The sequence below is a fragment of the Hydrocarboniphaga sp. FW305-C-57 genome (assembly GCF_058783045.1).
The window spans coordinates 1-197,916 of record NZ_JBYSYG010000011.1 but is presented as its reverse complement, the minus strand read 5'-3'; the positions used below and the strand labels follow the sequence as shown (position 1 = coordinate 197,916).

General features: G+C 64.7%; 174 protein-coding genes, 4 tRNA genes, 2 pseudogenes and 1 riboswitch. Of the genes and pseudogenes, 125 read left to right on the top strand and 55 right to left on the bottom strand.

Translation table 11 applies throughout. The annotated features are described in order from the left end of the window. Positions 1-239 precede the first annotated feature (239 nt). Positions 240-506, top strand: coding sequence for a ComEA family DNA-binding protein (locus AC3WUM_RS20165; RefSeq protein ID WP_492412526.1), 267 nt, complete (start codon positions 240-242; stop codon positions 504-506). Positions 507-570: 64 nt separating this feature from the next. On the opposite strand, the gene AC3WUM_RS20160 is transcribed toward AC3WUM_RS20165, so the two are convergent. Next, positions 571-1,416, bottom strand: a complete 846-nt coding sequence (locus AC3WUM_RS20160) for a glutaminyl-peptide cyclotransferase (RefSeq protein WP_492412524.1) — start codon at positions 1,414-1,416, stop codon at positions 571-573. 89 nt (positions 1,417-1,505) lie between these two features. Between AC3WUM_RS20160 and AC3WUM_RS20155 the strand changes: the two genes are divergently transcribed. The 7 genes from AC3WUM_RS20155 to AC3WUM_RS20125 all read left to right on the top strand — a co-directional run bounded on the left by AC3WUM_RS20155 (position 1,506) and on the right by AC3WUM_RS20125 (position 8,369). Next, positions 1,506-1,913, top strand: coding sequence for a histidine biosynthesis protein HisIE (locus tag AC3WUM_RS20155; RefSeq protein ID WP_492412522.1), 408 nt, complete (start codon positions 1,506-1,508; stop codon positions 1,911-1,913). Positions 1,914-2,043: 130 nt separating this feature from the next. Next, on the top strand, positions 2,044-2,910 hold the full coding sequence (locus AC3WUM_RS20150; RefSeq protein ID WP_492412520.1) for a YicC/YloC family endoribonuclease: 867 nt from the start codon (positions 2,044-2,046) through the stop codon (positions 2,908-2,910). 10 nt (positions 2,911-2,920) lie between these two features. Continuing rightward, positions 2,921-3,580 carry a guanylate kinase gene (gene gmk / locus AC3WUM_RS20145; protein WP_492412518.1) on the top strand — a complete coding sequence of 220 codons (660 nt, stop codon included), beginning with the start codon at positions 2,921-2,923 and terminating at the stop codon, positions 3,578-3,580. 36 nt (positions 3,581-3,616) lie between these two features. Then, a complete protein-coding gene (gene rpoZ / locus AC3WUM_RS20140) occupies positions 3,617-3,880 on the top strand; it encodes a DNA-directed RNA polymerase subunit omega (protein ID WP_007184935.1) in 264 nt (87 codons plus the stop codon). A 142-nt stretch (positions 3,881-4,022) separates the two neighbouring features. After that, positions 4,023-6,017 (top strand): transketolase, encoded by a 1,995-nt coding sequence (tkt, locus tag AC3WUM_RS20135; protein ID WP_492412516.1) that lies wholly within the window; start codon positions 4,023-4,025, stop codon positions 6,015-6,017. Between the two features lie 52 nt (positions 6,018-6,069). Further along, positions 6,070-7,071, top strand: coding sequence for a type I glyceraldehyde-3-phosphate dehydrogenase (gene gap, locus AC3WUM_RS20130; RefSeq protein WP_492412514.1), 1,002 nt, complete (start codon positions 6,070-6,072; stop codon positions 7,069-7,071). A gap of 113 nt (positions 7,072-7,184) precedes the next feature. Further along, entirely contained in the window at positions 7,185-8,369 is a 1,185-nt protein-coding gene (locus AC3WUM_RS20125) for a phosphoglycerate kinase (protein WP_492412512.1), read from the top strand. A gap of 81 nt (positions 8,370-8,450) precedes the next feature. Here AC3WUM_RS20125 and AC3WUM_RS20120 read toward each other — a convergent pair whose 3' ends face one another. Both AC3WUM_RS20120 and AC3WUM_RS20115 read right to left on the bottom strand, forming a co-directional pair. Then, the gene (locus AC3WUM_RS20120; protein WP_492412510.1) at positions 8,451-8,795 is read right to left on the bottom strand and encodes a RidA family protein; all 345 of its coding nucleotides are present in this window, start codon (positions 8,793-8,795) and stop codon (positions 8,451-8,453) included. 20 nt (positions 8,796-8,815) lie between these two features. Then, entirely contained in the window at positions 8,816-10,063 is a 1,248-nt protein-coding gene (locus AC3WUM_RS20115; RefSeq protein ID WP_492412508.1) for an MFS transporter, read from the bottom strand. Between the two features lie 176 nt (positions 10,064-10,239). Here AC3WUM_RS20115 and AC3WUM_RS20110 point away from each other — a divergent pair, with 176 nt between their 5' ends. The 5 genes from AC3WUM_RS20110 to AC3WUM_RS20090 all read left to right on the top strand — a co-directional run bounded on the left by AC3WUM_RS20110 (position 10,240) and on the right by AC3WUM_RS20090 (position 14,278). Beyond that, the gene (locus AC3WUM_RS20110; RefSeq protein ID WP_411887747.1) at positions 10,240-10,842 is read left to right on the top strand and encodes a LemA family protein; all 603 of its coding nucleotides are present in this window, start codon (positions 10,240-10,242) and stop codon (positions 10,840-10,842) included. A 25-nt stretch (positions 10,843-10,867) separates the two neighbouring features. After that, entirely contained in the window at positions 10,868-11,749 is an 882-nt protein-coding gene (locus AC3WUM_RS20105; RefSeq protein WP_492412506.1) for a TPM domain-containing protein, read from the top strand. Next, positions 11,749-12,264 carry a TPM domain-containing protein gene (locus tag AC3WUM_RS20100; protein WP_492412504.1) on the top strand — a complete coding sequence of 172 codons (516 nt, stop codon included), beginning with the start codon at positions 11,749-11,751 and terminating at the stop codon, positions 12,262-12,264. Before AC3WUM_RS20105 ends, AC3WUM_RS20100 begins: the two co-directional genes overlap by 1 nt. 70 nt (positions 12,265-12,334) lie before the next feature. Further along, the gene (locus AC3WUM_RS20095; RefSeq protein ID WP_411887744.1) at positions 12,335-13,177 is read left to right on the top strand and encodes an AAA family ATPase; all 843 of its coding nucleotides are present in this window, start codon (positions 12,335-12,337) and stop codon (positions 13,175-13,177) included. A gap of 21 nt (positions 13,178-13,198) precedes the next feature. Further along, on the top strand, positions 13,199-14,278 hold the full coding sequence (locus tag AC3WUM_RS20090) for an NADH:flavin oxidoreductase/NADH oxidase (RefSeq protein ID WP_492412502.1): 1,080 nt from the start codon (positions 13,199-13,201) through the stop codon (positions 14,276-14,278). A gap of 9 nt (positions 14,279-14,287) precedes the next feature. On the opposite strand, the gene AC3WUM_RS20085 is transcribed toward AC3WUM_RS20090, so the two are convergent. Beyond that, positions 14,288-14,968, bottom strand: a complete 681-nt coding sequence (locus AC3WUM_RS20085) for a DNA-3-methyladenine glycosylase family protein (RefSeq protein ID WP_492412500.1) — start codon at positions 14,966-14,968, stop codon at positions 14,288-14,290. 63 nt (positions 14,969-15,031) lie between these two features. On the opposite strand from AC3WUM_RS20085, the gene AC3WUM_RS20080 reads away from it, so the two are divergent. The 3 genes from AC3WUM_RS20080 (at position 15,032) to coq7 (ending at position 17,655) form a co-directional block, all read left to right on the top strand. Beyond that, positions 15,032-16,213 carry a vWA domain-containing protein gene (locus AC3WUM_RS20080; RefSeq protein ID WP_492412499.1) on the top strand — a complete coding sequence of 394 codons (1,182 nt, stop codon included), beginning with the start codon at positions 15,032-15,034 and terminating at the stop codon, positions 16,211-16,213. A 123-nt stretch (positions 16,214-16,336) separates the two neighbouring features. Then, complete coding sequence (locus AC3WUM_RS20075) at positions 16,337-17,011, top strand: SanA/YdcF family protein (RefSeq protein WP_492412497.1); 675 nt, start codon at positions 16,337-16,339, stop codon at positions 17,009-17,011. Further along, positions 17,008-17,655, top strand: coding sequence for a 2-polyprenyl-3-methyl-6-methoxy-1,4-benzoquinone monooxygenase (coq7, locus tag AC3WUM_RS20070; protein WP_492412496.1), 648 nt, complete (start codon positions 17,008-17,010; stop codon positions 17,653-17,655). Before AC3WUM_RS20075 ends, coq7 begins: the two co-directional genes overlap by 4 nt. A gap of 66 nt (positions 17,656-17,721) precedes the next feature. Here the strand turns inward: coq7 and AC3WUM_RS20065 are convergent, their stop codons facing one another. The 3 genes from AC3WUM_RS20065 to AC3WUM_RS20055 form a co-directional block, all read right to left on the bottom strand. Beyond that, complete coding sequence (locus AC3WUM_RS20065) at positions 17,722-18,378, bottom strand: RBBP9/YdeN family alpha/beta hydrolase (RefSeq protein ID WP_492412494.1); 657 nt, start codon at positions 18,376-18,378, stop codon at positions 17,722-17,724. Between the two features lie 194 nt (positions 18,379-18,572). Continuing rightward, the gene (gene speD / locus AC3WUM_RS20060) at positions 18,573-19,403 is read right to left on the bottom strand and encodes an adenosylmethionine decarboxylase (RefSeq protein ID WP_492412492.1); all 831 of its coding nucleotides are present in this window, start codon (positions 19,401-19,403) and stop codon (positions 18,573-18,575) included. A 146-nt stretch (positions 19,404-19,549) separates the two neighbouring features. Next, a complete protein-coding gene (locus AC3WUM_RS20055; RefSeq protein WP_492412490.1) occupies positions 19,550-19,972 on the bottom strand; it encodes an OsmC family protein in 423 nt (140 codons plus the stop codon). Positions 19,973-20,078: 106 nt separating this feature from the next. Between AC3WUM_RS20055 and AC3WUM_RS20050 the strand changes: the two genes are divergently transcribed. Further along, positions 20,079-20,750 (top strand): cyclic nucleotide-binding domain-containing protein, encoded by a 672-nt coding sequence (locus AC3WUM_RS20050; RefSeq protein ID WP_492412488.1) that lies wholly within the window; start codon positions 20,079-20,081, stop codon positions 20,748-20,750. An 8-nt stretch (positions 20,751-20,758) separates the two neighbouring features. Here the strand turns inward: AC3WUM_RS20050 and trpC are convergent, their stop codons facing one another. The 9 genes from trpC to AC3WUM_RS20005 form a co-directional block, all read right to left on the bottom strand. Continuing rightward, positions 20,759-21,553: an indole-3-glycerol phosphate synthase TrpC gene (gene trpC, locus AC3WUM_RS20045; RefSeq protein ID WP_492412486.1), complete on the bottom strand. Its 795-nt coding sequence runs from the start codon at positions 21,551-21,553 to the stop codon at positions 20,759-20,761. Further along, complete coding sequence (trpD, locus tag AC3WUM_RS20040; protein WP_492412484.1) at positions 21,550-22,605, bottom strand: anthranilate phosphoribosyltransferase; 1,056 nt, start codon at positions 22,603-22,605, stop codon at positions 21,550-21,552. Before trpD ends, trpC begins: the two co-directional genes overlap by 4 nt. Positions 22,606-22,608: 3 nt before the next feature. Then, complete coding sequence (locus tag AC3WUM_RS20035; RefSeq protein ID WP_492412482.1) at positions 22,609-23,196, bottom strand: anthranilate synthase component II; 588 nt, start codon at positions 23,194-23,196, stop codon at positions 22,609-22,611. 239 nt (positions 23,197-23,435) lie between these two features. Beyond that, a complete protein-coding gene (locus AC3WUM_RS20030) occupies positions 23,436-24,023 on the bottom strand; it encodes a TMEM165/GDT1 family protein (RefSeq protein WP_492412480.1) in 588 nt (195 codons plus the stop codon). 13 nt (positions 24,024-24,036) lie between these two features. Then, a riboswitch (yybP-ykoY riboswitch) is annotated at positions 24,037-24,207 on the bottom strand. Positions 24,208-24,240: 33 nt separating this feature from the next. Beyond that, entirely contained in the window at positions 24,241-25,140 is a 900-nt protein-coding gene (gene mmsB, locus AC3WUM_RS20025) for a 3-hydroxyisobutyrate dehydrogenase (RefSeq protein ID WP_492412478.1), read from the bottom strand. Positions 25,141-25,165: 25 nt separating this feature from the next. Then, entirely contained in the window at positions 25,166-26,308 is a 1,143-nt protein-coding gene (locus AC3WUM_RS20020) for an enoyl-CoA hydratase/isomerase family protein (RefSeq protein WP_492412476.1), read from the bottom strand. Further along, positions 26,301-27,086, bottom strand: coding sequence for an enoyl-CoA hydratase (locus AC3WUM_RS20015; RefSeq protein ID WP_492412474.1), 786 nt, complete (start codon positions 27,084-27,086; stop codon positions 26,301-26,303). The genes AC3WUM_RS20020 and AC3WUM_RS20015 overlap by 8 nt, the downstream gene beginning before the upstream one ends. A gap of 54 nt (positions 27,087-27,140) precedes the next feature. Continuing rightward, positions 27,141-28,301: an acyl-CoA dehydrogenase family protein gene (locus AC3WUM_RS20010; RefSeq protein WP_492412473.1), complete on the bottom strand. Its 1,161-nt coding sequence runs from the start codon at positions 28,299-28,301 to the stop codon at positions 27,141-27,143. Positions 28,302-28,323: 22 nt separating this feature from the next. Continuing rightward, positions 28,324-29,835: a CoA-acylating methylmalonate-semialdehyde dehydrogenase gene (locus tag AC3WUM_RS20005; RefSeq protein ID WP_492412471.1), complete on the bottom strand. Its 1,512-nt coding sequence runs from the start codon at positions 29,833-29,835 to the stop codon at positions 28,324-28,326. A 144-nt stretch (positions 29,836-29,979) separates the two neighbouring features. Between AC3WUM_RS20005 and AC3WUM_RS20000 the strand changes: the two genes are divergently transcribed. After that, a complete protein-coding gene (locus tag AC3WUM_RS20000) occupies positions 29,980-31,341 on the top strand; it encodes a short-chain fatty acyl-CoA regulator family protein (RefSeq protein WP_492412469.1) in 1,362 nt (453 codons plus the stop codon). 41 nt (positions 31,342-31,382) lie between these two features. Continuing rightward, positions 31,383-33,008 carry an MFS transporter gene (locus tag AC3WUM_RS19995; RefSeq protein ID WP_492412467.1) on the top strand — a complete coding sequence of 542 codons (1,626 nt, stop codon included), beginning with the start codon at positions 31,383-31,385 and terminating at the stop codon, positions 33,006-33,008. Between the two features lie 61 nt (positions 33,009-33,069). On the opposite strand, the gene glyA is transcribed toward AC3WUM_RS19995, so the two are convergent. Together glyA and metE are read right to left on the bottom strand one after the other, a co-directional pair. Next, a complete protein-coding gene (gene glyA, locus AC3WUM_RS19990; protein WP_492412465.1) occupies positions 33,070-34,347 on the bottom strand; it encodes a serine hydroxymethyltransferase in 1,278 nt (425 codons plus the stop codon). Between the two features lie 193 nt (positions 34,348-34,540). Continuing rightward, complete coding sequence (metE, locus tag AC3WUM_RS19985; RefSeq protein ID WP_492412463.1) at positions 34,541-36,814, bottom strand: 5-methyltetrahydropteroyltriglutamate--homocysteine S-methyltransferase; 2,274 nt, start codon at positions 36,812-36,814, stop codon at positions 34,541-34,543. 93 nt (positions 36,815-36,907) lie between these two features. Here metE and AC3WUM_RS19980 point away from each other — a divergent pair, with 93 nt between their 5' ends. Then, a complete protein-coding gene (locus AC3WUM_RS19980; RefSeq protein WP_492412461.1) occupies positions 36,908-37,831 on the top strand; it encodes a LysR family transcriptional regulator in 924 nt (307 codons plus the stop codon). On the opposite strand, the gene AC3WUM_RS19975 is transcribed toward AC3WUM_RS19980, so the two are convergent. The 7 genes from AC3WUM_RS19975 to AC3WUM_RS19945 all read right to left on the bottom strand — a co-directional run bounded on the left by AC3WUM_RS19975 (position 37,828) and on the right by AC3WUM_RS19945 (position 46,407). Continuing rightward, positions 37,828-38,526 carry a 4'-phosphopantetheinyl transferase family protein gene (locus AC3WUM_RS19975; RefSeq protein ID WP_492412459.1) on the bottom strand — a complete coding sequence of 233 codons (699 nt, stop codon included), beginning with the start codon at positions 38,524-38,526 and terminating at the stop codon, positions 37,828-37,830. The two genes, AC3WUM_RS19980 and AC3WUM_RS19975, sit on opposite strands and share 4 nt — an antisense overlap. Beyond that, positions 38,501-39,277: a 2,3-dihydro-2,3-dihydroxybenzoate dehydrogenase gene (locus tag AC3WUM_RS19970; protein ID WP_492412457.1), complete on the bottom strand. Its 777-nt coding sequence runs from the start codon at positions 39,275-39,277 to the stop codon at positions 38,501-38,503. The genes AC3WUM_RS19975 and AC3WUM_RS19970 overlap by 26 nt, the downstream gene beginning before the upstream one ends. Then, complete coding sequence (locus tag AC3WUM_RS19965) at positions 39,274-40,605, bottom strand: condensation domain-containing protein (RefSeq protein ID WP_492412455.1); 1,332 nt, start codon at positions 40,603-40,605, stop codon at positions 39,274-39,276. The genes AC3WUM_RS19970 and AC3WUM_RS19965 overlap by 4 nt, the downstream gene beginning before the upstream one ends. Beyond that, positions 40,598-41,482 (bottom strand): isochorismatase family protein, encoded by an 885-nt coding sequence (locus AC3WUM_RS19960; RefSeq protein ID WP_492412453.1) that lies wholly within the window; start codon positions 41,480-41,482, stop codon positions 40,598-40,600. Before AC3WUM_RS19960 ends, AC3WUM_RS19965 begins: the two co-directional genes overlap by 8 nt. Next, a complete protein-coding gene (locus AC3WUM_RS19955) occupies positions 41,479-43,152 on the bottom strand; it encodes a (2,3-dihydroxybenzoyl)adenylate synthase (RefSeq protein ID WP_492412451.1) in 1,674 nt (557 codons plus the stop codon). The genes AC3WUM_RS19960 and AC3WUM_RS19955 overlap by 4 nt, the downstream gene beginning before the upstream one ends. Continuing rightward, positions 43,149-44,381: an isochorismate synthase gene (locus AC3WUM_RS19950; protein ID WP_492412449.1), complete on the bottom strand. Its 1,233-nt coding sequence runs from the start codon at positions 44,379-44,381 to the stop codon at positions 43,149-43,151. Before AC3WUM_RS19950 ends, AC3WUM_RS19955 begins: the two co-directional genes overlap by 4 nt. Positions 44,382-44,463: 82 nt before the next feature. After that, the gene (locus tag AC3WUM_RS19945; protein ID WP_492412447.1) at positions 44,464-46,407 is read right to left on the bottom strand and encodes a TonB-dependent receptor domain-containing protein; all 1,944 of its coding nucleotides are present in this window, start codon (positions 46,405-46,407) and stop codon (positions 44,464-44,466) included. Between the two features lie 188 nt (positions 46,408-46,595). Between AC3WUM_RS19945 and AC3WUM_RS19940 the strand changes: the two genes are divergently transcribed. The 7 genes from AC3WUM_RS19940 (at position 46,596) to AC3WUM_RS19910 (ending at position 53,609) form a co-directional block, all read left to right on the top strand. Continuing rightward, the gene (locus AC3WUM_RS19940; RefSeq protein ID WP_492412445.1) at positions 46,596-47,618 is read left to right on the top strand and encodes a helix-turn-helix transcriptional regulator; all 1,023 of its coding nucleotides are present in this window, start codon (positions 46,596-46,598) and stop codon (positions 47,616-47,618) included. 176 nt (positions 47,619-47,794) lie between these two features. Next, complete coding sequence (locus tag AC3WUM_RS19935) at positions 47,795-48,610, top strand: siderophore-interacting protein (RefSeq protein WP_492412443.1); 816 nt, start codon at positions 47,795-47,797, stop codon at positions 48,608-48,610. Further along, positions 48,607-49,605: an ABC transporter substrate-binding protein gene (locus AC3WUM_RS19930; protein WP_492412441.1), complete on the top strand. Its 999-nt coding sequence runs from the start codon at positions 48,607-48,609 to the stop codon at positions 49,603-49,605. Before AC3WUM_RS19935 ends, AC3WUM_RS19930 begins: the two co-directional genes overlap by 4 nt. Positions 49,606-49,607: 2 nt before the next feature. Next, the gene (locus tag AC3WUM_RS19925) at positions 49,608-50,621 is read left to right on the top strand and encodes a FecCD family ABC transporter permease (RefSeq protein WP_492412440.1); all 1,014 of its coding nucleotides are present in this window, start codon (positions 49,608-49,610) and stop codon (positions 50,619-50,621) included. Continuing rightward, positions 50,618-51,601 carry a FecCD family ABC transporter permease gene (locus AC3WUM_RS19920; RefSeq protein WP_492412439.1) on the top strand — a complete coding sequence of 328 codons (984 nt, stop codon included), beginning with the start codon at positions 50,618-50,620 and terminating at the stop codon, positions 51,599-51,601. The genes AC3WUM_RS19925 and AC3WUM_RS19920 overlap by 4 nt, the downstream gene beginning before the upstream one ends. Continuing rightward, positions 51,601-52,407: an ABC transporter ATP-binding protein gene (locus AC3WUM_RS19915; protein WP_492412437.1), complete on the top strand. Its 807-nt coding sequence runs from the start codon at positions 51,601-51,603 to the stop codon at positions 52,405-52,407. Before AC3WUM_RS19920 ends, AC3WUM_RS19915 begins: the two co-directional genes overlap by 1 nt. Then, on the top strand, positions 52,404-53,609 hold the full coding sequence (locus AC3WUM_RS19910; RefSeq protein WP_492412436.1) for an MFS transporter: 1,206 nt from the start codon (positions 52,404-52,406) through the stop codon (positions 53,607-53,609). The genes AC3WUM_RS19915 and AC3WUM_RS19910 overlap by 4 nt, the downstream gene beginning before the upstream one ends. Positions 53,610-53,652: 43 nt before the next feature. Here AC3WUM_RS19910 and trpE read toward each other — a convergent pair whose 3' ends face one another. The 4 genes from trpE to AC3WUM_RS19890 all read right to left on the bottom strand — a co-directional run bounded on the left by trpE (position 53,653) and on the right by AC3WUM_RS19890 (position 58,088). Then, positions 53,653-55,095 (bottom strand): anthranilate synthase component I, encoded by a 1,443-nt coding sequence (trpE, locus tag AC3WUM_RS19905; RefSeq protein ID WP_492412435.1) that lies wholly within the window; start codon positions 55,093-55,095, stop codon positions 53,653-53,655. A gap of 180 nt (positions 55,096-55,275) precedes the next feature. Further along, a complete protein-coding gene (locus AC3WUM_RS19900) occupies positions 55,276-56,487 on the bottom strand; it encodes an MFS transporter (protein WP_492412433.1) in 1,212 nt (403 codons plus the stop codon). Between the two features lie 47 nt (positions 56,488-56,534). Then, entirely contained in the window at positions 56,535-57,218 is a 684-nt protein-coding gene (rpe, locus tag AC3WUM_RS19895) for a ribulose-phosphate 3-epimerase (protein WP_492412431.1), read from the bottom strand. Positions 57,219-57,332: 114 nt separating this feature from the next. Further along, positions 57,333-58,088, bottom strand: a complete 756-nt coding sequence (locus AC3WUM_RS19890; protein ID WP_492412430.1) for a proteasome-type protease — start codon at positions 58,086-58,088, stop codon at positions 57,333-57,335. A 147-nt stretch (positions 58,089-58,235) separates the two neighbouring features. Between AC3WUM_RS19890 and AC3WUM_RS19885 the strand changes: the two genes are divergently transcribed. The 15 genes and pseudogenes from AC3WUM_RS19885 to rpoC all read left to right on the top strand — a co-directional run. Next, the gene (locus AC3WUM_RS19885) at positions 58,236-59,129 is read left to right on the top strand and encodes an alpha/beta fold hydrolase (RefSeq protein WP_492412429.1); all 894 of its coding nucleotides are present in this window, start codon (positions 58,236-58,238) and stop codon (positions 59,127-59,129) included. 13 nt (positions 59,130-59,142) lie between these two features. Next, a complete protein-coding gene (gene hrpB / locus AC3WUM_RS19880; RefSeq protein ID WP_492412530.1) occupies positions 59,143-61,599 on the top strand; it encodes an ATP-dependent helicase HrpB in 2,457 nt (818 codons plus the stop codon). Between the two features lie 118 nt (positions 61,600-61,717). Further along, positions 61,718-61,803: transfer RNA gene (locus tag AC3WUM_RS19875), tRNA-Tyr, on the top strand. Positions 61,804-61,810: 7 nt separating this feature from the next. Beyond that, positions 61,811-61,884 (top strand) — tRNA-Gly (locus AC3WUM_RS19870). Between the two features lie 36 nt (positions 61,885-61,920). Then, positions 61,921-61,996: transfer RNA gene (locus AC3WUM_RS19865), tRNA-Thr, on the top strand. A gap of 189 nt (positions 61,997-62,185) precedes the next feature. Then, positions 62,186-63,388, top strand: a complete 1,203-nt coding sequence (gene tuf / locus AC3WUM_RS19860; RefSeq protein ID WP_492412409.1) for an elongation factor Tu — start codon at positions 62,186-62,188, stop codon at positions 63,386-63,388. 127 nt (positions 63,389-63,515) lie between these two features. Further along, positions 63,516-63,591 (top strand) — tRNA-Trp (locus AC3WUM_RS19855). 59 nt (positions 63,592-63,650) lie between these two features. Then, complete coding sequence (gene secE, locus AC3WUM_RS19850; RefSeq protein WP_492412427.1) at positions 63,651-64,031, top strand: preprotein translocase subunit SecE; 381 nt, start codon at positions 63,651-63,653, stop codon at positions 64,029-64,031. A gap of 3 nt (positions 64,032-64,034) precedes the next feature. After that, positions 64,035-64,568 (top strand): transcription termination/antitermination protein NusG, encoded by a 534-nt coding sequence (nusG, locus tag AC3WUM_RS19845; RefSeq protein WP_007185027.1) that lies wholly within the window; start codon positions 64,035-64,037, stop codon positions 64,566-64,568. 204 nt (positions 64,569-64,772) lie between these two features. Continuing rightward, a complete protein-coding gene (gene rplK, locus AC3WUM_RS19840) occupies positions 64,773-65,204 on the top strand; it encodes a 50S ribosomal protein L11 (RefSeq protein WP_492412528.1) in 432 nt (143 codons plus the stop codon). Positions 65,205-65,207: 3 nt separating this feature from the next. Further along, entirely contained in the window at positions 65,208-65,906 is a 699-nt protein-coding gene (gene rplA / locus AC3WUM_RS19835; RefSeq protein WP_492412425.1) for a 50S ribosomal protein L1, read from the top strand. A 269-nt stretch (positions 65,907-66,175) separates the two neighbouring features. After that, entirely contained in the window at positions 66,176-66,706 is a 531-nt protein-coding gene (gene rplJ, locus AC3WUM_RS19830) for a 50S ribosomal protein L10 (RefSeq protein ID WP_492412424.1), read from the top strand. Positions 66,707-66,767: 61 nt separating this feature from the next. Then, positions 66,768-67,145 carry a 50S ribosomal protein L7/L12 gene (gene rplL, locus AC3WUM_RS19825; RefSeq protein ID WP_007185031.1) on the top strand — a complete coding sequence of 126 codons (378 nt, stop codon included), beginning with the start codon at positions 66,768-66,770 and terminating at the stop codon, positions 67,143-67,145. A gap of 307 nt (positions 67,146-67,452) precedes the next feature. Beyond that, positions 67,453-71,601 (top strand): DNA-directed RNA polymerase subunit beta, encoded by a 4,149-nt coding sequence (rpoB, locus tag AC3WUM_RS19820; protein WP_492412422.1) that lies wholly within the window; start codon positions 67,453-67,455, stop codon positions 71,599-71,601. 68 nt (positions 71,602-71,669) lie between these two features. Continuing rightward, positions 71,670-75,770 (top strand): annotated as a pseudogene (gene rpoC / locus AC3WUM_RS19815) (DNA-directed RNA polymerase subunit beta'); the annotation flags it as partial. A 250-nt stretch (positions 75,771-76,020) separates the two neighbouring features. Here the strand turns inward: rpoC and AC3WUM_RS19810 are convergent. Genes AC3WUM_RS19810 through AC3WUM_RS19785 form a run of 6 tightly spaced genes read right to left on the bottom strand, consistent with a single transcriptional unit; the run spans position 76,021 to position 83,059 of the window. Further along, positions 76,021-76,935: a Wzz/FepE/Etk N-terminal domain-containing protein gene (locus AC3WUM_RS19810; protein WP_492412420.1), complete on the bottom strand. Its 915-nt coding sequence runs from the start codon at positions 76,933-76,935 to the stop codon at positions 76,021-76,023. Next, positions 76,925-78,211: a glycosyltransferase gene (locus tag AC3WUM_RS19805; protein ID WP_492412418.1), complete on the bottom strand. Its 1,287-nt coding sequence runs from the start codon at positions 78,209-78,211 to the stop codon at positions 76,925-76,927. The genes AC3WUM_RS19810 and AC3WUM_RS19805 overlap by 11 nt, the downstream gene beginning before the upstream one ends. Continuing rightward, positions 78,211-79,302 (bottom strand): glycosyltransferase family 4 protein, encoded by a 1,092-nt coding sequence (locus AC3WUM_RS19800; RefSeq protein ID WP_492412416.1) that lies wholly within the window; start codon positions 79,300-79,302, stop codon positions 78,211-78,213. The genes AC3WUM_RS19805 and AC3WUM_RS19800 overlap by 1 nt, the downstream gene beginning before the upstream one ends. Next, positions 79,295-80,704: an O-antigen polysaccharide polymerase Wzy gene (gene wzy, locus AC3WUM_RS19795; RefSeq protein WP_492412415.1), complete on the bottom strand. Its 1,410-nt coding sequence runs from the start codon at positions 80,702-80,704 to the stop codon at positions 79,295-79,297. Before wzy ends, AC3WUM_RS19800 begins: the two co-directional genes overlap by 8 nt. Further along, positions 80,682-81,803, bottom strand: coding sequence for a glycosyltransferase family 4 protein (locus tag AC3WUM_RS19790; RefSeq protein WP_492412413.1), 1,122 nt, complete (start codon positions 81,801-81,803; stop codon positions 80,682-80,684). The genes wzy and AC3WUM_RS19790 overlap by 23 nt, the downstream gene beginning before the upstream one ends. Further along, entirely contained in the window at positions 81,800-83,059 is a 1,260-nt protein-coding gene (locus AC3WUM_RS19785; protein ID WP_492412412.1) for an oligosaccharide flippase family protein, read from the bottom strand. Before AC3WUM_RS19785 ends, AC3WUM_RS19790 begins: the two co-directional genes overlap by 4 nt. Before the next feature lie 270 nt (positions 83,060-83,329). Here AC3WUM_RS19785 and rpsL point away from each other — a divergent pair, with 270 nt between their 5' ends. The 35 genes from rpsL to AC3WUM_RS19610 all read left to right on the top strand — a co-directional run bounded on the left by rpsL (position 83,330) and on the right by AC3WUM_RS19610 (position 108,328). After that, entirely contained in the window at positions 83,330-83,734 is a 405-nt protein-coding gene (gene rpsL, locus AC3WUM_RS19780; RefSeq protein WP_007185046.1) for a 30S ribosomal protein S12, read from the top strand. Between the two features lie 30 nt (positions 83,735-83,764). Beyond that, positions 83,765-84,238: a 30S ribosomal protein S7 gene (gene rpsG / locus AC3WUM_RS19775; RefSeq protein WP_374679963.1), complete on the top strand. Its 474-nt coding sequence runs from the start codon at positions 83,765-83,767 to the stop codon at positions 84,236-84,238. Between the two features lie 103 nt (positions 84,239-84,341). Then, positions 84,342-86,438 (top strand): elongation factor G, encoded by a 2,097-nt coding sequence (gene fusA / locus AC3WUM_RS19770; RefSeq protein WP_411887891.1) that lies wholly within the window; start codon positions 84,342-84,344, stop codon positions 86,436-86,438. Between the two features lie 60 nt (positions 86,439-86,498). Continuing rightward, a complete protein-coding gene (gene tuf / locus AC3WUM_RS19765) occupies positions 86,499-87,701 on the top strand; it encodes an elongation factor Tu (protein ID WP_492412409.1) in 1,203 nt (400 codons plus the stop codon). A 110-nt stretch (positions 87,702-87,811) separates the two neighbouring features. Beyond that, positions 87,812-88,129, top strand: a complete 318-nt coding sequence (gene rpsJ, locus AC3WUM_RS19760) for a 30S ribosomal protein S10 (protein WP_007185049.1) — start codon at positions 87,812-87,814, stop codon at positions 88,127-88,129. Between the two features lie 15 nt (positions 88,130-88,144). After that, a complete protein-coding gene (rplC, locus tag AC3WUM_RS19755) occupies positions 88,145-88,780 on the top strand; it encodes a 50S ribosomal protein L3 (protein ID WP_492412407.1) in 636 nt (211 codons plus the stop codon). Positions 88,781-88,792: 12 nt separating this feature from the next. Further along, positions 88,793-89,398 carry a 50S ribosomal protein L4 gene (rplD, locus tag AC3WUM_RS19750; RefSeq protein WP_492412405.1) on the top strand — a complete coding sequence of 202 codons (606 nt, stop codon included), beginning with the start codon at positions 88,793-88,795 and terminating at the stop codon, positions 89,396-89,398. After that, positions 89,395-89,724 (top strand): 50S ribosomal protein L23, encoded by a 330-nt coding sequence (gene rplW / locus AC3WUM_RS19745; RefSeq protein WP_007185052.1) that lies wholly within the window; start codon positions 89,395-89,397, stop codon positions 89,722-89,724. Before rplD ends, rplW begins: the two co-directional genes overlap by 4 nt. 21 nt (positions 89,725-89,745) lie before the next feature. Next, entirely contained in the window at positions 89,746-90,582 is an 837-nt protein-coding gene (rplB, locus tag AC3WUM_RS19740) for a 50S ribosomal protein L2 (protein ID WP_492412403.1), read from the top strand. Between the two features lie 22 nt (positions 90,583-90,604). Then, complete coding sequence (gene rpsS, locus AC3WUM_RS19735; RefSeq protein ID WP_492412402.1) at positions 90,605-90,874, top strand: 30S ribosomal protein S19; 270 nt, start codon at positions 90,605-90,607, stop codon at positions 90,872-90,874. A gap of 12 nt (positions 90,875-90,886) precedes the next feature. Then, positions 90,887-91,225, top strand: a complete 339-nt coding sequence (gene rplV, locus AC3WUM_RS19730) for a 50S ribosomal protein L22 (protein WP_492412401.1) — start codon at positions 90,887-90,889, stop codon at positions 91,223-91,225. A gap of 9 nt (positions 91,226-91,234) precedes the next feature. Next, positions 91,235-91,921, top strand: a complete 687-nt coding sequence (gene rpsC, locus AC3WUM_RS19725) for a 30S ribosomal protein S3 (RefSeq protein ID WP_492412399.1) — start codon at positions 91,235-91,237, stop codon at positions 91,919-91,921. A 34-nt stretch (positions 91,922-91,955) separates the two neighbouring features. Further along, complete coding sequence (gene rplP, locus AC3WUM_RS19720; RefSeq protein ID WP_492412397.1) at positions 91,956-92,369, top strand: 50S ribosomal protein L16; 414 nt, start codon at positions 91,956-91,958, stop codon at positions 92,367-92,369. Further along, positions 92,369-92,569: a 50S ribosomal protein L29 gene (rpmC, locus tag AC3WUM_RS19715; RefSeq protein WP_007185058.1), complete on the top strand. Its 201-nt coding sequence runs from the start codon at positions 92,369-92,371 to the stop codon at positions 92,567-92,569. The genes rplP and rpmC overlap by 1 nt, the downstream gene beginning before the upstream one ends. A gap of 4 nt (positions 92,570-92,573) precedes the next feature. Next, entirely contained in the window at positions 92,574-92,855 is a 282-nt protein-coding gene (gene rpsQ, locus AC3WUM_RS19710; protein WP_492412395.1) for a 30S ribosomal protein S17, read from the top strand. Positions 92,856-92,879: 24 nt separating this feature from the next. Further along, complete coding sequence (gene rplN, locus AC3WUM_RS19705) at positions 92,880-93,245, top strand: 50S ribosomal protein L14 (RefSeq protein ID WP_007185060.1); 366 nt, start codon at positions 92,880-92,882, stop codon at positions 93,243-93,245. A 19-nt stretch (positions 93,246-93,264) separates the two neighbouring features. Beyond that, complete coding sequence (rplX, locus tag AC3WUM_RS19700) at positions 93,265-93,576, top strand: 50S ribosomal protein L24 (RefSeq protein WP_492412393.1); 312 nt, start codon at positions 93,265-93,267, stop codon at positions 93,574-93,576. Positions 93,577-93,669: 93 nt separating this feature from the next. Then, the gene (gene rplE, locus AC3WUM_RS19695) at positions 93,670-94,206 is read left to right on the top strand and encodes a 50S ribosomal protein L5 (protein WP_492412391.1); all 537 of its coding nucleotides are present in this window, start codon (positions 93,670-93,672) and stop codon (positions 94,204-94,206) included. A 12-nt stretch (positions 94,207-94,218) separates the two neighbouring features. Next, positions 94,219-94,524 (top strand): 30S ribosomal protein S14, encoded by a 306-nt coding sequence (rpsN, locus tag AC3WUM_RS19690; protein WP_492412389.1) that lies wholly within the window; start codon positions 94,219-94,221, stop codon positions 94,522-94,524. An 11-nt stretch (positions 94,525-94,535) separates the two neighbouring features. Next, positions 94,536-94,934 (top strand): 30S ribosomal protein S8, encoded by a 399-nt coding sequence (rpsH, locus tag AC3WUM_RS19685; protein WP_007185064.1) that lies wholly within the window; start codon positions 94,536-94,538, stop codon positions 94,932-94,934. 33 nt (positions 94,935-94,967) lie between these two features. Then, the gene (gene rplF / locus AC3WUM_RS19680; RefSeq protein ID WP_492412387.1) at positions 94,968-95,498 is read left to right on the top strand and encodes a 50S ribosomal protein L6; all 531 of its coding nucleotides are present in this window, start codon (positions 94,968-94,970) and stop codon (positions 95,496-95,498) included. An 85-nt stretch (positions 95,499-95,583) separates the two neighbouring features. After that, complete coding sequence (rplR, locus tag AC3WUM_RS19675) at positions 95,584-95,940, top strand: 50S ribosomal protein L18 (RefSeq protein ID WP_492412386.1); 357 nt, start codon at positions 95,584-95,586, stop codon at positions 95,938-95,940. A gap of 3 nt (positions 95,941-95,943) precedes the next feature. Then, positions 95,944-96,459 carry a 30S ribosomal protein S5 gene (gene rpsE, locus AC3WUM_RS19670; protein WP_374679965.1) on the top strand — a complete coding sequence of 172 codons (516 nt, stop codon included), beginning with the start codon at positions 95,944-95,946 and terminating at the stop codon, positions 96,457-96,459. A 32-nt stretch (positions 96,460-96,491) separates the two neighbouring features. After that, positions 96,492-96,683 carry a 50S ribosomal protein L30 gene (gene rpmD / locus AC3WUM_RS19665; RefSeq protein ID WP_341918855.1) on the top strand — a complete coding sequence of 64 codons (192 nt, stop codon included), beginning with the start codon at positions 96,492-96,494 and terminating at the stop codon, positions 96,681-96,683. Continuing rightward, on the top strand, positions 96,683-97,120 hold the full coding sequence (gene rplO / locus AC3WUM_RS19660) for a 50S ribosomal protein L15 (RefSeq protein WP_411887893.1): 438 nt from the start codon (positions 96,683-96,685) through the stop codon (positions 97,118-97,120). The genes rpmD and rplO overlap by 1 nt, the downstream gene beginning before the upstream one ends. Positions 97,121-97,144: 24 nt before the next feature. Continuing rightward, positions 97,145-98,548, top strand: coding sequence for a preprotein translocase subunit SecY (gene secY, locus AC3WUM_RS19655; RefSeq protein ID WP_492412385.1), 1,404 nt, complete (start codon positions 97,145-97,147; stop codon positions 98,546-98,548). Between the two features lie 34 nt (positions 98,549-98,582). Then, the gene (gene rpmJ, locus AC3WUM_RS19650; protein WP_007185071.1) at positions 98,583-98,696 is read left to right on the top strand and encodes a 50S ribosomal protein L36; all 114 of its coding nucleotides are present in this window, start codon (positions 98,583-98,585) and stop codon (positions 98,694-98,696) included. Between the two features lie 134 nt (positions 98,697-98,830). Further along, positions 98,831-99,187, top strand: a complete 357-nt coding sequence (rpsM, locus tag AC3WUM_RS19645; RefSeq protein ID WP_007185072.1) for a 30S ribosomal protein S13 — start codon at positions 98,831-98,833, stop codon at positions 99,185-99,187. Positions 99,188-99,221: 34 nt separating this feature from the next. After that, positions 99,222-99,623 (top strand): 30S ribosomal protein S11, encoded by a 402-nt coding sequence (gene rpsK / locus AC3WUM_RS19640; RefSeq protein WP_007185073.1) that lies wholly within the window; start codon positions 99,222-99,224, stop codon positions 99,621-99,623. 11 nt (positions 99,624-99,634) lie between these two features. Then, on the top strand, positions 99,635-100,255 hold the full coding sequence (gene rpsD, locus AC3WUM_RS19635; protein WP_492412384.1) for a 30S ribosomal protein S4: 621 nt from the start codon (positions 99,635-99,637) through the stop codon (positions 100,253-100,255). A gap of 63 nt (positions 100,256-100,318) precedes the next feature. After that, positions 100,319-101,302 carry a DNA-directed RNA polymerase subunit alpha gene (locus tag AC3WUM_RS19630; RefSeq protein WP_492412383.1) on the top strand — a complete coding sequence of 328 codons (984 nt, stop codon included), beginning with the start codon at positions 100,319-100,321 and terminating at the stop codon, positions 101,300-101,302. A gap of 31 nt (positions 101,303-101,333) precedes the next feature. Then, positions 101,334-101,729: a 50S ribosomal protein L17 gene (gene rplQ / locus AC3WUM_RS19625; protein ID WP_492412381.1), complete on the top strand. Its 396-nt coding sequence runs from the start codon at positions 101,334-101,336 to the stop codon at positions 101,727-101,729. 376 nt (positions 101,730-102,105) lie between these two features. Further along, on the top strand, positions 102,106-105,018 hold the full coding sequence (locus AC3WUM_RS19620) for a TonB-dependent receptor domain-containing protein (RefSeq protein ID WP_492412380.1): 2,913 nt from the start codon (positions 102,106-102,108) through the stop codon (positions 105,016-105,018). A 121-nt stretch (positions 105,019-105,139) separates the two neighbouring features. Continuing rightward, the gene (locus AC3WUM_RS19615; protein ID WP_492412378.1) at positions 105,140-106,717 is read left to right on the top strand and encodes a sulfotransferase; all 1,578 of its coding nucleotides are present in this window, start codon (positions 105,140-105,142) and stop codon (positions 106,715-106,717) included. Positions 106,718-106,798: 81 nt separating this feature from the next. Next, entirely contained in the window at positions 106,799-108,328 is a 1,530-nt protein-coding gene (locus tag AC3WUM_RS19610) for a sulfotransferase family protein (RefSeq protein ID WP_492412377.1), read from the top strand. Here AC3WUM_RS19610 and AC3WUM_RS19605 read toward each other — a convergent pair. Beyond that, positions 108,322-109,602, bottom strand: coding sequence for an aspartyl/asparaginyl beta-hydroxylase domain-containing protein (locus tag AC3WUM_RS19605; RefSeq protein WP_492412375.1), 1,281 nt, complete (start codon positions 109,600-109,602; stop codon positions 108,322-108,324). The genes AC3WUM_RS19610 and AC3WUM_RS19605 overlap by 7 nt on opposite strands. A 293-nt stretch (positions 109,603-109,895) precedes the next feature. On the opposite strand from AC3WUM_RS19605, the gene AC3WUM_RS19600 reads away from it, so the two are divergent. The 8 genes from AC3WUM_RS19600 to AC3WUM_RS19565 all read left to right on the top strand — a co-directional run bounded on the left by AC3WUM_RS19600 (position 109,896) and on the right by AC3WUM_RS19565 (position 119,331). Then, positions 109,896-110,783, top strand: coding sequence for an EamA family transporter (locus AC3WUM_RS19600; protein WP_492412374.1), 888 nt, complete (start codon positions 109,896-109,898; stop codon positions 110,781-110,783). After that, the gene (locus tag AC3WUM_RS19595; protein WP_492412373.1) at positions 110,784-112,394 is read left to right on the top strand and encodes a peptide ABC transporter substrate-binding protein; all 1,611 of its coding nucleotides are present in this window, start codon (positions 110,784-110,786) and stop codon (positions 112,392-112,394) included. It begins immediately after the preceding gene. A 3-nt stretch (positions 112,395-112,397) separates the two neighbouring features. After that, positions 112,398-113,315 carry an ABC transporter permease subunit gene (locus AC3WUM_RS19590; protein ID WP_492412371.1) on the top strand — a complete coding sequence of 306 codons (918 nt, stop codon included), beginning with the start codon at positions 112,398-112,400 and terminating at the stop codon, positions 113,313-113,315. Next, a complete protein-coding gene (locus AC3WUM_RS19585; RefSeq protein WP_492412370.1) occupies positions 113,312-114,139 on the top strand; it encodes an ABC transporter permease in 828 nt (275 codons plus the stop codon). Before AC3WUM_RS19590 ends, AC3WUM_RS19585 begins: the two co-directional genes overlap by 4 nt. Then, positions 114,136-115,173, top strand: a complete 1,038-nt coding sequence (locus AC3WUM_RS19580; RefSeq protein WP_492412369.1) for an ABC transporter ATP-binding protein — start codon at positions 114,136-114,138, stop codon at positions 115,171-115,173. The genes AC3WUM_RS19585 and AC3WUM_RS19580 overlap by 4 nt, the downstream gene beginning before the upstream one ends. Before the next feature lie 39 nt (positions 115,174-115,212). After that, positions 115,213-116,127 carry a CE1 family esterase gene (locus tag AC3WUM_RS19575; RefSeq protein ID WP_492412368.1) on the top strand — a complete coding sequence of 305 codons (915 nt, stop codon included), beginning with the start codon at positions 115,213-115,215 and terminating at the stop codon, positions 116,125-116,127. A gap of 165 nt (positions 116,128-116,292) precedes the next feature. Further along, positions 116,293-117,957: a DUF1800 domain-containing protein gene (locus tag AC3WUM_RS19570; protein ID WP_492412367.1), complete on the top strand. Its 1,665-nt coding sequence runs from the start codon at positions 116,293-116,295 to the stop codon at positions 117,955-117,957. Between the two features lie 9 nt (positions 117,958-117,966). Continuing rightward, a complete protein-coding gene (locus tag AC3WUM_RS19565) occupies positions 117,967-119,331 on the top strand; it encodes a DUF1501 domain-containing protein (RefSeq protein ID WP_492412366.1) in 1,365 nt (454 codons plus the stop codon). 49 nt (positions 119,332-119,380) lie between these two features. Here the strand turns inward: AC3WUM_RS19565 and uvrA are convergent, their stop codons facing one another. Together uvrA and AC3WUM_RS19555 are read right to left on the bottom strand one after the other, a co-directional pair. Beyond that, a complete protein-coding gene (uvrA, locus tag AC3WUM_RS19560; protein WP_492412365.1) occupies positions 119,381-122,206 on the bottom strand; it encodes an excinuclease ABC subunit UvrA in 2,826 nt (941 codons plus the stop codon). Positions 122,207-122,334: 128 nt separating this feature from the next. Continuing rightward, positions 122,335-123,630, bottom strand: a complete 1,296-nt coding sequence (locus AC3WUM_RS19555) for an alginate export family protein (RefSeq protein ID WP_492412364.1) — start codon at positions 123,628-123,630, stop codon at positions 122,335-122,337. Between the two features lie 467 nt (positions 123,631-124,097). Between AC3WUM_RS19555 and ssb the strand changes: the two genes are divergently transcribed. The 9 genes from ssb to AC3WUM_RS19510 all read left to right on the top strand — a co-directional run bounded on the left by ssb (position 124,098) and on the right by AC3WUM_RS19510 (position 137,842). Beyond that, on the top strand, positions 124,098-124,601 hold the full coding sequence (gene ssb, locus AC3WUM_RS19550; protein ID WP_492412362.1) for a single-stranded DNA-binding protein: 504 nt from the start codon (positions 124,098-124,100) through the stop codon (positions 124,599-124,601). 266 nt (positions 124,602-124,867) lie between these two features. Further along, on the top strand, positions 124,868-128,332 hold the full coding sequence (locus AC3WUM_RS19545; RefSeq protein WP_492412360.1) for a response regulator: 3,465 nt from the start codon (positions 124,868-124,870) through the stop codon (positions 128,330-128,332). A gap of 16 nt (positions 128,333-128,348) precedes the next feature. Then, positions 128,349-129,176 (top strand): CheR family methyltransferase, encoded by an 828-nt coding sequence (locus AC3WUM_RS19540; protein ID WP_492412358.1) that lies wholly within the window; start codon positions 128,349-128,351, stop codon positions 129,174-129,176. A 35-nt stretch (positions 129,177-129,211) separates the two neighbouring features. After that, complete coding sequence (locus AC3WUM_RS19535; protein ID WP_492412356.1) at positions 129,212-129,796, top strand: chemotaxis protein CheB; 585 nt, start codon at positions 129,212-129,214, stop codon at positions 129,794-129,796. Positions 129,797-129,890: 94 nt separating this feature from the next. Then, positions 129,891-131,012, top strand: a complete 1,122-nt coding sequence (locus AC3WUM_RS19530; RefSeq protein ID WP_492412354.1) for a hypothetical protein — start codon at positions 129,891-129,893, stop codon at positions 131,010-131,012. 25 nt (positions 131,013-131,037) lie between these two features. Then, entirely contained in the window at positions 131,038-132,486 is a 1,449-nt protein-coding gene (locus tag AC3WUM_RS19525) for a flavin monoamine oxidase family protein (RefSeq protein ID WP_492412352.1), read from the top strand. Further along, positions 132,470-133,870: a hypothetical protein gene (locus tag AC3WUM_RS19520; protein WP_492412350.1), complete on the top strand. Its 1,401-nt coding sequence runs from the start codon at positions 132,470-132,472 to the stop codon at positions 133,868-133,870. Before AC3WUM_RS19525 ends, AC3WUM_RS19520 begins: the two co-directional genes overlap by 17 nt. An 88-nt stretch (positions 133,871-133,958) precedes the next feature. Further along, entirely contained in the window at positions 133,959-136,157 is a 2,199-nt protein-coding gene (locus AC3WUM_RS19515) for an ATP-binding protein (protein ID WP_492412348.1), read from the top strand. Further along, positions 136,157-137,842 carry an EAL domain-containing response regulator gene (locus AC3WUM_RS19510; RefSeq protein WP_492412346.1) on the top strand — a complete coding sequence of 562 codons (1,686 nt, stop codon included), beginning with the start codon at positions 136,157-136,159 and terminating at the stop codon, positions 137,840-137,842. Before AC3WUM_RS19515 ends, AC3WUM_RS19510 begins: the two co-directional genes overlap by 1 nt. A 63-nt stretch (positions 137,843-137,905) precedes the next feature. On the opposite strand, the gene AC3WUM_RS19505 is transcribed toward AC3WUM_RS19510, so the two are convergent. Further along, positions 137,906-139,723, bottom strand: coding sequence for a sensor histidine kinase (locus tag AC3WUM_RS19505; protein ID WP_492412344.1), 1,818 nt, complete (start codon positions 139,721-139,723; stop codon positions 137,906-137,908). 86 nt (positions 139,724-139,809) lie between these two features. On the opposite strand from AC3WUM_RS19505, the gene AC3WUM_RS19500 reads away from it, so the two are divergent. Beyond that, the gene (locus tag AC3WUM_RS19500) at positions 139,810-141,099 is read left to right on the top strand and encodes a patatin-like phospholipase family protein (protein WP_341919738.1); all 1,290 of its coding nucleotides are present in this window, start codon (positions 139,810-139,812) and stop codon (positions 141,097-141,099) included. A gap of 3 nt (positions 141,100-141,102) precedes the next feature. Here the strand turns inward: AC3WUM_RS19500 and glgB are convergent, their stop codons facing one another. From glgB to AC3WUM_RS19485, 3 genes are read right to left on the bottom strand one after another with little or no spacing between them, the layout of a single operon-like run. After that, on the bottom strand, positions 141,103-143,322 hold the full coding sequence (gene glgB, locus AC3WUM_RS19495) for a 1,4-alpha-glucan branching protein GlgB (protein WP_492412342.1): 2,220 nt from the start codon (positions 143,320-143,322) through the stop codon (positions 141,103-141,105). After that, positions 143,319-146,741: a maltose alpha-D-glucosyltransferase gene (gene treS, locus AC3WUM_RS19490; RefSeq protein ID WP_492412340.1), complete on the bottom strand. Its 3,423-nt coding sequence runs from the start codon at positions 146,739-146,741 to the stop codon at positions 143,319-143,321. Before treS ends, glgB begins: the two co-directional genes overlap by 4 nt. A gap of 39 nt (positions 146,742-146,780) precedes the next feature. After that, positions 146,781-150,071 (bottom strand): alpha-1,4-glucan--maltose-1-phosphate maltosyltransferase, encoded by a 3,291-nt coding sequence (locus AC3WUM_RS19485; RefSeq protein WP_492412338.1) that lies wholly within the window; start codon positions 150,069-150,071, stop codon positions 146,781-146,783. 362 nt (positions 150,072-150,433) lie between these two features. On the opposite strand from AC3WUM_RS19485, the gene AC3WUM_RS19480 reads away from it, so the two are divergent. From AC3WUM_RS19480 to AC3WUM_RS19470, 3 genes are read left to right on the top strand one after another with little or no spacing between them, the layout of a single operon-like run. After that, positions 150,434-150,841: a ketosteroid isomerase-related protein gene (locus AC3WUM_RS19480; protein WP_492412336.1), complete on the top strand. Its 408-nt coding sequence runs from the start codon at positions 150,434-150,436 to the stop codon at positions 150,839-150,841. Positions 150,842-150,843: 2 nt separating this feature from the next. Next, positions 150,844-151,434: a GNAT family N-acetyltransferase gene (locus tag AC3WUM_RS19475; RefSeq protein WP_492412334.1), complete on the top strand. Its 591-nt coding sequence runs from the start codon at positions 150,844-150,846 to the stop codon at positions 151,432-151,434. After that, entirely contained in the window at positions 151,434-152,333 is a 900-nt protein-coding gene (locus AC3WUM_RS19470) for a carbon-nitrogen hydrolase family protein (protein WP_492412332.1), read from the top strand. The genes AC3WUM_RS19475 and AC3WUM_RS19470 overlap by 1 nt, the downstream gene beginning before the upstream one ends. 358 nt (positions 152,334-152,691) lie before the next feature. On the opposite strand, the gene AC3WUM_RS19465 is transcribed toward AC3WUM_RS19470, so the two are convergent. After that, entirely contained in the window at positions 152,692-154,677 is a 1,986-nt protein-coding gene (locus AC3WUM_RS19465) for an ATP-binding protein (RefSeq protein WP_492412330.1), read from the bottom strand. Between the two features lie 180 nt (positions 154,678-154,857). Here AC3WUM_RS19465 and AC3WUM_RS19460 point away from each other — a divergent pair, with 180 nt between their 5' ends. The 20 genes from AC3WUM_RS19460 to AC3WUM_RS19365 all read left to right on the top strand — a co-directional run bounded on the left by AC3WUM_RS19460 (position 154,858) and on the right by AC3WUM_RS19365 (position 174,083). Continuing rightward, the gene (locus AC3WUM_RS19460; RefSeq protein WP_492412328.1) at positions 154,858-156,369 is read left to right on the top strand and encodes a helicase HerA-like domain-containing protein; all 1,512 of its coding nucleotides are present in this window, start codon (positions 154,858-154,860) and stop codon (positions 156,367-156,369) included. Between the two features lie 194 nt (positions 156,370-156,563). Then, positions 156,564-157,841: an efflux RND transporter periplasmic adaptor subunit gene (locus tag AC3WUM_RS19455; protein WP_492412326.1), complete on the top strand. Its 1,278-nt coding sequence runs from the start codon at positions 156,564-156,566 to the stop codon at positions 157,839-157,841. 56 nt (positions 157,842-157,897) lie between these two features. Next, positions 157,898-158,617, top strand: coding sequence for an ABC transporter ATP-binding protein (locus tag AC3WUM_RS19450; protein ID WP_007185122.1), 720 nt, complete (start codon positions 157,898-157,900; stop codon positions 158,615-158,617). 4 nt (positions 158,618-158,621) lie between these two features. Beyond that, entirely contained in the window at positions 158,622-159,941 is a 1,320-nt protein-coding gene (locus AC3WUM_RS19445; protein WP_492412324.1) for an ABC transporter permease, read from the top strand. A 38-nt stretch (positions 159,942-159,979) separates the two neighbouring features. Beyond that, positions 159,980-161,206 carry an ABC transporter permease gene (locus AC3WUM_RS19440; protein ID WP_492412322.1) on the top strand — a complete coding sequence of 409 codons (1,227 nt, stop codon included), beginning with the start codon at positions 159,980-159,982 and terminating at the stop codon, positions 161,204-161,206. A 57-nt stretch (positions 161,207-161,263) separates the two neighbouring features. Continuing rightward, positions 161,264-162,634: a sigma-54-dependent transcriptional regulator gene (locus AC3WUM_RS19435; RefSeq protein WP_492412321.1), complete on the top strand. Its 1,371-nt coding sequence runs from the start codon at positions 161,264-161,266 to the stop codon at positions 162,632-162,634. A 16-nt stretch (positions 162,635-162,650) separates the two neighbouring features. After that, a complete protein-coding gene (locus AC3WUM_RS19430) occupies positions 162,651-163,979 on the top strand; it encodes a sensor histidine kinase (protein ID WP_492412320.1) in 1,329 nt (442 codons plus the stop codon). 62 nt (positions 163,980-164,041) lie between these two features. After that, positions 164,042-164,254 carry a DUF3185 domain-containing protein gene (locus AC3WUM_RS19425; RefSeq protein ID WP_492412319.1) on the top strand — a complete coding sequence of 71 codons (213 nt, stop codon included), beginning with the start codon at positions 164,042-164,044 and terminating at the stop codon, positions 164,252-164,254. Between the two features lie 140 nt (positions 164,255-164,394). Then, positions 164,395-165,039: a 16S rRNA (guanine(527)-N(7))-methyltransferase RsmG gene (gene rsmG / locus AC3WUM_RS19420; RefSeq protein WP_492412318.1), complete on the top strand. Its 645-nt coding sequence runs from the start codon at positions 164,395-164,397 to the stop codon at positions 165,037-165,039. 5 nt (positions 165,040-165,044) lie between these two features. Next, positions 165,045-165,833 carry a ParA family protein gene (locus tag AC3WUM_RS19415; protein WP_492412317.1) on the top strand — a complete coding sequence of 263 codons (789 nt, stop codon included), beginning with the start codon at positions 165,045-165,047 and terminating at the stop codon, positions 165,831-165,833. 10 nt (positions 165,834-165,843) lie between these two features. Beyond that, positions 165,844-166,704, top strand: coding sequence for a ParB/RepB/Spo0J family partition protein (locus AC3WUM_RS19410; RefSeq protein WP_492412316.1), 861 nt, complete (start codon positions 165,844-165,846; stop codon positions 166,702-166,704). A gap of 187 nt (positions 166,705-166,891) precedes the next feature. After that, positions 166,892-167,239, top strand: coding sequence for an ATP synthase subunit I (locus AC3WUM_RS19405; RefSeq protein WP_492412314.1), 348 nt, complete (start codon positions 166,892-166,894; stop codon positions 167,237-167,239). Beyond that, positions 167,239-168,084, top strand: a complete 846-nt coding sequence (gene atpB, locus AC3WUM_RS19400; protein WP_492412312.1) for a F0F1 ATP synthase subunit A — start codon at positions 167,239-167,241, stop codon at positions 168,082-168,084. Before AC3WUM_RS19405 ends, atpB begins: the two co-directional genes overlap by 1 nt. A gap of 103 nt (positions 168,085-168,187) precedes the next feature. After that, on the top strand, positions 168,188-168,454 hold the full coding sequence (atpE, locus tag AC3WUM_RS19395; protein WP_007185133.1) for a F0F1 ATP synthase subunit C: 267 nt from the start codon (positions 168,188-168,190) through the stop codon (positions 168,452-168,454). A gap of 55 nt (positions 168,455-168,509) precedes the next feature. Continuing rightward, positions 168,510-168,983, top strand: a complete 474-nt coding sequence (locus AC3WUM_RS19390) for a F0F1 ATP synthase subunit B (protein WP_492412310.1) — start codon at positions 168,510-168,512, stop codon at positions 168,981-168,983. A 21-nt stretch (positions 168,984-169,004) separates the two neighbouring features. Continuing rightward, positions 169,005-169,541 (top strand): F0F1 ATP synthase subunit delta, encoded by a 537-nt coding sequence (locus tag AC3WUM_RS19385; protein ID WP_492412308.1) that lies wholly within the window; start codon positions 169,005-169,007, stop codon positions 169,539-169,541. Between the two features lie 137 nt (positions 169,542-169,678). Beyond that, a complete protein-coding gene (gene atpA, locus AC3WUM_RS19380) occupies positions 169,679-171,220 on the top strand; it encodes a F0F1 ATP synthase subunit alpha (protein WP_492412307.1) in 1,542 nt (513 codons plus the stop codon). 125 nt (positions 171,221-171,345) lie between these two features. Further along, positions 171,346-172,209, top strand: coding sequence for a F0F1 ATP synthase subunit gamma (gene atpG / locus AC3WUM_RS19375; protein ID WP_492412306.1), 864 nt, complete (start codon positions 171,346-171,348; stop codon positions 172,207-172,209). Between the two features lie 32 nt (positions 172,210-172,241). Beyond that, a complete protein-coding gene (gene atpD / locus AC3WUM_RS19370; protein WP_492412305.1) occupies positions 172,242-173,645 on the top strand; it encodes a F0F1 ATP synthase subunit beta in 1,404 nt (467 codons plus the stop codon). 18 nt (positions 173,646-173,663) lie between these two features. Next, a complete protein-coding gene (locus AC3WUM_RS19365) occupies positions 173,664-174,083 on the top strand; it encodes a F0F1 ATP synthase subunit epsilon (RefSeq protein WP_492412304.1) in 420 nt (139 codons plus the stop codon). A gap of 74 nt (positions 174,084-174,157) precedes the next feature. On the opposite strand, the gene AC3WUM_RS19360 is transcribed toward AC3WUM_RS19365, so the two are convergent. Continuing rightward, a complete protein-coding gene (locus AC3WUM_RS19360) occupies positions 174,158-174,589 on the bottom strand; it encodes a MarR family winged helix-turn-helix transcriptional regulator (protein ID WP_492412302.1) in 432 nt (143 codons plus the stop codon). A 123-nt stretch (positions 174,590-174,712) separates the two neighbouring features. Next, on the bottom strand, positions 174,713-175,630 hold the full coding sequence (locus AC3WUM_RS19355) for an alpha/beta hydrolase family protein (protein WP_492412301.1): 918 nt from the start codon (positions 175,628-175,630) through the stop codon (positions 174,713-174,715). 148 nt (positions 175,631-175,778) lie between these two features. Here AC3WUM_RS19355 and glmU point away from each other — a divergent pair, with 148 nt between their 5' ends. The 3 genes from glmU to glmS all read left to right on the top strand — a co-directional run bounded on the left by glmU (position 175,779) and on the right by glmS (position 179,716). Continuing rightward, a complete protein-coding gene (gene glmU, locus AC3WUM_RS19350) occupies positions 175,779-177,146 on the top strand; it encodes a bifunctional UDP-N-acetylglucosamine diphosphorylase/glucosamine-1-phosphate N-acetyltransferase GlmU (protein WP_492412300.1) in 1,368 nt (455 codons plus the stop codon). A 35-nt stretch (positions 177,147-177,181) separates the two neighbouring features. After that, complete coding sequence (locus AC3WUM_RS19345) at positions 177,182-177,802, top strand: glutathione S-transferase family protein (RefSeq protein WP_492412298.1); 621 nt, start codon at positions 177,182-177,184, stop codon at positions 177,800-177,802. Between the two features lie 78 nt (positions 177,803-177,880). Next, on the top strand, positions 177,881-179,716 hold the full coding sequence (gene glmS, locus AC3WUM_RS19340; protein WP_492412297.1) for a glutamine--fructose-6-phosphate transaminase (isomerizing): 1,836 nt from the start codon (positions 177,881-177,883) through the stop codon (positions 179,714-179,716). A gap of 392 nt (positions 179,717-180,108) precedes the next feature. Here glmS and AC3WUM_RS19335 read toward each other — a convergent pair whose 3' ends face one another. The 8 genes from AC3WUM_RS19335 to hsdR are packed head-to-tail and all read right to left on the bottom strand — an operon-like array spanning position 180,109 to position 190,388. After that, positions 180,109-180,918, bottom strand: coding sequence for a hypothetical protein (locus AC3WUM_RS19335; protein ID WP_492412296.1), 810 nt, complete (start codon positions 180,916-180,918; stop codon positions 180,109-180,111). After that, positions 180,893-181,828, bottom strand: coding sequence for an HNH endonuclease (locus AC3WUM_RS19330; RefSeq protein WP_492412295.1), 936 nt, complete (start codon positions 181,826-181,828; stop codon positions 180,893-180,895). The genes AC3WUM_RS19335 and AC3WUM_RS19330 overlap by 26 nt, the downstream gene beginning before the upstream one ends. 5 nt (positions 181,829-181,833) lie before the next feature. Beyond that, positions 181,834-182,757, bottom strand: a complete 924-nt coding sequence (locus tag AC3WUM_RS19325; protein WP_492412294.1) for an HNH endonuclease — start codon at positions 182,755-182,757, stop codon at positions 181,834-181,836. 3 nt (positions 182,758-182,760) lie between these two features. Then, positions 182,761-183,591: a restriction endonuclease gene (locus AC3WUM_RS19320; protein WP_492412293.1), complete on the bottom strand. Its 831-nt coding sequence runs from the start codon at positions 183,589-183,591 to the stop codon at positions 182,761-182,763. Between the two features lie 43 nt (positions 183,592-183,634). After that, positions 183,635-184,714 (bottom strand): endonuclease NucS domain-containing protein, encoded by a 1,080-nt coding sequence (locus AC3WUM_RS19315; protein ID WP_492412292.1) that lies wholly within the window; start codon positions 184,712-184,714, stop codon positions 183,635-183,637. After that, entirely contained in the window at positions 184,714-186,471 is a 1,758-nt protein-coding gene (locus AC3WUM_RS19310; RefSeq protein ID WP_492412291.1) for a restriction endonuclease subunit S, read from the bottom strand. The genes AC3WUM_RS19315 and AC3WUM_RS19310 overlap by 1 nt, the downstream gene beginning before the upstream one ends. Beyond that, positions 186,468-187,925, bottom strand: coding sequence for a type I restriction-modification system subunit M (locus tag AC3WUM_RS19305; protein WP_492412289.1), 1,458 nt, complete (start codon positions 187,923-187,925; stop codon positions 186,468-186,470). The genes AC3WUM_RS19310 and AC3WUM_RS19305 overlap by 4 nt, the downstream gene beginning before the upstream one ends. 3 nt (positions 187,926-187,928) lie before the next feature. Beyond that, positions 187,929-190,388 carry an EcoAI/FtnUII family type I restriction enzme subunit R gene (gene hsdR / locus AC3WUM_RS19300; RefSeq protein WP_492412287.1) on the bottom strand — a complete coding sequence of 820 codons (2,460 nt, stop codon included), beginning with the start codon at positions 190,386-190,388 and terminating at the stop codon, positions 187,929-187,931. A 586-nt stretch (positions 190,389-190,974) separates the two neighbouring features. On the opposite strand from hsdR, the gene AC3WUM_RS19295 reads away from it, so the two are divergent. Continuing rightward, entirely contained in the window at positions 190,975-191,931 is a 957-nt protein-coding gene (locus AC3WUM_RS19295; RefSeq protein ID WP_492412286.1) for a TniQ family protein, read from the top strand. On the opposite strand, the gene AC3WUM_RS19290 is transcribed toward AC3WUM_RS19295, so the two are convergent. Beyond that, on the bottom strand, positions 191,920-193,623 hold the full coding sequence (locus AC3WUM_RS19290) for a TnsD family Tn7-like transposition protein (protein WP_492412284.1): 1,704 nt from the start codon (positions 193,621-193,623) through the stop codon (positions 191,920-191,922). The two genes, AC3WUM_RS19295 and AC3WUM_RS19290, sit on opposite strands and share 12 nt — an antisense overlap. A 352-nt stretch (positions 193,624-193,975) precedes the next feature. Between AC3WUM_RS19290 and AC3WUM_RS19285 the strand changes: the two genes are divergently transcribed. The 3 genes from AC3WUM_RS19285 (at position 193,976) to AC3WUM_RS19275 (ending at position 197,414) form a co-directional block, all read left to right on the top strand. After that, a complete protein-coding gene (locus tag AC3WUM_RS19285) occupies positions 193,976-194,221 on the top strand; it encodes a helix-turn-helix transcriptional regulator (RefSeq protein ID WP_492412282.1) in 246 nt (81 codons plus the stop codon). A gap of 377 nt (positions 194,222-194,598) precedes the next feature. Further along, entirely contained in the window at positions 194,599-195,372 is a 774-nt protein-coding gene (locus AC3WUM_RS19280) for a TnsA endonuclease C-terminal domain-containing protein (RefSeq protein WP_492412280.1), read from the top strand. Next, positions 195,372-197,414, top strand: coding sequence for a hypothetical protein (locus tag AC3WUM_RS19275; RefSeq protein WP_492412279.1), 2,043 nt, complete (start codon positions 195,372-195,374; stop codon positions 197,412-197,414). The genes AC3WUM_RS19280 and AC3WUM_RS19275 overlap by 1 nt, the downstream gene beginning before the upstream one ends. 376 nt (positions 197,415-197,790) lie before the next feature. Here the strand turns inward: AC3WUM_RS19275 and AC3WUM_RS19270 are convergent. Next, positions 197,791-197,916: pseudogene (locus AC3WUM_RS19270) on the bottom strand (IS3 family transposase); the annotation flags it as partial.

Sequence of the window (197,916 nt, the reverse complement as noted above, 5' to 3'; positions counted from 1 at the left end):
CTCAGCGCCGATGATAGTGTGGCTAGACCATGCGAGAGTAGGTCACTGCCAGGCTCTTAATCCAAACCCCCTCCGGGCTCCCCGGTGGGGGTTTCTTCTTGGGCGTCACTCTTTCGTGATGTGCAGCAGAAAGACGGCGGGAATTTCCGCGTTTTTGTGATCCACATCAAGAGAAACAAAGCGCTACGGAAGCAGCATGGCCGAGCCGCACTTTCGCGGTACTCCGTCGGAGCTTTCCCATGCGCTTCTTCATCAACGCATTGCTGTCCGCCTCCTTTCTGTTTTTCGCGAGTGTCTCGTGGGCGGTCAATATCAATACCGCCGATGCCAAAACTCTGGCCAAGGAACTCGATGGCGTCGGTGACAAAACCGCCGCGGCGATCGTCGAGGAACGGAAGAAGTCGCCATTCACGAGCATCGAGGACGTGGATAAGCGCGTGAAAGGCTGGGGCAAGAAAACCAGCGAGAAAAACAAGGGAAAGCTGACGTTCTCGGACAAGCAATAGCGATCCGATTCGACTCGTTCAAGGGCGGCTACGGCCGCCCTTGATGTTTCTGCGTTCGAATCAGTTAATGCCCCAAGCCTTCGACTTTCAGCTCGAACATCTTGGGCCAGCATTTACCGGTAACCAGCAAATGCCGAGTCTGAGCGTCATAAGCGATGCCGTTGAGCACGTGCTCATCGGCGTCCCAGCCTGCAGGCTTGGTGAAACGCTTCTCCAATTCACCGAGATCCAGCCAGTTCAAGACATGGCCGGTTTGAGGGTCTAGCACGGCGATTCGACTGCTATGCCAGATATTGGCGTAAACCCGGCCCTGCACGAACTCGAGCTCGTTGAGCTGATCGACCGGTTTGCCCGCCGCGGTGACTTCTATGGTGCGAAGCGCCGCCCAATCGGAAGGGGCGCGCTCGGTCAGTTTTGAAGACCCGTCGCTGACCAGCAGGTGGTCGCCGGCGGACGTCGGAAGATGCGTGATTCCCCAGCCTTCGGTCGGATTCTGCAGGCGACGACGCTCGCGAATACTCGAATCGACGACAAAAACCACGCGCTCACGCCACGTGAGGATGAATAGCTCGTCGCCGGCCCAGCTCAGCCCCTCGAGAAAAACTGCGGCTGGGCCGTTGTGCTTGCCCCGGAGTTTTCGAGCGCGCAGGTCGGTGATGGAAAGGGAGGAGCGGCCATAACCTCCAGCCGACTCATAAAGCAGGCCGTTCCTTAATTCGAGCCCCTGGGTGAAGCTGGAAACGTCGTGCTCGAACTCATCGACGACGCGATAAGCCAGAACGGGGATGCTCGCCTCGTCCTCCGTCGCATGCGCTGTATAAGAAGCAAGTACGGAAAGCGCACATAAGGAACATGCTCTAAGCATGTGACGATAAAGCGCTTGTGATAGAGAATTGACTTTTCTGCGCAAATGCGTAAAGTTCCAAAATAGCGAAGAATGGTTTCTTCGTGGTTAATCTCAAACTTGCTTGAACGTCTCTATCGACGGAGGATAGACACATGGCGGTGAAATCCAAAGTGGCTAAGAAGTCGGCTAAGAAGGCGTCTAAGAAGACCGCCAAGAAGGCCGTGAAGAAGGTCGTCAAGAAGGCCGCGGCGAAAAAAGCCACGAAGAAGGCCGTGAAGAAGGTCAGCGCCAAGAAGGCCACCAAAAAGGTCGCCAAGAAGGCCGCTGCCAAAAAGGCCGTGAAGAAGGCTGGCGCCAAGAAGGCGACCAAGAAAGTTGCCAAGAAGGCCGGCGCCAAGAAGGTCAGCGTCAAGAAGACCGCCAAAAAGGCTGTCAAGAAGCTGATCGGCAAGGCCAAGTCGGTTGCCAAGAAGACCCGCAAGGCTGTCAAGAAGGCGGTCGAACCGACCCCGGCTGCCGCCGAACCGGCGCTTGCTCCTGCTCCCACCCCGATCGTGTGATCCGTTCGGCGGCAAGGCCGCCGAATCGAGTGGATAGCAAAACGGCGCGGAAGTCATTTCCGCGCCGTTTTTGTGTCCGGCGACTAAACTGTCGCCCCTTTGCACCGACGGCAGCTGGCCGGGACACATCATGATTCGCAGCATGACGGGTTACGCCCGGGCCGAGGCCCAGGGTCCGTGGGGCCGGCTCAGCTGGGAGCTGCGCGGGGTCAACCACCGCTACCTCGATCTGCAGTTCAAGCTTCCCGACGAGTTCCGCGGACTCGAGAACGAGTTCCGCACGCTTGCACTGGCGCATCTTGCGCGCGGAAAAGTCGAATGTGGTCTGCGGTTTACGCGCGACAACACGACCAACGCGGCGCTCGAGATCGACGACGAGCGGCTCGCTCAGGTCAGTGCGGCACTCGACCGGATCACCCAGGCCCTGACGGCCACCGCGCTGCCCGATCCGCTGCGTGTGCTCTCGTATCCGGGGGTCACGCGCGAAACTCCGCAGGACCCGGCGCCGCTCATGCAGGCCGCGCGCAAGCTGTTCAAGCAGGCGCTCGACGAGTTCGCCGACACCAAATCCCGAGAAGGCGAGCGCCTGGCGCAGTTCATCGCCGAGCGCTGCGACGCCGTCGAGACGCTGGCGAGCCAGGTGCGCGAGCGCTACGCCATCGTGCGGACCCAATGGCTCGAGAAGCTGCGCCAGAAGGCGCGTGACCTGCAGGTCGAGCTCGACCCGGCGCGCGTGGAGCAGGAGTTGGTGCTCGCGCTGCAGCGGCTGGACGTGGAAGAGGAGCTTTCGCGCCTGGCTTCGCATCTCATCGAAGTCCGCGCCGCCTTGTCGCGCCAGGAGCCGATCGGCCGGCGCCTCGACTTCCTCATGCAGGAGCTCAATCGCGAGGCCAATACGCTGTCGTCGAAATCGCAGGATGCGGAGATGACCCGTTGCGCCGTCGACATGAAAGTCGCCATCGAACAGATGCGCGAGCAAGTCCAGAACATCGAATAAGCCCGTCCCGATGAGCCAGCGTCAGGCCCTGCGGGGCAACCTCTACATTCTGTCGGCCCCGTCCGGCGGCGGAAAAACCAGCTTGAGCCGAGCCTTGCTGCCCTGGCTCGCGGCGCATGGAATCCACGCCGAGATCTCGGTTTCGTATACGACGCGCGCGCCGCGCACGGGCGAAACCGAGGGTGTTCACTACCACTTCGTCGATGCGGCCGAGTTCCAGCGCCGCGTCGAGGCGCAGGATTTCCTCGAATACGCCGACGTGTTCGGTCGCCGCTACGGCACCGGGCGGCAACGCACCGAAGCGTTGCTGCAGGCGGGACATGACGTGATTCTCGACATCGACTGGCAGGGCGCGCGCCAGGTGCGTGAGCAGATCGCCGATGTCGTCAGCATTTTCATCCTGCCGCCGTCCGCGCAGGAGCTCGAACGCCGCCTGCGCTCGCGCGCGACCGACAGCGACGAGATCATCGAAGGCCGCATGGCCGCGGCGCGCGCCGAGATGTCGCACTACGGTGAGTACGATCATCTGATCGTCAACGAAAATTTCGATCGGGCGGTCGAGCAGCTCGGTTCGATCTTGCTCGAGCGGCGCCTCAGGAGAGACGGGCAGATCGCCCTGCACGAAAAGCTCATCGCCAGCCTGGTGGCGTCGCCGGATCAGAAAGGCTAAAATCTCGCCCCTTTTCCCGTGCCGGGGTTGCTGCAAATGGCTCGTGTTACCGCCGAAGATTGCCTGCTGAGAATTCCCAACCAGTTCGAACTGACCCTGGTCGCTGCCAAGCGCGCGCGCCAGCTGGCTCGTGGCGCCGAAGCGCGCCTGCCGTGGGGCAACCACAAGTCCACGGTGCTGTCCCTGCGTGAAATCGCCGACGGTTACGTCGGGCGCGACGTGCTCGCCGAGCAGGATCTGCCGGCCATTCAGCAGCCGAAGGTCGATCTCGAGCCGCTGGACGCCAGCTTCGACCTTTAAGTCGTCGAGATCATGTAATTCCACTTCAAGGCCGGCCATGTTGCCGGCCTTGTCGTTTGCAAAGTGAGGCCCAGGAGCCTCGCGGCCGGCCCTGCCGGAATAAACCCGTCACCCCTGTTCTTTTGTGAGGTTGTTCGTCTCGATGCCCACTCGTCTTGAACTCGCCAACGCGATCCGCGCCCTTTCGATGGATGCGGTGCAAAAGGCCAATTCCGGCCACCCTGGCATGCCGATGGGCATGGCCGACATCGCCGAGGTGCTCTGGAACGATTTCCTGGCCCACAACCCGGCCGACCCCAAGTGGTTCAACCGTGACCGCTTCATCGTCAGCAACGGCCACGGTTCGATGCTGCTGTACTCGCTGCTGCACCTGGCCGGCTACCCGCTGTCGATCGACGATCTCAAGAATTTCCGCCAGCTCAAGAGCAAGACGCCGGGCCATCCCGAGCAGTTCGTGACCGCCGGCGTCGAGACCACCACCGGCCCGCTGGGCCAGGGCCTGGCCAATGCGGTCGGCATGGCGATCGCCGAATCGGTGCTGGCCTGGCAGTTCAACCGCGACGGCTTTCCGGTCGTCGATCACCACACCTACGTGTTCGCGGGCGACGGCTGCCTCATGGAAGGCATCAGCCATGAAGCCTGCTCGCTGGCCGGTACGCTGGGCCTCGGCAAGCTCGTCGTGCTGTACGACGACAACAACATCTCGATCGATGGCGAAGTCCACGACTGGTTCGCCGACGACACCCCGGCCCGCTTCGAAGCCTACGGCTGGCAGGTGGTGCGCAACGTCGACGGTCACAACCCGCACGAAATCAAGCTCGCGCTCGAAACCGCCCGCGCTTCGAAGGACAAGCCGACGCTGATCTGCTGCAAGACCATCATCGGCTGGGGCTCGCCGAACAAGGCCGGCAAGGAATCGAGCCACGGCGCGCCGCTGGGCGCCGACGAAATCACCAAGACACGCGAACAGCTGAACTGGCCGTACGCTCCGTTCGAAATCCCGCAGGACATCCGCGACGGCTGGAACGCGCTCGAAAAGGGCGCCGCCGCGCAGCGCGGCTGGCAGGTCCTGTTCGATCGCTACGCAGCCGAGTATCCGAAGGAAGCCGCCGAGCTGTCGCGCCGCATCGACGGCAAGCTGCCCGAGAACTGGAACGAGATCGTCGCCAAGCTGCACGCGAGCTTCGCCGCGGTCGACAAGCCCGTCGCCACGCGCAAGGCCTCGCAGAACGCGCTGAACCTGCTCGCGCCGGAACTGCCCGAATTCCTCGGCGGCTCGGCCGACCTGACCGAGTCCAACCTGACCAAGTGGGAAGGCGCGCTGACCAGCAAGCCCGACCGCGTGCACGGCAACTACCTGTCCTACGGCGTGCGCGAATTCGGCATGGCCGCGGCCATGAACGGCATCGCGCTGCATGGTGGACTGATTCCGTTCGGCGGCACCTTCCTGGTGTTCTCGGACTACTCGCGCAACGCCGTGCGCATGGCTGCGCTCATGAAGATCGGCGTGATCCACGTGTTCACGCACGACTCGATCGGCCTCGGCGAAGACGGCCCGACGCACCAGCCGGTCGAGCACGTGTCCTCGCTGCGCCTGATTCCGCATCTCGAAACCTGGCGCCCGGCCGACGCCTTCGAAACCGCGATCGCCTGGCAGGCCGCCGTCGAGCGCCGCGATGGCCCGACCGCGCTCGCGCTGTCGCGCCAGAACCTGCCGATCCAGCCGCATCCGGCGGGCCAGGCGGCGCAGATTTTGCGCGGCGGCTACGTCGTTCATGAAGCGGCCGGTGAAGCGAGTGCGATCATCATCGCCACGGGTTCCGAAGTCGGTATCAGCGTCGACGCGGCCAAGAAGCTCGCCGACCAGGGTGTCGCGGTGCGCGTCGTCTCGATGCCCTGCGCCGAGCGCTTCCTCAAGCAGGACGCGGCGTATCGCGCGAGCGTGCTGCCCAGGAGCAAGAAGCGCCTGGCCGTCGAAGCCGGCGTCACGCACTACTGGCGCGCCTTCGTCGGCGACGACGGCGACGTGCTCGGTGTCGACACCTTCGGCGAATCGGCTCCGGCCGCGGCGCTGTTCGAGCACTTCGGTCTGACCACCGACAACATCGTCAAGCGCGTGCTGGCCCTGGTCGGCTGAGCGCGCCGGACCCTTCAATCTCCGTCACACACAAGCTAAAGAGGATCGAGACATGGCAGTGAAAGTGGGCATCAACGGCTTCGGCCGCATCGGCCGCAACGTGCTCCGCGCCGCGGTGCAGAACTTCCCGGACATCGAAATCGTCGGCATCAACGATCTGCTCGACCCCGACTATCTCGCCTACATGCTCAAGTACGACTCCGTGCACGGCCACTTCAAGGGCGAGATCGCCGTCGAAGGCGGCGCGCTGTTCGTCAACGGCAAGAAGATCCGCCTGACCCAGGAGCGCGATCCGGCCGCTCTGAAGTGGGGCGATCTCGGCGTGGACGTGGTCATCGAATCGACCGGCCTGTTCCTCGACAAGGCCACGGCGACCAAGCACCTCGACGCCGGCGCGCCGAAGGTCATCCTGTCGGCGCCGTCCAAGGACGACACCCCCATGTTCGTGTTCGGCGTGAATCACAAGACCTACGCCGGCCAGACCATCGTGTCGAACGCCTCGTGCACGACCAACTGCCTCGCGCCGCTCGCCAAGGTGCTGCACGACAAGTGGGGCATCAAGCGTGGCCTGATGACCACGGTGCACGCGACGACCGCGACGCAGAAGACCGTCGACGGTCCGAGCAGCAAGGACTGGCGCGGTGGCCGCGGCATTCTCGAGAACATCATTCCGTCGTCGACCGGCGCCGCCAAGGCCGTCGGCGTGGTGATTCCGTCGCTCAACAAGAAGCTCACGGGCATGAGCTTCCGCGTGCCGACCTCCGACGTTTCCGTGGTCGACCTGACCGCCGAACTCGAAAAGCCGGCCACGTACGAAGAGATCAAGGCCGAAATGAAGGCGCAGTCCGAAGGCGCCCTGAAGGGCATCCTCGGCTACACCGAAGACAAGGTCGTCGCCACCGATTTCCGCGGTGACGCGCGCACCTCGATCTTCGACGCCGAAGCCGGCATCGCGCTCGACTCGACCTTCGTCAAGCTCGTCTCCTGGTACGACAACGAGTGGGGCTATTCCAACAAGTGCCTCGAACTGGCGCGCGTGGTGGCTGGCAAGTAAGCCGCAACAGCCGGGAATCGGGAACGGGGAATCGGGATTCGTAAAAGCGATCCCGATTCCCTTTTCTTTTGGTGATTCCCGTCTCCCGATTTCCCATTCCCGGATTTCCTTTCATGCAATTCAAGAAACTCGCTGACCTCGATCTCAAGAACAAGCGCGTCTTCATTCGCGCCGACCTCAACGTGCCGCAGAACGACGACGGCAGCGTCGCCGAAGACACGCGCATCCGCGCCTCGATTCCGGGCATCAAGCTCGCGCTGGAGAAGGGCGCGGCGGTGATGGTGACGAGCCATCTGGGCCGTCCGACCGAAGGCGAGTTCAAGCCGGCCGATTCGCTCGCGCCGATCGCCAAGCGCCTGTCCGAGCTGCTCGGCCAGGACGTGAAGCTGATCCAGAACTGGGTCGACGGCGGCTTCACGGTCAAGCCGGGCGAAGTTGTGCTGCTCGAGAACTGCCGCTGCAACAAGGGCGAGAAGAAGAACAGCGAAGAACTCGCCAAGAAGATGGCCGCGCTCTGCGACGTCTACGCCAACGACGCCTTCGGCACCGCGCATCGCGCCGAAGCCACCACGCACGCGCTCGCGCTCGCCGCGCCGGTGGCCTGCGCCGGCCCGCTCGTCGCGGCCGAACTCGAAGCGCTCGGCGCCGCGCTGCTGAACCCCAAGCGCCCGCTCGTCGCCATCGTCGGTGGATCGAAGGTCTCGACCAAGCTCACGATCCTCGACGCGCTCGCCGACAAGGTCGATCAGCTCGTCGTCGGTGGCGGCATCGCCAATACCTTCCTGCTCGCGCAGGGCCTGCCGATCGGCAAGTCGCTGGCCGAGAAGGACCTGGTTCCCGAAGCCAAGCGCATCATCGACAAGCTCGCCGCGCGCGGTGCCTCGGTACCGATTCCGGTCGACGTGGTCACCGCCACCAAGTTCGCGGCCGACGCAACGCCGACCGTGAAGGCGGCCACCGAAGTCGGCGAAGACGAAATGATCTTCGACATCGGCCCGAAGACGTCGGCCGAACTCGCCGACATCATGGCCAAGGCCGGCACGATCGTCTGGAACGGACCGGTCGGCGTGTTCGAGTTCGACAACTTCGCGGCCGGCACCAAGGCGCTTGCCGAAGCCATCGCCAAGTCGAGCGCGATGTCGATCGCCGGCGGCGGCGACACCGTCGCCGCGGTCGCCAAGTTCGGCATCGAAAAGGACGTGGGCTACATCTCCACGGCCGGTGGCGCCTTCCTCGAGTTCCTCGAAGGCAAGAAGCTGCCGGCGGTCGAAGCGCTGGAGCAGCGCTACAACGGCTGAGCGGCTGCGTTGATCCGAAAGTCGATCAGGAAAAGGCCTCGCGATCGCGAGGCCTTTTTCGTTGCGCCGGCAAAACGCGGCTCAAACCGCCGCGGTCACCACGATCTCGATCTTCCAGTCGGCCTGTGCGAGCCTGGCCTGCACGGTCGCGCGCGGCGGTGTGTGGCCGGCCGCGACCCAGGCGTCCCAGACTTCGTTCATCGCGCCGATGTCGCGGATGTCGGCGAGGAAGATCTCCGCGCGCAGGATGCGGCGCTTGTCGGTGCCGGCCTGCGCGAGCAGGGCGTCGATCGCGGCGAGCGTTTGCGCGGTCTGGCCGCGAATGTCGGCTGTCGCATCATCCGGAATCTGCCCGGCCAGATAGGCGACGCCGTTGTGAACGGCCATCTCGGACAGGCGCGGGCCGACCTCGTAGCGTTGAATCATCGAAAGCTCCTCTAAAAAAGTCAGGCGGCGCGGCGCACGCGATTCATGAGCAGGCCGACGACAATGAACAGCAGCGCCGCGCTGAGCGCGAGCGACCAGTGAATACCGATCTGCTGGCCAACCAGGCCCACGGTGATGCCGCTGAAGGTGCGCATGCCCATCGCAAAGCTGTTGTAGACGCCGACCGCGCGGCCGCGCATCTGCACCGGCGCCTCGAGCTGTACGAGCGTCTGCGCCATCGCATTGAAGGCCAGCTCGACGAAGCCCGCGCAGAACAGCAGTACGAGCGACAGCGGGTACAGCGGATTGAGCGCGAAGGCCGCGAGCAGCACGCACCAGAGCATCGCGAGCACGCAGGCGCTGCGCGCGGCCGGACGCAGCAGATTGCGGCTTTCGAGCAGGATGCCGGCCGTCAGCGCGCCGGCCGCGTCGGCCGCGAGCAGTGCGCTGTACGAGAAATCGACATGGCCGTGGCCGAGGCTCTGCGCGAAGCCTGGCATCTGCGCCTGGTAGGCGTTGCCGATGAACAGCGAGGCCGAGCCGGCGAGTACGGTCATCGAGGCGATCACGCGGTTGCGGCCGATCTCCTGCGTCGCCCGCCAGACGTCGCCGAGGCTGCGGATCGCGCGCTGGCTCACGGCGACGCCGGCGGCACGGAACTTCGGCCCGTACGGCGCGGCGATGAGCCAGACGATGAACGGCAGGTACAGCGCCGCGTTGACGAGGATGCCGACGTTGGGCCCGAACGCGAGCAGGAACGCGCCGCCGACGGCCGGCCCGGCGAGCAGGCCGAGCTGGCGCGCGGTGGCGTTGATCCGTACCGCGCTCTGCAGATGCGCGGGCCCGACGATGTCGTAGATCAGCACCTGAGCGGGTGGGCCCCAGAGCACTCCGGCGCAGCCGTGGACGATCAGCAGCAGCACCGCGTGCCAGAGCTGCAGCGTGCCGGTGATGAACAGCGCGCCCCAGGCCAGCGAAACGCCCGCGAACAGGCCCATGCCGAGCTGGATCATGCGCCGCGGGTCGTAGCGGTCGGACAGCACGCCCGAGTACACCGAGAACAGCAGGAACGGCAGCCAGTGCGAGATCACCGCGAAGCCGCCGAGCGCGGCCGAGTGGAATTGCTGGAAGATCACCCAGTAGCTGATCACGTGCTCGATGCTGTCGGCCATCATCGCCATCGCCGACCAGGCGAAGAAGTGGCGAAAGCCCGGATGGCGAAGCGCGGCGAAGGCGACGTGCGGAGTGGGGGCGGTGTCTGCGGTCACGGCGAAGTCCGGCAAAGCGAATCGCCGCTCGCGCCGCGATTCCAAAGGGCGCCATCATGCCAGCATCGGCTTGCGATCCAGGCTTGAAATCGCCATCGTCGCCGGCATCAACATGTCACGATCGATATTCGAAGATGGCGCCCGCGCGCCGTTGTCGCTCAACCGGGGAGTCGCACATGAAGCATGGAAATCTTGTGATGCGCTGGATCGCGCCGCTGTTCGCCGCCGTGCTGTTGTCCGGCTGCGGCTACAACACCATCCAGCAGCAGGACGAGGCCGTGAACGCCGCCTGGTCCGAAGTGCTGAACCAGTACCAGCGCCGCGCCGACCTCGTGCCGAATCTCGTCAACACGGTGAAGGGCTACGCCGCGCAGGAAGAGAAGGTGCTGACCGAAGTCACCGAGGCGCGTGCGCGCGTCGGCGGCATCCAGGCCACGCCCGAGCTCGTCAACGATCCGGCCGCTTTCGAGAAGTTCACGCAGGCGCAGGGCCAGCTGACCTCGGCGCTGTCGCGCCTGCTCGTGGTCACCGAGAACTATCCGGACCTCAAGTCGAACCAGAACTTCCGTGACCTGCAGGCCCAGCTCGAAGGCACCGAGAACCGCATCACCGTGGCGCGCAAGCGTTACATCGACTCGGTGCAGGCCTACAACACCACCGTACGCTCGTTCCCGAGCAACCTGACGGCCAAGTTCACGGGCGCGAGCGTCAAGCCGAACTTCAAGGTCGAGAACGAGGCGCAGATCTCGGCGCCGCCGAAGGTCGATTTCGGCTCCTGAAGCCGCGCTCGCGACGAGGCCCGCCGTGATCCTGCTGCGCGCGCTCGCGCTCGTGCTGCTCTGCGCCCTCGGAGTGGCGCAGGCGCAGACCGTCGAGGTGCCGAAGTTGCAGGCCCGCGTGACCGACCAGACCGGCACGCTGACCGCGACCGAGCAGCAGGCGCTCGAATCCAAGCTCGCCGCGTTCGAGCAGGCCAAGGGCAGCCAGATCGCGGTGCTGATCGTGCCGACCACGGGCGACGAGACCATCGAGCAGTTCGGCATTCGCGTCGCCGAGCAGTGGAAGCTCGGGCGCAAGGGCGTCGACGACGGCGCCCTGCTGCTCGTCGCCAAGGACGATCGCAAGCTGCGCATCGAGGTCGGCTACGGGCTCGAAGGCGCCCTGCCCGATGCGATCGCCAAGCGCATCGTCGCCGACGTCATCAGCCCGTACTTCCGGCGCGGCGACTACTACATGGGCGTGTCGGCCGGCGTCGATGCGCTGATCGCGGTCGTGCAGGGCGAGGCGCTGCCCGAGCCTTCGCGCGATCGCTCGCATCGCGGTGGCGAGGATGCGTTCAAGACCGCGCTGGCCTGCCTGATCATCGGCGTGGTGGTCGGCTTGTTCGTGCGCAACATCAGCAACCGCTTCTTCGGCGGCGTCACGGCGCTGTCGATCGCCGGCATCGGCACCGCCTTGTTCACGGCGCTGTCGCTCGGCGTCGTCTTCGGCCTGTTCGCGGCCGTCATCGTCATGCTCGGCGGACTCGGCGGCGGCTGGAGCAACGGCCTCGGTGGCGGCCGTCGCGGCGGCTGGGGCGGCGGTTTCGGTGGTGGAGGTTTCGGCGGTGGCGGCTTTGGTGGAGGCGGCGGTTTTGGCGGTGGTGGTGGCGGGTTCGGAGGCGGCGGCGCCTCGGGAGACTGGTGATGGCGGCGAATCCGAATCGGCTCCATCGTCTGTTGCGCCATCTGCTCACCGGCCGCTGGACCACGCGCAAACGCTTTCCGGCGCCCGTACTCGCGGATATCGAAGCCGCGGTGAAACGGCATGAGCGCCTGCATCCGGGCGAAGTGCGCTTCGCGGTCGAGGCCGGGCTGTCGTTGCCGCATCTATGGGCCGGCGTCTCGCCGCGCGAGCGTGCGATCGAGGTCTTCACGCAGCTGCGCGTCTGGGACACCGAGGACAACAATGGCGTGCTGATCTATGTGCTGCTGGCCGATCGCGACGTCGAAATCGTCGCCGATCGGGGCGTCGCGCGCGGGCGTGTTCCGCAATCCGAATGGGATGCCTGCTGCCGGGTGATCGAAAAGCACTTCGCCGCGGGCCGCTTCGGCGAGGGCGCGATCGCGGGCATCGAGGCGGTGTCCAGCGTGCTCGCGCGCTATCCCTGCGGTCGCCCGGATGCGGGCGACGAGCTGCCGAACGCGCCGGTCCTGCTCTAGGCACCAAGGGACAGCGGGGCCTCAAATCCTTAGACTGCGAACATCCCCCTGTTCGCGAGAGGAAGTCCCCGTGCGCTTCGAAGGCACCGAAAACTACGTCGCCACCAATGACCTGACCATGGCCGTGAATGCCGCGGTCGTGCTCGGGCGCCCGCTGCTGGTCAAGGGCGAGCCGGGCACCGGCAAGACCCAGCTCGCGCGCGAAGTGGCGAACGCGCTCGGCAGGCCCTTCCTCGATTGGGCGATCAAGTCGACGACCAAGGCCCAGCATGGCCTCTACGAGTACGACGCGGTGTCGCGCCTGCGCGATTCCCAGCTCGGCGATTCCAAGGTCAAGGACATCGGCAACTACATCGTGCGCGGCAAGCTCTGGGAGGCGTTCGAAGCCGATACCGCGCCGGTGCTGCTGATCGACGAGATCGATAAGGCCGACATCGAGTTTCCGAACGATCTGCTGCGCGAACTCGACCAGATGGAGTTCTACGTCCACGAGACGCGCCAGACCATTCGCGCCAGGCAGCGGCCAATCATCATCATCACGAGCAATAACGAGAAGGAGCTGCCCGACGCGTTTTTGCGCCGCTGCTTCTTCCACTACATCCGTTTCCCCGACAAGGAAACGATGCAGCAGATCGTCGACGTGCACTTCCCCGATCTGAAGAAGAACCTCATCAAGGAAGCGATGGAAGTGTTCTTCGGCCTGCGCGAGCTGCCGGGGCTCAAGAAAAAGCCGTCGACGTCCGAGCTACTCGACTGGCTCAAGCTGCTGATGGCCGAAGACATCGACCCGACCGTGCTGCGCGAATCCTCCGGCAAGAAGACGCTGCCGCCGCTCTACGGCGCGCTGCTCAAGAACGAGCAGGACGTGCATCTGTTCGAACGGATCGCCTTCATGTCGCGTCGCGGTCAGTAAGCACAGCAGGAGTTCGACGAGATGAGCCGGCTGTTCGAACCGTTGCAGCAACGCAGCCTCACGCTGCGCAATCGCATCGTGGTGTCGCCGATGTGCCAGTACTCGGCCGTCGACGGCGTGGTCAACGACTGGCATCGCGTGCACCTCGGTTCGCGCGCAATCGGCGGCGCCGGCCTGGTGATCGCCGAAGCTTCGGCGATCGAGGCGCGCGGGCGCATTTCGCCGGGCGACGCCGGGATCTACAACGACGAACAGGTCGCGGCCTGGGCACCGGTCACGCGGTTCATCCGCCAGGCCGGCGCGGTTCCGGCGGTGCAGCTCGCGCATGCGGGCCGCAAGGCCAGCACCTCGCTGCCCTGGCTCGGCAATCAGCGCGTCGCACCCGAGGACGGCGGCTGGAGCGATGTCATCGCCCCGAGCGCGATCGCCTTCAGCGACCGCTATCCGCAGCCGCGGGCGATGACACTGGAAGAAATCCATGCGCTGCCGAAGCTGTTCGCGGATGCAGCCAGGCGCGCGCTGGACGCGGGCTTCGAGCTCATCGAACTGCACGCGGCGCACGGCTATCTGCTGCATCAGTTCCTGTCGCCGCTCAGCAATCAGCGCGACGACGAGTACGGCGGAAGCTACGACAACCGCGTGCGCCTGCTGATCGAAACGGTGACTGCGACGCGTGCGGTCTGGCCCGAACATCTGCCGCTGTGGGTGCGCATTTCGGCGACCGATTGGGCCGATACCGCCGGCCTCGACGGCGGCTGGGACGTCGAGCAGAGCATCGAGCTCGCGCGCCGGCTCAAGGCCCTCGGAGTCGATCTGATCGACGTTTCCACGGGCGGCTTGCTGGCGCGCGCCAAGGTTCCCGTCGGGCCGGGCTATCAGGTTCCGTTCTCGGCGCGCATCCGGCGCGAAGCCGGCATCGCCACGGGCGCGGTCGGCCTGATCACCGAGCCGCGGCAGGCCGAAGCGATCCTGCAGGCCGAGGAAGCCGACTGCGTGCTGCTCGCGCGCGAACTGCTGCGCGATCCGTACTGGCCGTATCACGCCGCCGAGGCGCTCGGCGTGGAACTGCAGGCTCCGAATCAGTATCTGCGGGCCTGGTAGAGGCGCGCTTCAGCCTACCTTCGGCGTCGCCTCCATCGCGCGCCACAGATACCAGCTCGCGATCGAGCGATAAGGGCGCCAGCGCTCGGCGATCGCGAGCGTCGCCGCGTCGTCGAGCTTCGCTCCGTCGTTGAACAGCCGGTTCACGCCGTTGCGCAGGCCGACGTCGTCGAGCGCGAACAGGTCGCGACGCGCGAGCGCGAACATCAGGTACATCTCGGCGGTCCAGCGGCCGATGCCGGGCAGCGCGTCGAGCGCTTCGATGGCGGCCTCGTCGTCGAGCTTGCGCAGTTTTTCGAAGCTGAATTCGCCGCTGTGCACTTTCTGCGCGATCGCGATGAGCCACTTGGCCTTGGCGTTCGACAGCCCGGCGCTGCGCAGCAGATCGAATTCCACCTCGATGAAATGCGCGGGCATGAACCACCCTTTTTCTGCGGCGCCCGCGAGCACCGCGGTCGCCACGCGCGCCTGGATGGCATCGGCGGCCTTCACCGACAGCTGCTGGCTGATGATCGAGGTGCACAGCACGTGGAACGGGTCGCGCCGCGAGCGCCCGATCGTGCACGAGCCATGGGTCTTGATGAGCCGCTTCATGACCGCGCAGCGCCTGGACAGATGACGCTCGATCTCGGCCATTTCGGTGGCGCTGATCGTCGACTTGCGGGCGGGTTTCGAAAGGGTTGCGCTCAAGCCGGCCTCCGGCGGATGCGTACAATGCGGATCGTGGGTTTTCTTAAGGAACAGGTCTGAGCCATGCTGTTCTCGTTCTTCTTCACGCTGCGCGCGGCCGGTCTCAAGACGGCGCTTTCGGAGTTTCTCACTCTGCTCGAAGCGCTGTCCAAGCACGTCGCCATCTTCTCGCTCGACGATTTCTACCACCTGGCGCGCACCACGCTGGTCAAGGACGAGAGCCAGTACGACCGCTTCGATCGCGCGTTCGCGGCCTACTTCAAGGGCGTCGAGGCGGTGACCGGCGAAATCTTCGGCGAGAGCATTCCGGAGGACTGGCTGCGCAAGCAGATCGACAAGCATCTGTCCGACGAGGAGAAAGCGAAGATTGCGGCGCTCGGCGGGCTCGACAAGCTCATGGAAACGCTCAAGCAGCGGCTGGAGGAGCAGAAGGAGCGCCACGAGGGCGGCAACAAGTGGATCGGCACCGGCGGCACGAGTCCGTTCGGCAACGGCGGCTACAACCCCGAAGGCGTGCGCATCGGCGGACAGGGCGGGCAGAAGAAGGCCGTCAAGGTCTGGGAAAAGCGTGACTTCAGGAACCTCGACGACACCGTCGAACTCGGCACGCGCAACATCAAGGTGGCGCTGCGCCGGCTGCGCCGCTTCGCGCGCGAGGGCGCGCCCGATCAGCTCGATCTCGACGACACCATCACCTCGACCGCGCGCAACGCGGGCTATCTCGATATCAAGATGGTGCCCGAGCGCCGCAACGCGGTGAAGGTGCTGCTGTTCCTCGACGTCGGCGGCTCGATGGACCCGTACATCCGGCTCTGCGAGGAGCTGTTCTCGGCGGCCAAGACCGAGTTCAAGCACCTCGAATATTTCTACTTCCACAACTTCATCTATGAGAGCGTCTGGAAGGACAACCTGCGCCGGCACCAGGAACGCATTCCGACCTTCGACGTGCTGCACAAGTACACGCCGGACTACAAGGTGGTGTTCATCGGCGACGCGGCGATGAGCCCCTACGAGATCGCCCAGCCCGGCGGCAGCGTCGAGCACTGGAACGAAGAGGCCGGATCGGTGTGGATGCAGCGCGTCGCCGACACCTACCGCAACCTGATCTGGCTCAATCCCGAGGCCGAGCAGCGCTGGATATACACGCCGTCGGTGGCGATGGTGCAGAAGCTCATCGGCCAGGACCGCATGTTTCCGCTGACACTGGCCGGGCTCGAGCAGGGCATGCGCCGGCTGACGCATTAAAGGTCCGATTCGAAAGAAGGCCCGGAAACGAGCCCGAAACCGGGGCCCGGGAAAGCCCGGCCGTGCATCGGTTGTTAGACTAGGCGCGTATTTCTCCTGACCGCCTCACATCGCCGGAGGGCCGTGGCCAATCTTCGCTTCAAACGTCTGAGACGCCGGCTCTGGCGCGGGCTCTGGGTCGCCGTGCTGGGGCTCGGCGTGATCGTGCTGCTGGCCAATCGCTGGGTCATCAACAGCACGGACGCCTACGTCTACACGAACTGGGCGCTGCTGCCCGAGAACGACGTCGGCCTGGTGCTCGGCACGAGCCCGTACACGCGCGGCGGCAAGCCCAACCCGCATTTCTACGGGCGCATCGAAGCGGCCGTGCAGCTGTACCAGATCGGCAAGATCAAGCACATCATCGTCAGCGGGGCCAACCCGGACGAGACCTACAACGAGCCCCGGCAGATGCGCAAAGAGCTCATCAAGGCCGGCATCCCGGAGTCCGTCATCACGATGGATTTCGCGGGCCTGCGCACGCTCGACTCGGTGGCCCGCGCCAAGGAAGTGTTCGGGCTCGAGCGGCTCACCGTGGTGACCCAGGAATATCACTGCTATCGCGCCGTCTTCATCGGCAAGAAGCTCGAGATGCGCGTGGCCGCCTACGCGGCGCCCGGTCCAGGGCCGAGCTTTCAGCCGTATACGCGCGAGGTCTTCGCGCGCGTGAAGGCGGTGCTCGACCTGTTCGTGCTGTCGACGCGGCCCAAGTTCCTCGGCGAGCCGCAGTCGATCAAGGTGCAGCGGCCCGCCCCATGAGTTCGAAGCGCCAGTATTCGCCGGCCGACCGGCTGCTGATCGGCTTCCAGCAGCGGCTCGCAGGGTTTTCGCGGCCCTCGTCGGCCGGACCGCGTCCGAGCCCGGCCGACGAGGCGCCCGATGCCGAACTCGACGCGAGCGAGCGCCGTCACGCGGCGGGTCTCATGCGCATCAATCACGCCGGCGAGATCGCCGCGCAGGCGCTGTATCACGGCCAGGCGCTGGTTTCGCGCGACCCGACGATTCGCGAGCATCTGCTCGAGGCCGCCGACGAGGAGCGCGCCCACCTGCAATGGTGCGAGCAGCGCCTCGCCGAGCTCGGCGACCGGCCGAGCCTGCTGCAGCCGCTGTGGTACGCGGGTTCGTTCGCGATCGGGGCTGCGGCCGGCATGGCCGGCGATCGCTGGAGCCTCGGCTTCGTCGAAGAAACCGAGAAGCAGGTTTCCGAGCATCTCGACGAGCACCTGCGCAAGCTGCCGGCCCAGGACGAGCGCAGCCGCGCGGTGCTGCAGACCATGCGCGAGGACGAACAGCGCCACGGCCAGGAAGCGGCCCAGCTCGGCGCCCAGCCGCTGCCGGCGCCGGTGCGCGGGGTCATGCGCCGGGTCGCGGCGCTCATGAAGGCCGCCGCCTACCGCGTCTGAATGCGCAGGGCGCCGCGACCGCCATACCGGAACGCGGCGCTCGGCCGCGCGGGCGCGGACCTTCCCTCAGTGGAGAAGCTGGAGAAGCGTCTGCTTCTGCGGCTGGATGGCCCGACAAAGATCGTCTAGCAGTTCCAGGCCGAGCGGCCATTCGGTGTAGCCCGCCTTCACGTTGATGTGGCCGGCGCCGTCGAGGCGCACGAAGCTGCTGCCCCAGCGGTCGGCCCAGCGGCGCGCGTTGTCGAGCGTCATCCACGGATCGTTGGTGCTCGCGACCACGGTGGTCGGGAAGTCGATCGTCGTCTGCGGCAGCTTGGCCTCGACGCCGAAGCGCGCCGGGTCGGCCGGAGCCACCAACAGCGCGCCGGCGATCAGGTTCGACTGGAACACCGAGGCGCGCACGGTCGCCAGGCAGCCGAAGCTGTGGGCGACGAGCACCACGGGTTCTTCGGCCTGGATCGCGGTCTCGACCACGCGGCGCGACCAGCGGTCGAGGTTCGGCCAGGACCAGTCGTCCTGTTCGACGCGCTCGAAGCGCGGGTAGCGGCGCTGCCATTCGGATTGCCAGTGATCCGGCCCGCTGCCGAAAAGCCCCGGCACCATCAGCACGCGACAGCCGGCGAAGCGCCGGTCGACGGCGATCTGCGAGGCCGCATCGAGGCGGCGATCGGGCTGTAGCGTGTCGACCCGCGTCTCGGCGCGGGCCAGGGCCTGGATCGGCATTGGGCAATCTCCTGAAAGACTTGAAACGCTGCAGCCTCATGCCACAGCGATCGCCACGATAGGCGCAGACCGCTGAATGCAAAAGGAATATCGGAGTCTTTGCTGAGGCCTCGCAGGCATTAAAAAGCCTCTGCGCGGCGACCGCGCAGAGGCTGGCGTGAAGCGATCCAGGCCGGAGGATCAGCGCCGAAGCATCAGCGCTGGATGTTGCGACCGTAGAAGATTTCCATGATCTCGTGATCGACGCGCTCGCTGATGCGCTTGGCATCGCGCGGCGGCAGCTCGGCGGCGCCTTCGCCGAACAGGTAGGTGTCGAGATCGAGCTCCTTGAGCTTCATCTTGGTGTGGAAGATGTTCTCCTGGTAGACGTTGACGTCGACCATGTCGTAGCGCTCGCGAATGCTCTTGCTGATGAAGTTCTGGATCGAGTCGACGTTGTGGTCGATGAAGTGCTTCATGCCGCGCACGTTGCGCGTGAAGCCGCGCACGCGGTAATCCATCACCACGATGTCGCTCTCGAAGCTCTTGATCAGGTAGTTCAGTGCCTTGAGCGGGCTGATCTTGCCGCAGGTCGACACGTCGATGTCCGCGCGGAAGGTGCTGATGCCCGCGTCCGGATGGTTTTCCGGGTAGGTGTGGACGGTGATGTGGCTCTTGTCCAGATGCGTGACGACCGAATCCTTCTGGATGATCGTGCCCGGCTCGGGCGAACCCGGGGTCGGCAGGCCGTCGAGATGGCCTTCGGAGATCAGCATCGTCACCGAGGCGCCCTGCGGGTCGTAATCCTGGCGCGCCACGTTGAGGATGTTGGCGCCGATGATGTCGGCCACCTCGGTGAGGATTTCGGTCAGGCGCTCGGCGTTGTACTGCTCGTCGATGTACTCGATGTACTCCTGCTGATGCTGCAGGGAGCGCGCGTAGCAGATGTCGTAAATGTTGAAGCTCAGCGTCTTGGTCAGGTTGTTGAACCCGAGGAGCTTGAGCTTGGGATTATTGGTCGGCTTCGCCACGCGAAGATCCTCCATGAATGCTGAAAAGGGAGAGGACCGCGTGCGGGGCCGCACGCGAAGGGCCGGCATTATGCGGCAAAAGGGATGACGGTTGTGCGTTGTTCAGCCAGGACGCCGGCCGCCCGAAGCCATCCGCCCCGGGCCTCCGAATGCGGACCGATTCAGGCCGGCTCGCGCAGCTCGTAGCTGTGCGTCACGTTGACGCCGCCACGCTTGAGCATGATCGAGGCCGAGCAGTACTTGTCGGCCGACAGCTCCACCGCCCGCTTGACCTGGTTCTCGTTGAGGCCCTTGCCGGTGATCACGAACTTCAGGTGGATGTCGGTGAACACCTTCGGCTCGGTATCGGCCCGTTTGCCTTCCACCTCGACGAAGCAGTCGCTGATCGGCTGACGCGCCTTCTTGAGGATCATCACCACGTCGACGGCCGAGCAGGAGCCCACCGAAATCAGCATGAGCTCCATCGGGCGCGCGCCGAGGTTGCGGCCGCCGATCTCGGGCGGCCCGTCGATGACGATCGCGTGGTTGCTGCCGCTCTCGCCGACGAAGGCCGAATTTTCGACCCACTTCACTCTTGCTTGCATAGGTGCCCTCCGGGACTGTGACGATGTTTGCTAATTTCGGGAAAACAAGGGCGGCGGGCCTGGGGTAGGCCGCCGGGCGTGTCGATTCGGACAGGGGAAAACGGGGATGTCCTTTCTGCAGAAGCCGGCCATTCAGGCCTTCGTGGCGCAGGCGCACAAGCGCACGCTGCCAGCCAAGCACACCATCATCCATCCGGGCGATCCGCCCACGTCGATCTACCTGATCCTGGAAGGCTCGATCAGCATTCTGCTGGAGGACGACGACGGCCGCGAAATCGTACTGGCCTATCTCAACGCGGGCGAGTTCTTCGGCGAAATGTGCCTGTTCCCCGATCAGGACTCGCGCTCCGCCATCGTGCGGACGCGCCTGCCGACGCTGGTCGCCGAGATCGCGTATGAGAAGTTCGACGCCTTCGTCATGAAAAACCCGCGCATCATGTACGAGGTGGCCGGCCAGCTCGCCGCGCGCGTGCGCGACACCAGCCGCCGGCTCGGCAATCTGGCGTTTCTCGACGTCGCCGGCCGACTCGCGGGTGCGCTCATGGAGCTCGGCCGTCAGCCGGACGCACGGCCGCACGAGAACGGCGCCCTGATCAAATGCAGCCGCCAGGAGCTTGCGCGGCTGATCGGCTGTTCGCGCGAAATGGCAGGCCGGGTGCTGCGCCGGCTCGAAGAGGACGGCATGGTGAAGGTCAGCGGGCGCAGCATTGTCATCATCGGTGCCGAGGCGCCGCCACCGCCGCAGAAACTGCGGCTGATGCGCAAGACCGGCAGCTAGCGGATCGATCAGCCGATCAGCGTCCGCAGCGCCTCGCTTGGGCGCGGCTGGCGCATCAAGGATTCGCCGACCAGAAAGCGCCGCACACCGGCGTCGAGCATGCGCTGCACGTCGGCCGCTGCGGCGATGCCGCTTTCGGTGACCACTTCGGTTCCGGCCGGCAGGCGAGCCAGCAAGTCGAGCGTGGTGTCGAGGCTGGTTTCGAAGCTGCGCAGGTTGCGGTTGTTGATGCCGAGCAGATAGTCGCTGCCGAGCTCGGCCGACAGCACGAGATCGAGTTCGGCGCCGTCGTGAATCTCCACGAGCACATCGAGTTCATGCTCGAGCGCGCAGTGGTGCAGCTCGCGCAGGCGCGAGGCGCTCAATGCGGCGGCGATCAGCAGGATGCAATCGGCGCCGATCGCGCGTGCTTCCACGACTTGCCATTCGTCGATGATGAAATCCTTGCGGATCACCGGCAGCGAGCAGGCCGCGCGAGCGGCGATCAGGTATTCGTCGCCACCCTGGAAGAAGTCCCGATCGGTCAGCACCGACAGGCAGGCCGCGCCGCCGGCTTCGTATTCGCGCGCGAGCCAGGCCGCGTCGAAATCGGCGCGGATCAGGCCTTTGCTCGGCGAGGCGCGCTTGATCTCGGCGATCACCGCGGCGCCGGTCCTGGCTTTGGCCTGCAGGGCGCCGGCGAAGCCGCGCGGAGCGTCCTGCGCGGCGGCGCGACGCTGCAGTTCGGCGAGCGTGGTGCGCTCGCGCAGCGCGGCGATCTCTTCGCGCTTGCGCGCCAGGATGGTGTCGAGGATGTCGCTCATTCCGTAATCGCTTCTTGGTTGAGCAAGGCGACCGTGCGCGAAATGCGCACGTAGTCGTCGAGCTTGGCGCGCGCGGCGCCCGAGGCGAGCACGGCGCGCGCGCGCTCGAGGCCGTCGGCGATGCTGCTCGCGACGCCCGAGGCGTAGAGCGCCGCAGCCGCGTTGAGACTGACGATGTCGCGCGCCGGGCCGGGCTCGTTGGCGAGCGCCGAGAACAGCATGGCCTTGGATTGCTCGGGGTTGTCGACCTTGAGGTTGCGCGTGGCCGACATCGCGATGCCGAAGTCTTCGGGATGGATGTCGTATTCGCGCACGACGCCGTCGCGCAGCTCGCCGACCAGCGTCGCCGCGCCGAGCGAAATCTCGTCGAGTCCGTCGCGGCCCCAGACCACCAGCGCGCGCTGGGCGCCGAGCTTTTCGAGCACGCGAACCTGGATGCCGACGAGATCGGGATGGAACACGCCCATCAGGATGTTCGGCGCGTCGGCCGGGTTCGTCAGCGGGCCGAGGATGTTGAACACCGTGCGCACGCCGAGCTCGCGGCGTACCGGGCCGACCGCCTTCATCGCCGGATGATGCTTGGGCGCGAACATGAAGCCGAAGCCGGCCTGTTCGATGCAGGCGGCGACCTGTTCGGGTTCGAGTTCGATCGCCGCGCCGAGCGCTTCGAGCACGTCGGCCGCGCCGCTCTTGGATGAGACGCTGCGATTGCCGTGCTTGGCGATGCGCGCGCCCGCGGCCGCGGCCGTGAAGCTCGCCGCGGTGGAAATGTTGAAGGTGTGCGCGCCGTCGCCGCCGGTGCCGACCACGTCGACCAGATGCGGCTGGTCTGGCAGCGTGACCTTGCGAGAGAGCTCGCGCATGACGCTCGCGGCGGCGGCGATCTCGCCGACGGTTTCCTTCTTCACGCGCAGCCCGATCAGCAGCGCCGCGATCATCGGGTCGGAGACTTCGCCGCGCATGATCTGGCGCATCAGCGCGACCATTTCGTCGTGGAAGATCTCGCGGTGTTCGATCGTGCGCGTGAGCGCCTCTTGCGGAGTGATGCTCATGGCTCAGTAGCGCTCGATGAAATTCTTCAGCAGCGCGTGCCCGTGCTCGGTCAGGATGGACTCGGGGTGGAACTGCACGCCTTCGATCGCGAGCGTCTTGTGCTTGAGGCCCATGACTTCGTCCTGCGAGCCGTCTTCGCGCTGGGTCCAGGCGGTGATTTCGAGATCGCTCGGGAAGCTTTCGCGATCGACGATCAGCGAGTGATAGCGCGTGGCCGTGTACGGCGTCGGCAGCCCGGCGAACACCCCGGTATCACGGTGGTGCACGAAGCTGGTCTTGCCGTGCATGACCTGGCGGGCGCGACGCACGTCGCCACCGAAAGCCTGGCCGATGGACTGGTGGCCGAGGCAGACGCCGAGGATCGGAAAGCGCCCGGGTTTGCCGAGCTTTTCGATCAGCTCGAGGCAGATACCCGCCTCATTGGGCGTGCACGGACCCGGCGAGAGCACGATGTGTTGGGGTTTGAGCGCCGCGACCTCGTCGACCGTGATCTGGTCGTTGCGGTGAACCTGCACCTCCACGCCGAGCTCGCCGAAATACTGGACGAGGTTGTAGGTGAAGGAGTCGTAGTTGTCGATCATGAGCAGCATGGGGGCACCTAAGAGTTCTGCTGGTTGGGAGCCGCGCGCGGCTGCCTCGAAGGTCTCCGCGGCGCGAGCGCAGGCGGAGAAAAAGCGGGGTTCTTAGATGCGACGCCAGCGAATCATGTCGAGTCTTGCAGGCTTGAGGTGGGGCGAGGGACGGCGAAAAGTAGAGCGTATCTTACCTGCCGGCCCGGCATCCCGCAGCCGCGAGCCCGGCACCGGGCCGGATTCGCGGCTGCGAGCGCTCACAGCCCGGCCAGCCCGAGCCCGAAATTGAACTTGAGCAGGATCAGCACGCCGAAGATCGCGAACAGGGCCGCCGCAACGAAGCGCATCTTGCTCAGGGGGAAGCGCTGGGCGAGTTTTTCGCCGACCAGCACGGCCGGGACATTGGCCGCCATCATGCCGAGCGTGGTGCCGGTGGCGACCATGAACAGGTTGCTGTACTGCGCACCGAGGGCAATCGTCGCGAGCTGGGTCTTGTCGCCCATTTCGGCCAGGAAGAACATCGTCAGCGTGGTCAGAAACGCGCCGGCGCCGGGCTTCTGCTTCGGGTCTTCGTCGAGCGTGTCCGGAATCAGCGCCCAGGCCGCGAACGCCAGGAAGGCGCCGCCGAGTACCCAGCGCATGACGTCCGGCGAGACGTGCGAGGCGACCCAGTCGCCGACGTAGGCGGCGACGAGGTGATTGCAGATCGTCGCGATGAAGATGCCGGCGATGATCGGCCAATGCTGCCCGCGAAAGCGCGTGGCGAGCACGAAAGACAGCAGCTGGGTTTTGTCCCCGATCTCGGCGATCGCGACCATGCCGAACGAGGTGAGCAGAGCTTCCACTGATTCATTTCCTGGGGCCGGCGAGCGTGGACACCATTGACCCTGCCTTCCATCGCCGGCCCGGCTGCTGGATGACAGAGTCAAAGGTCTCGCCTGGACATCCCGCACACGCCACGGTCTTCGACCGAGTTTGTTGACGTGGGCTCCTCCTGTGCGGAGGCGGCTACTCCCCAATGACGGCGGCGACTATAAAGGCGCCGTCGGCACCGCCGCAAGCTCAGCGCCCGCGCCGGTACAGCTCGACGATGCTCGAAAAATCGAGCGCGCCCGAGTTCGCCGAATGCAGGGCGTAGAGGTTGCGCGCGAGTTCTCCGAGCGGGATCGCGCTGCCGCTCGCGATCGAGGCTTCAGCCGCCAGGCCCAGATCCTTGAGCATCAGCGCGCTGCCGAAACCGCCGCTGTAGCCGCGCGAGGCCGGTACGCCGTCCTGCACGCCGGGCCAGGGGTTATAGACCTCGAGCGACCAGTTGCGGCCCGAGCTCTTGAGCATGATCTCGGACAGCACTTTCGGATCGAGGCCGTTGGCGACGCCGAGCGCGAGCGCCTCCGCAGTGCCGGCCATGTGGATCGCGAGCAGCATGTTGTTGGCGATCTTGGCGACCTGCCCGGCACCGACGGCACCGGCGTGGAAGAGGTTTCTGCCCATCTTCTCGAGCACCGGCTTCGCTCGCTCGAACGCGGCTGCATCGCCGCCGACGATGAAGCTCAGCGTGCCGGCCGCCGCGCCTGCGGTCCCGCCAGAGACCGGTGCATCGATGAAGACGATGTCGAGTGCCTGCGCGGCGCTGGCGACCTTGCGTGAAGACGCCGGCGCGATCGTCGAGCAATCGATCACCAGTGTTCCGGGCCTGATGTGCTGGAGCAGGCCTTGTTCATTGGCGCTTGCGCCGAGATACAGCGATTCGACGTGCCGGCTCGCGGGCAGCATCGAGATGACGATTCCGGCGTTCGCGACGGCCTGCGCCGGGCTGGCGGCGACGTTCGCGCCGGCCGCCCGGGCGGCTTCGAGCGCGGCGGCGGACAGATCGTAGACCTGCAGCTGATGTCCGGCCTTGAGCAGGTTCAAGGCCATCGGCCCGCCCATGTTGCCGAGACCGATGAAGGCGATGAGGCTCATGCGTATGCTCCTGTTTTGTTTTTTCTCAGCGCAGATCGGCGAGCGGATGCGCGCCCTGCGGCCAGCGTGGCTCGACGAAGTGTTCGGCGATCCAGTCGTCGCTGAGCCCGGCGAAGGTCGCGGGCGTCCAGCGCGGCTGGTTGTCCTTGTCGATCAGCAGGGCGCGCACGCCTTCGGCGAAATCCGGATGCGCGCAGCACTGCAGGGCGACGATCAGTTCGAGCCGGAATACGTCCGCGAGGCTCAGGTCTTGTGCACGCCGCAACAGTTCCCAGACCAGGCCCGCGGTGGTCGGCGAGCCTGCCGCGAGCGACTGTGCGGCCTTGCGCAACCAGGCGTCGTCGCCCGAGTACGAAGTGAGATTTCGGTACACCGCAGCGAGTGAATCCGGTGCCGTGAGCGTTTCGATCAGCTCGCCATGCTGGCGCAGCTTCGATGCGGGCAATGCATCGATCGCAGCTTGCGAGAACGCTTGCAGCATCGTGGAGAGCGTTTCGCGATCGTCTTTCGCATGTCCCGTGAAACCGATCGTGGCGAGCCGCTCGAAAATCGCATCGCGATCGGCCGCGCGCACGAAGTGATCGGCGAGGCCGGCGACCTTGAGATCATGCGCATTGATCGATGCGCCGGTCAGTGCGAGAAAGCGGCCGATGCCGCGCGGCATGCGGCTCAGGAACCAGCTGCCGCCGACATCGGGGAACAAGCCGATCGTGATCTCGGGCATCGCGACGCGCGAAGTCTCGGTAACGACGCGATGACTCGCGCCGGCCATGAGCCCGAGTCCGCCGCCCATGACGATGCCGCTGCCCCAGACGAGGATGGGTTTCGCATACGTGTGGATGCGATGGTCGAGCCGGTATTCCTCGGCGAAGAATTCGAGATTCGCCAGGTTCGGTAGCGCGCCTGGAGTTTCGCGGATCGCGTGGTGCAGGCTGCGGACATCGCCGCCCGCGCAGAAGGCTTTCTCACCGGCGCCATGCAGCACCACGCAAACGATCGCGTCGTCGTCGGCCCAGCGGCGCAGTGCCGCATCGAGCATGCGGATCATCGGCAGGCTCAGCGCGTTGAGCGATCTTGCCGCATTGAGCTGGGCGTAGCCGATGCGCTTGCCGTTGGCCGCTTCGGCTTCACGAATCAGCACGAGATCCTGCGTGCTCGCCTCAGCCATTGCGCCACTCCGGCTTGCGCTTTTCGAGGAAGGCGGTGACGCCTTCCTTCTGGTCGAGCGTGTCGAACAGGTTCACGAAAGCCTCGCGCTCCTGCGGCAGCAGCTGCTTGAGCGGGTTGCTGCGCGCGCCCTGGATGAGCTGCTTGCAGGCCGCGACCGAGGTCGGGCTCTGGCCTTCGGTGCGTTGCGCCCAGGCGAGCGCGGTTTCGAGCGCCGCGCCGCGCGGCACCACTTCTTCGACGAGGCCGATGCGCAGCGCCGTCGCCGCATCGATGCGTTCGCCGATCAGGATCAATCGCTTGGCCCAGCCTTCGCCGACCAGCCAGGGCAGGTTCTGCGTGCCGCCCGCGCAAGGCAGCAAACCCACGGTGGCTTCGGGCAGCGCGAGTTGCGCGTGTTCTTCGGCGATGCGGAGATCGCAGGCGAGCGCGCATTCGAGGCCGCCGCCCATCGCGTAGCCGTTGATCGCGGCGATCGACAGGCCGCGGAAGGCGGCGAGCGCTTCGAAGGCCTCGCCGAAGCGTCGGCCCATTTCGCGCGCCATCGCCTTGTCGCCATCGGCGAACACTTTCAGGTCCGCGCCTGCCGAAAAGAACTTGGGCCCGTCGCCGGTGACGATCAGCGTGTAGATGCTGCGATCGGCATCGAGGTCGCGCACGAGTTGCGTGAGCGCCTTGAGGCTGTCGACGGTCCAGGTGTGCGCGGGCGGATTGTTCAAAGTCACGATCGCGGCGTGTCCGCGCTTTTCGAGTTTCAGATTGCGGTATTCGGTGCTCATGTCGGTTCCTGGTTGATCGGCTGTAGGGCGGGCCACGACCCGCCGACGGAAAATTCAGCGCAGCGTTTCGGTCGCGCCCTGGCGCAGCGCCGCGCGCGCGACGATCACGCGCATGATTTCGTTGCTGCCTTCGAGAATCTGGTGCACGCGGCTGTCGCGCACGTGTCGTTCGAGCGGGAACTCGCGCGTGTAGCCGTAGCCGCCGTGCAGCTGCAGCGCCTGGTTGCAGACTTCGAAACCGATGTCGGTCGCATAGCGCTTGGCCATCGCGCAGTACGTTGTCGCATCGGCGCTGCCGGTATCGAGCTTCCACGCGGCCAGCCGCACCATCTGTCTGGCGGCGACGAGTTCGGTGAGCATGTCGGCGAGGCGGAATTGCAGGGCCTGGAACTGCGCGAGTTCCTGACCGAACTGGCGGCGTGAAGTCAGGTGTTCCTGTGCGCGGGACAGCGCGCTCTGCGCGGTGCCGATCGAGCAGCTCGCGATGTTGATGCGCCCGCCGTCGAGCGCCCGCATCGCGATCTTGAAGCCTTCACCTTCGGCCGCGAGCAACTGCGAGGCCGGCACTTCGACCTGATCGAAGGCGATCGCGCGCGTCGGCGACGCATTCCAGCCCATCTTGTGTTCGAGCTTGCCGTAGCGGATGCCGGGCGTGTCGGCCGGCACCGCGAACACCGAGATTCCTCTGGCTCCGACGCCGCCCGTGCGCGCGAACACTACGAGCAGGTCGGTCGCACCGGCGCCCGAGATGAAGACCTTGCTGCCGTTGAGCACGTAGCGGTCGCCGTGCTTTTCCGCGCTCGTGCGCAGCGAGGCCGCGTCCGAGCCGGCGTTCGGTTCGGTCAGGCAGTAGCTGCCGAGTTTGTCGCCGCTCGCGAGCATGGGTGACCACTCGCGTGCGAACGCAGCCTGCGCGTACGTCGCGACGATCCACGACACCATGTTGTGGATGCTGATGTAGGCCGCCGTGCTCGTGCAGCCCGCCGCGAGCTCTTCGAGCACGATCGAAGCATCGAGCCGCGAAAGTCCGAGCCCGCCGAGCGATTCGGGCGTGTAGAGGCCGCAGAAGCCGAGCTCGCCGGCGCGACGGATCGCAGCGAGCGGAAACTCGGCGGCTTCATCCCAGCGCGCGGCATGCGGTGCGAGTTCGCCGCGCGCAAAATTGCGCGCAGCGTCCTGATAGGCGATCTGGTCTTCGGTGAGAGCGAAATCCATCGCGCTGCTCCGAGGCCTGCGATCAGCGCAGCGAAATCGTCGTGTTCACGCCGACGCTCAGCGTCGAATCGTCGAACCAGCGCTGCGTGACCGTCTTGGTCTGCGTGTAGAACAGGATCACCTGCTTGCCGTAAGGGCCGAGGTCGCCGAGCTTCGAGGCGCGCGAGCCCGTGAACGAGAACAGCGGAACCGGCACCGGAATCGGCACGTTGATGCCGACCTGGCCGATGTCGATTTCTTCCTGGAACTTGCGCGCGGCCGCGCCGGATTGCGTGAACAGCGCCACGCCGTTGCCGTTCGGATTCGCGTTGATCAGTTCGATCGCTTCGTCGAGCGAGGCGGCTTCGAGTACCACGAGCACGGGGCCGAAGATTTCCTGCTCGTAGACCGACATGCCGGGCTTCACGCCCGAGAAGATCGTCGGGCCGACGAAGTTGCCTTTCTCGTAGCCGGCGACCTTTGGGGCGCGACCGTCGAGTTCGAGCTTCGCGCCTTCGAGGATGCCGCGCTCTATCAGGCCATTGATGCGTTCGAGCGCGCCGCATGAAACCACCGGTCCGACGTCGGTGCCGGGCTCGGTGCCCGCGCTGAGCTTGAGCTTTTTCGATTTCTCGACGAGCTCCGGCAGCCAGGCGCGCGATTCGCCGACGAGCACGAGCGTCGACGCGGCCATGCAGCGCTGGCCGGCCGCGCCGAAGGCCGCGCCGATCAGGTTGTTGATCGTCTGCTCACGGTTCGCGTCGGGCAGCACGACGGCATGATTCTTCGCGCCCATCATGCATTGCGCGCGCTTGCCCGCGAGCGTCGCGCGGCGATAGACGTGCGTGCCGACGCGGGTACTGCCGACGAACGACACCGCCTTGATGTCCGGGTGATCGCAAATGCCGTTGACGATGTTCTCGCCGCCATGCACGACGTTGAGCACGCCGGCCGGAACGCCCGCTTCGAGCGCGAGTTCGACCAGGCGCATCGTCACCATCGGGTCCTGTTCCGACGGCTTCAGCACGAAGGTGTTGCCGGTCGCGATCGCCATCGGGAACATCCACAGCGGAATCATCGCCGGGAAGTTGAACGGCGTGATGCCCGCGCAGACGCCGAGCGGTTGCAGCAGCGTGTAGGTGTCGACGCCGGTGGCGACGTTGTTCGCGAGCTCGCCCATCTGCAGCGTGCCGATGTTGGCCGCGTGCTCGACCACTTCGAGGCCGCGGAAGATGTCGCCCTCGGCGTCGGGCAGCGTCTTGCCCTGCTCGGCCGTCAGGATCGCGGCGAGCTCCTTCATGTGCTCGCGTATGAGCTGCTGATACTTCAGGAAGATGCGCGCGCGCACGCCGATCGAGGTCTTGCGCCAGGTTTTGAACGCCCGCTTGGCGGATTCGACGGCGGCGTCGAGTTCCTGCGTGGTCGCGAACGGAACGCGGGCGAGCACCTGCTGCGTGGCCGGGTTGATCACCTCGCGCCACTGGGTGCTGGTGGAATCGACGAACTGGCCGCCGATCAGCAGCTTGACGGTCGGCACGGGGGCTGGTGTGGACATCGCGGTTCCTTTCTCTTGCGTGGTGCGCTGGTCAGTGCCAGTGCGTTTTTGCATTATTCGCATCCATGACTTCGGCGGAAGAACTGAAATTGCGAAGATTTGCCAAGTATCGGAACCGCGTTTGCAAAGTTTGCGAAGGTCGCCATGTCTAAAACCTTCGCCGGCGTGCGCCTGCAGCGGCTGCGCGAGGAGCGCGGCATCAGCCAGGTGGCGCTCGCCAAGACGCTCGGCATTTCGCCGAGCTATCTGAACCAGATCGAGCACAACCAGCGGCCGCTCACGGTGCCGATCCTGCTGCGCATCAACGCGCAGTTCGGCGTCGACGTGCAGATGTTTTCGGACAACGACGAGGCCCGCCTGATCGCCGACGTGCGCGACGTGCTCGCCGAAGTCGGCGGAGACACGGTCTCGCTCGCCGAGACGCGCGCGCTCGCGGCGAACATGCCGGGCGTCGCGCGCGTGCTGCTCGAACTGCATCGGCGCGCGCGTGTCGCTTCGGAGCGCGCGGACACGCTCGTCGCCACGGTCGGCGACAGCAACCACCTGCCGTCCTTCAGCCTGCTCGGCAAGCACGAAGAAGTGCGCGATTACTTCAACCGCCGGCACAACCACATCGTCGAGCTCGACGAAGCGGCCGAGGCGATCTTCGTCGATGGAGACTTCATCGTCGGCGATGCGGCGCAGGCGCTCACGACGCGACTCGCCGAGCGCCACGGCGTGCGCGTGCTGATCGGCGGTTCCGAAAATTCCGAGAAGCAGCGCTACGACGAGCGCAGCAAGACCCTGCATCTGGCCGACTTCCTGCGGCCCGGACAGCAGGCGTTTCAAATGGCGTTCCAGCTTGCGGCGCTCGAAATGCGGCCTGTCATCGACGCGCTGATCCGCGACGGCGGTTTCGCCGAGGGCGAATCGCGCCGGCTCGCGCGCATCGGCTTCGCGAACTACTTCGCCGGTGCGCTCGTGATGCCGTACACGCGCTTCCTGCAATCGGCCGAAGAACTCAGCTACGACATCGAGCGCCTGTCGAGCCGCTTCGGCGTCGGTTTCGAAGCCGTGTGTCATCGCCTGTCGACCTTGCAGCGTCCGGGCTTGCCGGGCCTGCCGTTCTTCTTCGTGCGCGTGGATCGCGCGGGCAACGTGTCGAAGCGGCATTCGGCGGCGGATTTCCATTTCTCGCGCGTCGGCGGCACCTGTCCGCTCTGGATCGTCTACGAGGCATTTTCGCAACCCGACAAAGTGCTGTCGCAGATCGCGCGCATGCCGGACGGACGCAGCTATCTGTGGATCGCCAGGCGCGTCGTCAGCGGGCCGATCGGCTACGGACGTCCGCAGAAGACCTTCGCGGTCGGGCTCGGCTGCGACCTGCGGCACGCGCATCGGCTGATCTATTCGCGCGGGCTCGATCTGTCCGAGCCTGATGCGAGCACGAGCATCGGCCTGGGCTGCAAGGTCTGCGATCGGCAGGATTGCGTGCAGCGCGCGGCGCCTTCGCTGCTCGAACGCTGAGCTTCATCACAGCCAGAAAAACAGAGGGGAGCATCCGAAACATGAGTCCATCCGAACGCAAGGTGGTGCTGGCCTCGTCGCTCGGCACGCTGTTCGAGTGGTACGACTTCTTCCTGTATGGCGCGCTCGCGGCGATCACGAGCAAGCATTTCTTCTCGGGCGTCAACGACACCGCAGCTTTCATCTTCGCGCTGCTGACGTTTTCGGTCGGTTTCGCTGCGCGACCGTTCGGCGCGCTCGTGTTTGGCCGGCTCGGCGATCGCTCGGGACGCAAGCACACCTTCCTGATCACGATCGTCGTCATGGGCCTGTCGACCGTGCTCGTCGGCTGCCTGCCTTCGTACGCGAGCATCGGCATCGCTGCGCCGATGCTGCTCGTCGCGCTGCGCATGTTGCAGGGCCTGGCGCTCGGCGGTGAATACGGTGGCGCCGCGATCTACGTGGCCGAACATGCGCCGGACGACAAGCGCGGTTATCTGACGAGCTGGATCCAGACGATGGCCGCTGGCGGTTTGCTGCTGTCGCTCGCGGTGATCGCGCTGGTTCGCGCATCGATGGGCGAAGCCGCGTTCAGCGCCTGGGGCTGGCGCGTCCCGTTTCTGCTGTCGGCGCTGCTGCTGATCGTGTCGGTCTGGGTGCGCATGTCCTTGCAGGAATCGCCGGTGTTCCAGCGCATGAAGGCCGAAGGCCGCGTTTCGAAAGCGCCGCTGCGCGAGGCCTACGGCTCCTGGCCGAACATCCGTCGTGGCCTGGTCGTCGCCTTCGGTGTGAGCGCCGGGCAAGCGACGGTCTGGTACGCGAGCCATTTCTACGCGCTGTTTTTTCTCACGCAGACACTCAGGCTCGATGCGCTGACCTCGAACCTGCTGCTCGGCGTCGCGGTCGCGATCACCGCGCCGTCTTACGTGCTGTTCGGCGCATTGTCCGATCGCATCGGCCGCAAGCCGCTGATCGTCGGCGGCTGCGTGCTCGCGGCGCTGCTGTACTTCCCGATCTTCAAGGGACTCACGCATTTCGCCAATCCGGAACTCGCGGCTGCGCGTGAATCCGCGCCCGTGCAGGTGATCGCCGATCCACAGGATTGCTCGTTCCAGTTCAATCCGGTCGGTGCGGCGGCGTTCCGGAGTTCCTGCGACATCGCCAAGGCCTGGCTCGCGAAGAACAGCATCGACTATGCGAACGTGAAAGCCTCACCGGGCGGCGTCGCGAGTGTTCGCATCGGCGAGGTGCAGATCGAGAGTTTCGACGGCGCAGGACTGGCCGATGCGGAATTCACTGCACGCAGCGCCGAGTTTCACCGCCGCCTGGAAACCGCGATTCGCGAGGCCGGCTATCCGGCGTCGCCACAGGCTTCGAACCTCAATGCCATCGGCATCGTCGCGCTACTGAGCGTGCTCTGCCTGTTCTCTGCGATGACCTATGCGCCCGTCGCCGCGATCATGGTCGAGCTGTTTCCGGCGCGCATCCGCTACACCGGCATGTCGATTCCGTATCACGCGGTCAACGGCTGGATCGGCGGCCTGCTGCCACCGACCGCGTTCGCACTCGTCGCGGCGAGCGGCAGCATTTACGCCGGACTTTGGTATCCGCTGTTCTTCGCGCTCGTCACCGTGATCGTCGGCGCACTGATGCTGCCCGAGACGCGCGGTCGCGATGTGGGGACGTGAGGGGTGAGGCGAAGAAGTGCGTAACGGCCGGAGCGTCGCTCTTGTTGTTGCGTCTCGTTCCTCACGAGGCTTTGCCGTAAACCGGAAACCGCGCACAGAGCGCGGAGACTTCCTCGCGCACCTTGGCCGCCGCGGCTTCGGTGTCTCCACCGGCCGACAGCGTGTCGACCAGATCGGCGATCCAGTTCGCGACCTGCTGCATCTCGGCTTCCCTGAAACCGCGCGTCGTGCTCGCCGGCGAGCCCAGGCGCAGGCCGCTCGTCACGAACGGCGACTTCGGATCGTTCGGCACCGAATTCTTGTTGACCGTGATGTGCGCCTTGCCGAGCAGGGCTTCGGCGTCCTTGCCCGTCACGTTCTTGGCGATCAGGTCGAGCAGGAACAGGTGGTTGTCGGTTCCGCCCGACACCACCTTGTAGCCGCGTTCGAGCAGCACGCCCGCCATCGCGCGCGCGTTGGCGATGACCTGCTTCTGGTAGGTCTTGAAGCTCGGGTCGAGCGCTTCCTTGAACGCCACGGCCTTGGCCGCGATCACGTGCATGAGCGGGCCACCCTGGATGCCCGGGAACACCGCACTCTGGAACTTCTTGTTGAAGTCCTCCGGCTGGCCCTTGGTCAGGATGATGCCGCCGCGCGGACCGCGCAGGGTCTTGTGCGTGGTGCTCGTGACGACGTGCGCGTACGGCAGCGGGCTCGGGTATTCACCGGCGGCGACCAGCCCCGCGATGTGCGCCATGTCGACCCAGAACCAGGCGCCGACCTTGTCGGCGATCTCGCGCATGCGCTTCCAGTCCTTCACTCGCGAATACGCCGAGAACCCGCCGATCAGCATCTTCGGTTTGGTTTCGAGCGCGATGCGCTCCATTTCGTCGTAGTTGATCAGGCCGGTCTCGGTGTCGAGGCCGTACGGCACGATCTTGTACTGCTTGCCCGAGAAGTTCGCCGGGTTGCCGTGCGTCAGGTGACCGCCCTGGGCGAGGTTCATGCCCATGACGGTGTCGCCCGGGTTCACGAGGGCGAGGAAGATCGCGGCATTGGCCTGCGCGCCCGAGTGCGGCTGCACGTTGGCGTAGTCGCAATCGAAGAGCTGCTTGAGCCGGTCGATGGCGAGCTGTTCGGCGACGTCGACGTGCTCGCAGCCACCGTAGTAGCGCTTGCCTGGATAGCCTTCGGCGTACTTGTTGGTGAGCTGCGAGCCCTGCGCTTCCATCACCGCCGGCGAGGCGTAATTTTCCGAGGCGATCAGCTCGATGTGTGCTTCCTGCCGAACGTTTTCCGCGTGGATGACGGCATCGAGTTCAGGATCGAAGACAGCGAGATTCGGTGCGTGCTTGTACATGGGAATCGGCAACCTCGAAGTTATACGCCACGGAACTGGCAGCTACAGGCGGCGCTGTGAACATGGGTGTCTTCGTCAATTTCAGTATCGGAGTCGACGAAGACGAATCGGGACAGCCAATCGAATGCAGGCGCAGCCAAAGCTGGGCTTTCGCGCGCCGTCGTGCGGACCTCAATCGACTCTGGGCTTTGCATCAGGCCAGGCTTTCACGCGCCTGACGCGCGGTTGCGACCATCGTCTTCAAGGCCGCCTCGGTCTCCGGCCAGCCGCGCGTCTTGAGGCCACAATCGGGGTTCACCCACAGGCGCTCGGCCGGCACCACTTTGAGCGCGCGTTGCAGCAGCTCGCTCATTTCTTCGGCGGCCGGAACGCGCGGCGAGTGGATGTCGTAGAGGCCCGGGCCGATGTCGTTCGGATAGCGGAACTCGGCGAAGCCTTCGAGCAGCTTCATGCGCGAGCGTGAGGTTTCGATGGTGATGACATCGGCGTCGAGCGCGGCGATCGCAGGCAAAATGTCGTTGAACTCCGAGTAGCACATGTGTGTGTGGATCTGCGTTTCGTCGCGTACGCTTGCGGCCGTGATACGAAACGCGCGCACGGCCCAGTCCAGATACTCGGGCCAGTCGGCCTTTTTGAGCGGCAGGCCTTCGCGAATCGTCGGCTCGTCGATCTGGATCAGCTTGATGCCGGCGGCTTCGAGGTCGAGCACTTCGTCGCGCAGTGCGAGTGCGAGCTGCAGCGCGACTTCGCGCTTGGGCAGATCGTCACGCACGAAGCTCCAGAACAGCATCGTCAGCGGCCCGCTGAGCATGCCCTTCATCGGCCTGGCCGTGAGGCTTTGCGCATAGCGCGACCATTCCACCGTCATCGGCTTCGGGCGCGAGACGTCACCGTAGATCACCGGCGGCTTCACGCAGCGCGAGCCGTAGCTCTGCACCCAGCCGAACTGCGTGAACGCGTAGCCATCGAGCTGCTCGCCGAAGTATTCGACCATGTCGTTGCGCTCGGGCTCGCCATGCACGAGCACGTCGAGGCCGAGCTGCTCCTGCTGGTCGACGACGAAGCGGATTTCGTTCTGCATCGCGGTGACGTAGTCGGCCTCCGTGATGCTGGCGGCCTTGAACGCGGCGCGCGCGGCGCGGATCTCGGCGGTTTGCGGGAACGAGCCGATCGTCGTCGTCGGCAGCTTCGGCAGTTGCAGCACCGCCTGCTGGGCCACGATGCGGTCGGCGAAAGCCGACCGGCGCTGCATATCGCGGTCGTTCAATGCGGCGACGCGTGCGCGCACGTCGTCGCGCTTCGTACTCGGTGCATTGCGACGGTCCTCGATCGCAGCCGCTGCGGCTTGAAGCTGCTCGGCGACGACCGCTACGCCTTCGTTCAGCGCGCGCTTGAGCAGGGCGAGTTCGCCGAGCTTCTGTTCGGCGAACGCCATCCAGCTTTTGATGCGCGGATCGAGCCGGGTTTCCTGCGCGAGATCGTGCGGCACGTGCAGCAGCGAGCAGGAGGTGGATACCCACAGGCGCTCGCCGAGCCGGCCCTTGGCCGCGTCGAGCGTGGCGAGTGCCGTACCCAGATCGCTGCGCCAGAGGTTGCGGCCGTCGATCACGCCGAGCGAGAGCACTTTGTCTTCGGGCCAGTCGTCGAGAAACGCGGCGAGCTGGTCCGGTGCACGCACGAGGTCCAGATGCAGGCCGGCGATCGGCAGTTGCTTGAGCCAGGCGGCGTGCTCGGCGACGCCGCCGAAGTAAGTCGCGAGCAGCAGCGGCAGGCCGGCGCCGGCCAGTTCGCGATAGACCACGCCGTAGGCCGTGATCCACTCCGCCGGCAGGTCGAGCGACAGCACCGGCTCGTCGAGCTGTACCCAGCGCACGCCGAGCTGCCTGAGCTCGCTCAGCAGCGCGAAGTAGCCGTTGAGCAGCAGCGACAGCAGCCGCAGCTTGTCGAAGCCCGGCTCGGCTGCCGACAGCCACAGCCAGGTCAGCGGGCCGGGCAGCGCGACCTTCACCGCATGGCCGAGCGCGAGCGCCTCGCGCACCTCGGGCAGCAGCCAGTCGCGGTTGAGCCTGAACGTGGTCTGCGGGCCGATCTCGGGGACCAGATAGTGGTAGTTGGTGTCGAACCACTTTTTCATCGCCAGTGCGGGCTGCTGCGCGGTGCCGCGCGCCATCGCGAAGTAGCCGGCCAGGTCGACCGTATCGCCGAGGCCGAAGCGTTGCGGAGCGGCCGAGAACAGCGCGGTGGCGTTGTGCAGATGATCGTAGAAGGCGAAGTCGCCGACGGTGACGACATCGAGTCCGGCCGCTTTCTGCTGCGCCCAGTGCCGGGCCCGCAGGCCGGCGGCGACGCAGTGCAGTTCGTCGGCCGAAAGCGTTCCTTTCCAGTGCGACTCGACGGCGGTCTTGAGTTCGCGGCGGGCGCCGATGCGCGGGTAGCCGAGGACATGCGTGGCGATGGAAGCGGTCATGCAAAAGCTCGTGAGCGGAGAAGGCGCGCATGGTCCGGCTCAGGGCCATATGATTCAATCTCAAAGAATTGTCATTTCACTTGAGTTTCATTCATGGCCTCGTCCCCGCTCGACATCCGCCATCTCCAGACGCTGATCGCACTGTCCGACACCGGCTCGCTCGCCAAGGCGGCCGACCGCGTGTTCGTGACGCAGTCGGCGCTCTCGCACCAGCTCAAGGCGCTCGAAACGCATTACGGAACGCCCTTGTTCGAGCGCAACACCAAGCCGCTGCGCTTCACCCAGGCCGGCTCGCGCCTGCTGAAGGCGGCGCGCGAGGTCGTGCAGATCACCGCGCAGGCCGAGCGTGAAGTGGCGCAGTGGGTCTCGGGTCGCAGCGGCGAGCTGCGCGTGGCGGTGGAATGCCACACTTGCTTCGACTGGCTGATGCCCGCGATGGACGCGCTGCGCGAGCACTGGCCCGAAGTCGAGCTCGACATCGTCAGCGGCTTTCACACCGAGCCGACCACGCTCGTCGAGAACGGCATCGCGGACTTCGCGGTGATCCACGACGAGCCGCCGAAGCGCGCGGGCGTCGTCACCGAGCATCTGTTCACGTATGAGACGCTCGCGATCGTTTCGCCGCGGCACGCGTATGCGCAGAAGGCCTGGCTGCAGCCACAGGATTTCATCGGCGAAACGCTGATCAGCTATCCGGTCGACGACGCCATGCTCGACGTCGTGCGGCATTTTTTGGCTCCGCAGGACATCAAGCCGCACCGCCGCAACGCCGAGCTCACGATCGCGATCCTGCAGCTCGTCGCGAGCGGCCGCGGCATCGCCGCGCTGCCCGAATGGAGCGTGCGTCCGTACCTCGATCGCGGCTACGTCGTCGGCATTCCGCTGGGCCCCAAGGGCGTGCACTGCGAGCTGCACGCGGCGATGCCCGAGAGTCTCGCGAGCCGCGCCTACATTCGCGATTTCATCGCCAAGGTGCGCGAGCAGGCGCCGCGCGCGACGCCGGCATCGTCGATCTAGTTTTCGGGTCGCGCGTGCGTGACGCACAGCGCCATCACATGCCGGCGCCGGGCCCGCATGCGAGCCGCATGCGTGGAGCCTGCGCGCAGGCCACCGCCGAGATCGCGCCGCAGTCGCAGCCGGGCCTCGCCGGTGTCGACGCTGACATCGAGCAGCTCGACGTCATCGAAGCCGCAGGGTGTTTCGATGCGCCGCGAGAGCGCCTTGTAGACGCTCTCCTTGAGCGCCCAGAGCATGCTGATCGCGAGCTGCGGATCGGGCCACGCACCGAGCCGGCGACGCTCGTCCGCCGTCGCGATCCGCTCTGCGAGCGCCTCGGCCTGCGCGGTGTTCAAGCGGCCTTGCACGTCGAGCCCGACGGCGATGTCGGGCGAGGCACTGACCGCCGCGATCGCGAGTCCGTCGCTATGGCTGATCGAGCCCGTGTACCCGGCGGGCCACAGCGGCCTGCGATCGCCGGCGATCGCGAGCGGCGATGCGTCCGCGCAGCCGGCCGCGCGCAGCGCGCGTTCGGCGCAGCGGCGGCCGGCGATGAATTCGATCTGTCGCTTGAGCGCGGCTCGCTGCAGGCTCGGCGGCAGCGCATGTGTGCTGGCGGCGAAGGCCGGCAGCTGCGTGGCATCGAGCCGATAGCGGCAGCTCGCGAAGCGCAGCATGCGCGTGTCCACCTCAGCGCCCGAGCGTGGCGCCGCCATCGACGATCAGGTCCTGCAGCGTGATGTGGCGCGCCGACTCCGACAGCAGGAACAGCACGCTGTCGGCGATGTCCTCGGGCGTGGCGATGCGGCGCAGCGGAATGCCGAGCCGATGCTGCGCGAGCGAGCCCGCGATCACCGTTTCAGCGTCGACGCCGTTCCGCCAGTAGCGGCGCTGCATCTCGGTGTCGGTGGAGCCCGGCGAAACCAGGTTGCAGCGCACGCCGTATTCGGCGAGTTCCAGGCCCAGGCAGCGCATGAACTGCGCGTTCGCGGCCTTGCTCGCCGCATAGGCGCCCATGGCCAGGCGTGGCGTGCTCGCGGCGTTCGAGCCGACGCCGACGATGGCCCCGCGACGCCGCTCGCGCATGCGCCGCGCGACCGCGCGGCAGACGTGGAAACTGCCATGTGTGTTGACCGCGAAACTCTGCAACCAGGTTTCGTCGTCGCCATCGAGCAGGCTGCCGGTGTGCAGCACGCCGGCGACGCTCGCGAGGTAGGCGATCGGCCCGAGCACCTGCTCGATGCGTGAGATCACCGCTTCGACCTCGGCGGCCTCGCGCAGGTCGACCGCGAACGGATGCAGCGCCTCGCGCTGCGCGCAGGCTCCGTGCAGCAAGCCGGCCTGCCGGTCGAGCGCGGCGACGGTAACGCCCGCATCGGCGAGAGCGCGCGCGACGGCCAGGCCGATGCCCTGCGCTGCGCCGGTGACGACCGCGATGCCCGGTTCGAGCTGGGCGTTCGCCTTCATCGCGGCGCTCCGATACTGCGTGCCGCGCTCCAGGGCGCGCCGAGCCAGTCTTCGAGAAAGTCGCCGAAGCCGCTCCAGTGCAAAGCGAGCTCTGCGAGCGTGTAGTTCTGCGGGCGACCGTCGAGATCGAAGCCGATGTCGTCCGCGCGTGCGATGAAGATCGCGGCCAGGTCTTCGACCGGACCGGCCGCGAGGATGCGCGTCTGCGCCGTGCAGTCGCTGAAGCGTGTGGGATGTTCGAACGGCATCACGTTGATTTCGGTCGCGAGCAGGCCGCGCGCATAGCCAGCGGCTTCGAGATCGCCCTCGAGATGCTCGAAGCGATAGCGCGCGTGCGGGCGCAGGCGCTGCAGGTTTTCGCGCACCGCTTTGGCGAGCTTGGGCAGCGCCTGCTCGCCGGCCCGCGGCACCGGCAAGGGCATCACGTTCATCGCCGTGCACGGCGTGCGCGAAGCCGGGCCGCCGAGTCGCTGCATGATCGGCAGGCCGATGACCACGTCGCGGCCTGGTCCGTTCGAAGCACCCTGAACGCCGAGGTAGCCGGCGAAGCCCGCGATCAGCAACTCCGGCCAGCTCAGGCCGATTTCGGCCGCGAGCGACTTGAGCCGCGCGCTCGTGCCGCTCGCGAGCGTGCCACCGTGGCGTCGCCCACGGCCGATGCCCGGCGAGGGCGAGCGCGACAGGCTCACGGGCTGCAGGCCGGCGAGCGTCTCGAGCCAGAAACGCCGATCGGCTTCGCGATCGGCCGATTGCTGATACGCGACATCGGCTGCGACCACGGCGCGCAGATCGCCGAAGCTCGTCGCCGCGCAATCGCCGCCCGCGCGCAGCGCCGCATATCGCGCAGCGACCCGGCGTGTGACGAGCTGGAAGCCGTAGCCGTCGAGCAGCAGATGATGCGCGCGATGCAGCCAGACATGGCGCTGAGCATCGAGCTTGTAGAGCCGGTGCTCGAACAGCTGGCCGCCGTCCGCGTCGAACGGCGCCGCGAGCGCCTCGCGCAACTCGGCCTGCAGGCGACTCTCGCAGTCCGGCCCGCTCAGGTCGCGGCAGTACAAGGCCGGCGCGCGGGGCTCGACGAGTTGCTGCTGGAATTGGCCGTCGCGCTCGAACACGCGCAGATGCAGTGGCTGCGCTTCGAGCACGGTGTCGCGAAGCGCCTGCTCGAAAGCCCTTGCATCGAGTTCGCCGCTTAGCTCCACGCATTCGGCCGCATGGAACACGGCGTCGTCGCCGGCCATCCGCTGGCCCTGCAGAACGCCGAGCTGCGCCTGCGTGAGCGCGAGTGTTTCACCGGCCAGCGCGGAGGACCGCAGATCGTCAGGCACGGTCGGTCTCCGCTGTGTTGAGGCGCAGGCGATCGGCCCAGGACGAGAGCGTCGGTGCTTCGGCCAGTTCGGCGAAATCGGCGGCCAGGCCGATGCGTCTCCAACGCTCGACGAGCGCCATCAGCCGCACCGAGTCCAGGCCCATGAGCAGCAGGTCGTCGTCGTCGTGCAGGGCATCGGGGTCGATCTCCATTTGCGCCGCGACTTCCCTGCGCAGGCGCCTGCGATCGAAGCCGGCCGACAGGGCGCGCCGGAATTCGTTGACGGCCTGCGTGGTGCCGTTGACCTGCGCGCAGCGCCTCGCCGCGTACTGCAGCGCGTACTCGTGTTCCTGCAGCGAGAAATCGCCGAGCGCATCGGCGATCAGGAAGGCCTCCAGATCGAGCATGAAGGCTTCGGCTGCCGTCATCAGGCAGCCGATGTGCGCGTAGACGCCGCAGATGACGAGCTGGTCGCGGCCGCGTTCGCGCATGAAGGCCTCGAGCGGCGAGCGCTTGAACGCGCTGTAGCGCCACTTGGTCATCACGGTGTCGCCGGCCTGCGGTTGCAGGGCCGGCAGGATGCGCGTCACCTCGGGCTCGTCGGCCAGGCCCCGGCCCCAGAAATCGGTCAGCAGGGCGCGATCGCGCGGATCCTGGTTGCCGGGCTGCGCGGTGTAGACCACCGGCACGCCGGCCTCGCGCGCCGCATCGCAAAGTCGCTGGATGTTGGCGACGAGCTGTGGAACCGGCGCCGCGTCCATGTCGAAGAAATCGACGAAGTACTGCTGCATGTCGTGCACGAGCAGCACCGAACGCGCGGCCTCGATTTTCCAGGCCGGCCTGGCCTGCGGCCACTGCGTCGGCATCGCGTAGGACTGAATGCGGGGAATGCTCATGGATGGCTCCGGTGCAGGGGCATCGCATTCGCCGCCTGCTCATGCAGGCGCTCGCGCAGCTGTTGCTTGGCGACCTTGCCGGGCGCGGTCAGTGGCAGCGCGTCGACGAACTCGATGCGGTCTGGAATCTTGTAAGTGGCGATGCCGCGCCCGCGCAGGTGCATCTTGAGTTCGAGCGCGAGCCGCGAGCGCGGTTGCGCGTCGGGCTGCGCGAGCTCGACGAAGGCGCAGCTGCGCTCGCCGAGAAACGCATCGGGAACCGCGACGAGCGCCACGTTGCGGACCTGCGGATGCGTGAGCAGCTGGTGCTCCACTTCTTCGGCCGCGATCTTCTCGCCGCCGCGATTGATCTGGTCTTTGGCGCGACCGACCACCTGGATGTAGCCCTGCGCGTCGCGCCGAACGCGATCGCCGGTGCGGTAGAAGCCGTCGGCCGTGAACGCGCGCGCGTTGTGCTCGGCTGCGCGGTAGTAGCCGCGGATCGTGTACGGCCCACGCGTGAGCAGGTGGCCGACTTCATCGATTGCGACATCCCGATCCTCGTCGTCGACGATGCGAATTTCGTCGTCGTCCGAAATCGGCCGTCCCTGCGTATGCAGGATGCGCGTGTCGTCATCGCCGCTGCGCGTGTAGTTGACGAGCCCTTCGGCCATGCCGAACACCTGCTGCAGTGCGCAGCCGAGCGTCGGCCGTACGCGCGCCGCGACTTCGGGCGACAGGCTCGCGCCGCCGACCTGCACGAGTTTCAGGCTCGCGAGCGCTTCGCGGCCACGCGACGTCGCTGCATCGAGCCAACCCAGCAGCAAGGCCGGAACGAGTGCGGCCTGGGTGACCGCATGCTCGGCGATCAGCGCGAAGGCGGTCGCCGGATCGGGACGTGGGGCGACGACGACGCAGCCGCCCGCGCAGAGCGTGCCGAGCGTGCCCGGCGAACTGAGCGGAAAGTTGTGCGCGAGCGGCAGCACGGCGAGAAACACGGTGTCGGTGCCGAACTCGCAGATCGCGGCGCTCGCGCGCACGCTGTAGAGATAATCGTCGTGCGTGCGCGGAATCAGCTTGGGCGTGCCGGTGCTGCCGCCCGACAGCTGCAGCAGCGCGATTTCGCCGGCGTCGCGCTCGGGCAAGGGCCGCACTTCATGGCGCAAGGTGTCGAGCGCGATGAATTCGGCTGCATCGCCCTGGGCGACGATGACGTGCCGCAGGCTCGTCGGATGTGCAAGCAGCTCGCGCGCGAGCTGGCGGTAGTCGTAGCCGTCGGCTCCTCGCTCGGCGATCAGGTAGGCCACTGCGCCGCTGATCGCGCAGAACGAGGCGATCTCCGCGCGCCGATGTCCGGGCAGGGCCATCACCGGAATCACGCCGAGACGAAAGCAGGCGAAGCAGACGACGAAGAATTCGGCGACGTTCGGCAGCTGCACGACCACGCGATCGCCCGCACGCAGGCCCAGTGCCTGCAGTCCCGCTGCGACTTCATCCGCGTGCGTGTCGAGTTCGCGATAGGTCCAGCGCCGGGCGCCGCAGATCAGTGCGATGCGTTCGCCATATTGGTGTGCGCGCTCGCGCAGGAAGGCGCCGAGGCTCTGGCCGCGCCAGTAGCCGCGTTCGCGATAGCGTCGCGCGAAATCCTCGGGCCAGGGCGTCAGGTCAACTTCCTGGACGGGGCCGCTCATGCGCGATGCTCCACGCCGAGCGCATCGAGCATCGCGCGGAACTTGGCGCCGGTCTCGGCGACTTCGAGCTGCGGATCGGAGGCCGGCACGATGCCGGCGCCGGCGAACAGGCGCGCGCGCCCGGCTTCGACTTCGGCGCAGCGGATCGTCACCGCCCATTCGCCGTCGCCATTGGCATCGCACCAGCCGACCATGCCGGTGAACAGGCCGCGCGGGAACGGCTCTTTTTCGCGGATGAAGTCGCGCGCCATCGCACGCGGCTCGCCGCAGACGGCCGGTGTCGGATGCAGCGCCTGCGCCACTTCGAGCGAGGTCGTCGCGCTGTCGCGCAGCACGCCGATCACCTGCGTCGACAGATGCCAGAGCGAGGGCGTGGAGATCACCGACGGCGTGCCCGCGCATTCGATCGCGCGGCAATACGGGCGCAGCGCTTCGAGCACCGCGTCGACGACGAGCTCGTGTTCGTGACGATCCTTGTCCGACGAGACCAGGCCTTTGCCGCGACGCCGATCTTCGTCCGCGTCGGCACAGCGCGGAACGCTGCCCGCGATCGGATTGGCGATGACGAGATTGCCGCGCCGTTCGAGCAACAGTTCGGGACTCGCGCCCATGAGCCGTCGCGGTGAGCAGCCGCGCGTGACGACGGGCAATTCGACCGCGAAGCTGTAGCCCGAAGGATTGCGCCGGGCCAGGTTGCGCAGCAGCTGCGACTGGTCGATCGCCGCGTCGCTGACGATGTCGAGCGATCGCGACAGCACGACTTTGCGTAGCTCGGAGTCGTGCATGCGCGCGATCGCGGCTTCGACGCCGCGCGCGTATTCGGCAGCCGATGGACGCTCGTGGATCGTGCAGTGCCGGGCCGCGGGCCGCGTCGGTGGCAGCCGATCGTGCAGCAGGGCACCGGCGCGCGCGATCTGCTTCGGCACGTAGAGCACTGGCGCCTGCTCGCTGTCGAACGGCCAGGCGCCGACGATGAGCGGCGACGGCGAGCCTTCGGCGCGCAGCGCCTCGAACAAGCCTTGCAGCTGGGCGCGCGTATCGCTGCGCGACCACTGCAGGCGCACGCGCAGTCCTTCGCCGAGCAGGGTCCGGCGCGGTGAGGCGAAGAAGAAGCTCGACGCGGCGTCGTAGCGCAGCAGCAAGGCGTTGGCGCTGTCGTCGAGAGCGGGGGAGAGTGCGGAACTGCGCGGCTCTTCGCCGAGGAAATGAGGTTGCCGGTCGTCGTCCATGAGGCCTCCAGATGATCCCGGCGGCAACGGCTGACCGGGAGAGGAAAGCCGGGCGGACATCCGACCGCCCGGCATCGGGTTTTCAGAAGCTGAAGCGCGTCGTGAAGACGAAGCTGCGGCCCTGCGCCATCAGCGGCCGGATGTTGAGGTTCTCGGCGTTGGAGGTGCTGAAGCGGTCGACGTAGTCCTGGTCGAACACGTTGTCGGCCGCGATGCGCAGCGTCAGCGCCTGCAGCCGCGTAGGCTTGTATTCCGCGTACAGGTTCACGACTTCGTAGCCGGCCAGATCGGGCGTTTCGCTCGCATCGTCGTGGTCGTAGTCGAGCGTGAATTCGGCGGTCAGGCCGGCGACGAGGCCTTGCGCGGGCCAGGCGTAGGCGCCGCTGAGCTTGAGCACGTCGCCGACCGGCGTGCCGAAGGTCGGTGCAAACGTGCGAATGCCCGCATCGCCGTATTCGAGCTCGGCATGCGTGTAGTAGGCGCCGATGCGGGCACGGCTCCAGTCGTAGGCGGCCTCGACGTTGACGCCCCGGGTTTCGAGGTCCGGGCCGTTGTGGCGCACGCCGGGTTCGATGTCGACGTCCGGGCTGTTGGTGATCCGCGTGTCGAAGCCTTCGACGCCGAGCTTCAGGCCGCCTTCGCGGTATTCGAGGCCGAGCTTGGCGTTGCGCGCTTTTTGCGCATCGACGTCGTCGGCGTAGGTGTATTCGGCCGCATGGAACAGCGCCGATTCGAGCAGCTGCAGTCCACCGAACACGTACGAGTAGCCGGCCGTGAGCGCGAAGGACGGCGTGAATGTGTAGCGCAGCGACAGGTTCGGGCTCAGGCCGCTGTTGTCGATGTCGCGGTCGTCGACCGATTCGTACCGCTGCGTATCGACGCGCAGGCCGGCCGAGGCGCTCAGCGGCCGGCTCGCGTCGGTGCGCAGCTGCGCGAAGATGCCGATGTTGGTCGCGCGCTCCTTGTCGATGCGCGCGTAGTTGTTGGTCTCGGAGCGATCCTCGTAGAAATCCAGGCCCGTCGTGAGCTGGCCCCAGGGCGTCACGAAGCGGTTCTGCGCGAGGCCGCTGACGCTTTTCACGGCCGAATCGAAATAGATGCGCATGGCGGTGCCGGTCGGCGAGGGACGCTCGATCGACGATTCGTTGAACGAGATGCGCAGCGTCGGATCGAACCAGGCCGTCGGCTGCGTGTTGGTGTATTCGAGCACGCCCGAGCGGCGCTCGAACTTGTTCCGCGCGAACTGGTTGCGCCCGCCGACGTCGGCGAAGTTCGCGCGAATCGGCCGCACGTCGTCGTCGACCAGGTACTGGCCCGAGAATTCGATGCGGTGCCCGCCTTGCGCGCTGTAGGCGAGCTTGGCGAGCGTGCTGAGCAGGTTGACGCCGGTGCCGATCACCTCGTCGCCGTTGCCGTCCTCGTAGTTCTTGCCCTCGCCGTGGCTGACGTAGCCGAGCGCTTCGAGTCCGCCGCCGCGCCCATAGGCCGCGCCACTCTGGCTGAAGGTTTCGCCATTGGTTTCGTAGTCGAAACCGAGAAACGCGCCGAAGTCGTCGCCGGGCTGCAGCATGTCGCCGGCATCGCGCGTCTCATAGCGGATCGAGCCACCGAGCGCGCCGGGGCCCGCGTCGGCCGGCGCGACGCCGGCGTCCACCGACACCGCCTTGAGAATCTGCGGATCGATCAGCGTGCTGCCGTTGTGGTGCCAGACGTTGTTCGACTGGCGCGCGCCGTCGATCTGCACGTTGAGATTCATCTCCTCGATGCCGTTGACGAACACCTTCTGCGACGAGGCGGTGCTGCCGCCGACATTGATCTCGGGCTGCTCGATGAGGCTCTCCTTGAGCGTGATCGGCGGGGCGACCGGATCGACGACGGATTCTTCGCGCACCACCACCGGCGCGAGTTCGATCGCGCTGCTGCCGACGGCCGCCGTCCGCGGCGGCTCCTTCGCCGGCTCGTCCGCCGCCTGCGCCGAGGCGCCGCCCGCCCAGAGCAGCAGCAAGGCGGTCGGTGCCGCCGCCATTCGTTTGACGTCCGTTTTGATGCCCATAGCCCCAGAACCGCCCCTTTATATGAGAATGATTTACATTAACCAACTCGGGACGTTATTTTCTGAAGCGTCGCCGCCGGCCGGTTTTGCGGCTGCGGCGGATTGCTTTGCCGGCAGCGCAGGCTGCGAGCCGGCGCTTCGAGCCAAGGAAGAGGGTTCACATGCATCACGGGAAAAGTCTTGCCCGCCCGAGCTTCGGGACCGAGGCGCTGGTCGCCCACGGACTCGATACGGCCGCCGGCTCCAGCGGCGTCAGCGCGCCTTCGGGCGAGCCGCTCGTGAAGGGCCGCCTGCGCGAAGTCAGCCTGCGGCCCGGGCTGTCGCTCTACGCCTCGGACGTCTGCGATCAGCGCGATCTCGATGTCTCGTCCTCGCTGCCGCCCGGCCTGCTGCTGGTGATGGCGCTGTCGGGCGAGGCCGACGTGTCCTACGGCGAGCGCCGCTTCCAGCTCGGCCCGCGGCTCGGCGACGACCGTCGCCCGCAGCACGAGGGCCTGGCGATCGCGCTGAACCAGACCGATTCGTTCACGCGCCGGCTGCGTGCCGGCGCACGCCGGCGCGTCGTCACGCTCGCGCTCGCCCCGCAGTGGCTCGACGAAAGCCGCGACGGCCTCGGCGACTATCCACGCATTCGCGCGCTGCGGCACGAGCACCTGGCGGTGCAGCGCTGGCGGCTGTCTTCGCGCCTGCTCGCGCTGGCCAGCGACGTGGTCGAAATGCACGCGCCGTCGTCGCCGCTGCAAGGCCTGTTTCTCGAGAGCCGCTGTCTCGAAATGGCCGCCGAGGCCTTGTCCGCCATCGCCGGCGAGCCGCCCGAATCGCAGGCCGGCGCGCAGCCCGGATCGCAGACCGGCCTGCGTCCGCGCGAGCGCAAGCGGCTCTCCGCCTTGCGCGAATATCTCGATAGCGGCGAAGGCGACAACGACTCGCTGCATGCGCTCGCAAACCGCATCGGCATGAGCACGAGCACGCTGCAGCGCGGCTTTCGCGCGCTGACCGGCAACAGCGTGTGCGAATACCAGCGCCAGCGTCGGCTGCGCCTCGCACGCGCCTCGCTCGAGCGCGAAGGCATCAGCGTGAGCGAGGCCGCGCACATCGCCGGCTACACGAGCGCGGCGAATTTCGCGACCGCGTTCCGGCGCCAGTTCGGCGTCACGCCGGGACAGTTGCGCGCGCGCAGCTGAGCGTTCGCACGGTCATGCAGTCAATCGAGAAGTCATCCGAATTGCCGCGTCTTTGCGCAAGGCGCGGACTGTTGTTGCGAAGGATCAAAAGCGTCGCCGCGCGGCCACGGCGCCGGCGGCGCGGGTTAGCGTGCGGCCTCGCCATGTCCGCGTCGCTTTCGACCTCGCAGCCCACCATGAATGCCTCCCACCAGCCGTCGCGCCCCACGCGGCCGCGGCGGCTGACCGTCATCGACACCCACGTGCTGAGCCCGCATCTGCGCCGCGTGCTGCTGGGCGGCCCCGATCTGCACGATTTCCCCGAAAGCCAGGCCGGCGCGCACATCAAGCTGTTCATTCCGTCGCCCGGACAGGCGCTGCAACTGCCGCGACTCGGCGCGAACGGCGTCGAGTGGCCGCCCGGCCCGCGTCCGATCGCGCGCACCTACAGCCTGCGCGGGCGCGATGCGCGAGGCGGCACGCTGAGCGTGGATTTCGTGCTGCACGGCAACGGTGGCCCGGCGTCGAAATGGGCCGCGCAGGCGCGTGTCGGTGATGCGATCGGACTCGCCGGCCCGGGCGGCCCGGCGCTGTATCGGGCCGATGCCGAGCGCCATCTGTTCTGCGGCGATCTGTCCGCATTGCCGGCGATCGCGGCGGCGCTCGAACGCCTGCCCGCGCAGGCGCAAGGGCTCGCGCTGATCGAAATCGCCGACCTCGCCGACGAGCTGCCGCTGCGGCATCCGCCGGGTATCGAGCTGCGCTGGTTGCGGTGCGCGCCCGACGCGGAGTCGCCGCTGCCCGCGCTCGTCGCGAAGGCGCGCTGGAGCGCACTCGACAAGGCCTCGGCGACCGTCGCCGGCGAGCGCGCGGCGGTTGCCGCGATACGCGCGCTGCTGCTCGAAAAAGGCCTGCGCCGCGACCGGCTCTATGCGGTGCCGTACTGGCGGCGCGGGCAGCGCGAAGAGGACTACCACGCGGAGCGCCATCGATTCATGGACGAGGAAGCATGAAGCCGTCGCATCGACGCAGGATCATCTTCGCGGCATCGGGCCTGTGCCTGTCGTTGGTGCTCGCGGCCTGCGGCGAGCGCGCCGATTCGCCGGGCGCGCAGGCGGGCTCCGCATTCCAAGGCTCGGCCGCGACCACGCACGACGTCACCGACGCGGCCGATCGCAAGCTGCGCGTTCCGCAATCGCCGCAGCGCGTCGTCGCGCTCAGCGAAATCGATCTCGACAGCCTGCTCGCGCTCGATCTGGCGCCGGCCGGCGCGACCGACGGACGCGGCAGCGATCATCCGCCCGCGTATCTCGGTGAGCGCACGCACGGCATCGCCAGCGTCGGCAATTTCGCCCAGCCGTCGGTCGATCGCATCCTGATGCTGCAGCCCGACCTGATCCTCGCGGGCGGGCATCCCGATCCGCAGCTGCTGGCCCAGCTCAACGCCATCGCGCCGACCGCCGTGAGCTTCAGGGTCGGCGAGCCCTGGCAGGCGAGTTTCGAGCGCATCGCCACGCTGGTCGGTCGTCGCGATCGGGCCGATGCGTTTCTCGCGCGCCATCGCGAACGCGTGCTCGGCTTGCGCGCGAGGCTGCGTGAACACGAAGGCGAAAGCGTGAGCATCGTGCGGTTGTCGCCGAACGGGCCGATGGCGATGCTCGGCGATGCCTTCGCGGGCCGCGTGCTCGCCGAGCTGGGCTTCATCCGTCCGCCCGCGCAGCGCGCCGCGGGTGCCGGCCATGCGCCACCGCTGAGCCGCGAACTGCTCGCCGACATCGACGGCGACTGGCTGTTCATCGGCAATTTCACGCCCGACCCGCAATCGGTCGCCGCGCTGCGTTCCGAGCCGGCGTTCGCGTCGCTGGCGGCGGCGCGCGCGGGCCACGTGCGCGAAGTCGACGCCATGCTCTGGACCGTCATCGGCGGTCCGATCGCGGCCGAGGCGGTGCTCGACGATGTCGAGCGCACGCTGCTGCCGGCCGCCTCCGCAGTGAAGGCTTCGGACTGAGCATGCCGCGGCGCGAGATCCTTGCCGCCTTGTCCGTGCTCGTGATCGCGCTCGTCGCAGCCTCGCTCGCGCTGGGCGCGGGCCGCATCGGCTGGCACGAATCGCTGGCCTGGCTGCTGCAAGGCCTGCACAGCGGCGACGCCTACACCGACATGGTGCTCGGCGACTTGCGCGCCCCGCGTCTGCTCAAGGCGCTCGGCATCGGTGCCGCGCTCGCGGTCTCCGGCGTGCTGCTGCAGACGCTCACGCGCAATCCGCTCGCCGAAGCCGGCTTGCTCGGCGTCAACGCGGGCGCGGCGCTCGCGATCGCGATGGGCCTGGCCATGAGCGGCGCGCTCGCTCCGCACCAACAGATCGCCTGGGCGCTCGCCGGCTCGCTCGTGGGCAGCGCGCTGGCCTGGCTCGTCGGCGGACGTGGCGAAGCCTCGCCGTTGCGCCTCGTGCTCGCAGGGCTTGCGCTCGCGGCGACCTGCCAGGGTCTCACGGCCTGGGCGACGCTCGGACGCGCGGCGAATCTCGATCAATTCCGCTTCTGGGTGCTCGGCTCGCTCGCGCATTCGGCCGGCGGATTGCTCGCGCCGAGCCTGTGGCTGATCGCGCTCGGACTCGTCGGCGCCGCGCTGCTGCATCGGCCGCTCGGTGCCTTGCACCTGGGCGACGAGGTGGCGCGCTCGCTCGGCGCGCGGCCCGCGTGGATTCGCGCCGCGGTGATCGCGATCGTCGCGATGCTGGCCGGAACCGCCGTCGCGCTCGCGGGGCCGATCGCGTTTCTCGGCCTGCTCGCGCCGTATTTCGCGCGCCGGATCGCCGGCGTCGCGATCGGCGCGCAGCTGCTGGCGTCCGCGCTGATCGGCGCCGCGCTGCTGCTCGCGGCCGATCTCGTCGCGCGCCTCGTCGTCGCGCCGTACGAGGCGCCCGTGAGCGCGCTGCTCGCCCTGATCGGCGCTCCGCTGCTGATCTTCATGGTGCGTGCGGACGGCCAGCTCGCGCTCGGGCGTGCGGGAATGCGCGCATGAGTCGCTCGCGCCTCGCGCTGCTGCTCAGCGCAGTCGCCGCGCCGCTCGCGCTCGCCGGGCTGTGCATCGGCCAGCCCCTGCTGAGTCCGCTGCAACTCGCGCGCATCGGCGATGCGCAAGCACCGCACTGGCTGCCGATGCTCGTGCTGCAGATTCGCCTGCCGCGCCTGCTCGCGGCCTGCGTGGTCGGCGCCGCGCTCGGCCTGTCCGGCTACCTGCTGCAAACGCTCGCGCGCAATCGGCTCGCGGGCCCGGACCTGATGGGGCTCAACGACGGCGCCTTGTTCGCGCTCGCGCTGAGCCTGCTGCTGAACCCGGCCGGACTCGTCGGCCCGTGGTGGTGCGCGCTGATCGGCGCCTTGCTGACGGTCGCGTTCGTGCTCGTGGCCGCCGGTGGCGTCGGCACGCAGGGCTATCGCGTGATCGTCGTCGGGCTCGGCGTCGCGAGCCTGCTGCGCGCGGGTTTCGACATCGCGATGTCGACCTTGCCGATCATGCATGCGGGCGGGCTTTACGCGTTCAGCGTCGGCAGTCTGGCCGGGCGCGGACTGCCGCTTGTGGCGAGCGCCGCGCTCGCGCTGCTGCTGTGTCTGATCGCACTGCTTCCCTTGCAGCGCGGCCTCGCGCTGATGGGCTTGCAGGACGACAGCGTGCGCAGCCTAGGCGTGCGTCTGCCGCAGCTGCGGCTCGCGGTGCTGCTGCTCGCGGCGGCGCTCGCGGGCCTCGCGGTCAGCGTCGCCGGGCCGCTCGGTTTCGTCGCGATCGTCGCGCCGATCCTCGCGCGTCACGCCGATGCCGCGGCTCCGCCGTGGCTCGCGGCGAGCGTCGGCGTGATGCTCGTGCTCGCCGCCGATCTGCTCGGCCGTATCGCTGTCCCGCCGGCCGAATTGCCGGCCGGCGTCGTCACGGGGCTGCTCGGCGGACCGTTCCTGCTCTGGCTGCTGCTGCGCTCGCAGCCGCTCGCGGCGGGTTTGCGCTGATGGACATCGTGGTCGAGGCGCTGAGCGCCGGCTATGGCGGAACGCCGGTGTTCGCGGGCGTCGACCTGCGCATACGCGCCGGCGAAGTCGTCGCCATCGTCGGCGCCAACGGCTGCGGCAAATCGACCCTGCTGCGCTGTCTCGCGCGCTTGCACAAACCCTTGTCCGGACGCATCGCGCTCGGCGAGCAAAGTCTCGACTCGCTGTCCGCGCGCAGCCTCGCGTTGAAACTCGGTTTCCTGCCGCAGTTTCCGCAAGCGCCCGCCGGCCTGAAGCTCTCGGCGCTCGTCGCCTTCGGCCGGCATCCGCATCGCGGCTGGCTCGCGCCGTGGTCGAGCGCGGACGAAGATGCCGTGCGCGAAGCCCTGGCCCGCACGAACCTGAGCGACTTCGCCGACAAGCCCGTCGACACGCTTTCGGGCGGCCAGCGCCAGCGCGCCTGGCTTGCGCTCGTGCTCGCGCAGCAGACGCCGATCCTGATGCTCGACGAACCGACGAGCATGCTCGATCCGGGTCATCAGCAGGAATTGCTGAGCCTGATCCGCGAACTCGGCGACGCCGGCCGCAGCATCGTCATGGTGCTGCACGATCTGTCGAGCGCCGGCCGCTACGCCGATCGCCTCGTCGCGCTCGCCGATGGCCGCGTGGTCGCCGATGGCTCGCCGCGCGAGGTGCTCACGACCACGCTCGTGCGCCGGCTCTACGGCATCGATTCGCACATTCTGCGCGCGCCCGACGACGGCGCTCCGGTGGTCGTGCCGGCGCGCGTCGATTCCACGCTGCACTCATCAAGGAAGATCGCATGACACCGCCGCCGATGCCCGCCGACCAGCGCCGCCTGTTGCTGCTGCTCGCCGCGATGCAGTTCACGCACCTGCTCGACTACATGGTGCTGATGCCGCTCGGCGCCGAAGTCATGCGCGTGTTCTCGGTCGATGCGGCGAGCTTCGGCTGGCTCGTCGGCGTCTACACGCTCGCATCGGCGAGTGCGGCGCTGTTCGGCGCCGCGGCGCTCGATCGCTACGACCGGCGCCACGTGCTGCTCGCGCTCTACGCGGGCTTCATCGTCGCCACGCTGGCCTGCGCAGCGGCGTCGAGCTTCGGCGCGCTGCTGCTCGCGCGCGCGATCGCCGGCGCTTGCGCGGGACTCATGACCGCGACGGTGATGGCGCTGATCGGCGATCGCATCGAGCCCGCGCGACGCGGGCAGGCGGTCGGCACGGTGATGTCGGCTTTCGGCGCGAGCGCGGTCGCCGGCGTTCCGCTCGGGCTCTGGCTCGCGTCGATCGCGGGCTGGCGTGCTCCGTTCGTGTTCGTCGCGGCGCTCGCGCTGGTCTGCTGGCTGCTGCTCGCGCGCTGGTTGCCGTCGACGCGCACCGCGTCCGGCGTACGCGTCGGCATCGGCGCGATCTTCGCGCAGCCCGGTCTGGCGCTCGGCTGGCTGCTGACTTTCGGCATCGTCTTTTCGGGCTTTCTGATCGTGCCGTACATCGGCGCGTTTCTCGGCGGCACGCTCGCCATCGCGGTGGCCGATCTGTCGTGGTTCTACCTGTGCGCGGGTGCGGCGACTTTCGTCAGCGCTCGCTTCATCGGCCAGGCCGCGGATCGCTTCGGCTCCGTGCGCGTGCTCGCCTTGCTGATGATCGCGAGCATCGCGCCGCATCTGGCCTTCACGCATCTGCGGCCATCGCCGCTGCCGCTGGTGGCCGCGATCTTCGTCGCCTTCATGGTGCTGACCTCGTCGCGCGCGATTCCGGCACTCGCGTTTCTGATCAACCGCGTGCCGCCACCGCTGCGCGGGCGCTACATGTCGATCAACATGGCCTGCAGCGACGCGGCGTCCGGCCTCGCGGCGGCGACTTCGGGTTTGATCGTCGGCTCGCAGCCGGAGGCGTTCGGGAACTTCGGCGTGATCGGCTGGCTGGCGACGGCCGTCACGTTGTCGACGCTGGCGCTGCTGTGGAAGTTGCAGCAGCCGCGTCGGATGGAAGCGGCGGCGGTTTCCTGATTCGCTGTCATTCCCGCTTTCGCGGCAATGACAGAAGAAAGCTTCAGGCTTTGCCGGCCGTCGCCAGACTCGCGGCCCGCACCATCGCGCGCGCCTTGTTCATCGTCTCTTCCCATTCCGACTGCGGATCGGAATCGGCGACGATGCCGGCGCCGGCCTGCACGTGGATCTGGCCGTCCTTGAGCACGGCGGTGCGGATCGCGATCGCGGTGTCGAGGTTGCCGGACCAGGCCAGATAACCGACCGCGCCGCCGTAGATGCCGCGCTTGACCGGCTCGAGCTCGTCGATGATCTCCATCGCGCGCACCTTCGGCGCGCCCGACAGCGTGCCGGCCGGGAACGCGGCGGTCAGCGCGTCGAGCGCGTGCATGCCGTCCTTGAGCCTGCCGCTGACGTTGCTGACGATGTGCATGACGTGGCTGTAGCGCTCGATCACCATCTTGTCGGTCAGCCTGACGCTGCCGGTTTCGGCGACGCGGCCGACATCGTTGCGGCCGAGATCGATCAGCATGAGGTGCTCGGCGAGTTCCTTCGGATCGGCGAGCAGGTCGGCTTCGAGCGCCTGGTCTTCTTCGGCCGTCGCACCGCGCTTGCGCGTGCCGGCGATCGGCCGCACGGTCATTTCGCCGTCTTCGACGCGCACGAGGATTTCGGGCGAGGAACCGACCACCTGGTGATCGTCGAGATCGAGGCAGAACAGGTACGGCGACGGGTTGAGCCGGCGCAGCGTGCGATACAGCGTCATCGCATCGGTCGTGAACGGCGCGCTGAGCCGCTGCGATGGCACCACCTGCATGACGTCGCCGGCCGCGATGTATTCCTTCACGCGGTCGATCGCCGCGCCGAAGGTCTGCGGGTTGAACATCGACACGAAGTCGTCCGGCGTCAGCGCCTTGGCCGCGGGCTTCAGCGCGCGTGCGGCCGGAGGATTCAGCAGCGAGGCTTCGATCTCGTCGAGCCGGCGCGCGGCGCGCGCCTGGTCGTCGGCGTCGTCGGCCTTCGCATGCACGACGAGCGTGAGCGTGCAGCGCAGGTTGTCGAAGATCGCGAGTTCGTCGGCGCGCATGAGCAGCACGTCGGGCGCGCCGATCGGATCGGCGTGCTCGCGGTTGATGCGCGGCTCGATGTAGCGCACGCAGTCGTAGCCGAAGTAGCCGACCAGGCCGCCCGTGAAGCGCGGCAGGCCGGGCGCTTCCTTCACGCGCACGCCTTCGCTGTAGGCCTTGATGTACGGGAACGGCGAATCGGCCTGCAGGCTTTCGACGATCTGGCCGTCGACCAGGCGCTCGATGAGCCTGCCGCGCACGCGGATGAGCTCACGGCTCGGCAGGCCGATGAACGAGTAGCGGCCCCAGCGTTCGCCGCCCTGCATCGACTCGAACAGGAACGAGTAAGGGCCTTGGGCGAGCTTGAGATAGGCGGAAACCGGCGTGTCGAGGTCGCCGGGGAGCTCACGCGTGAGCGTGACGTGGGTATAGGCAGTCATGTTCGGTCAGACGAGATGAGAAGCGGAGGGTGCAGCGGGCAGGCGAGCGCGGTGCGCTAGCGCCATCGCCAGGAACGGCGCAGGGCAGGGGCCTGCGCGATCGACTCCGTTTGCTTCATCGTGTTTGTTGAAAGCTTGAGACCAGAACGGCCGCCACTATAAGCGCGCCGCCCGCAGCGGTCACGCCGCGCGTTTCTCGGTCGCGAACGCGGCGAGCACGAGCAGTGCGGCGCCGGCGCCGACCGCGCAGGCGAGCAGCCAGCCGCCGTGCGCGAACACCACGCCCGTGATCGCCGAGCCGATCGCGCCGCCGCAGAAGAAAGTCGCCATGTAGAGCGCGTTCATGCGGCTGCGCGCGGCCGGGTTCAGCGCGAACAGCAGGCGCTGTCCGGTGACGAGGTTCGCCGACACGCCGAGGTCGACGACGATGCCCGAGGTCACCATCAGCGGAAGCGAGCCGCTGATCAGCCCGAGCGCGGCGCAGCCGAAGCCGAGCGCGACGAGCAGCATCGCCACCGCCGTGCTGCGGCCGGCCCAGCCGCGATCGGCCGCGCGCCCGGCGATCGGCGAGGCGATGGCGCCGGCGATGCCGGCGAGCGCGAACAGGGCGAATTGCGCGTGGCTCAGGTTGAACGGCGCGGCCGTCATCACCAAGGTCACGCCGGTCCAGTACAGCGAGAAGCCGCCGAACAGTCCCGCGTGATACAGCGCACGGCGGCGCAGCAGCGGCGTGTCGCGCCAGAGCTGCCAGAGCGAGCGCAGCAGGTCGAGGTAATGCAGCACCGCGCTCGGCTTGCGCTCGGGCAGCAGCAGGCGCAGCGCAGCGGCGATGACGAGCATGCCGACCGCCGAAGCCGCGAACACCACGCGCCAGCCGACGACGTCGGACAGCGCGCTCGACAGCGGCCGCGCGAGCAGGATGCCGATGAACAGCCCGCTCATGATGTTGCCGACGACGCGGCCACGCGTCGCATCGGGCGCGAGCTGCGAGGCGAACGGCACCAGAACCTGTGCGACGACCGAGGTCAGCCCGACCGCGAGCAGGGCGCCCAGCAGCATCAGGGCGTTCTGCGCCGAGGCGGTCGCGGTCAGTGCGGCCGCGCAGACCAGCAGCAGGCTGCAGCACAGCCGGCGGTTCTCGAGCAGATCGCCGAGCGGCACGAGCAGCAGCAGGCCGAGCGCGTAGCCGATCTGCGCGAGCGTGACCATGAGCCCGAGTGCGGACGGCGACAGTTGCAGCGCGCTGCCGATCGGCTCGATCAGCGGCTGCACGTAGTAGAGGTTGGCGACGATCGCCCCGACCGCGATCGCGAAGACCAGCGTCAGCCGGGAGGTGATCTGAACCGCTGGCGCGGCCGGGTTTGCGGCCGGGCCGCCGTCTGCACTCGACATCGACATTCCTTGTGAAGCGGGCTGCGGCGCCGGCAGCGCCCGCCGTTTTATCCCTGGGTCGCGGACGCGATGGCTTCGCGCATCTTGGCGATGGTCGCCGCGTAGTCCTTGGAATTGAAGATGGCGCTGCCGGCGACGAAGCTGTCGGCGCCCGCGGCGGCGATTTCGCCGATGTTGTCGACCTTCACGCCGCCGTCGATCTCGAGGCGGATCTCGCGGCCGCTCGCATCGATGATCGCGCGCGCCTCGCGCAGCTTGGGCAGCGCCGAGGCAATGAAGCTCTGGCCACCGAAGCCCGGGTTGACCGACATCAGCAGCACGAGGTCGACCTTGTCGATCACGTACTTGAGCACGTCGAGCGGAGTGGCCGGGTTGAACACCAGGCCGGGCTTGCAGCCGGCGTCGCGGATCGCCTGCAGCGAGCGATCGACGTGGCGCGTGGCCTCGGGATGGAAGGTGATGTACGTGGCCCCGGCCTTGGCGAAGCTCGCGGCGAGCGCGTCGACCGGCTCGACCATTAGGTGCACGTCGATCGGGGCGGTGACGCCGTACTTGCGCAGGGCCTCGCAGACCATCGGGCCGATGGTCAGGTTGGGCACGTAATGGTTGTCCATCACGTCGAAATGAACCCAGTCGGCGCCGGCGGCGAGCACCTTGGCGGTGTCCTCGCCGAGGCGGGCGAAGTCGGCGGACAGGATCGAGGGGGCGATGACGGGCGTCTGGCGGGGCATGGCGGGCTTCCGGCGGTAAAAAGCGCGCGGATTATTCCAGATCGGCCGAGCGCCGGGCGCCGGTGGGGCCGCTTTGCCCCAATGGCCCTTCGGCTGCAGCCTGGCTTGCCCCGGCTACAGCATCGTCTGCTGCGTGGTCTCCCACTCGAACTTCGGCAGGTCGTCGCGGAACACGCGTTCTAGGCTGTCGGCCCAGGCGCGCTTGAGCGCCGCGTAGTACGGCGTATCGAGGTCCAGGCGCAGGCGATGGGTGATCTTCAGCGCGTTGCGCGGCAGGATCGCCACGTCGAGCGGCGGGCCGACCGTGAGGTTGGACTTCATCGTCGAATCGAGCGAGACCAGCGCGCAGCGCGTGGCGTCCTCGAGCGAGATGTGCGGGCGGATGATGCGGTCGAGGATCGGCTTGCCGTACTTGCTCTCGCCGATCTGCAGGTAGGGCGTCTCGGGCGACACCGAGATGCAGTTGCCCTCGGGGTAAACGAGGTAGAGCGAGGGGTCTTCGCCGAGGATCTGCCCGCCGAGGATCAGGGTGGTGCGGAAGTCGACGTTGCTGTACTGGCCGTACGCGGTCGATTCCTTCTGCGCGCGTACCGACAGGCCGCCGACGTACTCGGCGGCGTCGTACATGTGGCGCACCGTGCGCAGGTTGACCGGCGCATCCGGGTCGGCCAGGTCGCGCTTGATGTTGTTCAGGATCCACTGCGTGGTGGCGAGGTTGCCGGCCGAGAGGATCACGAAGACGCGGTCACCGGCTTCTTCGGTGATGTGCATCTTGTTGTAGGTCCGCACGTCGTCGACGCCCGCGCTCGTGCGGGTGTCTCCGGCGAATACGAGGCCATCGTCCACTTTGATGGCGAGGCAATAGGTCATGAGGTCAGCTTGATGGCGGCGAAGGCGCTCGCGAGCGCACAGTTTATGGGCTAGTCGATTTGCGCGTCATTGCGTTGTCGTGGCTACGCCCTGCAACTGTGCAAATCCTGCGCCACGCATGCACAATCGAAAAAAGTCTTCTTGCACATGAGCTTTCCTGGCCGCACCACCCTGAGCCGTTCCGAATTCCTGACGCTGCGCGGCCTGCGCTATCACGTCCGGCGTTGGTCTACGGCCGACGACCGGCCATCACCCAGGCCGACCCTGTTCCTGCTGCACGGCTGGCTCGACACCTCGGCGACCTTCGAAGACCTGGTCGCCCCGCTGCTGCCCGACTGGCAGGTGCTGTGCCCGGACTGGCGCGGCTTCGGCCTCAGCGAATGGCCGCAGGACGGCTACTGGTTTCCCGATTACGTGGCCGACCTCGACGCCCTGCTCGCGCATTACGCGCCCGAAGGCGCGGTGACGCTGATCGGACACAGCCTCGGCGCGCAGGTGGCGAGCATTTACTCGGGTGTGCGTCCGGCGCGCGTCGAGCGCCTGGTGGTGCTCGACGGCCTGTTCATGCGCGACGACGAGCCCGAGCGCTCGCCCGACCGCATCGGCACCTGGCTCGACCAGCTGCGCAAGCCGCTGGCCGACCCGAGCTACGACAGCTACGAGCAGCTCGCGAGCCGCATCCGCCGGCTGCATTCGCGCATCACGCCCGAGCGCGCGCTGATGGTCGCGCACGGCTGGGGTCGCATTCGCGAGGACGGGCGCATCGGCCTGTGCGCGGACCCCAAGCACCGGCTGCTGTTCCCGACCAGCTACCGGCTCGCCGAATCGAAGGCGGCCTGGAGCCGGATCGCCGCGCGCACCCTGTTCGTCGACGGTGGCCGCTCCGAGCTGCGCGCCCGGCTGACCGCCGAGGACATCGCGAGCCGTCGCGCCTGCTTCCGCGACCGCCACGAAACGGTCATCGAAGATTGTGCGCACATGCTGCATTTTGAGGCGCCCGAGCAGACCGCCCGCCTGATCCGGCAATTCCTGGAAGCCTGAGTTGAAGCGCTCGCTGCCCCAGCTGCCGGCGCTCGAGGCGCTGCCCGGCCTGCGCGCCGCGCTCGCCGCCAAGGGCCTGGCGGTGCTCGCCGCTCCGCCCGGTTCGGGCAAGACCACGGTGCTGCCGCTGGCCCTGCTCGACGAGCCCTGGCTCGCGAACCAGCGCATGCTGATCCTCGAACCGCGTCGGCTCGCGGCGCGGACCGCCGCCGCGCGCATGGCGAGCCTGCTCGGGGAAAAGGTCGGCGAAACCGTGGGCTACCAGGTGCGCTTCGAGCGCCGCGTCGGGCCGAATACGCGCATCGAAGTCATCACCGAAGGCCTGCTCGCGCGCCGGCTGCAGGCCGATCCGGAGCTGCCGGGCGTCGGCCTGATCATCTTCGACGAGTTCCATGAGCGCAGCCTCGACGCCGACCTCGCGCTCGCGCTGAGCTGGGAATCGCGCGAAAGCCTGCGGCCCGAGCTGCGCCTGCTCGTGATGTCGGCCACGCTCGACACGCAGCGCGTCTCGGCGCTGCTCGACGAGGCGCCGGTGGTCGAGGCTGGCGGGCGGCTGTTTCCGGTCGAGATGCGCTATCGGCCGGCCAAGCCCGGCGAGCCGGTCGAGGCGAGCGTCGCCGCCGGCGTGCAGCAGGCGCTGCGCGAGACCGAGGGCGACGTGCTGGCCTTCCTGCCGGGCGGGCGCGAAATCCGGTTCTGCCAGCGCACGCTCGAGGAGCGCCTGGGCGGCGACATCGACCTCCGTCCGCTGTATGGCGAGCTCGACAGCCGTGAGCAGGACCTCGCGCTGGAGCCGTCGCCGGCCGGCCGTCGCAAGGTGATCCTGGCGACCAACATCGCCCAGACCAGCCTGACGGTCGAGGGCGTGACCACCGTCGTCGACGGCGGCCTGGCCCGCGTCGCGCGCTACGACCTCGGCTCGGGCGCCAACGCGCTGCTGACCGAGCGCATCTCGCGCGCTTCAGCCGAGCAGCGCGCCGGCCGCGCCGGACGCCTCGGACCGGGCGTCTGCTACCGGCTCTGGAGCGCCGAGCAGCACGGCCGGCTGCCGGCGCACGACGATCCCGAAATCCTGACCGCGGACATCAGCCGCTTCGCGCTCGAGCTCGCGGCCTGGGGCGTGAGCGATCCGCGTGCCCTGCGCCTGCTCGATTTCCCGCCGCCGGTGGCCTGGCGCGCGGCGCGCGAGCTGCTGACCTCGCTGGCCGCGCTCGACGAGGAGGGTCGGGTGACCGCGCATGGCCGCGAGCTCGTGCGCCTGCCGGCGAGTCCGCGGCGCGGCCACATGCTGGCCCAGGCCCGCGCGCTCGGGCTCGAGACGGTCGCCGCCTGGACTTCGGCCGTGCTCGACGAGCGCGGCGGCGGCCAGCTCGATCTGGCCCGCACGGTCTGCGATTTCGCGCTCGGCCGCGTGCCCGATGCGGCCGCCCTGCGCCGGGTTCGCGACGCAGTGCGCCAACTGCTGCGCGGTGATCCGCCGCGCGCGTCCTTCGACGAGGATGAGGTCGGCCGCGTGCTTGCGATGGGCTATCCGGAGCGCATCGCGCGCCGGCGCGAGGGCGGGCGCGGCGTTTATTTGTGTGCCGACGGCTCCGAAGCCCGGCTGCCCGAATACGACGCGCTCGCCCAGCAAGCCTGGCTCGCGATCGCGCACTGGGATCCGGGCCCGCCGCGCAAGGTGCGTTCGGCCGCCCGGCTCGTCGAAGCGAGCCTGCTCAAGGATTTCGCCGCCCAGCTCGCCTGGCGCCGCGTGGTGCGCTGGGATGCGGCGAGCGAAACCGTGCAGTCCGAGGAGCAGCGCGGCATCGGAGCGATCGTGTTCGAGCGGCGCCCGCTGAAGGCCCCGGCCGAGGCGGCGCGTGCCGCGATGGTCGCCGGACTGCGTTCGCTTGGCGTCGGCGTGCTGCCGTGGACCGAAGGCGCCCGCCAATGGCAGGCGCGCGTGCTGTCGCTGCGGCGCTGGCGCCCCGAAGACGGCTGGCCCGACGTTTCCGACGAGGCGCTCGCCGACACGCTCGAAACCTGGCTCGGGCCGCATCTGGACGGCGTGACTCGGCGTGATCACCTGTCGCGGCTCGATCTGCACGAGATCCTCGCCGGTCAGCTCGATTACGCCCGCCAGCAGACCCTGGCCCGGCTCGCCCCAAGCCACCTGGGCGTGCCGAGCGGCTCGCGCATCGCCCTCGACTATGCGGCCGACGGTGCCCCGCCGGTGCTCGCGGTCAAGCTGCAGGAACTGTTCGGGGCGACGCGCACCCCGGCGGTCGATGACGGCCGCATGCCGGTGATGCTGCATCTGCTGTCGCCGGGGCGCCGGCCGATCCAGGTCACCCAGGACCTCGCGGGCTTCTGGGCGCGCACCTACGCCGAGGTCAAGAAGGAGCTCAAGGGCCGCTATCCGAAGCACCCCTGGCCTGACGATCCGCTGCAGGCTCCGCCGACCGCACGCGCCAAGCCGCGCACCTGGTAGCAAAAACTTAATGAAAAACTTGCCTGGAGACGGTGATTTCTGCTTGACGAGGGCAGGTTCGGTCACGAGAATACGCGGCTCGTTTAGGGGCCGGGTCGTGAGACTCTTGCCCTTGCGCGGAGGGATACTCAAGTGGCCAACGAGGGCAGACTGTAAATCTGCTGACTTACGTCTACGAAGGTTCGAATCCTTCTCCCTCCACCAAGTTTCTGCGGGAGTAGTTCAATGGTAGAACTTCAGCCTTCCAAGCTGATCACGCGGGTTCGATTCCCGTCTCCCGCTCCATTGTTCGTCCGTCAGTAACGAAAAGCTGAACAGTTTGCCCCCGTAGCTCAGTCGGTAGAGCACACCCTTGGTAAGGGTGAGGTCGGAGGTTCGATTCCTCTCGTGGGCACCAATTCAAGGAAGTCGGAGTGACGGTTCGAGAGGAATCGAAGCTCCGGCCTCCAAGAGATGATCGGTAATGAATGTCCGATTCCTCTCGTGGGTGCCGCTTCATTTTTCAGGTGACCGGTATTCGGTCACCCCGTTGCAATTGCTTCTTTAACAGCTTCTTGTCCTAAATCTAAAGGTCCGGAGTACTCAGATGGGTAAGGAAAAATTCGAACGCGCGAAGCCGCACGTGAACGTGGGGACGATTGGTCACGTTGACCACGGCAAGACGACGACGACGGCGGCGCTGACGAAGATTTCGTCGGACAAGTACGGCAAGACGAAGTACGTCGCGTACGACGAGGTTGCGAAGGCGTCGGAATCGCAGGGACGTCGTGACAGCACGAAGATTCTGACGATTGCGACGTCGCACGTGGAATACGAAACCGACACGCGCCACTACGCGCACGTGGACTGCCCGGGCCACGCGGACTACGTGAAGAACATGATCACGGGTGCGGCGCAGATGGACGGCGCGATCCTGGTGGTGTCGGCGGTGGACGGCCCGATGCCGCAGACGCGCGAGCACGTGCTGCTGGCCAAGCAGGTGAACGTGCCGAAGGTCGTGGTGTGGCTGAACAAGTGCGACCTCGTGGAAGACCCCGAGCTGCTCGAACTGGTCGAAATGGAAGTGCGCGACCTGCTGAGCAAGTACGGCTTCCCGGGCGACGACACCCCGATCATCCGCGGCAGCGCCACCAAGGCGATTGCCGGCGAGAAGGAGTGGGTGGACAAGGTTGAAGAGCTGTACAAGGCGCTGGATACCTACATTCCGGAGCCGGAGCGCGAGACGGACAAGCCGTTCCTGCTGCCGGTGGAAGACGTGTTCTCGATCTCGGGCCGCGGCACGGTGGCCACGGGCCGTATTGAACGCGGTGTCGTGAAGGTGGGTGAGACGGTGGAAATCGTCGGCATCCGCCCGACGGCGACGACGACGATCACGGGCGTCGAAATGTTCCGCAAGCTGCTGGACCAGGGCCAGGCGGGCGACAATGTCGGCCTGCTGCTGCGCGGCACGAAGAAGGAAGACATCGAGCGCGGCCAGGTGCTGTGCAAGCCGGGCTCGATCAAGCCGCACTCGAAGTTCGAAGGCGAGCTGTACGTGCTGACGAAGGAAGAGGGTGGTCGTCACACGCCGTTCTTCAAGGGCTATCGTCCGCAGTTCTACTTCCGCACGACGGACGTGACGGGCTCGGTGGAGTTGCCGGCGGGCACGGAGATGGTGATGCCGGGCGACAACATCAAGGTGTCGGTTGAGCTGATCAACCCGATTGCGATGGAAGAGCAGGTTCGCTTCGCGATTCGCGAAGGCGGCCGCACCGTCGGCGCCGGCGTCGTCACCAAGATCCTGGCTTAAGAAACTGACAAGGCCGGGCCTTCGCAAGAGGGCCCGGCCCTTGTGTTTTTCGCCGGCCTTTGATTTTTGCTGGACGGGCACGTAAACTCCGCGCCCCTTTTGAAAGTGCCGAGTTCAGTTCGCCTGCAGGGGCGTAGCTCAATTGGTAGAGCGTCGGTCTCCAAAACCGAAGGCTGGGGGTTCGAGACCCTCCGCCCCTGCCATCTGGACTTTGACAGCACAACAAGCCCGCAAGGGCAGTGAGACGGACGTTCGGACGTTCATGGAACCCCAGATCGAATCACCCAGTTCTTCGCGCTACGACAGCCTGCTGCTGCTGGCGTCTGTCGTCCTGCTCGTGGGCGGGATGTTCGCGTTCTACTGGTTCAACGGCAGCATCAACGCCGCCCTGCGCATGCTGATGCTGATCGCGGCGCTCGGCGCTGCGGTCGCGATCGCCTACCAGACCCAGCTCGGCCGCGAACTCTGGGGCTACGTCATCGGTGCGCGCTCCGAGCTGCGCAAGGTGGTCTGGCCGAGCCGTCAGGAAGCCCTGCAGTCCACGCTGATGATCGCGGTGGTCGTTCTGGTCATGTCGCTGCTGCTCTGGGGCCTCGATTCCTTTTTGCTGTTCGGCGTCAAATCGCTGACTGGCCGGGGCTGATCTATGAGCATGCGCTGGTACGTGGTTCACGCCTATTCGCAGTACGAGAACAGCGTCAAGAAGGCGATGGTCGAGCGTATCGCTCGCGCCGGCCTGCAGGACAAGTTCGGCGACATCCTGGTGCCGACCGAAGAGGTCGTCGAAATCAAGGATGGCGTCAAGCGCACCACCGAGCGCAAGTTCTTCCCGGGCTACGTGCTCGTGCAGATGGAGATGGCCGAGGAAACCTGGCATCTCGTCAAGAACACGCCGAAGGTGCTCGGCTTCATCGGTGGCACGCCGGACAAGCCGGCGCCGATCTCCGAGAAGGAAGCCAACCAGATTCTCAACCGCGTCGAAGAGGCGGTCGAAAAACCCAAGCCCAAGACGCTCTACGAGCCGGGCGAGTCGGTGCGCGTCACCGATGGTCCGTTCGCCGATTTCAACGGCGTGGTCGAGGAAGTCAATTACGAGAAGAACCGCCTGCGTGTGGCCGTTCTGATCTTCGGCCGGTCGACGCCGGTCGAGCTGGAATTCTCTCAGGTCGAAAAGGGCTGAGCCGGGGTTGTGCCGGATTGCCTTGAATGGCAATCCGGCCCGGCGAAGGTCCGGCCACGGATGGCCGGGCGGGAACATCGAACCAAGGACGGTTGTTGTTGAGCTGCACTGGTTTCAGGCGGAAATGGCGAAGCCGTTTCCATGGAAGTCAACCGGGGAGCCCGCGGCGAGAGCCCAAGGCGCTACCACCCACCAGGAGTCGTCATGGCCAAGAAAGTACAAGGCTACGTCAAGCTGCAAATTCCGGCCGGCAAGGCCAACCCCTCGCCGCCGATCGGTCCCGCCCTCGGTCAGCAGGGCGTGAACATCATGGGTTTCTGCAAAGAGTTCAACGCTGCGACGCAGAAGCTCGAGCCCGGCATGCCGATCCCGGTCGTGATCACGGTCTACACCGACCGTTCCTTCACCTTCATCATGAAGACGCCGCCGGCGACCTATCTGATCAAGAAGGCCGTGGGCATCGAGTCCGGTTCGCCGACTCCGCACACCAAGAAGGTGGGCAAGATCAAGAAGGCGCAGCTCGAGGAGATCGCCAAGGTCAAGTGGCCGGATCTCAACGCCGCCGACATGACCGCCGCGATCAAGATCATCGCCGGCTCTGCCCGTTCCATGGGCGTTGAAGTGGAAGGGGTCTAAGCCATGGCAATCAAGCTCACCAAGCGCGAAAAGCTGTTCGCCTCCAAGGTCCAGGAAGGCAAGACCTATACGCTCGACCAGGCGCTCGATCTCGTGAAGGCCTGCTCGACTGCCAAGTTCAAGGAATCGGTCGACCTGTCGATCAACCTCGGCATCGACGCCAAGAAGTCCGACCAGAACGTGCGTGGTTCCACGGTGCTGCCGCACGGTAACGGCAAGTCGGTCCGCGTCGCCGTGTTCACCCAGGGCGCCAAGGCTGCAGAAGCCACCGCCGCGGGCGCCGACGCCGTCGGTATGGACGACCTCGCCGCCGCGATGAAGGGTGGCGATCTGAACTATCAGGTCGTCATCGCCAGCCCGGACGCGATGCGCGTCGTCGGTCAGCTCGGTCAGGTGCTCGGCCCGCGTGGCCTGATGCCGAACCCGAAGACCGGCACCGTGACGCCGAACGTCGCCGAAGCGGTCAAGAACGCCAAGGCCGGTATGGCCAAGTTCCGTACCGACAAGGCCGGCATCGTGCATTGCTCGATCGGCAGCGCGAACTTCGACAAGGACAAGATCCTCGACAACCTCGTCGCAGTGGTCCGTGACATTCGCAAGCAGAAGCCGTCGTCGTCCAAGGGCGTGTACATCAAGAAGGTCACGCTCTCGACCACGATGGGCCCCGGCATCCGCGTCGACGTCTCGTCGCTGCCGGAATGATTTTTCGTGAGGGGTGAAGCGTGAGGAATGAGGCGTCTGCTGTTGCGCCTCAGGCCTCGCTGCTTCCTCCTCACGGTGTAAAGACTTTGAAGTGTGGCGAAAGCCGCATCGTCGAAGACCGTCAGTGCCGCAAGGATTAAAGCTCGCAAGAGCGCTCACGTAGACGGTGCACCGAAGCGAAAGCCGACGGCACCGGAGCTGTACAGGTTGGGCAAAGCCTTCGGGCCGCGCCCGTGTCGTCTCAACGTAGCACCAGGAGCAATGTACCGATGGCTCTCAGGCTGGAAGACAAGAAAGCCCTGGTTGCGGAAGTGAATGAAGTGGCGAGCCGCGCGCTCTCGGCTGTTGCAGCCGAGTACCGTGGCCTGACCGCCGTGAAGTTCGATGCCCTGCGCAGCAAGGCCCGCGAAAGCGGCGTCTATCTGCACGTGGTGAAGAACACGCTGGCGGCGCGCGCCGTGAAGGGCACCGAGTTCGAGTGCCTGGAACCCGCGCTGACCGGTCCGCTCGTTCTCGGTTTCTCCCTCGAGGATCCGGGTTCGGTCGGCCGCGTCATCAAGGATTTCGCCAAGGACAACGACAAGCTCGTGGTCAAGGCCATCGCGGTCGGCGGCGCCCTGTATGGCGCCAAGGACATCGATCGCCTCGCCAATCTGCCGACCAAGGAGCAGGCCCTGGGCCAGCTCGCCGGTCTGCTGCTGGCACCGATCACGCAGTTCGTGCGTACCCTTTCGGAGCCTACTGCCAAGTTCGTGCGCACGGTCCAGGCCGTCGCCGACAAGCAGAAAGAAGCCGCTTAAGTTCGCTGAAGCAAACAACGCTTTCGCTTAAATCACACTTTTACGATTCACGGAGTCAAACATGTCGCTTAGCAATCAGGAAATCCTGGACGCGATCGCCGCCAAGTCCGTCATGGACATCGTCGAGCTGGTCAAGGCCATGGAAGAGAAGTTCGGCGTTTCCGCCGCCGCCCCGGTCGCCGTCGCCGCTGGCCCGGCTGCTGCCGCTGCCGCCCCGGTCGAAGAGAAGACCGAGTTCACCGTCGTTCTCGCTGCGTTCGGCGAGAAGAAGGTCGAAGTCATCAAGGTGGTTCGCGAGATCACCGGCCTGGGCCTCAAGGAAGCCAAGGACCTCGTCGAAGGCGCTCCGCAGACCGTCAAGGACGGTGTGCCGAAGGCCGACGCCGAAGCCATCAAGAAGAAGCTCGAAGCTGCCGGCGCCAAGGTCGACATCAAGTAGCGCGAATTTCTCGCCGCGCCGCGTAGCAGCGCCGGGAAATTCGCGCCCTCTCAGAGCCCAGCACGGTTTCTTAACGCAGCTTCTAAGTACGGCGAGGAATTCAAGGAACTTAGTTCGAATTGACGCATCAGTTTCACAAGTAGTTCGGCAAAAGGCTGGGAGCCAAAAGCTCCCGGCCTTTCGCCGCTTTGAGAATTCAACGCAATGGACTGCGGCGCAGTACCCGCGCTTTCTGCCCATCGCATTGAATTTTCAGTCTGTTTTTTCCACGGCCCGCTTGCCCGGCGGGCCTTGAGACGAGGTAACGATGGCTTACACGTTTACTGCCAAAAAGCGCATCCGCAAGGATTTCAGCAAGCTCACCGACACGCTGGACATTCCGTTTTTGCTCGCCACGCAGATCGATTCCTACCGTGAGTTCCTGCAGGCGGACACGCCGCACGGCAAGCGCAAGGAAGTGGGCCTGCACGCCGCGTTCAAGTCGGTGTTCCCGATGTCGAGCTACAACGGTGGCGCGACGCTGGAGTACGTGAAGTACCGTCTCGACGAGCCGGTGTTCGAGGAAGTCGAGTGCCGCGTGCGTGGCCTGACCTTCGCCTCGCCGCTCAAGGTGACCGTGCGCCTGGTGATCTTCGATCGCGAATCGAAGGAAAAGCGCATCAAGGACGTGCGTGAGCAGGAGGTCTATCTCGGCGAAGTGCCGCTGATGACCGACAACGGCACCTTCATCATCAACGGCACCGAGCGCGTCGTCGTCTCGCAGCTGCACCGCTCGCCGGGCGTGTTCTTCGACCACGACAAGGGCAAGACGCACAGCTCGGGCAAGCTGCTCTACAGCGCCCGCATCATTCCGTACCGCGGCTCCTGGCTGGACTTCGAGTTCGATCCGAAGGACAACCTGTTCGTGCGTATCGACCGTCGCCGCAAGCTGCCGGCGACCATCCTCATGCGCGCGCTCGGTTACGACAACCAGCAGATGCTCGAGATCTTCCACGACCTCAATAGCTTCCAGCTGCAGGATTCGGGCGCCCTGTGGGAACTCGTGCCGGAACGCCTCAAGGGCGAGAAGGCGCAGTTCGACATCACCGACGGCAAGAAGGTGCTCGTCGAGGCCGGCAAGCCGATCACGGCCCGCCACATCAAGATGATCCGCGAAGCCAAGATCGCGCATCTGGAAGTGCCGGACAGCTACCTCGCGGGCCGCATCCTGGCGCGCGACATCATCGACACCAAGACCGGCGAACTGATCGCCCCGGCCAACACCGAAGTGACCGAGGCGCTGCTGCCGAAGCTGCGCGCCGCCGGCATCAAGGAGCTGCCGACGCTGTACGTCAACGACCTCGACAAGGGGCCGTACGTCAGCACCACGCTCAACATCGATCCGACGCGCAGCAAGCTCGAGGCGCTGGTCGAGATCTATCGCATGATGCGTCCCGGCGAGCCGCCGACCAAGGAGGCCGCCGAGGCGCTGTTCGAAGGCCTGTTCTTCGCGCCCGAGAAGTACGACCTGTCGTCGGTCGGCCGCATGAAGTTCAACCGCCGCCTGCGCCGCGACGCCACCACCGGCTCGGGCATTCTCTACGACGGCAAGTACTTCGAAATCCTCAAGAGCGAAGCCGCCAAGGAACTCGTCGCCAAGTACGGCCCGGATTTCTCCGACATCGTCGACGTGATGAAGCAGATCATCGCGATCCGCAACGGCGAAGACGTGACCGACGACATCGATCACCTCGGCAACCGTCGTATTCGCGCGGTCGGTGAAATGACCGAGAACGTGTTCCGCACGGGTCTCGTGCGCGTCGAGCGCGCCGTGCGCGAGCGCCTGGCGCTCGCCGAAGCCGAAAACCTCACGCCGCAGGATCTGATCAACGCCAAGCCGGTCGGCGCCGCGATCAAGGAGTTCTTCGGCTCGTCGCAGCTGTCGCAGTTCATGGACCAGAACAACCCGCTGTCCGAGATCACGCACAAGCGTCGCGTCTCGGCCCTCGGCCCGGGTGGTCTGACGCGTGAGCGCGCCGGCTTCGAAGTCCGCGACGTGCACCCGACCCACTACGGCCGCGTCTGCCCGATCGAAACGCCGGAAGGTCCGAACATCGGTCTGATCAACTCGCTGGCCTGCTACGCGCGCACCAACGACTACGGCTTCCTCGAGACGCCGTATCGCAAGGTCATCGACGGCAAGGTGTCCGACGAAATCGACTACCTGTCGGCGATCGAAGAAGGCCGCTACGTGATCGCGCAGGCGAACTCCGATCTCGACGCCAAGGGCGCGTTCAAGGCCGAGCTGATCAGCTGCCGTTTCCAGAACGAATTCACGCTGATGACGCCCGACAAGGTCCAGTACATGGACGTGTCGCCGCGCCAGATCGTGTCGGTGGCTGCCGCGCTGATTCCGTTCCTCGAGCACGACGACGCCAACCGCGCGCTGATGGGCTCGAACATGCAGCGCCAGGCGGTGCCGACGCTGCGCAGCGAGAAGCCGCTGGTCGGCACCGGCGTCGAACGCCGCGTGGCGATCGACTCGGGCAACGCCATCGTCGCCAAGCGCGGCGGCGTGGTCGACAAGTGCGATGCGGCGCGCGTGGTCATTCGCGTCAACGACGACGAAACCGTCGCCGGTGAGGCGGGCGTCGACATCTACAACTTCGTCAAGTACACGCGCAGCAACCAGAACACCTGCATCAACCAGCGTCCGCTCGTGAAGCCGGGTGACGTGGTCGCTCGCGGCGACGTGCTGGCCGACGGTCCGTCGACCGATCTCGGCGAGCTCGCGCTGGGCCAGAACATGCTCATCGCGTTCATGCCCTGGAACGGCTACAACTTCGAAGACTCGATCCTGATCTCGGAGCGCGTCGTCGAGGAAGATCGTTTCACCACGATCCACATCGAAGAACTCACCTGCGTCGCGCGTGAAACCAAGCTCGGTCCGGAAGAAATCACCTCCGACATCCCGAACGTCAACGAGCAGGCCCTGCGCAAGCTCGACGAGAGCGGCATCGTCTACATCGGCGCCGAAGTGAAGGCCGGCGACATCCTGGTCGGCAAGGTCACGCCCAAGGGCGAGACCCAGCTGACGCCCGAAGAAAAGCTGCTGCGCGCGATCTTCGGCGAGAAGGCTTCGGACGTGAAGGACACCGGCCTGCGCGTTCCGGCCGGCATGGATGGCACCGTCATCGACGTGCGCGTGTTCACGCGTGAAGGCGTCAAGAAGGACAAGCGTGCGCTGTCGATCGAAGAGAGCGAGCTGATGGCGGTCCGCAAGGACTTGCATGACCAGCAGCGCATCTTCGAAGACGACATCTACGATCGTCTGAACCGCATCCTGATGGGCAAGGTCGCCGATGGCGGCCCGAACAAGCTCAAGAAGGGCGCCAAGATCGACGCCGAGTACCTTTCCAGCGTCGAGCGCGACAAGTGGTTCGAGATCCGCCTGCAGGACGAGGACGCGCAGAGCCAGCTCGAAGCGGCCGCCAAGCAGCTCAAGGATCAGCGCGCCTACTTCGACGCCCGCTACGAGAACAAGAAGCGCAAGATCCAGGCGGGCGACGAGCTCAGCCCGGGCGTGCTCAAGATGGTCAAGGTGTATCTGGCCGTGAAGCGCCGCATCCAGCCGGGCGACAAGATGGCCGGTCGCCACGGTAACAAGGGCGTGATCTCGCAGATCGTGCCGGTGGAAGACATGCCGCACATGGCCGACGGTACGCCGGTCGACATCGTGCTGAACCCGCTGGGCGTGCCGTCGCGCATGAACATCGGCCAGCTGCTCGAAGTGCATCTGGGCTGGGCCGCCAAGGGCATCGGCAAGAAGATCAACCAGATGATCGAGCAGCAGAAGGCCGTCGGCGAAGTGCGCAAGTTCCTCGACAAGGTCTACAACGCCGGTCGCACGACCAAGAAGGAAGACCTGTCGCAGTTCAGCGACGCCGAAATCGTCACGCTCGCGAAGAACCTGATCCATGGTCTGCCGGTGGCAACGCCGGTGTTCGACGGCGCGGCCGAAGAAGAGATCAAGGAGCTGCTCGAACTCGCGGGTCTGCCGCGTACCGGCCAGGCCCAGCTGTACGACGGCCGCACCGGCGATGCGTTCTCGCGCGAGATCACGGTGGGCTACATGTACATGCTCAAGCTCAACCACCTCGTCGACGACAAGATGCACGCGCGTTCGACCGGTCCGTACTCGCTCGTCACGCAGCAGCCGCTGGGTGGCAAGGCGCAGTTCGGCGGCCAGCGCTTCGGTGAGATGGAAGTCTGGGCGCTCGAAGCCTACGGCGCGGCCTACACGCTGCAGGAAATGCTGACCGTGAAGTCCGACGACACCAACGGCCGTACGCGCATGTACAAGGCGATCGTCGATGGCGATCACCGCATGCACGCGGGCATGCCGGAATCCTTCAACGTGCTCGTGAAGGAAATCCGTTCGATCGGTCTGAACATCGAGCTGGAACAGAATCAGTAGCGGTGGTTTGGCCTGCGGCGTTCAACGCCGCAGGCGCTTCGAATCCAAACCACATTTAGGAGTTAAAGATGAAAGAGCTTTTCAATCTGCTGAAGGCGCCGACCGAGGAATTCGAGGATTTCGACGCCATCAAGATCGGCCTCTCCTCGCCGGAAGTGATCCGTTCGTGGTCGTACGGCGAAGTGAAGAAGCCGGAGACCATCAACTACCGCACGTTCAAGCCCGAGCGTGACGGCCTGTTCTGCGCCAAAATCTTCGGACCGATCAAGGATTACGAGTGCTTGTGCGGCAAGTACAAGCGCCTCAAGCACCGCGGCGTGGTCTGCGAAAAGTGCGGCGTCGAAGTCACCGTCGCCAAGGTTCGCCGCGAGCGCATGGGTCACATCGACCTGGCTTCGCCGGTCGCCCACATCTGGTTCCTGAAGTCGCTGCCGAGCCGCATCGGCCTGCTGCTCGACATGCCGCTGCGCGCGATCGAGCGCGTGCTGTATTTCGAAGCGCACATCGTCGTCGACCCGGGCCTCACCCCGCTCGAAAAGGGCGTGCTGCTGACCGAAGAGGAATACCTCGATTCGATCGAGAAGTACGGCGATGAATTCGATGCCCGCATGGGCGCCGAGGCCGTGCACGATCTGCTCAAGGCGATCGACCTGCAGAAGGAAGCGGTGCGCCTGCGCGAAGAACTCGCCGGCACCAGCTCCGAAACCAAGATCAAGAAGCTCGGCAAGCGCCTCAAGCTGATCGAGTACTTCATCGCCTCGAACAACCGTCCCGAATGGATGGTGCTGACGGTGCTGCCGGTGCTGCCGCCGGACCTGCGTCCGCTGGTGCCGCTCGACGGCGGCCGCTTCGCGACGTCGGATCTCAACGATCTGTACCGCCGCGTCATCAACCGCAACAACCGCCTGAAGCGTCTGCTCGAGCTGACCGCGCCGGACATCATCGTGCGCAACGAAAAGCGCATGCTGCAGGAATCGGTCGATGCGCTGATCGACAACGGCCGCCGTGGCCGTGCGATCACCGGCACCAACAAGCGCCCGCTCAAGTCGCTCGCCGACATGATCAAGGGCAAGCAGGGGCGCTTCCGCCAGAACCTGCTCGGCAAGCGCGTCGACTACTCCGGCCGTTCGGTCATCGTGGTCGGCCCGACGCTGAAGCTGCACCAGTGCGGCCTGCCGAAGAAGATGGCGCTCGAGCTGTTCAAGCCGTTCGTGTTCAGCCTGCTGCAGCGCAAGGGCCTGGCAACCACGATCAAGGCCGCCAAGAAGATGGTGGAGCGCGAAGAAGCCGCCGTTTGGGATTGCCTCGAAGAGTGCATCCGCGAACATCCGGTGCTGCTGAACCGCGCGCCGACGCTGCACCGTCTGGGCATCCAGGCGTTCGAGCCGATCCTCATCGAAGGCAAGGCGATCAACCTGCATCCGCTCGTCTGCACGGCGTTCAACGCCGACTTCGACGGTGACCAGATGGCCGTGCACGTTCCGCTGTCGCTCGAAGCGCAGCTCGAAGCGCGCGTGCTGATGATGGCGTCGAACAACATCCTGTCGCCGGCATCGGGCGACCCGATCATCGTGCCGTCGCAGGACGTCGTGCTCGGTCTGTACTGGATGACGCGTGAGCGCATCGGTGCGGACGGCGAAGGCATGAAGTTCTCGGACGTGGGCGAAGTGCATCGCGCCTACGAATCCAAGCAGCTGCACCTGCAGGCCAAGATCAGCGTGCGCCTGCCCGACGTCACCGAGAGCGGCGAGCGCATCTTCCACCGTGTCGAAACGACCACGGGCCGTGCGCTGCTGTCCGAGATCCTGCCGTCGACGATTCCGTTCTCCGTCATCAACAAGACGATGACGAAGAAGGAAGTGTCGCGCGTGATCAACTACGTGTACCGCAAGGCCGGCACCAAGGACACCGTGGTGTTCGCCGACCAGCTCATGTACACGGGCTTCCGCATGTCGACGCGCGCGGGCATCAGCTTCTGTCTCGACGACATCATCATCCCGGAGGAGAAGGCCAAGATCCTGGCCGCTGCCGAGGCCAAGGTGATGGAAGTCGAGCGCGAATACGCCGAAGGTCTGACCACGCAGCAGGAACGCAAGAACCGCGTGATCGACCACTGGTCGCGTGCGAACGACGACATCTCCAAAGCGATGATGGTGCGGATCGGCAAAGAGAAGTCGATCGGCAAGGACGGCAAGGAGATCGAGCAGCCCTCGTTCAACTCCGTGTTCATGATGGCCGACTCGGGCGCTCGTGGTAGCCAGGCGCAGATCCGTCAGCTCGCCGGCATGCGCGGCCTGATGGCCAAGCCGGACGGCTCGATCATCGAGAACCCGATCACGGCGAACTTCCGCGAAGGCCTCAACGTTCTGCAGTACTTCATCTCGACCCACGGTGCTCGTAAGGGCCTGGCCGATACCGCGCTCAAGACCGCGAACTCGGGTTACCTGACGCGTCGTCTCGTCGACGTGGCGCAGGACGTGGTCGTAACCGCCGAGGACTGCGGCACCGACCAGGGTCTGCTGATGATGCCGATCGTGGAAGGTGGCGACGTGCTCGAGCCGCTGCGCGATCGCGTGCTCGGCCGCGTGACCTTGCGCGATGCCTACCGCCCCGGCGGCGAAGACGTGGTGGTTCCGTCCGGCACGCTGATCGACGAAAAGTGGGCCGAAACGCTCGAGCGCAACAGCGTCGACGAAATGTGGGTGCGTTCGCCGATCACCTGCGAACTGCCGTTCGGCATCTGCGCCAAGTGCTACGGCCGCGATCTGGCCCGTGGCCACCGCGTGAACATCGGCGAAGCGGTGGGCGTCATCGCCGCGCAGTCGATCGGCGAGCCCGGCACGCAGCTGACCATGCGTACCTTCCACGTCGGTGGTGCGGCCAACCGTGGCGCGTCCAACGACGGCGTCGATGCGCGTGCGGCCGGTACGGCGCGCGTGCACAACCTCAAGACCGTGCGTAACAAGGACGGCAACCTCGTCGCCGTGTCGCGTTCGGGTGAAATCGGCGTGGTCGCGGCCGACGGCCGCGAGCGCGAGCGCTACAAGATTCCGTACGGCGCCGTGATCATCGCCAACGATGGCGATGAGGTGAAGGCCGGCCAGCGCCTGGCCAAGTGGGATCCGCACACCCACCCGATCGTCACCGAGCTCGCCGGCTTCGTGAAGTTCCAGGACTTCGAAGAAGGCGTGACGGTGCAGCGCGAGTCCGACCCGATCACGGGCTTGTCGAACCTCGTGGTCACCGAAGCGCGTTCGCGTGGTTCCGCTGGTAAGGACTTGCGTCCCTTGCTGATGCTCGTCGACGCCAAGGGCAAGCAGCTGAACTTCCCGGGCACCGACATTCCGGCCAGCTACACGCTGCCGCCGAAGGCCGTCATCAGCTCGGAAGACGGTGGCGAAGTGAAGGTCGGCGACGTCGTCGCCCGCATCCCGCAGGAAACCTCGAAGACCCGCGACATCACCGGCGGTTTGCCGCGCGTCGCCGACTTGTTCGAAGCGCGCAAGCCCAAGGAACCGGCGGTTCTCGCCGAGGCCTCCGGTACCATCAAGTTCGGTGCCGGCACCAAGGGCAAGCAGCGCATCAAGATCGTCCAGGCCAACGGCGACGAAGTCGAGCTGCTGGTGCCGAAGTGGGTCGAAATCCGCGTGTTCGAAGGTGAACACGTGGAGAAGGGCGAAATCATGTCCGACGGCGAGCCGAGCCCGCACGACATCCTGCGCCTCCAGGGTGTGACCGCGCTGGCGAATTACCTCGTCAAGGAAATCCAGGACGTGTATCGCCTGCAGGGCGTGCGCATCAACGACAAGCACATCGAAGTCATCATCCGTCAGATGCTGCGCAAGGTGGAGATCGCCGAAACCGGTGACAGCCGCTTCCTGCAAGGCGAACAGGCGGAAATCTTCCACGTGCTCGCCGAGAACAAGCGCCTCAAGGGCAACAACGAGCGTGGCGCGCAGTTCTATCGCCAGCTGCTGGGCATCACCAAGGCCTCGCTGTCGACCGAAAGCTTCATCTCGGCCGCCTCGTTCCAGGAAACCACCCGCGTGCTCACCGAAGCCTCGGTGCGCGGCTCACGCGACGAACTCCGCGGTTTGAAGGAGAACGTCATCGTCGGCCGTCTGATCCCGGCCGGTACGGGCCTGGCGCATCACGAACAGCGTCGTCGCAACCGCGGTGGCAGCTTCCTCGAAGATCTGCAGAAGGTGTCCGCTTCGTCGACGCCGATCAGCGATGTGTTCGAGGCGGTGGGGTCGGAGCGGCGCGTCATCTCCGGTGGGGATGATGATGGTGATGAAGGTGGTAGCGACGAGTAAGTGATTTAAGGGCTTAGTCGCCCGTCAAACAAAAGCCGCGATGCACAAGAGATTGTGCATCGCGGCTTTTTTCTTCTGTTGTGCGTAGGTGAGTTCGTTGAAGTTACTGCAAAGGCGAACGAAGCATCTCCTCGCTATCGTTAGTCCACGCCTTCCGAACAAGCACATAAGTGCAGGCGATCAGCACTCCCAGCAGAAGCGACAGTGCGGCTATGAGCACGCGCCGAGGTCTGACTTTCTTCTTGGGCACGCGTACCGGATCGATAGCGCGCAAGATGAAATCTTCGGAATTGCGTGCAATCATCAGCTTCTTCAGCTCCACTTCCATGAGCTGGTATAGAGAGTGTTGTAACTCGATGATCGCGGTCTTTTTTGCCTGTGTCTCAAGGTACTGAAGATTGGCTTCACCTTCGTCGATGGCGCGCTTTTTCAGCATCGCATTCGTATCGGCAACCAGGTCACTGACCCACGACGCTGCGTCCACGGGGTTTTTCCACTCTACGGAAACGGTGACCAATCCAGTCTTCTTGTCCTCCTCCGCGCTAAATATCTCTTTAGTAAACTTTTTGTACCCATCTTGCAGCGTGGGCACATACTCGACGGCATCTGACTTCCACTGATTCCTCTCCTGATCCCACTTGCGTGCAAAAAGAAGCGGTAGAAGATTTTTTCTCTCGATATAGGCTTCAATGATCAAGTGCGATTTGAGTGTGGCGAGTGCTATGGCCTTTTGCCCGCTATCTCCGCCCAAGGATCCGCCTGCGAGGGCGCCTAAAGGGCCAAGCTGTCCGGCCAAGGATTGGAGCGCTCCATTCTTGGAGTTGTCCTCTCTGATCTGCAGCAGCGCTTCGGCCTGGTAGATAGGAGGAAGCAGAAAAGCGATCGTGCATCCGAGCGCAAAGCAAACCATCGCAAAGCCAATGATCTGAAATTTTGCGGCCCAGAGGATTTTGACGAGCACACGCGGATTGATCAGGGTTTCGCTCGCTTGTGCTTTGTTGGGCGGCTCAGTTGCCAAGTGTCTCTCCGCGGGTATTGAAGACTTCGTGATACCGAGCAAAAACCTGCTCTTTTGCGTACTCCTCTTCATACAAACGGCGACTCGCCAGTGAAATCCTGTTGTTCACGTCAGGGTCCAGTAGTTGTTCCATTCGATCCGGAAAATCACCCAACGAGGCCGTAACGAAAGCGTTTTCCCCGTCGGTGACATTGATCCCTTCCGCCCCAATGGGAGTCGCCAGTATGGGTAGCGATGCAGCTAGGGCTTCGATCATTTTGATCTTGACGCCGCTGCCGAACACAAGCGGAGCAACCAAAGCGCAACAAGATGCCAACACGGCACGCAAATCAGGCATGAAGCCCGTCATGACAACTCGATCTCCGAACTTCTCCGCCAGCTCTTGTAGCGAGCTCGGCGCACCTCTTCCCACGACGAAGAGGGTTGCGGCTGGGTAGCGCAGAAGAAACGCCGGAAAGACCGTTTTAAGCAGGTTCTCAACGGCTGTTTCGTTGTGGGCAAGATTAAGCGCGCCCAGAAAGAGAAAGGTCGGAGCTCCATTCCAGTTTCGACGTAGAGGTTCTTTCTGCTCGACCAGCGGTGGGCACTCTTTGACTGCGGAATCAGGAACGCGCTTTCGCAGCAACTCGACTTCGTCTCGATTGATGAGCAGCGAAATGTCTGCGAGCGAGGCTTGCCGATCTTCCGACTGCCGAACCAGTTTTGTCTCGAACTCGAGTAGCCAACGCATAACGCCATCGTGGCGCTCGAAAATGGGAACCACGGACCTTGGCAGGTTCTTGCGAAAGTTCCCCAGCGGGCTCGGAAGCGCGTTGTCCCCTTTCTTCGCAGATTCCAGCATTCGTTCGTATCGCAACGAAAACAAATCGTCGAGATAGATGACAGAGGTGTAAGAGCGCGGCGCTGGCGGCAGATACTGCCCAAGCCGAACCGTATCGAACAGCACGATGGTTGGCGAGAATGACTGGATGGCGCGCAGCAGTGCTTCGCCGAGTTGCTTGGAGCGGAACACCGCTTCTTGAAGACTGCGACGACGGAATAAAAAGGAGTGCAGCAGCACGTTGATGATCTTTGTCGTGCTACCGACGCTGGGGAGCGATTCCATCCGCCAAGGGCAGCTGGGCTCCATGTCGTCCGTCGTGGCGAACATGAAGTTATCGCCCAGTGATTCATGCAGGTATTGGCAAAGGCCGTGAATGACCACCTTCTTGCCTACATCCCTCGAGGCCGGATTCACCGTGCTAACGAATAGCACTCGCTGGTTGGCCATATTCATCAGGCGACGGCCTCGCGATACAACTCCAGCATCCGCCGTCCTACGTTATCCGCCGAGAACGCCTCGGCGCGAATGCGAGCAGCGGAAATAAGCTGCTCGCGCTTGGACGCGTCGAGTGCCATTTCCGTTATCGCCGCCTGCATCTCGGTAACGGACAAAGGATCGACCAGCCGAGCGGCTCCGCCAGCCACTTCGCTCATGGGCGCGAAATTGGATGTGATCACGGGGCAACCCAATGATAGGGCCTCCGCGATCGGCAAACCGTAACCTTCTACCAAGCTAGGAAAAATCATTGCATTAGCGTTTGAAATATAAGTTTTGATCTGAGCATCGGTAACCCAGCCCGGAAACTTCACGTGAGTGCCGGCGTGTGTCTGAGCGAACGCCGAGTCGGCTGGGATACCCAGCACGATCAAATCGTAGTTGGGCAAATTAGCGGCTGCGAAGGCTTGAATCACTCGCACCGTATTCTTGTGTGGGGCTACTCCCCCAATATGAATGAAATAAGGCATTGCCACTGAATGGGCGGCAGCGGTCTGCGATGGCTCTTGGCGCAAGAATAATTCGACGGAGACAGGCACCACGGTGCTCTCGCGCCCCAGAAGCCTCTTTATATCGTCAGCCGACGACCGACTGACAGTAACCAGATTGAGGCGGCCTTTCAGCATGGCTTTCACAACAACGCGACGGTATAGCGCCCCTATGCGCTGATACCAAGTTGCTCCGCTCGAATGCAAAAAAATCAAATCATGCAAAGTGACGATGTGAGGAATCTTGGAATAATTAAGCGCCAAAGGTTTCGTGTTGGCTGGTGAATGCACCAGATCAACCTTGTGCCGAAATGCAGCATAGGGAACCAAAAACTGTTCCCATATCGGAATCGGCATTTTCGGCAAGCGCTCATATCTTATGCAGCGCGCTGAAATCAAGTGCTCCTGGGCAACGTCATCGTGCACGAGCACGATCAGTTCGATGTCGGTTGGCTGCACCACTGAAAAAGCGAATATCAACTCCTTCAGCGAGCGCCCCAGGCCTCTCGGTTTGTCCAGCAAGCCGCCATCAATCAGTATCTTCAAGGGGAAGTTACGCATGGCGCTCCTCTCGAGGCTTCAGGTTCTTGTTGAGCCATTCAAAAACGGTAAAAGCACCGAAGCCAACCAGAGCCATAATGAAATACTTGCTGAGCATCGCCAGCGGTTCAAGGTATCCACTACGGGGCATATACGGAATCCACATCATTATAGATAGCGCGATTGTTCGCCAAAAAACAGTTTGAGCCTGGCTGATCCACAGTGTGAATCGCCCAAGTAGCAACGAACCAAGGCATACGGCTGCCCACCCGCCGATCAAATAAAGGTGAGCCAAGTAAGCCTCCCCGGTTCCCAGTGCATAACTAACAATGTTGGGATTAAGGAAGGACGTCAGATCCAATGTAAACAGCGCCCCGTCGGGAAAAAGGCTTAAATGCTGATAAGGGAGCAAAAACTGCTGAATCAGATAATTCCAGGCATGCGAATGGAAAATGTCGTAATAGCTAACTGCCGAAACCGTAACAAAAAAAGATACACCTTGTGTATACAAAAAATACTCGACAAGGTTGACGTCGAGCCCGCTTTTGCTCTCCCGGAAAATTTCGGCGCCCACTGCGGCAGACAACAACGCCAAAGCACCCAGCAGCCCGGATATGGGATTAAAGGACGATTTTCGCTTGATGTTGTAAACCAGCCACATCAGCATCAGATTGATAAAGAACTTTCCCCGGAAACCGGTGAGAAGCTCCAAGACCATGACCAGCAGAAAAGATACTATCGCGATGCGAACAAAGCGCATCCGGCTCTCTACAATTAGGTAGGGCAGGAAAAACATCGTATTCAGCAAGGCCAGCGCACGAATCACAATGCCGACTTGATCCAGATGCTCACCACCATCGAGGTAAGTCGCTACATAACCGCCATTGGCCATCGTATATGTTAGATAACTGATGCCTTTGTAGATGACAAAGGGAATGGTAAGAAAGTAGAGCCAGCCGAAGAAACGGCGCATGCTTTCGTTGTTAGTGAAAGTAAGCGTTTTCCGTCCTTCGCGATAAAAAAAACCTAGATAAACGAAGCTCGCTGACAGAGGTACCAGCATCATCGAGCGCTTCAAATCGGAGTCACCTACCAGGTAATACTTTGCGACGACAAGGTTAAACTGTGAAATGGTCCAGTCGCCTGCAACCAGCCACGATAGAAGGCGCCCGAACTGGAACAAAATCAAAAACAGCATAAAAAGGAAAATTGGGTGATTCCCTTGTGCTGTCTGGCGCCAAGTTCTGTAGCTTACAAGTGAGATGACAAAAAGGCATATGACGCCAAATGTCTCGGTGGTCAATGGTGAAGCCGAATCGTAGATTACTAGCGCCGTCAAAATGGCGGAATAGATTAAAAACCAGCTAATGCTCCGTATGCACCAGCGGTTGCAAAGCGGATTAACAGAGTTTTCGATAGACATCGAGCGTGTCCTTGGCACATCGACTCCAATCGAAATCTTGAGCTCGCCGGTGGCCCAGGATGGAGAAGTCCTTGCGCGCGCCCTCGTTGGTCAGCATTTCCTGTAGTGCGTTTGCGATGGCCGCTACATCCAATGGATCAACCAACATCGCAGCTCCATTGGCGATTTCCGGCAAAGCTGCAGTGTTGGATGCAATCACGGGAACTCCGAGGTGGAATGCCTCAACCACGGGCAGGCCAAATCCCTCGTGTAGTGAGGGAAGGACGAACACTGAGGCGTTATGGATAACTTGGGCCAACGCGTCATCGGGCAATCTACCCAACCAGCGAATCATTCCTGAATCGCTTAATTGCCGAACTCGCATTCCGGTTTCTGCGCCCATGTCCCCGCCACATTCATTTCCAATCAGTACCAGTGGATGAGCGAGCCTGAACTCAGCGGGTAGCGACAGAAAGGCATCAATCAGGCGCAGAAGATTCTTTTTTCGTGAGAGCGTGCCACAAAATGCGATATAGCCTGGCGCCAGCCCGAAGCGGTGCAGCACAGCATCGGGGGCAAGGGGTTGTTTTGCTTCAAGCTGAATATGTTCAGCGACTCCTTCGTACACAACATGTATTTTTTTCCAGGGAATACCGATGTGCCGATTAATTTCCTCCGCAGCATATTGAGAAACCGTTATCACCTCATTTGCAAAATGGCCTTTTCGCTTATAAATCTCATTCTTTAGTCGACGCAAACGACCGCCATAAACTTGCGGCTGCACGAGTGGCAGAGCGTCATGAATTGTTGCAACGACAGGGGTATCGAGCAGTGGAATGTAATGATCAGTCGCGTGAAAAACGTCAATACTTCTTCCGAATAGCGTCCGAGCAGACCAACGGTGCCGGGTCGTCACGCTGATCATCGTGGTTATTTCATAATTCTTGAAAGGACGACGCCAAGGCGGTATCGACAGGTCAAAACCTGCTTCCAGGAATTTTTGCTGAGGGAACTCTTTCTTTAGAGCATGAAGCAGCGAATTGGTGTACGTGGTAATGCCGTCAGATTTGCCCGCCGCAGAGTTGGCCGCAAGTACAGAGTTTCCTATGCCGATGATCATGCTGCTTCCCTAGAAACCAGTATCAATTTGCTCCGAGACATGAAATACGACTGCATCGTAAAATTGATAGATTCAACGATGAGCAATGCCAAGGCAGCTCCAGTCGCGCCCGCCCAGGCTGTTAATGGCCAAATCAAAATTACCATGAAAATTCCATTTATGATGGCAATCCTGAAATTCAGACGATAATGGCCCAAAGCATTCTGAAACGCAGTCATCGCCCCATTCGCGCAGCGCATGATCAGCGCTGCTCCTAGATAAGTCACAGCGGTTTGCGCCTCTGTATATGCGGCGTATAGAAATTTGATCAGTATGAGTCCGATGGCGATGGCAGCCCCTCCAAACACAACGGAGTACGTTGCCACGATCGATATCGTTCTGTTGATTACGCTGTGAAGTGCCCCTGAAGGCGCCGCGAATTTTCTTGACAGGATGCTGTAGATCGTGGAGTCCACAGCCCCACCCACAAAGCGAAAGGGCTCGGTGATCCGATACGCAAAGCTATACAGCCCCAGAGCCACCGCTCCGGCCAAATGCTGCAAGGCGAAGATATCGAGGCGAGTGTAGGCGGTGACTAGCAAGGCTGCTCCTCCCAAGGGAAGGGCGTCGATGGCCGTAGCACGCAAGGTGGGCCATCTCAGCTGCTTCAGCACATCTCGGGTTCGAAGCGAAAGTTGTCTCCGCAAATCCCAAAGCAAGGCCAGGCCGACCAGAACTTCAAATGCAATCAACAATTGAAGCTGCACCCGCGATGGGGCGTCGCGGAGCCACAGAAACACCGCCAGTGATGGAAGGCTCAGCGCTATCACTCTGACGGCCATGCGCTCGGTGCGCAGCTGCGACTGGTAGTAAGTGAAGGCGAAATTGATCGTCAGAGAGGTTGTAAGCAGTGCTGCCGGCAGCAAGGTCATTGCGCCGGTGTCGCCAGCGAACGAGAAATAAGCGACCGCTCCGTAGACGGCAACCCCGACAATGGTGGCGGCGATTCGGACCGCAGCCATTTGGGCCATGAGCTGGCGGTGCTCATGAGGCGATCGGGCCTGGGCAAGTTTGCGAACAAACAGATTTTCCGAACCGAAATCGGCTGCGACTCTGAGAACTTCGATGAGCGCAAAGCAGAAAGCCAGCTGACTGAAGGCCGCGGGGCTTTGGAGATGTGCCGTCCATAGTAAGAAACCGATGCGAGCGGCGGCGAGCATCCCTTTGGTGGCAATTAATGCGACGGAATTGCGGATAGCTAAATTTGGCTTCGCCACTGGTCTGGATATCTTTTCGGAAGGCGGGCGGGATCTCGCGAGGAGTCACCCGCGTGCTCCATGGCGGTGAAAGTTTAGCTTCTGGCCTGCGATTTATCTTCCGAGTTGCCACGCTGATGCCGTGCTCAGCATCAAGAACTGTGGTCTTAATTCGGTACTGTGCCGGTCGTATTGACACGCTTGGCCGTCACTTTTATGATGCGCGCCCTTTCTAGGACTGCCGCCTCTTTGGTGGCCGTCATCTCTTTGTCAAGCCGGGAAGTATCCAGCGTGCCCACAATCAATCAGCTCGTGCGGAATTGCCGCAGCCCGAAGACCTACAAGAGCAAGGCTCCGGCGCTTGAGGCCTCGCCCCAGAAGCGCGGCGTCTGCACCCGCGTCTACACGACCACCCCGAAGAAGCCCAACTCCGCTCTTCGTAAGGTCTGCCGTGTTCGCCTGACCAATGGCTTTGAAGTCACCAGCTACATCGGCGGTGAGGGCCATAACCTGCAGGAGCACAGCGTCGTCATGATTCGTGGCGGCCGTGTCAAGGATCTTCCCGGTGTTCGCTATCACACGGTTCGTGGTGCGCTCGACGCTTCCGGCGTCGACAAGCGCCGTCAGGGCCGTTCCAAGTACGGTGCGAAGCGTCCCAAGCCGGGCGCCGCCGCTGCCGCCACCAAGAAGAAGTAAGCCCTGAAGTCGAAGGTCTAGAGACTCGCCATGTCCCGTCGTCGCAAGCCAGAAATCCGCGTCATCCTCCCCGATCCCAAGTACAAGAACCTGGTCGTGACCAAGTTCATGAACATGGTGATGGAAGATGGCAAGAAGTCCGTCGCCGAAAAGATCGTCTACGGCGCGCTCGATCAGATCGCCACGAAGAAGAAGTCCAACGAGCCGGCGGTCATCCTGCAGCAGGCTTTCGACAACGTCGCCCCGTCGGTCGAGGTGAAGTCCCGTCGCGTCGGTGGTGCCACCTATCAGGTGCCGGTCGAAGTGCGTTCGACCCGCCGCACCACGCTGGCCATGCGCTGGGTGATCGATGCCGCTTCCAAGCGCGGCGAAAAGTCGATGGCCGACCGCCTCGCCGGCGAGCTGCTGGATGCTTCCGAGCACCGCGGTGCCGCCGTCAAGAAGCGCGAAGATACCCACAAAATGGCCGAAGCCAACAAGGCTTTCGCGCACTTCCGCTGGTAAGCAGTCCGCTTCACGCGCTTGTAGCCGCCGGCTGGTAAAAGCCGGCGGCGTCCCCATATAGGGGGTCCCGTTCCGCTTTCGGAACTCCCAACGAGTTTGAGTCATGGCACGCACTACGCCCATCGAGCGCTACCGCAACATCGGTATCTCCGCTCACATCGACGCCGGCAAGACCACCACCACCGAGCGCGTCCTGTTCTACACGGGCGTGAACCACAAGATCGGTGAAGTGCACGACGGTGCCGCCACCATGGACTGGATGGAGCAGGAACAGGAGCGTGGCATCACGATCACCTCCGCTGCGACCACGACGTTCTGGAAGGGCATGGCCAACCAGTTCGATCAGCACCGCATCAACATCATCGACACCCCCGGCCACGTCGACTTCACGATCGAAGTCGAGCGTTCCATGCGCGTGCTCGATGGTGCCTGCATGCTGTACTGCGCTGTCGGCGGTGTGCAGCCGCAGTCGGAAACGGTCTGGCGCCAGGCCACCAAGTACAAGGTTCCGCGTCTCGCGTTCGTCAACAAGATGGACCGCACGGGCGCAGACTTCTTCAAGGTCGTCAAGCAGATGAAGGAGAAGCTCCGGGCCAACCCGGTGCCGATCCAGATTCCGATCGGCGCCGAAGACAACTTCAAGGGCGTGGTCGACCTCGTCAAGATGAAGGCCATTCTGTGGAATGACGCCGACAAGGGCGTGACCTTCACCTACGGCGATATCCCGGCCGATCTGGTCGAAACCGCCAAGAAGTGGCGCGAGAACCTCGTCGAAGCGGCTGCCGAAGCCAGCGAAGACCTGATGAACAAGTACCTCGAGAACGGCGACCTCGACGAGGCCGATCTCAAGGCGGCGATTCGTCAGCGCACGCTCGCGCTCGAAATCTTCCCGATGCTCTGCGGCTCGGCGTTCAAGAACAAGGGCGTGCAGGCCATGCTCGACGCCGTCGTCGAGTACCTGCCGGCCCCGACCGACGTGCCCTCCACCGAGGCGCACGACGTCGACGACTACGAAAAGATCATCGAGCGCAAGGCCAGCGACGAAGAGCCGTTCTCGGCGCTCGCGTTCAAGATCATGACCGACAAGTACGTCGGCGCGCTGACCTTCATCCGCGTCTATTCGGGCGTGCTCAAGCAGGGCGACTCGGTCTACAACTCGCGCAACGGCAAGAACGAGCGCATCGGCCGTCTCGTGCAGATGCACGCGAACGAGCAGAAGGCGGTCGACGAAGTCCGCGCTGGCGACATCGCCGCCGCGGTCGGTCTGAAGGACGTCTACACCGGTACGACCCTGGCTGCGCAGAACGCGCCGGTCGTGCTCGAGCGCATGATCTTCCCGGAGCCGGTGATCAGCCAGGCCGTGGAGCCGAAGACCAAGGCCGACCAGGAAAAGATGGGCATCGCGCTGTCGCGCCTCGCTCAGGAAGATCCGTCGTTCCGCGTCTTCACCGACGAAGAAACCGGCCAGACCATCATGTCCGGCATGGGCGAGTTGCACCTCGAAATTCTCGTCGATCGCATGAAGCGCGAGTACAGCGTCGAAGCGAACGTCGGTGCGCCTCAGGTTGCGTATCGCGAAACGATCCGCAAGGGCGTCGAGCAGGAAGGCAAGTACGCCAAGCAGTCGGGCGGTAAGGGCCAGTTCGGCCACGTCTGGCTCAAGATCGAGCCGAACGAGGAAGGCAAGGGCTTCGAGTTCGTCAACGCCATCGTCGGCGGTTCGATTCCGAAGGAATTCATCCCGGCCGTCGACAAGGGCCTGCGCGACGCGATCAAGACCGGTGTGATGGCGGGCTATCCCGTCGTCGACGTCAAGATCACGCTGTTCGACGGTTCGTACCACGAAGTCGACTCGTCGGAAATCGCGTTCCGTGTCGCCGCATCGATGGCGTTCAAGGAAGGCTGCGCCAAGGCCAGCCCGGTGATCCTCGAGCCGATCATGGCGGTCGAAGTCGAAACGCCGGAAGATTACACCGGTGACGTCATGGGCGATCTCAACCGTCGTCGCGGCGTGATTCTCGGCATGGAAGACAACTTCGGCGCCAAGGTCGTGTCGGCCGAAGTCCCGCTCGCCGAAATGTTCGGTTACTCCACGACGCTGCGCTCGATGAGCCAGGGCCGTGCGACGTACACGATGGAATTCAAGAAGTATCAGGAAGCGCCGCGCAACGTCGCCGAAGCGCTCGCGAAGAAGAAGTAATCGCTTCTTTCCTCGCTTTTATCAACGCATACGCATTAGCTAACAAAGAGGTCCGCTGTCATGGGTAAGGAAAAATTCGAACGCGCGAAGCCGCACGTGAACGTGGGGACGATTGGTCACGTTGACCACGGCAAGACGACGACGACGGCGGCGCTGACGAAGATTTCGTCGGACAAGTACGGCAAGACGAAGTACGTCGCGTACGATGAAGTTGCCAAGGCGTCGGAATCGCAGGGTCGTCGTGACAGCACGAAGATTCTGACGATTGCGACGTCGCACGTGGAATACGAAACCGACACGCGCCACTACGCGCACGTCGACTGCCCGGGCCACGCGGACTACGTGAAGAACATGATCACGGGCGCGGCGCAGATGGACGGCGCGATCCTGGTGGTGTCGGCGGTTGACGGCCCGATGCCGCAGACGCGCGAGCACGTGCTGCTGGCCAAGCAGGTGAACGTGCCGAAGGTCGTGGTCTGGCTGAACAAGTGCGACCTCGTGGAAGACCCGGAGCTGCTGGAACTGGTCGAAATGGAAGTTCGCGACCTGCTGAGCAAGTACGGCTTCCCGGGCGACGACACCCCGATCATCCGCGGCAGCGCCACCAAGGCGATTGCTGGCGAGAAGGAGTGGGTCGACAAGGTTGAAGAGCTGTACAAGGCGCTGGACACCTACATTCCGGAGCCGGAGCGCGAGACGGACAAGCCGTTCCTGCTGCCGGTGGAAGACGTGTTCTCGATCTCGGGCCGCGGCACGGTGGCCACAGGCCGTATCGAACGCGGCGTGGTGAAGGTGGGTGAGACGGTGGAAATCGTCGGCATCCGCCCGACCGCGACGACGACGATCACGGGCGTCGAAATGTTCCGCAAGCTGCTGGATCAGGGTCAGGCGGGCGACAACGTCGGCCTGCTGCTGCGCGGCACGAAGAAGGAAGACATCGAGCGCGGCCAGGTGCTGTGCAAGCCGGGCTCGATCAAGCCGCACTCGAAGTTCGAAGGCGAGCTGTACGTGCTGACGAAGGAAGAGGGCGGACGTCACACGCCGTTCTTCAAGGGCTATCGTCCGCAGTTCTACTTCCGCACGACGGACGTGACGGGCTCGGTGGAACTGCCGGCGGGCACGGAGATGGTGATGCCGGGCGACAACATCAAGGTGTCGGTTGAGCTGATCAACCCGATCGCGATGGAAGAGCAGGTTCGGTTCGCGATTCGCGAAGGCGGCCGCACCGTCGGCGCCGGCGTCGTCACCAAGATCCTGGCGTAAGGATTCTCGAAAAAACTTCGAGAAACCGCTTCACAAAGCTAAGCGGGGCGCGTAGAATTCGCGCCCCGCTGTTTGTTTCCCACCGTTCTTTTAAAGACTGAGACCTCAGCATGGCCGCGACCAGCCAATCTATTCGCATCCGGCTCAAGGCGTTCGATCACCGACTTATCGACAAGTCGGCGAAGGAAATCGTCGAGACCGCGAAGCGGACCGGCGCCGTCGTGCGCGGGCCCATCCCGCTGCCGACTCGCAAAGAGCGTTTCACCATCCTGGTTTCGCCGCACGCCGACAAGGACGCGCGCGACCAGTATGAAATTCGCACCCACAAGCGCCTGATGCAGATCGTGGACCCGACGGAAAAGACCGTCGATGCGCTCTCGAAGCTCGACCTCCCCGCGGGTGTCGAAGTCCAGATCAAGGTCAACTAAGGCGAGACACCAGACATGACTATCGCCATCATTGGTCGCAAAGCCGGCATGACGCGAATCTTCACCGAATCCGGTGAATCGATTCCCGTCACCGTCATCGAATGCAGCCCCAACCGCATCACCCAGCTCAAGTCCGTCGAAACCGACGGCTACAAGGCTGTCCAGGTGACGGCGGGTGAGGTCAAGACCTCGCGCGTCAACAAGGCGCTGACGGGTCACTACAAGAAGGCCGGCACCGCCGCCGGTCGTCTGCTCCGCGAAATCCGTCTCGAAGAATCCGAAGGTGCCGATTTCGCCCTGGGCGGCGAAATCAAGGTCGACGCGTTCGATGGCATCAAGGCCGTCGACGTCACCGGCACCAGCATCGGCAAGGGCTTCGCCGGCGTGCAGAAGCGCTGGAACTTCGGCGGTGGCCGTGCCTCGCACGGTAACTCGCTGAGCCATCGCGCTCCGGGCTCCATCGGTCAGCGCCAGTCCCCCGGCAAGGTGTGGAAGGGCAAGAAGATGGCCGGCCACATGGGCAACAAGCGCGTCACCGCGCTGAACCTCGACCTCGTGAAGATCGACGTCGAGCGCAATCTGCTGCTGGTCAAGGGCGCCGTCCCGGGCCACGCGAACAGCGACGTCATCGTTCGCCCGACCGTGAAGTAAGGACGAGCCACCATGGAACTCTCAGTTCATAACAGCACCGACAAGCTCGACGTCTCCGACGCCGTCTTCGGTGTCGCGTACAACGAAGCGCTCGTGCACCAGATCGTGACGGCCTATCAGGCTGCCGGTCGTGCGGGCACCAAGAAGCAGAAGACCAAGGGCGAAGTCCGCGGCGGCGGCAAGAAGCCGTGGAAGCAGAAGGGCACCGGCCAGGCTCGCGCCGGCTCGATCCGCAGCCCGCTGTGGCGCGGTGGCGGCAAGACCCACGCTGCGGTTCCGCGCGACTTCTCGCAGAAGGTGAACCGCAAGATGTATCGCGGCGCCATCCGCTCGATCGTCTCCGAGCTCGCTCGCGGCGGTCACCTCGTCGTCACCAACGATTTCGTCGTCGACGCCGGCAAGACCAAGTCGCTGGTCGCCAAGCTCGCGGACTTCGGTGTCAACGACGTGCTGATCGTGTCGGAAGCCATCGACGCCAATCTGTATCTGTCCGCTCGCAACCTGTTCAAGGTCGGCCTGTGCGATGTCGCCGCGCTCGATCCGGTCACGCTGCTGGCGCATGAAAAGGTCGTGATCACGGCCGAGTCCGTCAAGAAGCTGGAGGCCTGGCTGTCATGAGCGCCAACACCAAAATCACCAAGGTTTCCAGCGAGCGGATTCACCGCATCATCCTGGCTCCCGTGATCTCCGAAAAGAGCACGCGCGCTGCCGAGAAGCACAACCAGGCGGTGTTCAAGGTTCTCGGCGATGCCAAGAAGCCGGAGATCAAGATCGCCGTGGAAACGCTGTTCAAGGTCAAGGTCGAAGACGTCCAGACCTTGAACGTGAAGGGCAAGACGAAGCGTTTCGGCCAGTTCCAGGGCCGCCGCTCGGATTGGAAGAAGGCTTACGTCACGCTCGCCGAAGGCCAGGAAATCGATTTCCTGGGCGGCGCCAGCGCCTAAAGCACCTAGAGAGATACGACCATGCCATTGGTCCAAATGAAACCGACGTCGCCGGGCCGTCGCCACCAGGTCAAGGTGGTCACGCCGGGTCTGTGGAAGGGTGAGCCCCATGCCCCGCTGCTGGAGAAGAATGCTCCGGCTGGCGCGCGCAACAACAACGGCCACATCACCACGCGCCACAAGGGCGGCGGTCACAAGCAGACGTACCGCGTGATCGATTTCAAGCGCAACAAGGACGGCGTGCCGGCCAAGGTCGAGCGCATCGAATACGATCCGAACCGTTCGGCTCACATCGCCTTGCTGTGCTACGCCGACGGCGAGCGCCGCTACATCATCGCGGCCCGTGGCCTCGAAGCGGGTGCCACCGTGCAGTCGGGCGTCGACGCGCCGATCAAGCCGGGCAACACGCTGCCGCTGCGCAACATTCCGCTCGGTTCGACCGTTCACTGCATCGAGCTGCGTCCCGGCAAGGGCGCTCAGCTGGCCCGTTCGGCCGGCGCCGCCGTGCAGCTGGTCGCGCGTGACGGCGAGTACGCGACGATCCGTCTGCGTTCCGGCGAAATGCGCAAGGTGCACGCCGATGGCCGTGCCACGGTTGGCGAAGTCGCCAACTCCGAGCACAACCTGCGTCAGTACGGCAAGGCCGGCGCCAAGCGTTGGAAGGGCATTCGCCCGACCGTTCGCGGTGTCGTCATGAACCCGGTCGACCACCCGCACGGTGGTGGTGAAGGCAAGTCCGGCCAGGGTAATCCGCACCCGGTGACGCCGTGGGGCCAGCAGACCAAGGGCCTCAAGACGCGCAAGAACAAGCGCACCGACAAGTTCATCGTTCGCTCGCGCCACAAGGCGAAGAAGTAAGAGTAAGGATTAGGGATTAGCCATGCCGCGTTCCGTAAAGAAAGGTCCGTTCGTCGACCATCACCTGGCCAAGAAGGTCGGTGACATGGCGAGCAGCCGCGTCAAGAAGCCGATCAAGACCTGGTCGCGTCGTTCGATGGTGACCCCGGAGTTCGTGGGCCTGACCATCCAGGTGCACAACGGCAAGCAGCACATGCCGGTGTTCATCACCGACAACATGGTCGGCCACAAGCTCGGCGAATTCGCGCCCACCCGGACCTTCAAGGGTCACGGCGGCGACAAGAAGGCTTAAGGAGCCCGCGTCATGCAGACCCAAGCCGTTTTGAAGTTCGCTCGCCTGTCTCCGCAGAAGGGTCGCCTCGTGGCCGACCTGATCCGCGGCAAGAAAGTCGACGAGGCTCTCAACATCCTCAAGTTCTCCAACCAGCGCGCCGCCGGCATCATCAAGAAGGTGCTCGATTCGGCGATCGCCAACGCGGAGAACAACAACGGTGCCGACGTCGACGAGCTCAAGGTCTCGCAGATCCTCGTCGACGGTGGTCCGGTGATGAAGCGCATCCGTCCGCGTGCCAAGGGCCGCGCCGATCGCATCTCCAAGCCGACCAGCCACGTCACCATCCGCGTTTCGGACGAATCCAAGTAAGGCAGAGCCATGGGACACAAAGTTAATCCGAACGGTTTCCGCCTTGGCATCACCACGCACTGGACGTCCAACTGGTACGCCGAGCGTCGCGCCTATGGCGAGAACCTCAACAAGGACATCGCGGTTCGCGAGTTCCTGCGTAAGAAGCTCGCCAGCGCCTCGGTTTCGAAGATCCAGATCGACCGTCCCGCCAAGTCGGCCCGCGTGACCATCCACACGGCCCGTCCCGGCATCGTCATCGGCAAGAAGGGCGAGGACATCGAGAAGCTGAAGCAGGAAGTCGCCGTCAAGATGGGTCTGAAGGCTGACAGCGTGCACATTTCCGTCGAGGAAATTCGCAAGCCGGAACTCGATGCCCGCCTGATCGCCGAATCCGTCGCCCAGCAGCTCGAGCGCCGCATCATGTTCCGTCGCGCCATGAAGCGCGCGGTGCAGAACGCCATGCGCCTCGGTGCGGGCGGTATCAAGATCCAGGTCGGTGGCCGTCTGAACGGCGCCGAAATCGCGCGTACCGAGTGGTACCGCGAAGGCCGCGTGCCGCTTCACACCCTGCGTGCCGTTGTCGACTACAACACGGCCGAAGCCAAGACCACCTACGGCATCATCGGTGTCAAGGTCTGGGTGTTCACGGGTGAATCCTTCGATACCGGCAGCGCCGGCAAGAAGGAAGAAGCCGCCGAAGCCGCCACCGCATAAGCAGTCAACGAGTTTTATTTAGGAGCCCGCTGCCATGATGCAGCCCAAGAGAACCAAATTCCGTAAGCAGATGAAGGGTCGCAACCGCGGCCTCGCGCAGAACGGAAACAAGGTGAGCTTCGGTGATTTCGGCCTCAAGGCCACCGAGCACGGCATGATCACGGCCCGCCAGATCGAGGCGGCCCGTCGCTGCATCACCCGTTACGCCAAGAAGGGCGGCAAGCTGTTCATCCGCATCTTCCCGGACGCGCCGGTCACCAAAAAGCCTCTCGAAGTGCGTATGGGTTCCGGTAAGGGCAACGTCGAGTACTGGGTCGCCAAGGTGCAGCCCGGCAAGATGCTCTACGAAATCGAAGGCGTGAGCGAAGCCGAAGCGCGCGAAGCCTTCGAACTCGCCGCCGCCAAGCTTTGCGTCAAGACCACCTTCGTTCAGCGGACGATTCTGTAATGAAGACCACCGAATATCTGAAGTCGCTGCGCAGCAAAGACGGCGCCGGCCTCAAGAGCGAGCTCGAAGCCCTGCGCCGCGAGCAGTTCAACCTGCGCATCCAGGGCGCGATGGGCCAGGCCGCCCAGACTCATCTGGCCGCTGGCGTGCGCAAGAAGATCGCGCAGGTCAAGACCCTCATCAATCAGCAGGCGAAGTAAGGCCATGAGCGAAGATCAGAACACCGCGGCCACGGCCGAGAAGAAAGAGCGTCGCGTGGTTGGCCGTGTTGCCTCGAACAAGGGCAACAAGACCATCACTGTCGTCGTCGAGCGCAGCGTGAAGCACCCGGTCTACAACAAGATCCTGCGTCGCTCCACCAAGCTCTACGCGCACGACGAAACCAATGTGGCGAAGGAAGGCGACCTCGTCGCCATCGTCGAGACCCGTCCGCTGTCGCGCACCAAGCGCTTCAAGCTGGTCGAAGTCCTGCAGACGCACGCCTAAACGCAGACGCAGGAGAATCTCGCCATGATGCAGCAAGAATCTTTCCTCGTTGCCGCTGACAACAGCGGCGCGAAGACCGTCCAGGTCATCCAGGTCAAGGGCAGCACCTACCGCCGTTACGCGAACATCGGCGACGTGATCAAGGTCACGGTCAAGGATGCGATCCCGCGCGGCAAGGTCAAGAAGGGTGAAGTGCATGACGCTGTCGTCGTCCGCACCCGTCATGGCGTGCGCCGTCCGGATGGATCGACGATCCGCTTCGACACCAACGCCGCCGTGCTGCTGACGAGCAAGGGCGAGCCGATCGGCACTCGTATCTTCGGGCCGGTCACGCGCGAGCTGCGCGAGAACTTCATGAAGATCGTTTCGCTGGCGCCCGAAGTCATCTAAGGCGCGAGGCTAGAGAGCAATGAGCAAGATCAAGAAAGGCGACGAAGTCATCGTCATCACGGGCCGCGACAAGGGCCGCCGTGGCACGGTGTCGCGCGTGCTCGAAGGCGCGCTGATCATCGAAGGCATCAACGTCGTCAAGAAGCACACCAAGGGCAACCCGCAGGCGGGTATCTCGGGTGGCATCGTCGACAAGGAAATGCCGATCGACATCTCCAACGTCGCGCTGTTCAACAGCAAGACCGGCAAGGCCGACAAGGTCGGCTTCAAGACCGGCGACGATGGCAAGAAGGTTCGCATCTTCAAGTCCAACCAGGCGCTGGTGGATTAATTAGGCAGTTTTCAGTCCGCGGCGACCGGGTTTCTTTGAATAGAAAAGTTCGGATAGCCAAGACCGGAAGCGTTAACTGGAACAAAGAGAGTCATGGCTAATCTGCAAACGCTGTACAAGGACAAGATTGCCGGCGAGCTGAAGGCTAAGCTCGGCGTCAACGCGATGGCGGTCCCGCGCCTGTCCAAGATCACGCTGAACATGGGCGTGGGCGAGTCGACGACCGACAAGAAGGTCATCGAGCACGCCGTGAAGGACATGACGGCCATCGCCGGCCAGAAGCCGGTCGTGACCAAGACCCGCATCTCGATCGCCGCGTTCAAGGTTCGCGAGAACTACCCGGTCGGCGTCAAGGTGACGCTGCGTGATGCGCGCATGTACGAGTTCCTCGAGCGCCTGATCACGATCTCGCTGCCGCGCATCCGTGACTTCCGCGGCATCAATCCGCGTGGTTTCGACGGCGCCGGCAACTTCAACTTCGGCATCACCGAACAGATCATCTTCCCCGAGATCGAGTACGACAAGATCGACACGCTCCGGGGCATGAACATCACCTTCACCACCACGGCGAAGACGGACGCGGAAGGTCGGGCCCTGCTCGATGCTTTCGGCTTCCCCTTCCGCAAGTAAGGCAGACCGCAAATGGCCAAGACCAACATGATCATGCGCGAAGCCAAGCGCGCGAAGCTCGTCGCCAAACTCGGCAAGAAGCGCGAAGCGCTCAAGGCGAAGATCATCAGCCCGACCGCTTCGTACGAAGAGAAGCAGGAAGCCGCCGTGGCGCTGCAGAAGCTGCCGCGCGATTCGAGCTATACGCGCCAGCGCAACCGCTGCAAGCTGACCGGCCGCACCCGCGGCGTGTACAAGAAGTTCGGCCTGGCCCGCCACAAGCTGCGTGAAGCGGCGATGCGCGGCGAAGTGCCCGGCCTCAAGAAGGCGAGCTGGTAAGGAACAAGACGATGAGCATGACGGATCCCATTGGCGACTTCCTGACCCGCATCCGCAACGGTCAGCAGGCTCGCAAGAAAACGGTGTCGGCCCCGGCCTCCAAGCTGAAGTCGGCGATTGCCCAGGTGCTGAAGGACGAAGGCTACATCGCCTCGTTCGAGACGGTCGAAACCGGCGCCGGCAAGAAGGCCATCAATGTCGTATTGAAGTATTTCGATAACAAGCCGGTTATCGAGCGCCTGGAACGCGTGAGCAAGCCTTCCTTGCGCGTCTACAAGGCCAAGGACGAGATCCCCACGGTTCTCGGTGGCCTCGGCGTTGCGATTATCTCCACCTCCACCGGCGTGCTGTCCGACAAGGCTGCGCGCGCCGCGGGTCAAGGTGGCGAAGTGCTCTGCATCGTCGCCTAAAGCGACGATCGATCAAGAACAGGACGAGAAGCCATGTCCCGAGTTGCCAAAATGCCGGTCGTCATCCCGGCCGGTGTGCAGATCACGAGCGCCAATGGTGCCGTGACCGTCAAGGGCGCCAAGGCCAGCCTCACGGTTGCGCTGCCCTCCGACATCAAGGTCGACGTTGCCAACGGTGAAGCCGTGGTCAACGCCGAATCCGTCAAGGCCAATGCAATGCAGGCCGGCACCGTCCGCGCGCTGCTCAGCAATGCGGTCGAAGGCGTGACCAAGGGCTACGAGCGCAAGCTGCAGCTCGTCGGCGTGGGTTATCGCGCCGCGGTCGCCAACAACAAGGTCAACCTCCAGGTCGGCCTGTCGCATCCGGTCGAGCATCCGATTCCCGCTGGCATCAGCGTGGTGTGCCCGACGCAGACCGATATCGTCATCACCGGTGCGAGCAAGCACATGGTCGGCCAGCTGGCCGCCCAGCTGCGCGCCTATCGTCCGCCGGAGCCCTACAAGGGCAAGGGCGTGCGCTACTCGGACGAGAAGGTCGTTCTGAAGGAAGCGAAGAAGAAGTAAGCGTCATACGGTAGAGGCTCCGCACACCGCGCCAACGCGCATCTGCGTCTTCTATTCCACTATTGAGTCGTATCGAGTCGGCACCATGAAAGACAAGAAGGAAATCCGCCTGCGCCGCGCGCGCCGCACGCGCTTCAAGATTCGCGAGCTGGGCGCGTTCCGCCTCGCCGTGCATCGCACGCCGCGCCACATCTACGCGCAGATCATCGCGCCGGACGCGAGCAAGACCGTGGTCTCGGCTTCGACCGTCGAGAAGGAAGTTGCTTCGGCGCTGGAAGGCACCGGCAACGTGGAGGCCGCCAAGAAGATCGGCCAGCTGATCGCCGAGCGCGCCAAGGCCGCCGGTATCAGCGCCGTCGCGTTCGATCGCGCGGGTTTCAAGTATCACGGTCGCATCAAGGCGCTGGCCGATGCGGCCCGCGAAGCCGGTTTGGAGTTCTAAGTCATGGCGAACAACAACGTGCAGTACGACGATCAGCAGGGCGGCGAGTTCAAAGAGAAGCTCGTCACGGTCAACCGCGTCAGCAAGACGGTCAAGGGCGGCAAGCAGTTCGCCTTCACCGCGCTGACGGTCGTCGGTGACGGCGCCGGTCGCGTCGGCTTCGGCTATGGCAAGGCGCGCGAAGTGCCGCAGGCCATCAGCAAGGCGATGGACCAGGCGCGCAAGAACATGATCACCGTGCCGCTCAAGGGCCTGACCCTGCAGCACGAGATCTGGGGCACCCATGGCGCCACCAAGGTGTTCATGCGTCCGGCTTCGGACGGTACCGGCGTCATCGCCGGTGGTGCGATGCGCGCGGTGTTCGAAGTGGCCGGCGTGCAGAACGTGCTCGCCAAGTCCTTCGGCTCGCGCAACCCGATCAATATGGTTCGCGCCACGCTCGATGCGCTCAAGCGCATGAACCTGCCGGCCGAAATTGCTGCCAAACGCGGCAAGACGGTCGAAGAACTGACGGCCTGATAGGCCCGCCACAGACGCCTGAGAGATTGCTCATGAGCAACACGAAGCAGATCAAGGTCACGCTGACGAAGAGCATCTTCGGCCGCGTGAAGGGTCACAAGGAATGCGTGCACGGCCTGGGCCTGCGCAAGCCGCATCAGAGCGTGGTCATCCCTGCCACCCCCGAGAATCTCGGCATGGTGAACAAGGCTTACTACCTGCTCAAGGTTGAAGAGGTCGCCTAATGAAACTCAATGACATCAAGCCCGCCGAAGGCTCCAAGACGGTTCGCGTCCGCGTCGGACGTGGCATCGGCTCGGGCATGGGCAAGACCGCGGGTCGCGGTCACAAGGGTCAGCGCGCCCGCAAGGGTGGTCGTGGCAAGGTCGGCTTCGAAGGCGGCCAGATGCCGATCCAGCGCCGTCTGCCGAAGCGCGGCTTCAACAGCCCGCTCGTCAAGCAGACTGCCGAAGTGCGCCTGTCCGAACTCGCCAAGCTCAAGATCGAAGGCGAGATCGACCTCGCGGCGCTCAAGCTGGCCAACATCGTGCCGGCGACGGCCGAGCAGGCCAAGGTCATCAAGTCCGGCGAGCTGACCACCAAGGTTGCGCTCAAGGGCATCCTGGTGACCAAGGGCGCTCGCGAAGCGATCACCGCTGCCGGCGGTTCCATCGCCGAATAATCGGCTTCGCTGACTCGGGACAACATGGCCAAGTCTCCTGCCGCTGCCGGTATGGTGCCGGATCTCTCCAAGCTCGGAGAGGTTCGCGGCCGCCTGCTGTTCTTGCTTGGCGCGATCGTGGTTTTCCGCATCGGCAGCTTCATTCCGGTGCCGGGCATCGATCCGCGCCAGCTCGAGCAGCTGTTCAACCAGACGCAGGGCTCGATCCTGGACATGTTCAACATGTTCTCAGGTGGGGCGCTGCATCGCCTGTCGATTTTCGCGCTCGGCGTGATGCCCTACATCTCGGCCTCGATCATCGTGCAGCTCATGGCCGCGGTCGTGCCGCAGCTCAAGGAGCTCAAGAAGGAAGGCGAGTCCGGTCGTCGTCAGCTGACCAAGTACACGCGCTACGGCACGCTCGCGCTGGCGATCTTCCAGTCGGTCGGTGCGGCCACCGCGCTGCAGAGCAGCGGCGTCGCGATCAACCCGGGCTTCGGCTTCGTCTTCACGGCGACTGTTTCACTCGTGACCGGCACGATGTTCCTGATGTGGCTCGGTGAGCAGATCACCGAGCGCGGCATCGGCAACGGCATGTCGATGATCATCTTCTCGGGCATTGTCGCAGGTCTGCCGCCGGCGCTCGGCGCAACGGCGCAGCTCGTCAGCGAAGGTTCGGTGTCGGGTCTCGTGGTGATCGTGGTGCTGGCGCTGGTTGCGCTCGTGACGCTCGGCGTGGTCTTCGTGGAACGCGCCCAGCGGCGTATTCCGGTGCACCATGCGCGTCGTCAGCAGGGCCGCAAGCTGTTTGCCGCGCAGACCCAGCATCTGCCGCTCAAGCTCAACATGGCCGGCGTGATCCCGCCGATCTTCGCGAGCTCGATCATTCTGTTCCCGGCTTCGATCGTGCGTTTCTTCGGCGGCGAAGGCGGTGGTGGCTTCCTGCAGCAGCTGGCCAACGCACTGTCGCCCGGCCAGGCTCTGCATGGCGTGCTGTATGCGGTGCTGATCATCTTCTTCTGCTTCTTCTACACCGCGCTCGTGTTCGATTCGCGCGAGACGGCCGAGAACCTCAAGAAGTCGGGTGCCTTCATTCCGGGTGTTCGCCCGGGTGCGCAGACCGCTCGCTACATCGACCAAGTGCTCACTCGCCTGACGGTGGCCGGTTCGATCTACATCACGCTGGTCTGCCTGATGCCCGAAGTGTTCATCGCGTACTGGAACGTGCCGATGGCCTTCGGTGGCACCTCGCTGCTGATCACCGTGGTCGTGGTGATGGATTTCATGGCCCAGCTGCAGGCGCACCTGATGTCGCATCAGTACGAAGGCCTGCTCAAGAAGGCCAATCTGAAGTCCCTGGGTGGAAAGTCCGATTCCGGCACCGCTGGCAAGTTGCCGGGTCGTCGTAGCGACAGCAAGTCGCTGAGCGGCCCGAGCTCGTCGCGCTAAGTCTTTTGAAGCTGTACTTGATAAGAGGTTCGTCATGAAAGTCCGTACTTCCGTCCGCAAGATCTGCCGCAACTGCAAGGTCGTCCGCCGCGCCGGCGTGGTCCGCGTGATCTGCTCTGACGCTCGCCACAAGCAGCGCCAGGGTTGAAATCGTTTCGAGAGGCGTCGTCCAGACGCTTCGTGCCAGGTGCCGGCAAGGGCACTTGGCTTGTAGGTCCAGATTAGTTTCTGTACAATTCGCGCCCTTTTCGCGCAGCCCGTTCTTTAGGAGTTCCCCGCGTCATGGCACGTATCGCCGGCGTCAACATTCCGGACAAAAAGCACACCGTCATTGCCCTCCAGGCGATCTACGGTATTGGCCCGACCCGCTCGAAGCTGATCTGCGCGCAAGCGAACGTGAAGCCCGACGTCCAGGTCCGTAACCTGACCGAAGCCGAACTCGAAGCGCTGCGCGCCGAGATCGGCAAGTTCTCCGTCGAAGGCGACCTGCGCCGCGAAGTGTCCATGAGCATCAAGCGTCTGATGGATCTCGGCTGCTACCGTGGCAACCGTCATCGTCGTGGCCTGCCGGTTCGCGGTCAGCGCACGCGCACCAATGCCCGTACCCGCAAGGGTCCGCGCCGTGCGATCAAGAAGTAATTCACTCAATTCAACGACCTGAGCCTGCCGTCCAATGGCCAATCCGAATGCCGGCGCTGCCGCCAAGGCCCGCAAGCGCGTCAAGAAGAACATCTCTGACGCCGTGTGCCACATCCATGCTTCGTTCAACAACACGATCATCCTGATCACGGATCGCCAGGGCAATGCCCTGTCGTGGTCCACGGCCGGCGCCGCCGGCTTCAAGGGATCGCGCAAGTCGACGCCGTTCGCCGCCCAGGTTGCGGCCGACAAGGCGGCGCAGGCTGCTGCCGAGCACGGCGTCAAGAACGTCGAAGTTCGCGTCAAGGGTCCCGGCCCGGGCCGTGAGTCGGCCGTGCGTGCGCTCAACAACGCCGGCTTCAAGGTGACCAACATCACCGACGTTACCCCGATTCCGCACAACGGCTGCCGCGCTCCGAAGCGCCGCCGCGTCTAAGAGAGACCGTCATGGCTCGTTATATTGGTCCCAAGTGCAAGCTGTCCCGCCGTGCCGGTGCCGACCTTCTCCTGAAGGGTCGTGGCCGCTCGCTGGAAACCAAGTGCAAGCTCGAAACGCCTCCCGGCCAGCACGGCGCCCGCAAGCCGCGCCTGTCGGACTACGCGACTCAGCTGCGTGAGAAGCAGAAGCTCAAGCAAATGTACGGTCTGCTCGAGCGTCAGTTCCGCAACTACTACTACAAGGCGACCAAGACCAAGGGCGCGACGGGTCTGAACCTGTTGCTGGCTCTGGAAACCCGCCTCGACAACGTGGTCTACCGCATCGGTTTCGGTCGCACGCGCGCCGAGGCTCGTCAGCTGGTCGGTCACAAGGCCGTGCTCGTCAACGGCAAGCCGGTCAATATCCCGTCGTACCAGATTCAGGTTGGTGACGTGGTCGAAGTCCGCGAGAAGTCGCGCGCCCAGAGCCGCATCGCCGAGTCGCTGTCGATCGCTGCGCAGATCGGTTTCCCGGAATGGCTGGAAGTGGATGAGAAGGGCCTCAAGGGCACCTTCAAGTCGCTGCCGAGCCGCGATCAGATCGTTCCGGACATCAACGAGAATCTGGTCGTCGAGCTTTACTCGAAGTAATCGCTGCTTTGCTGATGTTGTTGCTGGCTTCGCGATCTTCTTCACTACCGAGGTAACTGGCCCATGCAGGGTTTTGTCGCTGATTTGCTCAAGCCGCGTCTGGTGGAAGTCGAAGCCGAATCCGCCTCCCGCGCCCGTGTTTCGCTGGAACCGCTCGAGCGTGGCTTCGGCCACACGCTCGGCAACGCGCTTCGTCGCATTTTGCTGTCGTCCATTCCGGGCGCGGCGATCACCGAAGTGCAGATCGAAGGCGTGGTTCACGAGTACAGCTCGATCGAAGGCGTGCAGGAAGATGTCATCGACATCCTTCTGAACATCAAGAACATTGCCATTCGCATGCACGCTCGTGAAGAAGCGACGCTGCGCCTGGAGAAGTCGGGCAAAGGGCCGGTCACGGCCGCCGACATCAAGCTCGATCACGACGTCGAAATCGTGAACCCCGATCTGGTCATCGCGAACCTGACGGGCGGCAAGCTCAACGTCAGCCTCAAGGTTACGCGTGGCCGTGGCTACGTTCCGGCCGCTGCCCTGCGTGCCGCCGACGAAGGCAGCTCGGCCGTCGGCGTGCTCAAGCTCGATGCCTCGTACAGCCCGGTTCGTCGCGTGAGCTACAGCGTCGAGCGTGCTCGCGTCGAGCAGCGCACCGACCTCGACAAGCTGATCCTAGATCTGGACACCAACGGCGGCATCGATCCGGCTGAAGCGGTTCGCCTGGCTGCGCGCATCCTGCGCGACCAGCTCGCCGTCTTCGTCGACCTCGAAGCCGAAGCCGCGACCACCGCAGTGACCGGCAAGAAGGAGCTGTCGCCGATCCTGTTCCGTCCGATCGACGATCTGGAACTCACGGTTCGCTCGGCCAACTGCCTCAAGGCCGAAAACGTTTACTACATCGGAGATCTCGTGCAGCGCACCGAGACCGAACTGATGAAGACGCCGAACCTCGGCAAGAAGTCGCTCAACGAGATCAAGGAAGCCCTCAAGGCCCATGATCTCGATCTGGGCATGAAACTCGAAAACTGGGCCGCGCCGAAGTCTTCGGTGGGCTGAGCTGCGGCACTTTTACTAGAGAGATACAACCATGCGTCACGGTATTGCAGGCCGCACCTTCGGCCGTCCCAGCAGCCATCGCAAAGCGACGATTCAGTCCATCGGTGTCGCGCTGTTCACGCACGAACTGATCCGCACCACGGTGCCCAAGGCCAAGGAACTTCGCAAGTTCGCCGAGCCGCTGATCACGCGCGCCAAGGTCGACAGCGTCGCCAATCGCCGTCTCGTGTTCGCGCGCCTGCGTGATCGCGATGCGGTGCAGAAGCTGTTCAACGACATCGCGCCGCGCTTCAACGGCCGCCCTGGTGGCTACACGCGAATCCTGCGCTGCGGCTTCCGCCCCGGCGACAATGCGCCGATGGCCTACATCGAACTCGTCGACCGCAAGACCGGCGGTCCGGCTCCGGCGGATGCCGCTGCCGAGTAAGGCGACGCAAGTCCTCTGAGCTGGTCCAATCGGGCGCCTTCGGGCGCCCGATTTCGTTTAGGGCGCCGAAACGGGAAGGCGGCGCTGTTTAATGCCATGCGAAAGGTAGCGACCTCGGCCTTCGATATTGGTTCCGCAGAACGACTGATCGTTTTTTCCCAATGTCAAGAGGGGGGGCGACAACGGCGGTTGGGGGAAAGTTCTCAGGATGAACGATATGTGAATGTTTCATCCTTGCGTACCGGCTTGTGATGGGGCTCCACTTTCGTCGCAAAGCCAAGATGCAAGGTTCAAGCGTATCGAGATCCGTGCGGGTGATAAACGGGTCATCTCTTAACTATTCGTTGCCGTTTTGCTTTTTAGGGAGATTTTTCTGATGAAGCTCAGTGTTGAAGGCAAACTTCGGCTTGCCGCAAAAATGGTATTTCTCGCCGGTGGCGTGGGACTTACCTCCGCGGCGGCACATGCGCAGGAAGCGGAAACCCCTGCATCTTCGGTAACGGCGTCTTCTGCTGAATCGGATGGCATCGAAACGATTTTCGTTACGGGAACTCGTTTGAAGAGCCAAACGATCACCGCAGCAAGCCCCGTTGCGGAGATCAAGGCAGAGGAATTCCGCTTTGCCGGTGCGACAGTGGTTGAAGATCTACTCAATCAATATCCGCAGCTCGCGCCTGAATTCGACAATGCCCAAAACAACCCATCGACCGGCTATGCCACCGTGGATCTTCGTGGCCTAGGACCGGAGCGCACGCTCGCGCTCGTCAATGGTCGCCGCATTCCGAAGGGCACGTTGGAATCTCCCGACATCAGCATCGTCCCGGCTGGTTTGATCAAGCGCGTCGACGTGCTCACCGGTGGTGCCTCTGCCGTTTATGGCTCCGATGCGGTTGCTGGTGTGGTGAACTTCATTCTCGACGACACGTTCGAAGGTGTTCGAATCAACGGTGGCTGGAACGGCTACCAGCACAAGAACGATAACGGCTACATGCGCGGTTTGATGGATGCCCGAGGCTACGATTACGCCACCGGTGATTCGGGCTTCGATGGAATCTCCCGCAATCTCGATTTCATGATCGGAGGCAATTTTGGCGATGCTGGGCACGCCACCGCCTGGGCCACCTGGCGCAAGAACGGTGCTCTGCTCCAAGGGCAACGCGACTACTCTGGCTGCGCCTTGAACGCTTCTGGCACGGGGTGCGGTGGTTCGGCAACGGCCGACCCGGCGAACTTCTATATCGTGGCCCCGGACTCGGGCCTATTCGGCTACGTCGATCGCGCAACCAACGGCACATGGTCTGCTGCTGACGGCCCGACCTACTTGTACAACTTTGCGCCGATCAACTATTACCAGCGTCCGGACACACGCTATACAGGTGGCTTTAATCTCAAGTACGAGATCAACGCGCATGCCAAGCCTTATCTCGAAGCGATGTTCGTCAATCGCACGAGTTCGACGCAGCTGGCTCCGTCTGGCGCCTTCTTTACCGATGTAACGGTCAATTGCGGAACCGCGCAGATCGGCACCCTTTGCAATGACGTCGGTATCGTCGATGATGAGTTCACCGTCTACGTTGCCAAACGCAACGTCGAAGGTGGCCCTCGCATCAACACGAACGAAGCAAACAACTTCAGCATCGCGTCCGGCGTTGGCGGTGAAATCGTGGGGAGCTGGACCTATGACGCCTCCTTCACCTACAACCGCGCGTCGACAACCCAGGTTGGCGTCAACGATTTTCTGAGCTCCCGTATCCGCGATGCATTGCTTGGTTGCCCGAGTGGCTCCTTCAGCGGTTGCATTCCTTATGATGTGTGGACCGATGAAGTGACGCCGGAGCAGGCCCAAGCGCTGCAGGGTATCGCCCAGCAGCAATGGCTGACCGACATGCGCACCGTCAATGCTTATGTCACCGGCGACATCGGTGTTGGCTTGCCCAGCGCGGGTGGCGAACCGATCAGCTTGGTCGTCGGCTACGAAAACCGTGCGGAGCGCTTCAGCTACTCGGCTGACTCAAACCTCGCAGACGGCAACTTTGCAGGCTCGGGCAGCGAAAGTCCTCCGCTGAAGGCCGGTATCGACGTCGAAGAGTTCTTCCTTGAAAGCGCGGTGCCGCTGCTGACCGATGCCGGAGCCTTGAATCGCCTTGATATGGAACTCGGCTACCGTCGTTCGAACTACAACTTGGCTGGTAACGCCGACACCTACAAGATCGGGTTTGGCGCCGCTTTCCTGGAGAATCGCTATCATCTGCGCGGTGGTTTCAACCGCGCCATCCGTGCGCCGAACATCAACGAGTTGTTCCTACCACAGCAGATCGGCCTGTGGTCCGGTTCGGATCCTTGTGCAGGTGCCAGCCCCGAATATACGGCGGAGGAGTGCGCACTGACGGGTGTTACCGCCGCGCAGTACGGCAACATCTCGTCGAACCCGGCGAACCAATACAACATGATCCAGGGTGGCAACATCGACCTGAAGCCGGAAGAAGCCGATACCTGGACTCTGGGTCTGGCGGCTGAGCCGGTCAAGGGTCTGCAGCTCAGCGTCGATTACTTCCAAGTCAAGATTAAGGACGCCATTCAGGATGTTGGCGCACGTAACATCATTGACATCTGTGCGCTGACTGGCGATCCCACGACCTGCGGTCTGATCCGTCGCAACCAAACTACGGGCGATCTGTTCCGTGGTAGCGATCCGAGTTTCTCGGGCTACGTCGAAAACTTCCAGAAGAACATCGGCGCCCTCGATGTCCGGGGCATCGACTTCACGGCGTCGTACTCGATGGTGCTCGGACCGGGAAGTCTGGCCACCTCGCTCATGGGCACTTATATGCTCGACAAGAAGTACTCACCGATTCAAGGTGACAGCACCGTAGCCTACGACTGCGTGGGCAATGTGAGCCCGCAGTGCGCTGGTGCCGGCACCAATGCCGTGACGCCTGAATGGCGCCATGTCGTCACTGCCCGCTACACAATCGACCGCTACACGGCCGGTCTGCGTTGGCGCTATCTGGGCAAGCTCTCGTATGAAGATCCGCGTAACTTCCGCAAGGGTCAGGAGCTGACGCAGGACAAGCTGCTGCAGGGCAAGGGTGGCGTGGATGCCTACAACTGGTTTGACGTCAATGGATCGGTGACCTTCGGTCCGGCGACGTTCACGGCAGGCGTCAACAACGTGTTCGACAAGGAGCCGCCGATGGTGGGTAGCACGATGACGCTAAATGGCAACTCGTTGGGTGGCTATGACCAGCTTGGTCGCTATGTCTTCACGGGCGTAAACTTCGAACTCTGATTCGAAGGCATGTTGTTTCGGTGTTAGAACGGCGGGCTTCGGCCCGCCGTTTCGTTTCTGCCTTTGGCAGAAGTTGGACTCCAAGGAGATGAGGATGTTACGTTCGACCGGGAGCTCGATCTTGAATGCCGAGCTGATGCGCGCGCTGGAATCAGGTTACGGCTTGCTGCGTGATGGCCGCGTGGCGGATGCATTGACTGTAGCTACCACGCTCGTGGAGCGCCACCCCGACAGTGAGCATGCGCTGGTCTACGCAAGCGAAGCACATCTGGCCGATGGCAACCCGGAATCCGCGCTGGCTTGGATATCCAAGGCCGTGCTCGCAAGCGGAGGAAACGCCGCACTTAAACTCAAGATGGCTACGTTGCTGATGCGGATGCGCCGCCGGCAACAGGGATGTGCGCTGATCGGTGAGATCCTTACGATGGCCAGTCTAGATGGGAAACTGCTGTGGCAGGCTGGTGCAATTAGCCTTACATCAAACTTCTTTTCCGAGGCGATTCGCTGCTATGAGCGGGCCCGCGAGCAGCTTGGCGATGTTCCGGCCCTGCTTTACGACCTTGCAGCCGCGTACTTCTTCAGCGGTGAGTTCGAGCGCGCTGAGCGTGCTCTGGAGCGGTTACTGTTGCTGGCTCCTGATGCTGGGCCGGCTCTATATCTGCGCTCGACTTTGCGCAGGCAGACGCTTGAGAGCAATCACGTGGATGATTTGCGTAAGCGCTTGGCTGCTGGCATCTCCGTGCCGAACGACGAGGCGGCGGCTCGCTACGCACTGTCCAAGGAGTTGGAAGATCTCGGGGAAGACGTCGAATCATTCGCCCAATTGCAGCGAGCAGCGCTGCAGAAGCGCGGTACGCTGCGAGGCTATTCGCTCACCTCGGAGTGCGAGGCGCTGGCCGCAGTGCGTGCAAGCTATTCGCACGAGATCATGGGGCAAGCGGTGCACGGTCATAACGAAACCGGGGCGATTTTCATCGTTGGCATGCCTCGATCTGGGACCACGCTGGTGGAGCGCCTGCTTGTGCAGTCCGGTCGCGTTCGCTCGGCAGGCGAGTTACTCGATTTCGGCAATCTGCTGAGCCTCATGACTCAGGCGCCGCTGGCCGCCGCACCCGGACTCACTCCGGCAGAGGCGTCGTTGCGCATCGACTATGCAGCCCTCGGACGGGAATACATGCGTGGCGCCCGCGAGGCAGCTGGTGGCAGCGCCTGTTTCATCGACAAGCTGCCGGTCAATTACATCTACTGCGGAATCATTCGCAAAGCTCTGCCGAATGCCAAGATCATCCACCTCGTGCGAGATCCGGTTGATACTTGCCACGCCGTCTTCAAGACCTTGTTCTTCGACGCATACCCATTTTCCTACGATCAGAACGAGATCGCCGACTACTACATTGCGTACCAACAGATGATGCGACATTGGCACGAAGTCATGCCCGGCAGCATTCTCGATGTGAGATACGAGGATTTGGTCGCCAACCCTGGGGAACAGACCCGTCGAATTTTCGACTGGTGCAGTTTAGAGTGGAGCCCTGATGTGCTCGACGCGCCGACCGATGCAACGGTGTTTGCCTCGGCCAGCGCTGCACAGGTGCGCGAGCCAGTACACGGTCGTTCCGTGCATCGTTCGCGCCGACATCGCGACGGATTGGCCACGCTGATTAGCAAGCTTCAGGCCTCAGGTATCGCGATCGATTGATGTGCCTGTGTTGCGACACCGAATTCGGGACGAAAAGCATCGGCATACAATCATCGACCGAGACCTGATCTGCCATCCTGCGTGACGCTACGCAAACACAAACTCGCTGACTCGCTGGCCCGGGCAAACGCTCTGTTAATGCAGGGCGAAATGCGCGGAGCCATTCGTGCTTACGAGAACCTGCTCGCGCAGCATCCAGGAATCGCCGATGCCTGGTTCAACTTGGCATATGCGCTCAAACGCGAGGGCTCTTTTGTTCCAGCGCTGCAAGCCTATGAGCGCGCTTTGGCCTGCAAAGCAAGGGAACCTGAGCAGATCCATCTCAATCGAGCAGTCATCTATGCGGATCACGTTCGCGATGATGAGGCCGCTGAATCCGAATTAAAAAAAGCGCTCGCCATTGCTCCCAACTTCGCTGCTGCGTGGCTGAACCTGGGAAATCTCTACGAGGAGCGCGGTCGCAAGGAGCTGGCGTTGCAATGCTATGGCCGCATCCTGTCTCAGCCCATTCAGCAGGCGGGCAAAAGCGGGCTGGAAGCACTGGCGCGAACGGCGCACCTTTGTCCACCGAGCAGCCTTGATGAGCCGATTCTGCGGCGGCTGCAGACTGTCGCGGATACATCGGCGCCCATCGATGACGATCTCCGTGCCAATCTACATTTGGCGCTTGGCCGGGCATTCGACTCTCTCAGTGAATATAGCCGCGCTTTCGAGCGGTTCTTGTTCGCAAAGCGGGCCGCGCACCGTCGCTATCCCAGGTATGAGCCTGGGCTCGCCGAGCGCCGTACACAGGCGCTGATTTCCGTGTTCCGCGATGCGATGGTATCGAGGCCGGGCGAAGTGGTTGCTCCGAATCCGGCGCCGTTGTTCATTTGCGGAATGTTCCGGTCAGGTTCGACTTTGATAGAACAGGTTCTAGCTGGGCATCCGCAGGTTGACACAGCAGGCGAGCTGGAAATGCTACCGCGCATTGTCGCTGCGGAGCTCGCTCCATTTCCTGCCTCAATGAAAACGTGGACTGAAGCGCAGCGCGAACGACTTGCGGGGCACTACCTGCGCGTCCTGCACGAGCGACACGCGGTACGCGCGGAGGGGCGGCGATACGTAACCGACAAGCGCCCGGATAACTATTCACTGATCGGCTTGATCAAGTGCCTGTTTCCGAGTGCCAAGATTATTCACACGATTCGCAATCCGCTCGACAATGGCTTGTCGGTTTTCATGCAGCACTTGAATCCTCGTGCGTTTGATTACGCCGGCAGCCTGGCGGATATCGGCCATCACTATGGTGAGTATCGACGACTCATGGCCCATTGGAAGTCGCTTTATCCGGCCGATATCCACGACTTCGATTACGACGCCTTCGTCGCGAGTCCCGAACCAGCACTGCGTACTTTGCTGAGTTTTCTAGAGCTGGATTGGGATAGCCAATGCCTTCAGTTCCATCACCGCAACAACACCGTCAAGACTGCAAGCTACTGGCAAGTGCGTCGTCCCCTGTACGGTGATGCTGCCGGGCGATGGCGGCACTATCGGGCCTTCCTTGCTCCGCTTCGCGACGCATTGGAGAGCGCCGGGGTCGATGTCGAATGGAATGGGGCGGATCAGTGATTCGCATTCAGCGTCGTGCGGTAGTCGCGTATTGCGCCTGAAAGCGCAGAAACCATTTGCCGTTCCGCTGCCGACAACAAAGGATTCCAGACATCGAAGATCAGCACCACACGCAGTTCGTCGCTGTCGTTCCGTGCTTCGTGTTCTATGGTGTCGTCGAAAACCAGCACTTGGCCCGGTTCCCATTGCTTCCACTCATAGCCAACGCGGAACGAACTTGGCGACGGCACCACCAGAGGAAGGTGCGCGACTAGCCGAGCATTGGTTTCCCCGGTATGCGGAGGGATTCTGGTGTGCGGCTCCAGTACAGAGAACATGACATTCGGACACAACCCGCCGATTTCAGCGGACTCGATCGCTGACAGTGCTTCAACGGTGCGCGGGCATTGGGTAATGTTTTCGACAACTGGAGATCCGTGAGCCCAGAGATGGTAGGAGCTCCATGCTCGGGAATGATTAAGCGCTTGCCATTGGTTGACGGGCTCACCGGGCTTGTAAGCCACGTACGGCTTGAAGTCAGCTGTCCTGTTATGGATCAGCGACTCCAGCTCTGCCTGGATAGCAGGCGTCTGGGCTTCAAGCTGTGGAATCCAAGGAAACAACTCTCGATCGTAGAAGGGGATCGCTGGCAGGCGAGGAATATGCAACCGATTGCACTCCGAGGCATAGGGACGTGTCCGGCCTGCGAGTATTGAGATGGCCTCATCCCAGCGACCGGACAGTTTTTCCTCCACGGCAGATCGCTGTGGAGTCACGACCCGGTGCAGATAGGCTTCGAGTTCTTCGGTATCGCGATCCACGGCTCTTCGGGCCTGTTCTAGGCGTCTGCGCAACGCAGCAGGCCACTGTGACTCGGCGGGAGCAATCTTCAATACATCACGAAAAACAGAGGCTGCAGCCTTGGGTTGATGTGCGCGTTCCAGGAACTCGCCTTTGCTGAGCAAGCCCGGAAGGAAATAGGGATCAGCGCTGAGTGCCGAAGTAATGGCTCTCCATTCGGCATCCAGATTGCCCATGTCGCGATGAACCACGCTGATCGTGAGCGGGATCATCGGGTCCTGAGGGGCTGCAGCGTGGGCTTTGTTCAGTAGATCAAGCGCCTCGGCTGGATTGTGGCGTTGGCGTGCGCGCACTCCCAGGCTAAACAAAGCCTGCACGTTGCCGGGCTCCAGCGCATGGACTTTCCTCCATAAGGTTTCGGCCAGATTCCACTGAGCGGCAGCGGCGGCATTGGCGGCCTCGCTCATTAGTTGCGCAATCTGCTGTTGGCTCACATCGGCTCCGAAATCTGATGGATAGTGGGTGACGATAAGCTGGTCTTCACTTCGTATGTGCCGAGTTAGGGACTTTCTTATTTTTACATTTCCGAACCGCGCCGTAAGAGGCAGGTTAGGCGCGTTACGATTTGATTCACGGTAACGGAAGGCAAAACGGGACCCGAGACATCGCCGGCGAAACCGTCGCAAGCCGGTGAAGTCCAGCCTGGCGACTTGATCCCATTGTTTCGCAGTGCTGCAATCCACCGCCCCGCCCGGCATTCGCCGGGCGGTTTTTTTGCGAGGACTGCATGCAGGCTCGTTCGATACAGCTGTTCCTGGCGTTCGCCGCCGTCTACCTGATCTGGGGCTCGACTTATCTGGCGATCCGCATCGTCGTCGAGGCGCTGCCGCCGGCTTCGTCCGCGGGCGTTCGCTTTCTGGTCGCAGGGCTGACGATGGTCGTCGTCGGCCTGCTCACGGGGGCGTCGCTGCCCAGGCGCTGGGCCGATTGGCGCAGCACGATCTTCGTCGGCATCCTGATGCTCGTCTTCGGCAACGGCCTGGTCACCTGGAGCGAGCTGTGGGTTCCGTCGAACCAGGCCGCGCTGATCGTCGCGACGTCCGCGCTCTGGATGGGCTGGATGGGCACGCTCGGCTCCAAAGGCGAGAAGCTCGGCGCGATGCGGCTGATCGGCCTGCTCGTCGGCTTCGCGGGCGTGATCGTGCTGGTCGGCGAAGGCATCGGCGGCGGACTCGCGCCGTGGACGGCCTATGCAGCGCTGATGCTCGCGCCGATCGCCTGGGCGGTCGGCTCGGTGGTCTCCAAGCGTTCGCCGGTGTCGATCGAGCCGGTCATGGCGGCGGGTTTGCAGATGCTCGTCGCCGGCGTGGTGTTGTCCGCCATCGGCCTGCTCGCCGGCGAAGCCGGGCGCTGGACCTGGGCCCCGCGCAGCCTGTGGGCGCTCGCGTACCTGATCGTGTTCGGCTCCTGCGTCGCTTACGGCGCGTTCTACTGGCTCGTGCACGAAGTCTCGCCCGTCGTGCTCGGCACCTACGCCTACGTGAATCCGGCGATCGCCGTGCTGCTCGGCTGGTGGATACTCGACGAGCGACTGGTGCGCGACCAGATCATCGGCACCGGCATCATTCTCGTCGGCGTGCTGCTCGTGACGCTCGGCAGCGCGCGCAAGCGCTGAATGAGCATTCGGGCCCGCAGTGCAAAGCCATGGCTGGCGATGCTCGCGCTGCTGGCTTGTGGTCTGTCGACGTCGGCGGCCATCGCGCAGGGCAAGCTGCTCAAGCGCGGCAACGGCCCCGATGTCGAAACGCTCGATCCGCACAAGGTGCGCAGCGTGTCGGCCGGCAACGTGGTGCGCGATCTGTTCGAAGGCCTGCTCAGCGAGGGCGCGGATGGAAGCTTGATTCCGGGTGTCGCCGTTTCGTGGCAAGTCTCCGATGACGGGCGCGTCTACGTTTTCTCGCTGCGGCCCGATGCGCGCTGGTCCAATGGCGATGCGCTGAGTGCCGCCGATTTCGTCTACGCGTTCCGTCGCAGCCTGAGTCCGTCGACCGCATCGCCTTCGGCTGCCTTGCTCGCGCCGATTCGCGGTGCCGAGGCGCTCATGTCCGGAAAAGGCAGCGCCGAGCGTCTCGGCGTCAGCGCGCTCGACGACCGAACGCTGCAGATCGAACTCGAGCGCCCGACGCCGTATTTTCCCGGCTTGCTGGCGAATCCGGTCGCCTATCCGGTGCATCGCGCGAGCCTCGAGCGCGAGGGCGCGCAGTTCACGCGCGCAGGCAAGCTCGTCTCGAACGGCGCTTATGTGCTCGACGAGTGGGCGCTGCAATCGCACGTGCGGCTCAGGCGCAACGCGCAGTACTGGAATGCGCGGGCCGTTGCGATCGATGCGGTGATGCATCTCGTCACCGAAGACCTCAACGCCGAATTCCAGCGCTTTCGCGCGGGCGAGCTGCACGTCACCGAACAGGTGCCGGCGCAGCAGATCGCGGCGATGTCGCCGGCGCTCAAGCAACAGCTGCGCGTCGCCGATTATCTCGGCTCGTACTACTACGGCTTCAATCTCACGCAGCCGCCGTTCAAGGACCAGCCGGGGCTGCGCAGGGCGCTGAGCCTCGCGATCGACCGGCAGAGCATCGTCGACAAAGTGATGGGCAGCGGCGAAAAGCCGGCCTATGGCTGGCTGCCGCCCGGCATCGACGCCGCGCCCTCGCAGCGTCCCGAATGGGCGAGCTGGACGCGCGAGCAGCGCCTGAGCGAAGCGCGTCGCCTGTACGCGGCCGCCGGCTACGGACCGCAGCGTCCGCTCGCCGTGCAGATCCGCTACAACACGCACGACTATCACCAGAAGATCGCAACCGTGATCGCGGCGATGTGGAAGCAGACGCTCGGGGTGAAAACCACGCTCTACAACGAAGAGACCAAGGTGTTCCTGCAAAGCCGTCGTGAACGCCGGCTCACGCAGGTGTTTCGTGCGTCCTGGGTTGCGGATTACGGCGACGCGAGCAGCTTTCTCGACCTGCTGCTGTCGAACAACCCGCGCAACGACACCGGTTATGCGAACGCGCGCTACGACGCGCTGCTCGCGCAGGCCGCGAACTCGACGGGCACTGCGCGTGCGGAGCTGTTCGCGCAAGCCGAGCGCCTGATGCTCGCCGACACGCCGGTCATTCCGATCTACTTCTACGTGACCAAGCATCTGGTCGCGCCGACCGTGCGCGGCTGGCAAGACAACGCGCTCGACCACCACTACACGCGCGATCTCGATCTCGCGCCGGCAGCGCAATAGCCCATGCCGTCCCGCCTGATCCTGCGCCTGCTGCAAGCGATTCCGACGCTGCTGATCCTCGTCACGCTGACCTTCTTCATGCTGCGCGCCGCACCGGGCGGGCCATTCGACAGCGAAGAAGGCATCACCGAGCAAACACGCGCGCAACTCGAAGCCGCGTATCACTTCGACGAACCGATCGCGGCGCAATACCTGCGTTATCTGGGCTCGCTCGCACGCGGCGATCTCGGGCCTTCGTACCAGTATCCGGATCGCAGCGTGAACGAGCTGATCGCCGCCGGCTTGCCGGTGTCGGCGACGCTCGGCACGCTCGCGATCATCAGCGGCTTGCTGTTCGGCCTTGCTCTCGGCATCACCGCCGCGCGTGCGCCGGGGTCGCTCGTCGACAAGCTCGTCATGGGTTTTTCGCTGCTCGGACTGTCGGTGCCGAGCTTCGTGATTGCGCCGCTGCTCGTGCTGCTGTTCGCGATCAGCCTGCGCTGGCTGCCGGCCGGCGGATGGAACGGCCGCATCAGTGATTGGATACTGCCCGTCATCGCGCTCGCATTGCCGCATCTGGCGACGGTCGCGTGCTTGTCGCGCAACGCGATGATCGAGGTGCTGCAGGCCCCGTACATTCGCACCGCGCGCGCCAAGGGCCTGTCCGAACGCCACATCGTGCTGCGACACGCGATCAAACCCGTGCTGCTGCCGGTGATTTCCTATCTCGGGCCAGCCGCGGCAGCAACGCTTACGGGCTCGGTGGTCGTCGAGCAGATCTTCGGACTGCCGGGCATCGGCCGCTACTTCGTGCTCGGCGCCTTCAACCGCGATTACGGCCTGGTCATGGGCGTGGTGTTGCTCTACGGCAGCCTGATCGTGCTGTTCAACCTGATCGTCGACCTGCTGTACGCGCGGCTCGATCCGCGGCTGCGCGCATGACTTGGCTTCGCTCACTACCGTTCGCCGCACGCGCCGCAGCGCTGATGCTCTGCGTGATCACGTTGCTGACGCTCGTCGGTCCGTGGCTCTCACCGTGGGCATTCGATGCGATCGACTTCGACGGCTCGTGGTCCGCATCGCCGTCGCTCGTGGATCAGCACTGGTTCGGCACCGACGCGCTCGGCCGCGACCTGTTCGCGCGTACGCTCACGGGCGGCCGCGTCTCGCTGCTCGTCGGACTCGTCGGCACGCTCGTCTCGCTGCTGATCGGCGTCGCCTATGGCGCGATCGCGGGCATGCTCGGCGGTCGCATCGATGCGCTGATGATGCGCGCGGTCGACATTCTCTACGCACTGCCGTTCCTGTTCCTCGTGATCCTGCTGATGGTCCTGTTCGGCCGTCATCTGCTGCTCGTGTTCGCGGCGATCGGCTGCGTGAACTGGCTCGACATGGCGCGCGTCGTGCGCGGCGAAACGCTCGCGATCAAGCAGCGCGAATTCATCGCCGCAGCCGAAGTCTCGGGCCTCGACACGAGCGCGATCCTGCGTCGCCACGTACTGCCGAATCTGTTCGGCGTGATCGTCGTCTACGCCACGCTGACGGTTCCGCAGGTGATTCTGATGGAATCCTTCCTGGGGTTTCTGGGCCTCGGCGTGCAGGCGCCCGCGACGAGCTGGGGCGCGCTGATCAGCGAAGGCGCCCGCGACATGGAAACCGCGCCGTGGGCGCTGATCTTTCCGGCCGCGTTCCTGCTCGCGACGCTGCTGTGTCTGAACGTGCTCGGCGAAGCCCTGCGCAAGGCGCTCGACCCGAGGCGTCGATGAACACGTCGATGAATAGGCCGACGAACGAGCCGCTGCTGCAAGTGCGCGAGCTGCGCGTGCATCTGCCGGTGCCGCGTGGCCGGCTCACGGTGGTCGACGGCCTGAGCTTCGAAGTCGCACGCGGCGAATGCCTCGGCATCGTCGGTGAATCGGGCTCCGGCAAGTCGCAGACCGCGCTCGCGCTGATGGGCCTGAACGCGGACGGCGCGAAGCTCGAAGGCGAGCTGATGCTCGAAGGCGAAAACCTGCTGAGCGCAACGCCGGCGCGTCGTCGTGCCCTGCGCGGTCCGGGCATGGCGGTGATCTTCCAGGACCCGATGAGCAGCCTCAATCCATACCTGCGCATCGGCCTGCAACTCGCCGAAGTCGCGGAGCTGCATCAGGGCCTGACGCGAGCCGCCGCGATGGCCGAGGCCGAGCGCGTGCTCGACGCCGTCGGCATCACCGCGGCCAGACTGCGGCTTGCGCAGTATCCGCACGAGCTCTCGGGCGGCATGCGCCAGCGCGTGATGATCGCGATGGCCTTGCTCGCCAGGCCCAGGCTGCTGATCGCCGACGAGCCGACCACCGCGCTCGACCCGACCATCCAGCGCCAGATCCTGCGGCTGCTCGACACGCTGCGCCGCGAGCTCGGCATGGCGATGTTGTTCATCACCCACGATCTCGGGCTCGTATCCGAAAGCTGCGAGCGCGTGCTCGTGATGTACGCGGGCCAGGCGGTCGAAGCCGGGCCGACGGCCCGCGTATTGCGCCAGCCGCTGCATCCGTACACGGGTGCGCTGCTTGCGGCCCGTCCCGGGCCGAGCGTGGTGCCCGGATCGCGGCTCGCCGCCATCGGCGGCCAGCCGCCGGACCTGCACGAGCCGCCGCGCGGCTGCCGCTTCAGCGAGCGATGCAGCCGCGCCGAGCCCGATTGCCTCGACGCGCCGATCGCCTGGCTCAGCGGCGGCGCACGTGGCCTGCGCTGTCTGCATCCCTTGCCGGCTGTCGGCACTCGCCCGGCCGAACATCGCATTACCGAACCCGGGAACTGACAGTCCCGTCAGCATGCGGCCACCCCATACGGAGGTCACATGACCATCATTCGGAATCTGTTGCGCGGACTTTGCGTGCTCGCGCTTTCGGCTGCGAGCTTCGCAGCCAACGCCTACATCGTGCCGACGCAGGGCGTCACCTACTTTCGCAGCACGATCAACCATCAGGGTCTCAACCGCAGCACGCTCTACTTCAAGCCGACCGCGGCGAGCAGCACCAAGGCGCCGCTGCTCGTGATGCTGCATTACAACGGCGGCAACGGCGAGGCGATGGCGTTTCTGACTGAGGTGCAGGAGCTCGTGCGCGACTACGGTATCTGGGTCGCGCTGCCCGACGTCGCCGATGGCAATTGGCACGACGATCCGAGCGACACCAGCACCGTCGACGACGTCGGTTATCTGACGACGCTGATCGACACTGCCGTGAAGAACTATCCGGTCGATGCCAGGCGCGTGTCGATGGCCGGCTTCTCCGATGGCGCGATGATGACGCTGCGCTACGCCTGCGCGCAGCCCGGCAAGATCGCCGCCGCCGCGGCCGTTTCGGGCGTCATGCTCAAGACGCTGGTGTCGGTCTGCGGCAGCCCGGCCTTCGCCACGCCGATGCTGCTGATCAACGGCAATGCCGACACCGTCGTCAAATACAGCCCGTCGAAGTACGCGATCTCGTTGTCGGCTCCGGATTCGGCCAAGCACTGGGCGAGGATCAACGGCTGCCCGGCCGCGCCCAAGACCAGCCTGCTGCCGGATCTGTCGGCGAGCGACGGAACGCGCGTGCAGCTCGATGCGTATCTGGGCTGCGCCACCGGCAATTCGGTCGAGTTCTACACCGTGCAGAACGGCGGCCACACCTGGCCGGGTTCGCCCTACAACCTGAACTACCAGGGCAAGACCTCGCAGGACATCGACGGTACGCGAACGGTCTGGGAGTTCGTCAAGCGCTTCACGCGCTGACGGATCGAGTCGAAGAAGGCGGCGCCCGGGTGGCGCCGCTTTTGTTTTGGGCGGGCAGGATCTTGCATGGTCCGACAGGCGCCCGCGCACAGGCGACGAGGGGAACTCCGCAGGCCGGCGGCCGGCGTCAACATCGAAGCTCCAGGGGCGGAGCGGGGAATCCACATGAAGGGACTACGATCGGGCGCCGGCATCCTCATCGCCGCGGGCGTGCTGCTCGTGACCGCCTGCGGCAGCAGCAGCCCGGATAGCGTGATCGATGCGGCGACCGGCGGAGGCGGTGGCGACGGTGGCAGCAGCGGCGCCAAGCTCGGGGCGGCCGAGGCCGCGCGGCTGCTGACGCAGGGCACTTTCGGCCCCACGCGTGGCGACATCGATCGCGTGGCGACGCTGTCGGCGCGCAGCTGGATCGACGAGCAGCTGCGCGCCACGCCCACGCATCATCTGCCGCTGTGCCGCAGCCTCGCCGGCAGTGACGGCGTCGACCGGAACGCACGGACCGACGCCTGGTGGCAGATCACGCTGACCGCGCCCGATCAGCTGCGCCAGCGCGTGGCGTTCGCGCTGTCCGAAATCATGGTGGTTTCCGATACCAGCGACGCACTGTCGAGCCAGGAAGGGCTCTGCTGGTATTACGACCTGCTCGTCGACGGCGCCTTCGGCAACTTCCGCGATCTGCTCGAAGACGTCACGTTGTCGCCCGAGATGGGCCGCTACCTGTCGATGCTCGGCAACGCCAAGCCCGATGCGGCCACCGATCGACGCGCGGACGAGAACTTCGCGCGCGAGGTCATGCAGCTGTTCACGATCGGGCTCGTGCAGTTGAACGCCGACGGCACGCCCAGGCTCGACGCGAGCGGCGCGGCGCTGCCGAGCTACACGCAAGCCGACATCGAAGGCCTCGCCCGTACCTTCACGGGCTGGTCCTGGGGCGGCGCGAGAAGCTTCAGCAGCGGGCCGGCGAACTGGCTCGCGCCGATGAAGGGCTTCGATGACGCGCACGATCGCGATGCCAAGACCATCGTCGGCAACACCGCGATCGCAGCGAGCGGCAGCGCGGTGCAGGACCTCGCGCGCGGGCTCGACACGCTCTTCGAGCATGCCAACGTCGGGCCCTTCATCGGTCGCCAGCTGATCCAGAAGCTCGTCACGAGCAATCCATCGCCCGCCTACGTCGAACGCGTCGCCAGGGCTTTCGCGGACAACGGACGCGGGCAGCGCGGTGATCTCGCCGCGGTCGTGCGTGCCGTGCTGCTCGACAGCGAGGCGCGCGGCGCACCGACCGCGAACTTCGGCAAGGCACGCGAGCCGCTGCTGCGGCAGGCGCATCTCTGGCGTGCGCTCGATGCGGTGCCGGCGACGGCCAGCGGCCGCTACAGCTATCGATCGGCGCAGGGCGAGTTGTTGCAATCTCCGCTGTCCTCGCCGAGCGTGTTCAACTTCTACTCGCCGTTCTATTCGCCTGCGGGCGAAGTGCGCAGCGCGCAGCTCGTGCTGCCCGAGCTGCAGCTCGCCAACGAGTCGAGCATCACGCTCGCGCAGAACCGGCTCTATCAATCGCTCTACGGCGACTATCGCGGGCGCAGCGGCGTCAGCGACAGCGCCATCCTGGTCGACTACGCGGCCTTGCTGCCGTTGGCCGCCGATCCTTCGCTGTTGCTCGACGAGCTCGACCTGCTGTTGCTGAGCGGACAGATGCCGGCCGACATGCGCAGCGCGCTGCTCGCATATCTGCAAGGCGTCGATGCGAGCAAGGACGGTGGTCGCGCACGCGTGCAGGAAGCGGCGTACCTGATCCTGGCTTCGCCGCAGTATTCCATCCAGCGCTGAGGACTTCGAATGAGCCCACTGAAACCCTGGACTCGGCGCGATCTGCTGCGCTGCGGGCTTTCCGCCGCTGCCGGTCTGAGCACGCCGCGCGCGATGCTCGGCCTGCTCGGCGCAGCGAGCGCGACGGCCGCACACGCCGCCTTCACCGACTACAAGGCGCTGGTCTGCATTTTTCTGCATGGAGGCAACGACGGCTACAACCTGCTCGTGCCTTACGACAGCACGCGCTACAACCGCTACAAGGCCGCACGAACCAATCTCGCACTGGCGCGCAGCGAGCTGCTGCCGCTTGCTCCGCCGCTGTTGAGCCTCGATCTCTACGGCCTGCATCCGGCGATGCCCGAGCTGCAGAAGCTCTACAACAACGATCGCCTGGCTTTCATCATCAACGCGGGCACGCTGCTCGCACCGGTGACCAAGGACGAGGTGCTGGCCGGACGCAATCTTCCGCCGCGGCTGTACTCGCACAACGACCAGCAGGATTCGTGGGTATCGAGCCGGCCCGATGCGACGCAGCGCCAAGGCTGGGGCGGAAGGCTCGCCGATCTGCTCGGTTCGGCGAACGCCAACAGCCGCGTGTCGATGAACATTTCGCTGTCCGGCAACAACCTGTTCCAGACCGGCGCGACGAGCGTTCCGTATTCGATGAGCGCGAGCGGCGTGTCCTCGTTCCGCGCACTCGGCACTGCGAGCGCACGCACCGCGCTGTATCGCCAATTGCTCGCGCAGGCCGAAGCGGCGCAGGCGTTCGAGCGCACGAGCAGCCGTTTGGTGTCGCGCTCGATCGACCTCGGCATGGAGATCAGCACCGCGCTCGCGGGCGTGCCGGAGCTGAGCACCGAATTCCCCGCCGACAACAACCTCGCGAATCAGCTCAGGATGGTCGCGCGCATGATCGCGGCGCGCGAGACGCTCGGCCTGTCGCGGCAGGTGTTCTACGTCACGATCGGCGGCTTCGATCTGCACGACAACCAGCTCGAAGCGCATCCGGCACTGCTCGCACGACTGTCGCAGGCGATGAGCGCGTTCTACTCGGCCACGGTCGAACTCGGTGTCGCCGATGCGGTGACCACGTTCACGGCCTCGGATTTCGGCCGCACCACGACGTCGAACGGAGACGGCAGCGATCACGCCTGGGGCAGCATCCACTGCGCGCTCGGCGGCGCGGTCAAGGGCGGGCGCATCTACGGCGAGTATCCGGACCTTACGCTCAACGGCCCGCAGGACGTCGGCGAAGGCCGCATCATCCCGACCACGAGCGTCGAGCAATACGGTGCGACGATGCTGCGCTGGTTCGGCGCGAGCGAAAGCGAGATCGACGTGGTCTTCCCGCACCTCTCGCGCTTCGCGACGCGAGGGCTCGGGTTCGTGTAAGCGAGTCGTTTTGAGTCGTCCTCTCTCCCGCGTGCGGGAGAGAGGAGCTTTAGGCTCTCAACAGCGGCTTCAGGAATTGCCCCGTATACGAGCGCTTCACCTTCGCGACATCTTCGGGTGTTCCGGCCGCGATGATCTCGCCGCCGCCGCTGCCGCCTTCGGGGCCGAGGTCGAGGATCCAGTCGGCGCGTTTGATGACGTCGAGGTTGTGCTCGATGATCACCACGGTGTTGCCGTGCTCGCGCAAGCGTTCGAGCACGCGGATCAGCTGCGCGACGTCGTGGAAGTGCAGGCCCGTGGTCGGCTCGTCGAGGATGTAGAGCGTCTGTCCAGTGTCGCGGCGCGAAAGCTCCTTGGCGAGCTTGATGCGCTGTGCTTCGCCGCCCGAGAGCGTCGTCGCGTTCTGGCCGAGCTTCACGTAGGAGAGACCCACGTCGAGCAGGGTTTCGAGCTTGCGATACAGCGCCGGCACCGGCTTGAAGAACGCGGCCGCGTCCTCGACCGTCATGTCGAGCACTTCGTCGATGGTCTTGCCCTTGTACTTGATCTCGAGCGTTTCGCGGTTGTAGCGGCGGCCGCGGCAGGTATCGCAGGTCACGTAGACGTCGGGCAAAAAGTGCATCTCCACCTTGATCACGCCGTCGCCTTCGCAGGTTTCGCAGCGTCCGCCCTTGACGTTGAAGCTGAAGCGTCCGGCCTCGTAGCCGCGCGCGCGTGATTCCGGCACCTGCGCGAACAGCTCGCGGATCGGCGTGAACAGGCCCGTGTAGGTCGCCGGATTCGAACGCGGCGTGCGCCCGATCGGCGACTGGTCGATGTCGATGACCTTGTCGAGATGCTCGAGGCCTTCGATGGCGTCGCATTCGGCGTGGCGCGTGCCCGCGTTGTTGAGCTGGCGCGCGGCGAAACCGAGCAGCGTGTCGTTGATGAGCGTCGACTTGCCCGAGCCCGAGACGCCGGTGACGCAGGTGATGACGCCGATCGGAATCGAAGCATGGACGTTCTTGAGGTTGTTGCCGCGCGCGCCCTTGAGCACGATCTGCTTCTTCGGATCGGGCTTGTTGCGCTTGGCCGGCACGCCGATCTGTTCGACGCCCGACAGGTAGCGCCCGGTAATCGACTGCGGATTGTCCGCGACCTTCTTCGGCGTGCCTTCGGCGACGATCTGGCCACCGTGCACGCCCGCGCCGGGTCCGATGTCGACGACGTAATCGGCCTGGCGGATTGCGTCCTCGTCATGCTCGACGACGATCACGGTGTTGCCGAGATCGCGCAGCCGGAACAGCGTCTTGAGCAGGCGTTCGTTGTCGCGCTGATGCAGGCCGATGCTCGGTTCATCGAGCACGTACATCACGCCGACCAGTCCGGCGCCGATCTGCGAGGCCAGGCGGATGCGCTGCGCTTCGCCGCCCGACAGCGTTTCGGCGCTACGCGCGAGCGTCAGGTAATCGAGGCCGACGTTGTTCAAGAAGCCCAGGCGCGCGGAGATTTCTTTCAGGATCTTCTCGGCGATTTCGCCCTTGTAGCCCGGCAGCTTCATCTTCTGGAAGAAGGCCTCGGCATCGCGGATCGACAGCGAGGTGATCTGCGGCAGGCGCGTGTCGGCGACGTAGACGTTGCGCGCCGAGCGATTCAGGCGATCGCCGTTGCATTCGGGGCAGGGCTTGTCGGACAGGTACTTCGACAGCTCCTCGCGGACCGCCACCGATTCGGTTTCGCGATAGCGGCGTTCGAGGTTCGGCAGCACGCCTTCGAACTTGTGCGTGCGCGTGACCAGGCGGCCGCGCTCGTCCGGATACTGGAACGGCAGTTTCTCGTCGCCGCTGCCGTTGAGGATCACGTCCTGGTATTTCTTCGCGAGCCGGTTCCAGGGCTTTTCGGTATCGAAGCCGTAGTGCTTGGCGAGCGAGGAAATGAAGTGCCAGTAGTACGGGTTCTTCTTGTCCCAGCTGCGGATCGCGCCGGCGGCGAGCGAGAGCTCCGGGTGATGCACGACGCGGTCGGCATCGAACACTTGCAGGCTGCCGAGGCCGTCGCACTTCGGACAGGCGCCGTGCGGGGCGTTGAACGAAAACAGCCGCGGCTCGAGCTCTTCGAGCGAGTAGCCGCAATGCGGGCAGGACATGCGCGCCGAAAACGTCTGCATGTCGGTCGCGTCGCCGGCATGCGGCGCGATCAGCGCGATGCCTTCGGACATGCGCAGCGCGGTTTCGAAACTCTCCGCAAGTCGCTGCTTGATGTCCGGGCGGACCTTGAAGCGATCGACGACGATCTCGATGTCGTGCTTGAGCTTGCGGTTGAGCTTCGGAATTTCGTCGAGCTCGTAGACGCGGCCGTCGACGCGCGCGCGCACGAAGCCCTGAGCGCGCATCTGCTCGAACCATTCGAGGTGCTCGCCCTTGCGTCCGCGCACGACCGGCGCGAGCAGCATCCAGGCGCTGTTCTCGGGCAGCGCGAGCACCTGGTCGACCATCTGCGAGACCGACTGCGCCTCGAGCGCGACGCCGTGATCGGGGCAGCGCGCGGTGCCGACGCGCGCGAACAGCAGACGCAGGTAGTCGTAGATTTCGGTGACGGTGCCGACGGTCGAACGCGGGTTGTGGCTGGTCGATTTCTGCTCGATCGAAATCGCCGGCGACAGGCCCTCGATGGTGTCGACGTCGGGCTTCTGCATCATCGACAGGAACTGCCGCGCGTAGGCCGACAGCGATTCGACGTAGCGACGCTGGCCTTCGGCGTAGAGCGTGTCGAAGGCCAGCGAGGACTTGCCCGACCCCGACAGACCGGTGATGACGATGAGCTTGTCGCGCGGCAGATCCAGCGAGACGTTCTTGAGGTTGTGCGTGCGGGCGCCGCGGATGCGGATGGTGTCCATGAAGGGCAGCGGAGGACGTTCTGAGGGCGAACGCACACTATAACCGGCCGCCTGAAGCCGGACTTTTTGCGCGCTCTGCCGGCTACCCGCTGTGCTCGGACGGAGCCTGCAGCTAGGTCATGGCGCTTTCACAGTTTGTACTCGATCCAAGCCCAGAACTTTTCGGTGCGCGAGCGTCGCGGCGCGTCGGGTGAGTCGGCGTTGCCGTCGTAGAGGCCGTACTTGAGCCCGGCGTTCAGCTGCTTGCCGAGCGGGCGCGTCGCGAGCAGGTTCCACTCGTCGCCGTAGCGCAGCGAGGTGCTGTCGGCTTCGAAGCGGTGCCAGACCGTGGTCAGCCTGGCGCGCTCCACGTTCAGAGACAGCGAGGCGTAATCGTCGCGCACGCCCTGCGCCGGGGTGCTGACGAACAGATCGACCCAGCCCTGGAAGGCGTGCAGCGTCGCGAGGGGCGTCTGGAAGGCGTAGCCACCGTCGCCGCCGAGCACCTCGCGGCCGAGCGTCGCCGAGAGGTGGCCACGCGCAGCGCTGAGCTCGATCAGCTGGTAGTCCGCTTTGAGTCCGGACGGCGAATCGGCGATGCCGCGCTGATCGGCATACTCGGCCGTGTAGCTGAGCCGGTAGGCGCCGGCCGGCACCGCGCCGGTCGCCCGCAGGCCGAGCGTGCGGGTATCGCGGCGGGCTGCGGAATCAAAGCCGAAGTCCAGCCAGTAGCCGTAGCCGACCAGCTTGAACGCCGGCGCGGGGGCCCAGGCCAGGTTCAGTGTGTGGCCGTCGAGATCCAATGTGTCGGCGCAGGCGAACTCCGCGCTGCACGAGACGCCGGCGTTTGCCGGGTCCATGCGAAAGGCTCGAAACGATTGCACGCGGCTCAGGTACGCGTAGTTCACCGTGGTGCGCGGCAGCCATTGGCCGACCAGGCTCACGGCATCGAAGGTCTGCTCGCGCTGGCGCCAGGCGACGTTGCCGATGAAACGCTGGTTATCGTGCGCAAGCCGCTGGCGGCCGAGCGTGATTGTCGTCGCCGGCAAGCCGGAATAGCGCACCCAGGCCTGGTTCAGGGTCTCGCCCGAGGGGTCCGGAATGATCGGATACGTGTGCTTGAAGTTGTCGGTGCTTTGGTAGTGATCGTCGTCGAGTGCCCAGGTGCCGCTGAACTCGGCCTGGGCGTCGAACGCATGCCACTGCGCCGTCGTATAACCCAGGCGCAGGCGCGTGGTCAGCGCGTCGGCATCGTCCCGGGTGATGCCGGGGCCGTAGGGCGGGTCGGTGTCGATGCGCTCGTAGCGCAGTCGCAGGTCGAGATTGGGCTTGCCGGCCGCGAGCGCTTGGGCGAGCGAGTGGGTGGCGGCGCCGGCAGCGGCCGGCAGCAGGGCGAGGCAGAACAGCACGCGGCGCGAGAGCGCGGCGACGAGGCAGCGGTTCATGAATCCGGAGACCAAGGCGAGCGCCAGCAGCGTCGCCGGCCTTGTCCCGCGCAAACCAAAACGCCAGCTGCGCGGTCACCGCAGCTGGACGCCGTTGCCCGGAATGTGTTTGTCGCCGGCCCGTCATTGGCCCGGCATCGAGAGGGCGCGAGTCTAGACCGGCGGCGCCGCGCATCGCGATCGATAATTCGTACCCATGAGCATGACGTCGCGTTTTGCGCGGAAATGGCCTTCGCAAGGACGTGGGCACGGTCTCAGAGCTGGAATCCGGGCCGCAATCTGCGGAGAATCGGGGCCGACGTTGGTGGACAGAACGTTGGGCGGCCTGTCGGAATCGGCGAAGTCCAAAGCTGTTTTGGCAACGCTTTCGACCGGCGAGCGCGCTCCGGATCACAGAAACCGATGCGGAATCCGCGCAAGCTCTGATTCTCTTTCACCCATCCGGCATTCACTACCAGGGGATTCCCATGGCCCGCGGCATCAATAAAGTCATCCTCATCGGCAACCTCGGCAAAGACCCCGAAGCGCGCAGCTTCCCGAACGGCGGCTCGGTCACCAACATCACGGTGGCGACGAGCGATTCCTGGCGCGACAAGGACGGCAACCAGCAGGAACGCACCGAGTGGCACAACGTGGTGTTCCACAACAAGCTCGGCGAAATCGCCGCGCAGTACCTGCGCAAGGGCAGCAAGGTCTACATCGAAGGCTCGCTGAGAACCCGCAAGTGGCAGGACAAGACCTCCGGCCAGGATCGCTACACCACCGAAATCCACGCCAACGAAATGCAGATGCTCGACGGCAAGCCGGGCAGTGGCGGTGGTGGCTCGGCCGAGTACGGCGGTGGCCAGTCCTCGGGAGGCTACGGCGGTGAAGGCGGAGGCCGCTCGGCCCCGAGTCGCAGCGCTCCGCAGCGCAGCGCCCCGGCTCCGGCCGCGGATGCGGGCTTCGAGGACGACGATATTCCGTTCTGAGCCCTGCCCCAGACCGCAACAACGAAGACCCCTCGCCCGAGGGGTTTTTCGTTTTCCGGCGTCCGCGCGAGCGTGGCGGGCTGCAAATCGCAGCGTCGGACGCCGGCCGCATTGCAAACTGAAATCCTTGAATCGACAGGGTTTGCTGCAGGTGTTTGGGCTGCTTGATCCGCCCCTGTAAAAGCCGGACATTAGGCGCCGGCCAAAGCGTCCGAAGAGCGCGCGGCCAGGTTTTCCAGCCCGATCTTCTCAGTCAAGGACGCTCGATGAAGCAGAACTCCGCCGCCCCGAAGACGGGCCGGCGCAAAGCCTATGGCGCTCCGCTGCCGCCCGCGACGCTGATCGGTTTCATCGCCGCGATCGCGGCGGTCATCGTCACCTCGGCGTTTTCGTACAGCGCGCTCAGGAGCAGTACCGAGACGGCCGAGCGGCTCACGCATACGCTCGACGTGATGCAGCGGCTCGAAACCCTGCGCGTCTCGATCCGCGACGCCGAGACCGGCCAGCGCGGCTACCTGCTGACCGGCAACGAGGCCTACCTAGACCCGTTCTTCCGCGCCAAGAGCAGCCTGCAGGCCACCGTCAAGGAACTGCGCCAGCTCACCGAGGACAGTCCGCTGCAGCAGCAGCGGCTCGACAACTTCGAGCAGCTGCATGCCAACAAGATGGCCGAGCTCAACGACACCGTCGAGCTGCGCCGCCAGGGCCGGACGCAGGAGGCGATCGCCATCGTCGCCACCGATCGCGGCAAGGCGACGATGGACAGCATTCGCGCGCTGCTGGCCGATTTCGGCCGCGACGAGCGCGATCGCCTGACGCGGCGCCAGGCCGACTGGCAGGCGGCGATCGACTCGTCGGTCGTCGTGCTCGGCGCCGGCGCGGTGGTGCTGCTGGTGCTGATCACGATCGCCGGCGTGACCACTTCGCGCGAATACCGGGCACGTGAAATCGCCGGCTGGCTGCGCAACGGGCAGATGGGCCTGTCGCTCGCCCTGCAGGGCCAGCTCAGGCTCGAGCGCCTCGGCGAGAACGCGCTCAAGTTCCTGTCGTCCTATCTCGACGCGCAGGCCGGCGCGGTCTATATCGCGCAGGACGACGGCAGCTTCCGGCGCTATGCGGGTTACGCGCTGCCGGCTTCGAACGTCGAAGTGCTGCGCAGCGGCGACGGCCTGCTCGGCCAGGTCGTGAAGGACCAGCGCACCGTGCACGTGCGCGAGGTTCCGGCCGATTACATGAGCGTGGCCTCGAGCCTGGGCCACGCCAACGCGCGCGAGCTGCTGCTGGTTCCGGCGCTCGTCGACGGCAGCGTGCATGCGGTGATCGAACTCGGTTTCTTTCGCCGGCTCGGCTCGGCCGACGTCGATCTGCTCGACCGCGTCTCCGAATCGCTCGGCATCGCGGTGCGCTCGTCCAAGGACCGCTCGCGCCTCGAAGCGCTGCTCGAGGAAACCCAGCGCCAGAGCGAGGAGCTGCAGGCCCAGCAGGAAGAGCTGCGCGTCAGCAACGAGGAGCTCGAAGAGCAGAGCCGCGCGCTCAAGGAATCGCAGGCGCGTCTCGAAAGCCAGCAGGCCGAACTCGAGCAGACCAATTCGCAGCTCGAAGAGCAGGCCCAGCAGCTCGAAGCCCAGCGCAACGATCTGGCGGCGGCGCAGGAAGGCCTCACCGAGCGCGCCAACGAGCTCGAGCGCGCGAACCAGTACAAGAGCCAGTTCCTGGCCAACATGAGCCACGAGCTGCGCACGCCGCTGAACTCGTCGCTGATCCTCGCCAAGCTGCTCGCCGACAACAAGAGCGGCAACCTGACGCCCGAACAGGTGCGTTTCGCGCAGACCATCTCGTCGGCCGGCAACGATCTGCTCACGCTGATCAACGACATTCTCGATCTGTCGCGCATCGAGGCCGGCAAGATCGACATCACGCCCGAGTCGATCAACGTCGCGCGCAGCATCGATACGCTGCTGCGCAGCGTCGAGCCGATGGCCCGGCAGAAGGGGCTCGCGCTCAAGTGGGAGATCGAGCCCGGAACGCCCGAGCGCATCGACACCGATGCGCAGCGCCTCGGCCAGATCATCAAGAACCTGTTGTCGAACGCGCTCAAGTTCACCGAGCGCGGCGAGATTCGCCTGCGCGTGTTCGCGATCGAAGACGGCATCGGCTTCGCCGTGCGCGACACCGGCATCGGCATCGCGCCCGATCAGCTCGACCTCATCTTCGAAGCCTTCCAGCAGGCCGACGGCAGCACGCATCGCAAGTACGGCGGCACCGGCCTGGGCCTGTCGATTTCGCGTGATCTCGCGCGCCTGCTCGGCGGCGACCTGACCGTGCAGAGCACGGTCGGCGAGGGCAGCGTGTTCACGCTCGTGCTGCCGCGCGTCTATGTCGAAGGCGCGGCGCCGGCGCCGCTGGCGACGCCGATCGCCCCGGCCGCTGCGATCACGATTCCGGAGCCGGTGCAGCCGGCGCCGATGATGGGCGCTGCGCCGGTATCGCCACCGCTCTTCAAAGCCGAGGTCGAGGATGATCGGCATCGCCTGGCGCCCGATGCGCGCGTGATCCTGGTCATCGAGGACGACGTGCGCTTCGCCGCGATCCTGCGCGACCTCACGCATGAAATGGGCTTCTCGAGCATCGTCACGCACACGGCCAGCGACGGCCTGGCCGCCGCCGCGCAGTACCGGCCGATCGCGATCCTGCTCGACATGAACCTGCCCGATCACTCGGGCCTCGGCGTGCTCGACCAGCTCAAGCGCAATCCGCTGACCCGGCACATTCCGGTGCACGTCGCCTCGGTGGCCGACTACACGCAGGAGGCGCTCGAGCGCGGCGCCATCGGCTATGCGCTCAAGCCGGTCAAGCGCGAGCAGCTCATCGAGGCCTTCCAGCGGCTCGAGGCCAAGGTTATGCAGGGCTTGCGGCGCGTGCTCGTGGTCGAGGACGACGAACGCCAGCGCGAGAGCATCGGTCAGCTGCTTGCGACCGGCGAGGTGCAGATCGTCGGCGTCGAAAGCGCCGCCGCCGCGCTCGCCGAGCTGCAGAGCTCGACCTTCGATTGCGTGGTGATGGACCTGAACCTGCCCGACCTGTCGGGCTACGAGCTGCTGCAGAAGATGGCCGAGCAGGACGAGGTCTCGTTCCCGCCGGTGATCGTCTACACCGGGCGTTCGCTGTCGCGCGACGAGGAGCAGAAGCTGCGCCGCTTCTCCAAGTCCATCATCATCAAGGACGCGCGTTCACCGGAGCGACTGCTCGACGAGGTGACACTGTTCCTGCATCAGGTGGAGTCCAAGCTGCCGGCGGAGGCGCAGCGCCTGCTCAAGGTCGCGCGCGACCGCGAGTCGGCGCTCGAAGGGCGCAACATCCTGGTGGTGGAGGACGACGTGCGCAACGTATTCGCCCTGACGAGTCTGCTCGAGCCCAAGGGAGCCAAAGTGGAGATCGCGCGCAATGGCCGCGAAGCGCTCGAGGCGCTCGAGCGCGCCGGCAAGGGCGCGCATGCGGCGGTCGATCTCGTGCTGATGGACATCATGATGCCCGAGATGGACGGCTTCACGGCGATGCGCGAGATCCGCAAGCGCGCCGAATGGAAGAAGCTGCCGATCATCGCGCTGACCGCCAAGGCCATGCGCGACGACCAGGAGAAGTGCCTCGCCGCCGGCGCCAACGACTACATCGCCAAGCCGCTCGACGTCGAAAAGCTGATGTCGCTGATCCGCGTCTGGATGCCCAAGTAAGTCTGCGGCGCTACGCATGGAACCGCCCATCGACCGGAGCTTCGAGATCGAGCTCAAGCTCCTGATCGACGCCATCTACCTCAAGTATCACTACGATTTTCGCGAGTACGCGAACGCCTCGCTCAAGCGTCGCCTGCTTGCCGCGATGCCACGCTTCGAATGCGCGACGCTGTCGCAGCTGCAGGACAAGGTGCTGCACGACGCGGAGGTGTTTCCGCAGCTGCTCGACTTCCTGACCGTGCAGGTGTCGGAGATGTTTCGTGATCCGGAATATTTCCGCGCGCTGCGCGAGTCGGTGATTCCGCTGCTGCGGACGTATCCGTCGCTGAAGATCTGGGTGGCCGGCTGCAGCACCGGCGAAGAGGTCTACTCGTTCGCGATCCTGCTGCGCGAGGAAGGCCTGCTCGATCGCACGCTGATCTACGCCACCGACATCAACACCAATGCGCTCGCGCGTGCGGAGGCCGGCGTCTACCAGGTCGATCGCATCGCCGGCTTCACCGAGAACCATCGGCGCTCGGGTGCTCGCTCGTCGCTGTCGGATTACTACACCGCCGCTTACGGCCGCGCGGTGTTCGACAAATCGCTGCGCCGGAACATCGTGTTCTCGGATCACAGCCTGGCCACCGACAGCGTGTTCGCCGAGGTGCAGCTGGTCTCGTGCCGCAACGTGCTGATCTACTTCAATCGCGAGCTGCAGGACCGTGCGCTCGGGCTGTTTCGCGAGGCGCTGTGCCGCAAGGGCTTCCTCGGCCTCGGCGCCAAGGAATCGCTGCGCTTCTCGAACCACAGCGACGCCTTCACCGATCTCGTGCGCGAGCATCGTCTGTTTCAAAAAACGTGACCAGAAGCGCGACGACGCCTGAGGGCCAAACCCCGATGCCCAAGCTCCAAGGCCGCTTCGATGCGATCGTCATCGGCACCTCGGCCGGTGGCGTCGAAGCCCTGTCGGTGCTGCTGCCGGCCTTGCCGCCGGCATTGCGCGCCTCGGTGTTCGTGGTGCTGCATCTGCCGCGCGACAGGCCGAGCCTGCTCGTCGACATCTTCGAGCATCGCTGCAGGCACCGGATCCGCGAGGCCGAGGACAAGGAGCCGGTCGAGCCCGGCACCGTTTACTTCGCGCCGCCGGACTACCACCTGCTGGTCGATCGCGGGCGCGATCGCGTCGTGCGCGTGGCCCTGTCGAGCGACGACATGGTGCATTTCTCGCGGCCGTCGATCGACGTGCTGTTCGAGGCCGCGGCCGATCTCTACGGCAGCAAGCTGCTCGGCATCGTGCTGACGGGCGGCAACGAGGACGGGGCGGCCGGACTCGCCGCGGTGCGCCGTCGCGGCGGAGTCTGCGTGGTGCAGGATCCGGACGACGCGCAGGCCGCGTACATGCCGGAAGCCGCGCTCAAGCGCGTCGAGCCCGATTTCGTGCTGCCGATCCGGCAGATCGCGGAGCTGCTCGGCGGGTTGTAGCGGCTCGCGGGCCGCCCTGGCCGTAAGACATACGCTATCGCGGCTGCCCCCGGGCAGCGCCTAGAATGCGGGCGTTTTCACTGGGGAATTCATCATGGGGATCATCATTCGCAGCGGCCTGCTGGCCGCCTGCTGCTTCGCTCCGGCCGCCGCCTTTGCCGCTCCGGCCACGCTCGTCGGCTGGTTCGATCAACTGCCCAAGCCGCCCAAGAGCGCAGCCGAGGCGCAGGCCAAGGTTAGGCTTCAGAACGGTCGCGTCGAGATCAGCGACGCCGCGTTCGCGAGCTACCTCGCCGAGCTCGACGCCAAGGAGGCGGCGCTGACGCAGCAGAACCAGCACATCGCCGAAAGCTTCGGCGACGGCTCGGACATGCAGGCCGAACTCAGCGCGGCGGCCGGCGGTGATCTGAACGATCCGGAATTCATCGCCAAGCTCGAAGCGATGTCCGACGCCGAGAAGATCGCCTTCGCCCAGCGCATGTCGGCGCCGTCGCAGGCCGCGATGAACAAGCAGCGCGGCGGCATCAGCATGGCCGGCGACGAGCCGGCCGCGGTGCGCACCGCGATGAGCGCGGCGACGACCTACGCGCAGAATTCGGCGCCGCTCGCGCAGGCGATGTCCGGCCCGAACGGCATCGTGCTGCATTCGAGCAACAGTTTCGAAGCCCACGCCAGGCTCGACGCCTCGCTCGATCAGGATGCCAAGACCTGCATGGCCGGCGGCACGTCCGAGCAGCAGACCGCCTGCCTGCAGCAGAAGACCGCGGCCTGCTGGACCCAGCATCAGGCGCTCGCCGATCAGCAGCTCAAGTCGTTCCAGGCCCAGTGGCAGTCGGACTACGCGCAGTCGCGCAAGGCCGCGCAGGAGGCCGACAAGACGCTCGCCCCGGCGCGCTACGGCGAGGCCGCGACGAGCGTCGCCGGCAAGACCTTGCTGCTGAACCACCAGAACCAGCTGCTGTCGACCGCCAAGCTGCTCGCGCAGAGCAGCGAAAAGGCCTGGCTCGACAGCGCCAAGTGGCCGCTCGCGCAGCAGCAGAGCGCCAACGGCGAACTTTCGCCGCTGCCGGGCAGCTGCGGCTATGTGGCGATGTACGGCCGCTCGGGCTCCAACGGCCGCAGCGGCAGCTCGCGCTCCCGGCTCGCGCCGGTCAACGACGCCGCCAAGAAGGCGCAGGACAGCGCCAAGAAAGTGCTCGACTGGCTCAAGAAGTAAGCCGCGGCGGCGCGCGCCATCGCCGATGTCCGCGATGCCGCGACGGCGGCTGCTGCGTGCGCTCGCGAGTGCGCCGCTGGCCGCCTTGCCGAGGGTTTCGCGTAGCGCGGACGCGAGCTCCGTCGTCGTCATCGGTGGCGGACTTGCCGGGCTCTGCGCGGCCTATGAGCTGAATCGCGCCGGGCATCGCGTCAGCGTGCTCGAAGCCGGCGATGACGTCGGCGGGCGTGCGCGCACGCTGCGCGGCGCGTTCGCCGAAGGGCTGCACGCCGAAGTCGGTCCCTTGTACGTGCCCGATGCGCACGCGCTGGTGCTGCACTACGCGCGCGCCTTCAACCTCGCGCTCGCCGCCGCGCCCGACGACGCTCGCGTGCCGGTGCGCCTGCTGCGCGGCCGGCGCCTGCGCATGAGCGCATCGAGCGAGCCCGATTGGCCCTACGCCCTGCGCGATGACGAGCGAGCGCTCGGCTTCGATGGCCTGTACGCGCGCTATCAGGCGCCGCTGCTCGCGCGGATCGGCGATCCGGTCGACGCGAACTGGTCGGCTGCGACGCATGCGGCGCTCGATGCGCTGTCCTTGCCCGAAGCCTTGATCGAAGCGGGCGCCTCGAAGGCCGCGGCCGAACTGCTCACGGCCGGCTGGGGCGATCTCTGGGGCGAGGGCATCGCCAGCGTGTCGGCCCTGTGCGTGCTGCGCGACAGCCTGCTGCAAAACGGATCGAACGCGCATTACCGCTTCGTCGACGGCGTCGATCGCCTGCCGCAGGCCTTCGCGAGCGCACTCGGCGACCGCGTGCAGATGCGCTGTCGCGTGATCGCGATCGAGCAGGTCGAATCGCAGCTGCGCATCGCCTATCTGCGCGACGGAAAACGCGAAACCATCAGCGCAGATCGAGCCATTTGTGCGCTGCCTTTCTGGCTACTGCGCGAGATCGAAACGCCGGCGCAATGGTCGGCCGGCAAGCGGGCGGCGATCGCCTCGCAGCGCGCGTTCTCGGCCTTGCGCACGACGTTCCAGATGCGCAGCCGCTACTGGCTCGCGCATGGCGAGAACGGGCAGGCGCAGACCGATCTCGGCGGTATCAGCGCGGTCTACGACGTCGGCGCGTTCCAGAATGCGAAGCGTGGCCTGCTGCAGACCTACAGCGGCGGCGCGCAGGCACGCAGGCTCGCGGCGCTGCCCGAAGCCGAGCGCCACGACGAGATCCTGCGCGCACTCGATCGCGTCTTTCCGGGCGCGCTTGCGCAGTGCGAATCGGCGGCTTCTTGGAGCTGGGATGCGCAGCCGCACGTGCGCGGAGCCTCGGCCTGGTTCGCGCCGGGCGAGATGACGCGCCACGCCGCGCATCTGGCGAGCGTCGAGGGCCGCGTGCATTTCGCGGGCGATCACACGAGTCCGTGGATACGCTGGATGCAGGGCGCGCTGTACTCGGGCCTGCGCGCCGCGCGCGAAGTGCATGAAGCCGCGCCCTGAGTTCACACGGCAGCGCTGCGATGCGCTGCTGATCGCCTGCGCGGTGCTGCTCGCGTATGCCAATGCGCTGAGTGGGCCGTTCCAGTTCGACGACTACACCGTCATCGTCGATGCCAGGGCGGTGCAGAGCCTGGCGGCCTGGTGGGCCGATCTCGGCCACGGACTGCGGCCGCTGCTCAAGCTCAGTTATTGGCTCGATCACGCGATCGGCTTCGGCGCCGCCGGCTTTCATTGCACCAATGTGCTGATCCATCTCGCCAACGCCTTGCTCGTGCGCGGCTTCGCCGAGTTCGCCGCGCGGCGCTGGCTGCCGCAATGCGATGAGCGCACGCAGGCGCGCGCGGCCTTGCTGAGCGCCTTGATCTTCGCCTTGCATCCGGCCAACACCGAAGCGGTCAGCTACATCAGCGCACGCTCGGTGTCGCTCATGAGCCTGTTGCTGCTGCTCGCGCTCGCGGCCGATCGCCTGCGTTCGGACCGGCTGTCGCTGGCGCTCTCGCTGCTCGCCTACCTCGCCGCGCTCGCGGTCAAGGAACCCGCGGTGATGCTCGCGCCGACGCTGTGGCTGCTCGCGCGCTTCGGCCTCGGCCGCAGCGAGGCTTCGCGCTGGCGCGCGCTGCCGTTCTGGCTGCTGCCGATCGCGCTCGCGCTGTGGCTGTTGCCGCGCTCGAACTACGAAGACTTTCTGCTCGGCAGCCTCGGCGCGCGTTCGATCGCGGACAACCTGCTGTCGCAGATCGCAGCCGTGTTCGACCTGCTCAAGCTCGCGCTGCTGCTGCGCGCGCCGAACCTCGATCCGGATATTGCCGAAGCGCAGCGCTGGAGCCTGGGCCTGGCGATGCAGCTCGCGACGATGCTCGCCCTGCTGCTCGCGGCGTTCGCGTTGCGCCGTACGCGGCCCTGGCTCGCGTTCGGCGCCGGCTGGTTCGTGCTGCAACTGCTGCCGACCAATTCGCTGCTGCCGCGCAACGATCTCGTCAACGACCGGCAGCTGTACTTCGCCGGCATCGGGCTCTGGCTGATCGTCGGGCTCGAATGCGCGGCGCGCGGCTGGCTGTCTGCGCCGCGTCGCCCTATCGCAATGGCGATGCTCGCGCTCTGCGGCTTGCTGGCCGTGCTCACGCATCTGCGTAATCGCGACTATCGCAGCGAGATCGCACTCTGGCGCGTGACCGCGCAGGCGTCGCCGCACAAGGCGAGGCCGTGGAATAACCTCGGTTACGCACTGCAGCTCGAAGGTTGCCGGCACGCGGCGATAGCAGCCTACGATCGCGCGCTGACCGCAGACCCCACGCATGTGCGCGCGCGCCACAATCGCCAGGCCTTGCTCGCGGCGATGACCGAGCCGCAGGCCGGCGCGCAAGCGCCGCATTGCAACGAGTAGCGTCGCGTCCCGGGTATTCTTTCGCCCCTGTTCGTTCCCAGGGGCCGCAGGTACGATCCTGCCCCAGGCTCACCGGCTGACGTCCACGATGGAAGCACGCAGGAGCGAAAAAAACCGGCAGGACGATGCGGGCCTCGAAGCGCCCGCGTTCAAGCCGGTGCCGCTCGGCCGCTGGCTGTGGCGGGCCTATCTGCGGTCGGCGCTGTTCCCGATTCTGGCGATCGAGATCGGTTTTCTCGCCACGTACTGGATCAGCACGCTGATCACCTACCGGACCAACATCGGCGTGATCCGTCCGGCGGCCGAGGACGATTTCGCGCGCATGGCCCAGCGCGAAGCGCTCGCCATCGACAGCCGCCTGGCCTCGATCACCAAACTCACGAGCCTGTTCGCCGAGCAGGCGACGCGCGCGCTCGCGCGGCCCTACGAGCCCGGCGCGGGCGAGATGCAGCGCTATTCGTTCTCGCCAGAGCGCGGCTTTGTCACACAGTCGTCCAATGCCGATGGAGCGGCTGCGGCGTTCTATGCGAGCGCGACGCCACTGTCCGCCGAGCAGCTCGAAACGGTCAAGCGCAGCTCGCAGCTCGATCCGCTCATGCGCTCGATCAAGCAGACCGATCCGCTGATCGCCAAGCTGTATCTGACCACGCGCGAGTCGTACACGCGCATCTTTCCGTACAGCGACAGCGTGCAGTCGTTTTCGTCGACAACAGACCTCACCAAAACACCGTACTACCTGGCGGCCGACGCCCGGCACAATCCATCGCATCAGGCCGTCTGGACCGCGATCCACGTCGATCCGGCGACCGATCGCTGGATGATGTCGTCGGTGGCGCCCTTGTATCGCGACAACACGTTGATCGGTGTCGTCGGCATCGACATCGCGGTCGATGCGCTGGTGCAGCAGGTGCTCGACCTGCGTCTGCCCTGGAATGCCTATGGCGTGCTGCTGAGCCGCGACGGCACGGTGCTGGCGATGCCGCGCGCAGGCGAGCATGCCTGGGGATTTAGCGAGGCCGACGTGCTCGAGCATGTCAACCCGCGCAACGGCGATGCGGTCCGGCCCGAGCGGCTCAATATCCATCAGCGTGCCGATACGCGCGAGCTCGCCGCGTCGATGGCCTCGGGTGGTGCCGGCAGGCTCGGCAATCTGCGGCTCGGCGGCCAGCTGCTGCACTCGACCTGGGCGCCGATCGAGGGGCCGCAGTGGACGCTGCTGCTGCTGGCGTCCGAAGACACCATCGTCGAGCAGGCGGCCAGGCTCAATGAGCGCTTGATCATGGCGGGGCTGGGCATGGTGCTCGCCACGATCGTGCTGTTCGTGGTGTTCACGACCTGGCTCGGCCGGCGCGCCCGTGCGCTCGGGCGCGAACTCGGCGGCGCGCTGTCGCGCATCTCGCAGGCGCTTATCGCGATCGGCCGCGGCCAGCGCCTGCAGGCCGGCCATCTGCGCTTCGACATTCGCGATCTCGATCGCATGGGCGAGCAGATCGTGCGCGTCGGCGAGCAGCTCGCCGAGACCAACGAGGCGCTCGTGCAGGCGCAGCACCGGCTCGAAGTGGCGCTGCTGGAAGAGCAGCGCGTCACCGCGTCGCAGCGCCGCTTCATCAGCGCGATCAGCCACGAGTTCCGCAACCCGCTGTCGATCGTCGACAGCATCGCGCAGTCGCTCGTGCGGCGCGGCGACCGCCTGTCCGCGCAGTCGATCGCCGAGCGCTCCGAAGAACTGCGTGCGGCGGTCCGCAGGTTGTCCGAAGTCATCGACAGCGCCAGCGCGTTCATGAGCTTCGAGCCGCAGCGCAACAACGGCGAGATGCCCGAATGCAATCTCGACGAGTTGCTGCAGGGCGTGAGCCATCGCCTGCTGCGCCAGCACCCCGGCCGGGCACGCGATCTGCTGCTCGATCCCGCCGTGGTAGCCGCTTCGGTACGCTGTGACCAGGCGATGCTGCGGGTGATCGTGTCGGTGATCGTCGACAATGCGCTGCGGCATTCGGCGGTGGGGACGCCGGTGCGCATCCGCGCCGAGGCCGCCGGCCGCCGGCTGACGATTTCGGTCAGCGACCGCGGACCCGGAATGTCCGAGGAAGTGGTCGCCCGCGCATTGCTCAGGCCGCTCGAACATGGGGGCGACACGAGCGGAGCGGGCTTGCGCCTCGCACGCGTGTTTGCGGAGATGTACGAAGGCAAGTTAGAAATCGATTCCAAGCTCGGAGCTGGAACGGAGGTTCGAGTGGTCCTGCCATTGCACGGGACCACCGGTGCAGTGGAGAAGGAGGGAACCTGATGAGTGCGGCGAGCATACTCTGCGTCGAGGACGAGCCGTCGTTGCGGCGCGACCTGGTCGAAGAACTTCAGGATGCAGGCTACGTGGTGTTCGAAGCGCCGGATGGCCGCAAGGCGCTCGAACTGCTGCAGACGCAGCAGCCCGATCTGGTGCTTTGCGATGTCACCATGCCCGACATCAACGGCCTCGAACTGCTCAAGCAGCTGCGCGCGTCCGCTCTGCCTTCGGCGCAGGTTCCGTTCGTGTTCCTGACCGCCCACGGACAGAAGAGCGACCTGATCCAGGCGCGCGAATTCGGTGCCGACGATTACCTCGTCAAGCCGGTGGATTTCGATCTGCTGCTGAGCCTGCTGCGTTCGCGCCTGCAATCGGTGGCGCGTGCGCGCAGCCGCATGCAGACCGAACTCGCCGCCGCGCAGCAGCAGATCGAGACGCTGTTGAGCCAGTCGCTGATGTCGAGCCTGTCGGGCCGGCCGGCCTTGCTCACGGCGCTGCAGGAGGCGAGCGAACCGGTCGACCTACTGCTGCTGCGCCCGAGCGAGCTGCAGTATCTCGACGTGGCGCGTGGCGCCGAACATCAGCAGCGCAGCCTGCATTCGTTCCTCGCCAGCCTGCGCCAGATCGATCCGGTGCTCGATACGCGCGTGTTCGATCTGTCTCCGCATCTGTATGCGCTGGTGATCGCACGCCGCACCAATCGCGAAAAGCTCGTGCGCGGGCTCGATGCGCTGCGCGACCAGCAGACGCAGATCGACGGCTCGCTGGTGCGCCTGCGCACGACGATATTGCTCGCGCCCTACGAGCCGGTACCCGAAGTGTCGGTGGGCGCCTTCCTCGACGAAACCCTCGTCGCGCTGCATCTGGCCCGGCGCGAGGGCGCCGACGAAGTCGTGGTGCTCACGCCCAAGGCCACCGAGCGCCTGCGCCTGCTGCGGCATGTCGAGGAGACGCTGCCGCAGGCGATCGCGCAGGGCGAGCTGTTCCTGCAGTACGAACCCAAGCTGGAGTTGCGCGATCGCCGCATCATCGGTGCCGAGGCGCTGGTGCGCTGGCACAGCCCGACGCTTGGTGTGATCTCGCCCGGACTGTTCATCCCGGTGATCGAACGCCTGGGACTGATCGGCATGCTCACGCCCTGGGTGCTCGATCAGGCGCTCCGTGGCCTGCGCACGCTGCGCGATCGCGGCCATCGCGAGATCGTCGTCGCGGTGAACGTCTCGGGCGCCGATCTGCAGAACGGACTCGTGCAGTCGGTCACCACCGCGCTCGAACGCCACGGCATTCCGCCGCAGGCGCTCGAGATCGAGATCACCGAAACCGCGATCATCCAGGACCTCAGCGGAGCCGCGCAGGTGATGCGTTCGCTGCGCGAGCTTGGCGTGCACGTGGCGATCGACGATTTCGGAACCGGCCATGCTTCGCTGACCTATCTGCGCAGCTTTCCGGTCGACAGCATCAAGATCGACCGGCTGTTCGTGCAGAGCGTGGATGTCTCGCCGGTCGACCAGGCCATCGTCGGCAGCGTCATCGCGCTGGGCTCGACGCTCGGGCTCATGGTGGTGGCCGAAGGCGTGGAGACCGAATCGCAGCGCGACAAGCTCTCGCGCCTCGGTTGCCTGCACGGCCAGGGTTTCCTGTTCACGCGCTCGCTGTCGCTCGAGCAGTTCGGACAGATGCTGAAATGACGTGAGGGGTGAGGGGTAAAAAGCGCTTGCGGGCGGAGAACGATACCCAAGCCTGGTCACGCCTCACGCCGGCAAATAAACCTTCACCGTCGTACCGACGCCCGCTTCACTGTGCAGTTCGATGCGGCCGCCGTGCAGTTCGACGAGCTGGCGGGTGATGTAGAGCCCCAGGCCGGTTCCGCGAATGTCGAGCGTGGTGCTCGCGCGAAAGAAGCGTTCGAACACCTGCGGCTGTTCGTGCAGCGGAATGCCGAGGCCGCGGTCGCGCACTTCGATGACCGCGTAATCGCCGCCGCGATGCGCCTCCACGCGGACCGGCGTGCCGCCCGGCGAGTACTTCACGGCGTTGCCGATCAGGTTCGTCAGCACCTGCTCGATCAGCTGCGGATCGGCGTTGATCTCGTCGGGCAAGCCATCGAAGGCGAACTGGATCTCGTTGAGCGGCGCGAGCTCGGTCTGCTGCTGGATGACCTTGTCGATCAGTTGCACGAGGTTGAACGGCGTGGGCTGGAACGCCACCTTGCCTTCGTCGAGCCGGGCCGAGTCGAGCAGGCGTTCGGCGAGTGCGGACAGACGCTCGATCTTCTGGCGAAGCTGGCGCAGGCGCTCGGAGGTTTCGTCGGCCGGCCAGTCCTGGTGATGGCGCAGTAGGCGCTGCACGCCCGAATCCATCACCGCCAGCGGCGTCCGCAGCTCGTGCGAGACCACCGAGACCAGCTGCTTCTGCAGCCGGTTGAGGTCGCGCTCGCGCTCGAGCGCTTCGTTGAGCCGGGCTTCGGCCTGGCGCAGCTCGTCGACGTCGACCAGGCTCAGGATCATCGCGAGCTCGCCGTCGTAAGTCAGCGTCTGCGCGGTGATGCGCAGCGTGAGCTGGCGGTCCTGGGCTACGAACAGGCGGGCGTCGCGCGGGCCGTAGGTCTGGCCGAAGCGCAGCTTGTCGAAGATGTCGCGCATGACCGCGCTGTTGAGCTGGACGAGCTTGCGCGAGTCCTCCGGCAGTTGCGCGGTGTCGCTGGCGAACAGTCGCAGTGCGGCCGCGTTGGCGTAGAGCGGCGTCTTGCCGAACGAGGACAGGATCAGCAACGGAACCGGCGCGAGCTCCATCGCCTGGCGGATGCTCGACTCGCTTTCGCGGACGCGCTGCTCGAGCTGCCGGCGCTCGGACAGGTCGGACAGCGTGACCACCAGGCAGTGCTCGCCGTCGCTCGGATCGCGCGCGAGCCGCAGGTCGGCCATGTACCAGTGGCCGCCGTTGTCGGTGTGCAGGCTGAATTCGCTGCGCATGCCGCCATGCGCGGCGGCCTCTTCGAGCAGGCCGAGGCCGGCTTCGGGATCTTCGAACAGATCCTGCCAGCAGGCGCCCGAACGCCGCAGCCTCGGCAGGGCCTCGATCGCGGCCGGGTTGGCCAGCACGACCTCGCCGTCCATCGACACCATCAGCGTGAGCGGCGACGAATGACGGAAGCTTTCGATCGAGCGCAGGTCTTCGATCAGGATCGCCGGCCCGGCCGCTTCGTGCGCCTCGACGAGGATCAGGTTGCGGCCGTCCGCGAGCCGATACGGTGCGAAATGGCACTGCAGGGCGATGCGGGCACCGTTGGCGTGTGTGACCCAGCTCGCTGTCGGCGTCTCGCCGAGTTCGAGCTGCCGCCGCAAATGGTGCAGCCGCGCGACATCGCCGGCCTCGAAAGGACCGAAGTCGTATGCGCAGAGCGCCTCGACGCTGGGCTGGCGCAGCAATTCGGCCGCGGCCCGATTGCCCCAGACCACCCGCACCGGATCGAGATCCACGAGCCAGACCGGCGTCGCCAGATGCACGAGGATCTGCCCCGCCGGACCCTCCTTGAGCTGCTGTTCTAGTGGTAATGGCTCTTCCGGCATGGGCTCTCCCGGGTCACGCCGCAGACCATTATCGGCACGGCCGGTGGAAGATTAAAGAGAGCCCGACCACGTCCCAGCGATCTCGCATGGCATTGATTCTGCACCGCAAGCGGCAGACCGGAACCGAAGGCGACGAGGAACGCGACATGGCAGCCAAAGTGGAAGCACCCGCCCCTGCGGCCGGCATGACCGGGCTCGTGCTGACGGCCGGCGGAGCGCGCGGGGCCTACCAGGCGGGCGTGCTCAAGCGCATCGGCGAGATTCCGGCGCTGCGCCGCAAGCCGTCGCCGTTCCCGATCATCGCGGGCGCTTCGGCCGGGGCGATCAACGGCGCGGCGATGGCGGCTTTCGGCAGCGACCTCGGCGCGGCCACCGACCGTCTCGCCAAGCTGTGGACCACGCTGCGCATGAGCGAGGTCGTGCGCGTGGACACGCGGGCGCTGGCGACCACGGTAGCCCGCATGGGCACCGATCTCGCGCTCGGGGGGATGATCGGCGCGGGTCGCACGCAGGCGCTGCTCGACGCGGCCCCGCTACGCCGGTTCCTCGCCCGCTCGCTGCCGCTGGACGGCATCGCCACCGCGATCGATCGCGGCCATCTGCACGCGCTCGCGATCACCGCCACCGGCTACCACTCGGGACGCGCCTTCACCTTCATCCAGGGTCGGCCCGGCCATGCGCTGTGGCAGAAGAGCCGGCGCGTCGCGCTGCAGGCGCGGCTCACGGTCGATCACGTCTGCGCCTCGGCCGCGATTCCGCTGGTGTTCCCGCCCGTTGCGCTCGCCGCATCGGGAGCCAAGGCCTGGTTCGGCGACGGAGCGATGCGGCTGACGGCGCCGCTGAGCCCGGCGATACGGCTCGGCGCCGAGAAGCTGTTCGCCATCGGCATCCGCTCGGCCGCCGTCGCCGGCGATCTGCTGCGCGCCGAACTCGCGCCCGGCGAGGGCACATACCTGCGCCGGCCGCCGCTGTCGCAGATCTGCGGCGTCTTCCTCAACGCGATCTTTCTCGATCACCTCGACGCCGACCTCGATCATCTCGAGCGCATGAACGAGCTGGTTTCCGCGTACCAGGCCGCGGCGCGCAAATCCGCGACGGTGGAAGTGTCGGAGCCCATGCGCGTGGTCGAGCCGCTCTGCATCACGCCGTCCGAGGACCTGGCCGTGGTGGCCAAGACGCTCGCGCATCGCATGCCGCGCAGCATCCGCTACGTCATGGACGGGCTCGGCGCACCCGAGGCGCAGAGCGCCGATCTGATGAGCTATCTGCTGTTCGACTCGGCGTTCACGAGCGAACTCGTGCATATCGGCTATCGCGATGCGCAGCTGCGCATCGACGAGATCGAGGCCTTCCTGCGCAAGCCGGCCGTGCGCTGATCGCTACGGCGACAGCCACAGCGTCGACAGCGGAGGCAGGGTCAGCCGCAGGGACTGCGCATGCCCGTTCGCCCATTCGCCGTCGGTCTGCGCACCACCGCCGTTGCCCGCGTTCGAACCCGCGTAGTCGGCTGAATCGGTATTGAGCAACTCGTTCCACCAGCCCGCGAACGGCACGCCGATGCGATAGTCCTCGCGGCGCACCGGCGTGAAGTTGCTGACGACCAGAACGGGCGCGCCGCCATCGCCGGGCCAGCGCAGGAACGCGAACACGCCGTTGTCGCGATCGTCGGTGACGAGCCACGAAAAGCCTGCGGGATCGGCATCGAGCTTGTGCAGCGCGGGTCGCGCGGCGTACAGCGCGTTGAGATCGCGCACGAGCTTCTGCACGCCGCGATGCTGCGCATCGTCGAGCAGATCCCACTCGATCGAGCCGTCGTGGTTCCATTCGCGTCGCTGCGCGATCTCGCCGCCCATGAACAGTAGCTTCTTGCCCGGATGCGCCCACATGAAACCGAAATAGGCGCGCAGGTTCGCGAACTGCTGCCAGGAATCGCCGGGCATCTTGTTGATCAGCGAGCCCTTGCCGTAGACGACCTCGTCATGCGACAGCGGCAACATGAAGCGCTCGGAATAGGCGTACATGAGACCGAAGGTCATCGAATCGTGATGCCAGCGCCGATAGATCGGATCGGTCTGCAGGTAGTGCAGGGTGTCGTGCATCCAGCCCATGTTCCATTTGAAATCGAAGCCCAGGCCGCCGTCCTCGATCTTCCCCGAAACCTGCGGCCAGGCCGTCGATTCCTCGGCGATCGTGATCGCGCCCGGGCAGCGTTCGTGGATCAGCTGGTTCATCTCGCGCAGAAAGGCGATCGATTCGAGATTTTCGCGACCACCGTACTGGTTCGGCACCCATTCGCCATGATTGCGCGAGTAATCGCGATAGAGCATCGAGGCCACCGCGTCGACTCTCAAAGCATCGATGTGATAACGCTCGACCCACTCGATCGCGCTGCCGAGCAGGAAGTTGCGAACCTCGTTGCGGCCGAGGTTGTAGATGTAGGTGTTCCAGTCCTTGTGAAAGCCTTCGAACGGATTCTCGTGCTCGTAGCAGGCGGTGCCGTCGAAGCGCGCGAGGCCGTGCGCATCGGTCGGGAAATGCGCGGGCACCCAGTCGAGGATCACGCCGATGTTTTCCGCATGGCAGCGATCGACGAAGCGCGCGAAATCCTCGGGACGACCGTGGCGCGCGGTCGGCGCATAGAGTCCGAGCGGCTGATAGCCCCACGATCCGTAGAACGGATGCTCCATGATCGGCATCAGCTCGATGTGCGTGAAGCCCAGGCCCGCGACGTACGGCACGAGCCGGTCGGCGAGCTCGTCCCAGGACAGCGAGCGACCGGCTTCTTCCATGATGCGCAGCCACGAGCCCGTGTGCATTTCGTAGACCGAGATCGGCGCGTTCGCGGCCTGGCGTCCGGCGCGCTTGCGCATCCAGGCCTCGTCGGTCCAGTGCAATGGCCGCGGATCGGCGACGACCGATGCGGTCGACGGCGCGACTTCGGTCGCACGCGCGACCGGATCGGCCTTTTCGATGCGCTCGCCCCAGCGCGACAGCAGCTCGAACTTGTAGAGCATGCCGGCTTCGACGCCCGGAATGAACAGTTCCCAGACGCCGGCGCGATGACGCAGCCGCATCGGATGGCGACGCCCGTCCCAGCTGTTGAAATCGCCGATCACCGACACGCGCTGCGCATTCGGCGCCCAGACCGTGAAGCGCGTACCGGCGATGCCGTCGATGCTCATCACGTGCGCGCCGAGCGTGTCGCCGTAATGCGGATGCACGCCGTCGGCCAGCTGCTCGAGATCGCGCTCGGACAACAGCGGGCCGAAGGCGTAGGGGTCGTCGGTGATCTGCTCGACGTCGCCGGGCCAGACGATGCGCAGCCGGTACGGCTCGTGCCCCGGATAGTCGCCGCTGAAGAAGCCGGCCGGATGGCGCATGCGCAGTTCGCAGAGCAATTCGCCGCTGTCGCGCGCGATCAGCTGCACGGCCTCGGCGCCGGGCTGCAGCGTGTAGACCGCGGTCGCGCTGCCGCTGCGGCGCGGGCCGAGCAGGGCGAAAGGATCGCCGTGCGAGCCGCGGATCAAGGCATCGAGCGCGCCCGCGTCGGGCAGCGGCGGACCGCCGAAGGCGCTCATTTCTTCGTGTGCGAGCTTCATGAGTGGACTTCCGATTCGTTGCCGCCCGCTTCGCCGATGATGGCGGCCGCATTGGGCAGCAGGCGCGTGGCGATGTGGGCGAGGCCGCGCACCGGCAGGCCGATCCAGGCCGGGCGATTCGCGGCTTCGTAGCCGACTTCGTACGAAGCCTTGTGGACCAGGAACAGATCGAGCAGCGCGGACTCGTTCTGCTCGGTCGTCCACGGCTGCGGAGCGAGCGCCGCGGTTTCGCGGTACTTGCCGATGAAGCTTTCCTCGCCGATGCGCGCGAGCCTGCGCAGCAGGTCTTCGGCACGGGCGCGCGAAGCATCGGTGCGCTTCTCGGTGCCGGCGACCGAGGCGACCGCATAGTCGAGCGAGCGCAGCAGGCCGGCGACGTCGCGCATCGGCGAGGTCTTGCGGCGGCGCTCCTCGAGTGGACGCTTGGGTTCGCCTTCGAAGTCGATCAGGTAGCAATCGCCGCGCGACACCAGGATCTGGCCGAGGTGGAAATCGCCATGCACACGCGTGCACAACGCGGCTCCGCGCGTGTTCGCGCTGTCGCGAATCGCGGCGATCAGGGCCTGGCGCTCGCTCAGCAGGCGACGCGCGATGTCGGCGGTCGCCTCGTCGGGCCAGTCGCGGCGTGATTGCAGGATGTCGAGCGCCTCGTTGAGCTGCTGCGCGGTTTCGTCGGCCCAGCGTTGCAGATCGGCCGGCGTGGCGCTTTCCGGGCTGAAGGCCGGATTCGCCGACGGCAGCGACAGCGTCGCGTGCAGCTCGGCGAGCCGCTGGCCGATGTTCGCCGTGAAGGCCGAATATTCCGTGAGCACCGATTCGAGCTGCTGCGGGTCTTCCTCGCCGACCGAGAAGCGGTCGATCGAGCGCTTGAGGAAATCGGTCACCCAGCGCCAGGCGTCGCCTTCGTTGTAGAGATAGCCCTGGGCGATGAGCAGCGTGTGTTCGGTGCCGCTCCCGTCGATGCGCACCACGTCGCCGAGCAGCGGCGCGGTGTTCGCATAACCGCATTCGGTCAGATGGCGCGTCATTTCCGCTTCGGGATGAACGCCCGGCACGACACGGCGCACGAGCTTGACGACGGCGGCATCGGCGATCGTCAGCGAGCTGTTCGATTGCTCGGCCGATAGCCAGTTCACAGGTGCGTCGTCGGCGATCTCGAGCACCTTGAAGCGCGCGCTCGGGCGGAACTCGATGCGGCCCTGCGGACTCTCGACCGTCGCGGATTCGCGCAGCCCCTTGAGCGTGGCACGCGCGAGCGATTCGAGCGCGAAGCCATCGGTCAGATAGCCGACGCGACGGCCCTGGCGCACGCGTGCGAGTGCGAGCTGCTGTGGCAGGGCCGGCAAGGTCGCCTCATCCCAGGCGATGCCGACGGGCAGCTGATAGCGCTCGGATTCGCCGTCGCCGTAGTGCACGTCGGCTTCGGCGAACGCGACGTTGGAATCGAACAGGCGCGCCGCGTACGCGATCCGCGTCTTGGCGATCTTGCGATCCTTCGACGCGAACCAGCGGCGCAGCGGCATGTAGGCTGGAAGAATCTCCTGCTCGACCGTGCTGCGCAGCGGTTCGTTGAGCACGTCCATCGGGCCGTTGCGCAGCACCAGCGTGATGAACTCGGGCAACTGCTCGGGCGGACGCTGGCTGGTCAGCTGCAACTGCTCGGCACCGTTGAGCGAGAACCAGAAGAATCCGTAAGGCGGCAACGTGAGCAGATACGTGAGCTGTCCGATCGGCGGAAACGCGGTGTCGCCGAGCAGTTCGACCGGCGTCAGGCCGGCCCACGGCGACAGGTCGAGTTCGACCGCCTGCGCGGTGCGCGAGAGGTTGGTCACGCAGAGCAGGGTCTCGTTCTCGTAGCAGCGCACGTAGGCGAGGATCTTGCGGTTGGCGGGACGCAGGAAGCGGATCGCGCCACGCCCGAAAGCCTGATGGCGGCGACGGATCATGAGCATGCGCCGCATCCAGTTGAGCAGGCTGTGCGGATCGCGCGACTGCGATTCGACGTTGATCGCCTCGTAGCCGTAAAGCGTGCCCTGCAGCGCCGGCAACACGAGGCGTTCCGGATCGGCTTTCGAGAATCCGCCGTTGCGATCGGGCGTCCATTGCATCGGCGTGCGCACGCCGTCGCGATCGCCGAGATGGATGTTGTCGCCCATGCCGATCTCGTCGCCGTAGTAGATGACCGGCGTGCCGGGCATCGATAGCAGCAGCGAGTTCATGAGCTGGATGCGGCGCGGATCGCGTTCGAGCAGCGGTGCGAGCCGGCGGCGGATGCCGAGGTTCAGGCGCGCGCGGCGCTCGGTGGCATAGGTCTCCCAGAGATAGTCGCGCTCCTTGTCGGTGACCATTTCGAGCGTGAGCTCGTCGTGGTTGCGCAGGAAGATCGCCCATTGGCAGCCTTCGGGAATGTCGGGCGTCTGCCGCATGATGTCGACGATCGGAAAGCGGTCTTCCTGCGCGATCGCCATGTACATGCGTGGCATCAGCGGAAAGTGGAAGGCCATGTGGCATTCGTCGCCGCGGCTCACCTGACTGCCGGCATCCGGCACACCGCCGAAGTAGGCCTGCACGTCCTCGGGCCACATGTTGGCCTCGGCGAGCAGCATCTTGTTCGGATACTCGTCGTCGATGACCTTGCGAATGGTCTTGAGGATCGCGTGCGTCTCGGGCAGGTTTTCGTTGCTGGTGCCGTCGCGTTCGATCAGGTACGGCACCGCGTCGAGACGCAGGCCGTCGACGCCGATGTCGAGCCAGTGCCGCATCACGCGCAGCACCGCCTTGAGCACTTCGGGATTGTCGAAATTGAGGTCGGGCTGGTGCGAATAGAAGCGATGCCAGAAATAGGCGTTCGCGACTGGATCCCAGGTCCAGTTCGATTTCTCGGTGTCGCAGAAGATGATGCGCGTTTCGTTGTAGCGCTGGTCGGTGTCCGACCAGACGTAGAAGTTGCGGTGCGCCGAGCCGGGCTTGGCGCGACGCGCGCGCTGGAACCACGGATGCTGATCGCTCGTGTGGTTGATGACGAGCTCGGTGATCACGCGCAGCCCGCGCGCATGCGCTTCGGCGATGAAGCGCTTGGCGTCGCCCATCGTTCCGTAGTCCGGATGCACGCCCTTGTATTCGGCGATGTCGTAGCCGTCGTCGCGGCGCGGGCTCGGATAGAACGGCAGCAGCCAGATCGTGTCGACGCCGAGTTCGGCGATGTAGTTGAGCTTGCTGATGAGCCCGCGAAAATCACCGATGCCGTCGCCGTTGCCGTCGAAGAAGGACTTCACGTGCAGCTGGTAGATCACCGCATCGCGATACCACTGCGGGTCGTCGCTGAGCTTGTTCTTCCTGCGTCGGGACGAGGGCGTGCTGATGTTCTCGTCGAGGGCTTCGAGCTCTTCCGGATTGATGCCGCCGAAGTCGGTCGCCATCTCGCACTCCTTGCGATCGTTGTCGTCTTTGATTGATTGTCAGTGTTGAGCCGGCGCGCTGAGCTGCCAGATCGCGTAAGGCTGATCGGGCGTCAGGCGCAGGTGCTGGATCTTTCCGCTCCAGTGGAAGGCGCGGCCGCCGTGCAGCAGATCGCTGACGAGCAGCAAGCCGTGATCAGGCTGGCCGAATTCCCACAGCGGCAGTTCGAAATCGGCCTCTTGCGCGCGATGCGGATCGAGGCTCACGGCCACGAGTACGACGTTGGAGCGGTCGGGCGTGCTCTTGCGATAGACCATGAGCTGATCGTTCCAGCAATTGAGGAACTCGACGCCCAGGTGCGACTGCAGCGCCGGATGCCGGCGGCGCAGGTAGTTGAGCTGCGCGATCTCGGCCGTGATGTTGCCGGGGCGGTCCCAGTCCCAGACGCGCAGCTGGTACTTCTCGGAGTCGAGATATTCCTCGCGACCCGGCAGCGGCGTGGCCTCGCAGAGTTCGAAGCCGCTGTAGACGCCCCAGAGCCCCGACAAGGTGGCCGCAAGCGCGGCGCGGATCAGGTGCCCCGGGCGCCCCGAGGTTTGCAGGAACACCGGGTTGATGTCCGGCGTGTTGACGAAGAAATGCGGGCGAAAATAATCGCGCATCTCGGTCTGCGTGAGCTCGGTGATGTATTCGATGAGCTCGTGCTTGTTGTTGCGCCAGGTGAAGTAGGTGTAGCTCTGCGAATAGCCGATCTTGGCGAGCCGCTTCATGAGCTTGGGCCGCGTGAAGGCTTCGGCCAGGAACACCGCGTCGGGGTGGCGCCCGCGCACGTCCGCGATCATCCATTTCCAGAACGGCAGCGGCTTGGTGTGCGGATTGTCGACACGAAAGCAGCGCACGCCTTCGTTGCACCAGAACAGCACCGCATCGCGCAGCGCGACCCACAGCGCGGGCATCGCGCCCTGCGCATAGAAATCGACGTTGACGATGTCCTCGTACTTCTTCGGCGGATTCTCGGCGTACTTGATCGTGCCGTCCGGACGCCAGGCGAACCAGTCCGGATGATCCTTGAGCCAGGGATGATCGGGCGAGCACTGAATCGCGAAATCGAGCGCGATCTCCATACCATGCTCGCTAGCCGCATCGCGCATGCGGCGAAAGTCTTCGAGCGTGCCGAGCCGCGGATCGACCGCCTCGTAGCCGCCCTCGGCGGCACCGATCGCATACGGGCTGCCCGGATCGTCGGGGCCCGCCGTCAGGCTGTTGTTGCGGCCCTTGCGATGCTTGCGGCCGATCGGATGGATCGGCGGTAAATACAGCACGTCGAAGCCCATCTCGCGAATGCGTGGCAGCTGCGGAATCACGTCGAGGAAGGTGCCGTGGCGATTCGGATCACCGCTCATCGAACGCGGGAACAGCTCGTACCAGCTTGCGAATTCGGCGGCCGGCCGCTCGGCGTCGACGATCAGATAGGGCTCGTGGCGCGCCGCGAACGCGCGTTCGTCGGCGAGCTTCATCGCCTCGGCGGTGTCGTCGGCGATCAGTGCCTTGAAGCGCGTCTCGTCGTCAGCGTCGGACAAGGCGCCGCAGAGCTCGCGCAGCAGCGTGGCTGCGTCCGCGTCGCTCGCGCGCGTCGAGGCCTCGCAGACCATGCTGAGCCCTTCGGTGAGCTCGAGCGAAATGTTGAGCTTGGCGGCGTGCTTCTTCTCGATCTCGTGGCGATAGCTGGCCCAGGCGTCGCGCCAGGCTTCGATCGTGAATTGATAGCGGCCCAGGCGTTCGAGCGGAAACTCGCCGGCCCAGCGATCGTTGCCGATCGGCCGCATGCGCATCTGCTTCCACTGGCTCTCGTCGGCCGCGCGCCAGAGCAGCGCGACGGCGACCTGATCGTGGCCGTCCATGAAGGCGTCGCATTCGACCTGCACGCTCTGGCCGACGATGCGCTTGACGACGAACTCGCCGCCGTCGATCGCGGGTGTGATCGCCTCGATCGCGACGCGTGGCAGCTTGACGGCCGAATCGAGCGAGCGCTTGGTTCGCGTGAGCGCGTTGGCGAGCACCGGGGCGGGACGTTCGGCGCGCAGGCTCAGCAGCTCTCCGGCCTGCAGCTGCAAGGGATGATCGAGCGCAAGTTCTTCGCCCTGCGCATCGCGCAGCTGCGTGAGCCCGCCGGCATTGGCGCCGAGCAGGCTCGCGGGCGCGACTTCGACGGGATGTTCGAGATCGGGGTTGGCGATCAGCACCACGCCTTCATCGATGCGGCGCGCATCGGCGTCCCCAGCCCTGAGCACGGCCGTAAAGTTGCTCGCCGGTCCGCTGAGCGGAAGCAGCGATAGCGTCGGCTGCGCGTTGGCCGCGATCTGCCGGTTGAGGCCGACGATGTCCTTGCCGAGTTCGAAGCTCGGCGTTTCGCGCCAGCGCGCGAAGTCGGACGGCGCGCCCCCAGTAGGATTGAGCGGCTCGATCGCGCCGTATTCGAAGCCCATCGGCACCAGCCAGCCGCAGCCCGCGTGGGCGGCGAGCTGGGCGATGCGCCGGGCGGCGCGTTCGGCCAGATCGCGACGCACGAAGCGCTGGGCCACGCGCGCCTCGAACGGCGCTTCGGCGACCGCGATCACCGGGGCGACGCGCGAGAGCGAGGTCTGTTCGTCGATGAACCAGCTGCTGCGGAAATCCCAGAAGGCCGACGAACCGATCGCGGCGTCGTAATCGAGGCCGATGAGCTTTTCGTGATCGGCCCAGTCCATGCCCTGGGCGCCCGCGATGAAGCGGCAGCCCGGCACTTCGTGCATGAGCGTGCCGATGAGCTGGCGCGGCAGGCGTTGCGGCCATTGCACGCAGAAGCCGGCGACGCCCGCATCGACCCAGCGCGCAATCCGCTCGCACCAGAACTGCTGCATGTCGACGATGACGGCGTTGTCGTCGAGCCGGATGCCGACGCCGCCGCGCCATTGCGGATCGACGCGCGGATCGAGCGCGTCCGCACCATCGCCGTCGAGCCAGTCGCGATGCTGCTGTGCAAAGACGCCGGCGGCCGCGCAGCGATCGAGCACCAGATCGAGCACGATCCTGAGCCCGGCCTTGCTCGCGGACTGGCAGATGCCGCGCAGCGCTGAAACCGCATCGTTGCCGGCTGCCAGCGCCGCATGCGGGCGATCGAAATTCGCCACCAGGCTCAGGCGCCCGCCCGGGCTGGTTTCGAAGATCGGCGGCAGCAGCACGTGATCGAAACCCAGCGCCGCGATGCGTGCGAACTGCGCGCTCCAGTTCGGCAACGGCCCGGCCACGAGCGGATGCAGGAAATACAGGCGAGGGGAGAATGCGGCCCGAAGTCCGCTTCCGGTATCCATCGCTGGACCACTCCTTGGTCAGTCGCGGCGACGCAGCCCGTCGGCGCGCATGGGTTGATTGAGCGCGACCCCGGACGCGAAAACGCTCCGGCGACTTTCTCGTCGGAGTGCTGCGTGATGTGGACATCGTCCAGGCGATGCGCGATGCAAACGAACTTCCACCCGCAGGCTAGCCCGGCCACCTGAATCTACGGCGACTCCGGCAAGCCGACGGGCATAAGGATTGCTGGATGAGATCCCGCGACTGGAGCGTTTTTGCACCAACGCGAAGGACTTGCAGGCGATGCCGTTAAAATGCGCGGCGGGCGACCGGATCGTCGCGGCCGCCTTTTTTCGAATGCCCGAGACGGAGTCTTCCCACCATGAATGCTGGCACCGCCGCGCTGCTGCAGCGCTACTACGATCGCTTCAACGCCCAGGACTGGAGCGGTTTTCTCGACCTGCTGACCGATGACGTGGTGCACGACATCAACCAGGGCGGCCGCGAAACCGGTCGCGCGGCGTTCGCCGAATTCCTCAAGCGCATGGATCGCAGCTACAGCGAGCAGATCGTGGACATTTCGATCACCACGAACGAAGACGGCTCGCGCGCGGCGGTCGAATTCGTCGTGCTCGGCACCTACAAGAACACTGACGAAGGCCTGCCGCCCGCGACCGGCCAGCAGTATCGCCTGCCGGCCGGCGCCTTCTTCGACATTCGCGGCGGCAAGGTCGCGCGCATCAGCAATTACTACAACCTGCAGGACTGGCTGCGGCAGGTCGGAGCCTGAGCTTGAGCCTGCGCCTGCAGCGATTGGCGGGCCGCGAGATCCTTCGGCATCTCGATGAAATCGCCGAGCTGCGCATTCGCGTGTTTCGCGACTGGCCCTATCTCTACGAGGGCAGCCGCGAATACGAGGCGCATTACCTCGAGGTCTACGTGAACTGCCCGCGCAGCCTCTGCGTGCTGGCCTGGGACGGCGATCGCTGCGTCGGCGCCTCCACCTGCCTGCCGCTGGCCGAGGCGCTGCCGGACATGCAGGCGCCGTTCGTCGCGCGCGGCATGGATCTGTCGCGCATCGACTATTTCGGCGAATCGGTGCTGCTGCGCGAGTATCGCGGCCGGGGCGTAGGCGTGGCCTTCTTCAACGAGCGCGAGGCGCATGCGCGTTCGCTCGGCCTCGACCTGTGCGCGTTCTGCGCGGTCGATCGTGACGCGAACGATCCACGCAAGCCGGCCGATTACACGGGCAACGATGCGTTCTGGAGCAAGCGCGGCTATCGCAAGCAACCTGGCATGCAGTCGACGTTCCTGTGGCCCGACATCGGCGAGAGCGACAGCAGCACCAAGACCATGACGTTCTGGATGCGGGAGCTGACTTGATGAGCACCTCGACATTCCTCGCCGCGACCGCGGCGTTTCCGGTCAGCGAACCGCGCTCGTTCACCGAAGTGCAGGACACCATCGCACGCTGGGTGGCCGAGGCTGCGCAGCGCGGCGCGCGCCTGCTCGTGTTCCCCGAATACGCTGCGATGTCGCTCGCCGCGCTGTTCGAGGAGAACGTGCGCACCGATCTGTCGGCCCAGCTCGATGCGCTGCAGACGCTGCGTGACGATTACCTCGCGCTGCACGAGCGCCTCGCGCGCGAACACGGCGTGCACATTCTCGCCGGCAGCTTTCCGTGGCAGACCGCGCCGCGGCGTTTCCACAATCGCGCCTGGCTGTGCGCGCCGAACGGCCGCAGCGACTATCAGGACAAGCAGATCATGACGCGCTTCGAGCGCGAGCAATGGGCGATCAGCAGCGGCGACGCGGCCAAGGTGTTCGATACCGAACTCGGCCGGCTCGGCGTGGCGATCTGCTACGACTCGGAGTTCCCGCTGATCGTGCGCTCGCAGATCGAAGCCGGTGCGCAGCTGTTGCTGGTGCCCTCGTGCACGGATGCGGCGGCGGGCTATCACCGGGTGCGTGTCGCGGCACGGGCGCGGGCGCTCGAATCACAGTGCTATGCGCTGGTGTCGCCGCTCGTGGGCGAGGCGGCGTGGTCGCCGGCCGTCGATGTGAACGTCGGCGCGGCGGGGGTTTACGGACCGCCGGATCGCGGGTTTCCCGATGACGGTGTCGTGGTGGTGGGTGCGCTGAATGAGCCGGGCTGGGTCTATGCGACGATCGATCTCGATGCGGTCGAGCGGGTTCGGGCGAATGGGCAGGTTTTGAATCATCGGCATTGGTCGGAGCAGCCTGGCGAAGTGGCGCGGCTTGCTTCGCTGCTGCTGCGTTGAGCGGGGATTCGTTGTGATTTGAGAGTTCTGGCGTTCCCGGCTGGAGCGACGTGCTCGGGGTCGCTTCGCCGCAGATTTTTCGGAATCGAACTACCCTGCGTTTCCTCTCTCCCGCTTGCGGGAGAGAGTCCCGCCGAAGGCGGGGAGAGAGGGCTCATCTGCAAAGTGAGTGTACTTTCCGGTCTTCCCTCTCCCGGTTCTTCGAACCACCCTCTCCCGCAAGCGGGAGAGGGGAACGGCAGTGCGGTCACAGCTGCCCACCGTTGCGGTCGCTTCTGCAGTTGGCTTTTCCCGGGTCCTGGTGGCGCGAGGTCAAGAACCCTCAGCGCTCAGCCAAGCCCCAGCTCAGCACAGGAGCTCACGCGCCCCCCAGCACCGGCAGCGTGAAATGAAACGTCGTCCCGCGTCCACCACCCAGCCCCACCGGCTCCGCCCAGATCCGACCGCGATGCCGCTCGATGATGCGCTTGCAGACCGACAGGCCGATGCCACTGCCCGGATAACGGTCCGCCGCGTGCAGGCGCTTGAACACTTCGAACACGCGCTCGGTATCGCCCGGCTCGATGCCGATGCCGTTGTCGGCCACGCTGATGCGCCATTCGCCGTCGTCGAGGCGCGCGGTCACCGCCACCTGCGGTTGCTCCTGGCCGTGGAACTTGATCGCGTTGCCGACCAGGTTCTGCAGCAGCTGCACGAGTTGCGAGGCATCGCCCATCACCTCGGGCAGGGATTCGCATTGCAGGTGCGCGTCGAGCTCCTCGATCGAGGCATGCAGGTTCGATAGCGTCATGCGGTAGATGTTGTTGAGGTCACAGCGCTCGAATGGCTTGGGGCTCGATTCGATGCGCGAGTAATCGAGCAGGTTGACGATCATCGAGCGCATGCGGGCGACGGCCTCGCGCACGAATTCGAGGTACTCGTCGGCGGTCGGGTCGAGCTTGCCCTTGTAGCGGCGCGCGAGCAGGTCGGAGAAGCCCGAGATGGCGCGCAGCGGTTCCTGCAGGTCGTGCGAGGCCGCGTAGGCGAAGCGCTGCAGCTCGGAGTTGCTGCGCGTGAGTTCGCCGATCGACTGCTCGAGCGCGGCGCGCTGGCCTTCGAGCTCGCTGTCGACGCGCTGGCGCGACAGCAGGTTGCTGACCATCTCGCCGAAGATCGTGAGCACGAAGATCAGCTCGGGTGGCCAGCGCTTTTCGCCACGGACCCAGTCGAAGCCGACGTAGCCGGGCACGTCGAGCGAGGTCCGCATCGGCACGAGCAGCAGCGACTGAATGCCCTCGGCCTGCCATTCCTCGCGTTCGGCGTGGGCCTCGGCCGGCAACTCGCTCACGCGCGGCACGTGCAGCACCTCGCCGCGGCGCAGGCGATCGACGCACCAGCGGAAGGTCTCGACCGACAGCTGCTGCAGGCGCGAATGCTGCGGCTCGATGCCGTCGCCACACCATTCGTGCGTGCACGAGACGGTGCTGCCGTCTTCGCCGAACTGGAACACGTAGCTGCGATCGGCCTGGGCGAAGCGGCCGATCTCCTCGAGCGCATAGCGGATGCCGCGATCGACCGAGCCCGAACTCAGGCTGATCATTTCGGTGGACAGGCGCGAGATCAGCGCTTCGAACGAAAGCCGGTAGGCCAGCGCCTGCTCGCCGCGCAGGCGTTCGCCGACATCGATCATCGAACCGCCGACCAGCGTGCGGCCGGGCAGCGAGGGCAGGCGGATGGCGCGCAGCTCGCAATCGGCCGGAACGCCGGCGCGCGTGATGATCCTGATCGGCATCACCACGCGCTCGCCATCGAGCGCGCGCCGGATCATCGTCGCCATGAAGGCTTCGAGCTGCTGGCCGTCGGCCTGGAACGGGGCGCTGAGCTGAGTCGGCGTCATGCCGATCATCTGCTCGCGCGGATAGCCGCACAGGTCGGCGAATTTCTGGTTGATGTCGACGAGCATGCCGCTCTCGACGTGATAGACCCACATCGCGTCGGGCGCGTGCTCGACGATGGCACGCTGCTGGTCGATGCGGGCCTGCAGCTCGGTCATGCGGTTCTCGACGCCTTCGAGCGAGCGCGCGATCTGGCCGACCGAATCGCGCGCCGTGTTGGCGGCGATCACCGAAGGATCGTTGGCCGACAGCCGCGTGGCGGTGCGCGAGAGTTCGGACAGCCGGCGATCGAGCGCATCGAGGAACCAGGCCGCCGAGGCACCGAGCAGGAACAGCGGCAGGGCCACGCTGACCAGCGTGATCGCGTTGTCTTCGACGTAGCCGAGCGTCACCGAGGCCACCAGCGCGCTGGTGGCGACGACGGCGGTACCGAAGTAGTACTTGAGCGTCATCGGAAGCTCGGAGCGCATCGATTCTTCACTGTGTTGATGCAGGCCAACATCCGGGTCGGCCCGTTTCTTGTCGTGGGCGGCATGTTACTCCCGTGCGTGGCGGGCGAGCCGGCTTTCGGCGGCGCATCGCACGCGCTTGTCGGCCGGCGGCGCGCGGACGACCATAGCGGCCTCGTCCTCCTCTCGTGATCGACCCGCATGACGGCCTCCCTGCTGATCGGCCGCGGCCAGACGCCGCAACGCCTCGATGCCCGCTACGCCAATCGTCACGGCCTGATCGCCGGCGCGACCGGAACCGGCAAGACCGTGAGCCTGCAAGTGCTCGCCGAAGGCTTCTCGGCGATCGGCGTGCCGGTGCTCGCGGTCGACATCAAGGGCGACCTGTCGGGCATCGCCAGGGCATCGGCCGGTGGGCCCAAGCTCGAGGCGCGCGCCGCCAAGACCGGCATGGAGGCCTATCAGCCGGCGGCCTGCCCGGTGGTGTTCTGGGACGTGTTCGGCCGCCGCGGCCATCCGCTGCGCGCGACGGTCTCCGACCTAGGACCGCTGCTGTTCGCGCGCCTGCTGGCGCTGTCAGACGTGCAGGCCTCGGTGCTCTCGCTCGCGTTCCGTTACGCCGACGATCACGGCCTGCTGTTGCTCGACCTCAAGGACCTGCGCGCGCTGCTCAATCACCTCGCGGCCAACGCCAAGGCGCTCGGTGCCGATTACGGGCTGATCTCGTCGGCTTCGATCGCGGCGATCCAGCGCGCCCTGCTCGCGCTCGAATCGGCCGGCGGCGAGCACTTCTTCGGCGAGCCGGCGCTCGATCTGTCCGATCTGCTGCGTACCGACCTGTCTGGCCGCGGACTCGTGCACCTGCTCGCGGCCGATCAGCTGTTCCTGCAGCCGCAGCTCTATGCGGCCGTGCTGCTCTGGCTGCTCGGCGAGCTCTACGAGCAGCTGCCCGAGCAGGGCGACGCCGACAAGCCACGCCTCGTGCTGTTTCTCGACGAGGCGCATCTGCTGTTCAAGGACGCGAGCGCCGCGCTCGTCGACAAGGTCGAGCAGGTGGTGCGGCTGATCCGCTCCAAGGGCGTCGGGCTCTACTTCGTCACCCAGAATCCGCTCGACCTGCCCGATGCCGTGCTCGCCCAGCTCGGCAATCGCGTGCAGCACGCGCTACGCGCGTTCACGCCGCGTGATCAGAAAGCCGTGCGCGCCGCGGCCGAGACCTTTCGCGCCAATCCTGGCCTCGACGTCGCCACGGCGATCACCGAACTCGGCGTCGGTGAGGCGCTGGTCTCCACGCTCGGCGACGATGGCATTCCGAGCGCGGTCGAGCGCACGCTGATCCGTCCGCCGCAATCGAGCATCGGCGCGCTGAGCGATGCGGAGCGCGCCGCGATCGTCGAGCGCAGCCCGGTGCGCGGGCGCTACGAACAGGCGATCGATCGCGAATCCGCCTACGAGCGGCTGACTGCGCGCGCCAGCGCGGCGACGCCGTCGTCAGCGCCATCGCTCGGCGAGAGCGACTGGCAGCGGCAGGTCGAAGATGCGTTCGGCAAGGGCTCGCGCGCGCCGGAACCCAGGCGCAAGCCGGCGGCCCGGCGCGGCGACTCGGTGGCCGAGGCGGCGGTGAAGAGCGCGGTGCGCGGACTCTCCGGAACGCTAGGCCGAGAGCTCGGCAGACAGCTGCTGCGCGGGCTACTCGGCTCGCTCAAACGATAGCGGCCGGACGACCGCTGGACAGGCGCCGGTGTCCGCGAGTGTCCGCAGTCGCACGGCGGACACCCGCAGGCGCGCGCTCCGGTGCTGCAAGAAAGGCGATAAGCGCAGGCCGATCAATGACTTGATCGTGAGGGTGGAAGGCTTGCACGGGCCTTGCCATATCAGTGGCACGACCGCTCACACCACTGCCTGCCATGACCCTGTCGACCACCTCATCGGGCCTGATTCCGGATACCTCGAACCAGGACATCGCTATCGCGCCGCGTTCGCGCAAGCGCCTCGCGATCTTTGCCGTCGCCGGCCTCGCCGCGCTCGGTGCGCTGGTCTGGCTGATCATGAGCTTCGGTGGAGCGCAGCGCTCGGTCGCGGCCGAGCGCCTGCGCCTCGCCACGGTGACGCGCGGAGCCTTCGTCTCGGATCTGTCGGCGCAGGGGCGCGTGGTCGCGGCGGTGAGCCCGACGCTGTACGCGCCGGCGCTCGGCACGGTGTCGCTCAAGGTCGCCGCCGGCGAGCGCGTGAAGCAAAACCAGCTGCTCGCGGTGCTCGACAGCCCCGAAGTCACCAACGAATTCGAGCGCGAGAACGCCAACCTGCAAGGCCTGCACGCGACCTTCGATCGCGAGCGCGTCGACGTCGAAACCTCGCGCCTGCAGAACCGCCAGGCCGTCGAACTCGCCAAGGTCAGCGTCGAATCGGCCGAGCGTGAGCTCAAGCGTGCCCAGGATGCACTTGGCGTGCTGCCGAAGGTGGAAGCCGATCGCCGCGCCGACGAACTGCGCATCGCGCAGGTGAAGTACCAGCACGCGCAGGACGAATTCAAGCTCAAGAACCAGAGCCTCGATTTCCAGCTGCGCACGCGCAAGCTCGAAGTCGATCGCCAGCAGCTGCTCGTCGACAACCTGCAGCGCCGCGTCGACGAACTCAACATCGTCGCGCCGGTGGACGGCGTGATCGGCACGCTCAACGTGGTGCAGCGCCAGGCCATCGCCGCCAATGCGCCGCTGATGACGGTGGTCGACCTGTCCAAGCTCGAAGTCGAGATCCAGGTGCCCGAAACCTACGCCGACAGCCTCGGCCTCGACATGCCGGCGGAAGTGACGATCGGATCGCGCACGGTGCGCGGCCATCTGACCGCGATCTCGCCCGAGGTCAACAACAACCTCGTCACCGGCCGCGTCGCCTTCGACGATGCGGTGCCGCCGGAGCTGCGCCAGAACCAGCGTATCTCGACGCGCATCGTGCTCGACAACCGCGAGGGCGTGGTGCAGCTGCCGCGCGGCTCGTTCATCGACGCCGGCGGCGGCCGCTATGCCTACGTGCTGCGCGACGGCGTCGCCCAGCGCACGCCGATCACGCTCGGCGCGGTGGCGATCGATCGCGTCGAGGTGACTTCGGGCCTGAAGCCCGACGACGTGGTGGTGATTTCGGGCGACGACGCCTTCGACAACGCGGCGAGCGTGCTGGTCCGCTGAAAAATTTCGCAACGACGACATCTGACGACATCAAGAACGGGAACACGAAAATGGCCATGCTGAAAATGGAAGGCGTACAGAAGATCTACCGCACCGACCTCGTGCAGACGCACGCGCTGCGCTCGCTGAGCCTGCAGGTGGCCGAGGGCGAGTTCGTCGCAGTCACCGGGCCGAGCGGCTCGGGCAAGACCACCTTCCTCAACATCGCGGGCCTGCTCGAAACCTTCGACGAAGGCCGCTACACGCTCGACGGCAAGGACGTTTCGCGGCTGTCCGATCGCGAGCGTTCGAAGATCCGCAACGTCAAGATCGGTTTCATCTTCCAGTCGTTCAACCTGATTCCGGACCTGAACGTCTACGACAACGTCGACGTGCCGCTGCGCTATCGCGGCATGAGCGCGGGAGAGCGCGACCAGCGCATCAAGGAGGCGCTCGAACGCGTCGGTCTGGCCTCGCGCCTCAAGCATCTGCCGTCGCAGCTCTCGGGCGGTCAGCAGCAGCGCGTGGCGATCGCGCGCGCGCTCGCAGGCAGCCCGCGCATCCTGTTCGCGGACGAGCCGACCGGCAACCTCGATTCGCTGATGGCGCGCGAAGTCATGAACATGCTCGAAGACATCAACTCGCGCGGCACCACCATCGTCATGGTCACGCACGATCCGGAGCTTGCGCGCCGCGTGCATCGCAACATCCACATCATGGACGGCCAGGCCAGCGATTTCGCCAAGACGCCGCGCAAGGCACCGCGCGAAGAATCCACGCTGTCGGCGGTGGGCTGAGGCCATGATCGGCTACTACTTCAAGCTCGGCCTGCGCCAGCTGCGGCGCTCACCCGCACTCACCGCGCTCGTCATCGTCACCCTCGCGGTCGGTGTGGCCGCGAGCATGTCGACGTTGACCGTGCTCTACATGATGTCGAGCGACCCGATTCCACAGAAAAGCAACCGCTTGTTCACGCTGACGATCGACAATCGGCCGGCCGACAACAACGACGAGGAAGGCAAGGCGCGCGGCCTGTCGTGGATCGACGTGAAGAACCTGCGCGAAGGCGCGCAGGGCGTGCGCCGCAGCGGCATGTACGGCACTGCTGGCATCATCGAGCCCGAGCGCCAGGGCATCCGCAACTTCATCGCCAGCGGCATGGCGGTGGATCGCGATTTCTTCGCGATGATGAATCTGGACTTCACGCAGGGTTCGGCCTGGTCCAAGCAGGACGAGAACGCCGAGGCGCGCACCATCGTGCTGTCGACCGAGACGGCGCAGAAGCTCTACGGTGACGAACCCGCGGTCGGCAAGATGCTGCGCTTCGCGGGCGGCGAGTATCGCGTGGTCGGCGTGCTAAAGCGCTTCACCATGCTGCCGCGCTTCTACCTGCTCGAGAACGGCGGCCGCGGCGTCGGTGCGGGCCTTTCGGACATCGACGAAGTCTTCGTTCCGCTGACGACGGCGATCGCGACCGAGCAAGTCATCAACGGCAACATCAACTGCCAGGACGACGCCGAGCCGGGCTTCAAGGGCCTGGTCGGTTCCGAATGCACCTTCATGCACTTCTGGGCCGAGACCGAAACCGCCGGCGATCGCCAGGCGTACAAGGACTACATCGACGGCTACGTGCAGCAGCAGCGCGCACGCGGCCGCCTGCCGCACAAGGAAGGCGCCGAGCTCTACGACGTGCGCGACTGGCTGTCGTTCATCGGCGTGGTCGACGACGACACCAAGCTGCAGACCTGGCTCGCGTTCGGCTTCCTGACGGTCTGCCTCGTCAACACCATCGGCCTGCTGCTCGCCAAGTTCACCGCGCGCTCGGGCGAGATCGGCGTGCGCCGCGCACTCGGCGCGAGCCGCAGCCAGATTTGCGCGCAATACCTTGTCGAAGCCGCGACGCTCGGCCTGGTCGGCAGCCTGATCGGCGTCGCGCTGGCCTACGGCATGCTGCATCTGATGGCGCGGCAATCGCCCGACCTCGAGGCGCTCGCGCAGATGGATGCGCTGATGCTGCTGACCACCGTGCTGCTATCGATCGCCTCGTCCGTCATTGCCGGCCTGCTGCCGACCTGGCGCGCGATGCAGGTGGTGCCGGCTTTGCAGCTCAAGTCCCAATAACGCCGCATCCGTCAGATCACGAAACCGGAACAAGACCCATGGAAATCCGTCCCATTCTGTCGGCCCTGCTGCGCAACAAGACCGGCGCCCTGCTGATCGCCGCGCAGGTGGCGCTGACCTTCGCCATCGTCGTCAACGCGGCCTACGTCATTCGCGATCGCCTCGCCACCGCCGCGCGCCCGTCGGGCGTCGACGACGAGAATCGCGTGCTGACGCTGCGCTTCGCGATGACCAGCGAGCAGAACCTCGATGTGCTGCAGCAGCGCGATCTGGCCGCGCTGCGCTCGCTGCCCGACGTCGAATCGGCCAGCGTCACCAACCACGTGCCGCTCGGCCAGGGTGGCTGGAGCGCCGGCTTTGCGCTCGAACGCGACAACAGTTCGCCGAACATCAGCGCCGGCATGACCTTCGACGACGGCAGCCTGCTGAAGACCTATGGCGTGAAGCTCATCGAAGGGCGCTACTTCTCGCCCGAGGAGATCGCCGTCATCGATCCGGCGACCTCGCGCGACAATCCGCCGATCGTGCTGATCACGCAGGAGTTCGCAAAGAAAATGTTCCCCGACGCGGCTTCGGCGGTCGGCAAGACCTTCTACCTCGGCAACAGCGCCGATGCGCCGGCGGTGACCGTCATCGGCGTGATCGGCAGCCTGCAGACGCCGTGGGCGCAGCTGCGCGAGAACCACCTGTTCACGGTGGTGTTTCCGCAGCGACTGCTGCAGTCGTACAACCCCTACGTGATCCGGCTCAAGCCCGGTGCGAGCGAATCCGCGCGGCAGACGGTGCTCGACACGCTCGCCAAGAACGATCCCGATCGCGTGGTGCTCAAGGGCCTGCAGTCGATCGCCGAGCTGCGCGCGACGCGCTATCGCGGCGAGCACGCGGTGGCCGGCCTGCTGATCGCGGTGACGGCGTTCCTGCTGCTGGTCACCGCCAGCGGCATCGTCGGCATGGTGAGCCTGTGGGTGAACCTGCGGCGCAAGCAGATCGGCGTGCGCCGGGCGCTCGGGGCGACGCGCATCGACATCGTGCGCTACTTCGTGACCGAGAACCTGCTGATCACCTCCTGCGGCGTGATCGTCGGCGTGATCGCGGCGCGCGGGCTCAACGTGGTGCTCATGCGCAACATGTCGCTGCCCGAACTGCCCTGGGCCGGCCTCGTGGTGGGCGCCTTCGCGCTGCTGCTGCTCGGGCTGCTGTCGGTCATGGGGCCGGCGATGCGGGCCTCGCGGCTGTCGCCCGCGCTGGCGACGCGCAGCATATGATGCAGGCTTGCGGCTCCAGGCTGGACGCGGACATTCGCTCACCGATTTGAGACTCTCATGGCCACGGTTCTGATCGTCGACGACAACCGCGCCGTCTGCATGGCGCTCGAAGTGCTGTTCGCGCTGCATGGGCTCAAGACGCACTCGCGCTATACACCGGCCGAGGCGATCGAGTTCCTCGAGAACGAGGATGTCGATCTCGTGATCCAGGACATGAACTTCGGCGCCGACACCACCTCAGGCGAAGACGGCATCAAGCTGTTCCATGCGATACGCGAAAGCGATCCGGACCTGCCGGTGATCCTGCTGACCGGCTGGACGCACCTGGAGCACGCGGTCGAGCTCATGCGCGCGGGCGCCGCCGACTATCTCGGCAAGCCCTGGGACGACGCCAAGCTCATCACCACGGTGCACAACCTGCTCAAGCTGCGCCAGGCGACGCGCGAGAACCAGCGCCTGCGTTCGGCGCGCAAGGCGGTACGCACACGCGTGGCAGGGCAATTCGACCTCGCCGGGCTCGTTTACGAATCCGATGCGATGCACGAGATCGTCACGCTGGCGACGCGCGTCGCGCATGCGGACGTGCCGGTGCTGATCACCGGCCCGAACGGGGCCGGCAAGGAGAAGATCGCCGAGATCGTGCAGGCCAATTCATCGGTGGCCGACGGCCCGTTCATTCGCGTCAACGTCGGTGCGCTGCCGCCCGAGCTCATGAGCGCCGAGCTGTTCGGCGCCGAAGCGGGCGCGTTCACGGGCGCGCAGAAGGCGCGTGCCGGCCGCTTCGAGGCGGCCGACGGCGGCACCTTGTTCCTCGACGAAATCGGCACGCTGTCGCTCGAAGGGCAGGTCAAGCTGCTGCGCGTGCTGCAGACCGGCCAGTTCGAGCGCCTCGGCAGCACGCAGACGCGCAGCGTGAAGGTGCGCGTGGTCAGCGCGACCAATGCCGATCTGCGCGCCGCGATTTCGGCCGGCACCTTCCGCGAGGACTTGTATTACCGGCTCAACGTCATCGAGCTGCGCGTGCCGCCGCTGCGCGATCGTCCGGACGACGTGCTCGTGACCGCGCGCGCGTTTCTCGACAACGCGCATCGCCTGAGCTTCGAAGCCGAGCGCGCGCTGCTCGCGTATCCGTGGCCCGGCAACGTGCGCGAGCTGCAGAACTGCGTGAAGCGCGCCTGCCTGCTCGCGGCCGGCGAAGTGATCCAGCCGCGCGAGCTCGGCCTGCCGGCGGTCGTTGAAAAGCCCGGCGAGGCGCATCACGGTGCGCAGCCTTTGCCCGAGCCCGATCGCGAAACCCTGCAGGCGGTGCTCACGCGCAGCGGCGGCGTCATCGCCACCGCTGCGCGCGAACTCGGCCTGTCGCGGCAGGCCTTGTACCGGCGCATGGAAAAGTTCGGCTTGCAGAAGAGCGAGTCCGTTACCGAATGAGCCTGCGCCGCTAGCGATGCGAGCCATTTCGCTCGAAGGCAAGACGCTCGCCGTGTCCGCCGCGCTCGCGGCCGGCGGGGCCGTGCTCGGCGTCTGGATCGCGCGGCAGGTCGATGATGTGGTGCTGGCCCTGCTGTTCTCCTGCGCGCTGATCCTGCCGGTCACGCTGCTCGTGATCCGTCGCACGATGGCGCCCGTGAGCCGCTATCTGCAGGCGCTCATCGACGGCGTGTCCTCGCTGCGCGACGGCGATTTCAGCGTCAATCTCGCGGTGCGCCGTCGTGACGAGCTCGGCGATCTGGCCGCGGCCTACAACAGCGTCGGTGACATCCTGCGATCGGAGCGGCAGAACCTTTACCAGCGCGAGCTGCTGCTCGACACGGTGATCCAGTCTTCGCCGCAGGCGCTCGTGCTCGCCGACGACAGCGGCCACGTGCTCTACGCCAATACCGCGGCGCGCCGGCGCTTCGCCGACGGCCGGCGCATGGAAGGCCTGCTGTTCGACGAGGTGCTCGCCAGCTGCCCGCCCTCGCTGCGCGAGGCTGCGCGCGCCGAGCTCGACGGGCTCTACACGGTCGAACTGGAAGGCAGCGAACCCGAGATCCTGCACGTCACGCGCAACCAGTTCAGGCTCAACACGCGCGAGCATCGGCTGTACCAGTTCAAGAGCCTCACGCGCGAACTCACGCGGCAGGAGCTCGCGACCTGGAAGAAGGTCATTCGCGTGATCAGCCACGAGCTCAACAACTCGCTCGCGCCGATCTCCTCGCTCGCGCATTCGGGGCGGCTCGCGGTGCAGGCGCAGCGCACCGACCTGCTCGACGGCATCTTCGAAACCATCGAGGAGCGCAGCGCGCGCCTGCGGCACTTCCTCGAAAACTACGCACGCTTCGCCAAGCTGCCGCAGCCGCGGCTCGAGCGCATCGACTGGTCGTCGTTCCTGCCGCGCCTGCAGCGCGCGGTGCGGTTCGGGCTCGAAGGCGAACTGCCCACCGAGCCCGCGAGCTTCGATGCGGCGCAGATCGAGCAGGTGCTGATCAACCTGCTCAAGAACGCGCACGAATCCGGCGGCCCGGCCGAGGCGGTGCGGCTCGCGGTGCAACAGCTCGACGACGGCCAGTTCCTGATTCGCGTGATGGATCGCGGCCCGGGCATGTCGGAAACCGTGCTCGCGAGCGCGCTGCTGCCGTTCTACTCGACCAAGCAGGAAGGCACCGGCCTGGGCCTGACCCTGTGCCGTGAAATCATCGAGGCCCACGGCGGCCGCGTGGCGCTGGCCAACCGCGCCGAAGGCGGGCTCGAAGTCCGGCTGTGGCTGCCGGCGGCTCATTCAGGAGCGGTTTAAGGCGCTCGTCAACACTCCGCGGGCATGCGCCAGCCGGCGCTTTACCAAGGGAGTTTGGTGACATGAAAGTCTTCGGCATCGTTCTGGTGATTCTGGGCATCCTCGGCTTCGTCTTCGGCGGCGTGGTGTTCACGCACAACGAGAAAGTGGCCGATATCGGCCCGGTCGAGATCAACAAGGAAGAGAAGAAAGCCTTCCCGGTCACGCCGGTGGCCTCGGGCGCGATCCTGCTCGCGGGCATCGTGCTGGTGGTGGCGGGCGCTCGCAAGCGCTGATCGCAGCGCCGACATCGCGGTAAAAAAGGCCAGCGTCCGCTGGCCTTTTTCGTTGTAGCGGCGGCCGGCGCGGCCCACCCGGCCCGGGTGGCGCGCCGCTTGCGCTTATACTCCGCGGCCCTCCCGCTGGAGCCGCGGTCTTGGCGCTCTCTCCCCACATTTCGCGACTGGACCGGCGGCTGCGCGACGGCATCGAGGCGCTCGCGCTCGATCTGCCCGAGGCGGCGGTGCCGCAGTTGCTGGCCTACCTGGCGGAGCTCGAACAGTGGAACGCGGCCTACAACCTGACCGCGATCCGCGATCCGCAGCAGATGGTCACGCGGCACCTGCTCGATTCGCTCGCGGTGCTGCCGTACGTGCGCGGCGAGCGCATCATCGACGTCGGAGCCGGTGCCGGCCTGCCGGGCCTGGTGCTCGCGATCGCCCGGCCCGGGCTGTCGGTGACGACGCTCGATTCCAATGGCAAGAAAACCCGTTTCATGCGCCACGCCGTGCGCTCGCTCGGTCTGGCGAATGCACGCGTGGTCGAAGCGCGCGTCGAGGCCTACGAGCCCGAGGCGCCGTTCGACCAGGTGCTCAGCCGGGCCTTCGCGAGCCTGGCCGATTTCGTCACCGGCACCCGCGAGCTGCTCGCGCCGGGTGGTCAATGGGTCGCCATGAAAGGCAAACTAGAGAGCGCCGAGCTGTCGGCGCTGCCGCCCGGCTGCCGCATCGATGCGACCCATCGCCTGCTGGTGCCCGGTCTGTCCGAAGACCGTCACGCCGTCATCCTCACCGCCACCTGAAACCCATGACCCACGTCATCGCCGTTGCCAATCAGAAGGGTGGCGTTGGAAAAACCACCACCTCGATCAATCTCGCGGCCTCGCTCGCGGCCACCAAGCGCCGCGTGCTGCTGGTCGATCTCGACGCCCAGGGCAACGCGACGATGGGCGTGGGCGTCGACAAGGCCACGGTGCAGCTGACCGCGCGCGACGTGCTGCTCGAGCAGGCGCCGCCGGCCAGCGCGATCCAGTACCTGCCCGAACTCGGCATCTCGCTGATGCCGGCCAACGGCGACATGACCGAGGCCGAGATCAAGTTGCGCGACGTCGCCGCGGGCGATTTCGCGCTCAAGAGCGCGCTGGCCGAGGTGGCCGGGCAATTCGACTACATCATCCTCGACTGCCCGCCGGCGCTGTCCAAGCTGACCGTCAACGCGCTGGTGTCGGCCGACGGCGTGCTGATCCCGATGCAGTGCGAGTACTACGCGCTCGAAGGGCTCACCGCGCTCGTCGACACCGTCCAGAAGATCAAGCGCGTGATCAACCCCAAGCTCGAGATCGACGGCCTGCTGCGCACCATGTTCGATCCGCGCAACAACCTCGCGAACGACGTGTCGGCCCAGCTCACCGAGCATTTCCCGGACAAGGTCTATCGCACGATCATCCCGCGCAACGTGCGCCTGGCCGAAGCCCCGAGCCACGGTCTTCCCGTCATGATGTACGACCCGCAGAGCACCGGCGCCAAGGCCTACCTGGCGCTCGCGGGCGAAATGCTGCGCCGCCACGACGGCGGCCAGATGCGCCTGAACGCCTGAGCACCTTCTTATGAGTACGAAAAAGCGCGGCCTCGGCCGCGGCCTCGATGTGCTGCTGAGCAGCGTCAACACCGCCGCCGCCCCGGTCGAGCCGGGCGAGGAACTGCGCGAGCTGCCGCTCGAGCAGTTGCAGCCCGGCAAGCATCAACCGCGCCGCTACTTCGACCCCGAGGCGCTCGAAGAGCTTGCGAACTCGATCGCCGCCCAGGGCGTGGTGCAGCCGATCGTGGTGCGTCCGGTCGACGGCGATCGCTACGAAATCGTCGCCGGCGAACGCCGCTGGCGCGCGGCCAAGCAGGCCGGGCTCAAGAGCATCCCGGCCGTCGTGCGCTCGCTCGACGAGCGCGGGGCGATGGCGGTCGCGCTGGTCGAGAACATCCAGCGCTCGGATCTGAACCCGCTCGAAGAAGCCGAGGCCCTGCACAAGCTGATCCAGGAATGCGGGCTCACCCACGAGCAGGCCGCGACCGCGGTCGGCCGCAAGCGCGCGAGCATCACCAATCTGCTGCGCGTCATGGAGCTCAACGAGGAGGTGCAGGGCTGGCTGCGCGAGGACCGGCTCACGCTCGGCCACGCCAAGGCCTTGCTCGGCCTGCAGGGCACCCAGCAGACCGCGCTCGCCCTGCGCGTGATCGACGAGCATCTGACCGTGCGCCAGACCGAGGCGCTCGTGCAGGCCGCGCAGCAGAAGACCGAGGACAAGCCGCGGCGGGCCACGCCGACGCCGGCCAGCGATCTCGAACAGAAGCTCGCGGGCCGTTTCGGGCTGCCGGTTCGGCTCCAGCAGAACGAGGCTGGACGCGGCAAGCTGACAGTGAGCTTCCGCAGCGCCAAGGAACTCGATCAGCTGATCGCGGCCCTGGGTTCCTGAGCGCCCCGCCTACGTCGGACTACTGACCGGCCGTTCAACACCCGCTGTGCCGATCTGAGCCGACTGGCGTCGATCTGCGTGCGATAGTGATATGAAACGTCGATATCTTCGACGTATGTCTAGTTGAAGTCGCCGCAATGGGCCCCGTATACTTGATGGGCTTGATGCAGCGTTAAGGGTAAAGCGGATGTCTCTGGCAACGCGCCTTGCGTGGTATCAGCTGCTGGTCGGCTTGGTCGCCGCTTGCGTCTGGTGGGGGCTCAGTGGTCGAGCCGCCGCGGTCGCCGCGCTGGCCGGGGGAGCCTCCAGTGCATTGATCAGTTTTTATACGGCCCTGAAAGCTTTGGGTCGAAAAAGACAGAGTCCTGGTGCGATGTTGTCCGATTTCTATCGCGCACAGGCTTGGAAATACGTGCTCGCGGCGGTGGTGTTCGTCGCCGCGATCAAAATATTCGGGAACCAGTTCCTGTCGTTCATCACGGCGTACCTGGCGACCCTTTCGATCTACTGGTTTTCTTTGCTTTGGAAAGAGTGATGGCGAGCGCGGAAAAAACCCCGGCGGAATACGTCACCCACCATCTTCAGCATTTGACCTATGCGGGCGACGACAAGTTCATTTCGCTGAGCGCCTGGCATCTCGACACGCTGATCTTCTCGACCGTCCTCGGTCTGATCTTCCTCACGCTGTTCCGCTACGTCGCGGTCCGCGCCACCTCGGGCGTTCCGGGCAAGCTGCAGGCCGCCATCGAGTTCATCGTCGAGTTCGTCGACAACTCCGTGAAGGACAGCTTCCACGGCAACCGCGCCTTCGTCGCCCCGCTGGCCCTGACGATCTTCGTCTGGGTGTTCCTGTGGAACTGCATGGACTTGTTGCCGGTCGACCTGCTGCCGGAAATCTGGGCGCAGATCAGCGCCGCCGCCGGCCATGATCCGCACCACGCCTATCTGCGCGTCGTGCCGTCTGCCGACATGAGCGCCACCTTCGCGCTGTCGATCTCGGTCTTCATCCTGATCTTCGTCTACAGCTTCAAGGGCAAGGGCGTCGGCGGCTTCGCCAAGGAATTCCTGACCCATCCTTTCGGCGCGTACATGCTGCCGGCCAACGTGCTGCTCAACTGCGTCGAATACCTGGCCCGTCCGATCTCCCTCGCGCTGCGACTGTTCGGCAACCTCTACGCCGGTGAACTCATCTTCATCCTGATCGCGCTGCTGGGCATGGCCTGGAGCGGCCCGAACGCGCTCTCGATCGGCCTGTTCGGCGGCCAGATCATCGCGGGCCTGGCCTGGGCGCTGTTCCACATCCTCGTGGTGACCCTGCAGGCGTTCATCTTCATGACGCTGACCATCGTCTACCTGAGCATGGCCTACGAGCATCACTGATTCGCTGTCGCTGCAAAGAGTTTCAACGTTTTAGATCCGCCGCTTCAAACCGCTTTGAACAAACGTCTTTTTCACCACCGCTAAAAAGAGAACGGAGTACCCCATGGAGCTGATCGCTGCAATCCAAGCCAACACCGCCATCACCATCGGCCTGATCTTCGGCCTGGCGGCTCTCGGCACCGCCATCGGCTTCGGCCTGTTGGGCGGCAAGTTCCTGGAAGGCGCCGCCCGCCAGCCGGAACTCGCCAACATGCTGCAGACCCGCATGTTCATCATCGCCGGCCTGCTCGACGCCATCGCGATCATCGGCGTCGCCATGGGCCTGCTGATGATGTTTGCGAACCCGCTGCTCGCCGCCCTGCAGCAGTAAGACGCCGCCAGCGTCTTCAGTTCAAGTTCGACCGACTCCTTAAAAGAGAACCGCGATGCAAGCGAGTATCCCGTCCATCATCGGCCAGATGATCGTGTTCTTCATCTTCGTCTGGTTCACGATGAAGTTCGTGTGGCCGCCGATCACCAAGGCGCTCGAAGAGCGTCGTGCGAAGATCGCTGAGGGCCTGGCCGCCGCGGAGCGCGGCGCCGCTTCGCTCAAGGAAGCCTCTGCCAGGAGCGATGCCGAACTCAAGGCGGCGCGTGCGCAGGCCCAGGACATCATCGCGGCTGCCAACAAGCAGGCCACGCAGATGGTCGAGGCTGCCAAGGGCACCGCGGCTGCCGAGGCCGATCGCATCAAGGCGAGCGCGCAGGCCGAAGTTGCAAGCCAGGTCACTCAGGCCAAGGAAGCGCTGCGCAAGGAAGTGGCTGATCTCGCCGTGCTGGGTGCCGCGCGCATCCTCAAGCGCGAGGTCAACGCCCAGGCGCACGCCGACATCCTGCAAGACCTGGCCGGCCGCATCTAAGCAAGGGCTATCGAGAACGTCATGGCTGAACTGCAGACGCTGGCTCGCCCCTACGCCAAGGCCGTTTTCGAACTGGCCAGGGAGTCGGGCAGCCTCAAGGCCTGGACCGATCGTCTCGCGGCGCTGTCCGCCGCGGTGACCGCGCCCGACGTGGCCGCCATGATCGGTCACCCGAAGGTGACCCGTCAGGCGCTCGCGGAGGCGCTGTCGGCCTCGCTCGGCGAGTCCATCGGCCGCGAGGGCCAGGGCTTCGTCAAGCTGCTCGCGGAGAACGGCCGGCTCAAGCTGGTGCCGCTGATCGCCGAGCAGTTCGAGGCGCTGCGTGCCGAGGCCGAAACGCGCGTCGACGTGGAGATCACCTCGGCCGCCTCGGTGCCGGATGCGCAGCAGGCCCAGCTCGCCAAGGCTGTCGGCAGCCGTCTGAACCGGCAGGTCGCGATCGACTGGAAGGTCGACGAGAGCCTCATCGCGGGTGCGGTGATCCGCGCAGGCGATCTCGTCATCGACGGTTCGGTCAGCGGCGAACTGGCGCGGCTCAAGAGCTCGCTCGAAAAGTAAGCAATGAGAAGGGCCGGCCGCTGTGCGAAAGCCGGCGGCCGGTGCAGCAAACGAGGGACCGGAGAGGCATGGGCCTTTCTGGCAAAGATGCCGACACGATGCGCTCCGCGCGTCTCTAGGAAACAGCAGGAATCGACATGCAACTCAACCCTTCCGAAATCAGCGACCTGATCAAGGCCCGCATCCAGAACTTCGATGCGGCCACCGAGGCCCGCAACACCGGCACCATCGTGTCGCTGCAGGACGGCATCGTGCGCATCCACGGCCTGTCGGACGCGCTGCAGGGTGAAATGCTCGAATTCCCGGGCAACAGCTTCGGCCTCGCGCTGAACCTCGAGCGCGACTCGGTCGGCGCTGTGGTCCTGGGCGACTACAAGCACCTCAAGGAAGGCGACACGGTGAAGACCACCGGCCGCATTCTCGAAGTGCCGGTCGGCGAAGGCCTGCTCGGCCGCGTCGTCAACGCGCTCGGCCAGCCGATCGACGGCAAGGGCGCCATCAATGCCGCCGGTTACAGCCCGATCGAAAAGATCGCCCCGGGCGTGATCGCGCGCAAGTCGGTCGACCAGCCCGTGCAGACCGGCTACAAGGCCGTCGACGCGATGGTTCCGATCGGCCGCGGCCAGCGCGAGCTCGTGATCGGTGACCGCCAGACCGGCAAGACCGCGCTGTGCATCGACACCATCATCAATCAGAAGACCTCGGGCGTTAAGTGCATCTACGTCGCGATCGGCCAGAAGGCCAGCTCGATCGCCAACGTGGTGCGCAAGCTCGAGCAGTTCGGCGCCATGGAATACACCACGGTCGTCGCCGCCTCGGCTTCGGAATCCGCCGCGCTGCAGTACATCGCGCCGTACTCCGGCTGCTCGATGGGCGAATACTTCCGCGACAAGGGCGAAGACGCGCTGATCATCTACGACGATCTGTCCAAGCAGGCCGTCGCGTATCGCCAGGTTTCGCTGCTGCTGCGCCGTCCGCCGGGTCGTGAAGCCTTCCCGGGCGACGTGTTCTATCTCCACTCCCGTCTGCTCGAGCGCGCCGCTCGCGTGAACGCCGAGTACGTCGAGAAGATGACCAACGGTGCGGTGAAGGGCAAGACCGGCTCGCTGACCGCGCTGCCGATCATCGAAACGCAGGCCGGCGACGTGTCCGCCTTCGTTCCGACCAACGTGATCTCGATCACCGATGGCCAGATCTTCCTCGAAACCGACATGTTCAATGCCGGTATCCGCCCCGCCATGAACGCCGGTATCTCGGTGTCGCGCGTCGGTGGTGCTGCGCAGACCAAGGTCATCAAGAAGCTCTCGGGCGGCATCCGTACCAACCTCGCGCAGTACCGTGAACTCGCGGCCTTCGCCCAGTTCGCGTCCGACCTCGACGCCGCCACGCGTGCGCAGCTCGAGCGCGGCCAGCGTGTCACCGAGCTCATGAAGCAGAAGCAGTACGCGCCGCTGTCGGTCGCGCACATGGCCGCTTCGCTCTACGCGGTCGAAAAGAGCTTCATCGACAAGGTTGCGGTCGACAAGGTGCTGGCCTGGGAATCCGGCCTGCATCAGTTCCTCGATGCGAACCATGCCTCGCTCGTCGCCAAGCTCAACGAGAAGGGCGACTGGAACAACGACCTCGAAGCCGAACTGAAGTCGGCCATCGAAGCCTACGTCAAGCAGTCCGCGATCTAACGCCGGGATAGAACGATGGCAGGCGCCAATGGTAAGTCCCGCACCAAGATCAAGAGCGATCTTAGCGTGCTTCGCCATGCGAACGATTACGTCGTGCGCAAGATGCACGCTGCCCAGGAGTAACGATGGCCGGCGCTAAGGAAATCCGCACCAAGATCAAGAGCGTGAAGAACACGCAGAAGATCACGCGTGCGATGGAAAAGGTGGCGATGTCGAAGATGCGCCGGGCGCAGGAGCGCATGGGCGCGGCGCGTCCCTACGCGGAAGCGATCCGCCGCACGATGAGCCATCTGGCCAACGCCAATCCGGAATATCGCCATCCGTTCATGGTCGATCGTCCGGTCAAGAAGGTGGCGTACCTGATCGTGTCGACCGACCGCGGCCTGGCCGGCGGCCTCAACATCAACACCTTCCGCGCCACCATCCGCTCGATCAAGGAGTGGAAGGACAAGGGCGTCGAGGCCGAGCTGGCGATCGTCGGCAACAAGGGCATCGGCTTCTTCAAGCGCATCGGCGGCAAGGTGGTGGCGACCGCTTCGAACCTCGGCGACAAGCCGACGCTCGAACAGCTGATCGGCAGCATCAAGGTGCTCGTCGATGCCTTCCGTGACGGCGGCGTCGACCGCGTCTACGTGGTCTACGCGAGCTTCGTCAACACGATGACGCAGAAGCCCACCGTGCAGCAGCTGCTGCCGATCGAGGCCACGCCGGTCGAAGGCCTGCTCAAGAGCTGGGATTACATCTACGAGCCCAGCGCGCCGGAGCTGCTCGACAGCGTGCTGCTGCGCTATCTCGAATCGCAGGTCTACCAGGCCGTCATCGAGAACGCCGCGTCGGAGCAGTCCGCGCGCATGGTCGCGATGAAGGCCGCCAGCGACAACGCCGGCAAGATCATTCAGGGGCTGCAGCTCGCCTACAACAAGGCGCGCCAGGCCAGCATCACCAAGGAACTCGCGGAAATCGTCGGCGGCGCGGCCGCGGTCGGTTAAGTCAACACGTATCAGGACATCAGAGAACAGCCATGAGCACCGGCAAGATCGTTCAAATCATCGGCGCAGTCGTCGACGTCGAGTTTCCCCGCGAAGCCATTCCCAAGATCTATGACGCGCTGAAGGTCACGGGTACGGACCTCACGCTCGAAGTCCAGCAGCAGCTCGGCGACGGCGTCGTCCGCGCGATCGCGCTGGGTTCGTCGGAAGGCCTCAAGCGCGGCCTCGTAGCCGTCAACACCGGCGCGCCGATCTCGGTGCCGGTCGGTCCGGCCACGCTCGGCCGCATCATGAACGTGCTCGGCGAGCCGATCGACGAAGTCGGCCCGGTCGAATCCAAGGAAAAGTGGGCGATCCACCGCGAAGCGCCGACCTACGAAGACCAGGCTGGTTCGACCGAGCTGCTCGAAACGGGCATCAAGGTCATCGATCTGCTCTGCCCGTTCGCCAAGGGCGGCAAGGTCGGCCTGTTCGGTGGCGCCGGCGTGGGCAAGACCGTCAACATGATGGAGCTCATCAACAACATCGCCAAGGCGCACAGTGGTCTGTCCGTGTTCGCCGGCGTGGGTGAGCGCACGCGTGAAGGCAACGACTTCTATCACGAGATGATGGAATCGGGCGTCGTCGACGAGAAGAACCTCGGCAACTCCAAGGTGGCGATGGTCTACGGCCAGATGAACGAGCCGCCGGGCAACCGTCTGCGCGTCGCGCTGACCGGCCTGACCATGGCCGAATACTTCCGCGACGAAGGCCGCGACATCCTGTTCTTCGTCGACAACATCTACCGCTACACGCTGGCCGGTACCGAAGTGTCGGCACTGCTCGGCCGTATGCCGTCGGCGGTGGGCTACCAGCCGACCCTGGCCGAAGAAATGGGCGCCCTGCAGGAGCGCATCACCTCGACCAAGAAGGGCTCGATCACCTCGATCCAGGCCGTCTACGTGCCCGCGGACGATCTCACCGATCCGTCGCCGGCCACCACCTTCGCGCACTTGGATTCCACCGTCGTGCTGTCGCGTGACATCGCCTCGCTCGGTATCTACCCGGCCGTCGATCCGCTCGACTCCACCTCGCGCCAGCTCGACCCGAACGTGATCGGCGAAGAGCACTACGGCACCGCCCGCGACGTGCAGGGCCTGCTGCAGCGCTACAAGGAGCTCAAGGACATCATCGCGATCCTCGGCATGGACGAGCTCAGCGAAGACGACAAGAAGATCGTGTCGCGCGCGCGCAAGATCCAGCGCTTCCTGTCGCAGCCCTTCCACGTCGCCGAAATCTTCACGGGCTCGCCCGGCAAGTACGTGTCGCTGAAGGAAACCATCCGCGGCTTCCGCGGCATCGTCGACGGCGCCTACGATCACCTGCCCGAGCAGGCGTTCTACATGGTCGGCACCATCGACGAGGCGGTCGAGAAGGGCGCCAAGCTGGCTGCCTAAGGCAGTCGGAGAATCGAAATGGCACAACTCCAAGTCGACATCGTCAGCGCCGAAGGCCACATCCACAAGGGTGAGGCCGCGATGGTCTTCGCTCCGGCCGAGATGGGCGAAGTCGGCATCGCGCCGCGCCACTCTCCGTTGCTGACGCGCCTCAAGCCGGGCACCGTGCGCGTGCGCACGACGTCGGGCCAGGAACTCGCGTTCTTCGTCACCGGCGGCATTCTCGAGGTACAGCCGCATCTCGTGACCGTGCTCGCCGACAGCGCCCTGCACAGCAAGGACGCCGACGAGGCCGCCGCGCTCAAGGCCAAGCAGGAAGCCGAGGAGAAGCTCGCCGGCGCCAAGACCAGCAGCGATCTGGCCAAGGCCCAGCAGGAGCTCGTCGAAGCCGCCGCGCGCCTCGAGTTCGCGCGCAAGCTGCACAACATCACGCACTGAGCCGCCGCGCTTGGTCTTACGAAAAGCCCCGGAAATCCGGGGCTTTTTCGTTTGCGGCGATTCGAATCGCCTCGCTAGTCGCGAAACTTGGTCTGCAGACTGCCGAGCCAGCGCGAGACCACTTCGAGCTCGCTTTCGCTGAAGCCCTCGGCGAGCTTCGCATTGATCGCCGCGAGCCCGCGGTTGGCTTGCTTGAGCGCCTCGCGGCCCGGATCGGTGATGTAGATGCGCATCGAGCGCGCGTCCTTCTCGTCGCGCCGGCGCTCGATGAGCCCGGCCTTGACCATGCGATCGGCGAGACCCGTCATCGCCGATGGGGCGAGATCGAGGGCGGCGGACACTTCCCCAATCAGGGCGCCATCGTTGCGCGACAGGAAAAACAGCGCTCCGCCCTGAGCGACCGAGGCGCCGCCTTCGGCACCGAACCGGGCTTCGATCCAGCGATTCAAACGGCGTTGCCCGACGTTGAGCAGATAGACGAGGCGCCTGTCGGCAGATGCTTTCATGGACGGTGAGCTTGGAGTGACGGCTCCGATCATAAATCGCCGCCATGAACCGCAAATTGGCGACCGGACTCGTCATATCGTCCCAATGGCCAGGCTTGGGCGCGGGTTCGCCTCGTCCCAGGATCAGGCGGCGTGGCGCTCGCTCACCTGAGTCCGTAGCCAGGCTTCGGCCATCGGCCAGAGCTGCGTCGCCGAGGCGCGGCGGAAGAAGCCCATGTGCCCGATCGCTTCGAGCCCGACCTCGGCCGGCGCGATCTGCCGGCGCTCGATCGGGCAGTGCGTGTAGTGCCGCACCATCGCGCCGATGGCCCGGCGTGTGGCCCATGGATCGTCGTCGAATCCGAGCACCAGCAGCGGCAGGCGCTTCTGCGCGAAGCGCTGGGCGGCCTGCAGCTGCGGGTCGTCGAAGAAATAGTTCGGAAGCCGGGTCCAGCCCGCCCATTGGCGCATGACCCCGGCAGGCAGGTCTTCGCCGAGGCCGAGCTTGCTGCCGGGCATGTAGCCGAGCAGGCGACAGCACCACGGCCCGACGTGCCGCATCATCGCGCCGACGCGCCAACGCTCCGCGCGCTGTTCGATGAAGCCCGTGTAGCCCGCATGGGCTGCGACGATCAGCGCCGCGCGCAGCTGCGGCGTCGCCTCGCTGATGCCGAGCGCATGGCCGCCGACGCTGTGGCCGACTGCCAGCAGGCTCGCGGCAGGAAAGCGCTCGCGCAGCACCTGCGTGGCGGCGGCGACGTCGAGCTCCATCCAGTCGCGCATGCTCGCAGAAAAGCCGCGCAGCGATGCCGGAGCCGAGCTGCCGATGCCGCGATAGTCGTAGGTCAGCACCGCATAACCGCAGCTCGCGAGGAACTCGGCGAACGGCTGGTAGAGCCGCTGCGGCACTGCGGTGGCCGGATGAATCACGACGGCGGCCGTGGCCGCCTGCCTGGGCCGCAGGCCCTGCGGCGAGTACAGGCTGCCGCCGAGCCGGTAGCCGTCGCGGGCTGCAAACCGGATCGGAGCCGGAATCGAAATCGATGGGGATGTCGCGGACATGGCGTCCTCCAGAAGGTCGGTGCCGCAATATATTTCGTGAGCGAAATAAAATTCAAGCGACGGTGACCCTCGGGCCTACCCGAACTGCGGGCGATTCCGCGGGCAGAACCGCCTAAACTGCACAGCCGAGCCGCCATCGAACGCCTTCATGAGCCTTCACGCCATCATCCTCGCCGCCGGCCGCGGCACCCGCATGAACAGCGCGCTGCCCAAGGTGCTGCACACCGTCGGCGGGCGCCCGATGCTCGATCACGTGCTGAGGCTCGCGCAGGCCAGCGGGGCGCAGTGCCATCTCGTGCTCGGCCACGGGGCGGACGTGGTGCAGCAATGGCTGCGCGAGCGCGAGGGCGCGGCACCGACGATCGCCGAGCAGACCGAGCAGCTCGGCACCGCGCACGCGGTCGCCCAGGCGCTGCCGGGCATCGCCGACGATGCGCTCGTGGTCGTGCTCTACGGCGACGTGCCGCTGATTCCGCCGCAGACGCTGGCCGGCCTCGTCGACGCGGCGAAGACCGGGCTCGCGCTAGTCACCGTCAAGCTCGCGAACCCGACCGGCTACGGCCGTATCCTGCGCAGCTTCGGCCGCGTTTTCGGCATCGTCGAAGAGAACGACGCCTCGCCGCAGCAGAAGGCCATCGACGAGATCAACACCGGCCTGCTCGCGGCTCCGGCCGGCAGCCTCAAGCGCTGGATCGCGCAGGTGCGCAACGAGAACGCCAAGGGCGAGTTCTACCTCACCGACATCGTCGCGCTCGCGGTCGCCGAAGGCGTCGAAGTGCGCACTGTCGAGGCGCTCGATGCCCAGGCCGTCGAAGGTGTCAACGATCGCCAGCAGCTCGCGCGCGCCGAGCGCTTCTACCAGAAGCAGCAGGCGGATCAGCTCATGCGCGCCGGCGTGCAGTTCGCCGATCCGTCGCGCTTCGATCTGCGCGGCACGCTGTCGACCGGGCGCGACGTGTTCATCGACGTCGGCGTCGTCATCGAAGGCCAGGTCAACCTCGCCGACGGCGTGCGCATCGGCGCCTACTCGGTGCTGCGCAACGTGAGCCTCGGCGCGAACACCGAAGTGCTCTCGCATTGCGTGCTCGAAGGTCTCGACGCCGGCGAAGCCTGCCGCATCGGCCCGTTTTCGCGCGTGCGCCCGGACAGCCACTTCGACGACGAAGTGCACATCGGCAACTTCGTCGAAGTAAAAAAGGGCCGGCTCGGCAGGGCGACCAAGGCCGGGCACCTGGCCTACGTCGGCGATGCGCGCGTCGGCGCCGACGTCAACATCAGCGCGGGCGTCATCACCTGCAATTACGACGGCGCCAACAAGCACGAGACCGTGATCGGCGACGGCGCCTTCATCGGCACCGACACGCAGCTCGTCGCGCCGGTGACGGTCGGCGAGCGCGCCTTCATCGCGGCGGGCTCGACGATCACGCAAACCGCGCCGCCCGATCAGCTCACGATCTGCCGCGCACGCGGCCAGAAGACCGTGCCGGGCTGGAAGCGGCCCGTGAAGAAGAAATAAGTCGCGGCGTCGCCGCAAGACCGAGGAGATCACCGATGAAGCTCTACACCGCCAAGCTCGCTCCCAATCCACGTCGCGTGCAGCTGTTCCTCGCCGAAAAGGGCATTCGCGATCTCGACGTGGTGCTGCTCGATCTCGGCAAGCGCGAGCACACGCTCCCGCCGGTCTGCGAGGTCGCGCCGATGCCGCAGCTACCCGTGCTCGAACTCGACGACGGTCGCCGGCTGTCCGAAAGCCGGGCGATCTGCAGCTATCTCGAAAGCCGCTATCCGGAGCCGAACCTGTTCGGCCGCGATGGCGAGGAGCGCGCCTTCATCGAAATGGCCGATCGCCAGGCCGAGTTCTTCCTGCTCGTGCATGCGATGAATGCGGTGCGCCATTCGCATCCGGGCTTCGCGAGCGTGGAGCAGCCGCAGCTGGCCGATTTCGGCCGCACGCAGATCGACAAGCTGCGCCACAGCGCAGCCTGGTACGAGGCGCTGCTCGGCAAGCAGGCCTACGTCGCCGGCGATCGATTCACGGTGGCCGACATCACCGCCTTCTGCGCGCTCGAATTCGTGCGCGGGCTGCTCAAGTTCGTGCCGGCCAACGAGGGTTTCGCGAACCTGCAGGCTTATCGCGATCGCATCGCCGAGCGTCCGAGCGTGAAGGCCTGACAGGCGCTTTCGATCGGGCCGAACCCCGTTCCGGCCGGGCCGCTACACTGTCACTCCAACAAATTCCCCAGGAAGCCCATGTGCGGAATCGTCGGCGTCGTCGCCGCTCGTGATGTCACGCCCATCCTCGTCGAAGGTCTGCGCCGCCTCGAATATCGCGGCTACGACTCCGCTGGCGTCGCGCTGCTGACGCAAAACGGTCAGCTCGACCGCCGTCGCGCGCAGGGCAAGGTGCAGCAGCTCGCCGACGGCATCGCGCAGCATCCGATCGCGGGTTTTCGCGGCATCGCGCACACGCGCTGGGCCACGCATGGCGTGCCGTCCGAACGCAATGCGCATCCGCACTTCTCCGAAGACCAGGTCGCACTCGTCCACAACGGCATCATCGAGAACCACGACGAGCTGCGCAGCGAGCTGCGCGCCAAGGGCTACCACTTCACGAGCGAGACCGACACCGAAGTCGTCGTGCATCTGGTCAACGAATGCCTGAAGCAGAGCGGCTCGCTGCTCGCCGCCGTGCAGACCGCGGTGAAGCGCCTGCACGGCGCTTACGCGATTGTGGCGGTCGCCGTGCGCGATCCCGATTGCGTGGTCGCGGCGCGCATGGGCTGCCCGGTCGTCGTCGGTCATGGCGACAACGAAAACTACGTCGCCTCCGACGTGCAGGCGCTGCTGCCGGTCACGCGCCGCTTCCAGTTCCTCGAAGAAGGCGACGTCGCCGAAGTGCGCCAGTCCGGCATCCGCATCTTCGATGCGAGCGGCAAGCCGGCCGAACGTGCGCTGCGCGAATCGACCTTGTCGGCCGACAGCGTCGAGCGTGGCGAATTCGCGCACTACATGCTCAAGGAAATCTACGAGCAGCCACGTGCGATCGCCGACACGCTGGCCGAGCGCATCACCGGCAAGAGCGTGCTCGAAGCCGCGATGGGCCCGAAGGCGCAGGCGATCCTGCCGCGCGTGCGCAACGTGCACATCGTCGCCTGCGGCACGAGTTATCACGCCGGTCTGATCGCGCGCTATTACGTCGAGCAGGGTGCCAAGCTGCCGTGCACGGTCGAAGTGGCGAGCGAATATCGCTATCGCAACCCGGTGGTGCCGGCCGACACCTTGTTCGTCGCGATCTCGCAGTCGGGCGAAACCGCCGACACGCTCGCCGCGCTGCGTGAGGCGCGCAAGCTCGGCTATCTCGCCACCTGCGCGATCTGCAACGTGCCCGAATCCTCGCTCGTGCGCGAAGCCGATCTCACGCTGATGACGCGCGCGGGCCCCGAGATCGGCGTCGCCTCGACCAAGGCCTTCACCACGCAGCTCGCGGCGCTGTCGCTGCTCGGCATCGTGCTCGCGCGCCACAACGGCATGGACGCGATGACCGAAGCGGCGTTCGTCAAGCAGATCGCGCACGTGCCCGAGATCGTCGAGCACACGCTCAAGCTCGAGCCGCAGATCAAGGAGTGGGCCAAGCACTTCGCCGACAAGCGCCATGCGCTGTTCCTCGGCCGCGGACCGACCTATCCGGTCGCGCTCGAAGGCGCGCTCAAGCTCAAGGAGATCTCGTACATCCACGCCGAGGCCTATCCGGCCGGCGAACTCAAGCACGGCCCGCTCGCACTCGTCGATGCGGACATGCCGGTAATCGCGGTCGCGCCGAACAACGCGCTGCTCGAAAAGCTCAAGAGCAACCTGCAGGAAGTGCGCGCCCGCGGCGGCCAGCTGTTCGTCTTCGCCGACCCCAACACCGGCTTCAAGGCCGAAGACGGCGTCGAAGTGATGCTGATGCCCGAGCACATCGAAGCGATCCAGTCACCGCTGGTCTACACCGTGCCGCTGCAGCTGCTCGCGTATCACGTCGCTGTGCTGCGCGGCACCGACGTCGACCAGCCGCGTAACCTCGCCAAGAGCGTGACGGTGGAGTGAGCGGCTGCGGCGCTTTAGGCGGTTGTGATCGTATTAGTAAAACCCGTAACGAATGCCCGGGACTCTCGGATCGGCGAACGGAAGGGTCAGCAAGGAAGAAGTTGGGGTAAGTCGTTGAGTGCGATTGTTGCAAGGGTGGAATGGACGTCGAACTCCCATTTCCAAGCCGCGGCCGCCGGCCTTGCCTAGCATCAAGTCGGCGCACGTGAAAAGCAGACTATGGCTCAAAGTGCCTGATGCCGATTCAGCCTGGAGTGGCCAGTAGCAAGTGTCTATTCGGGGGGGCAAGCCCTTGTAGCAGAAGGCCGAAAGGAGATCTGCAGATGCACTATGTACGCCCGCTTGGCAGCAAGTTAGTGCGATTCTTCCTTACTGCTGATTTGAGGTTGCGATCATTCGACACCGAGTATCCAGCCCTCAACCTGCGCAATGGCCTTGTCGTAATCGGTGAGCTGCGGCTGCCAGTGCCGATGTAGATCGCCTCTGCTGTCTTGCTCGCGCATCCACGCCGACACTGCGAAGGCGTCTTGCTGATCGCCGGTCGCATCGGTAAGTAGGTGCCGAAGTCGCCAAAGCGAGGGATACACCTCGGCAATGACAGATCGACCGCATGGTGGCGACCAACCATCGAAGGGCCAGAAATGAACGCGATCGCGATGTGCCCGTCGGATATGGAGCAGCCACGGGATCCCCGAATGCGTGGATTTTGCGACGGAACCTTGCACATCGAAGTGGAAGACGGACTTGGCCGATCGAGCACGAATTTCCGTCAGCCGTCTCCAGCGAGTTAGCCCACTGCGAGCGGCGCCGTTGCCAACCGAGCCGTCGCGGACGAAGTCGACATAGACGTGCTCACCATCGGTTGGCCAATGGCGCCTAAAGTCTTCCAGGAACACCTGCCAGTCCGGTTGGATGGCGTGCTTTTCGAAATAGCGGATCGGGAACGAGAAGCCGTGATCAATGCCCACCAACGTGGGCACATTGTCGGACAAGATCTCCACCAACCAGTCCGCTACCCCGCGGCGTGTCCAGTAGCGCCTCGGACTTGGCGGTGGGCCAACCTCTCGCGGTGGATCGCTCGGCGTGGCGAGATAAACCCGAAGGCCCTTGAGGCTTTCTGTCGGAGTCTTGGCGCCGGAATAATCAATGCCAACGTAGCGGGAAAAGTCGGGCACGTCAGTTGGCCAGTTCAAATTGTTCAAAACGCAACGCCAGGCGATCGCGATCTGGGCGATCGCGCTCTCGGGGTGGCAAATGAAGCGCGCCGCCCTGCAGACGCTTCAGCGCCTCCAGCATCGGGCCATCGTTCTGACACATCAGCCTTTCGGATACGTGGAGCCGGAAGTCCGGATCGATGCCGATCAGGTGCGAGTCGAACGCCGCATGGTGAATCTTCGAAAGCGGGATGCCATTGGGTACGACTGGTTGGCCCATCTTTTCGTCGCCGTCGGCGATGATGTGGGCAGCATCGAGCAGTAGTGGTTCTGGTAGTCCGGACAATGCGCAGCGTCCGCCATAGGCGCTGATCACCGCTTCACGGAACGAGGCCTGATGTAGGCGCTGCTGTACGGCTCGCAGTGCGTAGCGCCGTGCTGGGGCGCTGTCCTCTGAAACTCCAGGCGACGCGACGCCTGGATCACCGAACCCGATCATCGCGCGCAACCCATTCGGATCCCAACCGCCGACGAACGCCGGCACGATGGCGGTGAAGAGTTGAGGTGCGATCCCGATGAAATAGATGATTGGGACACATTGCTCCCAAGCTTCACGAAGCCAACGGTTGTCTGCCGCCTCAGGATCGCGACCCATGAACGCGTAATCGACCCACTCGGCGCTTTCATATATCTGCCGATGAACCGTGCGCTGATCGTCATACCAGACGCGCGCCCCAGGGCGAGGGAACACGGTGCGGATCGACAAAAGGTGCTTCATCTGGCGAGGCTTGAAGATTCCTCGCTGTGGATTGACTAGGGGGATGCGCTCACCTTCGAACTCGAATCCCTTAGCAAGATCCATCGAAGTCAGGTGGTCCTGGATCGCATTCAACCTTCGCACGTGGGCGAAAGCTGCCTTGCGAATGAGAGTGTCCAGCGTGTCTGGATCTTGAGACACGTGCACTATCCCTTGAAGCACTGCTCGTTGTGCCACCGCAATGCGTCGCGGTCCGGTCGATCAGCGATCGTTCTGGGTAATTCAATCGCCTGCCCCTGCAATGCGTAGTAGTGCTTGCCGTTGCTGAATTCTTCGCGGATGCGGCGGCTGACCTCAAAACGGTATTCAGGCGTCACCGTTACGTAGCCGCCGTCAAAGAGGCTGTGCAGGTCACGTCGCAGCAACAGGCCGTTCGTTGCTCGATGGGAACCGCCATCGGCGTACGGCCGAATGTGGGCAGCCTCCAGCGCGGGCAGCGTCTTTTCATGGGTGACGGCGCAGCGGCGATCGTAGAGGTCCGTGACCAATACTCGGAATGCGCCCTGCCCCAGGCGGGGCGCAATCAGCCGTGGTTCGCCATAGCGAACCTCAGATTCGGAGATGTCGGCAGGAAGGGATCGGCTCAGGCGCTGGGACATGGCTTCCCACAGTCGCACGCCGTCGGTTTCATCGGTGCTGTAGGTCTTGAACGTGACGATGTTCCTGGCCCAGCTATCGGGCACCGGGATCCATTCCGACTCCGGCAGAAAGAACGGCTGCGTGAGAATTCGACAGCCCACCGGAAAGTCAGTTGCCCGGTCGTTCGGGTCCGCCTTTCGGTACTTGGCGATGCGCTCCCGCATCTGGCGAAGGCTCGATGCCCCATTTGCCTCCCCGAACGCCTGCCACGCCAGCGAGCACGGCAACTGGTTGGCATGGGCAAACACTCCACCACCCACGATGAAGTTGCGGGGCGAATGCAGCTTGAACAGGAACAGCTCGCCGGGCTCCAGCGCCTTGAACCCCGTCCCCGAAGGCGCCCAGAAATTGACCTCCGCTAGGTCCGGCCGACGCCGCAAGGTTTCGAACCAGTCGGAGTCGGTGACAGCAACGACCAGGTTGATACCCATGGCTCAGTCCGCCGGTAAGGTGCCGCGGCATCGGGGGTAGGTGTTGCAGCCGTAGAACGCGCGACCCCTGTTGACGCCCTGCTTGGTAATCCGCCGGACCATGCCGGCCCCGCACTTCGGACACACCGGCGTCGACGAGACCGGCGTTGGTCGAGCGGCTGGACTCTTAGAAGCGGGCGACGCCGACGAACGCAGCAGGGCGTTCGCATCAACCAATTCGATATTTCGCCCTTCAGCAAAGTCATGCGCATCAGAGGTGAACGGACCCATCGAAACCACGAAGGCGCCGGTCGCTCCTTGCGCCGCCATCACCCCGAACAGTTCGCGGACCACGCTCACGCCAATCCGTGTTGCGCGCCACTGCTTGCATTGGACGAGGAACGTCTCGGAACCCTCTCGTGCGATCACGTCGATGCCTCCGTCGGCTCCGTCCGAGGTGAAACTCACCGTGTAGCCACGCTGTTCGAAATGAGCGCCAACCAGCTGCTCGAACCCTCGCCAGCTCAATTGGCGCAGCGGTGCCGCGTCGGTTCTGGCCTCGGCCTCTGCAAGCAGTCTGGTTCGTTTGCGCTTGGCGAGCCCGGACACCATCGCCGCAATCAGAAGCGTGAGAGGGGCCAGGTACTGTAGGAACATGCCCGCAGTCCTGAAGATCATCACGCCGATGGAGCTGCCCATCTCCCCGACGTTGTGCGCGACCGGAGGCTGGAGCTGCGCCAGCTGATGAAACCCAAGGTATGCGACCGGAGCCAGCGCCACGCAGAGTTGCCAAGGTGGGCGCGCCAGACCTTCCACGGCATGCTCGAAATCCGACTTTCGCTTTCGGCGGGCCATGGCTCAGGACCCTCGCATCTGTGTCGAATGAAGCAATACGGAGTCAGGCATTCGACGCTCCGATGCCGAACGCCTGACGCAGCCGATCGACTGTTGTCCGCCATTTCGGCGTGCGTGGCTTGCAGACGGTATTCTGGTTGCCGAACAGGCCGATCTCGTTGAATGCTTGATTCAGTGGGACGGTCTTGAGCCACTTCATCGGTACGAAGTATTCACAACGATCAGGGTCGTTGATGAACTGGCGGTGGTATGTGCCGCCCTTCAGCACATCGATCGCCGGCTTGTCATCGAGAGTGAAATCTCTGAGGGATACACGGGGGGCAATGACTTCGCCAACGCCGACGAACCCGTATCCCGGGGCTTTGACCCATACGCGGTCACCGATGGCAAGCAAGCTGAGCGTATTGCTGTACCAGCTCCCGCCACCGCCACAAATGAAGCCGTACTTGCGAGCCTCTTCCCAGTCTCGTCCATCGTCGTGGCCGAAGCTGGCGTAGAACTCTCCATTCCAGGGTTCCTTGTCACCCTTCGCGGCCACCGCCACGTTCACCTGCGTCTCGCCGGGGTCAATTATCCATGTGCGGCTGAGTAGTTGCTCCGCGCCGCTGGCGAAGACCTGGAAGAACAGCACGTTGATGGGGATGTCGCGTTCATTGAGGTAGGCGACGATGCGTTCGGTGCTGGCGTCCAGAGAGGCGGCGACGACCACGATCTGGTGGCTTTCGTTGAGCGTGGTCTCGTCCAGCGGTTGGCCGAAGCGGGCCTGGAAGTCAGCCCCCAGGCTCGCGTTCGGCTTGAAGCGCGCATAGATCGCCGCGATGTCCTTGCTGTCCAGCTTCTCCACCCAGCAGGCATAGTCCAGCGCCTGCGCCACGACCTCGCGCGGCGTGCGGTCGCGTTTGAGCTCGATCAGTACCAGCGTGCCGTCAGGTGCGATCGCCAGCAGGTCGATGATCCCGCCGGAGGCGGTCTTCTCCTGCCGGCCGATCAGCATCCACTCGTCCGAGAGCATGCTCGGCGCGGCGACGATCATGTCCTCCAGCGCCTTCTCGCTCGGAAGTTGGGCTTCGCTTAGCAGCTGCGGAGAGAGGCCGACCTTCCAGATGGCGTTGCGGATCGGCATCAGGCGGCTTCCAGTGCGGCGTCAGTCGGCACGAGGGCTTCGTGCAGCAGCGCATTGAGCAAGCGGCTGCGGGTGTTCTCTCCGCGAGTCAGGCTGGCTTCGAGCTGATCACAGAGGGACAGCAGTTCGTCGACTTTGGCAACGATGCGGTGTTGCTCTGCAAGCGGTGGCAGTGCCATAGGATACGCGCGCAGAAATCCTAGCGAGACGAAAGGCTGCAATCCGCCAGTCGCCAGGATTTTCATCTTATGGCTTGCGTTACTTAGGAATATCTTCAAGAAGGCCGGGCAACTGTGGGCACGATCGAAGTACTTGAACAAAGCGACGTTCTTAATGCTGAAGGGCTGATCGGTGTCAACTATTACCGGATTCCCGATGCTACCGATCATGGCGAAGAGGACGTCATCCTTGTCCACTCGGGATCGCTCTGAAATCTTCGCGTGATCCTGTTCGCTGATCAGCTTTACATCGGAGAGAGAGAGAAATCCGGAGTACAAATTCTTGCTAGTGACTAGCGGAACACCTGAATCGACATACTTGGGCGTGTCATGAGTTCCGTCGCGAACGTCGTATGCATCTCCGAGTCGACAAAGAATCCAGCCCTGCGGAACTTCGTGCCCTATCTCTTCTGGGCCAACATTCGGCAGCTGCTTCGATCGTTTAAGTTCCTTGCGGGCAACAAGGGCTTCTCGAGCTCCGGCAATGTCTTTCAGTAACGACGCAGCGGGTTGATCGTCGGTCGACTGCGGCAACAGCGAGCCGCGAACTGCGAGATTCAGTATGGTCTGCTGGAGTTGCTTGACTTGATCCGGGCGAGTGGTGATGGCCGGCAGGATGCTGAGCGCGAAGCGGGCGTCGGACTGGAAGGAGGATGCCTTGGGCGCATCGCTATCCGGCGATGGGGTGGGCTCGGGGGCATTGAGGCGGGCGAGGGTCGCCGCCGTCAGCCGGTCGCGCGTCGCCTCGCGCTGCGCCCGCGCCGCTTCCAGCCGGTCGCACAGCGCCATCAGTTCATCGACCTTGGCGACGATGCGCTGTTGTTCGGCGAGGGGCGGGAGGGGAAATGGGACTGCTGCAACCAGCTTTCCCGACACCTCTTTGAAGGTTGTCCCAGGTGCCTTGGCGTCTATTTCTGGGGCAAAAGCCGTCATCGCCATCGCAATGAAGCGTGAGCAGCCGGCAACGTATGGAACTATTGATTTGAAGCCTTGATTGGTCGAGATGGGGTTGGCGGCGATTGCGACGTATCCAATGGGCGCTCTGCTCGTAAACAGGACGCTCCCCGCAGGCATTAATGTCGCCGACGAAGACTTCAAGCCCTTCGCGGACAAGTCGCGCGAGCCGCGGGAGATGAAGAGGTCTTCATGCCCTCCTAGATCTGCCGGAGTAAGCCAAGGAACGCCGGTTCCTGGTTCCGTAAAGTTCTCTAGGTCCGATGCGGATGGAGTGCCGCCACCAACGATTGCGCCAATCGAATCTAGTCGTGTCCACTGCCATGTGGACGGAATCGAAAATGGTGCCACGACAGATTCGTCGTCTCCTAACTCACGAGGCTTCCGTAGCTCTCCAGATAGCACCAGCTTTTGTTTCTCTGACGCGATCAGTCGCAGAAGTTCGGCAGCTGTGTTGTCCGAAGGTTTTTGCGCTAGAAGTTTTCCGCGCACGGCCAAGGCGAGGACGAATCGCCGTAAGCGTTCGACGGCATCCGGCGCTTCCGCCACACGATCGTAGTGCGCCAGTAGTTGCTCCGCATTCATCGCAGCAGCGCCTCGGTCAGAATGGCCTTGAGCTGATCGCGCAGCTTTGCCGTATCTGCCTCCGCCGCGCCCAGCTCCGCAAGTAGCGTCTCCGGATCACCATGATCATCCGCGACCGCATGCGGATTCTTGATGTCGAGGCTATAGCCGCGCGCCTTGATGTCCTCGATGCTGACACGCCAGGCTTGCGGCGTGTCCTGTCGATCCTTGCGCTCGGCGCCGCCCCACCAGTCGACGCAGCCTTGCAGGTGCTCGACCTTAATTGGCTTGGTCATCGAGTATGCCTTCTGGCCTTCGGGCACACGATGCTCGTAGTACCAGATTTCTTTGGTCGGCGTGCCCTTCTCGAAGAACAGTAGGTTGGTGCCGATGCTGGCGTAGGGTTTGAACACGGAATTGGGCAGGCGCACGACCGTATGCAGGTTGCACTCTTCCAGTAGGTGTTCCTTGAGTCGGGTCTTCACGCCTTCGCCGAACAGCGAACCGTCCGGTAGCACGATGGCGGCGCGGCCGCCGTTCTTGAGCAGACGGATGAACAGGGCCAGGAACAGGTCCGCGGTTTCCTTGGTGCGGAAGTGCTGCGGGAAGTTGGCCTCGATGCCGTCCTCTTCCTTGCCGCCGAAGGGCGGGTTGGCGAGGATGATGTCGACGCGGTCCTTCTGTTCCCAGCTGATGTAGGGGCGCGCCAGCGTGTTGTCATGGGCAACGAAGCTGGGGTCCTCGATGCCGTGCAGCAACATGTTGGTGACGCAGAGCATGTGCGGCAGCTGCTTCTTCTCCACCGCACGCAGGCCGGCCTGCAGCTTCGCCTCGTCCTTCGGCTTCTTTACATAGCGGTCGCGCATGTGACGGATGGCGCAGGTTAGGAAGCCGCCGGTTCCGCAACTCGGATCAAAAAGGATCTCGCCCGGCTTCGGATCGATGCGCTCAGCCATGAAGGCGGTGACGGCGCGCGGCGTGTAGTACTCGCCGGCATTGCCGGCGCTCTGGAGATCATTGAGCAACTGCTCGTAGATCTCGCCGAAGTGCTTGCGCTCGGCGAGGTCGTTGAAGTCCACGGCATTGATCTTGTTTACCACCTGCCGCATCAACTGGCCGGACTTCATGTAGTTGTAGGCGTCCTCGAAGACGCCGCGGACCACGCGCGCGCGGTTGGCACTGCCGCCGCTGGCACGCAGCTCCTTCAACGTTGGGAATAGGTCGCCGTTGATGAATTCCAGTAAGGCGTCGCAGGTCAGTCCTTCCGGATTGGCGGCCCATTCGCGCCACTTGAGGCGCTTGGGGATCGGCGAGCGAAAATCGTCGCGGGTGAGTTCGAGTTCCTGGTCCTGGTCGTCGATGATCTTGAGGAAGAACATCCAGCAGAGCTGCGAGAGGCGCTGGGCATCACCATCGACGCCGGCGTCCTGACGCATGATGTCTTGGATGGATTTGACGGTGTTGCGGACAGACATTGTTTAGGCGCTTTCCTGGTAGAGGGCGTCTTGTAGTTGGTGAACGGCTTCTTCGAAGCCGGCCTTGCTGCCGAAGGGCTTGATGAGCTGGGTGACGGTGCCCATCTCGGAGAACGGCGGCACCTGGAGCACGCGGACGTTGTCGAGGCCAGTGACCAGGCCCTCGTCCTGATACTTCGCCAGCAGGGCCTCCAGCACCGCCCTGGCCTGCGGGCCGTACTTGGTAAAGAAGTCCCGCTTCTTCACGTTGTTGGCGCGCTCTCGTCGCGTCAGCGGCGGCTGGTCGAAGGCGATGTGGCAGATGAGGTCGAAGGGATCGAGCTCCTTGCCGATTTCTTCCATCAGCGGGTCAAGCAGCAGACCTTCTGCTGCCAGTTCGTCGATCACGGCGTCTTTCTTGTCGGCGGTGTTCCAGCGACGCAGGAACTGATCGAGGCTCGCGTACTGCTTGCGGATAGCCTTGCGCGAATAGTCCTTGAGCGATTCGGTGACGAGCTTGCCATCGGCGTCGAGATACTCGACGCGCTCGGTAGCAACCTTTACGGGCTTGCCGTGGACGTAGTACTTGGTGCGCTCACCTGTGCCGACAGGAGGCAGCGGTGGCGTGGGATCGTAGATGATCTCAGCGTCCTCACCATCGCCGGTTGTTTCCGGCGCATCCACCTGATCCTCTGGCGACTGCTCCGGCGGTATGACGGGATCGTCCTCGGTAGGTTCGTAGATCTGTACGGGCTCGCCGTCGAACGCCGGATCGGCGAAGTGGTTGCTGGCCTTCCGGAAGTCGACCAGGGTGAAGTAGTACTTCTGCGTGTCCTCATGGACGCGAGTGCCGCGGCCGACGATCTGCTTGAACTCCGTCATCGAGCCGACCTCGCGGTCCAGCACGATCAGTCGGCAGGTCTGAGCGTCGACGCCCGTCGATAGCAGGCGCGAAGTGGTGACGATGACGGGATACGCCGTTTCCGGGTCGATGAAATTTCCGAGCTGAGCCGTGCCGGCGGGATCGTCGCCAGTGATGCGCATGACATACCGCTCGTTCTTGAGCACAAGATCCTGGTTCTCGACAACCAGAGCTTGGCGCATTTGCGCTGCATGCTCAGTGTCGACGCAGAAGACGATGGTCTTCTGCATTCGATCACCGGTCTGTTTCAGGTAATCCGATACCCATTTGGCAACACGCTGAGTTCGGCTATCGACGACGATGTTCCGATCGAAGTCCTTGATGTTGTAGATGCGGTCGTCGATCAGCTGGCCATGCTTGTCGGTCTCGCCCTTCTGTGGGCGGTAGCCTTCGACGTCGATGTCGAGATGGACCTTGATGACCTTGTAGGGCGCGAGAAAGCCGTCACTGATTCCTTGCTTGAGCGAGTAGGTGTAAACCGGCGCGCCGAAGTAATGAATGTTGGAGGCGTACTCCGTTTCCTTCGGCGTGGCGGTCAGGCCGATCTGGGTTGCCGAGTTGAAGTACTCAAGGATCTCGCGCCACGCAGAGTCCTCCGCCGCGCTGCCGCGATGGCACTCGTCGATAACGATCAGATCGAAGAAGTCCGCCGAAAACTCCTTGAACAGCTTCTGCCGGTCTTCCGGCCCCGTGAGGGCCTGGTAGAGACCGAGGTAGATCTCGTAGGAGGTGTCTATGCGTCGCTTCGAGTCGACGGCGGTTTCAAGCTCAATCTTGGTTCCGTCGTCGCGCTCGATGGTGTTGGAGCCGGTCGAAAGCTTTGCCATGGTCTGCCCGAAGGGGCGGAAGTCGTTGACCATGGTCTGGTCAACGAGCACGTTGCGATCGGCCAGGAAAAGGACGCGCTTCTGCTTGCCGCTACGCCAGTCCGATTTCCACAGGCGCCAGATGATCTGGAAGGCGGTGTAGGTCTTGCCGGTACCGGTGGCCATGACCAGCAGCACACGGTCCTGTCCGCGGGCAATGGCCTCGACCGTGGCATTGATGGCGTTGCGCTGGTAGTAGCGCGGCTCCTTGCCGCTGCCGTCGTCGAAGTACGGCTGCAGGACGATCTTCTCCTGCGCCGGCGTCAAGCCCTTCCACTGCTGATACTTGGCCCAGAGCTGCGCGGGGCTCGGGAACTCATCGAGACCGAGGTTGGTTTCTAGCATCGCGCTCTGGCCGGTCTTGTCATGGAAGACGAAACCTTTGCCGTTGCTGGAGAAAACAAAGGGCACGTCGAGCGTGCTGGCATAGTCGAGCGCCTGCTGCATGCCGGCTGCTTCGCCGACGTTGGCCTTCTTGGCCTCGATCAGCGCAATGGCGATGTGCTGGTAGTAGAGGACGAAGTCGGCCCGCTTAGGTTTGCCACGCGCGACCAGCTTGCCGCGAACGATGATCCGGCCTTTGGTGAATCCCACCTGGCGACGGATTTGTGTGTCCTCATCCCAGCCGGCCTTATGAAGGGCGGGCGTGATGAATTTCACGCTGATGTCGTCTTCGCTTAGGCCGCCCGTGTCCATCGCCCCCGAGGTCCTTTATATGTGTGGCCCAACGCCAGCTAGGCCGCGTGCACAGGCGCCGACTGCCCGCTGACTCATTGATAGATAGCGATAAGACGACGCCAACCGGAAAACGCGACTCCCCTAAATGAAGGGTACCGCGAATCGCTTTGATTTTGCTGCGATCTTGGTCTCGGAGCGGTTGGTCTCCGGCCGTGTGCTCATAGAGCACAGTTGCCTTATGGTGTTCGTATAACGCACATAGTGCTATAAAAGCACTATGGCGAGCCTGCCCGCATCTCAAGCCGAATTGATCCGAACTGCCCGTGGGGCGCGGAGCCAGGCTGAGTTCGCTCGACTGCTGGGGGTCGATCGGTCCTGCCTGTCCCGTTACGAGAGCGAACGGCTCGGGGCCCCGCCCTCTGTAATTACCTACTGCCTTCGCGAGGTTGGGCGCCAGCTGGCCGGCTCAGCGTTGGAATCAAGTTCCGTGGTTGAGGCCTTGGCGCACGCGCGCGAAGTCGTCGCGGCTTTAGAGCGAACGCGGCCTGCGGTAGCAGTGGACTTGCCGAAGCGGATGTTACAGCCATGAGATGGAGCGATTGAAATGCTGATCGTGCGCCCGTTGGAAGATGAGTTGGCTGAAGCGCATGCCTATCGGCATCAGCACATCGAAGGGTACGAAAGCCTGCAAGAGCAGATTCGGGCCCTGCGCAGCCAACTCGGTATTGAGAAGGGCATCGGTTGCAAGTATCCAACCACTCATCTGCTCGCGGTGATCGGCGGAAAATCCATTGATGAGTACGTGCGGCAACACACGATGTTGCCGCTAACGGCTGCGGTTCCTTCTATCGAAATGCGAACCTCAGCATCGATTAACGATTGGCTGTCCTCGGCGTTCCATCTCGGATTCCGCCGACCCGTTGACGACGTGCGGATCTGTGTCGAATGCCTTGAGCTTGATCGCGCGGAGGGAAAGCTGTCGTCCTATTGGCGCCGGCATCACGTGAAGGGAACTAGCCGTTGTCCGCTACATGGCATCCGCCTGCATGCCATCCGAGAATGCTTGCCCTTTAGCGCTAGACCGGATGACTGGATCACGCGTGGACAGATTGGCCTAGTGCCGGACATCGAAGCTGATGTGGCAGACCCGCAATGGATGCGCCGATACATCAACATCAGCATGGCCATGTTGAACACCGATGAGCCGCTGGCAACGGTTGAGGCCAATCACCGGTTGATTGAAGTCTTGGAGGCGGCTGGGCTCTCGACAAAGGCCTCTCAATCAAGGCCTCTCGTCAGCGATCTGCTCCGGGCTAAGGCGGGCAAGCGCTGGGTAACCGAAAACCTTGCTCTCATGCGTGGAAAGCAAAGTGGCGACTTTGTGCCACTGATCGATGGCCTCGCCTATAACCCGGCAAATTCGCGATCATCGATACTTCATGCGGCCCTGTGGGCCTGCTTCGCGGACGGAGATCCGTGGACGAATCGAGTGCAATCAAAGCACACAGCTCAAACAATTGCCTCTCGCGCTACAGAAACCGGCGCTACCTCAGCGGTTTGATGCGCTGGAAGCGTGTCGTCGACGTCCCAGTGCATCTCGAGTCAGGGGGAGCTGATCAAGTTGGCTGAGCCGGGCCTTCAGACCTGGTACGCGATCACATAGATCTGCGACTCGAATGGCCTTCCCTGAGCGCTCTTTCGAAAGCGCGTCGCGAGCTACTTGCACTGCGTGAGCGAAATCCTGATCACGTCGGTCCCAGTCCACCCGACTGCTTGTCGTGGGCGTCTCAAGGGTAAGCGCGCTGCTGAATGTCTCCAGCCAGGCTCTGTCATTGCGATAAAGCCACATGAACACGGCGGGTTGTAGTGCGCGAAGTTGCTTTCGCGATGGATTCCGTAATCGACTCGCCGTGGTGGTCCATGCAAGGCGGTACTCACGCTGCGTCCGGTCTAACATGGCGCTGTGCCATGCCCGGCGAAGGTCGATTTCCGACTTGAGCAACATATTGATGGTCGGGAGTGAAACACCTGCGGCCTTCGCTGCCGCAGCTTTGCTGCCTCCAGCGAGCAAGAGAGCAATTGCAGCGGCCCTGCGCTCCGGTTTCAGGAGACTCGGGCGGCGAGGTGTCGCGATTCCTGCTGCCGTGGCCCAAGCGATTCCCGTCGCTGCGGCAATGCCAATCATGCGGGAGGTGCTACTCACAGAATTACCCTCAGAGAGGAGCAGCAGGAACTTTGCTCGCCGAGGATCGGCCGAGGAGTGAAGCTGTTCCCGCTCAAGATCTCGCGTATCGGGGACAGATGCCGACGCGTACGCCGACCGCCAGGCATCCCAGCCGCCAAAGAGAGTATGGATCAATGCCAGATGCCGCAGCGGATGCGCAGGTCGGACCGTGCCGCGAATGAAGCGAAGGAACTGCGCCTCCACTTGTTCCTCCGTCGTTGGCAGCGTTGCAAGTTCATGAGTCTTTGCAAGCGACGCCGTCGTCTTGATCATGTGGGCCGTGAATCCCGCAACGTCAACTCGACCTGACGGCGTGCGCAGTCCCATGTCGTCGAGTCGCTTGCGGTAAGTGGCGTGGATACGCGCAAGATCGAACTCCGTGTCGAGTTCAGTTGAGGCGTACGCCAGAACGCTTTGGGTGAAAGAGCGCAGGGCGCGGAGATCATGCTCAGCGGTGTCGCTGGAGAGCCCTTCGCGAAATTGACAGTCGGCGGGCAGAAGCCACGCAAATCGATTGCCGCCGTGTACTCGCTCCGTTGTCCAATGCAGGGCGGAGCCGCAGCGAAAGCAGGTCCATACACCGGGCCACTGATGTTCGAGTCGCCATATCCAGCTCTCGGCAGAGTCGCCATCGATCGCGCGACATTGCAGACAAGTTTTTAGCGGGTGCGCAGCGCCGAATCGGCTCGCCAGCGAGCCCAGACTGGCTTTGAGTGGCCCGCAACCGCCGAAACTCAAAGCCGCCAAAGCATCTAGGCGTGCCTGCAGCGGCCGAAGGTGAAAGTAGAACGGAAGGATCGTGCGTCGCAAGGCGATCTCCTCGGGAGTGCCGAACGTTGGCCCGAGTCGCGCGACAAACTCGTTGAGGTGAAGCGGAAAATCGTGTGCGGCGGCGCGCGGTGTCCCGAAGAGTTGGCGTGAAGTGGTCGCCGCGATCGCGTTGCCCGCGATGTGATGGTGGCGGGCACACAAGCTGTACAACGTTTCGCCGTCGTGCCACGCCTTCAGGTGAGTCGCCGATGGAAGCATGCGTGTGCTTGAAAGCCGCGTTTGCTGTGATCCTCTCCGTCACCAACTTTATCAGCACCGGTTTGCGCAAAAAATCTGGAGTAACTCTCCGGAAGCGACCGCGAAATGACGTCAAAACATTGGTTTCCAGAAAATATTGATGATGTCGCAGTAAATCCAATTAGGCGTCGGGGGAATCAGGCGATCACGTAAGTCATTGTTCGCCCGATAGCACTAGAAAAATAGGCCTCGAAATTCTGTACTGGCAAACAAGGTTCTGCAGAAATTTTCTGTCTACGCTGAATTTCTCGCTTCGTGCATTCCTGGAGACGCTGAGGCACGATCTGCTGCAACTGTGGACTCAGAGCTACGAATGGAACCGCTGCTACGCGCCGAAGAGGTGATGCATCTCCTTGGCGTTTCCCGAAGCTGGCTTGAGCGTCTGATGGCGACAGGAATGGGGCCGGCATGCGTGCGCATCGGCAGGCTGCGTCGATGGCGTAGCGAAGACGTGCAGAGATGGATTGAAGCGCAGGTGCACGAAGAGCAAGCGTCGTCGCGCAGCAACGCAGCCGCGAACGGAAATTCAAAAAAAGGGGAAGCCAACGTGAGCGACTAGACAGCGACATTTCAGCCGCTATAACGCAAAACGCCAGCCCGAGGGCTGGCGAGTCACGGCGTTCGTGCGGAGGTTACTCACACAGGACGACTTAGGCATCTCCAGTGTGTGGTCCCCCGCATCGGACGTCAAGTGGACGTGCGTCCGATAGATATTTCAGTCCGGCGAGTGCCGGAAGGGGCTGCATGGCAATGCGCGTGAACGAAGAGACATACCGCCGCATAGTGGGGCGCCAGTTCGTAGTGCATTGGGGGACCAACTACGAGCCGTCGATACGAGCGACGCCTAAGGAGGCGCCTGGTGTTAGCACGGCGTCGCGCTTGAAATCGGAAGGCATGGGACGAGAGGTTCATCTCCTGTCTCGGAATGAAGTCCGAGTGGCGATCATCGCGCTCTACAACTCCGCGGTCTGGTACATCCGCGAACAGCAGATGCTCTTTTGGAATGATCGCGAGCATTTCCTGCATGGCCATCCGCTGGCGGGCGGCGAGCATTGGCCGGCGATGCGGGGCACTTGGAATATTGCCAAGGAAATGGGATTGGAGCATCTGCATCCGACAGTCCGGGTCTTCGATAAGAAGTGCGACGGTCGAGTTCGAGTGCCCTTTCCTTACGTGGGGGATCTACTACTTTTTCTGCGTGACGATGCAGGAGCCTATGCGGTCAACCTTGCGGTTAAGGACAAGATGGAGAATTTCCAGAGGCCCTTTAACCTGCTCGGTGCCAAGACGCCCGCCGAACAGAAGGAGCGCGTGATCGCGCGCCACAAGATAGAACGACTCGCGTACGAAGCGGCGGGCATCCGAACCGAACAGGTAGCAGGTAGTCTGATTCCCAAGGATCTGTTCAACAATCTGCGCTTTCTTCATGGGCAAAACTGGAAAGCTCGGCGCTACAGCGCGGAGCAGATCTCCGTAGGTCTAAAGCTTGCAGAGGACGGCCCGCGGCGTGAGCGTAGCCCTATCAACATTGGCGTCGAGATTGATCGGAAGCTTGGTCTTCACACCGGATCTGGATGCTCCATTGTTTGGCATGGAATCTGGACGAGAAGAATTCGGGCTGATTTGTATCAAGCTCTCCTGCCCGATCGTCCCCTGATACCAGAACAAAAAGACGTCCTGGTTGATTACGCCCATTGGTTCCGCCGCTGATGGACATCAAGCTCGGAACCCAGCTATGCGTTGATCAGGCATACAAATTTCTGATCCCGGATACACGTTACTACTACCTCGGTCCGTGGAACCGCCAGTATGCGGTACTGCTGTTTTTCTACCGTGACGGTGAGTATCAGAGAGTAGCCACGACGCGCATCGAAAGACAAGAGTTCGAAGTCCTGATATATCCAGGTGTCGAAGTACTTCGTTGTTGTGAGCGGCAGCTCTGTCGACCGCCATGGATGGAATCGTGCGAGGCAACGAACTTTGCGGAGAAGGAAGCTTTGCGCCGCGACACAAAGTCGCAGGAGCACGAGCTTCGAGTCATGGCAAAGATCGAAAGCATGGGGGCCGCGCTGAACGATGAGACGGCGATACTCTCAGCCGATAATCCTGGGCGTGCCCTGCATTCATACGCAATAGACGCTGGAGTACACCCATACCGCTTTGAATCCCAGTTCTTCTCGTATGTTCTCCACGGAAAGGACAAGTGGGCACTGATGCCCCGCTGGTTCGGCAATGGAAAGTGGGATCGCGAGGAGAAGGGAAAGAAATTTGGTCGCCCGTCGTTGGCGAGGAACTACTGCTTCAACTTTCCGTTGAACCGCGACATGAGAAGGCGAATTCTCTCATTCGCTCGGAAAAACAAAGGATACTTTCGCACGTTCGTAGACTTTCATACGGAACTCCTGAGAAGGGAGTTCAAATGCATTCAGATTCAGGCTGCATCTGGAAGTCGCATATTCAGCACCCGAAGTGACCCGTTCCCTTCACCGGGGCAGGCCTATCGCGCCGTCGAAGAGGGGCTGAGCGCCGAAGAGTATGCCGCTTTGTTTGGCAAGCAAAAGCGGATAAGGCCGACGCGGCGATTCAATCAGGGAAACTTTACCGAGCAGTTCTGCTGCAACCTTGAGGCAATCGAATCCGACGGCTACGTCATCGTTGACGTGCTTCGCTCGTTCGTGTCGGATAGGGAGACCACCAAAGTTGTCGTTGTGCGCATCATTTGTGCCGCCACAAGTTGCAGGGTCGGTGTGGGATTTTCGGTCGGAGGCGAGCGCAAGGAGGCCTACCGGGCCGCGTTCTACTCGATGCTGGCTCCTCGTCACTACATCGAGAAGATCTATGGACTGGACGAGGGATGCCTGGAAACGTGGGTCTCGGGCGGGATGGCTGCGTTCTCAACGTCAGATCGCGGCCCAGCTGCTTGGAACATCATCATCGACGAGTTTGACAGTCTGTTCCCGTTGCAGACGATCGCGCCGTCGAGGGAGCCGCTGAGCAAGGCGCTTGTCGAGGCCAGCAATCCCCGAACGCCGGACGCTTCTATCGATAATGTCCACATCAAATCGAACCTGACCGTCGCCGGGGTAATCAAGAGGGAGCTACTCCGTACGGTTGCTGATAACGATGGGAGAAGCATCAGTGATCGCTTGTCGGACTCCATGCTGGCTGAAATGCGGCAATTGGAACTTCCGGCAACCCCCAATGGCCTTTGGGAGTTCAATCGACGCAAGGGGAGAAACGCCGGTGATTCAGATATGAGTCACAAAGAGGCGATCCGGATGTTCTGGGAGCCCATAAAGGTCAAGCTCTGCCGGGATGGGGTTCTGCACCATGACAGTCCATACACATCCCAGGCGTTGCGGGAATCGGGTGTGCTAAACAGCCTCGGCAGTAGTCAAGAAGTCGAACTGCGTGCATACGCTTTGAGCTGTGCGATTGGGTTCCTGCATGTCGAGGTCAACGGGGAGTTGATAGAAGTCGAGCGTGTCCGTCGATTGCGACTGCCGCGCGAAGACTACGCTCAAACAGAGGAAGATCTTGCTGAAGCCAAGGAAAATCGCGCGATTCTTCGGTCGGAGCAGCGTGTAAACGCCGTTGCAGCTCTTGTCGGAGGCAACCGGAAGGCGGTGAAGCAGACTCGAGAGCCACTCAATGGAGGGCGGATTAAAGATGGCCGAAAGCCATCGGGGCAAAAGTCCGCGGGCAACGAAATCTCGGCCATCCGATCACACACGAAGTCGCAGCAGTCATGAGTGCGACGCCGTGGGCCCACGCGTGGCGGGATGTGCCAGACGATGCGGTGCTCGATGCCACCGTGGAGCAGCGAGCCGTACCGATCGACTCTGAAGGGTTGTCTCTTCACGAAACTGCCGAGCTATTCACTGCTACTGCCAAGAAAATATTCCTCTGCGACGAGCAGAGCAGAGCGCTAATTCGACAGATTCTTGATGCAGGAAGAGCTCATGCCAAGCTCAACTATCCGTCAAAGAAGGAGTTCGATCTGCGAGTGTCAACCGATGAGCCGTGGATAGCGATAAAGGACTTCTCGATCGGAATCTGCGGGCACGCAGGCGTTGGAAAATCAAGCATTGAACCGCCCCGGCTTTCGCGGAGGCTCGTTGGTGTGAGTCACGCCGCGATGGCGAGGCTCGGTGGTGGTGAATAGTAGTTTGCTTCAGCTTCAGCCGGCGGGATGTGGCCGAGCGGTTCCATCAGTCGGCGGTTGTTGTACCAGTCGACCCATTGCAAGGTCGC

Bases quoted from the DNA above. Each gene is read 5' to 3' on its own strand.
- AC3WUM_RS20165 (WP_492412526.1), top strand. From the start codon at position 240: ATGCGCTTCTTCATCAACGCATTGCTGTCCGCCTCCTTTCTGTTTTTC.
- AC3WUM_RS20155 (WP_492412522.1), top strand. From the start codon at position 1,506: ATGGCGGTGAAATCCAAAGTGGCTAAGAAGTCGGCTAAGAAGGCGTCT.
- AC3WUM_RS20150 (WP_492412520.1), top strand. From the start codon at position 2,044: ATGATTCGCAGCATGACGGGTTACGCCCGGGCCGAGGCCCAGGGTCCG.
- gmk (WP_492412518.1), top strand. From the start codon at position 2,921: ATGAGCCAGCGTCAGGCCCTGCGGGGCAACCTCTACATTCTGTCGGCC.
- rpoZ (WP_007184935.1), top strand. From the start codon at position 3,617: ATGGCTCGTGTTACCGCCGAAGATTGCCTGCTGAGAATTCCCAACCAG.
- tkt (WP_492412516.1), top strand. From the start codon at position 4,023: ATGCCCACTCGTCTTGAACTCGCCAACGCGATCCGCGCCCTTTCGATG.
- gap (WP_492412514.1), top strand. From the start codon at position 6,070: ATGGCAGTGAAAGTGGGCATCAACGGCTTCGGCCGCATCGGCCGCAAC.
- AC3WUM_RS20125 (WP_492412512.1), top strand. From the start codon at position 7,185: ATGCAATTCAAGAAACTCGCTGACCTCGATCTCAAGAACAAGCGCGTC.
- AC3WUM_RS20120 (WP_492412510.1), bottom strand. From the start codon at position 8,795: ATGATTCAACGCTACGAGGTCGGCCCGCGCCTGTCCGAGATGGCCGTT.
- AC3WUM_RS20110 (WP_411887747.1), top strand. From the start codon at position 10,240: ATGAAGCATGGAAATCTTGTGATGCGCTGGATCGCGCCGCTGTTCGCC.
- AC3WUM_RS20100 (WP_492412504.1), top strand. From the start codon at position 11,749: ATGGCGGCGAATCCGAATCGGCTCCATCGTCTGTTGCGCCATCTGCTC.
- AC3WUM_RS20090 (WP_492412502.1), top strand. From the start codon at position 13,199: ATGAGCCGGCTGTTCGAACCGTTGCAGCAACGCAGCCTCACGCTGCGC.
- AC3WUM_RS20080 (WP_492412499.1), top strand. From the start codon at position 15,032: ATGCTGTTCTCGTTCTTCTTCACGCTGCGCGCGGCCGGTCTCAAGACG.
- coq7 (WP_492412496.1), top strand. From the start codon at position 17,008: ATGAGTTCGAAGCGCCAGTATTCGCCGGCCGACCGGCTGCTGATCGGC.
- AC3WUM_RS20065 (WP_492412494.1), bottom strand. From the start codon at position 18,378: ATGCCGATCCAGGCCCTGGCCCGCGCCGAGACGCGGGTCGACACGCTA.
- speD (WP_492412492.1), bottom strand. From the start codon at position 19,403: ATGGAGGATCTTCGCGTGGCGAAGCCGACCAATAATCCCAAGCTCAAG.
- AC3WUM_RS20055 (WP_492412490.1), bottom strand. From the start codon at position 19,972: ATGCAAGCAAGAGTGAAGTGGGTCGAAAATTCGGCCTTCGTCGGCGAG.
- AC3WUM_RS20050 (WP_492412488.1), top strand. From the start codon at position 20,079: ATGTCCTTTCTGCAGAAGCCGGCCATTCAGGCCTTCGTGGCGCAGGCG.
- trpC (WP_492412486.1), bottom strand. From the start codon at position 21,553: ATGAGCGACATCCTCGACACCATCCTGGCGCGCAAGCGCGAAGAGATC.
- trpD (WP_492412484.1), bottom strand. From the start codon at position 22,605: ATGAGCATCACTCCGCAAGAGGCGCTCACGCGCACGATCGAACACCGC.
- AC3WUM_RS20035 (WP_492412482.1), bottom strand. From the start codon at position 23,196: ATGCTGCTCATGATCGACAACTACGACTCCTTCACCTACAACCTCGTC.
- mmsB (WP_492412478.1), bottom strand. From the start codon at position 25,140: ATGAGCCTCATCGCCTTCATCGGTCTCGGCAACATGGGCGGGCCGATG.
- AC3WUM_RS20020 (WP_492412476.1), bottom strand. From the start codon at position 26,308: ATGGCTGAGGCGAGCACGCAGGATCTCGTGCTGATTCGTGAAGCCGAA.
- AC3WUM_RS20015 (WP_492412474.1), bottom strand. From the start codon at position 27,086: ATGAGCACCGAATACCGCAATCTGAAACTCGAAAAGCGCGGACACGCC.
- AC3WUM_RS20010 (WP_492412473.1), bottom strand. From the start codon at position 28,301: ATGGATTTCGCTCTCACCGAAGACCAGATCGCCTATCAGGACGCTGCG.
- AC3WUM_RS20005 (WP_492412471.1), bottom strand. From the start codon at position 29,835: ATGTCCACACCAGCCCCCGTGCCGACCGTCAAGCTGCTGATCGGCGGC.
- AC3WUM_RS20000 (WP_492412469.1), top strand. From the start codon at position 29,980: ATGTCTAAAACCTTCGCCGGCGTGCGCCTGCAGCGGCTGCGCGAGGAG.
- AC3WUM_RS19995 (WP_492412467.1), top strand. From the start codon at position 31,383: ATGAGTCCATCCGAACGCAAGGTGGTGCTGGCCTCGTCGCTCGGCACG.
- glyA (WP_492412465.1), bottom strand. From the start codon at position 34,347: ATGTACAAGCACGCACCGAATCTCGCTGTCTTCGATCCTGAACTCGAT.
- metE (WP_492412463.1), bottom strand. From the start codon at position 36,814: ATGACCGCTTCCATCGCCACGCATGTCCTCGGCTACCCGCGCATCGGC.
- AC3WUM_RS19980 (WP_492412461.1), top strand. From the start codon at position 36,908: ATGGCCTCGTCCCCGCTCGACATCCGCCATCTCCAGACGCTGATCGCA.
- AC3WUM_RS19975 (WP_492412459.1), bottom strand. From the start codon at position 38,526: ATGGCGGCGCCACGCTCGGGCGCTGAGGTGGACACGCGCATGCTGCGC.
- AC3WUM_RS19970 (WP_492412457.1), bottom strand. From the start codon at position 39,277: ATGAAGGCGAACGCCCAGCTCGAACCGGGCATCGCGGTCGTCACCGGC.
- AC3WUM_RS19960 (WP_492412453.1), bottom strand. From the start codon at position 41,482: ATGAGCATTCCCCGCATTCAGTCCTACGCGATGCCGACGCAGTGGCCG.
- AC3WUM_RS19955 (WP_492412451.1), bottom strand. From the start codon at position 43,152: ATGAGCGGCCCCGTCCAGGAAGTTGACCTGACGCCCTGGCCCGAGGAT.
- AC3WUM_RS19950 (WP_492412449.1), bottom strand. From the start codon at position 44,381: ATGGACGACGACCGGCAACCTCATTTCCTCGGCGAAGAGCCGCGCAGT.
- AC3WUM_RS19945 (WP_492412447.1), bottom strand. From the start codon at position 46,407: ATGGCGGCGGCACCGACCGCCTTGCTGCTGCTCTGGGCGGGCGGCGCC.
- AC3WUM_RS19940 (WP_492412445.1), top strand. From the start codon at position 46,596: ATGCATCACGGGAAAAGTCTTGCCCGCCCGAGCTTCGGGACCGAGGCG.
- AC3WUM_RS19935 (WP_492412443.1), top strand. From the start codon at position 47,795: ATGAATGCCTCCCACCAGCCGTCGCGCCCCACGCGGCCGCGGCGGCTG.
- AC3WUM_RS19930 (WP_492412441.1), top strand. From the start codon at position 48,607: ATGAAGCCGTCGCATCGACGCAGGATCATCTTCGCGGCATCGGGCCTG.
- AC3WUM_RS19925 (WP_492412440.1), top strand. From the start codon at position 49,608: ATGCCGCGGCGCGAGATCCTTGCCGCCTTGTCCGTGCTCGTGATCGCG.
- AC3WUM_RS19920 (WP_492412439.1), top strand. From the start codon at position 50,618: ATGAGTCGCTCGCGCCTCGCGCTGCTGCTCAGCGCAGTCGCCGCGCCG.
- AC3WUM_RS19915 (WP_492412437.1), top strand. From the start codon at position 51,601: ATGGACATCGTGGTCGAGGCGCTGAGCGCCGGCTATGGCGGAACGCCG.
- AC3WUM_RS19910 (WP_492412436.1), top strand. From the start codon at position 52,404: ATGACACCGCCGCCGATGCCCGCCGACCAGCGCCGCCTGTTGCTGCTG.
- trpE (WP_492412435.1), bottom strand. From the start codon at position 55,095: ATGACTGCCTATACCCACGTCACGCTCACGCGTGAGCTCCCCGGCGAC.
- AC3WUM_RS19900 (WP_492412433.1), bottom strand. From the start codon at position 56,487: ATGTCGAGTGCAGACGGCGGCCCGGCCGCAAACCCGGCCGCGCCAGCG.
- rpe (WP_492412431.1), bottom strand. From the start codon at position 57,218: ATGCCCCGCCAGACGCCCGTCATCGCCCCCTCGATCCTGTCCGCCGAC.
- AC3WUM_RS19890 (WP_492412430.1), bottom strand. From the start codon at position 58,088: ATGACCTATTGCCTCGCCATCAAAGTGGACGATGGCCTCGTATTCGCC.
- AC3WUM_RS19885 (WP_492412429.1), top strand. From the start codon at position 58,236: ATGAGCTTTCCTGGCCGCACCACCCTGAGCCGTTCCGAATTCCTGACG.
- tuf (WP_492412409.1), top strand. From the start codon at position 62,186: ATGGGTAAGGAAAAATTCGAACGCGCGAAGCCGCACGTGAACGTGGGG.
- secE (WP_492412427.1), top strand. From the start codon at position 63,651: ATGGAACCCCAGATCGAATCACCCAGTTCTTCGCGCTACGACAGCCTG.
- nusG (WP_007185027.1), top strand. From the start codon at position 64,035: ATGAGCATGCGCTGGTACGTGGTTCACGCCTATTCGCAGTACGAGAAC.
- rplK (WP_492412528.1), top strand. From the start codon at position 64,773: ATGGCCAAGAAAGTACAAGGCTACGTCAAGCTGCAAATTCCGGCCGGC.
- rplA (WP_492412425.1), top strand. From the start codon at position 65,208: ATGGCAATCAAGCTCACCAAGCGCGAAAAGCTGTTCGCCTCCAAGGTC.
- rplJ (WP_492412424.1), top strand. From the start codon at position 66,176: ATGGCTCTCAGGCTGGAAGACAAGAAAGCCCTGGTTGCGGAAGTGAAT.
- rplL (WP_007185031.1), top strand. From the start codon at position 66,768: ATGTCGCTTAGCAATCAGGAAATCCTGGACGCGATCGCCGCCAAGTCC.
- rpoB (WP_492412422.1), top strand. From the start codon at position 67,453: ATGGCTTACACGTTTACTGCCAAAAAGCGCATCCGCAAGGATTTCAGC.
- AC3WUM_RS19805 (WP_492412418.1), bottom strand. From the start codon at position 78,211: ATGAATATGGCCAACCAGCGAGTGCTATTCGTTAGCACGGTGAATCCG.
- AC3WUM_RS19800 (WP_492412416.1), bottom strand. From the start codon at position 79,302: ATGCGTAACTTCCCCTTGAAGATACTGATTGATGGCGGCTTGCTGGAC.
- wzy (WP_492412415.1), bottom strand. From the start codon at position 80,704: ATGTCTATCGAAAACTCTGTTAATCCGCTTTGCAACCGCTGGTGCATA.
- AC3WUM_RS19790 (WP_492412413.1), bottom strand. From the start codon at position 81,803: ATGATCATCGGCATAGGAAACTCTGTACTTGCGGCCAACTCTGCGGCG.
- rpsG (WP_374679963.1), top strand. From the start codon at position 83,765: ATGTCCCGTCGTCGCAAGCCAGAAATCCGCGTCATCCTCCCCGATCCC.
- fusA (WP_411887891.1), top strand. From the start codon at position 84,342: ATGGCACGCACTACGCCCATCGAGCGCTACCGCAACATCGGTATCTCC.
- tuf (WP_492412409.1), top strand. From the start codon at position 86,499: ATGGGTAAGGAAAAATTCGAACGCGCGAAGCCGCACGTGAACGTGGGG.
- rpsJ (WP_007185049.1), top strand. From the start codon at position 87,812: ATGGCCGCGACCAGCCAATCTATTCGCATCCGGCTCAAGGCGTTCGAT.
- rplC (WP_492412407.1), top strand. From the start codon at position 88,145: ATGACTATCGCCATCATTGGTCGCAAAGCCGGCATGACGCGAATCTTC.
- rplD (WP_492412405.1), top strand. From the start codon at position 88,793: ATGGAACTCTCAGTTCATAACAGCACCGACAAGCTCGACGTCTCCGAC.
- rplW (WP_007185052.1), top strand. From the start codon at position 89,395: ATGAGCGCCAACACCAAAATCACCAAGGTTTCCAGCGAGCGGATTCAC.
- rplB (WP_492412403.1), top strand. From the start codon at position 89,746: ATGCCATTGGTCCAAATGAAACCGACGTCGCCGGGCCGTCGCCACCAG.
- rpsS (WP_492412402.1), top strand. From the start codon at position 90,605: ATGCCGCGTTCCGTAAAGAAAGGTCCGTTCGTCGACCATCACCTGGCC.
- rplV (WP_492412401.1), top strand. From the start codon at position 90,887: ATGCAGACCCAAGCCGTTTTGAAGTTCGCTCGCCTGTCTCCGCAGAAG.
- rpsC (WP_492412399.1), top strand. From the start codon at position 91,235: ATGGGACACAAAGTTAATCCGAACGGTTTCCGCCTTGGCATCACCACG.
- rplP (WP_492412397.1), top strand. From the start codon at position 91,956: ATGATGCAGCCCAAGAGAACCAAATTCCGTAAGCAGATGAAGGGTCGC.
- rpmC (WP_007185058.1), top strand. From the start codon at position 92,369: ATGAAGACCACCGAATATCTGAAGTCGCTGCGCAGCAAAGACGGCGCC.
- rpsQ (WP_492412395.1), top strand. From the start codon at position 92,574: ATGAGCGAAGATCAGAACACCGCGGCCACGGCCGAGAAGAAAGAGCGT.
- rplN (WP_007185060.1), top strand. From the start codon at position 92,880: ATGATGCAGCAAGAATCTTTCCTCGTTGCCGCTGACAACAGCGGCGCG.
- rplX (WP_492412393.1), top strand. From the start codon at position 93,265: ATGAGCAAGATCAAGAAAGGCGACGAAGTCATCGTCATCACGGGCCGC.
- rplE (WP_492412391.1), top strand. From the start codon at position 93,670: ATGGCTAATCTGCAAACGCTGTACAAGGACAAGATTGCCGGCGAGCTG.
- rpsN (WP_492412389.1), top strand. From the start codon at position 94,219: ATGGCCAAGACCAACATGATCATGCGCGAAGCCAAGCGCGCGAAGCTC.
- rpsH (WP_007185064.1), top strand. From the start codon at position 94,536: ATGAGCATGACGGATCCCATTGGCGACTTCCTGACCCGCATCCGCAAC.
- rplF (WP_492412387.1), top strand. From the start codon at position 94,968: ATGTCCCGAGTTGCCAAAATGCCGGTCGTCATCCCGGCCGGTGTGCAG.
- rplR (WP_492412386.1), top strand. From the start codon at position 95,584: ATGAAAGACAAGAAGGAAATCCGCCTGCGCCGCGCGCGCCGCACGCGC.
- rpsE (WP_374679965.1), top strand. From the start codon at position 95,944: ATGGCGAACAACAACGTGCAGTACGACGATCAGCAGGGCGGCGAGTTC.
- rpmD (WP_341918855.1), top strand. From the start codon at position 96,492: ATGAGCAACACGAAGCAGATCAAGGTCACGCTGACGAAGAGCATCTTC.
- rplO (WP_411887893.1), top strand. From the start codon at position 96,683: ATGAAACTCAATGACATCAAGCCCGCCGAAGGCTCCAAGACGGTTCGC.
- secY (WP_492412385.1), top strand. From the start codon at position 97,145: ATGGCCAAGTCTCCTGCCGCTGCCGGTATGGTGCCGGATCTCTCCAAG.
- rpmJ (WP_007185071.1), top strand. From the start codon at position 98,583: ATGAAAGTCCGTACTTCCGTCCGCAAGATCTGCCGCAACTGCAAGGTC.
- rpsM (WP_007185072.1), top strand. From the start codon at position 98,831: ATGGCACGTATCGCCGGCGTCAACATTCCGGACAAAAAGCACACCGTC.
- rpsK (WP_007185073.1), top strand. From the start codon at position 99,222: ATGGCCAATCCGAATGCCGGCGCTGCCGCCAAGGCCCGCAAGCGCGTC.
- rpsD (WP_492412384.1), top strand. From the start codon at position 99,635: ATGGCTCGTTATATTGGTCCCAAGTGCAAGCTGTCCCGCCGTGCCGGT.
- AC3WUM_RS19630 (WP_492412383.1), top strand. From the start codon at position 100,319: ATGCAGGGTTTTGTCGCTGATTTGCTCAAGCCGCGTCTGGTGGAAGTC.
- rplQ (WP_492412381.1), top strand. From the start codon at position 101,334: ATGCGTCACGGTATTGCAGGCCGCACCTTCGGCCGTCCCAGCAGCCAT.
- AC3WUM_RS19620 (WP_492412380.1), top strand. From the start codon at position 102,106: ATGAAGCTCAGTGTTGAAGGCAAACTTCGGCTTGCCGCAAAAATGGTA.
- AC3WUM_RS19600 (WP_492412374.1), top strand. From the start codon at position 109,896: ATGCAGGCTCGTTCGATACAGCTGTTCCTGGCGTTCGCCGCCGTCTAC.
- AC3WUM_RS19595 (WP_492412373.1), top strand. From the start codon at position 110,784: ATGAGCATTCGGGCCCGCAGTGCAAAGCCATGGCTGGCGATGCTCGCG.
- AC3WUM_RS19590 (WP_492412371.1), top strand. From the start codon at position 112,398: ATGCCGTCCCGCCTGATCCTGCGCCTGCTGCAAGCGATTCCGACGCTG.
- AC3WUM_RS19585 (WP_492412370.1), top strand. From the start codon at position 113,312: ATGACTTGGCTTCGCTCACTACCGTTCGCCGCACGCGCCGCAGCGCTG.
- AC3WUM_RS19580 (WP_492412369.1), top strand. From the start codon at position 114,136: ATGAACACGTCGATGAATAGGCCGACGAACGAGCCGCTGCTGCAAGTG.
- AC3WUM_RS19575 (WP_492412368.1), top strand. From the start codon at position 115,213: ATGACCATCATTCGGAATCTGTTGCGCGGACTTTGCGTGCTCGCGCTT.
- AC3WUM_RS19570 (WP_492412367.1), top strand. From the start codon at position 116,293: ATGAAGGGACTACGATCGGGCGCCGGCATCCTCATCGCCGCGGGCGTG.
- AC3WUM_RS19565 (WP_492412366.1), top strand. From the start codon at position 117,967: ATGAGCCCACTGAAACCCTGGACTCGGCGCGATCTGCTGCGCTGCGGG.
- uvrA (WP_492412365.1), bottom strand. From the start codon at position 122,206: ATGGACACCATCCGCATCCGCGGCGCCCGCACGCACAACCTCAAGAAC.
- AC3WUM_RS19555 (WP_492412364.1), bottom strand. From the start codon at position 123,630: ATGAACCGCTGCCTCGTCGCCGCGCTCTCGCGCCGCGTGCTGTTCTGC.
- ssb (WP_492412362.1), top strand. From the start codon at position 124,098: ATGGCCCGCGGCATCAATAAAGTCATCCTCATCGGCAACCTCGGCAAA.
- AC3WUM_RS19545 (WP_492412360.1), top strand. From the start codon at position 124,868: ATGAAGCAGAACTCCGCCGCCCCGAAGACGGGCCGGCGCAAAGCCTAT.
- AC3WUM_RS19540 (WP_492412358.1), top strand. From the start codon at position 128,349: ATGGAACCGCCCATCGACCGGAGCTTCGAGATCGAGCTCAAGCTCCTG.
- AC3WUM_RS19535 (WP_492412356.1), top strand. From the start codon at position 129,212: ATGCCCAAGCTCCAAGGCCGCTTCGATGCGATCGTCATCGGCACCTCG.
- AC3WUM_RS19530 (WP_492412354.1), top strand. From the start codon at position 129,891: ATGGGGATCATCATTCGCAGCGGCCTGCTGGCCGCCTGCTGCTTCGCT.
- AC3WUM_RS19525 (WP_492412352.1), top strand. From the start codon at position 131,038: ATGTCCGCGATGCCGCGACGGCGGCTGCTGCGTGCGCTCGCGAGTGCG.
- AC3WUM_RS19520 (WP_492412350.1), top strand. From the start codon at position 132,470: ATGAAGCCGCGCCCTGAGTTCACACGGCAGCGCTGCGATGCGCTGCTG.
- AC3WUM_RS19515 (WP_492412348.1), top strand. From the start codon at position 133,959: ATGGAAGCACGCAGGAGCGAAAAAAACCGGCAGGACGATGCGGGCCTC.
- AC3WUM_RS19510 (WP_492412346.1), top strand. From the start codon at position 136,157: ATGAGTGCGGCGAGCATACTCTGCGTCGAGGACGAGCCGTCGTTGCGG.
- AC3WUM_RS19505 (WP_492412344.1), bottom strand. From the start codon at position 139,723: ATGCCGGAAGAGCCATTACCACTAGAACAGCAGCTCAAGGAGGGTCCG.
- AC3WUM_RS19500 (WP_341919738.1), top strand. From the start codon at position 139,810: ATGGCATTGATTCTGCACCGCAAGCGGCAGACCGGAACCGAAGGCGAC.
- glgB (WP_492412342.1), bottom strand. From the start codon at position 143,322: ATGAAGCTCGCACACGAAGAAATGAGCGCCTTCGGCGGTCCGCCGCTG.
- treS (WP_492412340.1), bottom strand. From the start codon at position 146,741: ATGGCGACCGACTTCGGCGGCATCAATCCGGAAGAGCTCGAAGCCCTC.
- AC3WUM_RS19485 (WP_492412338.1), bottom strand. From the start codon at position 150,071: ATGGATACCGGAAGCGGACTTCGGGCCGCATTCTCCCCTCGCCTGTAT.
- AC3WUM_RS19480 (WP_492412336.1), top strand. From the start codon at position 150,434: ATGAATGCTGGCACCGCCGCGCTGCTGCAGCGCTACTACGATCGCTTC.
- AC3WUM_RS19470 (WP_492412332.1), top strand. From the start codon at position 151,434: ATGAGCACCTCGACATTCCTCGCCGCGACCGCGGCGTTTCCGGTCAGC.
- AC3WUM_RS19465 (WP_492412330.1), bottom strand. From the start codon at position 154,677: ATGCGCTCCGAGCTTCCGATGACGCTCAAGTACTACTTCGGTACCGCC.
- AC3WUM_RS19460 (WP_492412328.1), top strand. From the start codon at position 154,858: ATGACGGCCTCCCTGCTGATCGGCCGCGGCCAGACGCCGCAACGCCTC.
- AC3WUM_RS19455 (WP_492412326.1), top strand. From the start codon at position 156,564: ATGACCCTGTCGACCACCTCATCGGGCCTGATTCCGGATACCTCGAAC.
- AC3WUM_RS19450 (WP_007185122.1), top strand. From the start codon at position 157,898: ATGCTGAAAATGGAAGGCGTACAGAAGATCTACCGCACCGACCTCGTG.
- AC3WUM_RS19445 (WP_492412324.1), top strand. From the start codon at position 158,622: ATGATCGGCTACTACTTCAAGCTCGGCCTGCGCCAGCTGCGGCGCTCA.
- AC3WUM_RS19440 (WP_492412322.1), top strand. From the start codon at position 159,980: ATGGAAATCCGTCCCATTCTGTCGGCCCTGCTGCGCAACAAGACCGGC.
- AC3WUM_RS19435 (WP_492412321.1), top strand. From the start codon at position 161,264: ATGGCCACGGTTCTGATCGTCGACGACAACCGCGCCGTCTGCATGGCG.
- AC3WUM_RS19430 (WP_492412320.1), top strand. From the start codon at position 162,651: ATGCGAGCCATTTCGCTCGAAGGCAAGACGCTCGCCGTGTCCGCCGCG.
- AC3WUM_RS19425 (WP_492412319.1), top strand. From the start codon at position 164,042: ATGAAAGTCTTCGGCATCGTTCTGGTGATTCTGGGCATCCTCGGCTTC.
- AC3WUM_RS19415 (WP_492412317.1), top strand. From the start codon at position 165,045: ATGACCCACGTCATCGCCGTTGCCAATCAGAAGGGTGGCGTTGGAAAA.
- AC3WUM_RS19410 (WP_492412316.1), top strand. From the start codon at position 165,844: ATGAGTACGAAAAAGCGCGGCCTCGGCCGCGGCCTCGATGTGCTGCTG.
- AC3WUM_RS19405 (WP_492412314.1), top strand. From the start codon at position 166,892: ATGTCTCTGGCAACGCGCCTTGCGTGGTATCAGCTGCTGGTCGGCTTG.
- atpB (WP_492412312.1), top strand. From the start codon at position 167,239: ATGGCGAGCGCGGAAAAAACCCCGGCGGAATACGTCACCCACCATCTT.
- atpE (WP_007185133.1), top strand. From the start codon at position 168,188: ATGGAGCTGATCGCTGCAATCCAAGCCAACACCGCCATCACCATCGGC.
- AC3WUM_RS19390 (WP_492412310.1), top strand. From the start codon at position 168,510: ATGCAAGCGAGTATCCCGTCCATCATCGGCCAGATGATCGTGTTCTTC.
- AC3WUM_RS19385 (WP_492412308.1), top strand. From the start codon at position 169,005: ATGGCTGAACTGCAGACGCTGGCTCGCCCCTACGCCAAGGCCGTTTTC.
- atpA (WP_492412307.1), top strand. From the start codon at position 169,679: ATGCAACTCAACCCTTCCGAAATCAGCGACCTGATCAAGGCCCGCATC.
- atpG (WP_492412306.1), top strand. From the start codon at position 171,346: ATGGCCGGCGCTAAGGAAATCCGCACCAAGATCAAGAGCGTGAAGAAC.
- atpD (WP_492412305.1), top strand. From the start codon at position 172,242: ATGAGCACCGGCAAGATCGTTCAAATCATCGGCGCAGTCGTCGACGTC.
- AC3WUM_RS19365 (WP_492412304.1), top strand. From the start codon at position 173,664: ATGGCACAACTCCAAGTCGACATCGTCAGCGCCGAAGGCCACATCCAC.
- AC3WUM_RS19360 (WP_492412302.1), bottom strand. From the start codon at position 174,589: ATGAAAGCATCTGCCGACAGGCGCCTCGTCTATCTGCTCAACGTCGGG.
- AC3WUM_RS19355 (WP_492412301.1), bottom strand. From the start codon at position 175,630: ATGTCCGCGACATCCCCATCGATTTCGATTCCGGCTCCGATCCGGTTT.
- glmU (WP_492412300.1), top strand. From the start codon at position 175,779: ATGAGCCTTCACGCCATCATCCTCGCCGCCGGCCGCGGCACCCGCATG.
- AC3WUM_RS19345 (WP_492412298.1), top strand. From the start codon at position 177,182: ATGAAGCTCTACACCGCCAAGCTCGCTCCCAATCCACGTCGCGTGCAG.
- glmS (WP_492412297.1), top strand. From the start codon at position 177,881: ATGTGCGGAATCGTCGGCGTCGTCGCCGCTCGTGATGTCACGCCCATC.
- AC3WUM_RS19325 (WP_492412294.1), bottom strand. From the start codon at position 182,757: ATGGGTATCAACCTGGTCGTTGCTGTCACCGACTCCGACTGGTTCGAA.
- AC3WUM_RS19320 (WP_492412293.1), bottom strand. From the start codon at position 183,591: ATGGCCCGCCGAAAGCGAAAGTCGGATTTCGAGCATGCCGTGGAAGGT.
- AC3WUM_RS19315 (WP_492412292.1), bottom strand. From the start codon at position 184,714: ATGCCGATCCGCAACGCCATCTGGAAGGTCGGCCTCTCTCCGCAGCTG.
- AC3WUM_RS19310 (WP_492412291.1), bottom strand. From the start codon at position 186,471: ATGAATGCGGAGCAACTACTGGCGCACTACGATCGTGTGGCGGAAGCG.
- AC3WUM_RS19305 (WP_492412289.1), bottom strand. From the start codon at position 187,925: ATGTCTGTCCGCAACACCGTCAAATCCATCCAAGACATCATGCGTCAG.
- hsdR (WP_492412287.1), bottom strand. From the start codon at position 190,388: ATGGACACGGGCGGCCTAAGCGAAGACGACATCAGCGTGAAATTCATC.
- AC3WUM_RS19295 (WP_492412286.1), top strand. From the start codon at position 190,975: ATGCTGATCGTGCGCCCGTTGGAAGATGAGTTGGCTGAAGCGCATGCC.
- AC3WUM_RS19290 (WP_492412284.1), bottom strand. From the start codon at position 193,623: ATGCTTCCATCGGCGACTCACCTGAAGGCGTGGCACGACGGCGAAACG.
- AC3WUM_RS19285 (WP_492412282.1), top strand. From the start codon at position 193,976: ATGGAACCGCTGCTACGCGCCGAAGAGGTGATGCATCTCCTTGGCGTT.
- AC3WUM_RS19275 (WP_492412279.1), top strand. From the start codon at position 195,372: ATGGACATCAAGCTCGGAACCCAGCTATGCGTTGATCAGGCATACAAA.